Source organism: Filimonas effusa, assembly GCF_004118675.1.
GTDB classification, from domain to species: domain Bacteria; phylum Bacteroidota; class Bacteroidia; order Chitinophagales; family Chitinophagaceae; genus Filimonas; species Filimonas effusa.
In genome coordinates, this window is record NZ_SDHZ01000002.1 from 1384117 (window position 1) to 1614802 (window position 230686).

Consider the following 230686-nt stretch of genomic DNA (forward strand, 5'->3'; position numbering starts at 1 on the left):
CCCCTGAAAATGCCGCCCAGCCCCATGATGCCTGAAGACTGGGAAGCATCTTTCACCACAATATCATACGCCTTATCTATGTTCAGTGCAGCAGTATCTCCCGCTTTCACCTTTTGAATACCTGTAGTAAGTGTATCGTAAACAGGTACCGATTTAGATGCCAGCTGCACAATCTGCTCCCGCGCAGTTTTATCCTTCGATAGTATCCTGCAAATAGCAATAGCATCCACATTAAAGATGATGGCAATAGCAAGGCCTATAATAAAAAGCAACGTTTGCGCCTGCCTTTTATACCATTCGCTGACACTGCTCATGGTTTCGTTGAACCATTTCTCCAGGCTTGCCTTAAACTTCTCCAGGTCGTTTTGCGCATCATAAAAGAGTTGCTTAAGATATTCGAGCGTTTCAGGATCTATGGACGCAGAAGTTTTACTGCCGCCTGTACCTGCAAACACAGCAGGTGTTTCTTCAAGTGTTCGCTGAATAAGCGTCATCTGCGGCTCCTGGCCTTTATAATTTCCCCTGAGCAGCTGAATGACTACGGCAGAAAAAGTATCCGCAGCGATATAGGATGGTTTGTTCTTCCAGCTGCTCCGCGAAAGGTATTTAATGGCAGGATGCGTATAAAACACCTTACTTACGCTCGACTCAGGAAGGGGACAGAAAAAATGCCGCACATTGGCAACAACATGCTCCCAAAAGCGATACAATAAACCGGATCGGCCTTTTTTCCTGTCGTCGAGCAATACCCTTATCGCTTTTACAAGCATCCTGGCCCTCAGATCCAGAAAACGGGCAATCAGCTCCTGTACAATAGTAGCCAGCAAGCTATACAGCAGGAATATAAACAGCAGCCCTATGAATACTTCGAATGCAACGTTCTGAAACATAAAAACAGGTTTAGGATCGCGGCCCGACCGGTCCGTTTGGTTAATATCAAAGCTTCATGGGTAGGAGAGTGTGAAAGTATTCCAACGAACGCATATATAAAAGAAAATATTTAAAATAATTATTATTTGGCGGCCCGTATCGCCCTCACAGCTTAAATTTCAGGCTTCTCCAACCAATTAGCGGTGTCAGTTGTTGATGCCGTATATGTGGAGAATTCTCTTGTTACCGTTGGCCGGAACCATGCTGGGTGCGGGCGGATGCCGTTCGCAGGAGCCGGCCCCGTCGTTATACACAACGGAACAGCAACTGATAAAGCATATCACCGACTCTGCCCATCATTTTGAACGCTCCGGAAATAAGGCCAAAGCACTGCATTATCATAAGCGCGCCCTCGCAATTGCAGAAAAGAAACATTTACCCGAACAGGAGGCAAAATCACTTACACATATTGGCAGAATCATCAGTAATGAAGACGGCAAAGAGGGACTGGGCCATCTATACAAGGCATTGAACATTGCCAGGTCCATCAATCACCACGCCCTTCAGGCCGACATTTATGCCGGCATTTCGGCAGTCTACAAACAACAGCAGCAGTACGAGAAAGCATTACATGCCCTTGAATTGCATAACCTGTATGCCGACAGCCTCCTTGCCATTAACCAGGCAAGAGAACTGGCCCAGCTTAAAAAAAATGAGTATAGAAAAAGAGAACGCGACATCTCGCTCACCATCACCATTACCATCATTTTTATCCTGGCCATCATAACCTATTATTTCCAGCGCACGAGAAAGCTTAACAGCAGGCTTCATACCTCTATCCAGGTAAGAGATAAGCTGTTCTCCATTCTGGCCCACGACCTGCGCGGCCCCGTGAATAATGTGGTATCCGTACTGCAGCTGATGGAAGATGACCCACTGCCCGAACCCGAACAACGACGCATGAACCGCCTGCTCATCAAACAATCCGAGTCGCTCGCCACCACTATAGATTCCCTCCTGCAATGGTCTTCTAACCAGCTTAATGGAATTAAAACAACGGCATCCTGCTTCTCTCCTTCTGAACTGATAGATAAAGTACTGCTACTGGTTGAAGGACAAACAAGATCTAAAACATTAACGGTGAATAACAGGGTCTCCCGCCAATTCAGTGTGTTGGCCGATCCGGATCACTTCGATCTTATCATCCGTAACCTGCTGTCAAACGCTATCAAATTCTCACATGAGGGCGGCAGCATAGAAATAGGAGCAACTTCCGGCAATGGCAGCATCACGTTTTCTGTAACAGACCATGGCACAGGTATCAGTCCCGACGATCAGAAGAAGTTCGGGGAAAGTAATATGGAAACTAATTTCGGCACATCCGGAGAAAAAGGAAACGGGTTAGGATTGTTGTTAGTGAAAGACTTTGTACAGGCAAATCATGGCCGCATATGGTTGACCAGTAAAAAAGGCGAAGGCACTACCTTCTATTTCTCGCTGAAAGCCGCACCCACAAAGTAATGCCCGGCTCAGAATCATTTCCGGATAACTTTCACCGCTGTAAAAAGAATGGCACGATTCTTTTATTTCCACTGCACAAAACGGAAATCATGCAATCAAATCAATCAACAGCCACGGCAAACAATTTAACAGAAGAAACATGGACCATGCGCGACATGATCCAGAAATTTGGTCTTACACAGGCAGAGATCCTGGAAGCCGTAAAAGAAGTAGGCACCAACAAAGCCAGGCTGGAAGCCTATTTATCCGAAAGGCAATAGCCATAACCACACAAATATGGTCCGGAAGCTGGCAGAAGGCGCACATCTTAATTATGAATGGATAGACCTGTTAGATCCATCGGAAGAGGACCTGCAACAGGTAGCACAGCAATACGGCCTGCATGAAGCATCAGTAACAGACGCCATGCAGGCCGACCATATCCCCAAGTACGAACGGGTAAAAGACTACACATTTATTATTCTCAGGATCTATAGCCCCGACGAGCATAACGACGAAGCAGATACCGTTAAAGAGCTAACCAATAAGATTACCATCTTCATTTCCCAAACCTACATTATTACCATACACCGGAAAGAATGGCCGGTGCTGGAAAGGATAAGCTCCCAACTGGTTAAAAAAGGAGAATGTAAAAAATCGGCCCACGTATTAAATGAGATCGTGAAGGCCGGGCTTTTAACCTTTGACGTACCAGGAACAAAACTCACAAAACACATCGAGCATTTCGAAGAACATATCTTTCTCAAAGACAGGCGTTCAGCAATATTGAAGGGCCTGTATTTTATGAAACGGCGCGTAGACGTATTAAGGCGGGTCTTACTTTTAAGCTCCGATATTGTAGAGAATATAGATCCGCCAGGCAGCGGCAATGCCTATACGCGCGATGTAAGAGACCTGTATATTAAACAGCAAAGCTTGTTCGAATCCCTGTTCGAGAACACCAATCATCTTTTGAACATCTATTTCAACATTTCCGCCCACAAGACAAACGAGATCATCCGTGTATTGACCATCTTCTCCGTATTCTTTTTACCACTCACCTTTATCGCAGGCATCTATGGTATGAACTTCAACTTTATGCCCGAGCTGAAATGGAAACAGGGTTACCCTGGCGCCATGTTATTAATGGTAGCGGTAACCCTGTCTATTTATGCCTGGTTCAAAAGAAAAAAATGGCTGTAACGGCCTAACATTAACCGTTGATAATACTGCCGCCGTTCGGATGAAGCACCTGCCCATTCATAAAAGCGCCATCTTTCCCCGCAAGAAAAACATAACAGGGCGCTATCTCCACAGGCTGGGCAGGACGCTGGTAGTCCAGGTCTTTACCAAAAGAAGCAACCCGCTCACCATCAAAAGAAGAAGGGATCAACGGCGTCCACACAGGTCCCGGTGCCACCGCATTTACCCTGATACCTTTCTTGATAAGCGATTGAGCCAGGCTTCTCGTATACGATACAATAGCCCCTTTTGTAGAAGAATAATCTATAAGCGTCTCATTACCCTTATATGCCGTAACAGAAGTAGTATTGATGATACTGCTACCCTCTTTCAAATAGGGTAGCGCATGCTTCACCAGGTAAAACTGGGAGAAAATATTCGTTTCAAAAGTATTGCGTAACTGCTCTTCGGAGATGTCTTCTACACTCTGCTGCGGGTACTGCACTGCAGCGTTATTCACAACTATATCAAGATGGCCGAATGCATCGATCGTCTGTTGAATGGCTTGTTTGTTATTCTCTTCAGAACGAAGGTCGGCCGCGATCAACAGCACAGATTTGTCATACCGCTCCTTGATAATATCAGCGGTTTGCCTGGCGTCGTCATGTTCATCGAGATAAACAATAGCAACCTCCGCCCCTTCTTTGGCAAAAAGTATAGCAACGGCCTTTCCTATGCCGCTATCCCCTCCGGTTATAATAGCAACTTTACCACGAAGCCTGCCATAACCAGGATCGTCATTATCATAAATAGGCTGAGGATCCATCTGCATTTCGGAGCCGGGCTGATGTTGTTGCTCCTGTGGTGGTATATTCGTAGGCATTGCAGTTTTCAGTTCCATAAATGTTTAATTATTTTTATTTAGTAAATACATGTGATTAAATTTCGTCTTCTTCATCATCTTCCTCTTCCCATTCTACAAATTCGGTAGTATCATCATCTTCATCAAAATCATCCCCTTCCTGTAAATCGGGATCAGCAACAACAGCAGGAACAGATTCTTCTGCCGCATCACCATCTGAAATACCCGGCTCTTCAAGCAGGTCTTCCATATCGTCATTCGGGAAATGAGGCTCATCGGGCCATAGGTCTTCCCGCACTTTCGGATCGTAAAGGCCATCATCTTCCAGACGCGGCTTTCTTACAGGTGTAATACTCATAATGTCGCATTTAGATTATTTAAAAAAGAGAATTGCCGGCAGGCATATAGCTGAAACTGCAATAATATTATGCCACATTTTAACAGGGTAAATAATGCAAAGGCTGTAGAAGAAATCACGCATCAAAAAAACGGGCTGCCCCGTAAACAGGCGGTAATTTAAAGGAACGATTTTATTAACACTATCACAAAATGACCAATATGTCTATTGAAAAAGAACGGATTAAAATCGACTTTACCCGCAGCGACCTTCCTGCCTCCGTTAAAAACTTCAGGCCCGATATCTATCAGGATGAAAATGGCTTTTACTGTATTCTTGGAACAGATCCGGCAGAACGGATCATTGGCCGTGGAGATACTGTTGAAAAGGCGCTACAGGAATGGGACAAAAATTACGTGGCCCAAAAAGGCTCAGGCAACTGATTCCGACCGGCGGTTCAACATACTGTCTACAGCCTGCAATACCAGTTCCAGGTGCGGCTCCTTTGTCCAGTCTATCGTAGTATGAAGCGCTTTATTAATAGGCCCCCAACGTTCAGGTTCGCCATCCATGCTTATAATGACACTGGGCGTTTGTGTAGCTGCTGCAATATGCGACACACCAGTACAGTTGGCTACGAGCATAAAAGCATCACTGATCAACGCCCCCATTACACCCAGGCTGGTTGTTCCGGTAAGGTCTATCGCAGGATGCCGCATGCATTTCAATACTTCCGTAGTAATGTCACGCTCCGCTTCGGTACCGGTGATAACCGCAGTGTAGCCTCTTTCTATACAATAGTCGGCCATCAATGCAAAACATTGCGGTGGCCATTGTCGCCACGAGCCCCGGCTGCCGGGATGTATGATAACATAACTTTTTTCTGTCACAGGTATGCATAGATCCTTTGCCTCTTTCCAATCCGCTTCTGAAACAGGAAATTCCATCCTATTACCGTCCGAAGGTATTCCCAGGTGATCCATAAGCACCAGGTGTCTTTCTACCTCTGAAATGCCTTGCGGGTATTCTACGAACAGCGAAGAATCTACCCTGCTTTCTGCATTATGAAAACCAGCGACATACTTCGCATTAAGACCAGGCAGCAGCGGGTTAACAATGGTGCCGCTGCCCTGCATCTGCAACAGGAGGTCAAACTGCTCAAACTGCATCCTGGCTTCAAATTCAAGGAAAGCAACTTCATCAAAAGGCTGCTCAGGCAAGCCGGGAAACCCGGGGAAATGAATAAAGTCGTCAAAATAACCCGGGAACCGTTGCAGCAGTGAAACAGCCCATGGCAATCCAATCAGCGTGATCTGCGCCCGCGGATAGGCCTTCCGCAATGCCCTTACCGCAGGAATAGCACATAAAAGATCGCCGAGCTGTAACGCCCTGAAAATGGCTATTTTCTTAACCTGGTTTGGTTTTAATACTAAGCTCATAGGAATAATACTTTATAGCGTACAGCACCATATATCGTCCAATAAATGGATAGGAAAGGAATAAGCAGTGAAGTGCAGATCATTTCCATTACATGACTGAAATTGCGTGAAGTGGTTCGTAAACGTTTATAAATAAATCCCGCTGTCAGGAAAGCCCATCCGCCTAACGCCACAAGCGAAGCCGTATATAAATGGCCAAAAGCCAGCACTACCAACAGCAGCAAACAAAACAGGATCCCATAATAACGCCATTGAGGTCCGCGGCTTATTTTCTTGCGGTACAATGATGGATATTTTTTATACAACAGGGCGTTATAAAGGCTCTTACGTTGTTCTTTTAAACTTACTCCCCACGAAGCAGGGCGCACCGGGTGAATTACCCTGGCGTCTTCTACTTTATACACCGGTATCCCATTATCGATAAACTTAAACTCCAGGTCACTGTCTTCCCGCCAGGCGGTTTCAAACGCCTCATCAAAACCACCTGCCTGTACAAGAGCAGTCCTGGAACAGGCACAGTTTGCTGTAATAAAATCAGCAGAAGAAAGCTGTGCAACATTTTGTTCGTAATCTGTTGGTACCGGGCTCACCGGAACGGTAACCTTCCCTGTAAAAGCTATGCGCGCTACTCCGTATGCCTTGTAAGCATTGATATAGGCGCCTAGAAAACCAGGATCAGGAATACAATCATCATCGGTGAATACCACAAGTGGCGCTTCCGCCATTTGCCAGCCCAGGTTACGGGCAGCTGCAGGCCCCCTTTTAACAGGCAATGAATAGCAATACAACTGAGTATGGCCCCGGTCGCGGTATTGACGCACCAGCCGGCAGCTGGCTTCATCCAAACCATCGGTTACAATAATAACCTGGTACCGGCCGGCTGCCAGCCGCTGGCGTAAAAGCGCCTGCAAACATTTTTCAAGAAGCTGCGGCCTTTGCCAGGTTGCTACAACAACAGAAACTTCAGGTTTCATAACAACTAAACAGTTACATCAGATAAATAAGCTGCATTTTCACGTAAATGTTCCTGCATAGAAGAAACAGGCTGCTTTTCTAACAGGAAACTGTTAATGACAAGCGCATCGAACGGCGAAGTCCAGAAACATTCAACAGCATCTCTCGGACTGCACACCACAGGTTCTCCCCTCGTATTGAACGAGGTATTCACCAATACAGGAACACCGGTCATCTTTTGAAATTCATGCAGCAGGTCATAATAGAGAGAATGCTGATCTCTGTTGATCGTTTGTATACGCGCAGTGCCGTCTACATGGCGCACTGCAGGTATATCATCGGCCTTTTCATTGATCACGTTATAAACAAAAAGCATAAAGGGTGAAAAAGAAGCGTTGTCAAACCACAACGCCGCCGCCTCTTCCAATACAACAGGAGCAACAGGCCTGAAGTCTTCCCTGTCCTTTATTTCATTAAGTTTTGCCTGCATGGCAGCATTTATCGGAGAGGCCAGTATCGAACGGCTCCCCAGCGCCCTCGGACCAAATTCCATTCTGCCCTGGAACCAGCCTATCACCTTATCTTCAGCAAGAATAACCGCTGTTTCCCGGGCTATATTATCCATCTTGCGGTAAGGTACTTTAGTCCATTTCAGGAAAGCCTCAACTTCTTCATCGGAATATTCAGGCCCCCAATAGGCATGGTCCATAATAAAGTCCCGGCCGGCAGCCTGGCGCTGCCGTATGTCAACGATCATTGCTGCACCTAAGGCTGTACCGGCATCTCCGGCCGCAGGTTGCACCCATATATTCTTAAAGGGCCCCTTATCACGAATAACAGCATTCAACACACAGTTAAGCGCTACACCGCCGGCAAAACAAAGATTATCTTCGCCGGTAGCAGCATGAAGCCATTTAACCAGCTCAAGCACCGTTTCTTCAAGCACCTTTTGCAGCGAGTGCGCTATATTGAAATGCTTTTCCGTAAATGGCTCATTTCGCTTCCGCTCCGGACCAAATTCCTTTTCCAGGTCTATCGGCGCTATAGTATACTGCCCGTTTTCACCTGTATGTATAGCATTACGGAACACATGTACATATTCCGGCTTGCCGTACGATGCAAGCGCCATTACTTTATACTCGTCGGAAGAATGAAGAAAACCCAGGTGTGTAGTGATCTTTTCATATAGCAACCCCAACGAATGGGGCATCGATACATTTCCTATGTTTTCCAAATAGGTACCACTGCCCTTATAATAACTGGTAGTGGTCCACTCCCCCCTCCCGTCAACAGTAAGAACTGCCGCAGTGTCAAACGGCGATGGCAGAAACGCACTGGCAGCATGCGCCAGGTGATGCCCCACATAATGCCATTGAAAATCATCTTTCCGCGCTCCCGCAAACCTTGCCTGCAAATGATGAGGATACCCGTCGACAAGATGCGCAGGCGCTTCTTTAATGTAAGAAAGGAACAGGCCCTTAAGCGGCATCCCTAAATCTTCTTCGTTATGAAAAGTATCTTCAATCTGTTCAGGATCAAAAGCATAAGCAATATGATCCACTTCAGACAAATGTATGCCAGCCACTTTAAGGCAATAATCTATTGCATGATACGGAAGCTCATAAGCTGCAAAGGGAACAGGCCTCTTGCCATGTTTGATATGCGTAAATCGCTCTTCTTCCACGGCTGCCAGCAGCTGCCCGTCTTTTACTATACATGCCGAAGAATCATGAAAAGCCGCATTAATGCCTAACGTAAACATAGTTTCCGGAAATTTTAAAATGATAAGGATGTCCGTTTTTAAAGGCAGGAAATATAATCACTACAAATATTGATCCCGGGAAACTTTTAAGAAAAAATCCATTAATAGAGTAAAAAGAGAAGCGCTTCTCTTCAAACGCTTGTAGAAGCGCTTCTACAAACATTTGCAAAAATTTCTTTTAAAGCGATGGCATTGTTTTTAAGCACTGCATCAGGCAATGTCTAAATATGAACAGGATTCCTTCGGACAACAATCGCTTACGGATCTTCACATGGCATATACATGGTAGTTATCTGTTTTATTTATCACAAGGTGATTACGACATCTATATTCCTGTAACTCCTTCAGGAGGTGAAGGTTATTACGGACGGGGACAAACTTTTCCTTTTGGCCCCAACGTAATAGAAGTACCCGTACCCCTGGTTAAAGAAATGGATTTCGATTGCATTTTATTCCAGAGTGTCAGGAACTTCAGCCTCGATCAATACGAAATTCTCAGTGAAGCCCAGCGGCGCCTCCCCCGGATCTATGTAGAACACAACACTCCCGATGTTCATCCTACAAACACGCGTCACCCGATGAATGATCCGGATGTATGCCTGGTACATGTTACTCATTTCAACAAGTTGATGTATCATAACGAAGTTCCTATGGTAAGGGTGATCGATCATGGCATAACAGCAACTGATCATGATTATACCGGCGAGCTGGAAAGAGGCCTGGTGATTGTGAACCACTTACATGAACGTGGAAGAAAACTGGGTGGCGATCTTTATGACATTGTAAGCAAACAGCTCCCGGTCGATCTCGTAGGCATGGGCACGCAACCCTATGGCGGGCTCGGCGAAGTATTACATCCGCAGCTGCCTGCCTTCAGGGCGCGTTACAGGTTTATCTTCAACCCCATCCGCTATACCAGCCTCGGACTGGCAGTACTCGAAGCCATGCACCAGGGAATTCCTGTAGTAGCGCTGGCTACGACTGAATATGTTACCGTTATCAAAGACGGCATATCCGGCTTCATACACACCAACATAGACTATCTCATATCTAAAATGAAATTGTTGCTGCAAAATCCATCGCTGGCCCGTGAACTCGGACAAAACGGCAAAGTAACGGCAGAAGAGCGCTTTAATATACAGCGATTCGTAAACGACTGGCAGGAATGTTTCCTGCAAACGATACATATTCATAAAAGCAAGCACACCTATGAAACACAGAATAGCATTTATCAGTGATCACGCTTCACCACTGGCAACCTTGGGCAGCGTAGATAGCGGAGGACAGAATGTATATGTTGCCGAATTGGCGAGGCAACTCTCTGCCCAGGGATATTTAATAGACATTTATACAAGACGTGACCATGAACAGCAGAAGGAAGTGGTAGAATGGCTGCCCGGGGTGCGGGTGATTCATATCAGCGCAGGACCAGCCACCTATGTGCCTAAGGAGCAACTATTGCCTTACATGCCGGTCTTTGCCGAAGAAATGGAAACTTTTATACGCAGGAACCAGCTCGGTTACAAGTTAATGCACGCGCATTTTTTTATGTCGGGCTGCGTAGCGTCAGTGATACGCAGGCAGTTGAACATCCCGTATGTTATAACGTTTCATGCACTCGGACTGGTAAGGCGCATTCATCAAAAAGAAGCAGATCAGTTCCCCGTTGAACGTGTTTCAATCGAAACAATGCTGGTGCATGATGCAGACCACATTATAGCTGAATGCCCGCAGGACAAAGAAGACCTGGTAGAACATTATGAAGCATGCGAACAGAACATAAGTATTATTCCATGCGGGTTCTCACCACGCGAATTTTATCCCATAAACAAGACTACCGCACGCCGCCAGCTGCAGTTGCCGGTTAATGGGAAAATTGTGCTTCAGTTGGGCAGAATGGTGCCACGCAAAGGAGTAGATAATGTAATAAGAGGCCTGGGAAATATGAAAAAGCATGGCGACCCCGTATATCTTGTTATTGTAGGGGGCGAGGCCGATATGCCCGAAGTACTGAACACGCCAGAGCTAAAACGCCTGCAGCAGGTAGCAGCCGGGGCCGGCGTACTGGATCAGGTAATTTTTACCGGCCGCCAATCAAGGCAGGTACTCCGGTACTATTATAGCGCGGCAGATGTATTTGTTACAACACCCTGGTACGAGCCGTTTGGCATCACCCCGCTTGAAGCTATGGCTTGCGGAACGCCGGTCATAGGTGCAAACGTAGGCGGTATCAAATACAGTGTGGCCGACGGCCGCACAGGTTACCTGGTTCCCCCTCATTCACCGGAAATACTTGCAAAAAAGCTCGATCAGCTGTTAAGCAGCCCAACATTGCATACAACTATGACCCGCAACGCCCTGGCCCGTGTAAGACGCGAATTCACCTGGGAAAAAGTGGCCCGGTCAATGCATACCATCTATATGCAGGTTTATCGTAAACCCGCAGAAGAAAGAATAAACAACTGGCACGATTCGTTGTTATTAAAAGATATTGGCCAGTTTTTAAAAGAATCATTTTTTGTTCCCGGTGTAATACGGCCTGTACCGGGAGGTAGCTAAAACCTATAAACCAATGATTAAAGCAGTATTTCTAGACAAAGACGGCACACTTGTCAAAAACGTTCCCTACAACGTTACTCCGGAACTTATTGAGTTGGACGAGGAAGCAGTAGACGCATTACGTTTACTACAGCAACAAAATTTCCTGCTGGTGGTAGTATCTAACCAGGCAGGGATAGCAAAGGGGTATTTCGACGAAAAAGCCCTTCAGACAGCCAACACCCATATTGCGTCATTACTGGCAGCGCAAGGCATTCAGATAGACGCATTCTATTATTGCCCCCATCATCCCGATGGCATTATAGTCGAGTACGCAGTTAAATGCGATTGCCGGAAACCAGCACCCGGCTTACTGCTGCAGGCTGCCGAAAAGCTGGAGATCGATCTCGCCGGCTCCTGGATGATAGGCGATATCTTAGACGATGTAGATGCCGGTCACCGCGCCGGCTGCCGTAGCATCCTCTACGATAACGGCAATGAAACAAAATGGGAAAAAGATAATAAATACCGCGAACCCGACTATACCGTTAATTCGCTTTATAAAGCAGCACAAATTATTTGCGGAGCCAGTGAGTTAAAATTGGAGTCCCATGAAGCTCTCGCAGGTGAACTGTAAAAACGTATTATGCATACGTGCAGATAACATGGGCGATATCATAATGAGTGGTCCGGCAATGCGCGCTTTAAAGGAAACGCTGCAATGCCGGATCACTTTGCTTACCTCCCCGATGGGCGCCCCCATCACAACCCATATTCCGGAAGTAGATAAGGTCATCGCATGCGAAATACCATGGGTAAAAGCCGGAAACGATTTGAACGCAGAAGCAGCACGTGCATTAACGGAACGTATTAAAAACGAAAGCTTCGACGCCGCAATAATATTTACCGTATACAGCCAGAATCCACTGCCGGCAGCCTTGTTAACCTACCTGGCAGGCATTCCCGTACGACTGGCCTATTGCCGCGAAAACCCCTACGGATTGCTCACGCATTGGGTGCCCGATCAGGAACCTTATACTTTCATACAACACCAGGTGGCAAGAGACCTCAAACTGGTAGAAACCCTTGGTGCATTCACCAGCAATAATACGCTGCAGCTAAAGCAGCAGGCAGCCGACATCAGTACCACCGGCGAAAAGCTACGCCAAACCGGCATTACCGGCAATTACATCGTATTACATCCCGGGGTAAGTGAAGAAAAAAGAAAATACCCGGTTGATCGATGGGCAGCAACAGCACGCCTGCTCTCGGCTCAGCACAATCTTCCCGTTGTCATTAGCGGATCCGCCGCCGATGCAGCACTTGCCAATGCAATAGTCGACCAGGCAGAAGCAGCATGCCGCTCCATGGCAGGCAAACTTAATATGGCAGAATGGATTAGCCTGCTCGATAAAGCTAGTCTGCTCGTATCCGTCAATACCGGCGCTATTCATATCAGTGCTGCCGTTCAAACGCCAACGATCGTATTATATGCTTTAACCAATCCCCAGCATACGCCCTGGAGATCTCCGGCAATAGTACTGCCCTTCAGTGTTCCCGGATCATTGAAAAGCCGTAACGAAGTAATAAAATATGTCGATGAATTGCTCTTTACCCAACACATAGCCTATCCTGCTCCAAAAGAAGTTGCAGCAGCCGCTGCCAGCCTGCTGCTGCAACCCGGAAAATACATCTCAACCTCAATCATAGATCTTAATTCGAATCCTGTCGTTGACCACTGCCTATAACACCCGTTGATTCGTTACTCGCATCAGGAAGATTTTCTTTATTCAGCACCTCGTCTTTCCCGTCATCCGCTTTTTGTGGCGTTTCATGCTTCGCATTATCACCTTTCTTGTCATGCTGCTTTTTATCTTCCTCTAACTGTTGCCCGGCAACAGATGGCTTGTTTTCTGATATTGGCTTACTCATAAAATTACTTTACTGGTAATCTTAAAAAACTGTACCCGTAAACAGCCACTATAACAATGTCAGGAACTTATTCTTCTCCTTCCCAGTTTCAATATCGCCTTTAGCTGCGAATGCCAGTTGATGATGTCACCAATGATGAAATATTCCTTAAGGTTGGTTTTAATCCTGGTACGCATGATCCTCCGCACTACATCCTTTTCTACTTCACCCACCTCCCTTACACGCATCAGCAGCTCAAGCGCACACAGCGCAAGCAAAGCGCCTATCAGGAAAAGAAAGTTCCATTCATGAAGAGAAATTAATTTCCCTATTTTAGTCAGCTTCGGACCACTCCACTGGGCCGTGATCAATAAACTCCTGTTGGTAAAATAATCAGCAAGCAGCCCACCAACAACAGGCCCCATGGAAGAAAAAAAGGCTGTCACGATATTTTTGACAGACAGGTAAACAATAGCATCCTCTTTAGGCGCCAGCTTCAGCCCGATATTGGTGATCGATAAGTTAACGCCTGCAGTAGCAACGCCGCTGAATAGATGGATCACCACAAGCAAACCCAGGTTAACGTAAAGCCTCGAATACATCCCTACAAAACACCACGCAACAATGCAAAGTATATAAAGAGGGGCGCTTAAAGCAATAATGCTTTTATTGCTATACCTGTCTGCAAATACCCCCCACATGCGAATCGTAAGAATGCTTGCCAGCTGACTTATAATAGAAAGTATAATGATGTAAGAAATAGCCAGCCCCATGGCCTTCATCATAAATACAGTAAAGAACGGAGTCGCAATATTAAGCGCAAATACCCATGCAGCATTAAAAACCAGCAGCCGCCGGAAGTTCAGGTCTTTTAACGGCTGTTTAAACAAAGAAAAGATATTTGCATTGGAAAGAAACGACTGCGGCTCCGGCGCTTTCGATAATACATATCCGCCAACAATACCCACCGCTCCCGCTATCATAAAGAATATGGAATAAACATGCAGCTCATATTGGGGAAAACGGTTCTTGATAAGATCCAATACCAAAGCAAGTACAATACTTAAGATAACATCCAGCGTTTGATTATACCTGCTGCGCCGTGAAAAATATTCACCCAGCATGTTTTCAGGAACAAGATCTTTCATCCACGAATTCCAGGCCGGCCCTGCAATAGAACCAAAAAGATAATAAAAGAAAAGAAAGAAGATAAGCACCTGCACCGATCCCGAAAACCAAAGCGTACTAATACCAACAAGAATAAGCGGAAACCGCGCCAGGAAAGAACAGAACACCGCAATAGCCCTTCTGTTATTAAACTTCCGCACAAGCCATATAGATCCTAACTGGAAGATATTTGTAAAAGTAGGTAACGAAGCCAGCAGACCTATTTGTACATTATTGGCGCCAAGCAGCAATGCCATCGCTACAAGGAAAGCACTGCCGGTAAAAGTGGTCATCATCTCCGAAGCAAGACCATCCCATATGATCACCTGCATCCCCTTGTGCCTTTCCTCCGGTGTTAAAACAACTTTAGGTCTTAAGTTCATAAGTAAAACGGATAACAGATAGCAAAATTGCAAATATCATTCCCCGTACCAGCCATCACGATAGAACACGATAAAGCCACAAACGCCATAGAATATCAGCCCCGGCCGCCTATTTTAATAGGAAAGCCGGCTCTATTGTATTATCTTTATCATCCACCCTTTGTTATTTTTCTACCCCGGTTTTCTTCGGACGCACCATTTCTGAAACGGATAAAATTCGCTACCATGGAACAACTCATCTTATTGATAGACGATGATAAAGAAGAACTGGATATTCTTACCCTCGCACTCGATGCCGCGGGTATAAAACATATCATGTGCGCATGGGCAAAAACAGCAGAATATGCCTACCACCTCTTCGAACATATTGTTCCCGACTTCATTTTCCTCGACTATAATATGCCCAGGATCAATGGACTCGATTGCCTGCAGCATTTAAAACAGATCAACCGGATAAAAGAGGTCCCGGTGGTATTCTATTCTACATCTATCAGCAACGAAACACAGCAACGCGCCCTAAACACAGGTGCCGAATGCTGCATTCAGAAAACAGGCACGATCGATTGCCTGGCAGAAACACTCAAACGCCTTTTTCAAACAAGAGATTCCCGTTTTTTTCAGATGTATTAGCGGTTTAACTACAGACTGGCACGTTAATTTAGGATATAAGAATCAAAAGCTCAGAGCGTTATGGTTATCAATACTTCACTGGACGATCGTTTGCACTGGTACAAGGATGCAATCATTTACGAGTTACATATCAAGGCGTTTTGCGATGGCAATGGTGATGGTATCGGCGACTTCGCCGGCCTCCTGCAAAAACTCGATTACCTGCAGGAACTGGGCGTAACAGCCATATGGCTACTCCCCTTCTACCCTTCTCCCCTGCGCGACGATGGCTACGATATAGCCGACTACTACAAGATCAATCCCTCTTACGGCACCATAGAACAGTTCAAAGAATTCCTCGACGCCGCACATGTACGCGGATTAAAGGTGATTACAGAACTGGTGCTCAATCATACTTCCGACCAGCACCCCTGGTTCCAACGCGCTCGTATGGCCCCAAAAGGCTCCCCCGAACGCGATTACTATGTATGGAGCGATGACCCCGGTAAATATGAAGATGTCCGCATCATCTTCCAGGATTTTGAAACCTCGAACTGGACATGGGACCCCATTGCCCAACAATATTACTGGCACCGCTTTTTCCACCACCAGCCCGATCTCAACTACGATAGCCCCAACGTTCAACGCGAAGTGCTCGCCATCCTCGACTACTGGTGCAAAATGGGTGTCGACGGCTTCCGCCTCGACGCCGTCCCCTATCTTTTTGAACGCGAAGGCACCAATGGCGAAAACCTGCCCGAAACGCATGCTTTCCTCAAGAAAATGCGCGCTTATATCGACGAACATTTCCCCGGCACGGTATTCCTTGCCGAAGCCAATATGTGGCCCGAAGACTCTGCCTCCTATTTCGGAGATGGCGATGAATGCCACATGAACTACCACTTCCCCGTAATGCCAAGGATGTTCATGTCGTTGCAAATGGAAGACCGCTATCCCATCACCGATATTTTCGATCAAACACCACCCATCCCCGATAGCTGCCAGTGGGCCATCTTCCTCCGCAACCACGACGAACTAACACTCGAAATGGTCACCGATGAAGAACGCGACTATATGTATAAGGTCTATGCAAAAGACCCCAAAGCAAAGATCAACCTCGGCATCCGCCACCGCCTGGCACCACTACTCGATAACAACCTGCGGAAAATAGAATTGATGAACCTCCTGTTGTTCTCTCTCCCCGGTACACCCGTCATTTACTACGGCGACGAAATAGGAATGGGAGACAACTTCTATCTGGGCGACCGCGACGGCGTACGAACCCCCATGCAATGGAGCGGCGACCGTAATGCCGGCTTCTCAACCGCTAACCCCCAGAAACTTTACCTGCCGCTGATCCTCGATCCGGAATATAACTATGAGGCAGTGAATGTTGAAACACAACGCACTAATACTTCTTCGTTGTTCTGGTTCATGAAGCGCCTCATAAGTATGCGTAAACAGTTTAAAGCCTTTGGCAGGGGCGGCATGCGCTTCCTTGAGGTAGAGAACCCTAAAATAATGGCGTTCACCCGCAACTATGAAGATGAAACCCTCCTCATAGTTGTAAACTTCTCCAAGTTCTCACAACCCGCCGAAGTAGACCTCCGCGATCATAAAGGTTATGTGCCAGTAGAAGTAGTAAGCAAAACCCGCTTCCCCGCTATAAAAGAAGATGGCCACTACTTCTTTACCATGAGCCCCTATGGCTTCCAGTGTTTTATTCTTGAAAAAGCACATCCCGAAGTCGACAAAAACGCACCATTACCGGTAGTAAGATTATCAGAATGGAGCGACCTCATATCTCCCGCCGGCCGCATGGAACTGGAGAAACGGATCCTGCCCAACTACCTGCCCAAAACCAAATGGTTTGGTGGCCGCGGCCGGCAGATCTATCGCGTCAGCATCACACGCCATGCAACAGTTCCTTTGTCAAAATCAAACGCCTACCTGCTCCTGGTAGAAGTCACTTACCAAAGCGACCTTCCCGAAACCTACCAGCTGGCAATCAGCTTTGTAACAGGTGAAAACGCTTCAAAGCTCGCACACAACTGCCCCAATGCGGTAATGGCGCACGTAATAGCCGAAGACGATAAAGGCCTGCTTTGCGACGCTCTCTATACACATGAAGTACAACAACTGCTCTTCCATCATATCGCTGCCGATAAACAGGTACCGGTGGAAAAAGGAACCCTCGAATTCCTTTGTACGCCCACGATAGAACGCTACGTACACGATTCTCTCGAAATAAAATCAAAGATCCACGCCTCAACCGAAGCCAATACCTCGGTTAATTACGATAGCCGCTATCTGTTGAAGATCTATCGTAAAGTAGACCAGGGCGCACACCCCGATCTCGAACTCACACGCTACCTCACCGAACAGGCACAGTTTGAATACGTCCCGCCCTACATGGGAGCCATTTTATGGAACGATGAACGCGGAAGTATGCTCCTCGGACTGTTACAGGTAATGGTAGAAAACCACGGCGATGGCCATAGCTATTTCCAGGAACGCCTGCGCAACTACATCGAACGTATCCTCGCACGCGACCGCAGCACGCTGCACCCCCAATCACGCGCCGGCCGCCTGGCCCGGCCGGCCGCCTTCGAAGAGCTCCCCGATGCAGTACAGGTACTGCTGGGAGGGCCCGCAGCAGAACAAAGCCGCTTACTGGGTATCCGCACCGGCCAAATGCACCTCGCCCTCAGCCAAGCCACCCATCCCGCCGAAATGGTAGCCGAAGAATTCTCGCTGCACTACCAGCGCTCTCTCTATTCTTCCATGCAATCTCTCGTCCGCGCCGCCTTCCAGGAAGTACAGCGGCAGCTGTCAACACTCGAAGGCGATGTCCGCGAACTAAGCATCGCCGTACTTAAACGCCGCGAACAATTACTCGCTTTACTCCGGCGCATCTACGATAAAAAACTCGACGTAACCAAGATCCGCATTCACGGCAACTATCACCTTGGCCAGATCCTGCTTACCGGTAAAGACCTCGCAGTAAAAGACTTCAGCGGCGACCCCTGGCGTTCACTCAGCGAACGCAGAATAAAACGCTCCCCGTTACGCGACATAGCATCCATGGTAAGCAGCTTCTATTATACGGCTTACGAAGGCTTTAAAGACCAGCCCGAACTGGCCGCATTTGCCCCCTATTGGGCATATCACCAGGCCGGCTTCTTCGTACGCGCCTACCTCGAAACGGTAGAAGACGCCTCCTTCATCCCCAATAACCTCCGTGAACTGGAAATGATGATCCACACCTACCTCATACAACGGGCAATGCACGACCTGGCCTGGAATATCGTCCACCAGCCCCAACGCGCAATTGTCCCACTTATGATCACAAAAGCAGTCGTAGACGAATCATTGGAGAATAGCAAGATCTCTGAACAATAACCCCCCCGTCCACAAAATCAAAAACAGATCGTATATTGCACACACAGCCCCGGAAAGGTTATTTCCCGGGGCTGTTTACGTTCAACAACACAGCCATTCTCCTCTCTCACAAGTAATCTGCCACATCTACGAAAAAGTACGCTTTATATACGGGTATTAAACGAGTCTTCAACCTGCCATAGTCCTCCCCCAAACCACCACCCCTCCATTCCACAAAAAAACGAAGGCGCCCCATGCTGCCATGAGACGCCTTAAACGGATAATTGGATAAAACGGGGACTCTTTAATAATTCCGCTCTCTCGGAGAACGTTATTACAATCATTTTATTTTAATAATGCTACAACGGGCTGGTATTGCTCATCAACAGCATAATCTAAAGCTGTGCGACCAGCATTGTCTTTCAGCTTCTTGTTGGCGCCTTTGTCCAGCAATAGCTTCACAATTTCTTCTTTTCCAAAGGTGGCGGCAATGGTTAAAGCAGTAGCGCCCATATTGTTCTTGATATTCGTACGGGCACCGGCGTTTAAAAGCAGGTTTACCATAGATGTATTGCCTCTCAGAACCGCGTTCATGAGAGCAGTGTTTCCCATCTCGTCTTGTTTGTCAGGATTAGCACCTTGTTGTAACAGCAAACGGGCAGATGATACTTCAGCGTTTCCTGCTGCGGTCATCAAAAGTGTCGTTCCGCTGGTTGTTGCGTAATTTACACTCAGACCCGACTTAATGCAAAGGTTCAGTGTTGTTGTGTCATTCGTTCGTACGGCAGTGAATACTCCCGGTTCCTGGCTAATGCCTGCTACAGTGAACAAACTGCACAGGGCGACCATAGCAAAAGCTTTCATGGATAATCGGATTTAATTGATAACTAATGTATTAACTGCACGGACACTAATCTGTTCATTCTGTTCAGAAACATCCGTGCTGCATAGATACGAAATAAAAGACTACTAAGATGTTTTAGCAGGGATTAATAAATCATAAACAACCTTAAAACCGCATAAAACATGCAGTTTAATGCGGTTTTGTCCCGTTTTGGGATGGCTTTCTTTAAGAAATGGGAAAAAACTAAATGTATAAACATACACTTTTGAGCAGGCTATACATATCAGTGTGCAAACGACACTTTAACAGGCTTTTTTAAAAGTTTTTTTTCATTCACCCCGCTACAGGCGACGCAACCTCTACATCAAGAAAGAATTTGACCATTTCAATATACTCTTCGTACGAATTGGGCTTGGCAATGATAGAGCTGGCGCCAAGCTTTTCACACTCCTCCATAAATGGAGTGTCATTATATGTAGAATAAATAATAACGGTAATGCTCTTATAACGCTGGCTGCTCTTAAGATAATGAAGCGCCTGCTTGCCATTCATCTTGGGCATATTATGATCCAGAATGATAAGATTGGGAAGAGCGCTGTCCTCATGGATGCGGTTCAGAAAATCAATGACCTCCAGGCCATTCTCCACCACATCAAGCGCCGCATTCGTACGCCCAAGCTGATCAAATACCTGCGTAAAGATCAAACGGTCATCCCCGTCATCATCTGCTAATAAGATTTTTCTTCTCACCATAACTAAAGTCTTTTAGTTAGCTCATCCCTGGGTTTCTTCCGTTTGCTTTACAGGCAAAATAATGGTAAAGATAGCCCCGTCTCCATCAAAGCTGTCAGCTGTGATCAGTCCTTTATGCTTATCGATGATTTTCTTCGTGATAGCGAGCCCTATGCCGCTACCCTCGAATTTGTCTTTGGAGTGCAGGCGTTGAAACAGTGTAAAGATGGTATTTTTAAACTGTTCATCAAAGCCAATTCCGTTGTCTTTAACGGTTATTCTGCAAAAAGGCCCCTTTTCTATGGCAACACTGTTAAACGATCTGTCTCGTATATAACAAACATCAATATCTATAACAGGCTGTTTGCCGGGATGTACAAACTTTAAAGAGTTACTGATGAGATTTTGAAAAACCTGCCTTATCTGGCCCGGAATTACTTCTATCGTTGGCAACGGACGAATAATATTCACCGCCGCATTCTTTTCAAGGATCGTGATCTCCAGATCATCGAGAATAGCCTCTATAATAGTGTTCAGATTCGTAGCCTCAAAATGATAACTGCTGGCAGAAAGACGGGAGAAATTGAGTATATCAGTAATAAGCGACCGCATTCTGACCGAAGCATTCAACACCCTGTCAAGGTAATCCTTGGCACTGTCGTCAAGCTCACCGGCATACCTGTCCCTTATAAGCTTGCTGAACATATGGATCTTCCGCAACGGCTCCTGCAGGTCATGAGAAGCCACCGAAGCAAATTGCTGCAGGTCATTATTACTGTTTTCTAGCTCCACATTCGTTTTCTTCAACTCTGCCGTACGCTGGTTCACCTTCTGTTCCAATACCTCGTTCACCACTTTCTGCTCATGTATATCCGTGCAGGTGATCACCCAGTCCTCTATACGTTTGTGATTGTCTTTCCGCGACTTCGCGCTCAGCAGGTTCCAGTGATAACTGCCGTCAGCAAGACGTAAGCGTATCTCCAGACTGAAATCGCCACCCGTAATATTGCCGATATCCCACTCCCTGTTCAATGCCGAAAGATCTTCGTTATGAATACACTGCATCCACCTTCCCTGGAGCGCCGCTTCCGAAGGTATGCCCGTATAAACTTCAAACTGGCTGTTCACAAACTCCACTTCCTTATCGGCATTGGCCGTTAAAATAACAAGCGGCATCGACTCCGCCATGAACTTACGGCGCGCAATATTATTCGCAAGCTCCTCCTCGGCAATCTTCAGATCCGTAACATCAAGCATCGACCCCAGCATACGGTAAGGCGTATTAAACTCATCATGTAATACATACGCCCTGTCAAGAATATACGCATATTCCCCGTCAGCCTTCCTGAAACGGTATTCCGCCGACCACTGGTTTTCACTGCTGTTGATGGCCGCATAAACACTCTTGCTTACAGCCGCCTGCTCATCCGGATGTATATTGTTAAGCCAGAAAGCACGCGTATAATTCCCCTCCGGGTAACCAAACATCGCAAAGAAAGAATCACTCCACCAAACATTATTGTTCACAAAATCCCAGTCCCATATCGCATCATTGGTAGCCTGCGATACCAGCCGGAAACGCTCCTCACTTGCCGACAACTCGCGCGTACGCTCCACCACCTTGTTCTCAAGATCGGCATTCAGCTTCTTAAGATGCTCTTTAACCGTAATAAGCTCATTGAAGTTCTTCCGCAGCTTCTGCTCCGCCTGCTTCTTGCCGCTTACATCCGCATAGGTTGCTACCAGCCCGTCCATCATCTTCACCGCAGTAACCTCGTACCACACATTGGTATCCGCAACATATACATCCTCATGAAGCGATACATCCTGCTGCACCACCTTCACAAACTTCTCGTATAAACCACCCGCCGCAAGTATGCCCGCTTCTTTCTTGAACGACTTCCCTATAAAATCGCCCTGCTCCTGGTCAAGAAATTCCTGCGTGGCATGATTGGCTGTATGAAAAACAAAATCAACTATCTTATGATCAGCATCGCGCACCGTCTTGAACGCGATAATCGCATTGCGGCTTGAATTGAAAATGCCACGGATGATATTGTTCAGATCAGTTATGGCAGTAACATCTACAAAAGCAATAATAACACCTCCCCTGTTGCCATCCTGCTTCAGGTAAGGCATCATACGTATAAGCAGGTTCTTACCATTCAGCAGTTGTACCTCCTTTTCAACAGTGATCCCCTTGGCCATCACCATATGCGCATCCTTTACCAGGTCATCATACCTGATATTGGTCGATATATGACTGATCGGCCGCCCAATATCCGTCTCTATAAAATTGATCATACGCACCGAAGCAGGATTGAACTTCCTGATCAGCAACGCCTCATCCAAAAACACCTGCCCTATATCCGAACTCCTGAAATAATTATTAAGATCATCGTTCAGCTCAATCAGCTCCTTGATCTTGAGCTGATGCTCCGTATTAAGGGTATGCAATTCTTCATTCAAAGACTGCAGCTCTTCATTGCTCGACTGTAACTCTTCATTGGCCGACAATAGCTCTTCATTACTGGATTGTAACTCCTCATTGGCAGTTTCCAAACCCTCCACCGCCATCTGCAGGCTTAACTTCGTTTCCTGTAATTCCGCTTCCAGGTCGGCAACATATTCTCCATGCAGCACAGAACTGTCAGGCTGCGGCAACTGTACATCCTGCCCGCCATTATCATCATGCGATGCAATGCCAAGCACAACCAATGTATAAGGCTTGTCATTACCCGCAGGCTTTATCACCGCATTAAGCGACATCGGTTTGCCCTTCTGGCGAAACTTGATATGCTTAAGCACCACCTTCGACTCCTTACGCCAGGCATCCTTGATCGCTATATTAAGCGTCACCGACAACTCCTGCGGCAGCATCTTCAGCAGGTTCAGCTTTAAACTCTTCTTGGGAAGACTTAGCAGGCTCTCGAAATTACCCGCTGTCTCTTTTATCTCATACTGACTGTCAATGTAAAACGCAGCATAGTCAAGCTCCTCAGCCATGGCCGCCTGGAAATCATCTGCAAGCCCCGACCTGCTCTTTACCACGTCCCTGCTGCTGCGCTGCTGCTTAACATTATCCTGGAGCGGGCTCTGCTGCAGGCTTTGGTAAAGCATATTGCCATTATAGCGCGACGCCCCGGTCTTACGATAGATCTTCCATTTACCACTTATCTCCGTCACCGCATCCTTGATACCGGCAACACTTTCACTGGCGCCAAGCAGCAAATAACCATTTTGCTTAAGCGAAAAAACCAAAACAGACAGCACCTTCTGCTGTAATACCGCATCCATATAAATGAGCATATTACGGCAGCTCGCAAAATCATTCTTTATGAAAGGCGGGTCTTTAATAATATTATGCCGCGCAAATACGATCTGCTTGCGCAGGCGCGGGATAATAGTATAACCGGAATGATCTCTTATAAAATAGCGCGAAAGTGTCGCCGCCTGAATATCCTTTTCAATACTAAAAGGATACTTGCCACGGGCCGCTATTTCAATATGCGACTCGTCCATATCGGTGGCAAAGATCTTGACCTCTACATCCAGCTGCTTTTCCTGTAAATGTTTATCAAACAAAATGGCCACAGAATAAGCCTCTTCGCCCGTACTGCAGGCCGCAATCCATATCTTGATCGTATCCCCCGTTTTCTTGCCTTCCACAATAGCAGGAACGATCTTCTGCTCCAGTATCTCGTAAGCAGGCGTGTCCCTGAAAAACCGGGTAACTCCTATCAGGAAATCCTTGCCCAGTTGTTTTACCTCCTCAGGGTTCTCTTTCAGAAAACCGATATAATCTGCAAGTTTGGTAAAACTATGCTGCGCCATCCGGCGCGAAATACGGCGGATGATGGTAGGCGTTTTATAATAATGAAAATCCTGCCCCCTTTCATGATGAATAAGATTGAAAATCTCTTCCAGCTGCGCATCATCAACCTCTTCCTTATTCAGCAGGTCTAAAGGCTGCCCCTTTATATAACTGAACATGGCCTGCGGCATGGCAGGCGGCGTAAGCACCAGGTCCGCATTACCCGAAGAGATCGCACTATTGGGCATACCATCAAAACGCGCAGATCCAGGCTCCTGAACTATCACCATGCCCCCCTGCGCCTTAATGGCTTCAATACCACGGGTGCCGTCAGTTCCTGTACCGGAAAGAATAATAGCGATAGCCTTATCCCCCTTCTCCTCTGCCAACGTATATAAAAAGGTGTCTATAGCCGTATTTGGCGCTTTAATATGTGCCTTTTCAGCCAGTATAAGCTTGCTGCGCCTTATCGTCATCACCTTGTTGTTCGGGATAACGTAAATGCAGTTCTTCTGAACGACCATCTCATTCTCAGCTTCAAAGACTTTCATATGGGTATGTCTCGAAACCAGGTCAACCAGCAGACTTTTATAATCCGGCGAAAGATGCTGAATAATAACAAAGGAAATGTTCGTCGACTCGGGCATATGGTCAAAGAATTCATGGATGGCCTCTAACCCACCTGCCGACGCACCTATAGCAACAATAAAATGTTTATCGGTTAATTTACTCACTTCTTCCTGGTACTATATTCATAAATGAAGCTGCGGATATTTTCAGCTGCTTTAATTTCTTCCTCTCTCCACGGCAGCGACGTCTGCCGCACCGTTTGCTGCCATAATGAAAACGAAAACCGCGGATGATATGTTTTATTATCTCCTTCAAAACGGATAGCCTCATTAGGATTCCCGCCCCAGTTCACGGTATGTATCACCTCAGGACGGAATACCGCCAGGTACGCATCTTCGCTTTCTCCCAAAGGAATAACAAGCAAACCACTTCCAATGTTGGCATAAGAAGCAGCATGCTCATTAACAGCCGCTAGATTATTTTCATGAAAAACCTCCTGCTGCTTCTTGGCGCTAAGCCACATCGCCAGGTCGGCAAGCTCATCCCGGGCAGGCACCTCACCCACCGAAACAATCCGCTCGTCCTGTATAAACGCAGCCCCGCCCGCACGAAACAGGCTTAATATATTGCTCCCGTTTGCCACAAAGGCATCCGCCAGCTTAGAATTATTATAAATAGCTTCAATAAAATTCAACCGCTTACTGTTAATAGATGTATCAAACGCCAGCTGCTCCTTGTGCAGCAACGAAGCGATCTTTGTCGATAGCACGTTCGATAACAACTCAAACACCGCACACTCCTGGTAGCTCATAGGCTTCGCCGTACGGTGATGACAGGCTATTAACCCCCAGAGCGTATCGTTATGAATAATACGGGTCGACATAGAAGCAATCACTCCCATATTCTTCAGGTATTCAAGATGCACAGCCGCTACACCACGCACGTTACAATCCGATAGATCCACGAAAGAATGCGTGAGCGGATTAATGACCGGGTATAACTTTTCAGGCTTATAAAGCCTGTCGGGAATAAACCGGTAAGGGTTCTTAAGATACAACGCACGCGCCTGCTTCGGAATATCCGATGCGGGGAAAGTGAACCCCATATACGACTCCATCCCCTCTTCCATTTCCTCCGCAACAACATTCCCGTTCCACTGCGCATCAAACTGGTAAACCATCACCTTATCAAAACCAGAGATCTTTTTCAGCTCCTGCGCAGCAATCCTGCATATCTCACGCGTGGTCTCAGCCAGGTCTATCGCAGCCATCGCATATTTGATGTCCTGGTAAACATCCACAAAAGGCGTTTCCGAAGTCTGCCCCATCGTAGCCAGTTCCAGCTCAAGTAAAAGATAACGCTCCCGGGCATGAATAATGGAAAGCACCTTTACGCCATTAATAGTAAGCAGCACAGGTATCTTATCACGGATCTTCTTTTCAAATTTGCTTTTTAGCGTAGCAGCAGATCGCTCATCAAGATACTCCGCTAATGAATGCTGCACCAGCTCCTGCGCCGTGATCTCAAAGATCTGCGGAACGTTTTCACTCGCCTGCACTATATTCAAACTCTCCTGCTCCAATACCAGCAACACGCCATAAGGCTGGATTACATTTATATGATGGATCGGAAGGCTTCCACAAAAGGTTGAATCGTAATTATTCGTATTAATATTCATGTCGAAGGATCACTGGGCTTTTAAATTGCATATTGCGTAAAGCATAGATTGTGCCGGCTAAATACGGTAATTTCCTATAAGACGGATGGGGGAAATATTTTCCCACCCTGCCAAACATACGTATGGCCCTTACTTTCAGCATAACAACACATGCTTTTTGTTTAATAATTTGGTTTAACCGAAACAGGGCTGGCTTATAACAGGGGACTATAAACAATAAAATTAGCTGATAACCAGTGAATAGCAAAAATCAAAACTCAGTTATATTGCTATAACACGTACCTTTTACATTCAAGAAATGCGCAACATGAAAAGCCTTGTTCTCCTTTTTGCCACTACACTGCTATTATTATCCGGCTTAAAAAGCCAGGAATCTTCTAACATTTCATTAATTCCACAACCAGTGTCGGTTGCCCGGGGTACAGGCTTTTACCAGCTGAAAGATCCTCTTATTATCAGCGCCCCTCCGCAAAACGACTCGGTAAAATTCGTAGCCAACTTTTTAAGCAACCGGCTCGTCAATACAAAAGGAGGCTGGGTATCCACTGAATTTTCAGAATCCGCCGGCAAGGCACCTATCCGCCTCCAACTGCTTCCCAAAGAAGATAACGAAATCGGAAAAGAAGGTTACCACCTTTCCGTTTCAGAAGAAAACGGCGTGTTAATCACCGCCAATACCTCAACAGGTCTTTTCTATGGCGTACAAACGCTCCTGCAGTTATTACCCACAGCTGCCGCCGGCCATACGGTAGTCGAAGGCGTACAATGGCAGATCCCCGCCGTTACCATCAAAGACTACCCACGCTTCAAATGGAGAGGTATGCTCATGGACGTAGCACGTCACTTCTTCACCAAAGAACAGGTGAAACAGTTCATCGATAACATGGCCACCTTCAAATTCAACATGCTGCACCTGCACCTGAGCGATGACCAGGCATGGCGTGTCGAAATTAAACGCCTGCCACGCCTCACGGAAGTAGGCGCCTGGCGCGCAGAACGCACCGGCAGATGGGGCGAATTCACCAAACCATCACCCGACGAACCCAAAACCTACGGCGGCTTCTATACTCACGACGACATAAAAGAACTCGTAAAATATGCAGCAGAAAGAAACGTGACCATCCTCCCCGAAATAGATGTCCCCGGCCATAGCCTCGCCGCCATAGCCGCCTACCCCAACCTCACCTGTACACCCGGTACCTACCAGGTTAGCTCCGGTGAACGTATCATGGTTTGGGATAAAGGCACCTTCTACGCCCTACAGGATAATAACCTCTGCCCCATCAACGAAAGGGTTTACTCCTTTCTCGATACAGTATTCACCGAAATAGCAGAATTATTCCCGTTCCAGTATATCCACATGGGTGGCGACGAATGCTACAAAGGCTTCTGGGAAAAAAACAAACAAGTACAGGCATTCATGAAAAAGCAGGGATTGAAAGATGCCAATGAATTACAAAGCTATTTCGTAAAACGCGTGGAAAAGATCATCCAGTCAAAAGGAAAACGCCTCATGGGCTGGGACGAGATCCTGCACGGCGGCCTGCCCCCCGATGCTACAGTAATGAGCTGGCAGGGAATGAAAGGTGGCATCGAAGCAGCCAAACAAGGACACCAGGTTGTAATGTCCCCCAATAGCTACGCTTATCTCGACCTCTACCAGGGCGACCCCATTGCCGAACCCCCAACCTATTCCATGGTTCGCCTAAGCAAAGCATACGAATTCGATCCCATGCCACCCGGCGTAGACTCATCACTCATCTTGGGCGGTCAATGTAACCTATGGGCCGAACGCCTGCATACCATGCGCCACGCAGAATATATGCTCTGGCCCCGTGCACTGGCTATCTCGGAAAGCATATGGAGCCAGCCCGCAGCCAAAAACTGGAACAGCTTTATAAGCAAAGTGGAACATCAGTTCAACCGCTTCGACGCCGCATCCATCAACTACTCACGCAGTATGTACGACCCCATCTTCAAAGCCGGTAAGGATAGCAACGACTCTTTACAAATAACGCTCTCAACAGAAATAGAAGGACTCGACATTTTCTACAGCTTCGATGAAATGTTTCCCGACCAGTTCTATCCTAAATACACAACCCCGCTAAGCGTCCCCAAAGGAGCAGCCAACCTCAGGGTAGTCACCTACCGCAACGGCAAACCAGTGGGTAAACAAATAAAAATGCCTGTAATTGAATTGAAGAAACGCGCCGGTATCAAAGTGAAGGAAACGCCTTAAGCCTGGGTAAAAGGCCTAGGCTTTGCCCTCCCACTCAGCATAAAACTGCTCCAGAAAGCGCTCCATGAACAAATGCCTTTCACAAGCCATAGCCTTCCCGGTAGCAGTATTCATTTTGTCTTTAAGCAACAGCAGCTTCTCATAAAAATGATTGATGGTGGGCGCTGTGCTCTGTTTATACTGCTCTTTGGTCATATGAAGCGCCGGCGCAATAGCCGGGTCGTAAATAGCCCTGTTTTTAAACCCACCGTAATTGAAAGCCCTGGCAATACCAATGGCCCCGATAGCATCAAGACGGTCAGCATCCTGCACAATCCCCAGCTCAGGCGTATAAAAATCAGCCTGGCTTTCATTGCTAAGCTGGCCCTTACCCTGCCCTTTAAAATGGTTTCCCCCCTTGAAAGAAATATGCTGAACAATGTTCACCACCTGCCCTATGATAGCGGCAGGCAGGTCAAGTGTCTCCAGAAAAAAACGGGCTTTAATTGGGCCAATAGCCTCATCGCCATTATGAAATTTCGCGTCGGCAATATCATGCAAAAGAGCCCCCAGCTCAACAACCAGTAAGTTTACCCCGCTTCCATCCCCGGCCGGCTCGGGAAGCCTCGCACTTTCACCTTCCGCAATTGCACGCGCCGTTTGCCACACCCGGTAAATATGAAACCAGTCATGGCCGGATTCCGCACCCGCCAGTGCCTGTTGTACATAGGCTGCTGTAGTCTCTATTATCTTTTCCTCTTGGGATAATTCCATGGGTATCGTTTCTGCAAATGTAGGCATTCAATCATTTTGCTCATTTTTTTATCATTGCTATATTTTTTAGTATTTTTATCTCCCATGTGTGATAGAATATTAGAGAAGCTGGCCATTTTAGCCGATGCAGCCAAGTACGATGTCAGCTGTTCTTCCAGCGGCAGCGACCGTAAAAACAACAACCAGGGATTGGGCAATGGCCATAAATCCGGCATCTGCCATGCCTATACCGCAGATGGCCGCTGCGTATCGTTACTAAAGATCTTACTAACCAACCATTGCATTTATAATTGCGCCTATTGTGTCAGCCGTAGCAGTAACGATATCAAACGCGCTGCCTTCACAGTCCAGGAAGTGGTAGACCTCACCATCCAGTTTTACCGCCGCAACTATATCGAAGGCCTGTTCCTAAGTTCAGGCATCTTCAGAGACCCCGATTATACAATGGAACGGCTTGTCCGGATCGCAAAAAAACTGCGTACAGAACACCGCTTCAATGGATACATCCACCTGAAAGCCATCCCCGGAGCCAGCGAATCCCTGCTGCGCGAAGCCGGACTGTATGCCGATCGCTTAAGCATTAACGTAGAAATGCCCACAGAACAAAGCCTGCAGCTGCTGGCGCCCGAAAAAAAACGGACCGACATGCTGCACCCCATGAAATACCTATCCAACGAAATCACCCAGTACCAGCACGATAAAAAGATCTTCAAAAAAACACCGCTGTTCGCCCCGGCAGGCCAAAGCACACAAATGGTCATCGGCGCTACACCCGAAAACGATATGCAGATCCTGTTCATGTCACACTACTTCTATCAGAAAATGCAATTGAAACGGGTCTATTATTCAGGTTATATCCCCATCAGCTACGACAACCGCCTGCCCGCAATAGGCACACCCGTGCCCATGATCCGCGAACATCGTTTATACCAGGCCGACTGGCTCATGCGGTTTTATGGCTTTGGAGTTGAAGAGATTGTAAACCCCGATTACCCGCTGCTGGATATGGATATAGATCCGAAATTAAGCTGGGCTCTACGCAACCTCCATTTATTTCCCGTAGATATAAACAAAGCAGACCTCTCACTCTTATTACGGGTACCAGGCATAGGCGTTTCGTCAGCACAGAAAATAGTAGCGGCACGGCGCTTCCATACTTTACACTACGAACATTTAAAAAAGATAGGCATCAGTTTCAGCACAGCGCGGTATTTCATTACCACTAAAGCCGATGGCTTCAGGGAAAGAGACCTTACCCCTATGCAAATAAAACAACAGCTGTTAACCATACAGCGAAGCAAGTACCGCCCCAACTTTTCCCCACAGCTTCAACTCTTCTAAGTAATGCAGTTACTCGTTTACGATGGCAGCTTCGCCGGCATCCTTTGCGCCGTCTTCGACGTATTTGAATACAAATTCAAAGAGGTAAGACTTGTTCTTGCCAACACGCAAAGTGGCCTCTTGTTTGGCCGGGAACATACCGTTATCACCGATGAAACAAAAGCCGCACGTGTATTTACAGGTTTAAGCAAGCGCATATCGGCAAGAGCATTAACACAGCTGCGGTTAGCCTACCTGTCCGAACAGGCAGATATCGCCGGTATACTGGTACATTACATGCAGTACGCCTTCACCTCACCAACTTCGGTAGAAACAGATTTTAGCCACCCCGCCGTATTATCAGTCGCTCAGGTAGCACGAAAAGTAAACCGTGAAAAACACCGCATGGAAGCCTTCATCCGCTTTCAGCTTACAACAGACCAGATCTATTATGCAGTGATAGAGCCCGACTTTAATGTACTTCCCGTCATTGCAAATCATTTTAAAGAACGGTTTGCCGATCAGGATTGGCTGATCTATGATGCCCGGCGCAAATATGGCCTTCATTATAACAGGCAGGAGTTAACCGTTGCCACCATTACATTTGAAGGCCCGGTGCAGGCAAAAAACAGCAGCGCAGTATACGATGCATCAGAAACCCTGTACCAGGAATTATGGCGGCGTTATTTCAATAAAACCAATATAGAAGCCAGGAAGAATACACGCTTACATATCAGGCACATGCCCCTGCGATACTGGAAATACCTCGTAGAAAAGCAGCCCGTGCGTTCATAGGTTAGCAATAAATGCTATAGCACATAATGTACACAGGCGCCAGCAACCAGGCGGCAGCTTGTTATTCACATCACATATAGGGCTTCAGTTGCTTATGCCATATGTCGTAACCACTGCTTAGCATATGAAGATTATCTTTCTTGAACAACCCCGGCATAGGTTTGCCATCCTTCCCCAGCATGGGTTTAAATACATCCACAAAAGTCCATTTCGAATACTTTTGCGATGCTATGAACCGCGCAACCAGGTTATTGAACTTTATAGTTTCAGCACTGAACTTCTCACGGCTGGGACTTGGCTTGGCAGATATAAAATAGAACTGGGTTGCCGGCAAACTATCATTCATCAGCGCAAACACCCGCTTAAAAGTATGGAATACCGAATCGGCTTTAATACCCGAAGCAATATCATTTTCACCCGCATACAAGAATACTTTCGAAGGCTTATAGGGGAAGATGATCCTCGAAGCATATAACGGAATTTCGTAAAGATGACCGCCGCCAAAACCACGGCGAAAAGTAGCATAGTCCCTGAAACGCGTTTCAAAATCGTCCCAGAGCCTGATAGAAGAACTGCCGGTAAACAATAGCTGCCCTTTCTTGGGAAAGCTGATACTATCCTGTCGCTCAAATGCCCTGATCTCCTTTTCATGATGCCCTTGCTGGGCGTTGGCAGTAACCAGGAAACAACACGTGAACAGTAGCAGGAAATAATTTTTCATATGTCTTATTTTCCCATGAAGTTACTTTAGTTTTTTCCATTGCCAGGAGGCCCTCAGGCTGGAAACAAAATCATAGAACCGCCGCAACGCTTCTGCCCCCCTGGCCCCATAATCATTGGATCTTCTTCACCATTAAGCGCCTTAAGAAGCTTGGCTGCAGATATACGAGTACCGCAACCCTTAAAAGATAAGATTATTGAATACTCGATTTAATTATTAATAGGTCTGTGATCATCATACAAACAAAGCATCCAGCGATAGCAGCACAATCTCCGCTCCCTCAAACCCCGTTACCAATTACAGGCGTAGCCCTTGGCTATTTCAGCACCTATTCCCCACAAAGCAAACGGTACATTGTAAAATAATTCAATTGTCACAAAAGCCTGTTCCCAGGCCGCTATCGCCCTATGCCTGTGGCCTACAGCCCGTTCCGTATATAACTGGTAGAATTGTTACAAAATGTTTATTTCCTGTCGTCGTAATTCATGATCCCCTTTTCCGCAGCGTAACTTTTTAGCTGCTCCAGGCGAAAACGACTCCAGTTATCCCTTTCCTCGTTACTGATAGAGCTGCGGAAGCACGTCGTTGCACAGTTAGGCGTTTCATGCAATTTGATGGAATGGAGACGCAGATCCTGGTATTCAAGGAAAAGCGCGTCTATGGCCAGGAAAAGCTCTTTTGCCACATTTTCAACAGAAGGGTTGCAATATTCACCTTCGCCGTTGAGGCTCATGAGCCAGCGCCTGCTTTTGGTAGCGTCGGCCGCTTTAATGAGTTCCACATCCTTCGGATTGAGTATAACACCATGATCGAGCGTATCTTCTATCCACTGCACCCCTACCCTCTTAATTTCCTTGAAATCAATGGCATAACCTATTTGTTCCATAGCGCCGAATTCAAAGATCAGGTCATAGAGATAAGTGTGGCCATGGATGCTGAAACACTTCGTTTTTTCATTCATAATCCGGTGCCCGGCGTCGAAGGAGCCCTTTCTTTCAATCAATTGTATACCCATCACAAAGCGGTTAAAAGTAGATCCCGGTTCGAGATAACCGGAATTTAACCGCAAAGGTAATATTTTACACCGAAGCACGCCAGTGAGTAAAATCACCCCCAGAAACCGTTTCTACCAACGCTCATATACACACACTCCGCCTAAAGCTGCCTCCCGGTAGTTAAGCTGTCAAAAGAGGCACACCCAAAAACCGCAAAACCAGGCCAGCATTTAACATTATTTCTCACATTTAACAATGTTAATTATCTTTACCGGCGTTTAAAGCACAGATATGAAGCATAAAGAATTGCAGGGACAGCGGATGCGAGGCTATTTCCTGGAGGCAACAAAGGAGCTGCTGAAGTCCGAAGGACTACAAAGCATCAGCGTAAGAAGCATCGCAGATAAGGCAGGGTATTCCTACGCAACCATGTACAGCTATTTCAAAGACGTGAACGACCTCGTCTTCCTCTGTGTCCAGTCGTTTTATGAAGAATGCAAACAGGAGGTAAGACAATCCCTACGCAAAAAAGAAAAAGGCATAAAAAGTCTTAAGGCCGCAATCCGCGCCTATGCCGACTATTTCATCCAGTATCCCGGCATCTTTGAATTGTTCTTCCTCGAGCGCACAGGCGGTTCAAAAGAGCAGAAAGAGATCGCACAATTGATCAGCGCTTCACTCGACACCATCTGCGAAGAAGACTGGAACCACTGTCTCAGCAAAGGAGTAATAGAGGCAGCAACTATTGAACAGCTGAAAACCCAGGTCCGTTACACCGTGTACGGCTTATTGCTGTTATACCTGAACCGGAAAACGCCCGCATCTTATACCGAATTCATAAGCACCCTTACACGCCAGGTGGATACGATACTCGACGGTACAGCCAAAGCAATTCCGGCCCCACCTGCTGAAAGCGGCAGCACCGTTCAAAATGCACTTATTGCAATTAACGTAAAAAAGGTAAACAAACATGAGTAACAAAAAAGAGCTGAAAGAACAATACAAACAAATGAAGTTCAGGATGGGCATATTCCAGGTAAGGAACAAAACAACCGGCAAGATCTATGTGGCATCAAGCATAAACCTCGATGCTATATGGAACCGCCACAGAACACAGCTAAGATTCGGCGCCCACCCGGTCAAAGCACTTCAGCACGACTGGAACACCTATGGCGAAGAGCAGTTCTCCTATGAAATACTCTCCATACTCGAGCAAAAAGACGAAGACACCCACGATCCCAAACGCGAACTCAAAGAACTGGAACGCATGTACCTGGAAGAACTAAAACCTTATGGCAACCGGGGCTATAATAGGGAATAAGGCCGCTGGCCCTATCCCTGTTAGCAATCTTATATTACCACTTGCCCCCTAAGCCATACCGGCAGAAATCCATCTCCGCCACCTCTCCTCTCCGCCCCTAACGTTGCCGTCTGCTCCTTAACGCGCCTGCTAAATACATAAACAAATAAAATATTTGTTTTCCCGTAACAATCTGTCAAAAAAACTTTTATAATATTACCCTACATAATCAGGAATGTGTCGCAATCAGTTGTTTGACACAATAGTCATGTGTACTGCAACCAATTGTTTAACATAACCAGTTGTGTAGCGCTGTCAGCTTATCCCCCGTTTTTTGTAAGACAGATTTTTTAACCCATATAGGTTTACTATGCTTGTCAGGAAGCCTATATCATGCAAAACCCTTTATCTATGGATTTCAAAGACACAATCAAGCAACTTGCCGAACGCATTCTAAAACACAAAGAGTTAGTACATACCGAAGAGGCCACGAAGCATTCATTCGTTATGCCTTTTTTACAGGCATTAGGTTACGATGTTTTTAATCCAATGGAAGTAGTCCCCGAGTTCATTGCCGACCTGGGCATCAAAAAAGGAGAGAAAGTAGACTATGCGATCGTAAAAGATGGTCAACCCATTATACTCGTTGAGTGTAAACATTGGTCGGCAAGCCTTGATCCGCACAATTCCCAGTTGTTCCGCTATTTCCATACCACCAAAGCAAAATTCTCCATCCTTACCAACGGATTTGAATCCCGGTTCTACACAGATCTGGATGAGCAGAACAAAATGGACGAGAAACCCTTCTTCATATTCGATGTTAACGACATCCGCGATAACCAGCTGGAAGAGCTAAAGAAGTTTCACAAAACCTATTTCGATTCAGAGACAATCGTATCCACAGCCAGCGAGTTAAAATACGTAGGGCAGTTAAAGACATTACTACAGGGAGAACTTAACAATCCAACACAGGATTTTGTAAGGCATTTTGCAAAGCAGGTTTACACAGCCGGCATTCTCACACAACGGGTAATGGATCAGTTTACCCAGCTAACAAAGAAATCATTTCAATACTATATCAACGACCTGATTACAGAGCGCCTGAAATCAGCCTTACACAAAGAAGAAACAGAGCAGGTAGTCATTTCCGCCCCGGAAGCCGCAGCAGAGGAAAACAAGATCATCACAACACAGGAGGAGTTGGATTCATTTCAAATTGTAAGATCCATTCTGCGTCAGCACGTGCCGGTACAAAAGATCTCTCACCGCGATGCGCAATCATACTTCGCCATCTTATTTGAAGACAACAACCGCAAGCCCATTTGCCGGATGTACCTCAACGGCGGCAAAAAGTATATTGGATTATTTGACAACGAAAAGAATGAAACCAAAAAAGAAATTACCACCCTGGATGACATCTTCCTGCATGCAGACGCCTTGCTAGGAACATTAATGAACTACATGCCAAAAGTAGAGGCATAAAAAAAGCGACTTGCGCCGCTCAAAATGTTTACACAACGGAATAATCCTTATTGTGACTTACTTTCGGAATAAAGGTAAAGATTTATAATTAAAAAGGAGATTAATTCATTTAGAAATAATCTCCTGAAAGTAAACCACAACACTCATTGAACATAAAGCATTAAACATGCAACACTTAATGATCATAGAGTCTTTTAAGAAAAGATGGATGCAAGTGATCCTCCTTTGGAGGGAGAACCCGACAGATTGGCGCCTGAGCAAATTGGTAGCGACCCAAAATCTTGTTTCCAAGTCAAATATAGAACAATTATTGTTCAATGAGTAAAAATATACTTTTTATACTTAAAATTGCCAGATGAACAGAATTCTCGGATTAGACCTCGGCACCAACTCTATCGGCTGGGCGTTGATTGAGCAGGATTTCCAGAACAAATATGGTAAAATACTAGGCATGGGTACCCGCGTGATACCAATGTCACAGGATATATTAGGCGAATTTGGTAAGGGAAATTCCGTCTCTCAAACAAAAGACCGAACCCAGTTCAGAAGCACAAGAAGACTAAGAGAACGATATCTTTTAAGGAGAGAACGCTTGCATAGGGTATTAAATATATTGAACTTCCTGCCCCAACACTACGCATCAAGCATCGACTTTGAAAAGCGCCTGGGCAAATTCATAGCTGAAACAGAACCTAAGATTGCCTACAAAAACAGCTGGGATGAACAAAAAAACAAAAAGAACTATGAATTCATATTCAAAGATGCCTTCGGCGAAATGCTTGAAGATTTCAGACAACATCAGCCACTATTACTGGTAGATGAAAAAGGGCAACCTCGCCTGGTCCCCTATGACTGGACAATCTATTATCTGCGGAAAAAAGCATTGACCAGGAAAATAGAAAAAGAAGCATTAGCCTGGATACTACTCAACTTCAATCAGAAAAGAGGTTATTACCAGCTTCGCGGAGAAGAGGAAGAAGAGAATACCAGCAAGTCGGTTGAATTTCATTCACTGAAGGTCATAGAGGTAATTGCAGATGAAACGCAAAAAGGCAAGGCAGATACCTGGTACACCCTACTACTGGAGAACGGCTGGAAATACAGGCGCTCAAGCAAAACACCCTTATTTGACTGGAAAAACAAAGTCAGAGATTTTATTGTCACCACCGAATTAAATGACGATGGTTCTGTAAAAACCGATAAAGAAGGAAATGAGAAAAGAAGTTTCCGCGCTCCCGGTGAAGACGACTGGACGCTATTGAAAAAGAAAACAGAACAGGAAATCGCGAAATCGAAGCATACCGTTGGTGAATTTATTTATGACGCCTTACTTAAGAATCCTCAACAAAAGATCAAAGGAAAACTGGTACGTACAATAGAACGAAAGTTTTATAAAGACGAACTAAGACAAATCCTGCAAAAACAAAAGGAATTTCATCCGGAGTTACAGAATGAGGAACTGTATAGCGATTGCATCCGGGAACTCTATCGCAACAACGAAGGGCATCGGGAATTATTAAACAGCAAAGAGTTCGTCCACCTGTTCCTGGACGATATCATCTTCTATCAACGTCCATTGCGAAGCCAGAAATCATCTATTGGCAACTGTACGCTGGAGCCAGCCATCACCTACCTTGATAAAGGAGTAGAAAAAGAGAAACGTTTAAAAGCAACTCCAAAGTCCAATCCTTACTACCAGGAATTCCGCCTGTGGCAATGGATCTGCAATCTTTCTATTTACAAAAAAGAGAATGACAGCAACGTAACAACTGATTTTCTAAGCAGCCCGGAAGATGCAGAAAGACTGTTCGATTTTTTAAACAACAGAAAAAACATAGAGCAAAAAACACTGCTCAAATATTTCCTCGAACAGAAGGGATTCAAAGGCAAGCTACTTGCTGCGGAAACAGAAAAATTTCGCTGGAACTATGTAGAAGATAAAGATTACCCCTGTAATGAAACCGCAGCCCTGATAAATTCAAGGTTGGAAAAAATAGAAGGAGTCAATCCTGGATTTCTTACCAGGGAAATCATGCAGCAGCTATGGCATATCATTTATTCAGTTACTGATAAAATAGACTATGAAAAGGCACTTAAAACCTTTGCTCAAAAGCACCTGTTGCCTGAATCGGGATTTGTAGAATCATTCAGGAAGTTTCCCCCCTTTAAGAGCGAATATGCTTCCTTTTCAGAAAAAGCCATCAAAAAGCTGTTGCCATTAATGCGGCTTGGAAAACACTGGTCCTGGGATAGCATTGATAAAGCATCACAACTTAGAATAGAGAAACTACTAACAGGTGAATACGATCCGGGAATCAGCGATCGCGTAAGGGAAAAGCTCAGTTCGCTCACGAAAGAAACAGACTACCAGGCCCTGCCTTTATGGATGGCCCAATACGTAGTGTATAACCGTCACTCCGAAGCAGCATCTCTCGATAAGTGGTCTTCAGTAGCAGATCTTGAAGCCTATTTGCAAGCCTTCAGGCAACATAGCTTGCGCAATCCTATTGTAGAACAGGTTATAATGGAAACACTCCGGGTTGTAAAAGACATATGGATACAATATGGCCAGGGAGCCAAAGACTTCTTCAATGAAATTCATGTTGAGCTAGGCAGGGAAATGAAGAATACAAAAGACGACAGGGAAAAAATGAGCAGGCAGGTGATAGAAAATGAGAACACCAACCTTCGTATCAAAGCATTACTGGCCGAAATGATGAACGATGGTCAAATGCAAAACATTCGCCCTTATTCACCAATGCAGCAGGAGATCCTGAAAATATACGAGGAGGGCGTTTTATTGTCCGGCATAGAAATAGATGACGATATATTAAAAATAAGCAAAACAGCACAACCTTCCCCTGCAGATCTGCGACGCTATAAGTTATGGCTGGAGCAAAAATACCGGTCGCCTTACACCGGCAATATCATTCCGCTGAATAAGCTGTTTACACCCGAATACGAAATAGAACATATCATTCCTCAAAGTCGCTACTTCGATGATAGCTTTAGTAATAAGGTAATTTGCGAAGCAGCAGTAAACAAACTAAAAGGTAATCACATAGGCTTGGCCTTTATCAAAAAGTTCCATGGGCAGAAAGTAGAGTGCGGACTCGGAACAATACCCGCAACAATTTTTGAGGTAGCGGCATATGAAGAATTTGTAAAGCAGCACTACTCCAAAAATCGCAGCAAACGCAACAAATTATTACTGGAAGAGATCCCGGAAAAGATGATAGCCAGACAACTGAATGACACACGCTATATCAGCAAATTCATATCTTCCTTACTATCGAATATAGTACGGGCATCAGAGAACGACGATGGTGTCAATTCAAAAAACATCATTCCCGGCAACGGCAAAATCACCACCGAATTAAAGCAACACTGGGGCCTGAATGACGTTTGGAATGAACTGATCCTACCGCGCTTCGAGCGGATGAATGCATTAACGAACACATCACTATATACAGCCTGGAGCAACAATCATCAGAAGTTTTTGCCTGCGGTTCCACTGGAAGCCTCAAGGGGATTTTCAAAGAAACGGATAGATCACCGGCACCACGCAATGGATGCCCTGGTAATAGCTTGTGCAACGAGAGATCATATCAACTTACTAAATAACAAGCATGCCGATTCTCCCCAGCAGCGGTTCGATCTAAACAGAAAACTAAGAAAGTTTAAGAAGACATCGTACACACACCCACAGACCGGAGAATTGATAGAAAGAGACATTCCGGATGATTTTCTTAAACCATGGGAGAGCTTTACAACGGATGCCCGGAATAGCCTGGAAAAGATCATTGTCAGCTTTAAGCAAAACCTGCGGGTGATCAACAAAGCCACCAATCACTACGAAAAGTACATAGAAAAAGAAGAAGGGCTTGTTAAAAGCGTTCAGGTGCAGCAGGGAGTGAACTGGGCAATTAGAAAGCCCATGCACAAAGACACCGTCTTCGGCCTGGTACAATTGCGAAGAAAAAAAGAGGTTTCCTTAAGCTTAGCCCTGGATGTTATAAACGACATCACCAATAAAGCGCTTAGAAAAGAGCTTCAATCGATGGCAAAACAAGGAAAAGATAAAAAAGAGATCCTCAAGTATTTCAAAGCGGCCAACAACATATGGAAGGATATAGACATAACCCGGGTAGAAATTTTTTATCAGGAAAACGACAATGTAGCATCACGAGTATCTCTCGACGATAGCTTTGATGAAAAGCGAATTGAATCAATTACGGATACCGGCATTCAAAAGATCTTGAATAATCACCTGGCCAACTACAAGGGTCGTTTGGATGAAAAAGGAAAAGAGATAGCGCCCCCCCTACTGGCCTTCTCACCTGAAGGAGTTGAAGAGTTAAATAAAAATATCAAAGCACTTAATAAAGGAAAGGCGCATCAGCCTATTTTAAAAGTGCGTACCTATGAACCCAAAGGAAACAAATTTAATATAGGCGAAACCGGGAATAAAAAAGCCAAATATGTAGTAGCGGCCAAAGGAACCAATTTATTCTTTGCTGTCTATCAAGGCAAAGATGGCAAGCGAAATTACGAGACGGTACCTTTAAACATCACTATTGAACGCCAAAAACAAGAACTACCTCCTGTCCCCTTAGAAAATCAAAATGGCGACCCTCTTTTATTTGCTCTTTCGCCCAATGACCTTGTTTACGTCCCTTCAGCGGAGGAACGGACTGCAGAAAACAGTATCAATAATGGCAATTTTGATGCGCAACGTGTTGCCAATATCTACAAAGTAGTAAGCTTTACCAGCAATCAAATATTCTTTGTAAGGCAGGATGTGGCTACGTCTATCGTTAACAAAGCGGAGTTTTCTGCCCTGAATAAAATGGAAAGAACCATTAATGGCACAATGATAAAGGAAGTTTGCGTCAAGCTGAATATTGACAGATTGGGACATATAAAGCTTTAAAAATGATAAAACGTACTTTATATTTTGGTAGTCAAGCATACCTCAGAACAAATACTGAGCAAATGGTTATTGAATTATCAGAAAGTGGCGAGATCAAATCGGCTCCCATAGAAGATATTGGCGTACTTATATTGGATCATCAACAGATAACTATAACGCAATCCTTAATAGCGAAACTGTTAGCTAATAACGTTGCGCTTATCACCTGTGATAACACACATCATCCCGTTGGCCTTATGCTAAATCTTGATGGCCATACCCTACAAAGTCAGAAATTTCAATGCCAGGTAGAGGCCTCGGTTCCTCTAAAAAAACAATTATGGCAACAAACAGTCGAAGCCAAACTAGTTAACCAGGCAGCGGTATTAAAAGCCGAACGGATAAACAACAAATATATCCTAAACCTTGCCCAAAAAGTAAAAAGCGGCGACAGTGACAACTGCGAAGCACAGGCCGCTTCTTATTATTGGAAATATATTTTCCCCGACTTCCTCGAGTTCCGACGCGAACGCTACGGCCCACCTCCAAACAATCTCCTGAACTATGGATATGCACTTGTAAGAGCAATAGTAGCCCGGGGGCTGGTTGCAAGCGGACTACTACCAACACTAGGAATTTTTCATCGGAATCAATACAATGCCTATTGCCTCGCCGATGACATAATGGAGCCTTACCGTCCCTTCGTTGATAAAATAGTATGTCAAATCATCAGAGGCAACGGCCGGTTCCTGGAGATGACGCCTTCTATGAAAAAAATGCTTTTAGAAATTCCTGTTATGGATGTCCTTATCGATGGACAAAAAAGTCCGTTAATGAATGCAGTTCAGCGAACGACAGCAAGTTTGGCCAAATGTTTTGAGGGAAAAGGCCGAAAGATATTATACCCGGTACTGGAGTAAAATCAGCCACCGCATGTATGTTTAACCGTTTAAACGCCTATCGTATTATGTGGGTACTCGTATTCTTTGACTTGCCCACTGAAACCAAAAAAGATCGCAAGCAATATGCTCTTTTCAGGAAAAGAGTACTGGCAGACGGTTTCCAGATGTTCCAGTTCAGTATGTATATCCGCCATTGCAGCAGCCGTGAAAATGCTGACGTTCACCTGAAGAGAATCAAAAGCATTTTACCTCCCAAAGGGCATGTTGGCATCATGTGCGTTACCGATAAACAATTTGGCATGATGGAAATTTTCCGGGGCCACGATTTGGTTAACGGCCCAGAAACAATTCAACAACTTGAGCTTTTTTAAGAAAACAGGAATAAAAAAATGTATTCAACTGGCATTTTTTTATTCCTGTTTTTCCATCTAATTATTTCAATAGCAGGAACTTATAAACTTCCTGCTGTGAAAGAACTAATGTACATCATAAATTGAAAGTAAGTCACAACGAGGTCCTGAATACGACCGGCGAAGACGGGCTGTGAAAGAACTAATGTACATCATAAATTGAAAGTAAGTCACAACTAAGTCATTACACAATGAGTTAGAGCTTTTGCTGTGAAAGAACTAATGTACATCATAAATTGAAAGTAAGTCACAACCTATAACGTTTACAGAATGTGTAAAATGAAGCTGTGAAAGAACTAATGTACATCATAAATTGAAAGTAAGTCACAACTGTTCCATCGTTTACGTTTTGAAATTTCATGCTGTGAAAGAACTAATGTACATCATAAATTGAAAGTAAGTCACAACCCGCACTGGCATACCACCAGTTGATTTAGGCTGTGAAAGAACTAATGTACATCATAAATTGAAAGTAAGTCACAACGAGGAGGTAAAATTCCCTATGCGGTGTGTAGCTGTGAAAGAACTAATGTACATCATAAATTGAAAGTAAGTCACAACTTGGATGGCACACAGCATAAATGGTACTCAGCTGTGAAAGAACTAATGTACATCATAAATTGAAAGTAAGTCACAACTGAAGGACATGCCTAAACCATCGAACCCAGCTGTGAAAGAACTAATGTACATCATAAATTGAAAGTAAGTCACAACCTGCTATGGTATTGCTCATACAGCGCAGCCGCTGTGAAAGAACTAATGTACATCATAAATTGAAAGTAAGTCACAACCGAGCAAACCTTTTCTTAATTGACTTACGGCTGTGAAAGAACTAATGTACATCATAAATTGAAAGTAAGTCACAACGTGGGAACATAAGGCCTGTCTTCGGTTCTGGCTGTGAAAGAACTAATGTACATCATAAATTGAAAGTAAGTCACAACATTTTTACGGGCGTTTCTATTGTACTTGTGCTGTGAAAGAACTAATGTACATCATAAATTGAAAGTAAGTCACAACGACCAAGGTTCCAGTATCTTTGACTTTCTTGCTGTGAAAGAACTAATGTACATCATAAATTGAAAGTAAGTCACAACCCAAAGCGACATACCATTTATTATTAAAAGCTGTGAAAGAACTAATGTACATCATAAATTGAAAGTAAGTCACAACCCATATTTAACAAAAGGTGTGCAGGTATACGCTGTGAAAGAACTAATGTACATCATAAATTGAAAGTAAGTCACAACTGTCTAATGTGAACCATTTGAAGTATGCATGCTGTGAAAGAACTAATGTACATCATAAATTGAAAGTAAGTCACAACCAGCGTGACGAAGACATGGAGTTAAAAGCGGCTGTGAAAGAACTAATGTACATCATAAATTGAAAGTAAGTCACAACTAAAAGGAGCCCGCCTTATCCCTGTCCTGGGCTGTGAAAGAACTAATGTACATCATAAATTGAAAGTAAGTCACAACGCCACCCTTATCATCCAGCAGCTCTTCCTGCTGTGAAAGAACTAATGTACATCATAAATTGAAAGTAAGTCACAACAGATAGTTGTCGGGGAATATGTTCAATAACGCTGTGAAAGAACTAATGTACATCATAAATTGAAAGTAAGTCACAACCATAATGGCAAAAGCAAATTACAGCCTTTCGCTGTGAAAGAACTAATGTACATCATAAATTGAAAGTAAGTCACAACCCCATAACTCAGGCTTTGGAACTTGTAAGGGCTGTGAAAGAACTAATGTACATCATAAATTGAAAGTAAGTCACAACAAAAATTGAGATCCGAAAAAAGATACTTGGGCTGTGAAAGAACTAATGTACATCATAAATTGAAAGTAAGTCACAACGTAATGAAATGCTTGATGCAATTGACCCTGGCTGTGAAAGAACTAATGTACATCATAAATTGAAAGTAAGTCACAACATGCAGGTCGCAGGTGATGAACACGATGTGCTGTGAAAGAACTAATGTACATCATAAATTGAAAGTAAGTCACAACGGTTCCGTAAACTAATATTAACGAGTAAGTGCTGTGAAAGAACTAATGTACATCATAAATTGAAAGTAAGTCACAACAACTATAGCTTTTCCTGCCTGCAAAACACTGCTGTGAAAGAACTAATGTACATCATAAATTGAAAGTAAGTCACAACCGCTGCAATTCGCTGGCATTCATACCTAAGCTGTGAAAGAACTAATGTACATCATAAATTGAAAGTAAGTCACAACTAAATGAGAGGCAATACGTCAGGACGTGGCGCTGTGAAAGAACTAATGTACATCATAAATTGAAAGTAAGTCACAACAATAATGGGTATGTATACTGATTTTTGTAGCTGTGAAAGAACTAATGTACATCATAAATTGAAAGTAAGTCACAACCCACTTGGAATAATAGTTATTTTTCTGCAGCTGTGAAAGAACTAATGTACATCATAAATTGAAAGTAAGTCACAACTGAGCATCCTCGTTTAATTTTTCCAAGGCGCTGTGAAAGAACTAATGTACATCATAAATTGAAAGTAAGTCACAACGATGAACTTCTTTTGATCCGTCTGCGTTCGCTGTGAAAGAACTAATGTACATCATAAATTGAAAGTAAGTCACAACTAACCGTAACACCATCTCGCACCGTTACCAGCTGTGAAAGAACTAATGTACATCATAAATTGAAAGTAAGTCACAACTTATAATGGAATAAATACTTTTACAAAAAGCTGTGAAAGAACTAATGTACATCATAAATTGAAAGTAAGTCACAACTACATCTCAATGTTTCTCCCACTCATCTTGGCTGTGAAAGAACTAATGTACATCATAAATTGAAAGTAAGTCACAACGCGGCATCCTTAGGCATATGAATAGAGGGAGCTGTGAAAGAACTAATGTACATCATAAATTGAAAGTAAGTCACAACATAACAGTCGATGGGAAGCAAATGACCTTAGCTGTGAAAGAACTAATGTACATCATAAATTGAAAGTAAGTCACAACATAATAAGCAGCGTCGTGATGCTCTCGCCGCTGTGAAAGAACTAATGTACATCATAAATTGAAAGTAAGTCACAACGACAGCGAAGGTATTGGCCATTGTAAAGAAGCTGTGAAAGAACTAATGTACATCATAAATTGAAAGTAAGTCACAACAAGTGTGAACAGCTTAAAGAATGGGCTGCTGCTGTGAAAGAATTAATGTACATCATAAATTGAAAGCAAGTCACAACGTCAAAGGCTTTTTTCCTTCTCACCTACCGCCTGCGAAAAAACTAATGTACATTTTAAATTGGAAGTAAGTCGCAACTATAACCAAAGATTGCAGGATGAGTAGCAAAGCTGTGAAAGAACTAATATACATCATAAATTGAAAGTAAGTCACAACCAATCCAGGGATGTTCCCTGCGTAAACTGTCCTGCGAAGAACTAATGTACATCACAAATCGAAAGTAAGCCAGCTTTCTGTTATTTTGGAGTCCGTGAAGGAACTAATATATCGTATAAGTTAAGAAAGAACATAATACCTAAAGTCTCGAAAGAAATTAAAAACATAACATATTGCACCCAAAATAGCAAAACATACCGCATCTTTTTGCAAAAAAATCTAAACTTTAGAAGAAGTCTTATACTTACGCAAGCAATACAAATGGGGTTATACCCTTCCAAAAATCTACCACTCCGCCACAAACGAAGGCGAAAACTCCAGCGCATTTATATTATACTCCTCCATCACCGTCTTAAATGCTTCAGACACCACTATCCTGTTATCAAAAGAAGAGCGTACAATATGGTATTCAATTTCATACTCCTCCAATATGCCGTCAATGAGCGCTATCTTTTCAAAGTCGAAAGACTGGTCTACAGCACTTTTTTCATAAACAGATCTTTCAAGATCGTAGCAGGGAAGTTTAGTGTAAACATTCATAACGTAAAAACCTGTTGCAATATGTCCACGATATGCAATATCACACTCCAGGAGTTGTACCTGGTGCGGAAACTGAAGATCTATAAGATTCTTGAGCCTGGTGCTTACAATTATCCCCCCGGAAACAGAGCGCATAGCATCGTACTGCAGAATGGTGTCCCACGGAAGATCACTGTTGTTGGCATCTGCATAATGCAGTGGCTCAGTAAGAACTGAAGGATTAATAAATTTTCCAAGATCGATATCATTATCGATATCAGGATTGTTTTTACCGAATTTAACGGGATAGTCTGGCAAGCTCGTGATTTCAAGGAAGTAGTTCATAGTATCGTTTTCTAATTAGGGACTTGCCTTGTAACGAACAAAAATGAAACCAAACTACAAAGCAACATAACAGAATTTCACGCTGCCAGCTGAGCAATTAGCCATCGTAGCTCATCGACACGATCCTTTTTCCATCAAACGAAATATCCAGCAAATGATCCTGCGCTATCTCATCACCGCAGGTAATATCGGCCGTCAGCTGGTGCATACCTGCAACGGTTATTCTCACCCCAAAAATATCAAGATAATTGTACCACGCCTCATTTACATTATTCTCAAAGTTCCTGTTATAATAGTCTATCAACTCAGCTTTGCAGCTGCCCAGCCACTTGATATAAGTTAGTAACTGGGGAAATACATCTTCAAGAGCAATGTTCCTTTCAAGATTTATCAGCAGCGGCTTGTCATCGAACACTTTACCTAAAATGATATTCCTGCGCGATACCGCAAACACCACTTCATCCGGGGCGCTATTATCTTCCTTCACAAAATCATTTAGCGTAAGCTCGGGAAGATGTTGAATAGGAGCAGGTTTCCTCTTCAAAGCAAAATTATCCTGGTGCGACTTAGCCAGCTGCTCCATCTCAAAAAGTCGGCTTATATCCTTACGGTTGCTCTTGTCGGCAATGGCAACAAATATATCATAGGCCTTTTGGTGATAACCCAGTAAAGAATACACCTGCGACCTTACCAGCAGCGAAGTTTTATCCTGCGCGCCCCCTGTTTCATCCAGGAAGGCATACAACTGCGCTATGCTTTCTTTCGATTGCTTTGAACTCCTGAAATTGGCAGAAAGATCTGCATACCGTTTCATGATGTTTTCCATTAACTAAGCTTTTGATGAAGAAGATGCAGCATTAGCAGCAATTTTCGTGCAAAAGCGCCGTCCCCGGGCGCCTGCCAGTCCTCCCGCCAGATCAACCAATCCCGGATACTGATAAATATCAGCGCCAGAAACCAGTATAGGGCTTATTTTGTAACGCAATACAATTACTATGAAATATTTTCAACTCTCCCTTATCCTTTTAGTATTACTCGCTGCGCCTGTATTGGCACACGCACAAACACAGTACAATTCAGCTTCAGTAGTTGAGAAAGGCCTAAGCCTGGGCTCTGTTCTGGCGATCGTAACATCCTGGTCAAGAAATAAATCCATTGGATGGGCTATACTGCATGCTTTGCTTAGCTGGCTATATGTGTTCCATTTTGTAATAACCAGGGCAATGTATGGAGAATAAAACAAAATGGGTTACAGAAGGCAACACACCTTCTGCAACCCATTTTTAAAAAGTACAGAAACTACCTTATCACCGTGCCTTCCGTAATCTCATCAGTAGCATGTAAAACAATTTCATCATCTTTAGATACATCGCCAAAGATCTCCGTTTGTTCATTTGCCTTAAGGCCTTCTTTAATGTCTGCAAAATGCGCCTTGCCATCCACCACTTTTATGATATACTGCCGTTCTGTAGAGCGCACGATAGCATGACTGGGAACCAGCAGCGATTTCGCGCCCGACAAGAGCGGCACCTTTACTTCGGCATACATGCCAGGCTTCAATTCCTGGCTGCTGTTGTTAACATCTATCTCTATCGCTTCAGAACGCATACTGCTAAGGGCGTTGGCAGTACGGCTAATGTTGGCCCTGTTCTCTTTACCCGGCATGCTGTTAAAAGTAAAACTCACCTGGTGCTTTAAATCCACCTTATCTACATAAGCTTCGGGAATATAAACCTCGAGCCTTAGCTTCTGAAGATGCTGCAGCACCATCATAGGCAACTCATTCGATTTACCCCCTGGACCCACCAGCCCGCCTGCAGAAATATTCCGCTGAACAATAACCCCATCAAAAGGTGCCGTTATAGTAAGGTAGTTAATGATGTTCTTCATTGCCGCAACATTCGACTTTTCCGACATCACAATGGCCTCATCAGCTTTCATGCGCGAAGCCGCCATATCAAGATCAAGCGGCGCTACAGCGCCCTCTTCAAGAGCAGCCTCTTTCAAACGTTTATACTTCTCCTTACTCGCTACCGCATTCTCCTGCGCCTGCAGGTACTTGGATATTGCAGCCTGCATCTGTGATTCCATTTCCGGGGCCTCCAGCTGTATTAACACCTGCCCTTTGCGAACCACCGTACCACGATCGGCCAACACGTTTTTAACGAAACCATTTACTTTAGCATAAATGAACACTTCATCATAAGGCTTAAGCTGCCCCGGAAGCTTTACATAGCTCGATAAAGGCATTTCCATGACCTTACCTACTTCATAACGACTGCTGTCTTTTTTCGTTGTATGCCCGGTCATGTCCACCGGCTTTTGATTTTCATGACATGCAGCCATTGACAAAACGATGCATGCAAATGGAAGAATATATTTGAGTTTCATTTTATTATTTATTGAATCATGAATAATACCAGTTACCCCGGCCACCTATTGCCTTCAGGCATTACACGTCACCAGGTTTTACACTACCGTCAGGCGTTATACCTCCTTCGGGCACAACATTACCGTCGGGCATCAGCGAAGATGATTGATACGACGCCCGCTGCTGCGTCCACGCAAACACCAGCGGCAACACCAATAACGCAGCCAGGGTAGAAGCAGCAAGCCCTCCTATAACAGCACGCCCCAGCGGCGCAGATTGCTCACCGGCTTCTCCCATACCCGAGGCCATAGGAACCATACCCGCTATCATAGCAAAGCTCGTCATGAGAATAGGCCTTAAACGAATGCCGGCACTCGTTATGGCAGATTTAACGGAGTCGCGATAGCTCATCCGCAACTGTTCAGCATTCGTAACAATTAAAATAGCATTGGCTACAGATACACCCGTACTCATGATCATCCCCATGTACGACTGAAGGTTCAGCGTAGACCCAGTAAGTAATAACGCCGCCAGCGAACCGGTAATTACCGCAGGAACCGTACTCAACACAGCCAGCGACAATTTAAACGACTGGTAGTTGGCAGCCAGCAGCAGGAAGATGACCAGTACGGCAAACACCAACCCTGTTTGCAAACTGCCCATGGTTTCTATAAGCAGCTGCGACATCCCCTTTACCTCAGCCAGCATACCCCTCGGGGGATCCCCCACTTCTTTAAGCGCTTTGCTTACTTCCGCGGTGGCAGTCCCGAGATCCTTTTTATGAATGTTCGCGCCAACCGTAAGATAGCGGCGCGGCCCCTGCCTGTCGTACTCACCGGGAACATAATCCACTTTAAACGTGGCAATATCGCCAAGAGTGAGGCTGCTCTGGCCTTTCACCAATGGAATTTCCTTTAATTCATCCATGGTGTTCATCACAAATTCGGGAACCTGTACCTGCACCTGGTAAGTATAAGCTTTCTCTTCATCAAGCCACTGCACCTTTTCGGTAAAACGACTGGACGAAGTACTTACTGTTACCGAGCGGGAAATATCCTTTACATCAAGCCCAAGCTGTGCAGCCTTCAAGCGATCGATAGTGATGGATACAATCGGGAAACGTAATGGCTGCATGATCTGAACATCACGCAGGTATGGAATTTTCTTTAAACGATTCACAACCTTACCGGCATAGGCTTCTATCTCCTTCATATCCTTTCCCGCCACCTGCACTTCTATAGGCGTTGCAGCGCCCTGGCTCATGATCTTTTCAGTCATGTCTATAGGTTCAAAGTTCAGGCGCAATTCAGGATGGGCATAAAGTATATTACGCCTGAGCGCATCCTTCAGCTCATCGGTATTTACCTTATACTTTTCATCGAGGTTCACCTGCACCACCGCCTCATGAGTACCGGTGTTGAATACATAAAGATTACTGATACCATAACTGCTTGGTATAAGACCTATATAAGCAGAGCTGATAGCCACCTTATGCTGTACCGTTGTATCTATGATCCGTAACACCTGGCGCAGCTTTTCTTCTGTCCGCTCCAGCCTTGTGCCATCAGGCTCCTTAATACGCAGTTGAAACTGCCCGCTGTTCACTGCAGGCATCATGTCCTTTCCTATGATTGCAAAACCGCCGGCAGCCAGCGCAAATATCACCACAAGATAGGTAGCTACAATAAACTTACGACGCGGCATCCAGCGGGTAAGCAGGTTACGGTAGCGCATTTTAACACGCTCAAAGAAATCGTTCTTTGCAGGCTGTGCCTCTTCCTGTTTCTGATGTTCTTCCACTTGCTTTTGCTCCTCGCTGTTAAGCGCTTCGCCCGCATGCGCATGAATAGTACCATGATCATAATGTTGATAACGCTCTGCCTTTATAAGCCAGTTGGAAAGAATAGGCACTATAGTTTGAGCCGCAACAAAAGAGGCGATCATCGTAAAGCCAATGGAAAGCGACAACGGCAAGAACATGGCCCTTGGCACACCCGTCATGATAAACGAGGGCGCGAACACAGCCAGTATACACAGGAGTATAAGCAACAACGGAAAAGCTATCTCACGGCAGGCATCGAAGATGGCCTGCTTTTTTGCCTTACCCATCTCCAGGTGCTGGTGAATATTTTCTATCGTTACCGTCGACTGGTCAACCAATATACCAATAGCCAGCGCAAGACCACTCAACGTCATGATGTTGATCGTTTGCCCGAATAAACCAAGCATAAGCACACCAATAAGCAGCGATACAGGAATAGTGATCACCACAATCAAACTGCTGCGCAGATCGCGCAGGAACAGCAACACCATAAGCCCCGTTAACAACGCACCAAGCGCCCCTTCCGTAATAAGACTTTTTACCGCATTCACCACAAACACAGATTGGTCGAATTCGTAAGACACCTTCACATCTTCAGGAAGCAGGCTTTGTATCTCCGGTATCTTCCCCTTCAGCTGCTGCACAACAGTCCAGGTAGAAGCATCAGCCGTTTTTACCACCGGTATATATACCGATCGTTTGCCGTTGATGAGGGCATAATCAACAGTAACATCCGCAGCATCGGCAACACGGGCAACATCTTTAATGAGCACCGGAACACCATTCTTGATCACTACAGGAATATTGCCAAAGTCTTCTACCTTCTGAATAAGCGAGTTCATGGTAGTTACATACATGATGTTATTCAAACGCAGGTTGCCCGAAGGCGACATAACATTATACTTTGTAAGAGCGGCAACCACCTCATCGGGTGTGATATGATAGCTACGCAGCTTATCGGGGTTCACGTTAATAGTGATAGACCTTGAGTTGGCTCCAAAAGGCGGCGGAGCGCTAAGTCCTGCTACCGACGAAAACATAGGCCGCACCCTGGTAGCAGCCAGATCATAGATCTCCTTCAGGCTGCGAGTTTGGCTCGAAAGCACCATTTGCCCTACCGGCAGCGACGACGCATCAAAACGCACCACCTGCGGCGGAATGGCCCCGGGTGGAAAAAAGCGCATGGCCCTGTTCACCTGTAACGCCACCTGTGCCGAAGCTTCAGCCATATTGGTCTTTTCATAAAAGCTAAGCTTGAGCATCGTAATGCCCTGGATATTCTTGGAAGTAATTTCCTTGATACCATTCACATAAAGAAACTGGTCCTGCAACCGCGTGGAAAAGAAACCTTCCATCTGCTGGGCCGACATACCTCCATACGACTCTATCACATAGATAGTAGGCATATTAAGCTGTGGGAAAATATCAATAGGGATCTTAATAGCGGAAAGCACCGAGAAGATAAGCAAGCTGGCGGTGACCACTATCGTTGCTATAGGCTTCTTTAGTGCTGATGAAACTAACGACATATCAATTATTTTAACGGATCAATAAGTTGGTCCACCTGGTTTTCGGTGATGGCTTTCTGGAAGATGGCTTTACAGTAATTGTATTTGGCAACAGTATAATCCTGCTCGGCGCGATACAGGAGATTCAAAGCCATGTTCAGCTCAATGATATCGGTAAGACCATTTTTATAAAGCGACAGCTTTTGCCTGTAAGCAGCCGTGGCTGCCGTTAGCTGATTAGGAATTTCAGACAGCCGCTCCCTGGCTGTGACAAGCTCCCTGTTAGCCTGGTCAGTGCTCAACTGCAGCACAACCTGTTGTTCTTTTAGCTTTTTGAGGGCGTAAGTAGTACTTGCCTTCTGCGTACTCAGTTGCAACTGTTTCCGTTTAACATCAAACAAGTTGTAAGTAATGCCCAGGCCCACCAGGTAATTCGCCCTTTCCAAACCCCATCCTTTGGCAAGGGCGCGGAATTCATCGGAGGCGCTTACACTGGAACCACGCCCCCACGCAGCCGCATTGAACATGATCCTGGGATTATAGTTCTTTTTCACCAGCGCCTCCTTATAAAGACTATTGTTGTAAAGCGAATGATAATAATCCAGCAGGGGATGACGCAAAGAAATAGTATCGTTCAACTGTTCCGGCAGATAATTAATGAAATGCTGTTCAATACCCGTATCAGCCACGATCGATTCCGGCGTCATGCCGCTAAGAGCCGCAAGCTGCAGCTGTATCTGCCTTATCTGGTTATTGATATCAATCTGAACCAGTCTTGCCTTCGAAAGCTCTGCACTGGCGATACTGGTATCAACCCCAGCCTTGATGCCGCTTTTAGCAAGCGCCATTACCGAGCGTCGTATTTCACCATTACGGCTGATATTCTGCTCCTGTATAAACCTAAGATCCTGCAACCGCATGAGCTGCAAGTATTGGTCTATGGTAAATGCCTGAAGCTGGTAGCGGCTTTGCACCAGTTTCGCCTCTTCGGTAACAACATCCGATTCGGCAACCTTACGTTGCGCATCGTATGCACCAAAGTTGTACAACTCCCATTCAAAGGCGGCGGCGCCAATACTGGTAAGAATGGAACTGGAGTTACCCGCCTCACGCACCCTGGAATTGGTAGGCACCATACCATATCCAAAATATCCCCCCGGGAGGTTGTTGTTGGTACCAATATCAGTCTGGTAGCTCAGCCTGAGAGCCGGCAGCCAGTTGAAAGAAGTAGTATGAAGCTGTTGTTGCCTGATATTGATAGAAGCGGAATCCGCAGATAAAGAAGGAGCAAACTGCACCACCCTTTCCAGGAGATGCGGCAAACCAATAACAGGTTGTTGTTCCTGCGCTTGCACGAACATAGGTACAGGCAAAGAGATACAGACCAGCACAAGCCTGCATGCCTTAACAATATAATGCATAAACAATATGATATGTGTCGATAGAAAAATGCCGTTATAACAGGCAAGAGCCATTAAACGGGTTCAAAACATAACTACGGGGTAGCCAATGGTATCATATCGTAAGCCGGCACCCTAGCAAACACATGGTGCGACCTGAGAGAAAGCGAACAAGCTGAGAAGAAGTATCCAATACCGGCCTGTAAATCCATTGCCGGAAAAAAGAGGCAGGAGCGGGAACAGGGCTATGTGGTTTTTTCCGCACATAAGCTTCGGAGGAAGTGCCGTTGGCAGCCAGAAAAGCAACATGAAAATCTTCGACATCCTGTTTTCTTTTCTTGACATGTTTGTAAATAAAATACGAGTTATCGGCCCCTTCGGCATAGTCATGAATAAGCAGCGCGACGGAAGATTTTGCTACAGAAACAAAACCGGCCATCATAATAAACAACCCAACAAGGTATCGGAACTGCCGCTTCATGGCTTGCAATATAAAGGAGAAATGTTAACCGCCCGTTTTTACCCCATATATTAACAGGTTGTTTATCAACGCCCGCTTAACCTATATTTGTGAGGTAAGATGTCAGGAAAAATTCCAGAAACGGTGTTTGGATACAGAATTACGCATTATAAAAACATTCCATTTATTTTACGTAACGGCCTGTATTGCTCCTCCTCTCCGAGGATAGACGCGTCATATGTGAATATAGGAAAGACTGACATTATTAATAAAAGGGAGCGAAAACAAATAGATGTAAGCCCTTATGGCAGGATCCATGATTACGTTTCCTTCTATTTCGGCCCAAAATCTCCTATGTTATATTCCATATCTAAGGGCAACTCAAATACTACCTGCCAGCAAACTGACGTTATATATATCGTAATTTCGTTGCCAAAGATCATTGAAGCGGGATTAAAATTTGTCTTTACAACCGGGCAAGCCATTATGCAATTATCGACGCAGCATAATGATATCAAAGAACTGGATCAAATTGCATGGGATATTATACAGGATAAATACTGGTTCGACGATCCTCCCGAGTATCCCGACAGGGCAAGGCGAAGAATGGCAGAACTCTTGATTCATAAGCATATTCCGGTAAACCTTATTGCTGGTATTGGTGTTATGAACGAGTATATGGAAAAAGAAATCTCTAAAATGGTAAACGAGGTGGGTCTAACACTACAAGTTAAAACATTTCGTCATTGGTATTATTAATATGATCAGATATACAACAGGAAATTTATTACAGGCTGATGTTGAAGCATTAGTAAATACCGTAAACACAGTTGGTGTTATGGGTAAAGGGATTGCTCTGCAGTTTAAGGAAAGATTTCCTGAAAATTATAAGTTATACAAGCAAGCAGCAGCAGAAAAGAAACTCGATACCGGCAAGATGTTTATGGTACCCACCAGCAGAATGGACGGGGTAAAATGGATTATCAATTTTCCAACTAAGAAACATTGGCGGCACCCTTCGAAACTAACTTATGTAGAAGAAGGACTTGACGATCTTATTGAGCAAATTAAGAAAGCAGACATTAAATCTATAGCGATACCTCCCCTTGGGTGTGGCAATGGAGGCTTAGACTGGAATATAGTAAAACAGCTTATCGAAGAAAAGCTATCCTCACTTACTGGTGTAGACATAGTTGTTTATGAACCGTCGGAAGCTGCTTATGAAACAAAAGAAGAAAAAACGAAAGCCAAACCCAGGCTAACTCCTACCCGGGCCATTATATTGTATTTGATGAACTACTATTCGCAGCTACAATATTCCCTGACTGTTCTTGAGACCCAGAAGCTGGTTTATTTTCTTAACAGACTCGGAGACGAAGATGCTCAAAAGATAGAATTCCAAAAGCATATTTACGGTCCCTATGCACCCAAACTTAATCATGTACTTTACGATATAGACGGTTTTTATATCTCGGGAATGAAATATAAGGACGTAAAAACATTTGATGAATTAAAAGTTCTGGACACGCATTTTGGCGAAGTTGAAGAATTCATTTCAGTTCATTCAACCGACACTCAAAAGCAAAGAATAGAAACATTACTCGCTTTAATTGAAGGCTTTGAAACTCCTTTAAGCATGGAAGTGCTTGCAACAGTAGACTATGTGCTCAATAATGAGGTTGCTGACAGGAGGAATTTGACAGAAGTAGTTGAAAAGGTGCATCAATGGAATGAACGAAAGAAACACATTATGTCTCCGGAGTTTATTCAGGTAGCATTTAATAGGCTGAATTACTTTGAACTTCTTTACAATTAGCCCCCGAAGCCTTATTAGTTAAAACGCCTCGCCGGTAAAGAAGTAGAACGCAGGCCCTTCTTTAGTCATGCCCACATCAAAACGCAGGAAGATATCCTTTTTGCGGAACAACAGGTAACGCAACCCCGCTCCCGCCGACCATTGCGCCTGGTTCAACTGCAATGCCCCCACCTGTGGCGCAACGGCCGCCGTTCCGGCAAAAACAGTCGCTCCCCAACGTTTGCTAAACGAAAAAGGCAGCATCCGATATTCCACCTGTGCCGACAACAGGTTTTTATCGCGATAGCGCCCCTGGTAGAATCCGCGCATCATCATTTCACCGCCCATGAGGGCCAGCTGGTTGAAGGGCACATCGCCAGCCAGAAAGTTGCCATACACCTGCCACGCTATGACATTATTCTTTTTATAAGGATGAAAAGAACGAACATCAACATTAACAGAGGAGAAATGGTAATCGCTGCCAATGGAGGGCGCATATTTCAGGAAGGATAGTTCGCCGAAGAGTCCTTTCCGCACATTTAATACATTATGCCTGGTATCATACACCAGTGCGCCGCCGATGCCCAGGTTGTTAGTGCCATTGCTGCCGGTGGGCAGCGTATGAGGGTCGCCTTCATGAGGCTGGTTAAACTTAACACCAAAGAGATTCTGGTAATCTACTTCCGGGCCGAGGAACAGGTTGTTGCTAATTTTCCGCAAAACGCGCTGCCGGAGCAGGATATAATTAGCATCTATAACGGCTGGGTTATCCCCCGCAGTATTATGACCTATGCCGTAGTAAAGCAGGGGAAAGCGTTGTATCCGCGTTCGTCCCAGGAAGAACCATTTATCTTTATCGCCATAGATGGCATTATCTATCCAGAGACCGTATTGGGCATTAAAGGTAAAGAAGGCAAAAGCCTGTATTTCGCTAAGGCGGTTAAGCGTATCCCCCTTCGCGCGAAACAGCCAGAGGGCCGAAGCCCCAAGCTCAACACCAGTTTCCGGCGAATAGCCCAACGTAGGATACACCCGGAAACTCTTTTCTGCTGCCGAGGCCGTATCATTCAAAAGCGTATTGACGAGCCTTGCCGGAAGACTCTTTTTCCGCTGGCCAAAAGACGCGATTATGGAGAAGGCTAAAACTAATGTTATGAGTAGTTTTGGGAATTTCATATATGAGGGAGTAAGCAGAAAACGGGCCAAGGAGCGTAAGATGATTTAAGATAGGAACAATATGCCTAGTATTATTTTTTTGCATAAAGGCCGCTAATTGTACTAAATTGGTCTCCAAAACACAGCTACCTAGCAATCAACGAAACTCCTTTATCTTCTATTTTAAAAATGACAAACTGCCAATAATGAAAATACCCGAAAATATAGACAGGAATCATTTGATAGATGCAATAAAAAAAATTGATACTGATGGAGTTCCATCTGATGCGCAGTCAAAATTCTATGACGTTTTATATGAAGGAAAACGATATCCGCCTAAATTAATCGCATCCTATGCCAACTTATTTGCGAATGGTGAGATCTTAGATAGGAACGAGTTTCGAGGTGGTGCAGGAACCGCTTGCTTTAAGCTTTTAGAAGGTCATGGGTTTCAAATAGTAGCTAAAGATGATATTTATCCCATTATCAATGCCTTTCTAAACCAAGTATACAATGACCCTACGAACCTTAAAACATCTGAATTTAAGGGCATTTTTAAAGGACTTCAAGTTGAAGCAGGTTTTGGGAAAGGGAATATTGCGGCAATCCCTTGGATCGCCTTACTAGCCAAAGGGCAGAAGGTCTCAGAAGGGATCTATCCAGTTTATTTATACTATAAGGAAGAGAAAGAGCTTCTTTTAGCATATGGTATTAGTGAAACAAAAGTTCCCGGTAAAAATTGGCGAGAACAAACCCAAACTATTTCTGATTATTTTTTAGCACTCGGCAAAATAAAACCTAAACGCTACGGAGGCTCATTCTTTTTTAGAAGCTACAAAATTGATGATACTCAAAAAGATTTTGGATTAAAAAAAACAGATTTAAATCGAGATATCCAACTCATCATTGAAGAATATGCAAAAGCGCTAAAAGAAAACATCTCCAATAGCCACATGTACAACTCTAGCAATTCGAATGTTTCATTAAAGAACCGGAAAAAAGCTATGGCCTTTAACTACTCTACATTCTTGCTTCACTTAAAAGAGGCTGGATTACAATACCATAAAAAGACGGTCCTCCGTTTTGTTTCTGCATTGGCAGCTAAACCATTCGTGATTTTGACCGGATTATCCGGCTCAGGGAAAACAAAATTAGCTATTTCATTTGCCCAATGGATTACTGAAGAAGATAGACAAATTTGCGTGGTCCCTGTAGGTGCAGACTGGACAAATAGAGAGCCACTTCTAGGTTTTCCCAACATGCAGCAAGAAGGTAAATATATCCATCCTGAGAACGGAGTACTGTCACTCATATTAAGAGCCAATAAAGACCAGAGTAGACCTTACTTTTTAATCTTAGATGAAATGAATCTAAGCCACGTAGAAAGATATTTTGCAGACTTCCTAAGCTGCATGGAGTCCCAATCTCCAATTCATTTGCATCCAGGCGATGGAGAATGGCAAAAATGTTCTGTTCCACCTAAAACACAACTTCCCCCAAATCTTTTTATTATAGGAACAGTTAACATAGACGAAACAACCTATATGTTTAGCCCTAAGGTCCTAGACCGTGCATCAGTAATTGAGTTTAGAATTCTAAATGATGAAATGAGTACGTTTTTATCAAAAGAAAGCTCCAAAGCAAGTAAGGATCTAGCAGCCAGGGGAGCTAATATGGAGAAGAACTTTATGGAACTAGCAACATCAAAACAGCCAACCACCGATAGCAAAATATCAAAAGTACTGCTGCAGTTCTTTACAGAACTTAGGAAGGTGGGAGCAGAATTTGGATATCGATCCGCCCATGAAATTTTACTCTTCATAAACGTTGCTGGCAAAATCGAAGAATGGTCCCCAAATGATTTAGTTGACGCTATTATTATGCAAAAACTGCTTCCTAGATTACACGGTTCCAGACGAAAACTAGAAGATGTACTCAGAACACTAGCCAGTTTTTGCTTGGAAAATACAGCAGAAGTCGACAAGTACTTGGACGAAAGCAAAAATATTGATATTCAAAAGAATTTGACAGACATCAAATATCCTATTTCGTTAGAAAAAATACAACGTATGTATTTTAATCTTCTTCACCATAGTTTTACTAGTTATGCAGAGGCCTGATGAAATTACTGTTACCATTTATAAAGAAAAAGAAACAGTTACTTCAGTAAAAATTATACGTAGAAATTCACATGCAGGCATGTGGAAACTTACAAATGCTGAAGCAAAAGAATTTGGAGAAGCCATTTATCAAATTCAGGAAGGTTGCTCGTATGAGTACCATGTTGGCAAAGACTTTAAACTGAAACGTATCCATAATATAATTCAGCCTTCAAAATTCAACCCTTCAATAGGAATTATCCAGCCTGGCAACTATGTAGGCACCTTAACAATATGGCTGGAATGTATTTCAAATTCTTCATCGTATCCTTTTAAGTTAGAGGTTAGGTCAAAAAAAACAGACTACAGAACTGATTATCGATTAATGCTCGAAGAAATTACGACCTATTGTACAGATCTTATAATGACTTACAGAAGTCCAGTTATACAAAAATTCACCTATAATCCGCATTTAAGAAGTAAAAGCATCTATCAGCGCTTCGCGTTTATTAAATCCATTTTAGACACAGAAGAGTTTTGGCAAGCGCTACATCAAATCGAGAAGTCTCCCGGCTCTCAATGGTCATTTGAAGAAGGTTTAATAGACATTCGAAAGATCAAACGTTTATCTAGCAAACAAATACGACAACTTTCAACAAAACAAGCGAATCTTGAAATTAAACTTCCCGGTTTTTATAAGAGAGAAACATTAGATACGCCAGAGAATAGATTTATTAAACATGCGTTACAGCAGTTTCTCACTTTATGTCTGCAATTCCATACAGCTTTGCCTGAAGCATCAGACTATAAAGAAGAGGCTTCATTACTCGTTAGAAAATTAGAATATTATATAAGCGCTTCGGTATTCAAAGAGATTGGAAAGCTAAACAATTTCCCGCTAAATAGTCCTATTTTACAACGCAAGGCAGGCTACAGAGAAGTGCTTCATGTATGGCTAATTTTTGAGCTTGCGGCCCTACTTTGTTGGGAAGGAGGTGAAGATGTATACGAAGGCGGCAAACGAGATGTAGCCCAACTTTATGAATACTGGCTCTATTTCAAATTAATAGATGTAGTATGTTCAGTTTTTGAACTCAAAAAACCAGAAGCAAAAGATCTGATTGAACCAAACAAAGAGGGTTTGCTCCTTAGGCTAAAGAGTAGGAAACACCTAGCCATAGAAGGTATTTTTGAAGCACCAAGCAGACGCCTCAATGTACAATTGAGCTACAATAGAACCTTCTCTCATAATCCAATTCATCAAGATGAAGGAAGTTGGTCGACGAATATGAGACCTGATTACACACTTAGCATATGGCCTTATGGTATAGAAGCATCGCAGGCTGAAAGAGAAGAGTTAATAGTCCATCTCCATTTTGATGCAAAATATAGAGTGGACAACCTGCAGCATTCGTGGCTAAACAAAACAGTTGACGATGAACTTGATAATGATAAAGAAACCTTTCAATATAAAAATTCTGATTTAATAAAAATGCATGCCTATAGAGATGCCATTAGAAGAACTGCCGGGGCCTATGTACTCTATCCAGGTCAGTCTTCCAAAACACTAAAAGGTTATCATGAGATTCTACCGGGGTTAGGTGCATTCGCAATTAACCCTTCAAAAAAAAACAATGGAATACAATCCCTGAAGGCATTTTTAAAAGATGTTGTTGAATTATTTTTGAACAGAGCTTCTCAAAGAGAAAAAATGGCTTTTCAAACTTATTCAATTTACGGCCAAACACCTGCCATTAATCTCAAAGCTCTTATTCCAGAAACCTATGGACCAAATAGATCATTACTTCCTGAAAAAACAAGGATTCTAATTGGCTATTATAAGGGAAAGGCACACTTAGAATGGATTCAACAACATAAGTTATATAACACAAGAATCGCAAATGATAAGAGTTCTATTCACATTGACAATTCAATTACCTCGTCTAGCTACCTGTTGTTGTATACAAAAGGAGAGGAGAAAACGTTATTTTACAAGCTTAACTCCAAAGGACCTCAAATTCTAACAAAAAAGCAGATGCTTAATCGCCAATACCCTAGCAAACCAACTCAGGAATATTATTTAGTTTTTGAAATCTTGGAGGAAATAGAAAAAGAGTTTGAGCTCATAACCGTTCACAGTAAATTACTCACGCAGCTTAAGAATTTTAAACAAGACAAGACACCCTTTTCAACAACATTGACAGAACTTTTAAGATTAAAAAGATAGGCTTATATCATTTCTTAAGTATTTTCTTACGACATAACAAACTACCCAAAAAGCTATCGATAAACTCTTTTAGAACTTTAAGGGTGCTTATCCCTCACTCACCAAACCATCAATAGACACATCCAGCGTCTTAGCAATAGCCAACAAAGTAGTAAGCGAAGGATCAACCAGCCCACTCTCCAGCTTCCATACCTGGCTATGGGCGATATCTGCTATATCAGCAAATTCGCGTGTAGTAAGTCCCTTTTCTTTACGGGCCTTTTTCAAATTTTCGCCAAAAGTCTTTAATATGCTCCTATCCTTGTTTGACATGCCAGTGTAAGATCAGGATTACAGAAAAAAAATTTGTCTTCTTATAAGAAGACAAAACAAAAAAGTTTTTATCTTTATCTCCGAAAAAAGAGAGCTATGGCAGATTATGTAAATACTTCATAGACTTGGCTATCTTAATAATATTATTAAGCAATTTGCTTTATTCTCGTTCTGCGAAACTACGACCTTCTATTGAACCGGGACATAAGGTAGATCGTTCACGTCATGGCGTGGGCGTTCTTATTCCGGTTCAGGGTGTCGTAGCCCGCGCAGACGGTAAGAACTAACCCACGTCTATTTCTTTTTAGCCGCGCCCGTATTAGTTCTTACGCATTCATCCACTATTTGTTAACCGCCCGGCAACGACACCTCAATCCAGCCGGCATCAACTATATTGTATGCGTAGCGCCTTTGAACACCTGGACTTTGAACACAAAAACAATCTTTCTTTACTGATTCAAAAAATCACAACAGCCGTTGCCATTGAAAAAATCGTCTGCTATGGCTTCAGCATTAAAAGTAACCACCGCCACAATTGCAGTGGACTAGGAAACACCAATACCGGCAACGCACCCGCCATCTTTTACTTACTGGTTATACCAGACAAGGAAGAACCGCGATGCTCCCACGATATCATACAAACTATCGACAACTTTAATACACCCCTGCTTTCGGTATCATGCATCATCCTTCGTGAGCCATTTGTATCCACTGCTATCAGCGAAGGCCGCCTTTTCCTTACCACCCTGCGTAAAAAGGGATGCCTGCTTTATGGCTATGAATGGAAAACTACGCCGCTTTCTGCAAAAGAAGAGCCTTTACAGCACAGGCTGGCAGCGGCAGAACTAATCTGGAAACAGGTATTTACAAGAGCCCAGCAGTTTTTACAGGGAGCCGCCTTTTGCCTAAAAAGCCAGATGCCCGAAACCTGCTGCTTTTTACTTCACCAGGCTGTAGAACAAACTACAATGGCGCTCTCAGGCGCGCTTATCGGCTATCGGCCCGATTCTCATAATTTGTTGAGGCTGCTGCCCCTGCTGGCGTACGCAGGGCTTGAACTCGATACTGTCTTCCCCCAAAACACACAACAGGAGAAAGATCTATTCAACATACTTAAGAAAAGCTATTCAGAAACGCGCTATAACAACGACTTTTCTATTCCGCAAAACACCGCCCAAATTTTGTACAACCGCACAGCCAACCTCATGACACAGGCCGAAACTATCTTTCTTTTTGAAACCAATAAATGGCGCGGGCAACAGCCTATACACAACAAACCCGCTTTGAATGTTGCGTTTCTCAATACCCTTAACAACGCCTCCTAAACCCACCCGCTTACTTAACTCCATTATAACCGCAAATTGACCTGACATCCAATATTTATTTTTTTAACTAAAAAATTAATACGCAATGGATGCCAGCAAAATACCAGACGATGTGCTTAACCCGCTGGTAAGCACCGTCAATTCTTTCTTCCAAAACGATTCGTATAAAACCTGGAAGAAATTACTTTGGGAGTTCTACTCTTCAACCGTATACAATGGAGAGCAGATAATGAACGGGGAAGAAAACAGCGCTATGTTGTTTAAATACGAGTGCCTGAAACGGTTCCTCCGCGATTTAAACCGGCTGCATAAAAAAATCAAAATGCACGAAAAATGACCCGCCTTTCCAGCTCCCGGGAGGGGAGGCCCCACCCGCCTCCTCCTCCTTTTTGCTAAAAAAAAGCACCTTTTTCGCAAAGCTGCCTCAAAGCATCCTTAAAGCATCCTAAAAGCTTCTTTAAAGCTTCCTAAGAAATGGACGTTTTTTTAGCAAAATGCAGCTATCACCAAAAAACCGCCTAAATATTTTAGCTAACCCCACCGTAATACAATTACCTGCCGGAAAAGCCCCTCAAACAGGCCCATAATACATTGCGGCCTTCGCAGGCTGGCGCAGCAGGTTTCATAATACACAGGCGCATAAAATTCAAGGCATCGTATGAAGGCCTTGGTAATGAAAAATACCTCCAAAGTACCACCACCATCAATATCACAGGCGCCATTTCCCCTACAGCCCGGGCCTTCCGTTAAATCATCTTTGATAGTAAACAGCGAACAGGTTGCCAGCGAATCCCAGGTAGCATGGTGCTGCACGATAGAAGCCAGCGCCCGGATGAAAATAGGCGCCGCTATTACAAGCCAGAATCAAACAAGGCCATATCATACGATACGGCCTTGTTTAAAGCGCTTGCTTAATATTATTTTAAAGGAGCCTTCTATTGCTAACGTAAACGCGGCATCATGAATTCACCTTCGGTTATTTCTATTACCTCTTTGTTTTTAGCATCTATGAGCAGGTTGCCCGTAAAACTGCCGGTGACGTATTGATCGGTAACAGATTTGATAGTAAGTACATACTTAGGCTTAGGCTGGCCATCGATAGTTGCAGTGCTGGTGAACTCCTTTACAAAGGTGTTGCCCGCCCCCACAACGCCGTAACTCACCGGCAGCATATAATCATCGCTGCTATAAGTTCCGGGAGCCAGGGTACTTCCATTCACCTCTACACCAATGAAGAAAATCACGTTGGATGAATCGTTGTTTCCTGTAAGAGAAAAATTGGTCTTTTGCGTAACAGGGGCCTGCGGTACAACTTCAGTTGCCCCTTTTGTCCATCTTACCGTTGAACCATTTATTTTGAGTTGCAGGTAATCAGGTAAGGTCTCATCGTCTTGTGAACAGGACGAAAGGCACAACGCGCCAGTCAGCAATACGAGTAGAAAAAAAGGCATTTTTAGTTTCATAGCATTTTTGGCTTTTCGCAAGTAATAATTTTAATGACAGATAACCGGCTAGCTGCAGTTTGTTCTTTTACAAATAGCCCGGTCCCTCGCTTTTACATCGCAAAATTAGAGTTTTTCCTGGCCCCGGCACTGTCGAAAATCAGCGCCTAAAATTTGGAAAATCCGCAAAAACGAGTTTCTTACCCGTATGGCGGCTGTCACCCGCCATTGAAACAACCGTGCGCAGAAGGTGCTTTTCCCGGCATCATGAGCCAGATCATAACCTTAAGCGCTGCTAAAGTTTAGCTTTGATAACTATGGATAAGCTTCAAAATCAGAGAGCTGTTAAATGGGCACTTTTCAGTCTTGCCATTGTAGCATTGTACGGCACAGTTATGCGGTATAAGATAGCATTCAACTTTCCTTATTTTGAACAGAAACATCTGTTGCACGCGCATTCACATTTTGCGTTCTCGGGTTGGGTTAGCCATTTTATCTATGCCGGACTGGCTTCTGTGATCACACCGTTTTTATCCGGTAACAGGAAAAAGAAATACTGGTTTCTATTACTTGCTAACTTGTTTTGCGCAGCCGGTATGCTTATAGCCTTTACCGTACAAGGATATAAAGCAGTTTCCATCGGCTTTTCTACACTGAGTATTGTACAAAGCATCTGGTTTACCTGTGTGTTCATGAAAGACAGCAGGCTGCTGCCGGCTGGCCATCCCTCTCTAAGCTGGGCTAAGACAGGCTTGTTATTGAATGTGGTGTCTGCTGCCGGCCCCCTCTATCTCGGGTACATGATGGCAACGCACCATATTAACCAGCAGATCTATCTTGCCGCTGTTTACTACTACCTGCACTTCCAGTATAACGGGTGGTTCTTCTTTGGTTGCATGGCTATTATTGTATCACACCTCCCTGCCGGCATGCCTTCGCTTAAAAGATCTTTCCAGCTGTTTGCGGTGGCAGCTATCCCCACTTACCTGCTATCCATCCTTTGGGCGAAACTGCCCACGTGGTTGTACCTGTTTGGCCTGCTTGCAGGCTTATTACAGCTGGGCGCATGGCTGGTAATGCTTGTTAAGCTGGCGCCTGTATTAAAAATGAAAACGCGGGAACACTGGAAAAGCCGCAGTATTTATATGATACTGTTCTACGCATCGGCCTTCGCCTTAACCCTTAAGTTTATATTACAGGCAGTTTCAGCAATCCCTTCCTTAAGCCAGATGGTGTTCGGATTCAGGCCGGTGGTCATCGCTTACCTGCACCTTGTATTGTTAGGCGTTTACAGCCTGTTTTTTATCGGCTATTGGGTAAGATACAATTATATTTTACTTACCGGTTTTACGCGCGTAGCAATACTTGCCTTCCTGGCGGGTGTGGCGTTCAACGAATTGCTCCTGGCATTACAGGGCATTGGCGGCTTCGGCGCCTTCGCCGTTCCGCATATACAGGATTATCTCTTTTATACTGCCGTGTTATTGTTGGTGAGCAGCCTTTCTCTGGCGCTGGGCAATGCCATCACAACACGCCATTTACACAAAACAGCTTAAGCTACAATAATTGCTTCTTCATAAAACGCATCACCAGCGTTTGTTTCAGCTAAATGCCCCCATACCTTACAAACGATCCCAGGATGAGCATCGCTACACCAATGGTTGTAACGCCAATGATATGGAATGCCATTTCATAAAGCTTTTTAGGCCTGGTAGCTAAATGAGGGATCACCCTCGTTTGCGCGCTGATGGCAAAGAGCACGGTGGCAAGTAAAAGTATTATTTTAACCGACACCACTCTTTCCAGCGGATTTGAAAATGAAAACCATCGACCGGGGCCTATACCAAATTGCAGCGCCATCCACATGCCGGTTACAACCAGCACCACCAACGACGACATACCTATGGGTTCATATCTCTTCTCGAATTGCGTAATAAGGGTATAGTCTTTTTTCTTCAGCGCCCCGGGCAAGATACCAACTGCCAGGCAAAGATGCCCCCCTACCCATATGGCGGCGCTGATGAGATGCAGTATCAATAACAGGTGGTGATGCATATACAAAGTTTTTTAACGGTTGATGCTGTCTGTTTTTTGTTGTAACACCCAGGCTATTCCTTTTGCGCGCACTTTGGCTCTTTCGGCAGTTTCGCCCTCGAACAGTTCGTCGATGGTTTGTATAAAAAGCAGCAGCCAACGCTCGAAATGTACGCCGTTAATGGGATGCAGGCCGTTGACCTTAAAATGTACATCCATCGGGTTGCCTTTGTAGCTACCGGTGTGCAGGAGCACATTTTCCCAGAAATCGTACATCTTAGGCAAATGCATACTCCAGTCAACAGCTACCACGTTGGAAAAGAAAAAGCCGATAGTATCATCAGAACGAACCTTTTCATAAAACGTATTGACCAGCTTTTCAATATCGGACCGGCTTTCAATATCGTTCCTGTTTTGAGTATTGGTTTCCATTCGAGTTAAAATTAAGTACAGCTTTCAATTGCGCAGCGGTTTTCTTTTGAGCCACACTTACAAATCAGCTATCAGCGTTACAAAAAATACAGCCATCGCATAGAAAGAAGCCAGCCTTAACGCCAGCCTCTTTCACGTATCAAAGATCTCTCTTTTTAAAACGGGTCAATGAGATTAAAAACGGGACAATGATCCATATGAAAAGCAAGCCGAAAGAGAGAACAAGTCCCCATTGTGTACCAAAGTAATTTCTGAAGATGGCGCCGGTGTAACCCATCATAGCAGACTCATCAAGATGCAGGAGAATGAGAATGCGGCAAAGATCTATTGGGCTCAGTGCACTAAGCAACACTACCGCTTTCTCGATAGGATAATCTGAGAACTGGAAGAACAGGAACAACACCAGCCCATCAAACAACAGCGCGAAATAAAGCCAGAGTAATATCGAGATGCCAATGCCTTTTGCTTTATCACGGGTGAGGATGCTGCTTAAAAAAGCGAGGGCAACGAAAATGACAGTGAGAAACGAACCTGTCGCCAATAACATCAGCGCAGTCGCTGTATCGGCGAAGAGTAGAACGGGAATACCTACGCCAATCAGGTAAGCCAGCACAAGACTTGATGATAGCCCCGTAAACAACGCCTTCCATATCATCCCCCTTTTCACGGGATGACTTACCAGCAATTCTATAAATTCATTGCTGTTATAAACATAGATGGTCGCGAACAACACCGACACCAGCGGAACCGTGAGCAGTACAATATTCAGCACCGTAAGTACTCCTTTTGAAGCACTGTCTTCCAGGGCAAAGGTGCACCAGGAAAATAAAGCCAGGATAACAGCATAGGCTATTACTATTTTATTCCTAAGAATATCGAGGGCTACATATTTCAGGATACGTTTCATTGGGCGTCGGATTTTAAGAGATGGATGATAGAACGGGCGACAGTATCCTGTTTTGTTTCCGCCTTCAGCGCATCTACATCTTTATGTAGTAGCAGTTTACCCTCCTGCATAAAAACTACATCGCTGACCATGTCTTCCATTTCGCTCAGGATATGGGAAGTGATGAGCACCAGCGCTCCCCCGTTCTTTGCATCGATGATCTTGTTTTTAAGAATATCAGCAGCAACAGGATCGAGACCTGCAGTGGGTTCATCCAATATGAGTACCTGCGGACGAAATAAAAAGGCCAGTGTTGCACTTACCTTCTGGGTTGTTCCGCCGCTTAACGCACTCATTTTTTTACCGGAGAGCTTTTCTATTTCAAATAACTCGTAAAGTTCATTATCCAACGTCGCCTGTTCGCCACGGATATGTTTTATCATATCAATCACCTGGCCAATGCTCATGTTTTCCGGATAACGGCCTATCTGGGGCATATAGCCAATATGACGGCGATACTCGTTGTTATCGCGGATATTGATGTTATTAAAGGTGATAGTTCCCCGGTCGGGCAACACCATTCCCAGGATCGATTTTATAAGCGTGGTCTTACCACATCCGTTGGGGCCTATGAGCGCCACACACTCTCCCCTTTTCAATTCCAGATCCAGGTTATCTAAAGCCAGTAGCTTACCAAACCGTTTCAACACATTCTTTACTTCAATCATAGGGCAAGTGGTTTTGTCCGCGGTCTTTTATCAATAAAGTTCTCGGGCGTAAGACTGGGCAGCAGCTTTTCCGATTTATCCAGTAGGTTTATCATGAAGCTGCGGAACAGCAACATCGCAGGAGGATTACGTTCTACTATTACAGAAAACACGCTCAGCGGGCGATAAGGCACATCGCCTATACCGTCCTTATTAAGGTCGTAACCCTCGTATTTATCCCAATAGTTTTCATTGAAATGATTGAGGGTAAGAGTACCATTGGTTGCCACATCAAATGTGTTGCCGATAAAGTTATTATAGGCAATCTTGTTATCCATGCAGCTTGCCTGCAGCCGCAGGCCCCAGCCATTAGCCTGCAACAGGTTCTTCTCCATCACAATGCGGTTAGAACCATCGAAGAATACACCTGTCGTATTTTTTATGAATTTATTACCAGACAAATAACAGTCCGAGATCTCTTTGAAGAGCAGGCCATAGGCCGCATCGCCCCAGTTCTCCTCGAAGACATTATTCTTCATGATCACGTGTTTGGTGAACATTACCGCTACACCTGCTCCATTATTTTTAAAGTGATTGGAGAGGTAAGAGTCGTGGTGAGAAAACATGAAGTGCAGCCCGTAACGCATGTTTTTCTGCGATGTATTCTTCCAGATGATGGAGTTGGTTACAAACTCGAAGTAAATACCATCGCGGTGGCCTGTTATTTCGTTGGCTACTATCTGAAGGCTATCGCTTTTCCAGCAGTGAATGCCATTGCCCGATTCGTATTCTTCTTTCTGCGAAGCCTGTATGCGGTTATTCCTGATGAAACAGTGTTTGCCATATTGTATGTATATAGCAAAGAAATTATCGAGCAGTAAATTGTTTTCGATGGTTACATACGAGGCGTCATACACTTTTATACCGGCAGGATCATTAAGACTGCTTCTGCCGGAGTTGCGTACGCAAAAGCCCTTAAGTGTTACCTTATCGTGTTTGATAGAAAGGATCTCATATTTCAGTTCACCATCGAGCGTAGGAAGCCCTTCCCCTATAAGCGTTATAGCTTTTGCGATAACGATATTACCTTCCTTGTAAACCCCTTTCAACACAATGACAGAATCGCCGTTTGCCGAGGCTTTTAATGCGGCGGTAATGGTTTTGAATTCACTATTCTTTCCTACACGCAATACACGGGCAGTCGCTATAAATGGTAGTATAGCCAGCAGCAATGCAATGAAACCACCGGGAACAATACTTCCGGTGACGCTTCTAGTGATGATGAGATTCCGGATTGTCATGCGGGTGATTCATTTTATGAGCAAGCTGTTCCCAGGTTTCAACAGTAGCTTTCCATTGCGCAGCATGTGCTTCGGCTGCTTCTTTGGAAGCAAATGCCGCTACATTGCCATTCATAGGACTTTTTATTCCGGAAGTTGCAACATACCACGCCGGCGCCGCTTGTATAAGTTCATCGTTCTTCAAAAAATCACTTACATAACGGGCTTTAACCGAAGATTGCTCCTGCGCCTTCTCGAAGTTAAGTAAGCAGGCGATGTCATCGAATTTATGAACACGGCCTTTTTTTGTGATGATCTCACCGGCAAACCTGCCATCAGAGATCGTCATACGGCAATATTCACAGGCATCTTTATTGAGGTTAACACGCTCAGGCCCTTTAGTACCACAGGAAGACAGTGCTGTTACAACAATAAGGGTTAATATCGCTACAATATTTTTGGGAAGCTTTGGTTTGGAAGCCGGCCTGGCAACAACCATTGCTGCCAATAACAAGATACCTGCCGCTACAAAAAGCCATCCGCCGATATGTGGAATGGAGTATGCTCCAAAGTTGAGTAGTTGTTTAAAGCCTATAAGCGGCGGCTGATAAGCCATCCCCGGCACTTTTATTGCCGCATTTGGATCGAGGTTGTGACCGTAGTTGTATTCCCATATCCAGAAATCAACCATAGCCACTACACCAAATAAGATGAAAGCAGCACAGGCTATGTTGAGAAGCTTTTTTGTCCTGCGCCAGGCCACCACTAAAAAGAGCACAACGTAGGCGCTTATAATGTAAGGCAGAATGGTAAATTCAATAAAGTCTTTGGTATGCAGCGTCTTCATACCTATATAGTGATTAAGGCCATTAATGATATCAACATCACCGGCAATTTTGGAGGCCCATATCTGCAGAGCTAAACCCTCGGGGTATTGGGGTGCGTTCAATTCTATCTGCCATATTGGAACAAAAAGAGAAATTGCCAGGCAAACAGCGGCGAGTAATATGAATATTGTGGAGATCCTGGGTAATGCTTTTGTATTCATCATGGCGATAGATTTAAACAGGGAAACTGCTGTAGTTATTCAATAGCAGGTGAATTACACAGATCAATGAAAGTAAAGGGGGCAGCTACTTTGGGTAAGCTGCCCCTTTTTATCAGTTGCATACGGCAACTTATTAACGGGTAGCTTACTTATCACCCAATCCAAAAGTGATAGGCACGTTGCTACCTTTGGGAGAAACTCTTACATAACCCGACATTTCCTGGTGCAGGGCAGAGCAGAAGTCGGTACAGTAAATAGGGAACACCCCAATACGATCCGGCACCCATTTAAGCGTGGTTGTTTCGCCAGGCATGATGAGTAATTCCGAATTGTTAGCGCCTTTAATAGCAAAGCCATGTGGCACATCCCAATCCTGTTCAAGGTTGGTAACGTGGAAGTACACTTCGTCTCCCAACTGTACACCTTCAATGTTATCGGGAGTGAGGTGAGAGCGTATGGTGGTGAGATACACGTGTACGGTGGTTCCCTGGCGCACTACTTTAGCTTCAGCTTCACCGTTTGCTTTATAAGGATGTTTGTTGGCATTGATATCAAAGATCTTCAGTTGTTTGTCTTTGATCAGTTCTGCCGGAACAGCCTGTGCATAGTGCGGTTCGCCGATCGTAGGATAGTCGAGGATCAGCTGCATTTTGTCGCCGCTGATATCGTATAACTGGGCGCTTTGCGATAGCTCAGGACCTGTAGGCAGGTAACGGTCTTTCGTGATCTTGTTATAAGCGATCAGGTATTTGCCATAAGGCTTCTTGGTATTACCACCCGGTATCATAAGGTGACCTACAGAGTAGTAAGTAGGCTGTCTGTCCAATACTTTCAGATCTTTAATGTTCCATTTCACCACTTCGGATGATACGAAGAAAGAAGTGTAGGCATTGCCTTTACCGTCGAACTCGGTATGCAAGGGGCCTAAGCCTGGTTTTTGTACTTCGCCGTACAATGCCGCTTCGTATTTGATAACGGGCACGCCGGCATATTTTTCGGGTTCAAAGCTTTTGGCAGCAATAGCAGCCTGTATCTTATCGTAGCTGAACACCGGCAACAATGCAGCAAGCTTGCCGCTACCTACAATGTATTCACCAGTAGGATCAACATCGCAACCATGTGGTGATTTAGGACATGGAATAAAGTAAACCAGGTCAGGAAACGCAGCAACATCAAGTACGGTCACTTCTTTTTTCATTTCAGACTTGGCAGTTTGTGTTGCTTCATCGAAAGTGTTGTGTGCGTATGTAACGGCTTGTTTAACACCTTTTCCTGCCTTTACATATTCTTCAGCCTTCTTCCAGTTCACTGCCATGATAAAATCTTTATCCCTTTTCGAAGCATTTACTTCAAGCAGTGTATTGGCTTGCTCTGTATTATAACAACTGAAGAAGAACCAGTCATGCGATTTACCTTTACCGGCACGTGCAAGGTCGAAGTTCACACCCGGTGTCTTCAACTGGAACGCCAGATCCATGGCACCGGTATTTTTATCGATGCTTACAAAGCTGATATGGCCTTTAAAATTTTCTTTGTAAGTTTTAATGGGAACGTCGCTCTTGTCGCCATCGGGAGGTACGCTGAACCTTGTTCCCGCAACAATGTATTCAGAGTTTTCGGTACCGAAAGGAGAACTATGGTTACCGGCGCTGTTAGGCAATTCAATGATCTCGGCTGTACGGAATGTTTTAAGATCGATACGGGCAAGACGGGGAGTATTGTTGCCATTTACGAATACCCATTTACCATCGGCAACACCATCGGTCATAGACATTTCTACGTGGTGAAGATCATCCCATGGCACATACCCGTGAGAAGTGTTGAGCATGGGTTTTGTTTCTTCGCTATAACCCCAGCCTTTTTCAGGATCGGCGGAAAATACAGGGATAACGCGCAGGAGGCGTCCGCTGGGGATACCATAAACGCTCAGCTGACCGCTAAAGCCCCCGGAAACAAAATTATAGAGCTCATCGTATTTACCGGGAGCTACATATGTTTTGGCTGCAGCATCTGCACCTACCGCATTTCCCGATCCTTTGGGTTTGCAGGAGGTGAACCAGGTAACAGACAGGCACAGGGCTGCCGCCAGTATCTTATTTACAGACATAGAATTTTATTTTTAAAGATTATTTGGCACCATCGTTTTGACGCATGAACTCGAGGATGTTCCTCGCTTCGTCTTCCGTGAGGTTTTGATTAGGCATACGCACGAGACATATTTCAAGCTGGGCCTGCACTTCAGGGTCTTTGTCGATCATAGGATCGGGGTTGGTAACAAAGTTCATGATCCAGTGAGGTGTCTTTCTTGCTGTTACACCTTTCCATCCTGGCCCTACTAATTTTTCCGCTGAAGTTTTATGGCAGGAGAAACATTTGGTTTCGGCTGTAGTCTTCCCTTTGGCAGCCATTGCGGTATTAAGAGGCCCTACTTTTACATTCGATTCATCGAATTTCCCCTCTCCTCTTTTGGGATCGTAGGAAGGATTGGCAGCTGCCGGCTCTTCAGACGGCGTATTTGTTGTAGCAGATTTCTGTTCCTTATGGGAGGAACCGCCGCCGCAAGCAATCAACAAACACATCGCAACAGATAACGTAATGGCTGCGAGAGATGACTTCTTCATATAGAATACAATTTAAGTTACGAACGAAAGTACCGCGATACGATCCGGGTGGTTATGACCAGAATCATAAGCGCATGCAATTAAATTTCATAGCCCCGGCTCATCGGGGACTCCTTAAAATGTTCCATAGAATAAGTGACTACCTATGTAGCTGCGGCATCTCTAACGGAGCAGCACTAAAGTGCCATTTTTTATAACTGTGCCACAAAGTGTTTCCGCCTTTATAGTTACTACAAAGGTTCCCGGTGGTTGATCGGCATTATTGAACTTACCGTTCCAGCAGTCGCCGGGATTATTAGTTACAAACACCTGCTGCCCCCATCGGTTATAGATGGCGAGTTCCATGCTTTTAATATAACCCCAGTTTTTTATCCCAAAGCAGTCGTTCAACCCGTCTCCATTGGGAGTAAACGCATTAACGAGCGGATAAGTATTGAGGTTTGCATTTCTAATCACCCTGACAAGAATAGAGTCTTTAGCACGGCAGCCATAGCTGTCGGCAGACTGAACATAGAACCAGGTGGTGGTATCGGTTCGGACTATAGGATTGTAACTATAGGGATTACTCAAACTGGCTGCCGGGGCCCACTCATACCTCATGCCGCCTGACACTGAAAGATTGGCGGAGCCCAACACACAATCGATATCATTGGATTTTGTGACCAGGAGTTTCGTTTCGGGTCGGATTGTAACAATAGACTGCATGGTATCTGCCCTATTACAAAGTATATCGCGCATGACAAGCTTGTACGCACTTGTTGAAGATGGCGCTGTTCTAATGCTACGAATATCGCCAACGGCCTCTGTTGCCTTTTATTCTTTTTCCAGCTCCTTGTCAAGGATACCTGAAATCACCTCATTTCCGGAGAAGCCCGTTTTAAAATAAACCTGTTCCGCTTTCTGGTTGAGTATGAGATAGGACGGAATGCCTTTTATCCCAAACTTTTTCGACAGGTACTGCATTTGCGGCCCATTAAGACGATAATGTTCACCGGGAATACCGGCTATCATATTTTCCCAGGCTGTTATGGGTGAGCTTTCATCAGCAAGATATACGAATGCGATATTTTTGTCTTTATACTGTTGTTTTACCGGCTCAAAAGTTTGCATAGCCGACCTGCAGGGACTACACCAGGTATTCCAAAAATCTATAAAGATCACCTTACCCTGGAAAGGCTTTAAGATTTCAGCCAGCAAAGCATCGTTCTCTACTTTGGGTGTGTTATATACCCTGTAGCCGGTCTTTCTTTTATTGGCTTCTATCTTGGCCAATAGCTGTTTATTTCTTTCAGTTATAAATGCCAGGAAGACAGGGTTGTTCAGGCTCCTGATACGATCCATTTTCACGGAGGAAACCGGTTCCATTTCTTCGAGCGAAGAAGCCATCTTCTGAACATACATCAGATCAAACAACAATCCCTTGTCTGTATCCAGCATTTCAGCAACCAATCCGGTATAACTTTTATCCATTTCTTCTCTAAAAAGTACGTCTGTGTAGGGTTTATATTTCTCTTGAAAGTTGTTGACAAACTCAACTGAAAACTTTGGCGTATTCAGTGCCGTGTCGGTATTCTCAATCAGGATCATATAGTTTAATTTTTGCAGCAATGCCATGTGGCTGAAAGTAAACCTATCAAAAGCCGTATAAAGCTCCCTGAATGTTGTATTGGCGTCTGTGATTGAAGAACGAATTCGTTCAGCATCCCTTCTGGCGCCACCAGTTACTATGTCAATCTTCAGCAGAGAATCGATGTAGGTCGAAATTTGTTGCTTTGCTGCTGCAATGCTTTTAGGAGACCATCTCTCGTATTTTTGAGCAGCCAGGTAATTGGCATAAGTTAACTCCCTGGGAGTCATCCGGGTCATTTTAATAAGTGACTCCGCTATATCAGGCATTCTATTGAAGAAAACGGAATTCACTTCACTATTCAGAGTAAGATAGCTGCAGCCATTTATGACATTCTCAAAACCAAAGGTGTATAAATTAACAGGATTATTTAAATCCATTTCTTTAAGGAAACGGAAATAGCCGGAATCTAAAACAAACCTCTTGTAGTCAGGAATCGGCTCACGTGCGCCTATATTATGCTTTTTACGGTATGCCCATTCCATGTTGCTTGGTGCATGTATTAACTTACCGATCAATGCGTGGTTGAGTTCCAGTGTTACCAGTTGCTTTAACTGTGGGGAATATGACTGCTGCGCCAGCTCCTCTTTTTTTTGCTTCCATCTTTCAAGAATATTTTTCCGATAGGTTGCCAAATCAATTTCATCCGTATCTGTGAGCGCATCGGCGTTAAGATATAATTTCCAAAGCTGCGCCTGCTTATCAAAGTATTCATTGTTGATGCCGGCATAAGTACCTCCAAAATACACCCATTTGGCCGCAGGGCAACTGTCGACGCGAAGTTTAGACTGCTGCCGATCTCTCAGTGGCAGATCCACATACACTTCCATTTCTCCTCCCGGGGCTACCAAAACATTTTCATTAATAAGATCATTTACCCGAAGCAATAGCTGTGTGCTGTAAACCAAGGGCACTTCGGCTTTAAAGGAGCCATCATCTGCTATCGGAAACTCATACTCTTCCTGTTCCCTTGTAAGCGGATTATTCAAAAATGCTTCAAGTTTAAATTTCATTTCAGGAACATATCCCAGGAGTATACCTTTGATGCTGGTTTTGCCCAGTTTTAAGTTATTTACAGGCAGCATGCCACTTCCGCCAGTTTTTGGTGCGTTCTTAACGCTGGCAGGAATAGAGTCGCGTAGAAGAACGAATTTTGATTTCAGTTCTATTCCCCAGATCTTAAAGCAAGCCTCACAGTCGCTTTCAATGAAATCTATTCTTTCCGTATTTAAATCAATCGGTGGGAAGCTAAGCGTAAAATTCATTTGCCCGGATGGTCCGGTAAACGTTTCTTTATCAAGGCTCAGTCCTATGGCCGTGTCAGCCAGGTATTTCTTACCGTTAGCACGAATGTAAGAACCTGTTGCAACACGAAACCACCTGCCGGGTTGCTGATAAGCTGTAAACTCAATTTCTGTCCTTTTGTTATCAAGAACAATTTTCCTGATCTCAAGTATTTCCGAACTCCGGACACTAAACGGCGGGTTTTCTATTATCTTTTCCTGGGCAAAAGCAACGGTTGTAAGCAGCAGCAGGCAGATGAACAAGCTTTTCATTTTGGGTCATTTGAACTAAATATCTTTTATAAAATGATTCCCTGCTAACCACTCCTATTTATTTACATTTTTTTATACAAATTCTATTCCTGAAGGGGGGCAAATTGGTACCACATGAACGCTTTCATCATTAACCTACTGGCATAGAGCAATTAAAAAGCCCACAGATATTGTAGGCTCCCCCGAAGTTCGGCCGTCGTAGTTAGAGTATTAATCTAATTGATTATTAACTTTAACCCCATAAGATGAAAAAAGGACACTACAAACAAAATTTAAAGTGTCCTTTTCTGCTCCCGAAACAGGACAACTATTGAACGAATTGATGCATGATTTCTTTGATTTCTACGAGTTGCCGGATTGACATTCTGCTTATTAAAAACCATTATTTATCTTAACCTACCCCAGAATAGCTACCTACAAGTGAGTTAACTTTATCCATTATAATAGTTATGGAAAACGGAAATATCGCCATATATCAGTCGCCTGATGGGCAAACTATTGATGTCGTTCTAGAGAATGATACCATTTGGTTGACACAGGCACAAATCATAGAATTATTTGGTTCCAGTAAGGCAAACATAAGTGAACACATAAAAAATATATTCATTTTCAACGAGTTAGAAAAGAATCTAACTGTTCGGAAAATCCGAACAGTTCGCCAGGAAGGCAAAAGGAAAGTTGTGAGGGAAATTGAGCATTACAATCTGGATATGATCATTTCTATAGGATACCGGGTGAATTCGAAACGTGGAACACAGTTTCGAATATGGGCCAATAAGATCTTGAAAGATTATCTGATCGAAGGATATGCATTGAACGAAAAACGGTTAAAGGAAAAAACGCAGCAATTAGACGCATTAAAGCAAACCGTTCGGCTTTTGAGCAACATGCTGGAGTCAAACCCTTTAAGTTCAGACGAGGCCAGTGGTTTGATAAAGGTTCTGGCTGATTACACTTATGCATTGGATGTGCTGGACAAATATGACCATCGCACTTTAACTATAGAAGCTACACATAAGAAACCCTCTTTTGTCGCTACTTATGAAGAGGCAATGAAAGCTATACGAAGCCTTAAAGAAAAATTCGGTGGCAGCAGCCTGTTTGGCAATGAAAAAGACGAGTCCTTCAAGAGCTCCATTGCCACCATTTATCAATCATTTGGAGGGGTAGACCTTTACCCTAGCGTAGAGGAAAAAGCGGCCAATCTTTTGTATTTCGTAGTCAAGAATCATTCTTTTTCCGACGGCAATAAACGTATTGCCGCTTTCCTTTTCGTTTGGTTCCTTGAAAAGAATGGATTGTTATACCGTAACGATGGAACAAAGCGCCTTGCCGATAATGCTCTTGTTGCTCTTACGCTTATGATTGCAGAGAGTAAGCCAGATGAAAAAGACATCATGGCACAGGTGGTGATAAATCTTATTAATGGCTATAACTGATAAAACGAAAAAAGGCTTCAATTGCTTGAAACCTTTTCTTTTGGTGCTCCCGAAACAGGACTTGAACCTGTGACCCTCTGATTAACAGTCAGATGCTCTAACCAACTGAGCTATTCGGGAATCTTACCGCGTTTGCGGGAGTGCAAAAATAGGGGAATTTGTTTTTCTGCCAAGCGTTTTTCCTTTTTTTTCGAAGTTTTTTTTCGCCCGCCTCTGCCAAGCCTAAGATGCCAAACTAAAAGACTTTTTGAACTAAGCCGTGCCGGCCACAGTTACAGCATAAAACTATAGCGCGCCAGTTTAAGTATCTGTAAAGAGGGTAGTTATTATTTCAACTACCCTCTTTACAGCTTATTTATTTATGCCTGCCTAATACCCAGCGGGCACCTATTCTAACAGAACCTAATTTTGCAAGGTTATTAAGGTCACTTCCAAGACTGAAGGTGTTTCTTGTACTTTTTCCGTCAAAGAAAACACTTCCCGGATCGGGACTTTTCTGATGGCTATAATCGGCGTAAATCATATTATTCAAACTCAATTCAAGTTGAAACTTCCTGTTTACATCATATGCGACTCCAGGAGAAAGACCAACAGAAGCACTATAGGTTTTAAGTCCAAACCAAGTGCCTCCTGCAGCGCTGTAATGCCAGTCTTCAACGCTATACAAGAGATTTAATCCCTCGTTTGCAAACAAATAGAAGCCTTTACCCAGAGGTTTATATTGACGCAGAAAGACTCCTGCCCCGTAACCATTTAACTTCCGATCCTGGGAGGCGTCTTCTGAATTAAGATAGGTATAATTTAATGAGAGTCCCCATACCCTGTTTTCTTTGTAGGCAAAACCTATGGAAGCGCTGGCACCAATAGTGGTTGCCTTAGTATCATATTCAATTTGATCGGACTCTGATTTGGAATGGCTTAAGCCAATATCGCCCCCCAGATAGGAAGACCCCTTCGTAATTTGGGCAGAGGCGGCGACAGATAATAACGCGATGGCAATTATGAAAAGAAATATCTTTTTCATAGAAAGTTTTTATGTAAATAATAGCAGAAGATAGAAGAGCAGCTCAGCTCAATGCCTTGAATACAGCTTTCCTGGCTGTGTTATCTGCCTAAGACGAAACGGGCACCTATTGTAATGTTTCCCACTTCTGCCAGGTTACTCAAACTGGAACCTATGTTAAAGTTGGTTTGTTTGGTAACACTTTCGGGAGTAGAACCAACAGCAGGACGAGTTGTTTTACTATGCCCATAGTTTGCATACACGAGATTATTCAAACTCAATTCAAGCTGAAACTTTTTGCTCACATCGTAGGCTAAGCCCGGCGCAAAAGAAACAGCGCCTGAATATGTTTTTGCAAATTCTCCGGCTTTAGTATACCCAAGCAATAAGCTCTCCTGGGTAAACACATAAAAGCCATTACCAAAAGGCTTATACTGGCGTAAGAAACCTCCTATTCCATAGGTGTTCTGTTTGTAGCCATCTGCAGAGCTGTGCGCAAAATTGAGAAAGAGCCCCCACACACGATTTTCCTTGTAGGCAAAACCAATTGACGGGCTCACCGCCACAGAAGTTCTCTTCTGTTCGGAATCATCCGGCGAAACCGGGCGATCTACCGTTTTTTTATCGGTACTAAAACCTAACCCTCCTCCCAGGTAGGAAGATCCTTTACTAATTTGAGCGGAAGCAGAGAGCGTGATGAAGACGGCGGACGCGGTGAAGAGTAGAAACTTTTTCATAGAAATTTTTTTAATGAAACAATACCGTAAAAGTATAGTCCAACCCTTTCCATTCACCCCAGAAGAATTAGATTAACATGATATTACATCCGTTTTAAATATGTGTTAATGGATGTATTCTTAACGCCTTTATAGGAAAAGAATATATATATATACCGCGTGCAGGTTCTTATAAAACTAAGAGGCCGCCTCTGATCAGAGACGGCCTCTTGTGAATTATTCTTTCGAATTGTTTTATGATTCTTTTATCTGTCTTAGTGCGTTGGTTCTATTACCAGAACAAACCGTATAAAGCAACCAACAGACCTACGATGATGAGAGAGCCAGCTACGAAACCAGGATTGGTTTTGAACATAGTGGTATCCACTTCGAGCGCTGCAGGCTTTTTGCCTTTGCGGGTTTCGATAAGACTGATCACATACATACCGATCATACAGATCACGAATACGAGTCCCATACGATCGAGGAATGGAATTTCGTAAACATGTGTGCTGACATTTTCTACTGCGAACCCGATAGAATACAGCGGGCTAAGATCAACCCATCCTGGCAGGAGTTTAAATACTACGGAGAGCAGGAAGCCGCCGATAGTAGCAAACAGGGCTGCGTTGGAGGTCGTTTTTTTCCAGAAGAAGCCAAGGATGAACATGGCGAAGATACCTGGCGATACAAAGCCTGTATATTCCTGGATGTACTGGAAGCCACCTTGTTTATCCATACCCAGGTGCGGAGCGATCACTACGCCGAGGATCATGGAAACGATCACTGTAATCTTACCTATCAACACGAGGTTTTTCTCGCTGGCGTCTGTTTTGAAGACGTTCTTATAGATATCCAGTGTGAAGATTGTAGCGATACTGTTTACCTTACCTGCCAGAGAAGCTACCACCGCAGCTGTAAGGGCCGCAAATGACAGGCCTTTCAGACCTACAGGAAGCAGGTTAAGCAGCACGGGGTAAGAAGCATCGGGGTTAGAGATAGAAGCAAATTCACCTGTTTTTTCCTGGAACAGCACGAAAGCTGCGATACCCGGAACAACGATCAGTAAAGGCATGAGGAGCTTCAGGAAAGCAGCGAACAGGATACCTGTACGGGCTGTTTTAAGATCGGCACCAAGCGCCCTTTGAACGATGTATTGGTTACAACCCCAGTAGTTCAGGTTCACGATCCACATACCACCGAGCAGTACAGAAAGACCTGGTAAGTCGATGAAGTTAGGATCTGTTTTAGGAATGATCATTTTGAAGTGTTCCGGCGCCCTGGTAAGCATTTGTTTGAAACCAGCGATGATACCGGGTGTTCCGAAATGTTCAGCCACCTGATCGATAGCGATATAAGTAGTAGCGAGACCACCGAGGATAAGGAAGAACACCTGTACCACAGAGGTATAACCAATTACTTTCATACCGCCCAGCGTGATGATGATGGCAAAGAATGCCAGTCCCCACATAGCCCATGTTAAATCGATACCGGAAACGCCACTTACAGCGATGGCACCGAGATAAAGGATAGAGGTGAGGTTTACCACCACATAAAGGAGTAACCAGAACACAGCCATCACCAGTGCTACTGTTTTGTTGTAGCGTTGCTGCAGAAACTGCGGCATGGTGTAGATCTTGTTCTTAAGATAAACAGGGATGAAGAATACGGCAACGATAACGAGCGTGATAGCTGCCATCCATTCGTAAGTAGAGATAGCAAGACCAATTTTAAAGCCCGAGCCGCTCATACCTACGAACTGTTCTGCCGATATGTTGGAAGAAATCAGGGATGCGCCGATGGCCCACCACGTTAACGACCCTTCGGCCAGAAAGTAGTCTTTAGAGCTAGCCTCTACTGTTTTTTTACGACGGTAAATCCATATACCGTAAAATGCGACTGCCAGGAAGTAGAGCAGAAATACAAGGTAATCGTTAGTGGTGAGGGACTGCATGATCCGTTGATTTGTTTTAAGGTTTACATATTAAAAAGCTAAATATACTGATTGATCAGGTTTTCCAGGAATTCTTGTTTTCCGCTTTTTAATGCTGGTTCGCCATTTTCGATAGCGAACGACCTTAAATCTTCGAGGCCAAGTTTCCCTTCTTCAAACGCTTTTCCTTTTCCATTGTCGAAAGAGGCGTAACGCTCTTCTCTGATTTTCCGGTATGCCGACTGCTGCAAAATATTGTCTGCGACAATCAAAGCTCTTGCAAATGTATCCATACCGCCGATATGAGCATAAAATAAATCTTCAGGATCTGTAGAATTTCGGCGAATTTTTGCGTCGAAATTAATTCCACCCCCTTTGAATCCCCCTGCTTCGAGGATAATGAGCATACATTCTACGACTTCGTTGATGTTGTTGGGGAACTGATCGGTATCCCAACCGTTCTGCATATCGCCCCTGTTTGCATCCATAGAACCAAGGAGGCCGGCATCGGCAGCCACCTGCAGTTCGTGCTGGAAGGTATGGCCAGCCAGGGTAGCATGGTTTACTTCGAGGTTGAGCTTAAAGTCGTTCAGCAGGTCATGTTCCCTGAGGAAGCCAAGCACGGTAGCTGCATCATAATCGTACTGGTGCTTAGTAGGTTCACAAGGCTTGGGTTCGATAAAGAAGGTGCCTTTAAAGCCGTTTTTGCGGGCGTAATCCTTAGCAGTATGAAGGAATTTAGCCAGGTGTGCCTGTTCGCGTTTCATGTTGGTATTGAGCAGGCTCATATAACCTTCACGACCGCCCCAGAACACATAATTTTCGCCTTTAAGGGCAATAGTAGCATCAAGGGCTGCTTTTACCTGGGCACCTGCATGGGCCAGTACATGGAAATCGGGGTTGGTTGAGGCCCCGTTCATATAACGGCGGTGAGAGAACAGGTTGGCTGTGCCCCATAACAATTTAACACCGCTGGCTGCCTGTTTTTCTTTCGCGTAATCAACCAATGTCTGGAGACGTTTGTCGTTTTCAGCAACGTCGTTGGTATAGTCAACCACATCTACGTCGTGGAAGCAATAGTAAGGAAGATTGAGTTTGGTAAAGAATTCGAAAGCTGCATCCATTTTATCTTTTGCCTTTGCAACCGCGTCTGATTTCTGATCCCAGGGGAAGAGATGGGTTGCTTCACCAAATGGATCGGCGCCGGTGCCGCAGAAAGAATGCCAGTAGGCGCCTGCAAAACGCAGGTGATCTTTCATTGGTTTACCTGCTACCACTTTATCGGCATCGTACCAGCGGAATGCAAGGGGATTATCTGACTGAGGTCCTTCGTATTTGATCTGGCCTATTCCTTTGAAAAATTCTTTTTCTCCAATAGTCACTGACATAATGATTCGGTTTTAATGGTTACAAATTCGTTAGTTGTTGTATCAGCAGTTCTTTCCATTGCTGATACAGTTCGTTATATAAATCGGTTTTGGATGGTGTTACCAATTGTAAAGGCTTCAGTTGTGCAAAAGCCTCCTGCTGGCTGGCAAAGATGCCTGCGCCGATACCTGCGCCTAAAGCGGCGCCAACGCTACCGTCGTTATTGTATAACTCAACGGGCGTATTGGTGACATTGACAAAAGACTGCAGGAAGATATCGCTAAGGAACATATTGGCTTTGCCTGCACGTATAACGGAAGGCCGCATACCGTTTTCCCTCATGATATCAAGTCCGTACCTGAAGGCGAAGGCAATGCCTTCCTGCCCCGCGCGATACAGATGTGTCGCAGTGTGCTTGTTGAAGTCAATACCCTGAATATGGGCGTTGGTTGTAACATTGTTAAGCATACGTTCGGCGCCATTACCAAAAGGCAGCACGAACAATCCATCGCTGCCGGGAGCAATAGCAGCAGCTTCCTGATTTAGCCCGGCATAACTTTTAGCGGAGCCAGTGAGGCTTTTGATCCATTTATTCTGGATGCCGGTGCCATTGATACAAAGCAGCACCCCTACCCTTTTATCCTGCGGCGCATAGTTGACGTGGGCAAAGCTATTCACACGCGACAGCCTGTCGTGCAACAACGTATCGGTAACACCGTAGATAACGCCGGAGGTACCTGCTGTTGCAGCTACTTCGCCCGGGTTGAGCACGTTAAGGGAGAGTGCATTGTTGGGCTGGTCTCCTGCTTTATAGGCAACAGGAATTCCGGCTTTCAAAGACAGCTCAGCGGCAATAGCATCTGAAACGTGACCATGTGAAGAGAACACCGGTTTAATATCGGGGATGACGGCTTTACTAAAGCCAAAGTAGTTAAACACCTCTTCAGAAAGCTGGTCTTTTGCAAAGTCCCAGAACACGCCTTCTGACAGGGCGGAGATGCTGGTTGTAATTTCGCCTGTAAGCTGCATAGCGATAAAATCGCCGGGCAGCATGATCTTATCGATCTTTTCAAATACGGCCGGTTCATTCTCTTTTACCCAGGCCAGTTTGGAAGCGGTGAAGTTTCCCGGAGAGTTGAGGAGGCAAGAGAGACATTGCTTTTCCCCGATAGCAGCAAAGGCTTTGTTACCAATTTCAACAGCCCTGCTATCGCACCAGATGATGCTATTACGTAACACCTGTTGTTCTTTATCAACCACAACAAGTCCGTGCATCTGGTAAGCGATACCAATAGCGGCTATATCCTGCGGGTTATATTTCTGAGAGGCATGTACTTTAGCGATGGCCTGTTTGGTATACTGCCACCAGCTGGCTGGTGATTGTTCTGCCCAACCGCTTTGGGGCGCCAGTATATCTGCTTCTGATTCGGGGTATTGTGCGCTGGCGACACATTGCTGAGATGCGGCATCAACAACGGAAACTTTAATGGATGATGTGCCTACATCTATACCAAGTAATAACATATGACTATCCTCGTTTTTAGATCCTGTTAAAAAAAATCCGTCCGAAATTATTGAACAATTATTGTAAACAATGCCAATTGTTTTTGTTACATATTGGGTTGCACAAATGTTGCATTGTTGTTAATCGTTTATGAAACATGCAATTGGTGTTGCATTAATTTTCAACGGATGCATTTCAAAACTTAATACGCAGCAAACTCTATTATACCTCCGTTATACATCATGATACCTATGATGATCTTCGTCACTGTTCCATCTTTTAAAAGGCCTTCAACAGCCGTCCCAAAGAAGTTTACCTGTACGTTTACTTCATCCTGGTGTGAATCATGCTTCATGGTAATATGTTTAACGTATTGAGCCATGATTCCAGGCATGTATCATGGTGGGTTGTTTCCCATGTACGACTGAGCACGTATTTTCATTCCGCTGGTTGTTTATCGTTAATGGTTTTACATGCAATGACTAAGGGTGAATGGTTAGCTCCGCTTCTACTGTTGCAGGGCTGCCCAGTTCTTTGCTTCTGGCACCGGGCTGGGAGCCGCCTATGATAATTCTTGCTTTCCCGGGAGGCGCCACCGCCTCGCCTGCATCGTTTATGATGTAGTACATTTCGGAAGGCATGCTAAAAGATACTTTCTGAGAAGCTCCTGGTTCCAGAGTTATTCTTTTACAATCTTTCAACGAAAGCAGCGGAGCATTATCCGGTTTGCTTTCATGCGACACATAGAGCTGAACAATTTCATCGGACTTTTTAGTTCCCGTGTTGGTAACGGTAGCCGAGGCCGAAAGGAACGCTTTTTTGCCGTGGTAGGTCCATGACAGCTTTATGTCTTTGTATGAGAATGTAGTATAACTAAGTCCGAAGCCAAACGGATACATGGGCTCTGCTTTCATGAAGCGATAAGTTCTGCCCTGCATATCGTAATTTTCATAAGGCGGCAACTGGTCGAGCGATTTAGGGAAGGTAACGGGCAGTTTGCCTGAAGGGGATGTTTTCCCGAAAATAATATCGGCAACTGCATTACCACCTTCTTCACCAGGATACCATACCATGAGAACTGCATCGGCAATTGCGTGCACTTCGGCGAGGTTCATGGGGCTTCCACCTGTAATCACTGCTATTACGGGGTGCTGGTTATCTTTTTTCAGTTTCTTCAGGTAATCGATCTGGGTTGCAGGGATGTTATAATCGAGCCTGTCGCCGAATGTGGGAGATGCGATAGATTCGCCTTCTTCACCTTCGAGCAATCCTGAGATACCCATTACCATGATGGTTGCATCGGAGGCATGTGCTTCGTTGCTGGCCCAATCGGCCGTATTGGTGTTAGGCTGAACGAGCATACATCCGGGGCGGTATTGCAACTGGCTGCCGGGGGCCACCTGTGCTGCCAATCCTTCGAGAACAGTGACCATACTGGAACTGATACCGTAGTAGTTACCAAGCAGCACATCGATATTGGCGGCACCGGGGCCTGTTACAAAATATTTGGACAGGTTATTTTTCAGGGGCAGTGCTCCATTGTTTTTAAGCAGCACAATAGATTTTACTGCAGCTTCCCGTGCCAAGGCCCGGTGTGCGGCACTATTGATGATGTTTGTACCGAGTTTATTAAAATGATTGTCTGCAGCGTCGTCAAACATCCCCAGGCGGAACCTGGTTTTGAGGGCTACGATGAGGGCGGAGTCTATTTCCTGTTCTGTGATAAGTTTTTGCTTTACTGCTTCTATGAGAGCGGGGAACTCATCGCCGCAATTGATATTTACGCCACGTTTTACGGCAAGGGCTGAGGCTTCTGCGCTGTTCTTTACCACTTTGTGCCCGGAGTAAAAGTCGGCGATAGCCCAGCAGTCGCTCACCACATGTCCTTTAAAGTTCCATTCTTTTCTAAGAACATCCTGGAGCAGGAAGGTATTACCGCAGCAAGGTTCTCCATTGGTAGCGTTGTAGGCGCACATCACGGCTTCGACACCTGCATCGACGAGGGCTTTAAAGGCGGGGAGGTAAGTTTCGCGAAGATCTTTTGGAGAAGCCACGGCATTGAATTCATGGCGCAGGCGTTCGGGTCCGCTATGAACGGCATAATGTTTTGCACATGCCGCCACTTTAAGGTAGCGGGGATCGTTTCCCTGCAGGCCTTTAACGAATGCTACACCCATTTTGCTTGTGAGAATGGGGTCTTCGCCATAGGTTTCCTGTCCTCTTCCCCAACGGGGGTCGCGAAAGATATTAATGTTAGGCGTCCAGAAGGTAAGGCCTCCATACTTCATATAATGGTTCTGCGCCACAGCAGCGTTGTACATAGCGCGCGCTTCATCGGAGATGACGTCGGCTACCCGAAAAGCGAGAGCGCTGTCGAAAGACGCTGCCAGTCCGATCGCCTGGGGGAAAACAGTTGCGACGCCGGAGCGTGCAACACCGTGCAAGCCCTCATTCCACCAATTATAGGCGGTGATCTGCAGCCTGGGGATGGCCGGGCTGTTATACATCATCTGGCCCACCTTTTCTTCGAGCGTCATTCTTGCGACGAGATCTTCCACTCTTTGTTCCATTGGCAGGGAGGCGTTGCGGAAGGGCAGCTTTTGCTGTGCCTGGGCGAAGAGACCTAAGGAAGCAAAAGCCAGCGACATCAATCCTTTCATCATATGACAGGGATTTAGTAATTGATAAGATTGTTCGAGTGCGCCGGCTTGGGCCATAGCAATATTGGGAAGAACAAGTATAACATAGCAATCGCTTTTAGGACCGGTATCTATTTTACCGATGCAGAAGCAATATCGTAATTAATTCCGAAATTGTAACCGATTACATAATTATTTTATAAAAATTCTGATAACCCGGGTAATTTTAGATACGCAACCGATTGTTTTTTAGTAATCTTTGCACTGAAAGGATCGGGAGAAAAAATCTGACAAGCTATGCATCCACCGAAAGAAGTTACGATTTATGATCTGGCCAAGACATTAAATATTTCTGCGGCTACTGTAAGCAGGGGATTAAAGGATCATCCTGCGATAAGCAAAACTACGCGGAAACGGATACAGGAGGCGGCCAAAGCTATGGGTTACCGCTCAAACAATTTCGCCAGCAACTTAAGGACGCAGAAAACAAACACGATAGGTGTTATTATACACGAGCTGAACAGCCATTTTATTACATCCGTTCTGGCGGGTATAGAGAAAGTGACTACAGCTGCGGGTTATGACATCATTATAGGGCATTCGTCGGAAACTTATAAAAAAGAGGTTGCCAATGCACTGAACCTGTTTCATAAGCGTGTGGACGGCTTGATAGCGTCACTGGCTTATGATACGGAAAGCCTGGAACATTATACACCTTTTACCCAAAAGCATATTCCGGTATTGTTTTTCGACAGGGTAGAGCCTAATAGCCCGGGAACCAAGGTTGTCATCGATAACTTCAAAGCCGGTTACGATGCCGCGCAGCACCTGATAGAGCAAGGCTGCAAGCGGATAGTACATATAACCGGTAACCTGAAACGTAATGTGTACCAGGACCGTTTGATTGGCTACCGGCAGGCGCTGGTGGATCATAAGCTACCTGCGGATGCGGAGCTGGTAATAGAGAATGACCTGAGTGAAGCAGCCAGTATGGAAGCCGCCGACCAGATATTAGCCATGAAACAGCGGCCCGACGGGGTGTTTGTAAGTAATGATTTCTGCGCTGTTGTTTGTATGCAGGCATTGAAGGAGAGAGGCATCCGTATTCCTGAGGATATTGCATTTGTAGGTTTCAATAATGACGTTATTGCGCGACTAGCAGAGCCGCAGCTCACTACAGTCAACTATAACGGAACAGAGATGGGGGAAATAGTAGCTACCCATCTTATCAATCATTTAAAAGGCAAGACCAATATTGCACATACAAGCACTGTAGTCATTAAATCGGACCTGATCATACGAGCGTCTTCTTTGCGGAAAGAGAAGAAGAAAGGGAGGAAATAAGCCATTTCAGCGACAAATTTCAACCGATTGCAGCCCATTTTTTTCATTTTTCCGGAAAAAAGTACAGAAGTCGCTGCAATCAATGCAACAGTGCAGTTAGTAAAACCGAACAGCGGATACTGATGGCGGCTCTATTTCAATGGTCGCAGGGCTTTGGCTGACTTACACCGCCAGAGCGCAGGCGTGTTTTGTTGCATACTGCCGCTCTCAAGCCATAGCTTTACAGCTCCGCCTCTTCAAAGCAAGCAGGACGGCGCTCATCCACTCCGAGGCCTTATCTTTCCTATTGCCAGGCACTATTAACTCAATCCCGAAGGGCGGTAATAAAGCTTTTTATTCATTCGGTAAAAGGCTTACCACTTCAGGCGGTTAACTAAACAGGAAGGCCACATCATCCCTCGTCAGCTTTTTGACAAAGCCGGCGTCTTCTCCTACCAGTTCATCGGCCAGGGCCTGCTTTTTGGCCTGGAGCTGAAGGATCTTTTCTTCTACGCTATCCTTACAGATCATTTTATAGGCAAAGATCTTCTTTGTTTGCCCAATACGATGCGCCCTGTCGATGGCCTGCTGTTCGGCGGCAGGGTTCCACCAGGGATCTACCAGATATACGTAATCGGCTGCGGTAAGATTAAGTCCTACCCCTCCTGCTTTCAGGGAGATAAGGAATACTTTGACATCGCTGTCTTGGGCCTGGAAGCGTGCTACTTCCTGTTTACGTTGTTCCAGCGAGGTACTGCCATCGAGGTAACAGTAGCCAATACCTGCCAGTTCCAGTTCCTTGCGGACGAGGTGCAGCATTTCGGTAAACTGGGAAAAGACGAGCAGTTTATGATCACCTGTATTCTCTTCTATTTCGCGGAGCAGTTCATCTGTTTTTACGGAGGCGATGATGTGTTTGGTATTGTCTTTTAATAAAAGCGGGTGGTCGCAGATCTGGCGCAGTTTAAGGAGTCCTTCCATGACGTAGAAGCCTGCTTTTGATATACCTTCTTCATCGATCCTTTTCAACAGTGCATCGCGGTAATAGTTCTTATGTTCATCGTACATGGCGCGCTGGTCGGCGTTCATTGTACACCAGAGGATCATTTCCGTTTTATCGGGCAGATCGGTAGCCACCTGCTCTTTTGTACGGCGCAGGATGAACGGATAGATCAGTTTCCGTAAGCGGGCAGCTTTATCCTTGTCTCCGTTTTTATCGATGGGGTGTGCGAATTCCCTTTTGAAGAACTCTTTACCTCCAAGCAGGCCGGGGTTCACAAAGTGAAACTGGGCGAACAGGTCGAATGTATTATTCTGAACAGGGGTACCACTAAGGATAAGCCTGTTTTTAGCCTGCAGTTCATAGACAGCTTTGGTTACCTGGGCGTCGGGATTTTTAATAGTCTGGCTTTCGTCGAGGATAACATAGTTCCAGGCGAAAGCTCTCAGGTGTTCGAGATCGTTTCTAACGACGCCGTAGCTGGTAAGGACTACGTCGGCTGCCTGAAATTGTTCATCGGTGAAATCGCGTTGCTGGCCATAATGCAGCAGGTAAGTAAGCGAGGGGCAGAACTTCTGGATCTCCGCCTCCCAGTTGAAGATGAGGGAAGTGGGGCAAACCACCAGTTGCGTACTGCCGGAATATTTTTCTTTCAGGTGCTGGATGAAAGTAATAGTTTGAAGCGTTTTACCGAGGCCCATGTCATCTGCCAGGCAGCCACCCCACCCCAGTTCGTCGAGGCATTGCATCCAGCGAAATCCTTCCATCTGGTAGGGACGCAGGCTGGCGTTCATTTCGGCGGAGGGTTGTTTGGTAATGACTTCGTTATAATGCAGCAGGCGATGTTTCTTATCGGCTATTTCCTGTTGCAGTTTCTTATCAGTTATTTCGGCCTGGAGGTCGTCGAGTACAGAGTAGTGCAGTTTACTTACCTGTAACCTGCCTTTGTTTTCATTTCCTACTTTAAAGAGCATTCCGTACTGGGTAAACCATTCCTGCGGGATCATACCGAGGGTACCGTCTTTGAGCACAATAGCGTCCTGGTTGTGCAGGATGGCTTTACGGATGTCTTTGAGCGGCACTTCCTGGTCGCCCCAGAAGACTTTTACTTTAAGATCGAACCAATCGATATTGGCGCGGGCTTCAATTTCAACACGGGGTTTACCCGTATTATATTTAAAGCGCTGGAGTTGTTGCAGGCCATAAACGGCGAAGCCGGCATCCTGCAGTTGCTGGTTCATTTTGAGGAACCATTTATCTTTCATGACCTCATCGAAGGGCATGTAGTAGTATCGGTTGTTGCGCTGGTTTTTGAATTTAGGATGGAGGCTGCGTAGTTGTTCGTAGGCTTCCTTTTCAAGCGGTTTATTGCGCCTGATAACGGTGAGCAGGTTATTGGCATCGTGGAAATACTCCTTATCCTCATCGTAGTCGACCAGTACATCGTCGTACATAAACTGCGGCTGGACCATGAGGTACTGGCTGCTGAATTCGCTAAGCATGACCCTGGTTTGCGGTTCGGGGCTGGTAACTTCGAATTGGAGACCTTCGGAGCATTGCAGCGGATATTGCTGTTGCAGGGGAACCAGGAAGCTATTCACCACATCGTTCTTATCGCGTGCGGGAAAGCGCAGTTCCCCTTTTTTGAACATATCGAGAACGGAGACGTCATCGGGTTTAGCAGGGAGATGCAGCACATCGTCCATGAAGAAGAAAAGCGATTTGAACAGGTGTACCCTTGCCGGGGTTTGTTCTGCCATGGTGTGGGCATTCATCGTGATGGTGATGAAGTTGTCGTCTTTAATGGCGTTAAACTGCAGATGAACGGGGAGAGAGCTGATACGCAGCGGCCGCACGTTGTTGTCGGAGAAGTTGCCCTCGCGCAGTACATAGAGGGGATACTGTGCGTTGGTGATAAAAGGCCAGATCTGGTGAAGAAGAGACAGGTAGTGCGCGCGCAGGCGTGGGATGTCTTTTTCGTTCAGCATGAGCCAGGGCTGTGCGTGGTTTTTCAGGTAGCTGCTACCGGTACCGATCATGTATTCGAAGAGGCGGCCATCGGAAAAGCCTACCAGCAGGTCGAAGAGATTATCGGCCAGGGGTTTGAGCCAGGGCCAATGTTCCTGATCATCGATAAGCAGCTTGCTAAAGCGTTTCCTGTTTTTTTCCTGTTGAATCAGGATTGGTTCCAATGTAAACCCTATATGCTTGTTGGTAGTAAGGTTAAAAAGGAAACCAATTTCTTCAGTTCTATCCATTAAAGTCACCGTTAAACGGCGGCAAATTAAATTCTTACGGTGTAAGACTGAAAATTTTATTTCACACAATATCTTTTCCGAAAGGCATCATGGAGACTTCGAGGAGTTTAAAGTGTTGTTTTCCAAAAGGGATACCTATGATGGTAATATAGAGGAGCAGTCCAAAGAAAAGGTGTGTAAGAGCTGTATACCAACCTCCGCAAAGCAGCCAGATGATATTACATACGGAAGTGAGGCAGCCGTTTTGGGTTTCGCGGTTTACAACCCTTGTACCGAAGGGCATTAATACAGCGGCGGCCAGTTTAAAGCATTGCAGGCCGAAAGGGATGCCTATGATGGTAAAGCAAAGGAGGATCCCGCCTATGAGATAGCCGAGTGCGGCGAAGAATCCGCCGAAGATGAGCCAGATAAGATTGCCTATTAAATTCATACAAATGGTGTTAACAGGTAAAAGATACAGAGAATACGCTTTACTTTGCAGTTTATCATTATTAACCCGGGGTGCTTTAGCTGAAAGGCTATGGCTGAGAAAAACCCGTTGAACCTGAACAGGGTAATTCCTGCGGAGGAAGTGCTATGGATATTCAATACTGGTTATCGCTCTTTGCGGAGCAGGCGCAGCAAACGAGTGCTGTGGAATGGGTTGCTGTAATTTTTGGAGTAACGGAGGTATTACTTGCCCGGAGGAATCACATCCTGTTGTATCCTGCAGGGATTATAAGCACGGTGCTGATCGCTTATATCATGTTCGACTCAAAGTTGTATGCAGAGGCATTGCTCAACGCCTATTATTTAATCATGAGTGTTTATGGCTGGATACACTGGGCGAGGCGCCGCAATGAACCGGCACTACCTATTACGCATACCCAAGGAAAGGAGTGGGCGGTGGTTGTGTTGATTGCCGGCTTAGGATGGGCGGTGTTGTATGGCACATTAAGCCATTATACCGATGCGCATTATCCAACCTGGGATGCATGGGTAAGTTCTACTGCCTGGGCAGGCATGTGGTTACTGGCCAGACGTAAGGTGGAGAACTGGCTGCTACTGAACCTGTCGAATTTATTTGCGGTGCCTTTGTTGTTTTACAAGGCATTGCCCATGATGGCCTGTCTTACTATTTTCCTGTTTATAATTGCTGTATTGGGTTATTTTGACTGGCGAAAGAAGGCTGTTAAAACTGTACGCAATCGAGAATTTTCCTAAGGCTATCCATCAACAGTGGTTTAACGATATAATCCTGGACTTCCGAGTATTGTTTAGCGCGATCGATATCGACCTGGCTGATGGAAGAGCTGATCATGTAGATCGTTACTTTACGGGGAAGGGAAGGCATCAGTTTGATGAATTCGTCGAGGAATTCCCAGCCGTCCATTACGGGCATATTAATATCGACCATAATGATTTCAGGCAGGCCATGGGGGTCTTTCATTTTCTCGTGTAAGAATTGTAATGCCTCTTCGCCGTTTTTGAAAGTGATCACTTGCCGACAGAAGTCGTTACCCATAATCATTTTTTTTACGGCGAACACATATACCTGGTCATCATCAATAATACACGCTACTTCAGCTTTACTCATGTAATATATATTTTAAACGTAGCACCATTATTCACTTCGCTGGACACTTCAATTTTTCCTCCCATAGACTCCACCTGGTTTTTGACGATAAAGAGGCCGATGCCTTTTGCGTCTCTGTTTCCATGAAAGGTATTGTACATGCCAAAGAGTTTTTTACCGTAACGTTCGAGGTTAAGGCCTTTTCCGTTATCGGAAACACACAGGATCTTTTTACCGTCTATCTCTTCGAAGCTGATATTGACTATGAGCTGGCGATCGGGGTGACGGTACTTAATAGTATTAGACACAAGGTTAAGCAAAATGCTTTCGAGGTAAGCGGGGTTATAATCTATTTCAACGTTGTCCGGAACATTCACGTTGATGGTCACCTGGTGCAATGTGATTTCAGCAGCCAGGATGCCGGCGGTATTATTGATATATTCCAGCAGGTTTAATTTAATTTTCTGCTGCCCTATAGAAGACTGGATAGAAACAACCTCGTTCAGGTGAACAATTGTTTCGCTCAGCAGCGAAGATACTTTTTTAAGATGTTGCATGAGCTCATTCTTTTCATCTTCGCTTTCGGCCTGATCTATCATATAGAGCAGCATCTCGAAATTGCCGGAGTGTGCTCTGAGATTATGGGAAACGATATGGGCGAAATTAACGAGCCTGTTATTTTGCTCACGTGCCAGTTCATTGGTATACCGCAGTTGCAGTTCTGTTTCTTTGCGACTGGTAATGTCTTCGATATGTGACACGAAGTGAACGGGGCGGCCAAGCCTATCTCTTACAAGGGATACGCTCAAGAGCACCCAAATGATATTTCCATTTTTATGAAAGTATCTTTTTTCGATCTGGTAGTCGTTGATCTCTCCACGCAGGAGCTGGTGCGCGCAGTCCAGATCTTTAGCAAGATCATCGGGATGTGTTAATTCCTGGAAAGTTTTCTGGTGTAGTTCTACTTCTGTGTAGCCTGTCATTTCGCATAAGTTTCTGTTTACCTTCATCAGCTGGCCTTCGGTTGAAACCAGGGCCATGCCTATAGCCGAGTGTTCAAAGGCGCGTAGGAAACGCTCCTCGCTCGTTTTTAATTCGTCTATATAAATACTACTTTTCATCACTACGCCCATTTAATGATGTTAAGGTATTCAATATTGGAACCAAGGGTACTTATAAACACATTAAAAGGCCGACCTGGTTTTTTAAAAAACACTTAAGCGGCCTATAATACTGATGACAGGAGATAAAGAAGGGAGGAAAACTGCGTTTTTAAGCGGTATAACCGATTATTTCTGCTGTTTTACCGAGCGGTAATTTTAACAAAACCAGAAGACAAATCGGCGGCTTCTGCTGTAAGCGTTACAACACCGGCTCTATCATTTGATTGTATCACGGCAAGACAAAGCCCGTTTAGTGTATTACAATAAGGCGCTTTAAAAGAAGAATGACTTACCGGGCTGCCGTTGTCGACAGCTATAAGTTTGCCTTCGCCGGCGACCTTAAAGTTCACGTGTATATCGGCATCCGGAACAATATTGCCTTTATCATCAATTACCTGTACAGTAATAAAGGACAGATCCCTGCTATTTGCCCCGATGCTGGTTCTATCGGCAATGAGGCGAAGCGCATGAGGGGCTCCCGCGGTTCTTCTTTCCTGTTGCAGCACTGTTCTGCCATCTTTGCGGGCAACCGCTTTAAGCGTTCCGGGAGCGAAGGGCACGCGCCATTTTACATGCAGGCTGGTATCTTTTTTCCGGATTCCCAAAGAGGTGTTGTTGAGAAAGAGTTCCACTTCATCGGCATTATTATAATAGGCCACTACGTCGATGGTGTCGTTGTTATTCCAGTTCCAATGTGGCAAGAGGTGCAATACCGGTTTGTTGGTCCACATACTTTGGTAGAGGTAGTAAACATCTTTCGGGAAGCCTGCCAGGTCGAGGATACCAAAATAGGAGCTACGGGCGGGCCAGGTATAAGGGGTTGGTTCGCCGAGATAATCGAAGCCTGTCCATACATACATACCAGAGACATGCTGCATACGGAGGAACAGCTTCAATGTTTCTTCGTGGGTGCTTCCCCAGGGAGCGCTTACATTATCGTAGGCTGAGACGGTAAAGCCGGGATTGCCTTTGGTGAAGGGTTTGTCCCATGCTTCGGGCCAACGGCGAATGCTATCGGAGGGAATTTTATCGTAGTGCCCTCTTGTTGCCAGTGCACTTACACTTTCGGTGACAATCATTTTTTTACCGGGCCAGGCGTGGAAGAAGCTATCCCATTTCCAATGATTATAATTATAGCCTATGAGATCTGATGCATTTGACAGGATCAGGTTGTTGAAGGGTTGTATTTCATTGTTAGCTGTTACTATTTCCCTTGTAGTATCCAGGGATCTTACAATACCTGCCAGTGTTCTGGCGATGGTGCGCCCGGAAGTATCGGCACCTGTACCCCATTGTTCTCCGATTTCGTTACCGATGCTCCATATGAATACGGAGGGATGGTTTCTATCGCGTTTTACGAGGTCCTGTAAGTCTTTGCGGTGCCATTCTTTAAAATCGAGATGATAATCGAAAGGATTTTTTTGTTTTTCCCACATATCGAAAGCTTCGTCCATCACAATGAAGCCCATTTTATCGCAGAGGTCGAGCAGTTCCGGGGCAGGTGGATTGTGCGATGTTCTGATACCGTTACAGCCCATTGCCTTCAAAAGTTCGAGTTGGCGTTCCATGGCGCGGGTGTTTATTGCAGCGCCAAGGCAGCCGAGGTCGTGGTGATTACATACACCTTTAATTTTTAGTGGCCTGTTGTTGAGAAAGAAGCCTTTGGCGGCGTCGAAATAAAACGAGCGGATTCCGAATGGGGTGATATACACTTCTTCGCTTCTATTGTATTGCAGCTTTGTTAGCAGCTTATACATATACGGCGTTTCGTCACTCCAAAGCAGCGGGTGTTTCACCAAGAGGCTGTGCGAGACGATGAGGGAATCTGTTGTAACATAGAGCGTATCCTTCAGCTGTGTCAATTCTTTTCCATCGGGGTTGAGCACCTGGGTTATTAAGGTTACGTGTTGTGGTTTGCCGGATGTGTTACGGAGGGTGGTAGTGATATGAACACTGGCTTGTGTTCTAGAAACCTGTGGTGTAGTGACGAATGTACCCCACTGATCAACAGCAATTTTGCCGGTAGTGGTAAGCCAGACATTTCTATAGACTCCTGAGCCGGAATACCAGCGGCTGTTGGGTTGTTTTGCGTTATCGGCTTTTACTACCAGCAGGTTTTTCTGCGGGGCAGGTTTCAGGAAACGTGAGATAGCATAACGGAATGAGATATAGCCATTGGGGCGTATACCAAGTGAATGGCCGTTGATCCAGACTTCGCTATTTTGATAGATGCCATCGAACTCTATGTACAATTCTTTTCCAACGGCATTTGCGGGTGTTATAAATTCTTTCCGGTACCAGCCTGTGCCTCCGGGAAGCGCGCCTCCGCCCGGAGTAGCGGGATGTTTATCGCTGAAAGAGCCTTCTATGCTCCAGTCGTGCGGCAGCTGTACGTTTAACCAGGTTGCGGTGTTGTCCGGCATTTGTGTAAGCTTACCGGTACTGTCGAGGAAAAACTGCCAGCCTGTAGTCAGCAGCACACGCGCCTTATGTTGGGCGTGTGCTACAGACGTAAGGGCCGCTTGAGCAGATACAAGGAAAAAACAACACAACAAGCGTTTTCTCATGACTACAAATTAAGCTACTGTCTGACGTTCATTTAACCAGTCTTTCGTAACGGGCCGCACACCTATCACAATATGCAGCCCGCTTTTTATTCAAATTACACTATCATTTCAGCTTGAAGTTGAAACCAATATAACAGGGACTATCTCCAGGATTTGGTTTGTCTCTGATCACTGCAAGGATCATAGAGGTTTCTGTTAATTTGAGAATCTTCAGCTCGCTCCAGTTACTTGAGTTTTTATAGTAGTCGCCTCCGAATAATACTTCGCAGCCAATGAGATACACCATTTTTTTAACCGGATCGATTGAAAACTTGCCGGTGCATTTAGTAACCTGCCCGGTTTCGTTTTTCAGGCTGCGGGAATAGTTTTTAGAACCATTAAGATCGAAGGTCATTTCACCGTAATCGCGATTGGGCATTACCCATTCGTTTCCTGCATAAGAGGGGTGCCAATCCCAGTTATCGCCACTGGGTTTACCATAATCGAAGCCAAACCAGCCGATGGGGGCTGTCATATCGAGCACCCAGGTTTTCCCTTGCGGGGTACTTCCCGCTATTAGTCCCCATTCGGGGTCTGCGATAAGCGAGAGGTCTGTTTTTGATACAGTTATTTTAGTGGAATCCATTACGAGGCCGCCCGGGGAGTTAGCTCCGTATTTAATATAATAGTCGCCTGAGAAGGGCAGGCTTACTGTATCATTTACCCTGGTAGAGACGCCTTCGGCATAATCCCAGTAGGGGATCACGCCTTTGGTATTACTTTGCAGGTAAAGGATATTATCGTGTCCTGATTTCTGTGTAACAGAAAATGAAAGCTGTGATTTATTTATGATAGCAGGCAGGTCGGTTCTCTTTTCTTTGGGAGAACATGCGGCCATAAACAATGTTATGGCGGCAGCTGCCATCAGTTTATTTTTTTTCATAGCAAAAAGTTTAAATGGTTAGTTGGTCCATCCATTGTTTTGTTTCAAAGTGCCATTACTGAGGCCTATCTGAACATCGGGGATGGCAAAAAGACCATTGGTTTCGGTACGGAAGGAAATATTAAAGTCGCCGCCTGTATTGTTATCGATGATCTGTTTTGCTGCGGGCATGCCTTGCCGGAGTATATCCCAGTAGCGGATACCCTCGAGCGCCAATTCGAGGCGGCGTTCTTCCAGGATTGTTTTCAAGCCTGCGGCATCGGCGGTAAGCACTTTTCTATGAGTGATATCCTTTTTGAAAGCGCGGTCGCGCACCCTGTTGAAATAGTTCTGTGCTGTTGACAGGTTGGTTGCGAGATGCAGTTCGGCCCCCATGAGCAGCACATCGGCGAAGCGGATAACCACGTAGTTATCGTAGTTGTCGATCTGGAAATTGCCACTCATATCGGCTACTTTATTGAGCGTAATGGGTGTATATTTTTTCCAGAAATAGCCTGTATACTGAACCTGGTCGGAGGCAGGTATAAAGGCGGTAAGGCCATCTTCCTGGATACCAATAAAGGAGGCTTTCCTGCGAATACTATCTGCCGATTCGTAGGCATTATACAATGCGGGATTAACTGTACCAACGCCCCAGCCCTGTGTATAGAATGCCAGCTCGCTGATACCCCTGAGGCCAACCATTACCTGTACCCTGTTGCCATTCAACTGGTTCCAGTTACCTTTTCCTTTTTCGGAATACTGGATAACGAAGACGCCTTCTTTGTTATTCTGTCCTGCAAAGGTTTTGGCTGTAGCATAGGCTGATGCGCGCCAGAGGGTACCAAAGTCATCGAGGAGGTCGTAACCACTATTGGCGATAACATCGTCGATAGCAGCAGTTACCTGTTGTTTGGTATATACGCCTGCGAGGTCGGTTTTGTTATAGTAGCCGGTGTAATAGAGGAAAACTCTTGCCAGCAATGCTTCAGCCGCCCATTTGGTTATTCTGCCGTATTCTTCATCCGGGATACTGGCAAAAGGTTTGGCACTGGCTGTAAGGTTTTGAATTGCGGCTTTCAGGTCATTGGCAATAAGGGCATAAACGCTGTCGGGGCTAGCCTGTGGGATATAATAGTTTTCGCCTTCGATGGGTACAGTAAGCAGGGGAATATTTCCGTACATACGAACCTGGTCGAAGTAGAAATAGGCGCGCAGGAATTGCGCTTCGCCTGTGTACCTGTTTTTCAATGCCTGATCGGCACCAAAGTTGGCGCCGTCTATTTCCTGGAGGAATTTATTGGCCCTATAGATCCCTGTATAGTTTTTCTTCCAGCTTACTTTATTCATGTCTTCCCATTTCTCAAATTTGTCGGCATGTCTATGGCCATTATCGGCCAGGCCACCGCCGCCGAAGCAGTTATCGGATGCGAGTTCGGAGGACAGCCAGATGTTGCCGAAGCCTTCCCAGTTAAGGACGCTGTAAGCTGCTACCAATGCTTTGAAGGCATCTTCCGGAGATTTATAGAACGTTGCCTCTACCTGTTTGTCTTTGGGCGTTCTGTCGAGGAAGTCTTTATTACAGGCCAACAGACCTGAGAGTATGATTGACAGTACAGCGATAGCGGTGTACCTGTACAAAGAAGTAATACGAAGTTTGCGTTTCATACAATACCGTTTTAAGTATGCAGATTATAATTTAATGCTGAGTCCTACCATCACTGTTCTAGGCTGCGGATAGTAGCCGAGGTCGATACCTGAAGACCAGGTATTGCCTTCATTATCGGTGTTACCGTAGCCTACTTCGGGGTCCAATCCTTTGTAGCTGGTGAAGGTGAACGGATTGAGGACAGTGGCATAAATGCGGCATTGCTGGAAGGGTAATGCTGCGAGCACATGTTTTTTAAGATCGTATCCTATGCTGATTGTTTTAACGCGCATGAACGATCCGTTATGGATATGGAGGGTAGATACACGGCCCCAGTTGTTATTTGCCTCATCGCTGAGTGTCACCCTGGGGAGATAGCTGGAAGTACCTTCGCCGGTCCAGCGGCCTATGAATTCGGAGCTATAGTTATTATACCACCTATCGAACGCTCTTGTACCATCGAGGATATCGTTTCCGCCCACACCTGAAGCGAGGAGGGTAAAATCGAAGCCATTCCAGTTGGCGGAGATATTAAAGCCATAAGTATAATCGGGGTTGGGGTTACCGATCATTGTTTTATCGCCGGCGTCGATAGTGCCGTTACCGTTACGGTCGACGAAGCGAACGTCACCGGGTTTGGCGTTGGGTTGAATGAGTCCTTTTGTACCCATGTAGCTATTTACTTCCGCTACATTCTGGAAGATACCATTGGCCTGGTAGCCCCAGAAGTACCCGATGGGGAAGCCGTTTTCGATCCTGAAGAATTCGTCGGTATTGGAAGCAAGGACACCAGAGGCACCGTGAATAATACCTTCCCTGTTAGGCACTTCTTTCACGGTATTGCTATTGAATGCAATATTGCCTCCGATGCTCCAGGTTACTGCTCCTGTTTTTTTCTGGTAGTTGAGTGCGATTTCAACGCCTTTATTTACGATATGGCCGCCATTGATAATCGGGGGATCATTACCAACGAGGTCGGGTATCGGCGCTGTTACAAGCCAGTCGCGTGTTGTTTTATTGTACCAGTCGAAGTTGATGCTAAGTCCTTTAAAGAGCGTTGCGTCGAAGCCGATATTGGTTTGTTCTGCGGCTTCCCATTTGAGGTTGGGGTTAGGCACCTGGCTGGGTGAAGCACCTATGGTAGGGTTTACGCCGAAGCCTCCGAAGTAATAACTCCTGTATTGAGAGCTGATGGTAGCCATATACCGGAAGTCGCCTATGCGATCGTTACCGTTACGTCCCCATCCACCGCGGATCTTAAGGAAGTTAAGCCAGGCGGGTTTTCCAAAGTTTTCGTTGGTAACCACCCATCCTGCCGAGAAGGAAGGGAAATAGCCATAGCGGTTATTGGGGCCGAATACGCTGGAGCCATCACGCCTGATGATAGCAGACAGCATGTATTTGCCATCGTAGGTATAGTTGACCCTTCCGAAATAAGATTGTAAGGCTCTTTCCACGCGGGAACCGGCGGCAGCGTTATCGATGCCCGGCAATTGTGTACCATTGCTGATAACCGCGTATTCGAAGCCTGGAATGACCAGATCGGTACGGCTGCCGGAAACGTAAGTATAAACATCTTCCTTAGCGGTTGTACCTGCCAGTAATGCGATGTTGTGATTGCCCAGCTGGGTAGTATAGCTGATGGTATTATCCCAGTTCCACCTGATGTTTTTGTAAATGGCACTTGTAACAGAGGTGACGCTGCTTTTATTGGTGGAAGACAAATCGTATTTAGGGGTATAACCTGTATAGTTTTCGTAGGAGAGGTCCATCCCAAAGTCGGTCCTGATCTTCAGTCCTTTCAGGATGGTGACCTCCATATAAGTGTTGCCGAAGATCCTGTCGAAATTTCTCTTATTGTTATTGAGGTAGTCCATGGCAGCAACGGGATTTATTTCCTCTGCAAACGGGGACCTGGCGTAGGAGCCATCGGCATTATATGCAGGGAAAGTGGGGCTGGTGTTTAGAAGGCCCCTTATGGAGTTACCATAAATATTACCTGTACCGATGCCTGCCTGGTTGCTATGGATATAGGCGAGGTTTTCTCCTATTTTGACGATGTCTTTATAAAGTTTATGATCGGAGTTAACCCTGAGGTTAACGCGTTCGTAAAAAGATTTTCCTTTTAAGCCCATGAGACCTTCCTGGCGCTGGTACCCGATGGAGGTAGCATAAACAGACTGGTCGTTACCTCCGTTGAGGCCGAGGTTATAGCTTTGTGTAACGGCGTTTTTGAGGCGTACCTCTTCCTGCCAGTCGGTACCTTTTCCAAAGGAATCGATCTGTGCCTGGGAGTAAACGAAGTAAGCCGGTTTACCGGAGTTGATGGCAGCTTCGTTCATGATGATGGCGTACTCTTTGGCGTTGAGCAGCGACATTTTTTTAGTAGGGTTCTGCCAGCCGTAGTACATGTCGAGGGAGACCGCTTTGCGTCCTGCTTTGCCTTTGCGGGTGGTGATGAGGACGACGCCGTTAGCGGAGCGGGCGCCATAGATGGCTGCGGAGGCGGCATCTTTGAGAATGTCCATAGATTCGATATCAGCCGGGTTGAGGTAGCTGATATCTTCGGCGGGCATACCGTCGATCACGTAAAGCGGGTTGGAGTTTCCATTGGTTGCAACGCCCCTAACCACGATGCGGAGTGCATCGCCCGGCTGACCGGAGTTAGAAGTAACCTGAACGCCGGCAGCCTGTCCCTGAAGGCTTTGGCCTACAGATAAGTTCTTATTCTTTTCGAGGTCACTACCTGCCACGCGGACAGTGGCGCCGGTAACTTCGCGGCGGCGCTGGGTTCCGTAGCCTATCACAACTACTTCTTCGAGCTGACTTTCGCCCTGTTGCAGGCGTACGTCGAAGATGCTGCCGTCGCCTATGGTAATTTCGGCATTTGCATAGTTTACAAATGAGATGACCAGGACATCGCCTTTTTTAGCACTGATGGAGAACTGACCATTTTCATCGGAGGTTGTTCCTGTGGTGGTGCCTTTTATGGTAATGTTAGCCTGGGCTAGCGGCTGTCCGGCAGGGCCTGTTACTGTTCCAGAGACTGATTTTTTCTGCGCCATAGCTGTCAGGCATACCAGGAATGCCGGCAGCAGAAAAAGCAGCAGCTGCAACGGCCTGTAAAGGGGCCGCCTGGTGGCGTTTCTAATTAGGGATCTCATGTGGCAATCAATATTAAGTGGTTGATAAAAAGACTAGTGGTATTTTAGGAGACAAGGTTATTGTTAAAGACATGCTAAGCTACACTGAGGATGCACAGCAGAGGTGTAGCGTTTGTTTCGATGTAGGGGGGATTTTGTTAACCAGCTTTATATTTAGATGGGAGGACGCCATACTCCTCTTTGAAGTAGCGTGCAAAGTTTTTGGGGTCGTTAAACCCTACTTCGTAGGCAACTTCAGCCACGGTAAGCTGTGCTTTTGACAGGAGAAGGGCTGCTCTTTTCAGGCGCATTATCCTGATGAACTCTATGGGTGTTTTGCCGGTTAGGGAAAGCAGTTTTTTGTAAAGGGCGACCCTGCTGATATGCAGGGAACGGCTCAGTTCTTCTACCGAGAAGTTTGTGTTGCCGATATTTTGTTCCACTACGGCCAGGGCCTGTTTCATAAACTGTTCATCGACAGGGGTCACCGCGATTTCGGCGGGGTTTATTTCGAGTTTTTTTCGGAATTCGCGGCGGATCTGTTTTCTCTGAGCGAGGAGGTTGCGGAGGCGTGACAGTAGTATTTCGAAGTTAAAAGGCTTGGTAATGTAGTCGTTAGCGCCGGTCTCGAAGCCTGCCAGTTGTTGTTCTTCGGTTGCCATAGCGGTTAACAACACTACAGGGATATGGCTGGTACGCGGGTCGTTTCTGACTTTGCGGGCCAGTTCAAGGCCGTTCATGAGGGGCATCATAATATCGGTGACTACGAGGTCGGGGTGTTGTGACTGCACCTGTTGCCATCCTTCTTTGCCGTTGGCGGCTTCGATGATGGTAAAGTAAACGCCGAGGTTATCTTTCAAGTAAAAGCGAAAGTCTTCGTTGTCTTCGACCAGGAGGAGTTTGTTTTTCCTGGAGGTTTTTCCTATTAATGGTTCTTCCGGTTCAGGGTTTTCCGATTCGGGATAAAGCAATTCCGGCTGGCCTGTTTCCGGAGGGTTGGTTTCTGCCTGTTTTGTTCCGGGCGCGTATTCGCGGCTGGTTATGGCGGGCAGGAGCAAGCTGTTATTTTCCGGAGACTTCAGGGCGTTGTTTTCTATCATCGGCAATGGCAGGGCAATAGTGAAGCAACTGCCTTTGTTCACTTCGCTGGTTACTGTAATGGTACCGTTATGCAATTTTACAAATTCGCGGGTAATGGCGAGGCCTATGCCGCTGCCCTGGTTAATAACCGCGTCGGCGGTATCGACCTGGAAGAAGCGTTCAAAGATGCGGTCCTGTTCTTCGGGGGCGATGCCAATGCCGGAGTCGCGAACGGAGATGCGCAAAGTTGTAACAGAGGCAGGTTGAAGACCGGCTGCCACGGGCGCATTACCGGGGCCGGGCATCTCAACAGGCATGTTTCCCTGAATTACGCCGGAGGAAGAGGGCACCATGGAAGATGTGGCGGCAGCGGTGATGTCAACACTTACCTGGCCCTGCTGCGGTGTGAATTTGAAGGCGTTGGATAACAGGTTGAAGAGTACCTTTTCGAGTTTATCCTTATCGAAACGGGTAGGGAAGCCGGGTATTTCGGACGAAAAGCTTAGGGTGATGTCTTTTTTTTCCGCGATATCGGAAAAGGAGGTTACAACTTCTTTTGTGAAGCTGATGATATCGGCTTCAGCGGGGATGAATTTAAATTCCTGGGTTTCGAGTTTACGGAAATCAAGTAGCTGGTTTACCAGTCCGAGTAAACGTTTTGCGTTGCGGCGGATGAGTTCGAGCTGTTTTTTCTTTTCCCCTTCTGCGGCATTAATGACTTTGTCGAGGGGGGCGAGTATAAGGCTCAGGGGAGTTCTGAATTCGTGGCTGATATTGGTAAAGAAGCGAATTTTCATCATGTCTATTGCATGGAGGTGTTGTGCTTCTTTCTGTTGTTGTTCTATTCTGAACTTTAGGCGCGTTCTTGCCACAATTATACGGCGTGCTGCCATGAGGACCAGCAGGATGAACAATGCATACAGCAGGAAGGCAATCCATGTATTCCAGAATGCAGGGCTGATGATGATGGTGAGGGCGGTTTCTTTTTCGTTCCATCCGCCGTTGCCATCGGCTGCCTTTACTTTAAAGCGATAAGTGCCGGCGTCGAGGTTGGTATAGCTGGCCCTGCGCTGGCTGCCGTTTGTTACGACCCATTCTTTATTAAATCCTTCCAATTTATAGGCATATTCATCTTTGGCGGATTGCGCAAAGCCCAGTTCTGCAAATTCAATGGCGAAGTCTTTTTCTTTATACCTGAGCCTGATAGTATCGGTAGCGCTGATAGTTTTGGTAAGCAGGACCCTGCCATTGAGCGTATCGCCTGCCTGAACGCTTTTATTGAAGACCAGGAAATCGGTGAGAGCGATTGGGGCCTGTGACTTAGCAAGCCTCACCTGTGCGGGGTCAAAGATATTGAAGCCTGCGGGGCCTCCGAAAACGAGTTCGCCGGCAGCAGTTTTAAGGGCAGCGTTTTCATTGAATTCGTGTGCCTGCAGGTTATTAAGTTCATCGAAGTTCCTATGGCGGAACTGGTAGGCGCCGTTTTTATTTTTGTATACGGAGATATTACCGATACCTGAAGGAGTACTGATCCAGACCTGCTGCTGGTTATCTTCGAGGATGGTCAATACCACGTTATCGGGCAGGCCATCTTCTTTACGTAGTGTGGCAATAAATTTATTGACGGAGGGGTCGAAGATGCTGAGGCCTTCGCGGGTGGCGGCCCAGATGAGGCCACGGCTATCCTGGCGCAGGTCGAGTACGAGATTGTTGGCCAGAGAAATCGTGTGGCCGGGCTCGTGCTGGTAATGTGTAAAGTTGCCTGTGGTGGTGTTAAGTACGTCGATGCCTTTGGCTGTACCGAACCATAAGTTCTGTTGTTTATCCTGCAGGATGGCAGCGATGTAGGTATCGGCAAGGCCGTTCTTTTTGCCTGGCGGGAAGTGGATGAAATTGCGGCGGGATGAGTCGAGTTGATCGACGCCTGAGGAGAGCGTACCTATCCAGAGGTTCTTGTTTTTATCTTCGTACAGCTCCCAGATATTGTTATCGGCTATGCTGTTGGGGTTGGCGGGGTTATGGCGATAGTGTGTAAAGGTTTTACCATCGAAGCAGTCGAGGCCACCGAAGAAAGTGCCGATCCAGAGTTTCTGGTTGTGATCGATGCAAAGGCTTACCACTACATCGTTACAAAGGCTGTTATTATCGGTGGGGTTGTGTTTGTATTGTTTGAAGCTGCCTTGTTTCCTGTTATAATAAATGAGTCCGCCGCCGTTTGTTCCTATCCACCAGTTTCCTTTTGTATCTTCTGCGAAGCGGTTCACATCTTCATAGGGGAGGCTATGGGGGTCGGCGGGGCGGTTTTTGACGACGGGGAATTTGAAGAGACTTTCGTTATAAAAGCAGGCTCCTTTTTTATAAGTTCCGAGCCAGATGATACCTGCAGGATCTTTATAAACGGCGCTGATGCTGTTCTGGCTAAGCGTTTTATCGTCGTTTGGATCGTTAAGCAGCCATTGAACGGAGAAGTCTTTTTTGTTAACGAGCGTAACGCCGCCATGATCTGTAGAGATCCAAACGGCGCCGTTATTATCCTGGGTAAAGCCTACTACGATGTCTGCTGTAAGCTTATGTTGTTTTGCTTCTTTGTTAAAGTGCAGGAGGTTTCGTGAAGCGGGGCTGAAGCACCAGGCGCCGCGGGGGCCTGCGCCGGCGGCGAGCCAGAGGTCGTTTTGACTATCGGCGAAGAGCAGCCAGTTAGCGGCTGCCGAGGAGAGATGAGTGAGCGTATCGGACCGGAAGAGGAGTTTAAGGTTATTTCTATCTCTCGATTCGATACGTCCGTTCTGGTAAACGAGCCAGAGGTTTTGCTGCGTATCGAAGGTAAAGGCGGCGATGCCTGGGATACGCAGTTTACGATTACCGGGGTAACTATAGAGCCCGGATCGATAGAGAAACCAATAGGTTTCTTTCTGATCTTTTATAATATTCCTTACTGTGTCGACGGGCAGGTTCCATTGTTGCAGCAGGGTGTTGGTATTACGGGAGAACCGGTTGGATGCGGGGTTGAAGAGAGAGGCACCTGAGGCGGTATGAATCCAGAGCGTATTGCCTGGGGCGTTGAAGAGGTTAACGATAAAGTTATCGCTGAGCGAGGTATTGTCGTTTGGGTTCTGGTGAAAGGTTTTGAAGTTATAGCCGTCGAACCGGTTAAGTCCGGACATGGTACCTATCCAGATGAAGCCCTGTACATCTTTGATGATGGCATTGACCTGGTTATGCGAGAGACCTTGTTGGTTATTTATTCTTGCAAACTGGTATTTTTCCTGTTGCGCTTTGAGGTTATGCGACAGGATAAAGGATAGCGCAAGCCAAGATATTGTTTTTGATAGTAGCGACATGCCTGGCAAACAAACGGTGAGCAGCTAATATATTTAAAAAAAGCCACCAGTGTTATTTATATGGCAAAGTGCCGTAGTTAGATGATGCTACGGCACTTTGTAAAAAGTAACAACCTTAAGTAAGACAGGCATTTATGTGTTAGTTCCTGCTAGTATTTTTTTGTTTTTTTATTTCATTCAATCTCTTGTTGCGGGCGATCTGGATATCATCGACGAGGACAGAGATGTCTTCATCGGACAGTTCATCGACGTCGAAATGGGAGACGGCCCCTTTGTCGGACGCAACGGAGAGGATACGGGATCTTGTAGCCCACCAGAAAATAAGCTGGAAGACGCCTGCGATAATGAGGAGTTGGGACTGGCTTGCGGGATCGGCGACCCAGAGGGTAATGCCGAGCAGGAGGCAGATAACGCCTGAGAAAAGCAGCAGTCTATAACCGCGGCGTTCTACGTTTACGTTATTCACCTGTTCCAATGGCAGGTCGGTGCTACCGTGGTCCATATCATCAATATGTATTCTGCGGGTTGTAAGAACGAATTCTTCTTCGTTAACAGCGAGGAGTTGTTCTTCGCCTGGCATAATCGTAGTCATAGTGGGTATATTATATGATGAGACATTCTTGCCTAAATCGTATACTACCGGTGCCTGCTATGATAGTCGCCCAATAATTGCCAGGTAAAAACTGGCAAGCAATCTCAGACCGTTTTAGCGGTTTCTACATGTAGCCCATAAGCGGGTCAGACTATGTTGAAGCACCGTTTCTGACCCCTAATTTAAGGTGTTTTATTGTTTTGTGCAAATAACCGGAGGCATGATTTACATCAGCGATCATGATCAGTGGAGCGGGGAGCAGGGAGTGATCTTAAGCAGTTGAAAGACGGCTAAAAGGGGGTATTGCAGACAGAAAAGCGGGGCAGATGGGGAGTGGGCTTGTTGAGGCGTTAAAATGGGCTCCGGCGGCGTGTCCCGGTGGGATTGGGTAAGCGGGTAAGGCGAGGGATGTTAAAAAGATGATAATACCCTGTTTCAAGGGGCAATTGCGACAACCAGGGGTTACCGCATTACGTACATAAGTTAGAACCGCCAACAAGCTATCATTATAACATTTGGCATAGATCCATTATTGAAGAGATTAAAATTGGTGTTTTTCATAGGTTAGCAACAGGCCTATCCTTTCCAGGATCCGGGCCTTTTTTTTGACCAGATGTTGGGATTAGGAATGAGGTTATGCCGGGATATAAAGAGCGAAGCCGGAGATTTGTGATCTCCGGCTTTGTTTTATGACCTTAGCTGGTAAGTATGTAGCATTTTGTATGCTTTCTCTATTCCAGCCTAGTGTTTTTTGTTGTAATCATCGGCGGCGGCCTGGGCTTTTTCGAAGTCGAGGACTACGCCGTTGATGCAGTAGCGAAGACCTGTTGGTGGCGGGCCGTCGTTAAAGACGTGGCCGAGGTGAGCTTTACATCTGCCGCAGGTAACTTCGGTACGTTCCATGCCGTGGCTGTGATCGGGGGTATAGATCACAGATGCTTTGGAGATGGGTTCGTAGAAGCTGGGCCAACCGCAGCCGCTTTCGAATTTGGTGTCGCTTTTAAAAAGCGGGTTGCCGCAGGCTGCGCAGTAGTAGGTACCTATATCCTTAGAGGTTTCGAACTTACTGGTAAAGGGCCGTTCGGTGCCTTTATTGCGGGCTATTTCATACACTTCGGGGGAAAGGATCTTTCTCCACTCATCATTGCTCAGTACTACTTTTCCGGTATCGGTACGGGAGTAGACCTGCGATTTTTTATTTGCGCTGTCCATAGTTCCTTTTTGATTGTTGTTGCTTTGTGCGTGACAACTCTGCATCAAACAGTTTGCCAGCAGGAGGAGGCTTAATAGTTTCTTCATAATCTGACGGATTGGCAACTGAAAGCTGCCTATTTTCAAAGTTACCCAATAACAAATGCATATACGTCAGGGTTTTCGGCTACGATTGTGAAGAAATTGGGAAATTTTGGGCATCGGATAGTATATTTGCTACTCACACAAGCATTTTATGCCACATGTTTAATCTGATCTTATTTGGTCCTCCGGGAAGTGGGAAAGGTACCCAAAGTGAAAAACTGATTGCTAAATACGGCCTGAAGCATTTAAGTACAGGCGATCTTCTGAGAAGTGAAATAGCCCAGCAAACGAAGTTGGGTTTAGAAGCCAAAAGCTTTATCGACAAAGGAGAGTTAGTTCCTGATGCTGTAGTTATAGGCATGATAAAGAGTGCGCTTGAGGCGAACAGTTCCGCCAAAGGCTTTTTATTTGATGGTTTTCCGCGAACGCAGGCCCAGGCAGTAGCATTAGATGAGCTGCTGGCAGAATATCAGGCAGAGATAAACGTAGTGCTGGCGCTTGAGGTAACCGAGGAGGAGCTGGTAAAACGTTTGCTGAACCGTGGTTTAACAAGCGGCCGTACCGATGATGCTGATGAAACTGTGGTACGTGCGCGTATCGTAGAATATCATAAGAAGACCTCTGTTGTAGCCGATCATTACCGCAAATTTGACAAAGTGGTAACAATAGCGGGCGAAGGCAGTGTAGACACGATCTTTGGAGCGTTGAGCGCTGAGATCGACAAGAAATTAGGTTAGTTTCTTTATCATTATAGCCAGATACCAATTGTAGAGTCCTGCACCCAGTGCGGGATTTTACGTTTATAGCGTATTATTGGGGACTTATATCCTGATACTATGTTACGCATTTCATTCCTGGCGCTGGGCTGTCTGCTGTTTGTTAGCAGCGAGGCGCAGCAAACACCGTCTTCGCTTTTATCTTCCATGGCATTGTCGCGGCCGGCTTCAGCGCCTGCAGTTCCTGTACAGCCAACTGTGTTGGCAGATATGGGATTGCGTTCTACTCAAGTTGTTTATAGTAGCTATTCGACAGGAGGGGACTCCAAACAAGACCATTCCGCACCTGCGGGCTCTTTTGATACTGCCTTATATTCTGATCTGCTTCATCTGAATATGAAGTATATAGGGGATACTACGCAGCAGCAGTATAAATTTTCTACCGGTGTTTATACCAGGTTACTGCGCTCGCCTGAGGTGGGGTTGTATAACCTGTGTGAAGTGTACCAGCGGAACGATGGAACAGCCATTATCAGTCTGAGAGGAACGATTGGGAAGGCAGAAAGCTGGATGGAGAATTTCCTGGCGGCGATGCTGCCGGCTACCGGCAGTTTACAGCTAACAGACAATACACGATTTGTTACCAGCTGGCAGTAGATTCGCAGGCTTATGTGCATGCGGGCTGGCTGATAGGGCTAGCTTACCTCTCCCCTTTCATCGATAAAAAAGTTGACTCCTTACTGGCGGCGGGCACCCGTTCTTTTATCGTTACGGGTCATAGCCAGGGCGGCGCATTGGCCTTTCTGACCACATCTTACCTGCATTATAAGTTTGGCAAGCGTTATCCTGACCTTCAGCTAACGGCTTATTGCAGTGCGGCGCCCAAGCCGGGTAACCTGTATTATGCTTATGACTTTGACTATATCACACGTGGCGGGCATGGTTTCAGAATTGTAAATACAGCAGATTGGGTACCGGAGACGCCGGTATCGGTACAGACCATCGGGGATATGAAATATCCCAATCCGCTGGCTGATGCCAAGACGACCATACGCAAGCAGAAATTCCTGGTAAGGCTGGTGTTGAACAGTATGTATGGCAAAATGAACCGGCGGTCGCTCAAGACCATGAAGACTTACAGGAAGTACCTGGGGCATACTTTGTTCAAACGCGTGACTGCCGTGCAGCCACAGCTCCGGGAGCCTTCGTTTGTGTATAGCAGCCATTATATAACGGCCGGGGCGCCTATAATTTTACCTGCAGACAGCAAGTATTATGAGCAGTTTGTTTTTGACGGGAAGAATGTGTTTGTGCATCATAGTTTGCAGGCGTATTTGTATTTGCTGAACAGGTATTCGCGTTAAGGAGAAACAATATCCTTGTTACTATTATTTTGTTTTTTCCCAAATTTTCTGGGGAAATTAATCTTTCGGCGGCACTTTTTTTACCCAAAAGCTATCCGGGATACTATTTTCCATGGGGAAAATAAAAGTATACTTCTTTTTCAAACCGAGTTTGCTGACTTCATAAATAGAATAATCATAGGGCCGGCTATAGAATACTGAAGTATCGTTCCCGGTTTCGTAGAACGGCAGGTGATGTTCAGACATACAGTCTTCCGGTGTTATCATTTCGTTTTTCATATTATAGGGGAGAAACCCCGCAACCACACTATCATTGTGTGTGAGGAATATTTCATGGATCCGGCCATATATTTTTTCTATGTAATATTATTTTCATCTACTATTAACAATATCAGGTTAGAAGCATTATTTGTTTTTATATGGTATTCCCTCATAAGAGTCGTCAACTCTTGCTCGTTCATCATTCTAGGGTTGATAATAAAGAAAGCCTTGTTATGATTGAAATGAATGGGATTAGGAAGCAGCCCACCTTGGGCCACGGACTCAATTTTCGTGTAGTTCCTTACCTTTATTGAATCGGTGATATTCACGATAATGGAGCGACTGTTCTCAAGGCTACCGAATTCAGAAGAGCTAAGCGATATTTGGTTGCTACCAATACGCAGGTTGTAAATAAGCCCATCGTATTTTACCGCACCCGGCGAAATAGCCTGATCAAACTGTTTACGAGTGCTCAGTGTTACTATATGATCATAGGGAAGTCTATTTTTACCAAAATCGAGGAACCAATATGGAATGGCTTCTTTGTTTTTAAGCTTATAGACAATATTGTCATAACCATAATGGAAAAACAATTCGCCTTCATCGTTTACCTGAAAGTTGTCATTATTTGAAGTACGATCAAAAAAATTCCGGGATTCGCAGAATCCACTTTTAGCAGTTTTGAGATCTTCGGACAACAGTAACAAATTATATTTGTTACCTCTGAATTCAAAAACACCTTTCTTTTTATTTTCGGGGAAGCAGCCATAAACCCAGTATCCATCTTTTGAATGATAGAAGGCCAAAAAATAGAATTCGGACAGAACTTCATTCATCAATTCACCACTGGTATTAAACCGCAGCAACTTCCTTTCAGGAAGAGAAAAGATTTCGATTAAATTGGTTTCGGGGTAATATACCATATCCGTAATTTCCATAAACTGTCCTTTTCCGGAACCGGCCCGCCCTATTCTTCTTATAAACTTTCCTTCCCTATTGAATAGCATAACCGATTGCGCTGGCTTATCCAAAATGATCAAAAAGAATCCGTAGCATATAGCTTAGTTGCACAACCAACAAAAACATCATCCCTGGTTTAGTTAGTCATATTTTCTCCTATTTTGATATAAACCAGCTATATTTTAACATTGCACTATTCTTAACAAAACAGATAGATAAGCAGTTGGTCAGGCACTTCAAGATCAAAAAATGGTCTTCAGAATTGCCAATAGATGCTTATGTATCCTTAGCTTTGCTAACAAACGATAGCTTTTATGAAGAAACTGGAAAACTACCTTTCCGGCCGTTGGATCACGGGAGACGGTGAAGGGCAGGCATTAACTGATGCGGTTACGGGGGAACTGATTGGTTATGCCAGCAGCCGTGGTCTTGATTTTGGATCGGCATTGGCTTATGGCCGTGAAAACGGAGGGGCTGCTTTGCGGAAGATGAGTTTCCAGGAACGGGGTTTAATGCTGCGTGCATTAGCCATGCACCTCAGGCAGCATCTTGAGCAATTTTACACTTTAAGTTATAAAACAGGGGCTACGCGCGGTGATAGCTGGATTGATATTGAAGGCGGTATCGGCAATTTATTTGCCTATGCTTCGCTCCGGCGCAAGTTGCCGGATACTACTTATTGTATTGACGGCGAGGGCCATCAGCTGGGCAAGGAAGGCAGCTTCATGGGACAGCATCTGCTGATTCCGAAGGAAGGTATAGCCGTGCATATCAATGCGTTCAATTTCCCCATATGGGGGATGCTGGAGAAGATTGCGGTGAATTTGCTGGCGGGTGTGCCTGCCATAGTGAAACCTGCAACGCTGACCAGTTATTTAACCGAAGCAGTAGTTAAGGAAATTGCAGCTTCGGGCATTTTACCTGACGGCGCTTTACAACTGATATGCGGCAGTGCGGGGGATTTATTGGATCATGTCACTGCGCAGGATGTGGTGACCTTTACGGGTTCTGCCTCTACGGGGCAGTTATTACGCACGCATTCCAGGATATTATCGCAGAATGTTCCTTTTACGATGGAAGCGGATTCCTTAAATTGTATTGTGCTGGGTGAAGATGTTACACCGGGTATGCCGGAGTGGGATATTTTCATTAAAGAAATCCGCAAAGAGATGACTGTTAAGGCGGGACAGAAGTGTACGGCTATACGCCGCATTTTTGTTCCATCGGAGAAGATTGAAGATGTACAGCTGGCGTTGGGCAAGGCTTTATCGCAAATCGTGATTGGCAATCCGCTGCATGAGAAGGTGCGCATGGGCGCACTGGCAGGTATGGCGCAGCGGGAAGAGGTAAGGAGCCAGGTTCAGCGGCTGCTGGCAGGTTCGCAGATCATTTATGGCAGTATGGATAGTGTGGAGCTGGTAGATGCTGATGCTTCGAGAGGGGCTTTTATGAGTCCTTTGCTTTTACTTAATGAAAATCCTTTTGATAATACGGCAGTGCACGAGGTGGAGGCTTTTGGTCCTGTTGCCACGCTGATGCCTTATGACAGTACGGAAGATGCCATTGGTTTAGCCAGGATGGGCAAGGGTTCGCTGGTTAGTTCTATTGTAACGGCCTCACCTTCTATTGCACGCGAGTATGTTACCGGTGCCGGCGCCTGGCATGGAAGGATACTTATTCTGAATGAGGCCTGTGCGCGCGAAAGTACGGGGCATGGTTCTCCCCTGCCATTGCTGGTGCATGGCGGCCCCGGAAGAGCTGGCGGCGGTGAAGAGATGGGAGGACTGAGGGGGCTTAAACACTATATGCAACGGGTAGCGGTACAGGGATCGCCCAGTATGCTTACCGCCATTACGGAGACCTATCATGCGGGCGCCAGGCAGCTGGAAGATGTGGTTCATCCTTTCAGAAAATACTTTGAGGACCTGATTGTTGGTGAGACACTGATCACTGCCAAAAGGACGATCACGGAAGCTGATATCAGCAATTTTGCGAACCTGAGCTGGGATCATTTTTATGCACATACCGATCATACTTCGCTGGAGGGGACTTTGTTTGAAAAGCCTGTAGCGCATGGGTATTTTATCATGAGCGCTGCTGCGGGGTTATTTGTCGATGCTGCAAAGGGGCCGGTATTGCTGAACTACGGCATAGACGATCTACGTTTTTTAAAACCTGTATATGCAGGCACAACAATTGGGGTAAGATTAACAGTAAAGGAAAAGATTAACCAGGAAAAGCGCGAACCGGCAGATATTGGCAAAGGGATTGTAAAATGGTATGTAGACGTTTACGATCAAACAGGCGAACAGGTAGCGGTCGGCACCATTTTAACGATGGTGAAGAAACGCGATCAATCATAAATAACACTTAAAAACCAAGGCTATGATCATAGAAGTAAAAGATGTGCAGGAAGGTTATGTGAAGACGGAGACACACAATCATATTATGACCATTGAGTTTTATCATCCGAAGGGGAACTCTTTACCGGGGCAGATATTAGCGGACCTGGCTCATGAGATCACTTATGCGGGCAATGACAAAAACATATGGGTCATTGTATTACGTTCTGCCGGAAGTGGCAGTTTCTGCGGCGGCGCCAGCTTTGAGGAATTAAAAGCTATCAAAGATGAGATGCAGGGCAAGCAGTTTTTCAGCGGCTTCGCCAATGTTATTAATGCGATGCGCAAGTGCCCGAAGCTTATCATTGCCCGTGTACATGGCAAGTGTGTTGGCGGCGGCGTGGGGCTTGTAGCGGCTGCAGACTATGCTATTGCGATGGAAGGCGCTGAAGTTAAGCTCAGTGAATTATCGATAGGCATAGGGCCTTTTGTTGTTGGCCCGGCTATAGAGCGCAAGATAGGATTATCGTCGTTCAGCCAGCTGGCGATAGATGCTTCTTTATGGCGCAATGCTGACTGGGCAAGGCGCAAGGGGTTGTATGCGGAATTGCATCCTACTTTGGAGAGCATGGAGGAATCTATTGCGCGCCTGTCGGAGACATTATCGCGTTCGAATCCTGAGGCGATGCATGAGATGAAGAAGATGTTCTGGAAAGGGACTGAGCATTGGGATCAGCTGTTGCCGGAGAGAGCTGCGATCAGCGGGAGGCTGATACTTGGGGAGTATTCGAAGAAGAAGCTGGGGGAATAGGAATGGATGGTAGATCGCAGGAGAAAAGAATAGTAATGGGAGTTGGGTATTGATACATTATTAATAGTTATAGAGATCATTTTACTCATAAAAAAGAAAGGGCACTGTATGTAAAGATACAGTGCCCTTTTTATTATTAGACTGACGGCTGCTGAGGGTCTATTTCGACCATCTGTGCTTTACTCTTATTTAAAGTTATACTCGTATAACGGATCGAGGTAGGTGTTGGGGGCCATGTCGAAGACGGGGTTGATGAGGCCGTCTTTGAGGCCGTAAACCCAGCCATGGAGGTAGGGTCTTTGCTCTTCTTTCCAGGCGCGCTGGATGGTAGAGGTTTTGGCGAGGTGGAGGACCTGTTCTTTTACGTTCAATTCAACAAGACGATCGACGCGGCTGTCTTCGTCCGGGATGGCTTCGAGTTCATCGCGGTGGAGGCGGTAAACGTCTTTGATGTTGCGGAGCCACATGTTGAGGACCTGCCTGTAGTCGTCGTTGGTCATGGCAGCTTTGATACCACCACAGCCGTAGTGGCCGCATACGATAACGTGCTTTACTTTCAGGTGAACGACGGCATATTCCAGCACGCTCAGCAAGTTAACATCGGTATGAATAACCAGGTTGGCCACGTTGCGGTGAACGAAGATCTCTCCGGGTTGGGTATTTGTAATTTCGTTGGCAGGGACACGGCTGTCGCTACAGCCAATCCATAAGAATTCTGGTTTCTGAAGATCGGCGAGCCTGTTAAAGTAATCTTTATCGGCATCCACCCTTTCTTTAGCCCAGGCCTTGTTTTCCAATAATAATCTTTCGTAGGGACTCATCATAGTCGTTTCATTTTAAGTGGTTATACACTCATTGCGGGAGTTGTATGAATAAACTTATGTGTTGATTTGTTAGGACTTTTTCTTACTTCTACTTTAATTCCTTTCAGATGTGCGTGGTAAAGGAAGTCGTTTATGACCTCTATTACATCTTTATCGATGAAGTCGGCATTGGCTACATCGATAAGCACTTCTGAGTTTTCGGGGATTTGTTCCAGTTTGTTCCGCAGTAAGGCCTTGTTCAGGAAAGACACATCTTTTCTCAACCGAAACAAGTATTTATCCTTGTCGTTCACTACAAATACCGCCGATCTGAAATTACTTCGAAGTACAAAGAAAAGTCCTACTGCAATACCAACAATAATGCCTACGAGCAGGTCGGTAAATATTATTGCCAGTATTGTAACCACGAAAGGTACGAACTGATCCCAACCTTTAACGTAGAAATCTTTAAACAGGGCTGGCTTTGCGAGTTTATAACCTGTATAAATAAGTACGCCAGCCAATGCCGACAGCGGGATGAGGTTGAGGACTCCGGGGATAAAGGCAACACATAACAGCAGCAGCAACCCGTGGAGAATAGCGGACATTTTTGTTTTACCACCGGAGTTGATATTTACGGAGGTGCGCACCACTACGGAGGTGATGGGCAGTCCTCCCAGCATACCTGATACGAGGTTTCCTATACCCTGGGCTTTGAGTTCCCTGTTTGTAGGGGTGACACGGTGGAAGGGGTCGAGTTTATCGGCAGCTTCGATGCTTAGTAATGTTTCGAGGCTGGCGACGATGGCAATGGTTATGGCTGTTGTCCAGACGAGGGGCAGTTTCAGGTATTGGAAGTGGGGCATGGTGAAGAAGGATAAGAACTCACCGGCGCTGTTTGCGACGGGGATGGCCACCATCTGGCCAGGCTTGAGCACGTAACCATTACCTGCGGCGAGGCCCAGCTTTACCATAAAAACCCCTGTTATCACCACTACCAGTGGTGCTGGAATGAACTGAAAGATGTTACTTTTCTTTACAAGCACTTTATCCCATAGCAGCTGGATGAGGATGGCTGTGAGGCCAATGACGGCCGCCAGGGGGGTGATGCTTTTAAAGGCTCCGGAGATTTCGGAGAAAGTATTTTTTGTATCGTGCTGCCGGAAAGTTTCGTCTCCTATGTAGTCGGTATCGTAGCCTACGAGGTGTGGGATTTGTTTGAGGATGAGGATGACGCCTATGGCGGCGAGCATACCTTTGATGACACTTGTGGGCACATAATCGCCAAGCATCCCTGCTTTAAGGAATCCGAGGATCACCTGGAAGATGCCGGAGAGGACTACGGCTACGAGGAAAGCTTCGTAAACGGGCATTTTACCGATAGCGGAAGCGACTATAGCTGTGAGTCCGGCTGCGGGGCCGCTGACGCTGAGCTGGGAGCCGCTAAGTGCACCTATGATGATGCCACCTGTTACGCCGGCGATGATGCCGGAGAAGAGGGGGGCATTGGAGCCGAGGGCGATGCCTAAGCAAAGGGGCAGCGCCACCAGGAATACGACGACGGCGGAGGAGGCGTCGGCATTTATATATTTAAAAGCCTTTTTCATTTGTTGTAATTGAGCGGTTAAGTACGAGCTGAATTCCGACGTACTACCGGAACCAACGGGTAGGACCTTGAGGACACCAGCTATCATTGAACGACAGAACATTGGAAAACCATGTGATATTGGATCACAAACCGGATCGGGATTTAAGACATTAAAGTATAGGCGGTTGGCTCCGCTACCTACAGATCAACAGTTGTTGGGAGGGGGTGTATGAATTTCGCCAGCGTGAATCAACGGAAGCACGGAAGCCATATGTACAAACCAGGTGGTTTGCGCGGCTAACAAGGTGGCTTCCATACCTGCGGAAGCGAAATTATCTGAAATGGAAGGTTCGAATTTGATCACGGGGCTTTTTACCTCGCAAGGGGAATGAGGGAGTTCTTCGGTGAACTGGTTTTTACACAAAAGCGATCCTATCTGCCTGATGGGCAGTACCTGGATGCTCAAAACGAGCAGCAGGACAAGTGATATAAGGCCTTTGAGTGACATAGACGCAGTTAACAAATATAACAATCGAAAGTTATAAAGTGTTATGGATCGGGGAAATAGATATGGGATGATGCCTTTAGGGCTTAAGCCCTTAACCAATTTTGCAGTGTTATCAGCGCATCATTATTTTTAGCAAGCAAGGTATCAATCACATCCTCAAAGGCTTTTATCCTGTAATTGACAATCTCATGTAAGTCTTTAGGCTTATTAGGAAGCCCATAAGCCTGAATGTCTATTTTGCTCTTTTTACATGCATCGAGAATCCAGTCCTCCAGCTTCACCTACAATTCAAGAACTCTGTTATTATTCTGGGCGTCCAAGTAACATCGAATACCATACTTTTCTATGTTTAAACTAAGTTTTTTCTGATAAGGAGGTTGGGCTTGCCCAGGGTCTTCATCTACCAAAGCCAATTGGGAACCTTTTTTAGACAAATCGGCAAACACGCGTGATTTTCCAAAATGATGTTTTATTTGCTTTCTTGTAAAACCAAGTTTTTTTAGCAGTGTTTCATCCGGTAAGCATTCAACATGGATCATCTCAATCTATTATTGCATCAAGGTTAAAAAATACATCGCTATTCAAATCCAGAACTTGCTCAAGTTGGGTTTGGCTTAGTGTAATAATTTCTGTCGTGTAATCATCGTTCATAGTAGCTACACAGACATTAATATCCTCAAAGGAGGTTTTTTCGATAAGATTTATCAATAAATACGGATTATGCGTAGTGATGAAATATTGGTTAGCCTTATCTAAAGCCATACTTTCCCCTAAAAACTTTGTATAAAAAGGGAATGTATTCGTTTCAGGCTCATCAAGCAACAGAATGGCGTTTTTGTTAGACTTAATTGCCATCATGTAAAAAACAACACGCTGCAGTGTTTCAGAAACTGATTGGTAAGGATAGCTATAGATAGCATTATTTATAATTTTGCTTATATTAATCTCATTTTCGGCCGGCTTTAGCGTAAGATTAAACCCCTTGGATGCAAAAAAGTCCGATGCCCATGCTCTATAATCTTCGTTACTTAAAAGCAAAGCAGGAAGGTTTTCACCGAACGGAGTAGAAAGGGATGAAAGAAATTGCACCTGAAAGTTGTCCAGCCGCTTATATTGGTAATATTTAAATGCTGAATCAGGATAGGTGCCATCTCCCTTTAACTCTCCGTTGTGGCCTATTTTAAAAGGACTGTGGTTATGCGACGTTTTCCCATCTGTTATAGTAAGCTGAAATTCATTTTCGGGAACGCCGTTTTCCCGTACAGCATACTCTAACGCGGTATTTATGTTACCTCCTTGTATAAGAATAGGGCGATTAATGTTAAAATCATAAAAAATATCGCCCAATGTCTTATACCGGAGGATCTGCTTTGAAAGCATCCCATCAGTAAAAACCGGATTACCTAAAAGGCTAAGTGCTTCGAGAATATTACTTTTACCGCTATTAGGCTCCCCAATAAACACGTTGATCCGTTTGCAAGACAAAGCCGCCCTCCGAATAGATTTGTAATTGCTGATAAAAAAGCTATCGATCATGGCTTTGGTTTACGTTTATACAAACGTAAATATTCTGAATGGCAAATGACTGAAATACGTTTTTTCCGCAAAACCCTATTACTCTAAAATCATAAATATAAAAGCCCTCTTTGTAATATATGGTTTCTTGCGGTTAACCGGCGGTTATTCCCGGTTATGCAAAAAACATACATCACAAAGAGGGTAATACTTATTTTAGTTGCTATCTACTTCTTTATCGCTTATTCCTAGGTGTTCAGGCCACCGCAAGCGCTGATCACCTGGCCGGTAATGTAAGAGCTTAGTTCGGAGGCAAGGAAAAGCGTGGTATTGGCAATTTCTTCAGATTTACCAAAGCGGCCTAATGGAATCTTTTTCAGGTATTCTTCGGCGCCGGCACCGTCTTTCAGGTAGCTGGTCATGTCGGTTTCAACGAAACCGGGAGCGATGGCGTTGCAACGGATGTTGCGGCTGCCAAGTTCAAGCGCTACGGATTTGGTGAAGCCGATGATACCGGCTTTGGAAGCTGCATAGCTGGTTTGACCGGCGTTGCCTTTCATGCCTATGATGGAGCTCATGTTGATGATGCTGCCGGATTTGGCTTTCATCATGGGGCGGATGACCTGTTTGGTCATGTTGAAGACACTTTTGAGGTTGATATCCATTACATCATCCCACTGGTCGGGGGTGAGGCGGAGGAGCAGGTTGTCTTTGCTGATGCCGGCGTTGTTCACGCAGATATCTACGGTACCAAATTCTTTCACGACGTCGCCGACAAAAGATTCGCAGGCGGCGAAGTCGCCGGCGTTGCTTTTATAGGCTTTGGCTTTAACGCCTAAGGCTATCAATTTCTGTTCAAGGGCAGCAGCTTTTTCGGCGCTGCTATCGCTAACATATGTAAAAGCTATATGGGCGCCGTTTTCTGCCAATTTCAGGGCAATGGCTTCACCTATACCACGGGCTGCTCCCGTTACAATGGCTACTTTGTCCTTAACCATACTGTTTCTTGATTTAGTTTTTATATCTGCTTAAAAGTTGGATTTGTTCCTGCCCTCAGCCGATAGCTTTCTCCAGATTGAAACGGCGATGTTCCAGGTTGGAAAGGGATCGACACGGGGGTAATTTGCCGCCGAAGGTAATTAAATCCTGCCCATCATGGTCAGAATCTCTTCTACGTAGGTTCGGGTATTGCTTAAACGGGGGACCTTATGTTGTCCGCCCAGTTTACCTTTTGATTTCAGCCATTGGCCAAAGGTTCCCGGGGGTAACATATGTATGCGGGGTGGGCCGAGGGCGATGCTTTTATGCCTTTTGGCTTCGTAGTCGCTGTTTATTGATTTAAGCGCTTCATCGAGTTCGTGGGTGAACTTATCGAGATCACCGGGTTGTTTTTCGAATTCAATGAGCCATTCGTGGGCGCCGTTGCTGTTTTCGCTGAAGTACACCGGAGCGGCGGTATAGTCGGAGACGACAGATCCGGTGGCTTCGCATGCGGCGGCGAGGGCTTTATCGGCATTATCGACGATCACTTCTTCGCCAAAGGCATTCATAAAATGTTTGATGCGTCCGCTTACTTTAACGCGGAACGGGAACAGCGTAGTGAACTGGATGGTATCGCCGAGCAGGTAACGCCAGAGGCCTCCGTTGGTGGAGATGACGAGGGCGTAGTTTTTCCCTATTTCTACTTCTTTAAGTCCTATTGTTTGCGGGTTGTCTTTTCCGTATTCCTCTACGGGCATGAACTCGTAGAAGATGCCATGCTGGAGGAAGAGCAGCATACCCTCCTGGGTAGGGTCGTCCTGCGCGGCGAAGAAGCCTTCGCTGGCGTTATAGGTTTCGAGATAGTTGATATCGGCGCCTATGAGTTTTTTGAACTGTTCTTTATAGGGAGTGAAGGAAACACCGCCGTGCATATAGAGTTCGAGGTGTGGCCAAACTTCTTTTAATGTGGATTTTCCTGTTATTTCGAGGATCCTTTTGATAAGGATGAGCGTCCAGGTGGGGACTCCTGAAAGGGAGCTTACATTTTCGTGGATGGTGCTTTGCGCGAGTTTTTCGATCTTGGTTTCCCATTCATCGAGGAGGGCGATGCTTAGTTCCGGCGTACGCAGCCACTGGCCCCAGAAAGGGGTGTTCTGCAATAATACGGCGCTAAGGTCGCCGTAGCTGATGTCTTCGTTCAGCTGGTTTATCTGGTGGCTTCCTCCTACTACGAGGCCTTTGCCGGTGAGGAGGTCGCTATCGGGATAGAAATTATAGTAGATGGTCAAGACGTCTTTTGCTGCCTGGTAGTGGCAGTCTTCGAGACTTTCTTCGGTGATGGGGATGAACTTGCTTTTATCGCTGGTGGTGCCGCTGCTTTTGGCGAACCAGTAAACGGGTGTATTCCAGAGCAGGTTTTCTTCGCCATTCATGAGCCTTTCGATATAGGGCTTCAATGTATCGTATTCCTGGATGGGAACCGTTTGTTTGAAGGTTCGGATGTTAAACAGTTCATTAAAACCGTGTACCCTGCCGAATTCAGTGTACTGTCCGTGTGTTACAAGATCCTGCAACACTTCTCGCTGGGCTTCGACGGGGTTTTGTACCCATTGTTCTATATGCCAATAGCGTAGGCGAGCTAATCGTGATATAGCGGGGCTTAATAGTTTCATGCCAAGGTCAGCAAAATAGTGAATGAAAATGGAACAGGGCCAAGAAATTTCCTTTATTCTGTGGTTTCGGGGCGATTGACAAAGCCCGTTTTCGCCATATCGATGATCCAGTCTTTCCGGCGGAGTTCGAAATTAGTACCCAAGTAAAGCCGGCGTACCTGTTCATTATCTGCGAGTTCTTCTGCGGTACCGTGTCTGAAGATTTCGCCATCGATAAGTAAATAGGCGCGGTCGCAGATAGAGAGCGTTTCATTTACGTTGTGGTCGGTGATGAGGATGCCGATGTTCTTGTATTTCAGGCGGGCTACCACCATCTGGATATCTTCTACGGCGATGGGGTCGACGCCGGCAAAGGGTTCATCGAGCAGGATAAACTTTGGGTCAACAGCGAGGGCCCTGGCAATTTCGGTACGTCGTCTTTCGCCACCGCTGAGGCTATCGCCGTTGTTTTTGCGAACGTGGTGGAGGTTAAATTCATCCAGTAACGCTTCGAGTTTCAGCTGGCGTTCTTTTTTTGTGAGTTTGGTCATTTCCAACACAGCCATCACGTTGTTTTCGACGCTCAGCTTACGGAAAACGGAGGCTTCCTGGGGCAGGTAGCCGATTCCCATCTGGGCGCGTTTGTACATAGGGAGTTTTGTGATGTCGGTATCGTTTAGGAAAACAGTTCCTTCATCGGGTTTTATGAGTCCTACCACCATATAGAAAGTGGTTGTTTTACCGGCTCCATTGGGACCAAGTAAACCAACGATCTCGCCCTGCTTCACTTCTACTGACACTTTTTTCACCACGGTTCTGCTGCCGTAGGTTTTTACCAGCTGATTGGTATGTATGGTTAAGTTCACTCTTACGCGTTTGGGCAAAAGTACAGAATAGATGGTAGATGGCGGATGAGAGATGGTTGAAGGATTGTTAAGGGTGCGGGAGACGGGAGAGGATAGTATATGGGAGGGAGCGTATTAAGGGGAACGGGGGAGAATTGAGGGGGGTGATGTATATTGCACCAATTTTTCAAAGACAATGAAGATCACAGCGCATTTAGCCAAGGCTACGGATACCCTGCTTTCGTTTGAAGTATTACCACCTTTAAAAGGAAAGAGCATTAGTTCTATCTATGACCACCTGGACCCTTTGATGGAGTTTAAACCTTCGTGGGTGAATGTTACCTATCACAGGAGTGAGAGTATGTTCAAGAAGAAAACAGACGGCACTTTTGAAAAGGTGGAAGTAAGGAAGCGTCCGGGTACGGTGGGTATTTGTGCTGCTATCATGAACCATTATAAGGTAGATGCGGTTCCGCATATCATTTGCGGTGGTTTCAATATGCGCGAGACAGAGGATGCGCTGATTGATCTGAACTTCCTGGGTGTTCATAATGTTCTTGCATTGAGAGGTGACGCTCCTAAAAACGAAGCTTCTTTCGATGCTGAGCCGGGAGGTCACAATTATGCAATAGACCTGCTGAAACAGATCACCAACCTTAATGCCGGTATTTACCTTGATGAAGATATTCTGAATGGCGGCAAAACCGATTTTTGCATAGGCGTTGCCGGCTATCCCGAGAAACATTTTGAAGCTCCTAATCCTGAGATTGACTTACGCTACCTGAAGGAAAAGGTTGATGCGGGCGCTCATTATATTATGACGCAGATGTTCTTCGACAACCAGAAATTCTTTGCCTTTGTAGACGCCTGCCGTAAAGCGGGGATCAATGTACCTATTATTCCAGGGTTAAAACCACTGACCAGCAAGAAACAACTGTCTGTATTACCACGTGTTTTCCATGTAGATATACCCAGTACACTTTCGAATGATATCATGAAATGTAAGAGTGATGCGGAGTGTGAGCAGGTGGGTACGGAATGGCTTATAGAACAAAGCAAGGAGTTGCGGAAGTTTGGCGTACCTGTACTGCATTATTATACGCTTGGTAAGCCAAAGGTTATCAGGAATGTAGTGGAGCAGGTATTTTAGGTATGTTTGAGTGACCGCTTTTTGTAAAGCGGCTCCAAGACGGCTTTAAGGCGGCTTTAGTGCGGCTATAATAAAATTGGGGCTGACCAGCAGAATGGTCAGCCCCAATTTTGTATAGAGATAGCTATTTCTTAGTTCTTCTTTGTGGTGGCTTTTAATTTTGCCTGCATGACTTCATCGAATTGTTCGATGGTGAGTTTCTTACCGATGATACGTTTGTCTTTATCGAGCAGGTACATGGTAGGCGTCTGGAAGACGTCGTAGAGCTGGCGGAAGTTGGCGCGGTTGGCTTTGGCGTCGGCTTCACGATCGGCTTTGGGCTGGTAGGTATGTATCCATCCGGTGAGGTGATGGTCGCGGACATATTTTTTCCATTCGTCATTTACTTTTTCATCTACGTTAACGGCGTAGATCTTCACGCCTATTTTTTTCCATTTAGCCTGGTAAATAGAATCGATACGCGGCACCATTTCTTTACAATGGCCGCAGTTTGGGTCCCAGAATAACACGAAGGTAAAGGGAGCCTGCAGGGCATACATAGGGGCAGCCTTGCCGGTGGTATCGAGCAGGTCGAGTGCGGCGGCCGGCTCTCCTATCTGGTTGGCCATGAGGCTATATGCCCGGTTGAAGATGTATTCCTTTTGTTTGGCTGAAAGCCAGGTGGTATCGCCTTTGGAGTAATACTGGTTAAAGAGGAAGATAAATACCTTGTCGTGGCCCATTATTTCGGGGTTGATGTATTTATCGGTGAAACGGCCGAGCAGGTATTTGAACATATCCTGTCCGCCGCGTGCAGAGAGCAGCAGGTAATTCACTTCTTCGATAAGCGTATCGGCATCGGGGATCACGTAGTTTCTAAAATATTCTTCGAGTTTGCTATCGAAGAAGGGGGTGCGCAGCAGGCGATCGTCGTGAAGCGGCACATTGTCCCAGTAATGTTCTTTTACATACCTGGCGGGGAAAAGCGAATCTTTGTTTCCGTTCGCCATCGTTGGCATTGGCGGGGGCTCGGGAGATTTCAGAGATCTGAAAAACAGGGTAAGCATGCTTTCGGGGTATTTTTCCACCACGGTATCCCTGTAATCGTTGAGTTCTTTATTTGCCTGGATGAGTTGCGTGCGCAGGAGTGCGGCCTGTGCTGTATCGGTAGTTTGTTTCAGTTGTGCCTGCAAGGCGCTGAGATGGGGTCCTTTTTCTGACAGGAAGGCTGTATACCGCTGGTAGAGTGCATTTTCGGAAGAGCCGGAGATCTCGAGTTTATCGGGATGAAGTGTATCGGTTTTCAGGGAAAAATGCTGCGGGGCATCCATGAGGAATTCGGAGAGGAGGGTTTTGTTGGGCGATACCAGGAAATAGATACCACCGGGTAATTTCGATTTCCCTTTAAAAACGGCTTTGCTGTTTTCGTTGACCCAGGCGGAGTCGACCAGGTTTTTAAATTTACCATAATAGCATCCCATATACACCCAGCAGTTTTTAAGCGGGGTAATAGTTAAGGGAATGTTATAGCCTGCGTTGGAAGCGGGGTTGGTATTCTTTTGAGCCTGGACGTTTAAGGAGGAAATTGCTGTGCAAAAGGCCAGTATTACCGTGAGAACGCGCATGTTACTTTCAATTGAGGTGTAAATTTATTGGAAATCGGGTATCCCTCCTACCTTTGCGGCGTGAGAAGTAAAAAGAAAAACGTAATACTGGAGGATATCCTGATAGAGGATTATGCTGCGGAAGGCAGGTCACTTTCGCGTGTTGACGGGAAGGTAGTATTCATAGAGAATGCAGTTCCCGGCGATGTAGCAGACATACAGCTAACCAAGAACAAAAAGGACTGGGCTGAAGGCAAGGCGGTGAAGATAAAATCGTATTCGGCAGACAGGGTAGCGCCATTTTGTGAGCATTTTGGTGTTTGTGGCGGTTGCCAGTGGCAGATGCTGCCTTATGAGCGCCAGTTATTTTACAAGCAAAAACAGGTATCGGACAACCTGGAGCGGATAGCGAAAGTGCCTTTACCTCCGCTAATGCCTATTGCAGGTTGCAGTGTAACCAGGGGTTATCGCAATAAGATGGAGTACACGTTTGCCACCAAACGTTATGTTCCTGATGAGGAGTTTCGTGAATGGCGCCGCCAGCAGGCATTAGGCAATGATTATGATGTTAACAAGGGTGGTGCCGGCGGTTTTCATGTGAAGGGCATGTTTGACAAGGTAGTGGAAATCAATACCTGTCATTTGCAGGAAGAGCCTACGAATAAGATACGCAATACCATTACAGACTATGCCAGGGAAAAAGGCCTGCCTTTTTACGATATAAAGCAGCATACGGGCTGGATACGGACCATGCAGGTGCGTATGGCCACTACGGGCGAGCTGATGGTTAATCTTGTTCTTGGCTATGAGGATGCTGATGAAAGAAAGGCTTTACTGGATCACCTGCTGGCAAAGTTTCCTGAGATAACCACTTTGCTTTACACGATAAACACCAAGCGGAACGACAGTTTGTTTGATCTTTATCCCGAGGTTTACCATGGAAAGGGTTATATAGTGGAGCAGCTGGAGGATTTCAGGTTTAAGATAGGTCCGAAGTCGTTTTTCCAGACCAATAGCCGCCAGGCGGAGAAATTATACCAGGTAACGCGTGAATTTGCCGAGCTGGACGGATCGCAGGTGGTATATGATCTCTATTGCGGCACGGGGAGTATTGGTATCTTTGTAAGCAAGGCAGCGAAAAAAATTGTAGGTGTAGAGGTAGTGGCCGAGGCTATCGAAGATGCAAAGGAGAATGCTGAGATGAACGGATTATCGCATGCCTCTTTTTTTGCGGGTGATGTTATAGACATCTGCGATGACGCATTTTTTGCTGCACATGGCCGTCCGGATGTGGTGATCACCGATCCTCCGCGCGCAGGCATGCATGAAAAGCTGGTAAACAAGTTGCTTGAAATAGCGGCGCCAACAGTTGTTTATGTAAGTTGTAACCCGGCGACCCAGGCGAGAGATCTACAGTTGCTCGGCGAAAAGTACACAGTAGAGAAAATACAGCCTGTTGACATGTTTCCCCATACACTGCATATTGAGAATGTGGTGCAATTGAAATTAAAACCTTAAGAAAAAACCGACTATTAGCTATTATGACAGAGATAAGACCCGGCAGGTTTGAGATACTACCCACCGTTATAAAGAACCTGTTGATCATTAATGTATTGGTATTCATTGCCCAGCTATCGGCTGAGGCGAAAGGGCTTATTCCCAGTGATACTTTTGCTTTACATACCTGGCAGAGCCCTTATTTCAAGCCCTGGCAGTTTGTTACGCATATGTTCATGCATGGCAGCTGGGGGCATTTGTTTTCGAACATGTTTGTTTTGTGGATGTTTGGTTCTTTACTTGAAAACCTGTGGGGGCCCAAACGATTCCTTCTTTTTTATATGGCGTGCGGCTTAGGGGCTGCTTTTTGTCATATGGTAGCCTTGTATATAGAAACCAACCATTTACTTGCCGAGCTGTATGCGCTTGGGAATAACTATGATAATGATACTATTGCGTTTGTGCAGGAGTATGGCCGCGGGCGGGTACATTTACCCGATGAGATACTGGCGATGCAGTACAGACAGGCTACCCTGGGAGCGTCCGGCGCCGTGATGGGTTGTCTGGCAGCTTTCGGTTATTTGTTTCCCAATACAGAAATCTATCTTTATTTCTTTATTCCAATTAAGGCAAAATGGTTTGTTATCCTGTACGCTGCGGGTGATTTTATTGCTGCCGTAGCGCATACTGCGGGAGACAATGTTGCTCATATAGCGCATCTTGGTGGTGCGCTGGTAGGATTTATCTTGGTTTATTTCTGGAATAAAACGAACCGAAGAACTTTTTATTAGAGCAGACGGACTCTTAACCTTGATTAACACCGTTCACGCACGGTTTTTGCCATTCGATTTGTAATTTGTGCACTATGGGAGTATTGGAGCAAAACAAAAAAAGCCGCCTGTTACTGGGGCAGGATAACAATGTGCTGACGTGGCTGTTAATTGTTAATGCCGTAGCGTTTGTTATTGTAAGTTTTATAAAGGTTATTTACCAGACAGATGAAACTGTTCCGGCGGACAGGTTTTATGTGGAGATCCTGAACTGGTTAACCCTGCCTGCCGATGCGGGGACGTTATTATCACGGCCATGGACTATACTCACCCATATGTTTGTTCAGGCAGATCTGCTTAGTTTACTGGGCAGTTTGTTGTGGTTATGGGCTTTTGGTTATATTCTCCAGGATCTGGCCGGAAGTCAGAAACTGGTTCCGCTTTATTTATATGGCGGGTTGGCAGGTGTCCTGTTTTTTGAGTTAGCAGTTAATCTTATTCCCATTCTTCATAATGGTGCCAAGACTCCGTTAGCAGGTTCTGGTGCTGCGTTAATGGCAATTGCAGTGGGCGCCACGACTTTTGCGCCCAAATACCGTTTGTTTACGGCGTTAAACGGGGGTATTCCGTTGTGGGTATTGCTGATCGTATTTGCAGCGGTTGATTATGCAGGCATCTCGGTCAGCAATCCGGCGGTAGCCATTGCCCACCTGGGCGGGGCCTTAACCGGTTTCCTGTTTGTATACCAACTGAAACGCGGGCGTGATTATGGTATGTGGATGACGAAAAGCGTTCAGTGGATGGACAATGCTTTCAACCCCGATAAAAAGCGGGTGGCAACTCCTTCTTCACAGACACATTTTTATAAAGCAACACGTGTTCCTTTTCAAAAGACATCGCATATCACCCAGCAGCGGGTAGATGATCTGCTTGATAAGATCAACCAGTTTGGTTATGCCCGGTTGACAGAGGAGGAGAAGGCTTTTTTAAAGCGTGCCAGTGAAGAGCAGGATACGCCCCATTAGCAAGTTCCCTAAACCAACCGGATGAAACGTTTTGCACTATTCCTTTACAGGCTTATTTTATGGGTAAGCCTTCCTGGTTATTTACTATGTGCTTTAAGCACCTATCTGCCTTCGACAGTATGCTTTTTCTCGGATGCCCTGGCGCTGGCCTATCCTTTTGCATTGGGTGTATTATTGTTACTCCTGTTCTTTTCTTTGTTCCGCAAACGTAAAAGGGCCTTACTTATAGCCCTGGTGATCCTTGCCGGTTACCGGAACCTGGGTAATACTATTGCCTTTCATCCTTTTGCCGGCAGGCACACAGCCGATAGTTCAGCTATAAAAGTGCTTAGCTGGAACGTGTTTTTCTTTCTTAACGATCATAGTAAAGCACATGATACAGCTGGCAGTGGTCTCAGGAAAATGGTTGACCTGATACGTCGTTCTGATGCTGACGTGTTATGTTTCCAGGAGTACCATACCATCAACGGCAGCCCGCATATGATTTCAATGGATCATATACTTGATAGTATGGGTTACCGATACAAGCTCTTCAGCGGGGATGAGATCAATAAACATTGGGCGGGCGGCATTGCGCATCACGGCACCATGTTGTTATCACGGCTTCCGCTAACAGACAGCGGTCGGATCTTTATGGGTAATGAACACGCTGTATGGGTGGACCTTCAATTCAGGGGCAAACCACTGAGGATATATACAGCTCATTTATCATCGTTAGGATTATATGCCGACACGGCCGCACAGCATGCCAATGAAAATGTATATGAGATCACTTACGAACGAAAAGGCTCTGTAGCAAGAAAGATAAAACATATTGCCCTACGTCATGAGGAAGAAGCCGTTATACTTGACAGTGCTTTCCGCGCAAGTGATAAGCCGCTGATTTTCTGTGCTGATATGAATGCCGTTCCAACCACTTATACCTACCGGAAAGTACGCGGGAATTTGCAGGATGCTTTTTTATCTGCCGGGTTTGGTTTGGGGCAAACCTATTATGGTTTATCTCCCACGTTGCGTATAGATGTATGCTTTGCCGACAGGCGATTAAAAGTAAGCAGTTGCGCGGTAAAGGCGGAGCATTTATCGGATCACTTTCCGGTGCTCAGCAGCTTCCGCTGGAAGGAGTAGCGGCCAAAGGAGTATATTTACAGCATGGCCAGTATTTTCAGATCTGTTACCAAACGCGTGTTCGTAGTGCTTAACAGCATTGCGGCAACCTGTTTCCTGATAACAGCGCTTGCGCCGTATCTCAACCCTGCAAAGTGGTGGCCTATAGGTTTCCTGGGGCTGGCAGCGCCCTACCTGGTTATGCTTCTCATCTTTTTTTTCCTGTTCTGGTTAATTGTAAAACCGCTGTATTGCCTGCTTCCGCTCGTTGCACTTACGATAGGGTGGCAGCAGCTGGCGAGTTTATTTGCGCTGCATGCCAAGGATACCTTTACATCTGTAAAGGTTGAGCCAAGAATACGGCTGGTAGACTGGAATGTGGGCAGCCTGGTTGGTTTAAGCAAGGGTAAAGACAAGCAGAAGCTAATACGCACTCAGCTAGCCGGGGTGGTTAAGGAGGTGGAGCCTGATATTATTTGCTTACAGGAATTTAATCATTCGAATACGCAGGGGCCTCATGCTGATAATATTGGTTTGTTTAAAAAAGACTATCCCCATTATTATTTTTCGAAGGACTATACGAAAGGCAATGGGTACTTTATGTACGGGAGCATCATATTTTCTAAATACCCGATCATTCATTCCGGCAAGGTGCAGTATCCCGGTAAAAGGGCGGAAAGTCTTATTTATGCCGATATTGTCAAGGACGACGATACTGTGCGGATATTTACGACACACTTACAATCGTTCCGCTTTTCAGATACAGATTATCATGATATAGAAAAGATAAGACAGCAGGACAAGGAGTTATTTGATGCTTCTAAAAGTCTTATCAAGAAAATGCGCCTTGCCTTTGTGCGGCGCGGGATACAGGCGGATATTGTGCGCGCGGCATTAGACAAAAGCCCCTATCCTTCTGTTATTTGTGGTGATTTCAATGATGTTCCCAATTCGTACACTTATTTTCACATACGTGGAAAACGGCAGGATGTATTTCTGGAAAAAGGTTTTGGTATTGGTCGTACTTATATAGCCATGGCTCCTACCCTGCGCATCGATTACATATTACCGGACAATCATTTTTTCATTCACCAGTTCGATATGGTTGATGAAGATTTAAGCGATCACCTGATGCTGGTTGCTGATATAAGTTTAAAAAAATAGAATAACTTCGTTTTCCAGGTGCTTTCTGCGCCGCAACAACCTGGTGTTAAAGGGCCGGCGGGATTTATGGGTGTAAGGAATGCCAGGTGTGATACAACTAAGCTTTTATTTTATTGCTATAAAAAATATATGTCAGAATTAAAGATATACAACTCGCTAACCCGACAAAAAGAGGTATTTGAGCCTATTGTTCCCGGTTATGTAGGCATGTATGTTTGTGGTCCGACCGTAAGCGGTGAGAGCCACATGGGACATGCCCGTCCGTATGTGACTTTTGATATTGTGAACAGGTATCTTCAACACCTGGGTTACAAAGTGCGTTATGTGCGTAACATCACAGATGCCGGTCATTTTGAGGAAGAAGGCCGTGAGGCGGAAGATAAGATCAGCAAAAAGGCTGTTATTGAAAAGCTGGAGCCGATGGAGCTGGTACAGAAGTACACGAATCTTTTTCATTGGGCGATGCATGAGCTAGGCAACCTTGATCCCAGCATCGAGCCTACAGCAACAGGGCATATAGTAGAGCAAATAGGCATGATAGAGAAGATCATTGCTGATGGTTATGCTTATGAATCCAACGGTTCTGTATATTTCAACGTAGAGAAATATCATGCTGATTACAGCCAGAAAGGGCTTCCTTATGGCATATTAAGCGGCCGTATACTGGAAGATATGCTGGAGACCACGCGTGACCTGGACAACCAGGAGGAGAAGGCCAATAAAGCGGACTTTGCCTTATGGAAGAATGCGCCACCCGAGCATATCATGCGCTGGAAGAGTCCCTGGGGCGAAGGTTTTCCCGGATGGCATATCGAGTGTTCGGCTATGAGCACCAAATACCTTGGTGAGCAGTTTGATATACATGGTGGTGGAATGGACCTTCAATTCCCTCACCATGAGTGCGAGATAGCGCAAAGTGTAGTATGCAATCATGTGTCGCCGGCGAAGTACTGGATGCATAACAACATGATCACGATCAATGGCCGTAAAATGGGTAAGAGCTATAACAACGTTATCAAGTTAACGGAGTTATTCAGCGGCGACCATCCTTTGCTGGAGCAGGCTTATCATCCCATGACCATCCGTTTCTTCATTTTGCAATCGCATTACCGCAGTACGCTTGATTTCAGCAATGAAGCCCTGAAGGCTGCAGAGAAAGGCTTAAAGCGTTTATGGGAGGCTTATGAATACAGCCAGCAACTTGCTGTTAACGGCGAATGGGCTGCTACTGATGCAGCGCTGGACGAGAAGGTAAAACGCCTGGTAACAGAGTTTGAAGCCTTTATGAATGATGATCTGAATACAGCAAAAGTGATGGCCAATATGTTTGAACTGGTACCTGTTATCAATGGTATCAAGGATAAACATATAGCTGAAAAAGCAGTAAGCAGTGAAACCCTTTTATTACTACAGCGCCAGTTGAAATTATTCCTCACGGAAGTCTTTGGTTTAAAAGGCGAACGTGAAGAGAACAACGGGCATCTTGACGGTGTATTACAACTACTCATCAGCATCCGTAAAGATGCCAAGCTGAAAAAGGATTATGTTACCAGCGATAAGATCCGAAATGAACTTGCCGCACTGGGCGTTCAACTGAAGGATGATAAAGACGGTAATGTTAGTTATTCCTTCAGTTAAGCGCGGCAGTTAAATTAGAAATATTTCTGGGTGAAGACCAGGTGCCTTTGTATAAATAGTTTTTGCATAAGGGCCTGGTCTTCGTCGCTTATGACCAGTACTTCTCCCAGTTTATGGAGGAAGCTTTCTTCAGCGGCATCTATGAGCGAATCGCTGATACAAAGTTCAAGGCAGTGGGAATAGAGTGCTAACTCGTTGGCGGGTAAAACAAGAGATACGAGGTACTGAAGATAATTTTCCTCAGCATGGATCATAGGCAGGTAGCTGTTATAGTGTTTGAGCTCTTCTTTAAAATTAAGTTCGTGCTGGAGGCCTAATTCTACAAACTTAGCGGCTATTACATCGAGTTCCTGTTCTGTAAACTCTCCGCTTTTATAGCAGCAATGAATAAAAAGGTGGCAGATAGCTTGTTCCTGCGATTTCACGAGTTGACTATACATAGGCTTTTATATAGCCATAAAACAACATTGGTGCCGTTTTATCAGGCAACAAGCTTATCGTGGTTGCAATCATTTGCATGGCAATGATTGGCTTTACGGCAAAGGCGATAATTGTAGTAATGACCCGCTACAATAAGCGATACAGCGGGGACCAGGAAGAAGATATGCTGATCGTGCCATATTTCTTTCAGCAGGAGGCAGGCCATGCCTATAGAGAAGAGAATAAGCGGCATTTTCTGATGGTGGTGCTTTTTCCAGCCATGGTAAAGTGCCCAGGCACCTACACCGAAGGCCAGGAAAATCATAAAATATTCAAAAAAAGCGTTGTTTATAATTTCCACGCCCAGTACAGGGAGGCTTGTTAAAAACAGCGGCAGCAGCGCACAATGTATGGCGCAGGCCAGTGAGGCAGTAATTCCCAGAGCATCCCAGTTGATCTTCACACGCATCTGCTAATAGATATTGAGCTTGCAAAGATACTGCTTTGCAACAAAGTTGCAACGAAAAAATATTTCGCCCTTATTCTGTCGTAAATTTGTATCTCTGAAAGGGGAGGTTAGTTATTATGAAAAAGAAGCTGGTTATTTATATTTCATTTTTTGTGCTGTTGACGGCAGGCTTTCTGTATTTGGTATATGCGGGAACTGATAACTGGAAGCCCAAGCTGCCGGTATTAAGCAAGGTGAAACCTTTTGAATTCACGACACAGGACGGGGCTCATTTTACACAGCGCGATATGCAGGGTAAAGTATGTGTTGTAGAATACTTTTTTACTACCTGCAAAGGCATTTGCCCGGAACTGAATAATAATATGCGCACCATTTATAACGATTTTAAAGACAGGCAGGACTTTATGATCGTATCGCATACCTGTGATCCGGAGCGTGACTCAGCGAGTGTATTAAAACATTATGCCGACTCGCTGGGAGTAGATACGCGCAAGTGGGTGTTTTTGACAGGGCGCAAAGACAGTTTATATTCCAGCGCCCGTTACAGCTACCTGCTGGATGACCCCAAAAACAGTGTTGACAGGATAGAAGACCAATTCATTCACACACAATTTTTTGCGTTGGTTGATCGTAATGGACAGGTAAGAGGACAGATCTATGACGGGTTAAAAAAATCCGAATTAAAGCTGTTGAAAGAGCATATCGACAAAGTATTAAAGGAGACATCCGGGGTGAGTGGTTTTTCGAATAGTATCTTTACGAACAACCCGCAGTAAACCGAAGGAGGGCTTTATGACAGAAACAATAGCAGACATATTAAGACGCAGTCAGTTAAGCGTTACCGACAGCCGGAAGAAAATACTGGAATTATTCCAGAAAAGTGGCGGTGCACTGGCACACGGTGATATTGAAAAACAAACAGGGCCATTGTTCGACAGGGTAACCATTTACAGAACATTACAGACGTTTGTAGAAAAGGGCATTATACATACCATTCCTACTTCCGACAATTCGGTTAAGTATGCCTTATGTAAGGAGCAGTGTTCCGAGGGGCATCACCATGATAATCACGTGCATTTCATGTGTGATGATTGCGGGACAACTTATTGCCTGGATCATGTGACGATCCCAAAGGTTGATTTGCCCAGGGGATTCAAACAAAAACAAACAGATGTCGTAATCAGTGGCAGGTGCAACAAATGCCATTGACAGCATATAAAAAAGAGGCCGAATCAGACGATCCGGCCTCTTTTTTTATTACCATAAGTTGTTACGCCTTTTCCATTTCGGCGTTCACGAATTCCATCAGTGTTTTGATGTGATCGGGAGCGAAGTTGAATTTCAGTCCTGCTGCTTCGTATAATTCGGGCAGTGTTCTGGTACCACCCAGGTGAAGGGCATTCATATAGTTCTGCAATGCCTGTCCGGGGTTATTGCGATACTGCATCCACATACCTATAGCGCCGAGTTGGGCAATACCGTATTCGATATAATAGAAAGGCACTTCGAAGAGGTGCAGCTGGCGTTGCCAGTTATATTGCCTGTATGAATCGAGTCCGCTTACATCGATAGACTTCACAGAGAATTCCTGTAAAATTTCCATCCATTTGGCGGCTCTTTCTTCGGTAGTATGTGTTGGATTTTCGTAAACCCAGTGCTGGAATTTGTCGATAGTGGCGATCCAGGGGAAGATGGTGATCACACGTTCCAGCTGGTGCTCTTTGGCACGCTGCAGTTCTTCGGCATTGTTGAAGAATGCTTCCCAGTGATTCATGCTAAAGAGTTCCATACTCATGGAAGCTACTTCTGCAATTTCCATGGGATATTCCTTGAAAGCGCTCAGTGGCAGCGGGTGTGCCAGGAAAGAATGAATAGCATGACCGCCTTCGTGCACCATGGTAGTAACATCGCTCATCTGGCCTGCTGCATTCATGAAGATAAAGGGGGCACCGCTTTCGGCAAGAGGGCAGTTGTAACCGCCGGGGGCTTTCCCTTTCCTGCTTTCAAGGTCGAGGTGGCCCAGTTCATCCATTTTCCTGAGGCAACTGGCGAAGAACGGGTTCAACTGCTCAAAGCAGGCGATGGTTTTTTCGAGCAATTCTTTTCCTGTAGAAAAAGGGTGTAAGGGTGTAATACCTTCAGGCTGGGCTTCGGTATCCCAGGGTTTCAGGGTATCGAGCTGCAGTTTTTCTTTTTTACGCTGGTAGATCTTTTCTACCAGTGGCAGTACGTGCAGTTTAACCGCTTCATGGAACTGGAAACAATCCTCCTTCGTATAGTCGAATCGTCCCAGTTCAGCGAATTTATAGTCGCGGTAATTAGCGAAACCAGCGTTGAGGGCAACCTGGTGTCGCTTTTCTATTAGTTTGGAATAAAGGTCGTTCAGCGCTGTTTTATCCTGTAGTCTTCTTTCGTTGATTTTGCGGTAAACAGCTTCGCGCAGGATGCGGTCGGGTTTTTCTAGAAAACGGGAAGCCTGTTGAAGCGTATATTCCTGTCCGTCTACCTCCACCGTCATTTTACCGGCGATAACGCCGAACTGCTGTTGCATAACACTCAGCTCTGCCTGGATAGGAATGTTTTCCTCACGGAAGAGGGTGATGCTTTTTTTAACGCTTCTGAGATAAGTGAAATACTGTTGCTGATCGAGCTCTTTTGTAAAGGAGCAGTCGATCAGTTTGCGGTTCAGCTGGTCGGCATAAGGCTGCAGTTTCGGCTGAATTTCCATACAGAAGAAGGTAAATGCTTCTTCTAGCGCGGGGTTAGTGGTATCGCAGGTCATTTTGATCTGCCTCCAGCAGGCGTCTTCACTGATGGCAGCTTCTACTTCGCTAACATCGCGGAGCCACTGTTCTAATTGGGCCTTTGATTCTAAAGGTCTGTTTACCAGTTCTTTAAAATAGGGTTCCAATTCTTCCCAGGTAGTTACGCTAAAGTTGGCGGGCAGGAAATGCCTTTCCAGTTTATGGATATCCGCGGTGTATTGCATTATCAACAGATTAAGGAACGAACTATTCTTCTTCAGTTTTCTTTTTGCGGGGCGCTCTTTTTTTAGGCGCTTCAGCAGCTGCTTCGCCAGCTTCAGCTTCTGCAGCAGGAGCCGCTTTAGCAGCTTTTGCCTTGGTAGCTTTTGCTTTAGGAGCAGGTGCTTCTTCCACTGCTACGGGTTCTGCCACTTCTTCTTCAACCAGTTCTTCTTCCTCTTCGCGGAGTTTGAATTCAACGTCGTTCTTTTTCAGGATAGCAAACCATTTCACCATCTTTTTCATGTCGCTGCCGTAAACACGGTCAAAGTCCATATCTCCATAAACTTTCTGGAAATAGGCTTTAACAGCGGCGGGATCTTTTTCAGAAGGTAAAGCTTCGCCGGAAGCATTCATAGCCTGGAATAACTCAACGAGGTTCACATTATCTCTAACGGTATACACTTCAATACTTTCGAGGTGAGAGAAGCTATGAATACGTGAACTCACGAATTTTGTGCTTTTGTCTTCGAGCGAGCGAACGATAGCGCCATCCGCTTTGCTACCCACCAGTTCAAATAATCCGCTTAAGCCGGTTATTGAAATAATTCTACTGTATTCCATATTCAATATATTTTGAAGGACTGCAAATATAGTCTCCTGCTACAAATTAACCCGTTAAAGTTGCTGCATAAAACTACCTGTTCATGCACATGCATGCCCAAACGTTCCTAATTTTATGATAATTAATCAGTATTTTCCCACATATGAGCATACAATCCATGATAGTTGCTGCTGCTTTAGCGTTGCTTGTTTCCTGTGGAAACGGGACAAACAGTAAAAACCAGCACGATAGCATTGCTTCGCCATCAAATTTTGTAAGTCACCAGTTTGACGGTGTTTTTGCCGATACGCTTCCCTGCGCAGATTGTTCGGGTATTATTACGCATCTGAACCTGGAATCGGACAGCACTTTTGTATTGGAGCAGGAGTATGTAGGATTGAAAGAAGGCGACCGGGTATTTTATCAGTTAGGCCGCTGGTCGCTGGTAGACAGCCTGTTACGCTTAAATGAGATCACGGAAGGGCCCCGGCAGTTTAAAATTGTAAATACTGATGAGCTGAAAATGCTGGATAACGAGGGGGTGATTATTACCGGCACCAACCTGAATTACACCTTGCACCGCCAGCATACTGCTTTCGTAGCAAAAAAACCTTTCACTGTGCGTGGTGTAGCTACCGATGCCGGAGCGAATTCTTTCTTCAAAATATGCGCCTGGCATAAGGAAGTTCCTTTACGTTTAACGGCCACCACTATTTATCCCGATAGCCTGGCCGGCCTGAAGGATGCCCTGAAAAAAGGCGCTTTGGTTGAAGCGGAAGGCCGTTTTTCTACTGCAGACAGCGCCGGGAAGACTTTCCAGGTGTTTACAGCGGATAAGTTCCTGCGCTATTTGCCAGGAGAGAAATGTAAAGACTAACACGCAAAGGTGGCCGCTGACACTGTGCGTGCTAATTAATGATCGAACACTACAGTTCTATTCTGATATACAAATACTCTATCGTCAATTACCAGCTGAAGCGCTTTGGCAAGTACTGAGGTTTCTATTTCCTTACCCGCTTTTACCATGTCCGTTGCACTGAAAGTGTGGTTAACGGGAATGATCTGCTGTGTAATGATGGGGCCTTCGTCGAGATCGTTGGTCACGAAATGGGCGGTGGCGCCAATCAGTTTCACTCCCCGTTCGTAAGCCTGCCTGTAGGGACTGGCTCCTATAAAGGCGGGAAGGAAAGAATGGTGAATATTGATAATGCGCATGGGATGGCTGGCCACAAACTCCGGGGACAGAATTCGCATGAACTTGGCCAGTACCAGGTAATCGAAGGTGTGTTGCCCTATAACCGACTGTAATTCAGCTTCGAAGACTTCTTTTTCTTTCTTTTCGTGCGATACCAGGTGAAAAGGCACATCGAACCGTTTGCATATATCGCCCAGAATGGCATGGTTTCCAATTACGGCTTCTACTGTGGCGCCAAGGGTTTTAAAATGATTCCTCAGCAGGATATCGCCCAGGCAATGGTATTCTTTTGTTACCAGCACTACCAGCTTTTTCTCTGGTTGCGTGGTTACATGAATAAAAGCGCCTGCAGGTAATACCTTTTCCAGTTGGCTATGCAGCGTTTGGGCATAGGCCAGGATGGAGGCTGTGGCTGCGTCGTCGCCTGAGGCCTGTGTGCCGGATCCAGGATTGCCTGCTGTACTGTTTATTGCTGCTGCAATAGCTGCCGGCGGTTCCAGCTCAAGCCTTGTGAAGAAGCTGTTACAGGCAGTGTCGACATGTTCGCGCATAGAAATGATATTGATATTCTGCTGCGCCATTACACCGGAGATAGTAGCTACCAGTCCAATCTGGTCTTTACATTGAATTACAACAACCATAGGTTTAAGGGCTTTAGTGGGCTTCGAGCCAGTTTTGTCCTACGCCCAGTTCTGCTTCAACGGGAACTTCGTTTGGCAGCGGCAGGGCGGCTTTCATATTTTCGAGGATGAGTGGTTTAAGCACATCCAGTTCTTCGATAAGTGCATCAAACACCAATTCGTCATGTACCTGCAAGAGCATTTTGCTGCGGAGTTTTTCTTTTTGCATGGCGGCATGAATACGGATCATCGCCATTTTAATCATATCTGCGGCGGTACCCTGAATAGGTGAGTTAATGGCGTTACGCTCAGCAAAACCACGCACGGTGAAGTTGGAGGAATTAATATCCCTGAGCCAGCGTTTACGCCCCATCAGCGTTTGTACGTATCCATTCTCTTTTGCGAAGTTGATGGTGCTATCCATATAGCGGGTGATACCTGAGAACTCTTTCTTGTAGTTATCGATGATCTCTTTTGCTTCGGAGCGGCTGATGCCAAGGTTATCGGCCAGGCCAAATGCGCTTTGGCCGTAAATGATACCGAAGTTGACCCCCTTGGCCCGGTAACGCTGTTCTTTGGTTACTTCCTCATCTTTGATACCAAATACTTTGGCTGCTGTGGCGGTATGAATGTCTTTGCCCAGTTTAAAGGCTTCGCACATATTGGGATCGCCGCTTATGGCAGCAACTATGCGTAATTCTATCTGGGAATAGTCGGCGCTTACCAAGGTATGCTTTTCATCTCTTGGGATGAACGCTTTACGGATTTCACGGCCCCGGTCGGTGCGGATAGGAATATTCTGCAGGTTGGGATTGTTACTGCTTAAACGGCCTGTAACGGCAACAGCCTGGGCATAGGAAGTATGTACCCTGCCGGTTTTGCTGTTGAGAAGTTGCGGCAATGCTTCGACGTATGTTGAGCGCAGTTTTGTTAACTCGCGGTAGCCCAGGATATCGGAGACTATTGGATTATTTGCGGCCAGCTTTAGCAATACATCTTCACCGGTTGCGTATTGGCCGGTCTTTGTCTTTTTTGCTTTGGGGTCGATCTTCAATCTTTCGAAAAGAATTTCTCCAAGTTGTTTAGGGGAGGAAAGGTTAAAAGGCACTCCTGCTGCTGTAAATACATTTTGTTCAAACTGTTTGGCTTCGCGCTCCAATTCTTTGGAGTATTCTCTAAGGAAGTCAACGTCTACCGTGATGCCTTCAAACTCCATATCAGTGAGCACTTTTACGAGCGGGTTTTCCACTTCGTAAAATACTTTCTCTACATCTTTTTCTTTTAGCAGCGGGTGCAAGGCCTGTTTCAGCTGAAGTGTAATATCGGCGTCTTCTGCGGCGTAGTCTTTTACCCTTTCAATTTCCACATCGCGCATGTTGCCCTGGTTCTTTCCTTTTTTGCCAATGAGCTCTTCGATGTGAACGGGTTCATAGCCGAGGTACTGGGCGCTTAACAGGTCCATGCTCCTTCGTCCTTCCGGTTCCACTACATAGTGGGCCAGCATGGTATCGTACAAAGCACCTTTCAGTTCTACATTGTACCATTTGAGTACCAGGAGATCGTATTTCAGGTTTTGTCCAATCCACGTGATCTGCGGCTGGCTGAACAATTCGTTCAGCAGGGCGAGGATGGCTTTGGTTTGTTGCTGGTTGGCCGGGCATGGTATATAGTAGGCTTCGTGTGGTGAAAACGAGAAGCTAAGTCCTACCAGCTGTGCCTCATTGGCATCGATATTTGTGGTTTCGGTGTCGAAGCAGATCTCTGTTTGCTGCAAGGCTACAGTAATGAATTCCTTTATTTTTTCAGGCGTATCGAGCAGGCTGTATGAATGAAGCGTATTGTTAATGTTCTTATCGGCCTGGAAACCCGTTGCAGCGGCTTCTTCCACTTCTGCTTTGGGTGCAGGGGCGGCAGATTCCACGACATTGCCAAAGAGGTCTGTTTGAACGCCCGCGGGGGCAGACTGGAAGGCATTAAAAGTTTCACCGAGGATCCTTTTCCCGAGTGTCTTGAATTCCAGTTCGGTGAATACGTCAATCAATTCTTTGCTATTCCATTCTTTCAGCATGAAATTTTCTTCATGGAACTGAACGGGCACGTTGGTAATAATGGTCGCCAGTTTTTTACTGATGATAGCGCTTTCTTTGCCTTTGCGTACCTTTTCGCCCAGGGCGCCTTTGATATTATCGGCATTCTCCAAAACGTTTTCCAGTGTATCGTATTCTTTCAGCAGCTTGGCGGCGGTTTTTTCTCCTACTCCTGCGATACCGGGGATATTATCAACGGCATCGCCCATAAGTCCCAGGATATCCACTACCTGTTCTACCCGGGCGATGTCCCATTTTTCACAAACCTTTTTAGCATCGAGGATCTCCTCTTTGCTGCCCATGTATGGCGGGCGGTAAATATAGACATGCGGATGAATGAGTAACTGGCCATAGTCTTTATCGGGCGTCACCATATATACTTCGTACCCGGCGTCGGCGGCCTGCCAGGCGAGCGTACCAATAACGTCGTCGGCTTCATAACCGTCGAGTTCAACGCAGGGGATATTAAACCCGCGTATGATACGCTGAATATCGGGAATGGAAGCAAGGAGGTCTTCAGGGGCTTCCTGCCTGTTGGCTTTATAGTCGGAGAAATCGGTATGGCGCTCAGTTGGCGCATGTGTATCGAAACAAACAGCCAGGTGAGTAGGTTTTTCTTTATTGATGAGGTCGAATAAAGTATTGGTGAATCCGAACTGGGCGTTGGTGTTTCTTCCGGTGGTGGTAATACGGGGGCTACGGATAAGCGCATAATAGGCGCGATAGATGAGCGCCATAGCGTCGAGCAGAAACAATTTTTTTGTCATACAGCGAAGGTAATAAGATTCTGGTTCGGGCCCTCAGGCCGAGGGCCCGAACCAGGGACCTTGTTATTGCCATGCGTAGGCGCCATAAAAAGCGGCGCCATACAATGCTGTTTTATCGTTGAGGATAACACGTACGGGTACTTTTTCAACCAGGTCCTGCATACGACCGCAGTCGCGGAATGTTTCATAGAACAAAGGCTCCTGCAGCAGGGGCAGGATCTTTGGAGGAATACCTCCACCGATGAACAAACCACCTGTGGCTTTCATTTTTTGAACCAGGATGCTGGCTTCACGCGCCAGTTGCTGTACATATAACTGCATGACCTCTTCGCATATAGGGGCTTTCTTTTCCAGCCCGGCTTTACTGATGACAGCAGAGGGGTCACCTTTTTCTTTTATTTCCTTACGCAGCCATTCAGGTTCTTCCCTGTTAAGCACGTCGCGGAGGAAATAGTAAATACGGTAGATGCCGGGTCCTGCCACTACATGTTCCCAGCTTACGCGGCGGTGTTTTATTTTCAGGTAAGAAAACAACTGTGCGTCGATTTCTTCGCGCGGAGCAAATTCGCAGTGGCCACCTTCGGTAGCAAAAGGATGATAACCTTTACCATCCCAGAACAAACCTGCTTCGCCAAGCCCTGTACCAGGGGCAATAATAGCGCCGTTACCGGCATGCCATGTTTCGCCCGGATGAAGCGTGCATACGTCTTCTTCGGAGAGGCAGGTAAGCCCGTAAGCAGTAGCTTCAAGATCGTTGATAATAGCTACATGCTTAACGCCGGTTCTGAGCGCCAGTTCTTCGGCGCTTATCACCCAGCTAAGATTGGTAAGTTCCACCCTGTTGTCGATAACAGGACCTGCGACGCCGATACCGATGGTGTCGGGTTTTTCCACCCCTTCTTCAGCAAGGAAGGCCCCGATGATATCATTAAACGATTTATAGTCCTGTGAAGCATATTTCACTTCGTGCAATACTTCCACACTTTTGTCTTTCACATGGCAGAGCGCCATATTCACTTTAGTACCGCCAACATCGGCAGCAAGTACTTTGCGATGATCACGGGAATCCGAGCTACTGTTGTTAAATGCTATTCGTATCAAAACATTCTTTTTTAAGTGCGTTAACAGATACAAGTTGGAAAGATAGCAAAAACTGTGTCAGCACTGTTCCAATATCCCGTTAATAATGTGGCATATGCGCATCTACGAAACTTCTCTCGGTTTCATTCCACTGTTGGATGACCTGGTTACGGCCATTATTGAGCGCAGTATTTGTTTTATTGAACTTGTCTGCAGCGGCATTAAGTTCACCTACTGCTTTGTTATAGGCATCGACGTCTTCTTTGGTTCTGTCTTTTGCAGATTTTGCCTCAAACGACTTCTGCAATTTTTCAAACGCTTCCTCTTTCAGCAGGAAATCGGCCAGCTGTGTCGCCTCTTCCGCTGACTTTTTATAAAACTGGAGTGCGTTTTTACAGGCTCCCGCGAGAGCAGGATCGCCCTCAAGGTTTTTTAGAGTATCCAGCACCGCCAGCCCTTCATTTGCAAAAGCAGACAGCGCATTCCTTGATTGTTCAATTTCAGTTAATTTCTTTTTATTAAATGCGTTGGTAAGCTGGCCATCCTGCCAGTTACATTTAAAGAACAACAAGTATACTTTATTATGATACTTGTTTACCTCTCCGGCTTTGGCCATTTTAATAGACAATTCATCTTTTTGTCCTTCAACAAGTTGGACATGATATTTTGCAGCAAAGCTGTCTACAGCATCAGACATATTTTTACTGGCCTGCTGCAGCTTTTCTTCCGTTTTTTCCTGTAACAACAGATAGGCCTGCATTTCATCGAACGACTGTTCCGCAATTTCATCCATATTCACAATATGGGCGTAGTCGTCGTTAAACAGTTTATAACAAAGCTGGATATAATCGAGGCTGCTTTTCCGCAAAGCGTTATCACCTTTATAGAAGGGGATGTCGATGGTTTTATACCTGCATTTTTCTATTCCCTCAAGTGTTTGCATGCGCATTTTCTCAATTTTCTTTGCCCTTTTACTATGAGCCATAGCGCTTACATAGGCCATGTAAGTTTTGTTCATTTCCTGTTGCGGTGCATAAATAGCGGAGAGGTATTTTACCGGGTCCTCAGTTTGCGCTGTAGCGGGCATTGCAGCCACAAGCGAGAGCAACATAAGCAGAAAGAAGTAATGTTTCATGATCATCTTTTTCATATAACTGGTTTAGGTCATTTTTTAATAAGCAGCTGCAGCACTTCATAGGCAGCTTTCACGCCCGTATCCGAAGCCAACAAAGTTTTGAAGGCTTCGTTCAGCTGACTGCCATAAGCGTCGGATTGCAGCAGGGATTTTTCGGCTTCATGGTTGGTAATGGTAAAGGCAGCTGTTGTATTTATCATTCGTGCGTCTATCGCCGGAAGCACCGGGTAGGGCTTGTAATACTTGTTGGGGGCAATGGTTGTGGCTTTCAGCGCGAAGGGCTCATCGGCTTCTCTTTCAATATGCACAAGACTATCCTTCACAATAACAGAAGGTATTACGCCTGTCGCCTGCAGGGAGGAGCCGTTCACGCGAAAAAGCTTGCTCATGGTTATCTTGATGTAGCTGTTATTATCGGGGGAGGCCCCTGGCCTTGGTTCAGGCGATTCCAGCGAGATAGTTGTATCAACGGGTAACATTACCTGCCCGGTAGCTTTGCCATAGGTGGTTGTGCCTACTATCACAGCACGATTATAGTCCTGCAATGCGGCAGCTACGAGTTCCGAAGCAGAGGCGCTGTAACTGTTTACCAGTACAACAAGAGGGCCATCGAAAGCAGTGCCCCTGTTCACGTCGTAGAGGACGATGGGTTTAGGATCTTTCCTTTTTATTTGCGCAACAGGTCCTGCATCGATAAAGATGCCTGTAAGCTCCATTGCCTCCTGTACAGATCCGCCACCATTGAATCGCAGGTCGAGGATGAGGCCGGTTATATTTTCTTTTTTCAGTTTGACGATCTCCCTGGCCACATCGTTGGCACACCCCTTTAGGCCGATATTACCCTGGTCCCAGTCTTCATAGAACGTAGGGAGATAAATATACCCGATGGTTTGCTGCCCTTTCAGTACAAAGCTTTTCACTTTATTTTCCACTTCAGCATCGGTAGCCTGTTCTTTCAGCAGCGGCACCTGAATTACGGAGCCATTGGCTTTACGAACGCGCAGCAACAGTGTATCGTGGTTACTCATGCGCAACAGGTCGTTGAGTTCTTCGGTTGCCGTTGGCGACACAGCGTCGGTTTTATTTCCGCTCCACTGTGCCTGTATAATTTTATCACCTTTCTGTAACTGGCCGCTTTTATATGCGGGGCTTCCGGGTTGAAGGTCTTCGATGAAAATATCATCCTTTTCCTCTTTTATGCGGAATCCGAACCGGAAACGCTGCTTACCCAGTTGGCTTTCAAAGTTTTCCTTTGCAGAAAGCGGGAAGTAGCCTGTATGCGGATCAAAACACCGGGCGATAGCTTCACAATAAAGATCACCGATGGCAACAGCGCTTGTTGCGGCATTGCGAAGAATATAATTGATTTGCCGGCGCAGCCGCGAGCAGGAACCCTGTTCTTTTATATATACCTGCAACCTGTTCCTCAATGCGGTGATATCGGCTGAACCAGGCGTGGCTACAGGCTTTATCGTTTGCGGTTTCGGTTGTACCCGTTGTGTACCCGTTGTATTATTGCCTGAAGAACAAAGCACAGCCACAAGGGAATCGGCCTGCTTGAGGCGTTGTATGAATAAAGAAGTAAACAGGCTGATATAGGCTGATCTTCTATTCCTGATCTCATCATCCAGGGTTGATTCAAAAGCCCTGAGCCGGGTTATATCGTCATCGGAAAAGAAAAGTTCATCTTCGTCGGCCAGCTTAAGCATGGTAAACCAGAGGTCGTGCGAAAAGCTGTCGTTAAGCGTCCTTGGCTCAACGTGAAACTTATCGATCATTCTATAAACGAGAAAAGCTTCGCCGGCCACCTTGCTAAAAGATTGGGCACGGGAATGAAAGGGCGTTACCAGCGTCAGCCAAAGCAAAGCGAGGCAAAGGTTCTTCATAATTCAAGGGTAAAAAGGTGGCAGTAAGGTAGTAACATTTTTTTGAATGCACGCTACAGCCACCTTTTCCCAGCTGAATTTAAGCCAGAACCAAGGAAAACCCCAATGCCGGCAGCATTTTATTCGTCGGCTCCCGCCTGAGTGCGGTTTATAAGGCTTTCTATGAGATAGGTAACAAAAGATAAAAGTAAACTGAAGAGCAATGCCGCCCACCAGCTATTGACCACGAAACCGGGGACGATATAGGATGTCCATTTTACAATGAGGATGTTAATGACCAGCAGAAAAAGCCCCATTGTAAGTATGGTAATAGGTATGGTTAAAACAATAAGAATAGGTTTTACAAATCCATTCAGCAAAGCAAGCACCAGTGCTACAATGATAGCAGTAGTGCCGCTGTCGATATTCGTATCGGGTATTATGTACGATACGATAAGTGCTGCAAGCGCTGTTACCAGTATTTTGCCTATAAATTTTCCCATACCTTTTACTTTTAAATAACTACAGGTTAAACAACCACGAGCTCATAAAAAGTTTCGGGCACCAGGTATTTTTTTGCCAGTTCCTGCAACTCTTCGGCTGTTATGCTACGGATTGTTTCGAGGCTATTATAAAAATACGCATCTGTAAGATTATTTAAAACATAATTCTTCCAGCGGCCGATAATCTGGAAAGGCCCGTCGAGATCGCCAAGAATGCTACCCATCATGTAGTTCCGGACGAGGTCGAGTTCGTCTTTTTCAACAGGCTCGTTAGTCAGGCGCAGCATTTCTTTATAAACCTCTTCTATAGTAGCTGCACAAACATCGCGCCCGGCTTCTGTGCTTATCATCCAGGCACTTTGATGAATATGGTTCTGAAGATAACTATGAATACCATACGTGTATCCTTTATCCTCCCTGATATTGCTCATGAGCCTGGAGCCGAAGAAGCCGCCGAAGATGTTATTGAGCACCTGTACTTTAATGAAATCGGGGTGGTGTCTGTTAGGGAAAGGTATGGCCATGCGAATAGCGCCCTGCACCCCGTCGTTATCATTAATGATATTGTATTTCTTTTCTGTCGCCGGCGTGCCAGGGTAGGTAATTACGGGCAGCCCGCTTTGCCTGAAAGGCAGCTGGCCAAAAGCATTGTTCAACTGTTCCTGTAAGTTCGCAGGCAGTTTACCTGCAACAAACATGATGCATTTGCCCTCTGTATAAAACCGTTTATAAAAAGCTTTCAGCTGATCACGTTCCAGCGCATCATAATCCTTTGTAGAAGAATATTTACCATAAGGATGCTCCAGGCCAAACAGGTATTCATCGATAAGCCTGTTGGCGACAAAATCACATTTCTTGAGATTTACTTCCAGGCGCTGCTTTTGATTCTGCTTATAAATGGCAAGCTCTTCTTCCGGGATTTCGGCAGAAGTAAAAAGAGCCGCTACTTCAGGCAGCAATACAGGCAGGTGTTTGGTAAGGCAATGTAAAGTAACGGTAGCTGTTTCGTTATAACAATGACGGTTAAGATAAGCTCCGTAAAACTCAAAATGTTCGTTTATTTCAAATGCCGATTTGGTAGAGGTTCCGTTCTTCAGCAGAAAATTGGTGGTTGCAGCTACTATATTCTGATCTTCAAAACAATTGCCTGCATAAAATACCCATTCCAGTTGCATTACTTCCTGCGCTCCTGCGTCAACGGCGTAAACATGAACACCATTGTCGAGTGTAAAATGATCGCAGGCTTTCAATTTCAGGTCGAACTCTACAGCATCGTGTATAGCAGGACTTTTTTTTCTGTTTATCATATACTATTCGCGAACAGACTTAATTATTGTTACTGTGATAAAACAGCGTATTGCCATTCTTTTCGTCAAAAATGGTGCGGCTGTACTGTTGCAGTTCTTCGGCTGTGATGTCCTGGTACCTGCTTAATTCTTTATTCATAAGACTTGCGTCGCCCAGCAGTTCATAAAACGCGAGGCTGTTGGCACGGCTCATGACCGACATATCTTCGAAAGTGATAATACTTTCTGTTTTGTTCTTCACTTTCTGGAGTTCAGATTCAGCGACCAGCGATTCACAGATCTGTTGTAACTGTTCATCCACTGCTTTGGATGCATCTTCGAGTTTTACGCCTTTTACCAGTTTTCCTTCTATCGCCAGTAATCCCGGGTCAATGGTGCCAAAATGGTGGCATTCGAGATTGCTGAACAGTTTCTGTTCTTTTACGAGCGACTGGTAAAGCCTTGAAGAAGCGCCTCCCCCGAGTACTTCGGTGATGAGGTCGGCGACATAATAGCCTCTGTCGAGCCGTCCTTCCATATGCCAGGTGCGGTAGAGTGCATCGAGCGGAACGTTGGCATCAACCTCCAGCCTGCGGCCGGCGGTTTGAACCGGCTCCTGGGGGAGCTGGCGAACATATTTTTCGCCCATAGGGATATCGCCAAACCATTTCTCCGCGAGTTTTTTTACCTCTTCTGTTTTCACATTGCCTGCTACCGAAAGGATAGCGTTAACCGGGCGGTAATGTTTGAAGAAAAACTGCTTTACATCGTCGAGCGTAGCATTTTCTATGTGGCTTAATTCATCGCCTATGGTCATCCAGCGGTAGGGATGGGTAGTATAGGAAAGATGACGCAGTTTATGCCCTACGTCGCCATAGGGTTTATTAATATAGTGCTCTTTAAATTCTTCGCATACCACCTTACGCTGTACATCCAGGCTTTTTTTGCCAAAGGCCAGGCTAAGCATGCGGTCACTTTCGAGCCAGAAAGCGGTTTCCAGGTTCTGGGCCGGCAGCTGGCAATAGTAATTGGTAAGGTCGTTGGTAGTATAGGCGTTATTCTCCCCTCCTGCCCTTTGCAGCGGTTCGTCGTAGTCGGGAATATTCACACTCCCTCCAAACATGAGGTGTTCAAACAAGTGGGCGAAGCCTGTTTTAGCCGGGTTTTCGTCCCTGGCGCCTACGTCGTACATAATATTCACCACAGCCATTGGCGTAGAGGTGTCTTCATGTACCAGCACTCTTAAGCCATTATCGAGAACAAAGCGATTATAATTGATCATATTTTTACCAAAAAAGAAGTGCAAAATAGGAAATATAGCCCACGGGGAACGGGCGTTGTATCAAAGTTTAACAATGTACTGATACTGTGGCATGCTTCCTGTGTAGTATATTGCCGGGAATCAACCTGTTTCAATGAAAGCAAAACCTTTTTCCGCTATGAAGATCACCATTAACAACAAAGCCATCGTTTCTGCGTTAGTGGCCATCTTTTTCCTGGGCTTACAAACCCGGGCGCAACAGCAGGAAAAAGTGCTAACGGGCTTTATTAAAGACAGCATTACGCGTAATATTATTACGAATGCTACCGTTTCGAACCGTAATACACGTGTTATCGCAGAAGTAAATCCGGCCGGTTTCTTTAAGATCACCGTTCGCCCCGACGATCTGCTTTCGTTTTCGGCCCAGGGTTATAAAACGGATACACTCCGTTATTTTCTCAATATATCAGATACCATCAATGTTGAGTTGAGGCCTGAACTGTCCGATTCATTGAATGTAACGGTAAAAAGCACCAATTACACGAAATACCAGCAGGACAGCATGCTGCGCCGGGCAGAATTCATAGAAGATGCGGGGCCTAAAGGCAAGGCGTTCTCGAAAGCCAATTCCGGGGCGGGCATAGGGCTGAACCTGGATATCTTTACCAAGAAAAAAGACAAACAGGTAAGAACTAACTACAAAAGGTTTGAAGAAAGAGAGAAAGAACTTTATATTGACTCGCGGTTCAACCCCGAAACGGTGCAGTATTATACCCGCCTGAAGGGTGACACCCTGGCTCTTTTTATGCGTGAACACAGGCCTGAATATGAATGGTTGCGCAAACACACCAGCACCGAGGATATGATGCTTTACCTGAATGATCACCTGAAGTTATTCAACGCCAGCCGATCCAAAGAGTAGTGATCCAGGCCCTCCGCCGGCCGTTTACCTGGGGCGGAGAATATTGCCGATCTTTAGTTTCAGATCATATAACGAGCCTCCGCGTGATACCAGTACCCGGCATGTTGTATTCGCATGCTGCAGTAACGATTTGTATGTTTGAATATCTGCTGAAAAGTGATTGTTAATGCTAATGATCTTGTCGCCGGGTAAAAAACCGGCTTTACCGGCAGGAGATCCTTTAACGATATCTACAACGGTAATGATATCTTCAATCAGATAGATACTCATTCCGGTATAAGAGTAATCAAAAGCTTCCAGGTAGCTCTGGTTTGGTTTTATGTGAATGGTTTGCTCAGCATAGTTGAGCACTACGTTAAACCGGCGCATGATATCATTACCCAGCAAGCCGCCCAGCGAAGGATAAGAGGTGACATTAAAATCGTCATCGAAAATATAGACCGGCACCCGCCGGAACCGGTAAGGTCCTATTTTCAGTTCCTTAATAAAGGTAATCTCCATACTTTTTTTACCGCCCAATCCTTCAGCCTGGGTTGGTAATAGTTGCCGTTTGGGCGACAACAGCCCGCTGTCGCGTATAAAACTTCGGGAAAAAAGCATGCACAGTCCTGCGCCGGTATCCAGGTAGTATTTTGCCGTTATCTTTTTCGCATCTTTTGTTGTAACGGGTTGAAAAGGCAAAGCGGAGAAACCGGGTTTAAGAAAGTATCCCCCTCCCGGATAGGGGAAATCGCCATTGGAATATACTTCGAGCTGGTGAACATCGTAGTTCAGGTAAACGATATACCGCCTGAGAAAGGCATAACCCATGATGCCGTCTATCCGCAAGCCATAGGTGCTGGTAAGCAGGTCGTAGTTATTAATATGGAAATCCAGGCTGTCTACCGTCAGGCCCGGGAGGTGCAGACGGTGGTTGTATGCAAAATTCACTTTGCGCGATCCTGCAATACCCCTGATAGTACGTTCAGAGGCGACAGAAGTTATCTTCATTTCTTCGGCGGTAAGTGAGTCCAGGGAAATGCCGCCCGACCCGGTGTCGAAAACAAAATTCAGGGAATCGGGATGTCCGTCGATAGTGGCCCGGATGATAATGATGCCACCGGTGAGCATTTTAAACGGGAAATGGGTCAGCAGCTTTGCCCGGGGAGGTTCAAAAGCAACGGCTGCCCACGCTTTGTGGAAAGCGCCGAAGAAAACAGGAAATAAAGCAATTACCGCCAGCAACTTCATATAAGAAACTTTGCATAACATATGGCCAATCTGCCATAAGTTACGTTGGTTTAGGTGCCAAACCAAGCCATTGCTGTAATTATTTGTTGTTTTCCATGCAAGAGCATTGTAGTACCTTTGACGTCTACACAACGGAGCAAGATGAATTTAGATGGATTGTACCAGAAGGCGCTGGATTTTGAGTTTTTAAGCATTGAGGAAGGTATGTTCCTGTTTACACATGCCCCTCTTACAGAACTCATGTTCGTTGCCGATGAGCTGCGGAAAAAACAGGTTCCTCATGGCAGGGTTACCTGGCAGATCGACCGTAACGTAAATACGACGAACGTATGTACTGCCAACTGCAAGTTTTGTAATTTCTACCGTATTCCCGGTCATAGCGAGGCTTATATCACCGATATAGAAACCTATAAGAAAAAGATAAGTGAAACGCTGCGGTTTGGCGGCGACCAGCTGTTATTACAGGGCGGCCACCATCCCAAGCTGGGCTTAAGCTTTTATACCGATCTGTTCAGGGAGCTGAAGACCTTGTTCCCGGATATCAAGCTTCATACGCTTGGCCCACCCGAGGTAGCGCATATCTGCAAGCTTGAAAAAATGAGCCACCATGATGTGCTGAAAGCGCTGAAAGAAGCCGGTATGGATTCACTTCCCGGTGCGGGCGCTGAAATACTGATAGACCGGGTACGCCGCCTCATCAGCAAAGGCAAATGCGGATCGGACGAATGGCTGGCCATCATGCACGAAGCCCATAAGCTTGATATCACCACCAGCGCCACCATGATGTTTGGTCATGTGGAAACCCTGGAAGAGCGTTTTATTCACCTGGCCCGTATCAGGGAAGTGCAGGCAATGAAACCTGAGTCGGCCAAAGGATTCCTGGCATTTATACCCTGGACATTCCAGGATGTAGATACACTGCTTGCGCGGATCCGTGGGGTGCACAATCTTACTACTCCCGACGAGTATATCCGCATGATCGCCATGAGCCGCATCATGCTTCCCAACGTAAAGAATGTGCAGGCAAGCTGGTTAACGGTAGGCAAACAAACTGCGCAGATCTGCCTTCATGCCGGCGCCAACGACTGGGGCAGTATTATGATCGAGGAAAACGTGGTAAGTGCTGCCGGGGCTCCTCACAGGTTCACCTACAGAACCATGCAGGAAGCCATCAAAGAAGCCGGATTTCAGCCTCAACTGCGCAACCAGCAGTATGAGTGGCGCGAGATCCCGCAGGCCATTGTTGAGCAGGTAATCGATTATTAAATGCATTACAAATAGCCGATAGGCGCTTAAAACTGCCCTCCCTTTACCAGGAGAGGGCAGTTTTTTTTCGGAAAACCAAAGCTGTCAGCAGCGTATAGGATAAGCGAACAAAATCAGGTGATTCATGCGGGAGGGATGGGCTACAGGATTAGCGGCATTGCATACCTGTTTTCAGAGCGTGTTTATTACAAAGCGGTACCCCACTCCTTTTATTGTTATTATTTCGAGCGAGGGGTCGTTTTTGAGATAGGAGCGCAACCTGGTAATGTATACATCGAGGTTCCTGCTGTTAAAGAAAGAGTCGTTGCCCCAGAATTCGTTTAAGATGGTGCGGCGGTCGATAATAGTGCTGCGATGCTGCCACAGGAATTTCAACAGTTCGCTTTCGCGGTAGGATAATCTCCTTTCTCCCTCTTCACCCATCAGGACCTGGCGTTGCAGGAAAAAACGGTATTTTCCCAATGAAATAAGATCTGTACGGCCGGGAGGTTCCGGCGCCTGATTTCTTCCCTGCATAAGGTTTTCAATCCGTACAATAAGCTCTTCCATGCTAAAAGGCTTTCGGACATAGTCGTTACCGCCCAGCTTAAAGCCTTTTACCACGTCTTCGGTTTGCACTTTGGCCGTGAGGAAAATGATGGGGACATTGCGGTTTGAAGAGCGGATGACTTCTGCCAGTTCAAAGCCGTTTAAACCCGGCAACATTACATCGAGAACACAGATATCGGGCAGCTCGCGCTGGAAAGTACGCCACGCCATGTTGCCATCTGTTTCCATGGTAACCTGGAAGCCCCTGCTTTCCAATGTTTCCTTTACAATTTTTCCCAGGAACAATTCGTCTTCTACATATAATACTTTAATGCTACTCATGATCCAGGGGAAGTTTTACTGTAAATGTACTGCCTTTGCCCTCTTCACTCGTTACGGTAACAGAGCCCTTATGCAAGCTTATAATATGCGCTACATAACTTAACCCCAGGCCATATCCCCGTGTCTGGTGCCGGTCGTTATAAGGTATGCGAAAGAACTTTTCAAAGATCTTCTGCGTATACACCGGGGCAATCCCTATTCCATTATCTGCTACTTCGAGGTACACGGAATCCTGCTGTTTAAACAGGCTAATATTAATAACAGGATGTCCGGGGCTGTATTTAATGGCATTATCGAGCAGGTTATAGACCACACTTGTCAGGTGCATTTTATCGGCATAAACCGCAGGCAGATCGTCGCTGCATTTCACCTGAACCGAAGCATTTGCTTTTTCCAGTTGCAGTTTCATACCGGTTAGCACATCATGCACCAGTGTCGCCATATCAACGGGAGCGGGTTGTAATGCAACAGCCCTATTCTCAAACATCGAGAGTCGCAATACCTTGTCGATAAGCAGGTTCAGCCTTTGCAGTTCTACTGCCGAGATATCGAGATATTCCCGGGTGCGCTCCGTATCTTCCAGCACATTAAAATTACGCAGGGCCTCTATGGCTACATTCACTGTTGCCACTGGTGTTTTAAGTTCGTGTGTGATGTTGCTGATGAATTCATTTTTCATGTCGGCAAGGCGGCGTTGAACCAGCATATTCCTATATAAAAAAATAAACGAAACAGTAGTAATGCCCAATAACAGTAATGAAAAGAGAAAGGGTTGCAGCAGTTGTTTTGCGATATAAGGAAAGGGATTGTCAAACACGGCATAGTATGCCCAGGGTGCATTGAATCCCGACATAGCAAAACGGGTGACCAACCCGGCGCCTGTTATCTGTGGAACAGAGTCCATAGCTGCTCTTCTGTTATGTAATGTTGTTCGTTTAAGGATAAACCCAAGACCGATATGATCCTGCTGTAATAGATGCAGGTAACGTGGTTCCAGTTTCCGCAAGGGGATAGAATCGTCGACCTTTTTTAGTGCTTCCAGCAGTTTCTTTACATCCTGGGAGTCTCTTCCACCGTGTGATTTACTATTTTCAGAAAGACTATCTATCATATGGGCGATGGCCATGTTAATGACAGGCGGGGGTGGAAGGTCGTCGCGTTCATGAAAATGCATTCTGAAGTTTCCGCCGGCCGATGTTCTTTGTTTAAGCAGGCTGTCGAGCCCGGCTTCTTTGCCTGTGGATATTGCAAATGCTATTCTTCTTTTGCCGGGGGCAGCCGAATCGTTAAAAGACAGGTGTAGGCCCTTCATACGTTCGGCCTGCACCTGTTGCACGGCTTCCCTGAGCAACAGGTCTGTTTTACGTTGCAGGGTGTTGTATTCCGTTTTATATTGTTGCGTAAGCCAATAGCACAGGAAACCCGCAATCAGCAATAGCGTTGCCGACATCAATAACCTCGATAAATACAGCCTGTTGATCATACACGTGCCATAAGTATACAAATGTACATATTAGCCTGCGGGAGGGCGGGGCATTAACCTTAATTAACCTTATAGCAGGAATGCTTAACAATACCTCAGGTTAGATTTGGAGGGAATAAATAACGTATTATGAAACGAATCCTACTATCGGCATGTGGGCTGGCTCTGGCTGGTATTACGATGGCGCAGGTAAAAGAAGGCACCGTTGTATATGAGCGCAAGATGAATATTCACAGGCGGATCAAAGATGAGCAGATGAAAGCGATGATCCCTGAATTCCGGACCGACAAGCAACAACTGCTTTTCAATGACAGTACTTCGGTATATAAAGCTGTTCCCGATGATACGGCTCCTGATCCATTTGCAGGCGGTGGCCGTGGGGGTGGCGGGTTTGGTGGCCCGGGCGGCGGTGGTGGTGGCTTTGGAGGTCCTGGCGGCGGAGGTGGCCAGCGAATGGGCCCTCCACCGGGTATGGGATCGCAGAACAGGATACTGTTTATCAACTACAACAACCAGCTTATCACAGAACAAACCGAACTGGGTGAGAAAACTTACCTGATCAAAGATACACTGCACCAGCAGCCCTGGAAACTAACCGACGAGACCAAACAGATATTGAACTATACCTGCAAAAAGGCTACTATGACCAATGCCAATGGGCAAAACCTGGTAGCCTGGTATACGGAAGCCATCACCCTTCCTGCCGGACCCGAATCTTTTAACGGGTTACCCGGCCTGGTATTACAGCTTGACATCAACGACGGCGAACTATTATATACTGCACAGGAAATAAGTAAGGAAGCAGATAAGAAGGCATTAAAGGCGCCTTCGAAAGGTAAAGCTATTACCCGCGCTGAATACAAGGAAAAAATAGACGAAATGTTCAAGAACCGCGGACAAGGAGGAGGAGGACGTACTATTCTCATCGCTCCTTAAATTTTATCCCCCCAATTACATCGGCGGAGGTCCCATTAAAACGGGACCTCTTCCTGTTTTAAGACCCGACTTATGAAGGCTGTAGGTGAAGCCCAATGTGAAATACCGGTTCAACACATTATATCTCTGGTCAACAATATAGCTCTGGTTTGCCGACCTTGTAATTCCCACATTTTTATTTAAAAGGTCGAATGCCGACACCTTGACTTCTGCACGCTTATTCTTCAAGAAGCTTTTTGCAATGGAGGCATTCCATAACGGGACCTGGGTATTGAATCCATTTGTACGGCCCGAATTGAGAACATAATTAAACTGGTTATTGATAACCAGCGACCAGGGCAGGTAGTAGGTCAGATCTCCCCCGTAAGTCTGTTGCAGGTAATTGGTATTCGCCTGCGGTTGCAGCGAATAAGACGCTTTGCTTATAGCAAACCTGGAAGATAAGCGAAGGTCTATCACATCATCGACGCTAAAGTTCCAGGAAAAGTTAGGACCAACAGACAGGTTTGAGATCAGGTTTTCACTGCCGTTCAGGAAGGCTACGTTCCTGTTATAGGATACAGAAGATCCAATATCAAAACGTGACTTCCAGCTTTTAACCGTAAAGCCATAACCCAGGTTTGCCGTCATAGTATACACGCCGTTTGCGTTTACCGGTTTGCTGCTCCGGGAACCATTTTCTTTCACACTATCTGCATTTACAATAGCGTCGCGGCTGGTAGTAAAACTCAGTAGGGCTCTTATATGCGTTCCGGACTCCGGACTTACAGAAAAGTAATTCATATTAAGCCCGTGATTGTATTGTCTTTTAAGGTCGGCATTACCCGAAGTAACATTCAACGGATCGCTGATATCGGCAATAGGCTGTAGCTGTGTAATACTTGGCTGCATGGTAGACGCAGTATAATCGAACCGCAGGTTACGATACCTGCTGAACATATATTGGAAAGTAGCATTCGGCAACACATCGGTAAAAGACTGTCGGATATTGATACCGGCTGTATTGTTGGTGGCTTTAAGTGCAGCTGACTGTAACGAAGTGCCCACTGTAAAGTTAAACGACTGTTGGTTAGACCTGAAGTTGATGCCACCGCCAGCATAGGTATAGTTACTTTCGAAATCATTACTCAGCGCTTCGTTATACAAGTCGTATTTACCCGAGCCGGTATTCCTGTCGTATGTTTTCTTTTCGCTTTCGCCTTTGCTGATATTACCAAACGTGCTAAATTCCAGCAGGGAACGCCGGCCCACAGGTTCGGTATAGGTGATATTAGCGCCATAACTTTGCGTAACGGCATCGCGGCTGTTTACCTGGTTAATGAGCGAATCTGTAGCGACCTGATTGTTATCGTAGAAGATATTCGCAGTGTTCAGCGAACCTGTTGAACGGCTATGGTTATAAGTGGCGTTGATATTACCTGATATGGTACGGCCTTTTTTAGCGAGTTTCTTACGCAGCAGGATATTGTTGGTGATGTTAACAGCGTTGGCGTCTGTATTATTCACTGTATTACCCTCGTTCAGCTTTACGTTATTGCTGTTATAAGAAAGATAGCTGCTGTTGCTATAGCTGCCTGTATTCTGCCAGGTAATTACCGGCGTCATTTTAAAAGAAAAGGAGCTATCCAGTTTCTGATCCCAAGCAACATTGATACGATGCTGGCTGTTACTGCTGTTGGTAACAGCCGAATCGGATTTTGTATAGCTGTTGACAGGCGACAGGTTTTGCGTATTTGACTGCCTGGTAGCAGAAAGATCCATATCACTGCCTGTATAGCTGGTATTAAGATCTGTTTTCTGATTCCAGTTATTATTATAGTTGATACCTCCGGCCCATGTTTTTGCAATACCCTGCTGGTTCTGTCCCATGCCTGTAGTAGGCAAGCCGCTTTCACCTCCGCTATTGCTGGTAATCATTCCCCCTCCGTTACGCATACCGCGTGAAAGAGAGCCCGAGAAATTCATTGCGTCGGCCACCGAAAAGCCCTGCTTATTGGTGTTATTGGCCATCGCAAGTACAGAGATCTGTTCTTCGTTGTTGAAGCGGTTGATATTGGTTTGTGCATCGTAGCGGTCGCGGTTGCCTGCGGCTGCGTAAACCTTGCCGAAAATAGCGTTGTTCCGGTCTTTCTTCAGTTTGAGATTAATAGTTTTGGTGGTATTGCCGTCGTCGATGCCTGTAAAGTCGGACTGATCACTTTTTTTGTCGAACACCTGTACCTTATCTACCGCGTCAGCGGGTAAATTTTTGGTGGCCATTTTAGGATCGCCGGTAAAAAACTCTTTTCCGTTTACCAGTACTTTTTGAACAGCCTGGCCGTTAATCTTTATAGAGCCATCTGTTTCTATCGTCATACCGGGCATCTTCTTCAGCATTTCTTCTACAACTGCGTTGGGTTGCGTTTTAAAGTTTTCGGTATTGAATTCCAGTGTATCATTATTCATTACCACGGGCGGACGTTTGGCCACAACGGTCACATTCTTTGCTGTTACAAGATCGGTCATATTCAGGTTGTCCAGGGACTCCGTTTCGTGGGAGGCGGCCACTTTAACGGGTTTCCATACCGGCAGATAACCGACATAGGAAGCGGAAAGCAGGTAGGCTCCTTTAGGAACCGACCTCAGCACAAACTGTCCCAGGGAATCGGCGCGGGTAAAGCTTACCAATGTAGAATCTTTCGCCTGTACCAGCGACACGGTGGCATAGGCCAGTCCTTTTTGCATGGTACTGTCTACCACTTTACCTTTCAGCGAGGTCTTCTGGGCAGCAACGTCCTGCGCAAACGAAACAGAAAGTAAAATAACAATGCAATGAAGAAGGGTCAGGCTTTTACGCATGGTAAAAAATTTCCCAAACCTACCTGAGGCAACCAAGAAAAGCGGTTAACCAACTTAGCTCAAAAGTTAAACAACGTTAATAAAACTAGCGACGCGTTTTTTTGCCTTTCACAACGTTCAGTTTTTCTTCGTGTCTTTCTTCCGCTTCGTCGATAGAATGGGTTGCAAAAAGGTTCTTTTCGTTTTTAGCAAGCTGAGAAAGTTTAACGTAAAACTTTTTCAGCACTACGAGTTCTTCCTCGGTAAGGTCTTCTACATCTATGAGCCTGTTACTGGTGCAGTCACTCGCAGCTATAAGTTCGTTCAGCTTCAGGTGCAGGGCCAGCGTGTCTTTGTTTTGTGACTGCTGAATAACGAATACCATCAGGAAAGTAATAATGGTTGTGCCTGTATTGATGACCAGCTGCCAGGTATCTGAGAAATGAAAGATGGGCCCTGTAACAGCCCATACGATAATGATACCGAAGGCAGACAGGAAGGCTATGGAGCTGCCTGCCAGGTGTGTTACTTTTCCAGAAAAGCGATCGAAGAAAACTTTAAAGCGCCCGGGTTTCTTGTTTTGCATAAAGTAGTGTTTTAAGCGGATCTTTTTATAGTAATTTACAAACAATAGACCAGAGAATCAGCTTCTATTCGTCCCATATCCCGGCCGGTTCACACTGGCAACCGCTTTTTCATTTATCTTAACAAGTGAAAATTGCCTGCATTATATCATGAATAACAGAATGGCGATCCCAGTTTCCTGCAACGAGATCCAATATTAAATGCTGAAAAAATGAAACACAATTATATCCTGTTGCTATTGTTATTTTTTTCTTCTTCTATATATAGTCAAAATATACCGGTTCTTACACCGATTCAGCTGAAACAGGATATAGATTCCTTAGTGAAGTACCTTGACGAAACACATATCAATCCTTATTACAGATATCCAAAACAGTTATTTCAGCAGGATGTAATTGCGCTCAAAAAACGCATTACCAAAGACTTAAACATTCTTGATTTTTACGTACGCATACAACCGCTGCTAGGTAAGCTGGAAGATGGGCATACCGACCTTTATGCGCCGGAAGACAGTTACAATATCTTGGATCTTTTTAGACTGCCCTATCATTTCAAGCTAAACGTAACAGCTCCCTTTATTACCTGTGAGAAGCCTTTCCGTGGCTTTAACGCGGAAATACCTGCCGGAGCAGAGATCATTACCATTAATGCTATTCCTGCAAAGCAAATTGTTGATGACATTGTTGCTCTCAATACGGGAGAAAGCCGCTCTTTCAGAGCGGAATACGGAGCACAAAAGTTCAATTTTTACCTGGGTGTTCTTTATAAGATGAACGGCAATTACACCATACGATATAAACATAATAATCAACTGCAGACGATATTTATACAGGGAGCAAGGAGTAAACAGATCACCGACAAGTTCAACGAAAGTGCCGACACCACCTCTTCTGCGGACGCCACCCCTCTCCCATGCGATAGTTACTATCTTCAAATCATAGATAGCATTGCGATCATCGACTTTAAAAGTTTCAGTTGGAATTGCTTTAAAAGATTTTCGGATTCGGCATTTACTGTCATAAAAAAAGCAGGTATTAAAGATCTTGTCCTTAACCTGATTGACAATGGCGGCGGTGATTCTGATGTTGGTGATGCGTTTTTCCAATATATTCTGGACAAGCCCTTTACCCAATATGATAAAGTAGTTGAAAAGAACAGCAGGCTATTGAAGGCCAGGCTTAACAAGCATTTGCTTTCACGTAAAGCAGATGCATCCGACTCAGCCCTGCTGGCCAAACCAAACGGCAGTATCGATACGGTTCATTACAGTACGATTGCTATTGAAGATAATCCGCTAAGATTTAAAGGTTCTGTTTACCTTCTTATAAACGGGCAAACCTATTCTTCGGCCGCCGACTTTGCACAATGTTTTAAACACTATAAAAGGGGATTGATCATTGGCGAAGAAACCGGAGGGCTTATCAAGAGCTATGGCGACATTGTTTCCACCCAGCTACCAAACAGCAAACTAAGGCTTATCATCTCCAGTAAGCTGTACTACAATATTGGCGCAACTGATGAAGACTGGAAGGGAGTTGTACCAGATATTACTGCCACTAAAGACAAAGCGCTTTCAGTAGCACTGAAAACAATACGGGACAACCGGAAGGTTGCCAGATAGGCAGCCGGCGTCTTAATCCTGCAATAACTTTGTAAGTGTGGCACGGCATTCCTCGAAGCCGAATGAGGCCAGGATCTCGTGCATATTCGCTATAATCTTGTGGTTACAGAGGTTGCCGATGCTGCCTTCATGCGTATGATGAACTTCGGTGGTATAACCAAAATTACCCGCTTCTATATCGAGGCCTATTTGTTTATAGGCATCCCTGAACGGCGTGCCCTGCAATACCAGCTTATTTACTTCTTCTACGCTGAAGAGGTATTTGTACTTTTCGTCCTGCAGGATGTTATCCTTCACTTCCATATTTGAAAGCATCAGGCCGGCCATTTCGAGGCAGGAGCGCAGGGTTGTAAACGCGGGGAAGAGATGTTCCTTCAGCAGCTGCAGATCGCGGTGGTAACCGGAGGGCAGGTTGGTTGTCATCATCATGATCTCATTGGGCAGCGCTTTGATGCGATTGCAATGGGATCGGATGAGTTCGAACACATCGGGATTCTTTTTATGCGGCATGATGCTGGAGCCTGTTGTCAGTTCCTGCGGGAAGCTGATGAAACCAAAGTTCTGGTTGAGGAAGAGGCAGGCGTCCATAGAAAGCCTGGCCAGCGTGTCGGCAACATTGGCCAGGGATGCGGCCACAATACGTTCGGCTTTACCACGTCCCATTTGTGCATATACTACGTTGTAGTTGAGGTCGGCAAAACCCAGTAGTTGTGTAGTAAGCGTGCGGTTGATAGGGAAAGAAGAGCCGTATCCTGCTGCGGAGCCGAGCGGGTTTTTGTTAACGATGTCGTAGGCGCTTTTCAGCGTGATGGTGTCATCGGCAAGGCTTTCGGCGTAAGCTCCCAGCCAGAGGCCAAATGAAGAAGGCATCGCCAGTTGCAGGTGGGTATATCCCGGCAGCAGGTGTGACCTGAATTTTTCACTTTGTTCTATGAGCAGCTCAAAGAAAGTTTGCACGGCAAGAACAGTTTGTTCTATTTCGGCACGCAGGAAAAGTTTTACGTCTACCAGAACCTGATCGTTACGGCTGCGGGCGGAGTGTATTTTTTTACCGGTATCGCCGAGCGCCTGTGTAAGCAGGAACTCCACCTGTGAATGCACATCTTCCACATCGTCCTGGATGGTGAATTGCGTATCGGCAGCAGGCAGAGAGCTGGCAGGCAGTGATGGATGATGCGCAATAGCCGCATAGATCTTCTGCAATTCAGCCGTAAGCGTTGCAGCTTCATCGTTGGTAAGCAGTCCAACCGTTGCCAGCATTTTCGCATGGGCCATATTGCCGAGCACGTCGAAAGGAGCCAGCAACTGGTCGAATTCCCTGTCTTTACCGACGGTAAAACGTTCTACTTCTTTCAGCGAATCAATATTTTTCTGCCAGAGTTTCATTCGTTCAGTTTTTTTGTTGAGCAGTGAGCCGTATAGGTTTTCTACTGCTAATAGCATTGAAGTGATTTTCTTCCTGCTTTTGTTTAAGCTCCTCTTCTATTGTCAGGTGTTATCAACCAGTATATTGTTCCGGGTTACATAGCAGCCCTGGATCAGGCAATTACGCTGCCGAGCATGCTGATGTAGTTTTCAATACCCTGTTTAATTTCCGATACAAAGATATATTCATCGGCGGTATGGCTGCGGGCGCTATCGCCGGGACCGCATTTGAGTGCGGGGAAGGGCATCAGCGCCTTATCGGAAGAGGTAGGAGAGCCATAGGTGGTTTTACCGAGGGCCAGTCCTGCCTTTACAATAGGGTGACCGGCTTCGATACGGGTAGCGCGCATACGCATACTGCGGGGCGTGACCTCGCTACCGATATTAGCCCTGATGATAGCCAAGACCTGCTCGTGTGTATAAGCATCGGTAACCCGCACATCTACCACAAAATTGCAAACAGCAGGCACTACGTTATGGGCTTTGTTCTCTGTATTAATTACGGTTACACTCATTTTTACGGGTCCCAGCCACTCCGATGTTTCAGGGAAAGTGTAGGAGCTGATCCAGGCAATATCCTTTAATGCTTTATAGATGGCATTGTCACCTTCCTCCCTTGCTGCGTGTCCGGCACGGCCGTGCGCAACGCCATCGAGCACCATCAATCCTTTTTCCGCAATGGCCAGGTTCGTAAGGGTAGGCTCGCCTACTATTGCGAAAGCGGGCTGTTTCATTTGCAGGGCTTCGCGGAAAGTATTGTTCTGCAATAATGCTTCTATGCCATTCACGCCGGAGATCTCTTCTTCAGCGGAGGCGGCCAGCACTATGTTATACTTTAAATCCTGTTTATCGTGGAAGTAAAGAAAGGTGGCGATGAGTGATACCAGGCATCCGCCGGCATCATTGCTGCCGAGACCAAACAGTTTACCATCTTCAATAACCGGTGTAAAAGGATCTTTTACATATTGCGGGTTGGGCTTTACCGTATCGTGATGCGAATTGAGCATCACGGTAGGTTTTGCCGGATCGAAATAACGGTTGAGGGCCCATACATTATTCAGGTGACGCTGCGGCTTTACACCTTTCTGCAACAGGTATTGTTCCAGGATCGTTGCTGTTTTATCTTCTTCGCGGGAGAAAGAAGGTGTAGCAATCAGTTGTTGCAGCAGCAATAGCGCCTCATTATATAGCTGGTCTGTTTCCATCAGTTGGTAATGAGGGTTCCGGATGTATTTTCTGTTGTGTTCTGCATAAGATCATCGGCATGGCCTATCAGCACCTCTTTCACGCCGGCTTCGATGGCATCGAAGGCATTGTCAATTTTAGGCAGGATGCCGGCGAAGAGTTTTCCTTCGTTCAGCAGTTGCTTGTACTTTGCACGGGTAATTAAGGTGATGACAGAGTTATCGTCATCAACATTTTCCAATACACCTTTCTTTTCAAAGCAATAGATCAAACGCACATCATAAGCAGCGGATAGCGCTACTGCGATAGAAGAGGCGATGGTATCGGCATTGGTATTAAGAATATGGCCCTGCTGATCGTGTGTCAACGGCGCCAGCACGGGGATGATACCATTATCGAGGAAAAGCCTGCAATTTGCAGTGTTAAGGCCTGTTGCATTTACATCGCCCACCCAACCGAAGTCGACCTCCTTTACGGGCCGTTTTACGGCAGGAATGATATTGGCATCGGCCCCGGTAAGTCCTATTGCATTACAGCCTTTAGCCTGGAGCTGCGCTACCAGCTTTTTATTTACGAGGCCACCATAGACCATTGTAACAATATCGATGGTTGCATCGTCGGTGATCCTGCGGCCATTTACATATTTAGATTCCACGCCCAGCTGATCTCCTATTTTGGTAGCAATTTTACCGCCGCCATGGATCAGGATCTTCCTGCCGGGAATATTTGCGAAGCTGGTTAAGAATGCGGACAGGTTGTTGTCGTTGTCGATAACATTTCCGCCGATCTTAACAACAAACAGTTTTTCCATAATGCTATTGTTTGGCCTTCAGAATTTCCGACAATACAGCCTGTGCAGCCCATACCCTGTTGGAGGCCTGCCGGGTTACGACGCTGCTGGCACTGTCGAGCACTTCGTCGCTCAGTTCCACGTTTCTTCTTACGGGAAGGCAATGCATCACTTTGGCCTGGTTGGTCAATTTCAGTTTTTCTTCTGTAAGCATCCAGGCGGGATCATTCTCATAGATCTTACCGTAGTCGTTATAAGTGCTCCAGTTTTTTACGTAAACGAAGTCGGCATCTTTCAATGCTTCGTCCTGGTCATGTGTAATGGTGGCGCCTTTACTAAATTGTTCTGCCAGTTCATAATCTTCGGGGTGGGTAATTACGAAATCGGCTTCGCCCCAGGCGTTGATCCACTGTGCAAAGCTATTGGCCACACATTGGGGCAAGGGCTTCACATGCGGCGCCCATGTTAAAACGATCTTAGGTTTTGCTTTTTTCTGTTTGAGTTCTTCTTTCGCCATCACTTCCTGGATGGTAATGATGTCGGTAAGACTTTGCAGCGGATGCAGGGTAGCGCTTTCGAGGCTAATCACCGGCACGCCGCAATATTTTATGAACTGGGAAATGAAAAGTTCGCTGTAGTCATCTTCCCTGTTTTTCAAAGAGGGGAAGGTTCTGATACACAACACATTGAAGTAGCTGCCCAGGATGGGAGCGGCATCTTTGATATGTTCTACCGTATTACCGCTCATGATGGCGCCCTCTTCGAACTCGAGGGTCCAGCCTTCTTTATCGACGTTAAACACGATAGCTTCCATACCCAGGTTAGCCGCAGCCACCTGCGTACTCAAGCGGGTACGCAAACTTGGGTTCAGGAACAACAATCCCAGGCGTTTATTTGCACCCAGCAATTTGTCTTTTAACGGATCGGCCTTATAAGCAAGTGCTTTTTGCACCAGGGCGTTGATATCTGTTACATCGTGAACGGAGATAAAGTTATTCATGATCGATTGTAGAGTGGTAGATGTAGAATGGTAGGGTTTATACTTCTTCTGTTGAAGGGGTTACTGCTTTCAGCTGGTTGATCTCTTCCTGTAAAAGATCCAGGAATTCATCGACCTGCTTGCGGGCAATGGCCAGTGAAGGCAGTAAACGAATTACGTTTGGTTTTGCTTCGCCGGTAAATACCTGATGTTTGTATAACAGGTTTTTCTTCAGGTCTTTTAAGTCTTCGGGAACATCGAAGCCAATCATCAGCCCGCGGCCTCTTACGTTTTCGATTCCTTTTACGGCTTTCAGCCTGTTGAGCAAATACATACCACGCTGACGGGCCTGTTCGATAAGGTTATCTTTTTCCAGCACTTCCAGTACTGCAAGGGCTGCTGCGCAGGCTAACTGGTTGCCTCCGAAAGTTGTTCCCAGCATGCCGTATTTAGGCTTGATGTGTGGTGCAATAAGGATACCGCCAATAGGGAATCCATTGCCCATGCCTTTTGCCATGGTATAGATATCGGCATTTACGCCTGCATAGTCGTGTGAGAAGAATTTGCCGCTTCTGCCGTAACCACACTGTACGGAATCGGCGATATACAATGCACCGTATTCATCGCAAAGGCTACGGATCTTTTGCAGGAATGATTCAGCAGCTATGTTGATACCTCCTACGCCCTGGATACCTTCGATGATAACAGAAGATATTTCTCCGCCCTGTGCTTTGAAGCAGGCTTCGAGTGCTTTTTCATCGTTATAGGGTAGGAAGATAACATTATCGGTTTGGTTTACCGGCGCTACGATAGCGGGGTTATCGGTTGTTGCCACAGCCAGTGAGGTACGGCCGTGGAACGATTTGTTGAATGCGATGATCTTTTTTCTGCCATTTACAAAAGAAGCCAGTTTCAATGCATTCTCATTGGCTTCGGCTCCGGAGTTACAAAGGAAGAGCTGGTAATCTTCTTTGCCGCTCACTTTGCCGAGCTTTTCCGCCAGTTCTTTTTGGATGGGGAGGTGAACAGAGTTGGAATAGAAGGCAATTTTTTCCAACTGCTCTTCTATTCTTGCCACCCAAAGGGGGTGTGTATGTCCTATAGAGATCACTGCGTGACCACCATACATATCGAGATATTGAACGCCATCGGCATCCCAAACGTAGGATCCTTGTGCCTTTACAATAGTAATATCATTAACCGGGTAAACGTCGAATAGTTTCATACTTGCTGGTTCCCGAAAGGGAATTAATTGTTTAATAAAAGATCATTAGAAGTAACCTGCTTTCAGTTTCAGTGCTGCAGACTCCTCCAAGCCAAATAAGAGGTTCATGTTTTGAACCGCCTGGCCGCTTGCGCCTTTGAGCAGGTTATCGATAGCTGAGTGAACAACTATTTTATTCCCCTGCTTTTCTACATAGATCAATGCTTTATTGGTATTCACGACTTGTTTAAGGTCGATCATCGTATCGCTGACGTGAGTAAAGGCTGCAGTAGCGTAGAAGTCTGCAAAAATTCGTCGGACCTCTTCGACAGGTAAACCGCAGTCGAGGGTGGAGCTGATATAGATACCTCTTGTAAAGTCGCCGCGCCAGGGGACGAAGTGTACCCCTCTTTCTGAACCTGCGGCAGCAGGGAAATCGTCCTGCAGCTGGTGGAGGCTCTGGTGGATCTCTTTAATATGCTGGTGTTGCAAGGCTTTATACGCCTGGATATTATTTGCTCTCCAGCTAAAATGTGAAGTACCGCTCAGGCTTTGGCCTGCGCCTGTAGAACCTGTGATGCCTGTAGTATAGATATCACCGAGCATACCTGCTTTAGCGAGCGGCAGCAAACCGAGCTGCAGCGCTGTAGCAAAGCATCCGGGGTTGGCGATGTTATGAGCGCTTTGAATGGCGGCTTTGTTCAGTTCGGGTAATCCGTATACGAAGGACCTGTTGCCGATCGAGGCTGTAGCTTTGAGACGAAAGTCCTGTGACAGATCAATGATCTTAATATGTTCCGCGATGTTGTTTGCTTCCAGGAATTTGCGGGCATCGCCGTGGCCTACGCAAAGGAAAAGCACGTCGATATCATCGTGCAGTTCGCCGGAAAATTCAAGATCGGTATCGCCGAGCAGGTCGGCATGTACTTTACTTACAGGATTACCTGCATTGCTGGAACTATTAACGAAGGCAATATTTACTCCGGGGTGGTTGATGAGCAACCTGATGAGTTCTCCTCCGGTATACCCGGCACCACCTATTATGCCTGCTTTTATTGCCATACTTAATCAATTAAATAAATGAAACGATATTGGTCTTCTGCCGTTGCGGTAACGGGGAGCCATTATTTTTCAGCATCGGCTTTCACCAAGTGGAACATGGCGGTTTGGTTACCGAAGATCTTTGTGAATCCACGTACATCTTCGCCCGTCCAGCCGTTGTTCATTTCACCGTATTTACCAAACTTGCTGCTCATAAGATCGTAAGCCGATTCAATACCAATTACCTGGAAGAAACCAGGCTGCAACAACACATAGGCGTCGCCTGTTACGGTAGCCTGTGAGCTTTGCAGGAATGCTTCGATATCGCGCATTACCGGATCGAGGATCTGGCCTTCGTGCAGCCAGTTGCCGTAGAAGTTAGCGATATTGTCTTTCCAGCTGAGCTGCCATTTGGTGAGAACGTGTTTCTCCAGGGCATGGTGTGCTTTAATGATAACCATAGGAGCGGCGGCTTCGAAACCTACACGTCCTTTGATACCAATGATAGTGTCACCTACGTGAATATCCCTGCCTATTCCATAGGCGCCTGCAATAGCCTGGAGGAATTGGATGGCTTCGGATGGATGACCGAATTTTTTATCGTTTACGGCTGTCAACTCACCATTGATGAAGGAGAGTTTTACTTCTTCCTTACCTGTTTTGGTTATTTGTGTAGGCCAAGCTTCTTCGGGCAGCAGTCCTTTGGAAGAAAGCGTTTCTCTTCCGCCCACGCTGGTACCCCAGAGGCCTTTGTTGATAGAGTAAGCAGCTTTTTCGAAGTTCATTTCAACACCTTTTGATTTGAGGTATTCGATCTCTGCTTCGCGGCTGAGTTTCAGATCACGGATGGGGGTAAGGATCTCGACGCCGGGGATCATGATATTAAATACCATATCGAACCTCACCTGGTCGTTACCTGCGCCGGTGCTGCCGTGTGCTACTGCGTCGGCATTGAGTTTTTTCGCATGTTCGGCGATATGAAGGGCCTGCACCAGGCGTTCGGCGCTTACGCTTAAGGGATACGTGTTATTCTTGAGGATGTTACCAAATACCAGGTATTTGATAATGCGATCGTAATACCCTTTTACCGCGTTAATGGTAGTATGTGATTTCACGCCTAGTTTATAGGCATGCGCTTCAATTTTTGTAAGTTCTTCATCGCTGAAGCCGCCAGTATTTACGATAACGCTATGCACCTCATAACCTTTGTCTTCGCCGAGGTATTTCACGCAATAAGTAGTATCCAAGCCGCCGCTAAAGCCGAGTACGATTTTTTTCGCCACAGTTAATGGTTTGTAGAGTTAGAAATTAAGAAAAGCATGGAAAAGCGATTTTCTGCTGCCGGATTTTTTCCTGAACAGGAATTGTTTGAAGCGCAGTAACCGTTCGTATATTTTGCTTTTCTTTTCGAAGTATTCTTTGGTTTCCTTGGGTTCGTAATGATCCTGTGGATCGTAGAGCATGGCGGTGCACATACAGTTTTTCCTGTCTTTGGACATCAGGATATCGTAGTTCACGCAGCTTTTACATCCTGCCCAGAAAGATTCGTCGTCCGTTAATTCGGAGTAGGTAACGGGTTCGTAGCCCAGTTCGCTGTTGATTTTCATCACAGCGAGGCCTGTGGTGAGGCCGAATATTTTAGATTCGGGATATTTTTCCCTGGAGAGGTCGAATATTCTTCTTTTGATGCGTTTGGCAACGCCTGTTTTGCGGTATTTGGGAGAAACGATCAGCCCGGAGTTAGCGACGAATTTGCCGTGGCTCCATTCCTCGATATAGCAGAAGCCAACCCAGTCGTTATCGGTTGTGAGTGCTATTACGGCTTTGCCTTCGAGCATTTTATGGGCTACATAGTCCGGAGAACGTTTAGCGATACCTGTACCTCTGGCTTTTGCCGAAGATTCCATTTCATCGGTGATAATGCTGGCGAGGTGTACATCGCCACTATTGGCTACACGAACTATTATATCTTGATATTCCACTATTCATTAATTGAATCTAATACAGAAAATACAGTAAGAGAGAGGTACAAAAACAGTGCGAAATGATGTGCGCTGATTTTGTATTTGTGATAATCCCTGACCGGCGGAGAATGGGTGCCGGACTATTCAGAGGAGGGAATATCAAATTCTAGATCGTCGGAGCAGATACGGGGAGTTAAGGTTACCCAAAAGGTTAACACCGCCCTCGAAGAGGGGATGATAAGCTGTTAAGTTACGATATCCTATGTACTGTTTCAACGTCAATTCTGTATGAAAAGGTGATCCAAAAATTGTTTTTGAAGGCGTAAAAGTACAATAGTTTGGAAAACCTGTGGATATTTTTTTATGAAATAAAGATTAATATTTGAAATCGTTAGTTACGACCGCGTCCGCCGCCGAATCCGCCGCCATATCCACCTCCCATACCTCTTGGTCCGCCTTCGCCGCGACCACGGCCATCGCCCCAGAAATTGGGCATTTTTTGTCCGCCAAAGCGACGGAGGTTGTAAGTGAAGGTGAGCATGAAATAACGTGTAAGTACCTTATTCTGAACGTCCTGGATATAGTTTTCGGTGATGTTACGGGTGATGCTTACGTTTTGATTCAGCAGGTCGTACACAGAGAATTTGATTTCACCGGTCTTGTCTTTAAACAGCAGCCGGCCGAAGCTTGCATTCCATAGTGGTACGCTGGTATTAAGTCCGGCACCGCGGCCATAGTAGCGGTAATCGAAATCGGTTGAGGCTATCCATCCGTTGTTGGTATAGTAGGTTAATTCGGTTTCAACCGTCTGGGAAAAATAGTTACCATTCTGGCTTGACTGAATGGAGTAGGTAGCTACGTTATAGGTGGAGCGTGAGGTAAAGTTCATGTCGAAGTTATTCGCGAGGTTGGTTGTCCAGCGAATAGTACCTCCGAAAGCGTAGTTGCGGTTTTTGTTGAGCACGGCATTACCCAGCGCGGTATCGTTCTGCAGGTTTACGGAAGCGGAATGCGAAAGGTTACCGCCGAAACTGAGGTTAGACTTCGGTGTTTTCAGCGGGAAGCCGTAGTTGAACGACATTCCCATGTTATAGTTACCATTGAGGTTCACAGGTTTTGTGATTTGGGCGCCTACAGGCGTTTCGACATCGGAAGGTAATTGAATATCAGCAGGTAATGCAACACCACGGCGAACTGTAACCACATAATTGCCTACCCTGTTGTTTTCGATGGTGGCATTGAAATTCAGGAAGAAGTTACGGTTGGTAGTAACGTTGAATGTATTGTATTGCAGCCGGAACTGGTGGTTGAAAGCCTGTTTCAATGCCGGATTACCCAGTTTGATGTTCAAAGGATCGGAGTTATCGGTAACATCCTGCAGCTGCTGAACGCTGGGCTGGCTGGTACGGCCGTCGTAGTTAAAACGCAGTGACTTTTGCTTGCTGGGGTTGAAAGTGAGCGATGCCGTTGGGAACAGGTTCTTAAACGACTGGTTGATATCCGAGTTCTTGCTTCTGTTTATGCTGGAGAGGTCGGAATACTGGATGCCGGTACCTATGCTGGCTGTTATTTTCTCGTACTGAACGCGATAGTTCAATGCAATGCGGTTTGATGCGTTGGTATTCTCGAACCGGTTGCTGAGGTTGGAGTCGAGCACGTTATAATCGTGTGTAGCCGCGTTGTAGTTATAAGTACGGCGGTCGGAAGTATTAACGTTGTAGGAATAGTTATAGTTTATTTCGACCAGGTGGTGATTCATCAGCGGTTCGGTATAGGAGAAGTTAGCGCTGATATTTTTGCCATCGGTATTTGAGAAGTTGCGCTGGTTCACGGTATCGGTAACATAGTTGGTACCGGTTTCGTCGAAGGTGTTGGTAACGGTAAAGGCGTTGCCGTTGCCGTTATTTGAATTGTAGCCACCCTGAACGGCCAAAGAAGCCGTTCTACCCCTTTTTTTGAACTTATGGCGGAAAAGCATTTCGAGATTAGCCCTGTATCCGTCGTTTTCGTTATCGGACCTGTAGGTGCTGTTGTTGATATTGATGCCTTTGTTGTTCACGATGGAGGTAGTACGATCGCTGGTATTATCTGTTTGCTGGTAAGAGACATCGGGGCGCAGGATAATTGCGTTGTTGGAATCTATTTGCTGCTCGAGGTTGAAATTGAAGCGGTGGTTCTGGTTTTTGCTGCGTGCAATAGTATTCTGGTTTGAGATATTGGAGGTATCCTTTGTCACAAATGTTTCGGTGCGGGATTGCTGGTCTCTGTTAACGGACTGGTTGTTATAAGAGTAGCTGCCTGAGGCGCTGGCTTTGGCGCTCCACATATCGTTGTAGTTGATGCCGCCTGCGTAAGATGTTGTCAAGCCTGATGATCCGCCACCGAAGTTGCCTCCCATGATATTGCGGCCACGGCCGCCGCCTCCACCGCCTCTGCCACCGCCCCCTCCTCCTCTGCCGCCGCCTCCGAAAGAGCCACCGCCGCCAAAAGAACCAAGAAAGTCCTGGGTAGAGAAGCTTTGTTTATTCACATTATTTGCCTGGGCGACCAACGAAAGCTGCCTGGTACCGTTGAAACTATTGAGTGAAAGGCCGGTTTCGAAAAGTCCTTTTTCATCGGAGCCGGAGCCGCCGCCGGCTATCATTTTACCAAAGTAGCCATGGCGTTTATCCTTTTTTGTTACAATGTTGATGGTTTTAACCCTGTTACCGTCGTCGAAGCCGGTGAAGGCGCTTTGATCGCTCTGTGCATCGTAAAGCTGGATTTTGTCGATCACGTCGGGGGGCAGGTTTTTGGTGGCCATTTGGGGGTCATCGCCAAAGAAGCGTTTACCATCGACCAGTATCCGAGTCACCTGTTGTCCCTGGGCTGTGATGGTTCCGTCTTTATCCACTTCTACGCCCGGCAGTTTTTTCAGCAGGTCTTCGGCCACAGCATTTGGTTTGGTTTTGAAGCTGCCGGCATTGAATTCAACTGTATCTTTTTTTACGGCTATGGGTGGAGAGGAGCGGATGACGACACCTTCGAGGGTATTTGCTTCCTGTTGCAAATAGACGGTACCTATTTCGATATAAGGGCTTGCAGGAAGTACCGATACGTTCTTGTAAGCGGCTTCGTAACCCTGGAAATTAATATGCAGTATGTAGCGGCCGGTATCTACTTTTTCGAAGACAAAACTGCCATTATCCTGTGAAAGGACATAAGCGACGAGGGAAGAGTCGCTTCTTTTCAGCAGGCTTATGGTAGCTGCTTTCAGGTTTTCTTTTTGCGTAGAATCGGCAAGCCGCCCTTTTACGGTTCCATTGCCCTGTGCAAAAGCAGCAGTGCTCCAGCAAAAAATAGCCAAAGCAGTCAGAGACAACAAACGGGCAAGCGGTTTCTTCTTCATAAACGTTACCTGGTTGGTTTTATATAGCGTTATTACCGGGTATGTAAAAGTAATTACTGAATGTATTGCCGGGGCATATTATCGGTAACTTGATGGTGCCTTTAGGTAATTTACGAAAGTTGTAGTAGATAGCAGGTAAAATTCATTCTTAAGATAACTGTTTGCAAACCACCTAACTAAACAGGTATTCGATATCGTCCCTGGTAAGGCTCTTCACAAAACCGGTATCATCTGTAATGAGGTCGGCGGCGAGTGCGCGCTTTTTCTCCTGCAGTTGCAATATTTTGTCTTCGACTGTGTCTTTACAGATCATCCTGTAGGCGAAGATGTTTTTGGTTTGGCCGATACGGTGTGTACGGTCTATAGCCTGTTGTTCAACTGCGGGGTTCCACCAGGGGTCAACAATATAGACATAGTCGGCAGCGGTAAGGTTAAGACCCACGCCACCGGCTTTAAGTGAGATAAGGAATACGCGGCAGTTATCTTCGGACTGGAAGCGGCGTATGGCTTTTTCGCGGTCGGGAGCGGAGGTGCTACCGTCGAAGTATTCATAGTCAACGCCCAGTTCAGTCAGTTTTTGTTTAATCAGAGCTAACATGCCGAGGAACTGAGAGAATACCAGGGCTTTGTGGTTGCTGATATTTTCGGTGATCTCGCGGCCCAGTTCTTCGAGTTTTACCGAGGCATTGGGGAAACGTTCCTCGTCTTTCATGATGGCAGGGCTGTCGCAGATCTGCCTGAGCTTCATAAGCCCCTGAAGGATGGTAAGCTGAGATTTTTGAACGCCCTGACTGTCTACGACACCGAGGATCTTGTCGCGGTAATCATTTCTGAAGGCGTCGTAGATATCGCGTTGTTCTTTGCCCATTTCGCAGAACAGGATCATTTCAGATTTAGATGGCAGGTCTTTAGCCACCTGTTCTTTGGTACGGCGAAGGATAAAGGGGAAGAGCAGCCTGCGCAGGTGTTCTTTCTGTTCCTTCTCTCCGAATTTGTCGATAGGGATCGCAAATTCCTGTTTAAAGAACTCCATGGATCCGAGCATGCCGGGGTTCAGGAAGTTCATCTGGGCATAGATATCGAAAGTATTGTTCTGTAATGGCGTACCACTGAGGCAAAGCCTGTTTTTGGCTTTGAGGATGCTGGCGGCTTTGGTGACCTTGCTGGAAGGGTTTTTAATGGCCTGGCTTTCGTCGAGCACTACATAGTCGAAGGCTATTTCGGAGAAGTATTTGATATCGCTTCTCAGTGTGCCGTATGTAGTGATGATGACGTCCAGATCTTCGCCTACCAGGAGATCGGCGTTGCGGGTGCCGCCATGGTGTATATAGTGGGTGATGCCAGGGGTGAATTTCCTGATCTCATTTTCCCAGTTGTACATGAGGGTGGTTGGGCAAACCACAAGGGCCTTCATTATACCATTCGTTTGTTTGAGGTGATGGAGGAATGAAAGGGCCTGGATGGTTTTACCAAGACCCATGTCATCGGCAAGGATGCCGCCCCATTGTACTTCGCTGAGGTAGTTGAGCCATTGGAAGCCTGATACCTGGTAGGGGCGCAGGATGGGTTCGAGATGGGCCGGTGCATTGACCTGGGGAATTTGCTGGAATTCTTTGAGGCGTTCGTATTTGGCTTCGAGCTGGAATACCAGTTCTTCTTCATCGCGTTGTTCGTACAGCTCTTCGATAACACTGAAGTGGTATTTGCTGAGTTTCATATTACCCGACTTGCCGTCGCCTACGCGGAAGAGCAGGGAATATTTCTTTATCCATTCTTCGGGCAGGATCCCTAAAGAGCCGTCCTGCAGCTGTACAAACTGCTGCTTGTTGGCCAGGGCTTTTTTAACATCGGCGATGGTCACTTTCTGATCGCCAAAGTGGATGTCGACCTTGGCATCGAACCAATCGGTATGGCTGCTGATGTAGATCTTTGTGGAGGGTTTGGCTGTATTGAAGCGGAAGCTTTTCAGGGCTTCGAATCCGAATACAGGCAGGTTCATTTCCTTTACTGCGTCGACAAAAAGGAAGAACCAGTTATTTTTCAGGACCTCGGAGCCTTTGAGCGCGAGGGTGAGACCTTCTTCGGGTTTAATAAAGCCCGAGTGCAGGCTTTCGATCTTATCGATAAAGGCCTGTTCTGCTTCGGCATTACGATGAATGACGAGCAGTTTATTCATGACCGGCAGGATGATGCGATCTTTATCGCCCGGCTTGATATCGTAGCCTTTGTAGCTGAAAACGGGCTGGAACAGCAGGTAATCGCCGCGTTCTTTCAGCACCAGTTTTGCTTCGGGCCTGAGGTCACGGACCTCTTCCTTTTCGACATTTACAAACGTCACCTGATACTCTTTTGAAAGTGGCAGGATGAATTTTTCGAGCGTATGATTCCAGTTATCCTGTTCGATGATCATTGTGCCGGAGGGCATGAACTTTTCAACGGTCATCACATCTTCGGGGCGTTCCCAGAGGTACAGGTGATTGTGTTGCAGGAAGAGCAGCGGGCTACTCAATTCATTATCGGCTATGTTGAAAGTTCCGTTCTGCAATTTAACCGAGCAGGTAACCTCGTAGTGGCCGTTAGTGAAGTTAACGGAGAATTCGGGGACTATAGCCTTGCCGGAAAACGCCACCTGGTGCAGGTGTGCGGTGGTGAAGGATTTTTTTTCGGGCAGCAGGAAAACAAATGGCCTTTCAACGAGATCGGACGCCAGTTTTTTGTATTTGGGATGCAGGTATTCGATGATGAGGTGCCTTGTTTCTTCGGGCAGTGCATCGTCGTGCTGCTGGATAATATTTTCCCAGATACCGCTGAACGGGGAGTTACGGTTGAGATAGCGGCTTACTTCGCCGGGCAGCAGTTTACGTAATTGCTGGACCAGCATTTTGTCGTCTTCGCTGAAGACTTCGGTATTGATGAATTTGGCCAGGTCGAGTTTTTCGACTTTGCCAATGAATGCGTTGTTTGCGTCGTTCTGTTCTCCCTGGACGGCATCGGCCTGCAGGAAGGGGTACTGGTGGGCATTATAGCTGAAAACGATACCCAGTTTCATAGCGGCGGTATCGGTTTGCACCTGCGTTTCGGCAACAGGCGCCTTTTCAGCAACCACCGGTTCCTGGGGAACAGGTTGCCTGAAAGCGGGGGGCGGGGCAGAACTGGTATTGGTACCTACCCGTTTTATGCTGGTGTCGAGCACGCGCAGGAATGGTTTACCGTCTTTATAAGTGAATTCGAATTTTCCTTCTATGTTGTCCTGGAGGGAGTAGCCGTAGAGGGACAGGAGTTTATCTTTTTCCTTATCCCAGTTGCGGATGGAATCGAAATAAAAGGGGCCGTAATTATTGAGCAGTTGCAGCAGTACGATGGTTTTGTGCACACATAGCGGATGTGCGCCATCGTCGTTACAATTACAGCTGGTATCGAAGTTCCTTTCTTCGTTCTTTTGGATAAGTATTTTGTAATTGACGCTTTCGTATTCAAGTTCGGCGAGGACCCTTTCGTCTTTGGCGTCGATAATATTTGCGTGGGTATGCCGGAGGTAGTTTTCGGCGTTCGTAAGAGAGGCGGGGGCGGTGAGCAGTTTGATGAGCTTGAGGTCGAGCTGTTTCATTTTCACCACGGTATGCCTTTGATCGTAGCGGATCTCTTTTTCGCCGAGCATATTTCTGTCGACCAGTTCCTGCAGCTGAAACAGCGAGGCGGCTTCGTGTCTGCAGATCTCCCCGAGGTTATAGGGGCAACCACAGCGGAGGGACAGCGTTTTAGGATCTTTGAACTTGGTGATATGCACCTTGTAGTAGGTTGCATAGGCGTCGTCTTTCACACGAAAGGTAACGGATCCGATGAGGTCGTCGTATTCGACAAGTTCTACGTTGCCTACGGCATGTATTTTTTTGCCACGGCGAATGACTTCGTCGGTTCCGTTGTTGTAAACATACTTAATCAGGTGCGGTAGTGCCATGCGCTATCAACTATGCCGTTTAGCCTTCCAAACCGGGGCCAGCACCGGCATCCGTTCGGAAAAGGGCAATTTGCAAAAGTAAAGGAATTAGGCGCAGACTGCCTTGATTTTTATGAAAAAAGGCATCAACTGATTGTTAAATCGGGTTATTCCTGTACGATGAGCGAGCCGTTGGTATATACGGGCAATACATTAGCGACGTCGATGCTGATACAATATTCCATATCGTGTTCGAGGCCGTAAGCAGACAGGCGATGCCAGTGGGTAGCTTTACGCAGGAAGCCCACGAGATCTTGTTGATGCTGTGCATAGAGGTCTTTCGCCATGAGGCTGGAGTCGCAATGGATAGAGAAGTGATGGCCTATGCGTTCAATAACGGCGCCTGCAAAGAGCGTATCCTCGAGGTTAAAGCAGTCTTTCCAGGCTGAGCAGCCGAGGATGACGTTTTTTTCCTGGTTAACGAGGTAGTCGCAAACGGCAGACAGGTTAGGGAAAGAGCCTGTGATGATATTAGCTGCGCCACGGTCGAGGGCCATGTGGAGCAATTTTGTTCCGTTGGTAGTTGTGAGGACAAGAGTTTGTCCTTCGATAAAGCTTCTTGGATATTCAGTAGGAGAGTTTCCGTGCTGGAGGCCTTCCACCACTTTACCATCCCGTTCGCCGGCTGTGATACCGCCGGTAATTTTACCCAGTTCGATGCACCTGGGGACACTGTCTACCGGCAATACTTTTGCGGCTCCGTTGTAGAGAGCGGTTGCAATGGTAGAGGTAGCTCTGAAAACATCGATAATAACTACAATACTGTTTGAGATATCATAAAGATCCAGCAAACGCGGAGACAAAACAGTATGCAGGGACGGCTTGGTATTCATAAGGGCGCAAATATAAGCCCCCCGAACCTAATTTCGGAGGGCTTATATAATCATAACGTCCTTTTATATTTTATCTCGACAGGAGCCAGGCCTGTATATACCATACCAAGTGCTTCTGCAGTTTTCTTACTGATGCTGATGATAACGGTTCCGTTTTCGGCGGTGCGTTTCATGAGGATCTGTGCTCTTACTTTTTTACCGTTGAGCAGATTGGTAACTGCGACATAGTCGTTATCGGCGTCGGGAGATTGCCAGCCGTACAGATCGGGCTGAGCGGATTCGTTAGAGATCCGTTGCAGTTGTGCAGACGGGTAATAGATGGCTTTTCCTGCAGTTACATGTGAACTACCGCAGGATACTAAAGCCAGGACCCCGGCTGCACACAGCAGTGCCAAGGGCTTTGGGCGATACAGCTTCATAAATGGGTACGTTTTTTACACAAAATTGATTTTGGATAGGATGTCGGCACTACAAAATACAGCGTTGTTTTCACAGATGCAAGGTTTATAGACAAAGTGTTTTTTCCGCTATATGAGTACCGGAAAAAGGTTGATCAAAAAGGATACCAATGCAAAATAACATGTATGCATAATCATATGTTTTACAAAACAGAAATTTAATGTGTGCGTATTAAAAAGGCCGGGCAAAACCGCCCGGCCTTTTAATTGTATTTTTTTCTAAAGCATTAAACGAAGGGGCATTTCACCACTTTTGCTTTAACAGGGCTGTTTCTGATGTCGATAAAGATCTCGGCGTCGAGTGCAGCATGCGGGAGCGCTACATAAGCAAGGCCTATTGCTTTACCTAGTGAGGGTGCCTGTGTACCACTTGTTACTTTGCCTATGGTGTTGCCGGCAGCGTCTTTCACGAGGTAATCGTGACGTGGGATACCGCGTTCGATCATTTCAAAGCCTACGAGTTTACGTGTAATACCTGCTGTTTTCTGGTTCATCAGTATTTCACGGGCTGTGAAGGGCGTTTCTTTATTGAGTTTGGTGATCCATGCAAGTCCGCCTTCGAGCGGAGAGGTGGTATCATCGATATCGTTGCCGTACAAGCAATAGCCCATTTCGAGGCGCAGGGTATCGCGTGCGCCCAAGCCAATAGGTTTGAGGCCTTGCGGAGCGCCGGTTTCGAAGATGGCGTCCCATATTTTATCTGCGGCGCCGTTAGCGTCTTCGAAATAGATTTCAACGCCACCTGCGCCGGTATAACCTGTAGCGCTGATGATAACGTCTTCTACACCTGCAAAAGTTCCTTTTGCGAATGTGTAGTATTTAAGGTTCATGATATCGGTATCGGTAAGCGCCTGTAAGATCTTGCAGGCATTGGGGCCCTGGATGGCGAGTAAGCATGTTTTGTCGCTTATATTCTCCATTTCCACGCCCTGTGTATTGAACTTAGAGATCCAGTTCCAGTCTTTTTCGATGTTGGAGGCATTCACCACCAGCATATACACGCTGTTTTCTTCGATGCAGTAAACGATAAGGTCGTCTACTATGCCACCATTTTCATTGGTGAGGCAAGAGTACTGGGCTTTTCCGTTGGTTAGTTTGGAGGCGTCGTTTGTTGTAACACGCTGGATAAGGTCTAAGGCGTTTGGTCCTTTGAGCATAAATTCGCCCATATGGCTTACGTCGAAAATGCCTGCATTGTTTCTAACGGCTGCATGTTCATCGTTGATGCCGGAGTAACTGATGGGCATGTTATAGCCTGCAAAGGGGGCCATTTTGGCGCCGAGGGCTATATGTTTTTGGGTGAAAGCTGTACTCTTCATCTCCTATTAATGAGTTTGATGTTTATTTCGGGCGCAAAAATAGGAGAAACCGAACGGCCGGAAGCTTTTATTTTCCTAGAAGCCGAACCTCATCCACAATAATCCTGAAGGATTGGGGAGAAAAGTAACCATGTTGCGGCTTAGCTGTGCAGCAGCCTTGCGCTGCTGCACGTTAAAAGTTGCGCCGATCTTCCGGGTTCTTTTTTCCAGTTCACGGATGCTATCGCGGAGTGCGCGTTCCTTTTCTTTTTGATCGTCTATGAATTCTCTTTCCCTGCGTTTAAGTTCTTTCAGGCTCTCTTTTTCTTTTTCACGGTCGGAAGGGTGTGCTTCGTCCCAGGCTTCTTTTATCGTTCTAAGTCCTTTTTCGGTCATGATATATTCTATGCCGACACGAGGTTCGTAGTGTTCTTCCCAGTCGCCGTTCTTTCTAAGGCTAAACCAGTCGTAGTGATCGATAGAAGCATCGAGGAAGATACGTTTTCCCTGGGGAACAGCTATTTTAACAAGCACCTGCTGGTTACGGAACTGTTCTTTACTGGTGATGGTAATACCATCGGGCAGGGTAAGGACAGAATCCTGCTGGCCCAAGGGGCTGAAGCTGATCTTTTCTGCGACCTGTTTTGCATATTCCTGAGAGGAGCCGCGGCTAAACTTGACAGTTTCGAGATGGAACAGAGAGTCCTGGCTTTTGACTACCCAGATCCTTATATTATCGAGGAAAAAGCTGTCGCGGCTGATGAAAGGGAAACCACTGGACCTATCGCTATCGAACCAGTCGCTGCCGTAAACGTTGGTGTTATTTACTTTGGCGGTTACTATGAGTTTTCCTGTAGAAGGCTGGCTGATGGAGAGTTGTTCGGCGACTCCGTTACGGCTGCGGAAGTTGCGCAACATGAGCGTTCCGAGAATAAAGGCGCAGATCCAGCCCAGTGTCCATAAGCCTCCTGCGATGATGCCCAGGTAAGATTTCCTGGAAGAGCGAATGCCTACCATACGTCGTACAAACCAGATCAGTAAAAAGATCACGGGAACAGCAACAAACAATATAACCGTAGCTATGGCGAGTGATTTTTGCCAGATACCGTCGAGGAAGAAGTTTGCCAGCGGAGCGAAGCCAACGCCTCCGGCCAGCAGGCCTATTAGGCCCATGAGCAGGGAAAACGAAATGATGCCTGCAATGATGAGGAAGAACGCTTTAATGAGCACCCCGATGGCGTGGGCGATACGGCCGCCGGTATTTTTGCCTGCATAACTTACTTCCTGTGAAAACTGTTTGCCTTTTTGCTGAAATGTGGTGCCGAATTCATTGCTCCATTCTTCGGCGCGCGTTTTAAATTCTTCCCCCCATTTTTCTGCTTTCTGGCGAAAGGCGCCGAGGTCTTCCTGGATGGTGTTCTTAATGGAGTTGAGGTCTACCTTTTCTCCTTTCATTTCGAGTTTTTCGCTTGCGGAGCTTGCTTCGGGGATCATCATCCAGAGGATGGCATATACGAGGAAGAAAGTGCCTCCGAAAGAGCTGAATACGATAGAGGTGGGTACGAAGAAATGATCCCAGAAGAGGTTACGCCATATTGACGCCACGACTGTGATGAGCAGCGGGAAAGCGAAGATGAGACGGGGGACCCAAACAGCCACGTCGAAATAAGCGGCTACGCCACTGGCCACACCTGCTACTACCTTGTCTTCGGGGTTACGGAACAAGCGTTTGCGGATAATGGACTGGTCGAGTTTTTTTACGGGAATCACGGCCCATAATAAGATATACAGCAGTAATCCAGATCCTAATCCGCCGAGCGTTACCACTGCAAAGAGCAGGCGGATAATAGCGGGGTCGATCCTGAAATAGTTGGCAATACCTGCGCAGACGCCGCCGAGGATCTTATCGTCGCCATCGCGGTACAAGCGGCGTGTGCCTGATTGTGAGGCGTTGGTATCGTGTTGTTTATGACGGGCGCCTTCGTCTTTCAGTTGTTCTTTAACATGGTTTTCCTGGTCGTCGAAATCTTCGGGGCGTCCGATGCTGTTGATGACATCGTGGACCTTTTCGTCGGTGATGCAGGGGGCACCTTTTGACAGCGTTTCGCCAAACAGTTCGGCGATACGGCCTTCGATATCGTTGATGATCTCATCGCGTCCTTCTTCATTAGCGAAAAAGCGGCGCAGGCTTTCGATGTACTGTTTTAATATATCGTAGGCAGTTTCTTCGATGGGGATGACCCTGCCCTGGAAGTTAATGTTTATAATCTTTCTCATGATTATCGTTTATATGTTTTCGTTGGTTGGTTCTAATGGTTGCGTGAGTGCGTGAACGGCGTCGGCCAGTTCTTTCCAGGTACGTTCGAGTTCGGCGTAGAACTGAAGTCCTTTTTCTGTCATGCAGAAGTACTTACGTGGTGGACCGGAAGCGCTTTCGACCCAGCGGTAGGTAAGGAAATCTGCATTTTTCAATCGGGTAAGGAGCGGGTAAAGAGTTCCTTCCAATATATGTAAGTTGGCGAATTTCATTTTTTCTACGATATCGCTGGGGTAGGCTTCCCCCTGGCGAATGATGGAAAGAATGCAAAACTCCAATACCCCTTTTCTCATCTGGCTCTGTGTATTCTGTATGTCCATATCTGAGGTATTTGAATGTTAAAATTGATTGACAACACAAAGATGAGGTATTTCAAGGTACTATGCAAGACATAGTACCTAGTTTATTTTAGTTGCTGCTTTAGCAAGAGACTTCATTTTCTGCCTAAAACCCTTGTTGGGACTGGATTTGAGCGAAAAAACGGGATTTTGGTGCATAAGGCGTTTGAGTGACGAACGGCAAAAAAAGCGAGGTAAATGGCTATTTTGAGGAGAGGTGCCAGGAAACCCTAAAAGGATTGTGCAAACATCCATCCTGGATACCTTGTGTGCTGCGGTAAGCTGGGGCAGGGAGGGAGCAAATGCGATGCAAGTGCGATACAAGTGCGATGCAAGTGCGATACAAGAGCGGTTATCCTTCGTCTCAGGCGGCTTATGGGCTAGTCACTGGTATGGCCGGGGTGTATCTGTTAATTTGATTGATTTTGAGAGGAGGCAGGTCAGGAAATAGTGAAGTTTCAGGACAAAATAAATAGAGTGAAAATTTTGATCTTTTTGTAAGTTTAGGGCTTAGAAAACACTTAACAGTAAGTATTACATGAAAACATCGATCCGTACCAAAACTGCTGCTGCATTGTTATGCACTGTACTTTCCATTTCTGCCATTGCACAAAGTTCTCCTGTTGACGAAGGTCATATGCATGGTGCTACGGGAATGAGCTTCTGGTTTGGCGTTATGGAGTTACCGTTTCTATTCATCTGCGTTGTTTTTGCGTTTATGACGGCAAGCGCGCTCAAAGGGGGGAAATTCGGCAAAGGCATGAAGCTGATGGCCTGGGGGTTTGTGGTAATGGCTGTAGGTCATTTACATATGCAGGTTGATCATTTTTATCATTTCAATCTTTTCAATTTGTTATTCGGAGAAACAGGTGGTTCGCTGGCCTGGTTTCTGGCGCTGGTAGTAACGTGGTTATTGTCTGCTGCCGGGTTCTACTCCATGTATAAGGCTGGTAAAGGGCGATGAGGTCGATCACTCGTTTTGTATCGCGGCTCTTAGGTATTGAGCGGAAAGCGGCGGCGGCGACGGCTCATGGTCTTGCGCAGGTGTTTGATTTTCTTGCGAAGGAGATATCTGTGCCCCGGCAGAATGAGCAACTGATAGCGGTTGCGCGGCGGGCGGGCGAGAAGCATGCGGCAGCTCTTTTACCAGACTATTTTCTACTGGAGCGATACCTTACGAATCTTGATCCGGAGCAGAAGTATACCCAGCAAAGTTTGAGAGAAGTTTTACGGCAGCGTTTTGAATGGCTGACGAAGGATCCCTATTTCAGTGTGTTGTTTCTTCACGATCCGGGCAAGAAACAGCAGCAGGCGGTTTATTTCATTCGTCGTTGTCTTGCGAAGGCAACGGATAATTTCGGGTTTTCGGGCGGTGGGTTGTTTGAGCAAATGGGCAAAGAGCTGGAGCTTCTTGAGCTGGAGATTGCATCGGAGGCAGTGTTGAAGAAAATGGAGGTACTTTCTATCCAGATCTATCATTATATCGTAGCCAATTTTGGTGAAGCCATTGGTGACAGGATCTTTAACCAGTCGTATGAAGAAACCGCCCGGATTTATAAGGAGCTGGAGGTATTTCATTCGCTGATATCGATACTTCCGCAGAAGCTGGTGGGTTTTGCCCAGTTAAATCAATTGACGCATGTTCAGGTAAGGCAGGCGCTGATCGAGAAAGTTTCGGAGATAAAAGACCTTAACAACCAGCTTTCGCAAAAGATGCTGGAGACCGAGATGGCGCGGAGCCAGGCGGGGCAAACGGGTGCGATGCTGGAGAACGTAGTTGCCAGTTCGCTCGACGCCATTATATCGATGAACGAAATGGGGATCATCACGGCCTGGAATATGGCTGCCGAGACTATTTTCGGATATACGCAGCGGGAGGCTATCGGGCAAAGCATGGCGGGGCTGATCATACCTATTCGTTACAGGGAGCAGCATGAGCGTGGGTTACGGCATTTCCTGGAAACCCACCGGAGCCATATTCTCAACCAGCGTTTGGAAATGGAGGCGCAGCGCAGCAATGGCGTTATTTTCCCGGTGGAGTTAACTATTACTGCTATCGAGCATAAGGGGAGATATTCTTTCAATGGTTTTTTGCGTGACATATCGGACCGGAAGCAGCGTGAGCATGAGCTGCAACAAACCAAAGAGCAGGCGGAGAAAGCTGCACAGGCGAAAACGGAATTCCTAAGCGTGATGAGTCACGAGATAAGAACGCCGCTGAGTGCTATTATAGGTTTCACGCATCTGCTGCTGAGCAAGTCGCCGCGCCCTGATCAGAAACATTTTCTTGATCCTATTAAGAAAAGCGGGGAAGACCTGCTGGCTATTGTAAATAATATATTGGATATCAATAAGCTTGAGGCGGGCGCCCTGGAGTTGGAGAAGGAGAATTTCAACCTGAAGGAACTATTGCAGGATCTGTGTGAAACGTTTCTACCTGCTACAACTTCGGGGCATAAGCAGATAGCTCTTTTCCTGGAATACGATGTGCGTTTGCCGCTGGAAGTTAGCGGCGACCAGGCGCGGCTGTCGCAGCTGCTTCGTAACCTGGTGAGCAATGCGATCAAGTTTACCGAAAAGGGGTGGGTAAAACTTATTGTGACGCTGGTGCGGGAAACTGCGCAATATGCGGAAATAGCTTTTGCCGTAAAAGATACCGGGATTGGTATTGCCGAGGATAAGCGGGAGCTGGTCTTCAATGTATTTACCCAGGCGCAAAGCGATACGACGCGTAAATACGGCGGTACTGGTCTTGGCCTTTTCATTTCGCGGCGTATTGTGCAACTGATGGGTGGTGATATCAAACTTGAAACCATGCTCCACCAGGGTTCTACTTTTTCTTTTGTATTACAGATGCGTCATGCTACAGCATCGGGCTCGACGATGCCTGCTGATGAGCATTATGATAAGGGGCAGGATTTTACGGGCCGGCATATTCTTATGGCGGAGGATAATTCCTTCAATGTAATGGTGGCACAGGAGTTTATTGAAAGCTGGGGTGGGGAGATCACTATTGCTGCGAACGGGCAGGAGGCTATAGAACTGTGTATGCATCATGAATATGATCTGATTTTGATGGATCTGCAGATGCCTGTGATGGATGGATTTGCCAGTACACGTGAGATCAGGAAGTTTAATTTGCAGATACCGATCATAGCGCTTACGGCGTCTCCTATCGATGAAGTTGTTGGGCAGGTTTGGGGCAGCGGGATGAATGATTATGTTAGCAAGCCTTTTGTGCCGGAACAGCTTTACAATAAACTAAAGCAGTATCTTCCTGATCGTAGTCAGACTAAATAATTACAACTCACACAGGCGGTGGACTTTATGGCGACATATACTACAACCACGTTTAGCTGGTTCGTAAATTTTTTAAAGCTACCAAAACAGCTGTTCTCCATTTTGGCATTCAAATATTCTTTCTTCTTTTCCACCGCTATGATTTTTAAGATATAATAATGCTCCTTTCGGGACTTTGAAAGTCAGAGAATCTGTAGTAGCTTCTACTGCATCAACAGAGATCCACTCACCCTGCTTTGCATAAAAAAGTTCGTAATAATTACCGGGATAGATGAAGTTTACAAAATTGCGGGCAGTATAGACAATCCTGGTAATTTTTTTACTGTCTCCCAGATCAAGGCCTGCCCAGCCACCGTCCGGGAGGTGATAGTCGAAGGAAGTAGAAGGATCGCCATCATACACATTTGTGTAATTATGAGTTTTCATGTTAGCACCAGTGGTAGGGGTACCTATCATTTCCCCGGTTAATGCCGTTGTGCTATCGGCATCTCCATAAAAAGCCACTTCAGCAACATTACAATAACTGCCTTTAGGTCCTACATATCTGACATAGCGATAGGTTTTACCGGTATTTAGCCTGACTACATTCCAAAGCCTTACTGGTTTTTTTCTTATTACAAATAAGGTATCTCTCGTTGAGAAACCGGGATCATTACTTGCTTCAAAAACTCCTTTTACCATCCTATCGGGATAGATGTACGATAGTCTGTATTTATGCGTAACTGTAATTTCCTCTTCTTCATTAAGGCCTGTAAAATACCTCAGGCTTCCTGTTTCTTTATCCAGTAAAAAGGGGTCGGAGATCAACTGAAGATGTTCTCCTTCATACGTGGCCAATCGAAAAACGATGCCACCTTCCACATCGGGAAAACCGATCCTATTACCCGATGACAGGTTTAGTGCAACAGGAACCCAATTCAGCCAACTGGCGACACACAAATACAGCATCTTGTTGTTTTCCACTTTTTGATACAAGCTGTCGCAAGAGATACTGATATTGTGGTTCCATTTGCCTGTATAAACGCTGGTAACATCTTTAAACAAAGGTTCTTTAAAATATGGGAAAACAGATCCTTTGTATGCAAGCATTCTTTTCTGCATATCACGGTTAAGGCTAAATGTTTCCCTATACACCTTTCCTTTACGGTTCCAGTAGGTGGAAGCTGCTTCGAGCTGATTGGAGGCATAGGTAACAGAGCAAAATAAGTTTTCCCGATTTTTGTCAAGGACAAAATTCCAGTCATGGCCCAGGTTCATATCGCCACGCATGAACATCATGTCACGGCCACAAGGGATTCCCAGTGCCCGGCAAACGAATATAAACAGGTCGGAACTCTCGCGGCAATTACCGGAATGCCATTTTACAATATCTGGTCCAACGCTTGGCCCGTAAAAAGAAGTTGCGAATTGAAAAGGCCTTCTCTTCTTTAAAATATTCAGAACCACCCCGGCTACATACGCAGGGTCCCCGGCTTCGGGGCGATTTCTTATACTATCGAGCATAGGATTGAACGTTTCATACACACTCTTACGCCAAAAGCTTAACTGTTCATTTCCTACGCGGTACGGCAGCACGTATTCAATAAAGTTGTCATAAGCAACATTCTTTCCCCAAGGCTGCTCCCGCCATGCTTTAAAAGCATATTCAATGTTTTCAATCAATAACGCTGTATCGATATCAACATCCGATATTTTTTTCAGCTGGTCGTAATTAAAGGGACCGCATACCTCTTTAACAGAATCGATAACCTTATCCTGTGGCATTCCTGTACTACGCAACTCGTATAACATTTTGAAATGCCGAACGCCATCTCCCTGGTAGCCGAAATGATAAGGAAGGTTTTGAATTAAGAATTTTGCCGCATCCAGCTTTTGTGGGTCATTTTGATATTTTTTCAAGACAGCTTTCAAATGCTTGTTTTGGGACAAAATTTTATTATCCACACCAAACGACTGAGCATTCAGATAAAGCGATATTGTTGTGTAAAAAGCAACCAGTAAAGCCGGTTTTATAAATACCAGAGACTTCATAAAATATTCTATTTATAATATTTGTATTTTCCGTTTAACCTTTATCCTATTATCGATACGAAAAAGATGTACCTACATTACTAATGAACCTACCAGGTTTTTTTTATTTTAGAGAAGGAGGAAACAACCCGATATAAGCACCAGCTTTCATAGTGCTCATTTTATTTATTAAAAATAATTATCTCAACGGCACTATTATTACCGTAAATAATCGTCATACCGTTTTCTTTAACGAGAACTCTCTCCTGACTTTATACTATCTAACATAAGTCACTTTACTTCCAGAATACCCTTAGCAGTATTTTTTATATATTGAACCCGGGATGATGGAATTTTTACTGGCATTTCCAATATAGCATTTGCTATGCGACGTGCATTAACGCTATCATTCTTTGACTGGTATAGTTTTAAGAGCTCATACCTTAATCCAAATCTAGCAGGAAGAAAATTGCAAAGCCACTTTCTACAGGCAATGGCATCGTTGACTTGTCCATTTTCAAAACAGGCAACCGATAATGTTTCTATTGTTTGCAGGGATATAAAATATCTCCTGGCATCATCCAGAACTATAGCAGAGCCGGCAGTATGCCCTTCGTTAAGCAGTACATATCCGTAATCAGTTAAGAACTTGCCATCTTTACCTAAAGATTTTTCCAGGCTCCTATATGTATTCATTCTTATTTCAGCGCTTCCGGCGCTTCCTCTTACCTGCATCCAATGGCAATATGAATAAAACAAGCTAATACTTTTAACAGATACACAAGAGAGTAATAGTACACTAATGGTTAGTGAAAGTATTTTTAGTTTCAGATTAAAGACAGCTGCAATACGATTATTTATAAAAGAGAAAAAAGAGGATGTAGCTAATATTACCGCGGTGAAAAAACAAAAGGAGAATAGCCATAATAAGTAATTCACATGTAAGGGATAAGAAGCAAGGCTACAGGAAAGGATACCAATTACTGTTAGTTTCAGTGCCCTCATAAGCCTGAAGTGCTTAGCGGACTTAAGACTAAAAAAGCCAATCATTAGTATAACAAACAATGCAAAGCCTATCAATCCTATTTCTTTCAACAACTGAAGCAGCTCATTAAAGATGATATAGCTTTCACCGGCATTTAAGAAGAAAGATGTTGGCGGTTGCGAATGGGAGGCAAAATATTCTGCCTGCCATTGGGGGTAGTACCAACTAAAACGGCCTAATCCAGTTCCGGTAAGAAGGAAGTCGTCCATATGTTCCCATGTGATCGCTATTTTCATCATACGCCCCAGTGCTGACGCTTTTTTCATGGCAAAGAGAGAGCAGGCTGATAATGATACTACCATTACCATAATTGATATTACAGCAAAGCGTCCCCCTTTAGTCATTGCGGCCATTTTTCTTCTAAGCCAGTGTCCATGCCTTAACAGGATACATGCCAGACTTATTGTGGCCAGAGAAAGATATGAAGTGCGGCTTTGTGTTTTGTATACCAGAAAAACTGTAGCAACGAACAGGGTGATATATATTCCCCATCGAAGTGATTTAAGTCCTCTTACTTTATTCCCAATGAATTTTACCTGTCCGGAACCGGCTTCCAATATCAGGAAGTACATCAATGGCAACTGTACCACCAAGTACATTGCCATCACGCCCGAATTTTGAAAGCTTCCTTTTATATCCAAGCTACCATCATTTGAAGAGCCATCGATGTCATTATACTGCATGTATCCCAGAAAAAGCTCATACACAAATACCATCGAAAGCAGTATCAATACCACATAAATAGCCTTCATTTCCCGAACAAACAACAAAAGGCCGGTAGCAAGTAAAACAGTAACAACAACAAAAAAGTGTTCATTTCCCCAATGATAATATTTGCTGCATAAAATAAGTCCCGATATAATAGTCAGAAAAAGCGAAAACAAAATCTGCGGAATGCCATATGGGATGCCATGCTGCAAAAGAGAAAGCACTATAATAACAACTGCAACCGGCCAAACGAAAATGAGATAATATTGATCATTAATATCAATTTCATAGTTAAAAGAAAAAGGATAAATAAAGGCGAAGAAAGAAACGAGGCAAACATTCAGCAGGATAAAAAGCAGGAGGATGAAATATTTTATAGCTGCTGAATATTTAAGATTAGCTATTTCCATAGTAGACAAAGCCTTTAACCAAATAAATTTTTAATCAAAATTATATTGGTTCACGGCCCTAATACAGCCGGGAAGACAAACAAATACATTATAAGTAATTTGTGGTAACCGGCAGCAAAAACATTTTTCATTAGTTTTTTTTTGTATTTTAGAGCAATCTTGAAATCGATTTCAAGAATTAAAAACTTAGCTTTTGCCATATGCTTTTGTCCAGTTGTCTATTGTGGAGACATGGGAAGTTTTATGACAGTTAGTTAAGGAGACTTACCCATTACCTAAATACATTTTAAAGCAGAAACACTTACAACCCAAAAGACACCCTACTATGACTACCAGAAGCATCAACAGACTAGACAAAATCCATTATCTTATTTCTCAACGGAACACAGGCTCTCCACAACAGCTTTCAAAAAAGCTTAGAATTTCTGAGCGATGTGCCAGGCAGTATATCACACTTTTAAAGGAGTTGGGAGCTCCCATCGTTTATTCCAGAAAACGCAATACCTATTTTTACAAAGAAGACGGCTATTTTATATTCCAGTTTACTAAACTGTAGGGTTGGTATTTATCGTATGTTAGTTTACCGGAAGCTGTTTATTCTTTTTTTCCAAATTTACGCGGGTAATACGAGAGCGTAATCATGTAATACTGTTGCAAAACATTTGAAGTAGTGAGTGTCTGGCTATTTGCCGAAGCAGTATTTACAATACCTTTGTTTTGCCGAAGTATGTCTAATGCGGCCAATTTAATTTCCGCATTATTTCCTTTCAAAAAGCGATAAGAAAGGCTTGCATTCCAGATAGTAAAGTACAAAGCGTCTGAATTATTACTATTGCTTTTGTTGTAAGTAAGATTTGTATTCCAGGCGAAGTGCTTTGGGAACTGCAGTGCAGTTATCAGCCTTAGATAACTATTGGTACTTTTAAAGCTATTATTATCAAAACCTTCCTGTCGGCTATTGTATATTCTTAAACCGGCTTCGGTTTTTACGTTTAGCAGATCTTTATGTCCGAATCCGAGGTAAAATAAGAGATTCTGATAACTTCCTATACTAGTATTCAGTGTATTATTAACATATTGCGGTTCCTCGCTGATATTAATACTGTATCGTCCGTTTACCTCGAGGGTAGTATTTTTCCTGATTTCAATATACTTTCTGATACCACTTTCGATATTTACGAATTTGTTTCCATCGACATTTACAGTATAAACCGTTCTAACCCCTTCCTTGTTGTATAGAGTGCTATCAGCAAAGCTGTTATTTATTTTGCCCAGCTTAACCGTTGCATCAAAGCGCAACTGATTTTTTGATTTACGGGTAGTAAAGGCACCTCCCAAACTTAATTCTTTCTTATACTGTGGCTTGATCATAAGATTGCCTCTGTGTATATACCAAAGATTAGAACTATCGACCAGTGGCGCCAAACTATTGATACCGGGATATGTTACGGAAGTTGAAAAATCGAGATTGAATCTTAACTCATAGCTGCCATATTGATGGTTATAATATTCAATAGCCGCATCAGGGACGAAGTATGAGTACTTATAGGAAATATTCTGAAAATTGTGCCGGGACCGGTGATCGAAATTAAAGTACTGGTTTCTGAAATTAGCTGAAAAGGAAACCCATTTGTTATACCTGTTGGTTAGTGTTCTCTGGAAATTTTTGGAGATATAAAATACAGGCTGAAGGTTAAAAGTGGAAAGTTCCCTATTGTTGGTCAGGTAGTTATTTATGTTGTATTCTTTTGTTACTGCATCCCTGTCGGTGACTTTATCTGTATAATCTTCGTTTTTAAGTATAAGAGATCCCGACAGGCCCATTTGTATTCCGCTGAAGCTTCTTTTGTTAAAGAAAAGTCGTGTTAATCCCGGATACCTGGCGGTTATAGTATGTGTTCCGCTATGGGCATTACGTTGTTCGAAAATTCTGTCGAATTCCTTATTATCGCTTGAATGAATGTTTGAGATGAATTGTGATTGATTCCTGCTATAACCGTCTCCACTTTCGGCAGAGAAGCGGTAACCTACTGTAAAATCGCCGGCTATGCGTTTTTTCATGTTCCAATCGTTATCCCTGTTCGTATACTCCAGCCCGATGTCCAGCCGGTTCTTTTTCGTCTCTGATTCAATGCGGGAGACACTACTGCTGATAGCTCCCACCCCTGTTTTATCCTGCTCATCATGTGTTTCGGACAGGCTATTATCCTTTCCCCGATTTAGCGAGGCGGTCAACACCAGATCTGTACGTTCAGAATTCCAGGTATATTTACCATTCATTTTCTGATCCCAGGTTTTATTATCGGCAACCTGGACAGAGCGTTTTGACAGCACAGTATCTGCTTCCAAAAAGCTATTAAAAAGACTTGTATTATTTATGAGTGAATTATTTCCTTTTAAGAAATAGTCTGCATTAATGCGGCTTGTGCGGCGGTATTCAACTTCGGGAATAAAGTCGTATTGCATTTTTGCGCCTGCTGCTGCGGTTTTATTCAGTCCCCGCATACTAAAATCGCTTTGGTAATCCGCATTAGCGCCTTCCCCTTTATACGAGCCGTTTTTCACCAACACGTCGATATCCGGTGCCAGTTTGTTGATATTATTCAGTGCTCCTACCGTATTGATTTGCAATTTTCTATTAAACCCACTCAACATTCCGTCGGCCGCGTACCTACCATCGGTACCAAGGCTACCGCTCAGTTTTCCGAAATAGCCCATTTTTTTATCGTCTTTTAGCCTGATGTTAGCAAACATGGTACTATCCAATGGGTTTTTTTCATCGCGCTGTTGATATACCTGGATTTTATCCAATGCTTCTTTAGGGAGGTTGCGAGTGGCGATAGCAGGATCATTAGTACCCATAAAAGGTTTTCCTTCCACCATTACTGCATTTATTTTTTTTCCATTGTAAGTAATTTCGCCATCGCCCCAAACTGTAAACCCGGGCAATCTCCTCATCAGGTCCTCAGCAGTAGCATTGACATCCATGCGGAAAGCATCGGCGTTAAATTCAACGGTGTCTCCGTTCATTCTCATGGGGGGTACAGATTTAACTATCACTTCTTCAAGCGTATTACCATCTTTTTGCACAGCCTGGAACAGATACAGCAGACCAAGGTCCAGTTCTTTTTTGTCGTTACTCAAACTAAATTTCTTCAAGAATGTAGTGTATCCTACATGGCTTATTATTAGCCTGAGCCTCTTACCAAGCGGCAGTTTGCCGATAGTAAATTCGCCAAAGTTATCGGGGAGTGAAAATTGAATGAGACTACTGTCGCTATCCAAATAAACTGCAACTGTAGCACTGGTAAGCATAAAATTGTACACAGAATCCTTTGCTTTACCCTTTACAATTCCAATATTACCGGTACTATCCGTTTGTGCAAAAACAAGTAATGAATAACAGGCACAACAGGTTAACAAAATAGCTTTTCTCATTCAGCATGGAATTGATACCATAAGAGTATGACCAGCAGGCAAGTCTTGTCAGCGATATAATCCGGTTTTATCTTGAATAGGTTAATTTTCATTACAAGCTGGTATCGTAAAATAAATTTAGCCTTTTTCACGGCATTATTTCTTCCGTGTCAGGGTTGGAGGAGTTGCTAAAGCAGCTCCTTAGCCTTTAATTCTCATTCTTACAATCACGGGATTGCTTTTCCGGTTTTGTGTAGCGAAATATTTTTCAATTACCGCGGGAAATTTAATGTTGCCGGACTTCAGTTTATCGTATGCGCTGAATAGTTGAAAAGAAGACAAAGTGGAATAGATATATCCCTTATAATTCACCAGCCCTTTTACATGGCTGTTATTACCCAAAACAGGCAAATAAGCAGACAGAGAATCTATAGTAGCTCTTTCCAAAGAAAAAGCTTTGCCGGATGAGGTATCGTAAACGAAGTTATACAAATAAACGCCCTCGGACCCTTGAAAAGAAGTAAACTGCCTGGTGTTTATTTTAAAGAAAAGGAGATTTTTATGAAAAAAGACATTACTTACATCCAAGATTGTTTTTATTCCAGATGTTTTTTTAAATGCTTTGGCGACAGCATTTTTATCTTCGGAGTAGATAATATCGTCGGACACGGACCTATCAGCCGGGAAAATGAATTGTCCTAATTTGATTGCAGTGTCTTTAGAAATTTTATATAAAAAATGCTCCAAAGGAGTTGACACATAAACATTACCCCGATCATCAGCCGTATTTGGTACTGACAAGGCTCCCCCGATGGTACAAAATCCCAGATTTTTCTTTTGGTTATAGGGTAAGAACGACCTTATCAATTTATCTTTTTGGTAGATCTGTATTAAATTGTAGACAGTATCTACGCCTGGCTCTCCTACCGGGACACTAAAGTCCGGTACAAAGGCAGAAAAGTTATCTTCGAGAGATATTTTTCTACCCGCCGGATATGCCGATTTATTTTTCCCGGCCTGTCCCAATTTTACTCCAATGGGACTATAGATGTCAACGCTTTCATTATTTGTGTTGTAATTGTACGACCGAACGATTATATTCTGTTTTTCTCCATCCATTGTAATGTTGCTTACGGTTTGCTCTCCTATTCTAACCCTGGAGATCAATTTACCATCATTGCTAAAGAACAAAACAGATTTACTATCATCGTCATATATAACAAAGCTCTTTGAAGTAACTATAAACTGATGTGCTTCTCCAAAGAGGCTTTTCTTATTTGTTTCCAGGGGTATAAATTCTACCTGGTCAAAAAAATCCGAGATTTTACAGCCATATGTCTTATTAGGATCAACCCGGATCTTTAAAGATGTACTTTGAGACAATGCGTGATTATAGAAAACAAGCAAAAAAGAAAAAGCCAACGTAACACTTTTAAACATGCACGAAGAAGACTTCAAAAAGCCAACTACCATCATCTTTACAAAAAAAGTGCAGCCGCGAAATTTAAAATTCTTTGACAACATATGTTCTGTCTTTTTTAATAAAAGTAACTTTATTATAGCCCAGGTTTGCCTCTTTACCAAAAGAACCAGTAGAATCTATGGTTAAGCAGTACTTTACGTTATTGGCGTTCAAATTATACAATAGTAGTTGTGGCTTTTGAGTTTTAGCTACCAGTAAGATCCTATTTTCATATTCTGGATACTGCTCCTTCAGTAGCAGCACCTTCGCGTAACACACGGAGCAATCTCCATCAAAATAATAAACAAGAAAGTCTTTCTCATGCAAGCTTTGACACTTTCCGGTTAATAATTTATAGGAGTTATCAGCTAATTTATTTTCACTTCCGCTTTCGCAGCCTACTGAAAATAAAATCACCAGCAATAGTATTTTTATTACAGAATATTTCATTGCGGTAAATTAAATAAAGATATTTTACCAGGTTCCCTTTCAGAGAATCCATATATCTTTTTGTTAGTAAAGTCAATATCAAAACATATCAAAGGTATACCCAGGTTGTATATTCCTTTAAGGCCCAAAGTATCAGAAAAACGAAAAATGCGATTACTTTGAACAGTATCCACTTTAGTGCTTGATCCGCTATACAACGAGAATATATCTTTATTCTCTCTCATTGAACCTATATAAGCGACTCTAGAATGATTTGTAAAAGCAAGGCGAGAAATATTTTTTTCAACTTGCTTTCTTTTAAACTTTGGTTCAAAGGCACCTGGACCCTGCACTCTATGAAGCAGCATACCTGAAGTATCGTAGACATCTATTACGTCCGTAGATAAATAGCTACGCAGGATCCTTTTCCCATCCCGGGTTAAAGCCAAAAAACCAAGAAACACCTCAGAAAGTTCTTGTTCCGAGAATCCATCAACGGATAGCGGATATTCTCCTTTTGTAACCAAGAAGCTTCCATTTGAATCATAAAAATCAAAATTACTCTTGCTCCTGGTGTACGGTCCCCTTAGAGCTGCCACTCTTCCATCTCTCAGCAAAAGAGGCCTCCCTAACTGTTCGCTTTTTATTTTTAATGAACGTACAGGATAGCAGGTATTGCTTTTACTCCTGATAGAGTCGAGAGAATAGCTAAAAATTTCTTTCTTTATCAAATCTGCAACAATCAGGATATTTCCCGCTGTATCGACTTGAAAATTCTGAGCGTCAAATTGTTCGTTAAATTTATCACCGACCTTAGCAAATGCCCTAATAAACTTGAGAGAATCCAAACTATAAGCATTCAGCAGGTAATCATCTTTAAACACTGATATCAACAAAAGATTACTTGATGGAATTACGACCATATCAACAATCCTTTCTGCACCAGGCAAATTAAGAGCATTTCTTTCAAGTCTGCTCTCAAAATGATCATCCACCAATTTAAAAACTCTATGTTCCGGAGGTTGTTTGCAAGAAAATGCAATAAATAATAAGGCAACAATAACGTAACGGGGAAAAGCCATCGAAGTAAATTGAGTTTGAAGAAAAACCAGCTTTTTAAAACTAAAAAGAAGGTTTTTCTTCTTTTTTAAAAAATAAATTCATTTACAGAAGCTATTTCTTTCTCATTCTATAGCATGTTTCTACTGTCTGAGTTCCGTTGGACCATGTTATGGTTGCAACACAGTCGTAGCTAGAATCGTTCCGGCAGTAATCAGTACAGTTAAATCCACCGCCAGAATTTTCGCCATCACTAACAAAGGACGAAAATCCGACATAAGATGCAGATACTAACAGAATAACAAAAACCCTTTTGAAGATTTTCTTAATCATAAAAAATAATTTACTTAAATAAAAAATACATTCAAATGTATATCTGTTCACGGCACTAACTATTCCGAGAAACTTAAAGCACCCTTTTTATCAAAAAACCAGATATGAAGCTTTAGGCACATTTATTTCAAGATCCATCGATGATTAGAAACAGATAAAGCTGGTGTACAATTCGTAAAGACGTCCGGCTTCCTGCAAAATATATTTATAGACTTATAAAGCTTACCGGCAGCAACAAAAAGCCCACTAAAAAGCGGGCATCATTGTTTAGTTCAATTCCAGCGATACTGCTATTGCAGGTTATAACAGAACTGAAAAACGGCGGTATTAAAGACGTTCATTTCATTAATATGATAGACGCTGCATATCAAAGACGCCGTATTGAAGCAACACAAGAAGAAACTTTTATAAAGGCTGGTCCGGCCTTTATAGAATAAAAGAGGCTGCATCATCACTGACACAGCCTTCGGTTCTTACTTTCCCTCAGTCCAGTCTTTTTCTACATTAATCATTCATTCATCACTCTTCCATTTCCTGTGTATCATTCACTTCCACGTTATCCCGGGTTCTCCGCATTTTACTACTTACTACATTCTGCTACATGCTCCATTTTGCGTAGTTGCCCATTTCAATCTTCACAAGCATTTCCATTCCCGCTTACAAGATTTTGCGTTTTCACTCAGCCTGATTCACCTCATCTTTCTCCCGCTGATCCTGTTTGCTTCATCATCCCAACTTCCATCCTCAAAAGTTTACACAGAGACTACAGGACCTTTCCTGTTTTTTACCCATCTGAGTTACAGCATTGCTTCTATCACTTCTGCTTTTTCTTCATTTGCTGCGAACTGTTCATCACCCGGTCTATCACCTCTATTCTCTCGTTCCGGGACACACATTTCAAACGCACTTATCCGGTTTTTTTCATTCTATACATCTTAGTTCCAGGTCCTGTGCCGAGGTTAATTCCATTCTATCTATGCCTTCCTTTCTGTCACATGCTATTCCTTCTACACTTTGCTCTCCGATACAGCCTCTTTTATTTTATGATACTAACTGCGCTACTTCTTCGAGCTGATAGGCGGGATAATCGGTATATCCTTTTGCACCGGCTGAATAGAAAGTAGTGGTGTCGATGTTTTTTTCCAGTGGCCAGTTGTTGCGGTAGCGTTCGGTAAGATCGGGGTTACCGATGTAAGGTCTTCCGAAAGCTACGAGGTTGGCGAAACCGCTGTTCAATGCTTCTTCGGTGCGTTCAAGGTCGTAGCCGCCGGCGAGGATGAGCGTGTTGCGGAACTTCTGCCTGATGATACGCCTGATTGATTCGGGGGCATTGCCCTGATCGGCGAGGTGTAGATAGATGAGGTCGAGCTTTTGCAGTTCTTCGGCCAGGTAGGAATATGCTTCCTCAGTTTCGGCGTAGGGAGCGATGTCGTTGAACGTGCCGTATGGCGACAGTCGTACGGCAGTTTTGCGCGCACCTATTGCCTTGCTTACGGCGCGTGCTATTTCGAGGACAAAGCGTGCCCTGTTGGTGATGCTGCCACCGTAATCGTCGGTTCTCTGGTTACTGGAGGGTGCGAGGAACTGTTCGAGCAGGTAGCCGTTGGCGGCGTGTAATTCCACGCCGTCGAAGCCTGCTGCGATGGCATTACGGGCGGCCTGAACAAATTCAACCTGTGTGGCGGTGATGTCTCCGGGTGTCATTTCATGTGGAACCGGTAAGGGTTGGCTACCATCGGAATCGGTCCATACTTCGGTGTTGCATGCCACTGCGGAGGGCGCCAAAACCTGAGTGCCAGCGGGCATGTTAAGCGGGTGACTTACCCTGCCGGTGTGCATGAGCTGGACGAATATTTTACCTCCTCTCCTATGGACAGCGTCTGTTACCTGGCGCCATTCTGCGATCTGTTCGTTGGAATAGATGCCGGGCATGCGGGCATACCCGAGGCCATCGGGTGAGGGGGCGGTGCCTTCGGTAATGATCAGTCCTGCTGTTGAACGCTGGCTGTAATACTCCTGAATTAATGTATTAGGGAGGTTATTTATGGCGCGGCTGCGTGTCATTGGCGCCATGACGAACCTGTTTGTCAATGTAATATCCCCTAACTGGTAAGGCGTAAAAGGTAGTTTAGCACTCATCTGTCAACTGTTTAGAATGGATATGTGATTGTTTGTTTGCATCGACGAATCGATATATTTAAAATCTTCGATCTATTAGTTTTAAAAAAAAGGAGTTTTTATTCCCCTTTGAGTTTACCCAGGCAAGCGAGGTATCCATCGAGGACCTCGGCATTGAGGGTATATTTGTGGTTGCGTCCTTCTTTTTCCGGTTCAATCAAGCCTGCTTCGATGAGGATCTTAATATGATGGCTAACAGAGGGTTGTGCCAAATCGAGGACATCCTGCAATTCAGAACACTGACCACAACCGCCTTTACGGGCGATAAAAAACAGGATATTGAGCCGGTTTGCATCACCCAACGCCTTCGAAATCTTTTCCACCTGCTTAATATTGACTGTCATAAAACGTATTGATAAATGCAAATGTATCGATAATCCAGCATAACAAAAAGTTAAGGTTATCGTTATTATTGATACATAAGTTGTCAGGAATGAGTAGCTTTAATCGTTTAATTTCCTGTAGATTCGCGCTTTTCAAATCAGTAAACCGAGTTGCCTGAATGGCTATTTTTGACATCCAACTTCCAGCCAGTATTGCCAGGGCACTTCGCTTGCCGCAGAATAACCCACGCCGTCAGCAGCTTAGGGTATTAAAGAAGTTATTGCGGAAGGCGAGGTTCACCCAATTTGGGCAGAAGTATCGTTTTGATGAGATATTAATGGCCAAGGATCCGGGAAAGCGTTTCCAGGAGTTGGTTCCTACCTATAATTATAATAAGATCTATGAGGAGTGGTGGCATCAGACCCTTGAGGGGAAGCCTGGTGTGTGCTGGCCCAAGAAGATCAAGTATTATGCTTTGAGCAGTGGTACGAGTGAAGCTGCGAGTAAATATATACCTATCACCAACGACCTGTTAAGGGGGAATAAGATGGTGATGATCAAGCAATTATTTAGTTTACGTAACTATACAGACATCCCGGTTAAATCTATTGGCAAGGGGTGGCTTACGCTTGGCGGGAGCACGGAGCTGGAAAAGGGGCCTGGCTATTATGCGGGTGATCTTAGTGGAATCACTGCGCGTAAGGCGCCGTTCTGGTTTCAGCCTTTTTACAAACCGGGGAAGAAGATTGCGCGTCAGCGTGACTGGAATAAGAAGCTGGAGGAGATAGTTGCCAAGGCACCTGAGTGGGATATTGGATTTATTGTGGGTGTACCTGCGTGGATCCAGATGTGTATGGAGATGATCATCGAGAAGTACAATCTGAAGACCATTCATGATATATGGCCTAACCTTGCGTTTTTTGTTCATGGCGGTGTAAGTTTTGAGCCTTATAAGAAAGGTTTTGAGAAGTTACTTGGCAAGCCTATTATTTATATAGAGACCTACCTGGCGAGTGAAGGGTTTATTGCTTACCAGGACAGGCCGCATGCGAAAGGTATGCGTTTGGTTACGAGTGAGCATATTTTCCTGGAGTTTGTGCCTTTTGATCATATCAATTTTGATGCTGACGGCAATATGATCGACAGTCCGAATGCGCTGATGATACATGAGGTGGAGGAAGGGAAGGATTATGCCTTGCTGATAAGCACTACTGCAGGTGCATGGCGTTACCTGATAGGTGATACCATTCGTTTTACCGATAAGGAAAGGTGTGAGATAGTTATTACCGGCCGTACGAAACATTTTCTGAGTCTTGTTGGAGAGCATTTGAGTGTTGACAATATGAATAAGGCGGTTCAGATGGTAGGTGAAGAGCTCAATATTTCTATTCCAGAATATACTGTTGTGGGTGAACCTTATGACAGTTTCTTTTGTCATCACTGGTATGTAGCGTGTGATGATGCTGTTGATCCGAAACTCCTGTGTACAAAAATTGATGAAAAGCTGAAGCAGTTGAACGACGACTATGCGGTTGAGCGTAAGAGTGCTCTCAAAGAGGTGTTCCTGGATGTGTTGCCTGAAGACCGTTTTATGGGATTTATGCATGCCAAAGGCAAGGTTGGCGGTCAGCATAAGTTTCCGAGGGTGTTGAAGGGCAAGATGCTGGAAGACTGGAAGAAATTTTTAAAAGGTGAGCTAGTATAATATGGTTATTGCTGCGTTCATAAAGGGGATGGCGTTGGGATTGTTATTGTGTATTTCGGTAGGCCCGGTTATCTTTTCCATTATAAAGCAGAGTATTAATAACGGTCATAAGGGAGGTTTTTTCTTTATTGCCGGGGTATCGGCGAGTGATGTTACGATTGTACTGATCTGCAATTTGTTTTCGGCTCTTTTTCAATCGGCCATGAACCATGAGCGTTTGATAGGTATTGCGGGAAGTATCTTTCTTGTATGCCTGGGGACCTATAATTGTTTTTTCAGGAAGTCGGAGGTAGCTGCTACCGCTGATGTTACGACGAAGGTATTCCGCAAGCGGGACCTTGCGGGGATCTTTTTTTCGGGTTATTTGATGAATACACTGAATCCGGGAGTATTTATATTCTGGTTTGCGGCGGCGGCGTCTATTATTGCGGATGCGAAGCTTGAGGTTCATCCTATACAATACCGCATTATCGTATTTTCGACGTGTTTATTACTAGTGTTGTTCTCCGATGTTCTGAAGGTATTTGGGGCGAATAAAATACGTTCGAAGCTGACGCCTCATAACATACATATCATCAACCGGATCTCGGGTTTAATCATGATTGGCTTTGGGGTGGTGCTTGCATGGCGGATACTTACGAATGCGCCGCTTGCGCATTAGATCGCTGCCTAAAGCAGCCATTAATAGCGCCGGCTTATGAGCGGCTTCAAGACGGCTTTAATGCGGCTTTAGGGCGGCTTTAACATTCGTGAAGCGCAAGCAAGTTGTTTATCGGTTAGTTTTACTTATGGTAAAAAAAATGCTGCTACTTTTTTTGCTGTTCTTGTCTTTAGGTTCGCTGGTTGCGCAAACGGGCTTTCCTCACGGACCTACTACTTCCCGCGACTATATCATTTTCAAGAAGCGTTATAAGACCATCCGTAATTATTTTGCGGGATCGTATATCAATTTCCGGCTTAATACTGGTCAGTGGGTTGAGGGTTCTGTTGTTCAGATCGCACGCGACTCGATGTGGATGAAGGATCAACGTATTCAGCTTATAGGAACGGGTTTTGGCAGCAAGATAGATACGGTAACGTTTGGTTACAGGCGGCTTGCGCTTTCGGAGATAGATGCAATGCCAAAAGAGGGCGAGAGCTGGGGATTTATAAAGAACGGGCTGTTGTTTAAGATAGCCGGCGCGGCTTATATAGGATTAAATGTGGTGAATGGACTGGGAAAGAATGCTGACCCTTTATTTGGTTCGGAGAACCTTCCGAAGCTGCTTACTGCCGCGGGGGTATATGCTTTTGGGACTGTACTGGGATGGGCCTATAAGCCTGAGTTCCGCATCGGGAAAAAATACCGTATTCAATATGTAGCGATGTAGTTGTATAACTCGGTTTGTGGTTCTTATCTTTACCGCATGAGAACCTTTTGGCGCTGGTTTTTACGCATTACCTTCTGGATGTTCCTTACTTCCTTTGTTTACCTTATTCTTTTGAAGTGGGTATTTCCTCCCATTACCATGACACAGATTGGAGCTGTTTTTGGCGGCTACGGTTTAAAGCGTGATTATGTGAGCTGGGACGAGATATCTCCGAATGTTAAGCTGGCTGCTATTGCCAGTGAGGATCAGCTTTTTCCTGACCATGGCGGATTTGACTGGAAGTCGCTTGAAAAGAGTTTATCTACGGTTCCCAAAAACAAGAAGCGGGTACGTGGCGGCGCAGCAAGTACTATTAGTCAGCAGACTGCGAAGAATGTATTTCTATGGCAAGGCAATGGCTTTATGCGTTATGTGCGTAAGTTGCCTGAGTTTTATTTTACACAATTATCGGAATGGATATGGGGTAAGAAGCGGATACTTGAGGTATATCTTAATTGTATTGAAATGGGGCCGGGGATCTTTGGTATAGAGGCTGCGGCGCAGCAATATTTTGGCAAACCTGCCAAGAACCTTACACGTGCAGAGGCTGCCAAGATCATTGCCTGTTTGCCTAACCCTAAGAAATATACTGTTAAGCCTGCCAGCCGCTGGGTAGCCTGGAAGTCGCAATGGATATTGAAGCAGATGAATGCCATTGCGGATGATCCGGAGGTGAAAGCGATAACGGAATAGGTGATAGCAGCATTTATGGAGATAGAAATGGCTGTTTTCTTTTGAGGTGAAGTTCAGGGCTGAGGATTTATTTTTATTAAAACCGTAACTGTGACCAAACTAATTTCAAAGCTGCCGGATGTAGGCACTACTATATTTACTGTGATGAGCCAGCTTGCGGCGAGTTATAATGCGGTGAACCTGGGCCAGGGGTTTCCTGATTTCCCGATGGACAGTCAGCTTACGGACCTGGTTAACAAGGCGATGAAAAACGGTTTTAACCAGTATGCGCATACGAGTGGTTTTATGCCGTTGCGGGAGAAGGTCGCTGAGAAAGCTGCGAAGTTATACCAGGCCAATATTAACGCTGATACGCAGATCACCATTACCCCTGGTGGTACTTATGCTATTTATACTGCCATTACCACTGTATTACAACCGGGTGATGAGGTTATTGTTTTTGAGCCGGCTTATGACAGTTATGTTCCCAATATTGTTATTAATGGCGCTGTTCCGGTATTTATTCCATTGCGATATCCGAGTTATTCGATTCCCTGGGAGGAGGTGAAACAGAAGGTATCGCCCAAGACGCGGATGATCATTATCAACTCGCCGCATAATCCTACGGGCAGTGTGCTTTCTGCTGACGACATGCAGCAGTTGCAGGATGTGACGCGCGACACTGATATTTTCATTGTAAGTGATGAGGTGTATGAGCACCTGATCTTTGATAATATCAGGCATGAAAGTGTACTCCGGTATCCCGAGTTGCTGGAGCGTAGTTTTGTATGTTTTTCTTTTGGCAAGACCTATCATTGTACGGGGTGGAAGCTGGGTTACTGTATAAGCTCACCGGCGTTGATGGCGGAGTTCAGGAAGGTACACCAGTTCAACAGTTTTTCTTCGAATACACCTGTGCAGGTGGCGCTGGCGGAGTTTCTGCAGTATGAGGAGGCGTATTTATCGCTGGGGCAATTTCTTCAGCATAAGCGAGATTATTTCTTGCAGCTGATGGAGCCAACGGGTTTCAAGCCTTTGCCATCGCATGGCAGTTATTTCCAGTGTTTCAGTTATGGTCATATGACGGATATGCCTGACCGGGATTTTGCTATCAAGCTTACCAAGGAGGCGGGGGTGGCTACTATTCCGGTATCGGCTTTTTATCGCAGCAACGGAGACCACAAGGTATTGCGGTTTTGCTTTGCGAAGAAAGCTTCGACGCTGGAGACGGCGGCGAAGAGGCTGGCGAAGGCGGCGTTGGGGTGAGGAATAGTATGAACTAAAGACTCAGAATCTAATCAGGCAATTTCAAGCTCTTTTTTAGTGTTTATTGCACTGACACCTTTTAAGTGATTGTTTTCTGACACAACTAATTTATAAGGACGATTAAAGGCCTCCTGAGATACTTTAAAATAAACGGACAACTTCCTTATCACCTCTTTTGAAAGTCCCTTTTTGTAGTTCAGAATATCTGAAATGTAACCTTTACTTATACCTAAAATGTCTACCAGATCTTTCGCTTTCAAGTTGTGATCCCTGATAAAAGAATGAAGTAACTTAATTGGATCAACCTGATTAAAACTATTGTGTTCTGCATCCCATTTTTCAATAAGTACAGTCAGCAAAGCAATCTCATCTTTTACATTCTTATCTTTTAAGGATAAAAAGACAAGGGACTCTAATTGATCGCAGTATTGTTTATACTGACCTTTACTGGTAATGACTTTATATTTAAGTGTTTCCATGTCCTATAGTTAATATTGATTAACACTAAATTGTTCATCTTTGCGGCAGAGTTTTTCATATTCTGCATGTGTTCCAATCCAGCAAATAAATAAATGAACTTGTTTGTCGCCAAAGGCGTATTTCACAAGCATTCTATGCTTATTGCCACCAATGTCAAGAATAGCCCTATCTGAACCATTTCCTAACAAATCTGTAGCAGGGAAAGTATCTTTCATATCAGCCGGACTTTTCCAGTCTGCATATTTCAGTTTGGCAAGAAACTCATTAAATCCTATCCGGCTTTGAGCGTTTTTCTTAGAAAAAGCCTCGATCGTTTCCTTTCTTATCAGGTGAACTTTCATAACAAAGCTAGTTTTTTTCTTCCAAAAGTTCACATTTTGTGAACTTTCTTTTTCCGGGATTTCTTAAGTTAAGTCTTATTCCTAATGCGGCAATTGCAGATTTTCTAAAAATCTCCCTTACGTGAAAATATCAGCTACTTAGTCTCTAATCTCCGCATTAAATGCGGAGATTATACTGTTTATTCACCGCAAGGGGGTAGTAATCAGCTATTTTTCAGGCCTTTTCCTGTAAAAGCGTCTTTACGCTACTGCCAAGTACGCAGAAAGCTATTTATAGGCTAAGCTTTCGTTAAGTTGGGGGGAGTGGCGTTTTGAACTTATTATCTTTGTGGCATGCTCAAAGAAACATTATACAAGGCCACTGAGGCCGGAGCCGCAGTTCTCAAAGAATACTTCAACGGCACATTTACCATCAGCAACAAAGAAGGTCTGAACAACTTAGTTACAGAAGCCGATTTCAAAAGTGAACAAGCTATTATAGCTGTGATTCGCGGACAATTTCCGGATCACCAGATATTAAGTGAAGAAGAAGGTACCCTGGTACAGGAATCGGAGTATAAGTGGATCATCGACCCTATCGACGGGACTATCAATTTCGCGAACGGTATTCCTATTTGTTGTGTAAGTATTGCGGTAGAACAAAACGGAGAGATGTTAATGGGGGTTGTTTACAATCCTTTTATGCAGGAGTTTTTCTTTGCTGAAAAAGGAAAGGGCGCCACCTTAAACGACAAGCCTATAGGCGTGAGCCAAAAGGACAACCTGCTCACCAGCTGCCTGGTAACTGGTTTCCCTTACACTTACCTGGATGCTCCTAACGGGCCCCTGGATATTTTTCCCAAGCTGATACGCAAAGGCATTCCCGTACGCCGTTTAGGCAGTGCCGCCATTGATCTTTGCTGGGTAGCCGCCGGTCGTTTCGACGGGTTCTATGAACATAAGTTACAGGCCTGGGACAGCGCCGCGGGTTTCCTCATACTGGAAGAAGCTGGCGGAAAGGTGACCGATTTCAAAGGTAACCGTTACAGTCCCTACCAGCCACATATATGCGCCACCAACGGCAAAATTCATGACGCCTTGTTAGCGGTAGTGAACGGAGGAGAGTTGTAGTAACAAAGCGATCATTTCTTTAGCAAGAGCCTAGTGTAACAGCATCAGTAGATCACTGATGCTGTTATTGTTATGCCTGGCGGGAGCGTTCAGACGCAGTAAGCCTGCGCAGTGCGGGTATCAGGCGGCGGAATGTAACTGTACCGCGGGTTGGGACGGGGCGGTAATTTCGATACATTTACGTTGTTTTGCATTCCGGATTCCCTATTTGCAGCACTATTTCCTGCCCGGACCGGTATAGCAGGCATCATATAAAAAAGTTTATGGAAGAAAGAACAGAAGTTGCTTCCCTCGGGGAGTTTGGGTTGATAGAGCATCTGACCAAGAATTTCGAGACGCAGCAAGCGTCGACAGTGGTAAGTGTAGGCGATGATGCTGCCGTGATCGATCATTTTGGTAAACAAACGGTTATCACTACCGATCTTTTAATAGAAGGGGTTCATTTCGATCTTATGTATACTCCGCTGAAACATCTTGGCTACAAGAGTGTAGTGGTGAATTTAAGTGATGTTTATGCCATGAATGCGATGCCAACCCAGATCACTATGAGCATCGGCATCAGCAACCGCTTTAGCGTGGAAGCTCTTGACGAGTTTTACGAGGGGGTATTTGCGGCGTGCCAGAAGTATGGCGTTGACCTGATAGGAGGTGATACTTCGGCCTCTCAAAAGGGCTTTATTATTTCCGTTACGGCAATTGGCGAAGTTGCTCCCAACCGCTTTGTAAAGCGCAGCACGGCGAAGAAAGGCGATCTTATTTGTGTAACGGGCAATGTGGGTGGGGCCTTCCTGGGTCTTACCCTGCTTGAAAGGGAGAAAAGGATATACCTTGAAAATCCGCAGGTACAGCCGGATCTTGAAAGCGAGGATTATATTGTAGGCAGGTTGTTAAAGCCTGAAGCACGCAAAGATATCATCGAGTTTTTCGAGCAGCAGGATATTACACCTACGGCTATGATGGATGTAAGTGACGGGGTGAGCAGCGAGGTATTACATCTTTGCCGTCAGAGTCGTTTAGGATGCAGGATTTATGAAGAGAAGTTACCGATAGCGCCGCAGGCCCGGCAGGCGGCATTCAAGTTTGGTCTTGACCCGACTGTATGTGCGCTGAACGGCGGTGAAGATTACGAGCTTATTTTCACTATGAGCCAGGATGACTACGACAAAATCACGTTACAAGAGGAGATTGCAGTAATCGGCTATATGACCGATGAAGAAGAGGGTCGTAAGTTCATTACCAAGGGCGGTAATTTACACGATATCAATGCGCAGGGCTGGAATGCCTTTCAGAAGTAAACAGCAATAACCTATTTCAGGCATGAGGATGAGACGGCGGCCTGCCCTGCAGGTTTTCACTCTAATGATAGTAGTTTGTATGAGTTCCTGCGCTACGCGCAGGAACGCCACAAACATCCTGCAACAGAAATGGGCCCCGCAACAATTGCAGGCAGAGGTTACCTTACTGGAAAAGATACTGGAAGCCAACCATCCCAGTTTATACCTGTTCACTCCCAAGGATAGCATGGATCATTTGTTCCGGGATTTAAAAACAGGCATTACCGATTCATTGACCCTGGCGCAGTATAGAAATAGATTAGCTGCCGTTATCAGCGCTATCAAATGCGGACATACTGCCATCAGGTTTCCCGAAAAATATACTGACGCATCTCTGCGTCAGCGACATAGTCCCCGGTTTCCTTTAAGTATCAAGACCTGGGATGACAGCCTGGTAGTGATGCAGAACCTTATCAGAAAAGACAGTACTATCAAACGCGGGACTATCATCACTTCTATCAATGGGTTCAGTCCGCGTCAAATCATCGATTCTTTATCGCGATTCATAGGCAGTGACGGCTATGCCTATAATTTCAAGAGCCAGCTCATTTCATTCAATTTTGGCGCTCATTACCAGAATGCATTCGGGACAGACAGCAGCTACCTGGTGGGTTATATCGACGATAACGGTGTGCAACGCAGTACTTTGTTACCCAACTTCATATTGAAGCCTGACAGTCCCAGAACCATACGCCCTATCGTTCCACAGCAACCGCCGTTAACGCGCAGGGAAATCCGCAAAGCTGCATTGGCAGGCAAACGCAGTATTTATACGGATACGGCATTGAACACCGCCTTTATGCGGGTAGCTACGTTCAGCAGTGGGCAGTTACGCCGGTTCTTCCGCCAGTCGTTCAAGCAATTAGCTAAAGACAGTATTGGCAACCTGGTGATAGATCTACGTGAGAATGGCGGCGGCAATATAGGTGTGAGCAACCGTTTCATCCGTTACCTGACAGACCATCCTTTCAAGGTTGCCGACAGTGTATTTGCGCAAAGCCGCAGCCTGAAGTACGGGCGTTATATACATCCCAAATGGGTGTATTGGTTAACGATGCAGCTAACCAGTCATAAGCGTAAAGACGGCAATTATCATTTTGGATTTTATGAGCGGCATACGTTTCAACCCGGGCGGCGTCATCATTTCAACGGCCAGGTATATGTGTTACACGGAGGTTTTACTTTTTCTGCAGCCGCCATGGTGGTATCGCATTTAAAGGGACAGCAGAACGTAATAACAACGGGAGAAGAAACCGGCGGCGGCAGTTTTGGCAACAACTCGGTTCACCTGCCTATGATACAACTTCCCTATACCGGTATGCAGATAGTGTTGCCACTATATCGCGTTGTATTGAATTCCGCTGCTTATGAAAAGGGGGAAGGCATTCGTCCTGATCTTCCGATACCACCTTCTTCTGCTGCTATCAGGGAAGGGATAGACATCAAGATAGAAACTATAAAAACGCTGATAAGGACAAATCCTCATCCAATACGACAAATTCCGCCGCGTAACCAGCTTTAAGCAACATTTTATGATCGACCATATTCAGTAGTCTTGCGGGGTACAAGCTACACATGCGCAGGGCTTCGGACAGGGGGATATCGGCATGGTTCACGAGATTATAAACGGCTTTTACCATTGTAAGCGCCGAGCCACTGAGGACGCCGTTTGCAACGAATTTATCGCCTTCGCGCTCATGGCGGTAGGGCCCTGTGGAGGTATCGGTAACAGCATCCGTAATCACGAACAATCTTTCGCCCATGATCTTTTTGGCGATACGTACGGCGGCAAAGTCGACGTGGAAGCCATCGGGGATGATGCTGGCCCTGGCCACTTCGTGTTCAAAGCTTGCGCCTACGAGGCCGGGTTCACGGTGTAGCAGGCCACTCATGGCGTTGTAGAGGTGCGTTACCACTTCCACACCTGCGGCGAAACCTTCGTTGGCCTGCTGGTAAGTGGCATTGCTATGCCCTGCCGATACTACTATGTTATGAGAGCGGATGAGTGCGATGATCTCGCGGCTGCATAATTCGGGAGCCAGTGTGATCATACGAATGACATCGCCGCCATAGTTGAGTAATTCCTGCACCTGCTCTATAGAGGGGGTGAAGATAAGATTTTCGACATGCGCCCCTCTTTTCAGTTTATTGATCCAGGGGCCTTCGACATGAAGGCCAAGAATGCCTTTTTTCCCTTCGTTGCAATAAGACCTGACTGCATCTATACATCGGAAGATAACATCGTAGCTATGTGTTGCTACTGTAGGCAGGCTATAGGCGGTTCCGCCTTTGCGGCCTTCTTCGACAATAGCATCGAGTGTGGAGGAGTCGGGGAATTCGGATAAGAGCCGTCCTGCCGCGCCATAGAGTTGCAGGTCGACAAAAGGCGGTGCGATAACGGCTTCGCCAAAATCATGTATGCGGATACCTTTTGGTACTGAAACCATAGGGAGCACGCTTTCGATAAAACCATGGTTTACTACAACAGCGTGGTGTTGCAGCATATTGGTACCGGTGAAGACCGAGCGGGCGGTATAGGCTATTGTTTTATTCTCCATGTGACAGGATAAAGGTATCGCCATCTTTCCAGAATGGAAAACGAGCGCGTACCTGTTCCAGGTTTTCTTTTTGCAGTGTGAAGGTTGCTACTGCTTCGTCGTGCTGTTTATGGAAGATGCTATTGCCGAGGGGATCGATAAGCATAGAGTCGCCGCTGTGTGCAAATCCGTTTCCATCTGCTCCTACCCTATTTACGCCGGCAACAAAACACTGGTTTTCGATGGCGCGGGCCTGGAGGAGCGTTTTCCAGGGGAGGCTTCTTTTTTCGGGCCAGTTGGCTACATAAATGAGCAGATCGTATTCGGGAGCGGTATCGCGGGTACCTTCGGGTGATTGGCGCGCCCATACGGGGAAGCGCAGGTCGTAGCAGATCTGCAGGTTTATTTTCCAGCCTTTGACGCTGGCGATAAGCCTTTTGTTGCCGGGGGTATAGTGTTCGTGTTCGCCGGCGTAGGCGAAAAGGTGTCTTTTATCGTAACAGCCGTAGTCGCCGGTTGGTAACATCCAGATAAGGCGGTTGTAGTAGTTTCCATTTTCTTCGATGATAACGCTGCCGGTGAGGATGATACGTTGCTGCTGTGCCATACGCCGCATCCAGGTAATGGTGGGGCCGTCCATTTTCTCGGCCCATCGTTCGGGTTGCATGCTGAACCCTGTGCTGAACATTTCGGGGAGGATAACGATCTCCGTTCTTTCTTTAATGCCCGTAATCTTTTCTTCGAGCATAGCCAGGTTGGCCTGCTTGTTTTCCCAATGAAGGGCGGTTTGAATGAGCGTTAGCGTTAATGAGGACATAGCTACAAAGCTATTTAAAAAAACGCCAGCCAAGCGGCATCTCGAGAAGGATATTCAACTCTATAGTCAATGCTTATGGAAACAGAGTGGGTTATCGTTCCGGCATTCAGCGACCAAGATGCGCCGGCCTAACGCATGCCATGTTTTTATTATTGCTTCAGGTAGGCGGCAGCCTTTATCAGATCTTCGGGTGTATCTATTTCCACTCCCATATAATCGACCACTACCATTTTTAACGGGATACCATTTTCAAGATAACGGAGGCATTCGATCTTCTCAGCGGCTTCGAGCGGTGTCATTGGCCAGCTGGTAAAATCGAGCAGGGCTTGTTTACGGAATGCGTATACGCCGATATGTTCGTAATAGTGTGTTTCTATTTCTTTGTTCCTGGGGTAAGGAATCACTGAACGGCTGAAGAACAGAGAATTGCTGTTTTTGTCGATCGCTACTTTTACGTAGTTGGGGTCTTTTACCAGTTCAGGATCTTTGAGCACCTGCATAAGGCTTGCTACCTGAACCTTTTCGCCTTTTTGTCCTTCGAAGACCTGTAACAGTTTCTGGAGTGGTTCTTTTTTAACGAAGGGTTCGTCGCCCTGAACGTTGATGATGATATCCACATCCATCTCTGCAGCTGCTTCGGCGATGCGGTCGCTACCGCTTTCATGTTCCTTTTTGCTCATTACGGCCTTGCCACCATTGGCGTTGATCTGATCAAAGATGACGGAGCTGTCGGTTACGACGACTACTTCATTAAAAAGACCAGTAGCGACTGTATTGTCATATGTATGCTGGATAACAGGTTTATCGCCAAGGATCTGCATAAGTTTGGCGGGGAACCTGGATGCTGAATAACGCGCAGGGATGAAAGCGATCTTTTTCATTGGGCGAAATTAGTGTGTAGGTGGTAATAAAAAAATCCCCAGTCCTGAAAACAAGAGGGGATTATTCGTTTGGGGGTAAATATTAAGCTAACTCTTCAGAAATGATAAGAGAAGATCTTCCTGCGCGGCTTTTAACGCGGATCTGGATGCCATCGAAGCCATTACGTTTTACGGTATCGAAGTTCACCCATTCTCCGTTGGCCAGTTCGAGCTGTCCTTTTGCGTTCAATTGTTTTGAAAATTCTTCATCATAATCGATACCGTTATAGGTAGAGATGAATATTTCGAAGGCGTCGTTTCCATCGACGTCGGTATAGTATGTATCTGCTTTGCGGGCAAGTTGTTCGGGTGTATGCGTATAGCAGAACATAGCGTTGTAGCCGTGTTTGCATCCATCGAACAGTACAATTTCTTTGCCTGTGCCCATTTCTATTGCAATTACCAATGGCGCTGCGAAATCGGTGCTGGCGATAATTGATTTATACTCTTCGTGTAAGACACCGTAATACCTGATCTTGAAAAGGTGGTTACTGAGTTGCAGTTGCCTTCTCCATTCGTGGCTGAGTAATTTTACGGGGTTCTCTACCAATTTTACCTTACCGTCGAGAAAGGTAGGACCCGGAACGCCGTTGTCAGAATCTTCAATAGTCTCTCTCTTTTTAAAAAAACCGTCAAATAGACCCATAATGAGATGTAATGGTTAGGATTGTGATTATAACAATAGTCTCTGCGTTTCGTAAAGCAACAATGATATGACTAAAGTAAATAATATTTATACACCAGCAATACAGGCGAAAAAAATCGTATCCCTATTTTATGGGTTCCCGCAGTATTGTTTTAAAGTTCTCGGGAGCGGTAAGTCTGAAGTCGGAGAGATAGATTTCGTGATGCAGCCTGTTCTTCTGCAAGCCGTTTTCGCGCATGTAGCATTCTATTTGTTTCAGCGTTTCCGGTTCTGTATTAAACGGGCCTGTATGTAACATTTGTACAAATCTTCCACCTGCCATTTTATACCATTCCACTTCTGCTGCCAGTTTTATTCCTTTTTCGTGAACGGCATTGTCAACTGCTTCGCGGAGTGATCTTACAGAAACAAATGACGGCATCTGAATTAGCAGGCGGTATTCCCATTCGCTGCGGGGCACTGCATTGGGGGCTTCGGCGAGGTTAACCTGTCCATATTTTTCAATATCGAACCACCACAGGCCTTCCAGTTTAGGTACCACAAAATCCAGGTCCTGTTCCTTATAAATGAATTTAAGGCCGAAGGCTACGGTATAGAGCGCCTGGACCTTGTTTGAAAACGGTACCTCATTGGGGTCTCCTTTTCCTCTTATGGAAACATACTGAGCACTGCCAAGCGTTACCAGTTCTGGTTTTGATTTTGCTTTGTAATAATTTTTCAATGTTTTGGTGAGGACTGTCTTTTCCATTTGGTTCATCATTTCTTTAGTTGAAACACAAAATAAAAAAGCGGGACTGACAGCGTTATGTCAGTCCCGAAGACAGTATTATAAATAATAGAAGCGCACCGGAAGATCAACTGTTTAGCATAGCTGGCAGTTGTTCTGCAGCATACTCCATCGCTTCGACGGGCGATAAGAACTTTTTGGGTTCGTCGTGTTCGTCTTTGAATGGCTTTCCGGGTTCTTTGCCTGGTTCGTGTGTGCTGCTATAAGCTCCCGGATCTTCAAGATTATAATATGCTGTAAAGTATTCTGCGGGAATAGTATGTCCGTGTCCTGTTTCCTGTGGTTCTACTACTACCCATACATCTTTGCCGTGTATTTTCAAGGTTTCTACCATAGCTTGTAGATTTAGTGCATAGTAAGAACCTAAATAATCATGCCATGAAGCGTTATTTCTCCCATTTATCTGTTCTAAACGGAGACGCCGGCAATCCTTCTTTGTTGTAAAGGTTACAGCCTTCGGGATTATCGGCCCAGGCGTAGCGAACGGCAACCGGCTTTTTTACTTCCGGTGCATTGACAACCACCTGATCTCCTTTTATGACAGCGTTGGCCCAGACGAATTTTTTATCTTCTCCTGCAACAGCAAACTGTTTGAGGCTGCCATTCTTTGCCATTAAGCCACTGCCGGTATTGGTGAAGGCGAGCACGATCTCCTCTCCTTTCACCTGCATTGATTTGTATGTGGGGCCGGAGACAACTGTTGTCTGATCGCCATAGGCGATTTTTTGCGCCTGAAGGGCGAGGCGTTTGCCTACGGTTTTCTTGTTGAAGGGGTGCACATCGTATTGTTCCCCAATATCTATAGCAATGGCGAGGCCGCAATTTGGTTCTGTTGATGCAATAACAGACTGGGATTCACGCAACATTGCCCATCCGCTTGCAGAAGGTTGAGGTTTGGGATCCATGTAATTGGCAAGTTGTACTATGAGGAAGGGGAAGTTACCCTGTGCCCATTTAGCACGCCATTCCCTGATCATTGCCGGTAACAAACGGCGATATTCAAAGGCTTTGGCGCCTCCGGCATTTGCTTCGCCCTGATACCATGCTACGCCTTTGATTGTATAGGGAGTAATAGGTTCTATCATTCCGTAATACAAACATTCCGGTTTATAGAACACGCGGGTAAATGTTGCCACGGGCAGAGGTGTGGATGCGTAATCTACTTTATACTGCCATTGACCGGAAAGAGAAAGCGTATCTGTTCCTGTTATCAACCCGTAGTGTTTACCTGGGGCCAAACCTCCTTTTCCTTCATTGTCGATCACTCTTATTGTTATGGTGTTTAATCCCGGGGTTAATAGCCCTGCGGGTACGCGGTAGCGGCGGGGCAGGTATTTGTTATTACTATAACCCACAAACTTTCCATTGACAAAAGTGGAGTCAATATCGTCGATAAGTCCCAGTTCAAGAACAGCTTCTTTTTTTGCGCTGTTTACGGGGACATCAATTTGTTTTTTCAGCCATACCAGTCCATCTAATCCGGCTAGTCCCTGATCTTCCCAATAACCGGGAAAGCTGACGGGTTGCCAGCCCTGTTCTTCCTTAGCGCCTTTGTTGTGTTTATTGACATTGGCGTACCAGGCATTGGAAACATCTTTGTCTCTTTTCAGGAGGCTGTCGACATAAGCTGTGTTGTGGTAAGGGCGTGCCTGCTGGATGTAATGCGGGAAATCTTTGAGGCCTTCTTCACTGATCCATGATTCTGCGGGCGTTCCGGGCCAACTGGAATGAATAATACCTACCGGTACTTTGTATTTTTCATATAACTGAAATGCGAGGAAGAAACCTACTGCCGAGAAACCGTCAATCGTTTGCGGGCCTGCCTGCTGCCAAGCGCCCTGTACGTCGCTAACGGGAACGTAGCTATATTGTTGTTTTACTGAAAATTCACGGATAGGGCTGGTGGAAGCTTTTATGATATCGGCCTGATGAAGGTGTTTGATACGGCTCATAGGAAATTCCATATTAGACTGACCGGAGCAAACCCATACTTCTCCTATGAGGACGTTATGTATTGTGATCTCATCAGGGCCTTTAATGGTCATATGATAGGGGCCGCCTGCTTTCATGGCGGGTAACATCAGTTCCCATTTTTTATTGGCGCCTGTTACTGTTTTGTATTGTTTTTTTTGAAAGGAAACGGTTACCTGTTGACCTGGTATAGACCATCCCCAGATACGAACGGGAGTGTTCTGCTGCAGAATCATGTTATCGCTTACCAGGGCTGGCAATTTCAACTGAGCGCTGCTATCAAGTGAAAAAACAATGAAAGCGGTTAACAGGTACAAGCATTGAAGGCGTGAAAGCATATTACCATTCATTTAGGGGTTTAAGAGAAGATTTTTTTACGGCTATTGGTTTCGTTCCCGGCATCAGGAATACATTAAATTCCTTTTTAGTGTGTGCGGGTAAAGTTATTTCAAAGCCAACCAGTATGGTGCCTGGATTCTCTTCATCATAATTATTTGGCGGTGTAGTAGGCCATGTTTTTAAGACAGCATCACCGGGCAGGCCGTTTACATAAAAAGTAAGTTTTTTATTTCCGTCCTGTTGTTGGAGCAGCATCTGGTTTTTTGTGATATCGGCTACGGATGCAGGTGTAAGCATTGCCCAACGGATGGTGCATGCAGAGTCGCCTGTTTCAATTTCGTCGCGGATGGTGACATATTGTTTATTAACTATGGCGATACCTCTGCGGGCTGAAGCAAGCTGGCCGGTATAGATTTCATCGAGGTTCATTACGGCATGCATAAAGGTTGTGTCATTGGAATGCTTCATAATGGTAGCGCGGCCTTTCATATGCTGCAACGCATTATTCACTGTTAAGGTACTATGGGAAAAGTTATTGTAGCGGAATACTTTCCACCTATCGGAGTTTTGAACCATGTCCCAGATCTTCAATCCTTTTGATTCCATAGCTTCATATCCCTGCATACCAAGATCGGCCGACCAGCGTACGCCGAGTGCATCCATTACAAATGAACCTATGTCCATATGTGCATGGCTGGTACCGGCTGTACCTCCTTTAAAGCCCACATAAAGGTCCCATGTACTTTGCCAGGAAGCGTGCATGAGCGCTACGGGGTTTTCGCCATCACCTACCCAGGTTCTCTGAGTGGGGCGTGTTACTTTTTCAAAGTCGATATTCTTACCCCAGACCATGGCGGCTGGTAGGAGTCTATTAGATTTAACCAGGAAGCGATCTTTGGAGACATTCTGTTTTTCTATCCATAACAGAGAGGGATCGTTGTTTTTATCGGCGAACCAAAGCATAGCCGGCTGAAGGCCATCGGCACCGGTGCCGCAGTCGGAATAGTTAAAGGGTTTTCCTGAGGGACCTACCATATGCTCGTAGTAGACAGGCGTTTTAAGGAAGCCGGGCATACCTGTAAGGCCATAGTCGGAGCCAAATGCAGTTTCGAGCATACTGATCATAAAAACATTGTAGCTGGTGCCGTATGCCCAGTAGCTATAACCTTCGGGGTAGTTTCCATCGGGGGAATACACCTGCATGGGCAGGCGGATACTTTTTATGGAACGTTCTATTATTTCTTTGGAACGTTGTGGTTGTAATTCATATACTGCGGCTGCGGCAAACGCAACTCCTGTATTACATACCTGGTTCCAGTTGTTGGTACCTTTCAGCCACCAGGTGTCTTTGTTTTCGGTTAAAGAAGGACCTATTCCTTTGGAGATAAGCGCATCACTGATCTGTTTGCGTGAGGCTTCGGAGAGGTCGTTGTATAACCAGTCGTAGCCTATAGCCACTGCCAGCGACATTTCACCTACGTCGAGAAAGTGAGAGGGGTTCCAGTCTGAAAAGGAGGCAACGGCGAGGAGTTCTTCTTCACATTTCCTGAAATACTTTAGTTCGCGGGTCATTCTCCAGGCGTATGACAGGAAAAAGATACGTCGTAATGATTCGCGTGATTTTGCCAGCAGGCGCCTGCCTATCACCTTTCTTTCTACCGGTGGCAGCGCCAGGATCTCATTACATTCTGTAATGATGGCAAGATGTATTTTTTGCCAGTCGGGGCTTTTGCTGATATTGTTTCTGATCAGTTTTTCTTCGTCCTGCAACAAGAGCAGGCGCGGGTGTTCCTTTATTTTCGAGGCATCTATTGTTTGGCTAAAAGCCAATATGGAGCAGCACATTGCTATAAAAAGCATGCTATTGTTTTTTATATAGTGCCGGCAGGTTACTGAATGCATACCTGTTAGTTTAGAATTTTAAAGCTAGATGTTATTTGCGGACGGGAGCAGCAATCTACCAGTGAACCCCGGCGGCGCTATTTTGTCCTGCCGGGGTTTGTTATGTTAGTTACTTGCACCTGATAAGGCACGATACCTGTTAAGCGCTTCGAGGTAGTAATAATCGGCATAGATCAAAGGCACATCTATTTCGACATCGTGCGGGATGCTGCCTACGCTATGCTTGAGGATAAAGTCGGCGTTTTCGCCTGCAGCAGCTTTGTAAGCGGGGCTGCTGAGTGCATGGAGGATAGCGATGCCTCCATCCCTGTATTTCCTGCCATTTTCGCCGAGGAAGGAGCTGAGTTCAAGCAAAGCAGATGCTGTGACTGCCGCTGCGGAAGCGTCGCGGTATTTCACCGGGGTTTCTTTTGCGTGTGATTTACGCGAAGGTTCATAACCAACATCGTTGGCATTAAAATCCCAATAAGCGACCTTATCGGACGGGAGCGCTTTGTTATCGAGATAGAAGTCGGCCATTTTTTGGGCCGTTTCGAGGAAACGCTTGTCTTTTGTTTCGCGATAAGTCATGGTAAAGCCGTAGATACCCCAGGCTTGTCCGCGTGCCCATGTAGAGTTGTTGGCATAGCCCTGGGCTGTTTCCCTGCTCAGGACCTTACCTGTTGCCGTGTCGTAGCATACTACATGATAGCAGCTATAGTCTGGTCTTACCTGGTTTTTGAGTACGTTTTCAGCATGCTTTATAGCAATGTTCCTGTAGGTATCATCGCCGGTTGTTTTTGAGGCGAAGAACAGCAGTTCGAGGTTCATCATGTTATCGATGATAACGGGATAAACATACCGTCCCTGACCATCCCAGGAGCCGAAGAGATTCCAGGAGCGGATACTACCGGTTTTAGGGTTAAAGCGGGTGGCGAGGGATTTAGCAGACTGTACCAGGATGTTTTTATACTGTTCGTTTCCTGTTAGCCGATATGCGTTACCATAACTACAATACATCATAAAACCCAGGTCGTGATGTTTTGTAAAGTACTGGAGACCGGAGAGTTTTTCGGTCCATTTAACGGCTGCTGCTTTCAGTTCATTATCATTAGTTGCCTCGTAGGCATACCACAATGCGCCGGGGAAGAAACCAGAGGTCCACTCATACATATCGGTGGACAGGAGCTGTCCTTTTTTATCTACCGTTCTGGGGAAGGCAGTATCCTGTCTGTTGGCCACTGTCAGCAATTTTTTAAGTTGTCCTCTGGCGAACGCTACGTTGGAGTCGATGAAGGCTGTATCTTTCTGCGGCGGGGTGAAGCCCAAGGCCAGCAGGCCGGAGAAGAGCAGTGCCTTTGTTGTTTTTTTCATATGTTTATTTAACTGTTATTTGAAAAGACCTGTTGGTGTATTCGCTTTCCCTGGCGCTTATTTTACCACCCAGAAATATTGCGTTGTAAGATCCCGGTGTTGTGTAGCGATGTGTGAATTTCAGTTCTTCGGTTTTTTCTGTTGCTACTTTAACGGCTCTTCCGGCGTCGGGAGTTACTTTTCTGAGATTTAGGGGTCCTATTACGGCCCATGCTTCTGCGGGCGCAGCTACGCCTGCTGAGGTAGCGCCAGTGATCACCAGGGAAGTACCGGAGGAGACTACCCAATAGTAATCGTTCAATGATCTGAAAGCCGCAAAACCGGGGCTAAACCCTGATACGCCATAGTTGGTATATGCTACATTACTGGCATTCATATTGGCGATGATATAGCTTGAGCCATCGTTGAGTACATTCTTTACGGTGAATGAATCGATGGTCCATTTGCTTTGAGCAGAACCAGCGAAGCCTTTATACCTGAAGCCTATATAAACGGGTTTATTATTAGCGCTGAAATCGGAGAGATCGATGTTACCGGAAGCAACGGCTGTAGTGCTTCCTGAAGAGAGCGTTGCCCTGGAAGAGATATCGGTCCAGTTAGCGGCGGCTATCCTGTTCACTGTTGCAGGCGTATCGTTTACCAATACACCTTCGAAGTTATCGGAGATCATTACTGCCAGTGAGCCTTGCTGGCTGCCATTGGCCCTGATAGTGCGGAAACGTAAGAGTGGCGTACCATTGGCGGTATCACGATTCCTGTATTCATACCTGCTGCCTATTTCACCGGAGTAAAAAGTAATGACGTCGGGGTTACCGGAGAAGCTAAACCGGCTGGTATCGCCAAGTGCTATATCAGTGGCATTAATGTTTACATTAAAGTTAGGATCGGCGGTACTAAGCGACTTACTGCAAGCTATGAGCAGGCAGGCCGGGATTATTGTTGTGAGAAAAATCTTTTTAGTCATACTGCTTTGTTGTTGTTAGGAAATGTGTGCGTTTTTACCATCCGGGGTTTTGCGTCATGCCTTTGTTCACGTTCAGTTCCAGTGCCGGAACGGGCAGCAGCTGGTATCTGCCGGAAGATGCTGCGGTAGCGTAGCCGGTGATCCATCGTGACTTATTGGTGAATGAGGCATTAGAGGCATTGATCTCTGCAACCATTTCGTTCATTACATTGGTGAAGATGCCCCAGCGGAGGAGATCGCCTTTCCGTACGCCTTCGAAGCAAAGTTCCCTGGCGCGTTCCTCTCTTATAAACTGCCTGAACTGCGCGGGCGTTAATCCTGCGGGAACATCTGCTACAGTACTTGCTACATTTACCGGTAAACCATAGGCTCTTCTTCTTACTTTGTTAATGGCTGTATAGGCTGTTGCTGTTGGTCCGTTCACTTCATTTTCCGCTTCGGCCTGCATGAGCAATACATCTGCATAGCGCAGCAGCGGGAAGTTAGTTCCGTTGGTGAACTGCAGTTTCACGAAGTTTGAAGGTTCGTAGGATCTTCTCCATTTTCCTGCATCGCGGCCTATGATATTAGTGGAGGTATAATAAGTTCTTGTTAAAGGATTGGCCGTGGCGCTGTAAGAGAACGGAGCAATTGCCCAATCTCTGCGCAGGTCGCCATTTCCATACAAGCGATAGAGTTTGATGGTTGTTTTGATATTACTACTAGATCTGCCCGTGTCGATGTTGGTACAGCCAAGGTTCATGGTTCCTACTTTTCCCATTTCGGCGTAGGTAGGGTCGGCGTCTTTGGCATAGAAATCGACTTCCCAGATACATTCCTTGATATCATAGATATCGCGGCACTGATTAATAAAGATCTGGCTATAAGCAGAATTGGTTATCGTTGCATTGTAGGTGGTAAGCAATTCGTGTTCGTTACCTGCGTCTACCTGTTGCGCCCAATACAGGGCATCGGCATACTTAGACTGATCGTTCATGGGGGCGCCTGCCATATACAGGTAAACTCTTGCCAGGATACCGCGAACAGCTGTTTTTGATACGTGGCTGGAGTTGCCGATGGAAGTAATGGTATTTACTTTTCCTTCGGCTTCTTTCATATCTGTTACTATTTGTTCATAAACCTGTTTAGCAGGTGTACGGGGTATGCTGATGCTATTTACATTGTCGCTGGATTTCAGTTTTAAAGGAACATCGCCATAGTTGCTTACCAATATAAAATGATAGTAGGCTCTCAGGAATAAAGCTTCTCCGAGTATGGCTTGCCTTTTTGTTTCATCCATCGATGGTTTGTTTATGTTTTCTATGAGCATGTTGGCTCTTTCGATGCCTATATAACATTGCTGCCATATACCTCCTACATAAGGGTTGGTATAATCGTACTGATAGAACATGGGGGCCGAGTAAGCATTAGCGCTAAAAGCATAGAAAGCCTCATCAGTACATATGCCGAACTGGAACCATAGAGAGCTACCGTACATATATTCATTTCCCAGCGGGTCGTAGACGGCGGCGAGTGCCATGTTGAGCTCTTCTTCGCTATTATAGAAACCAGCGGGGTCAACGAAATCCGTTGGCTTTTTATCGAGGAGTTTATTACAGGATGTAATGGCCTGTAAGAGCATTAATAAAAGCAACAATCGTTTCATATAAATAGATTTAATCATCGGGGTGGTTGTTAGAAATTGACATTGAGACCAAAAGTTACCAGGCGTGGCCTTGGATAAGCAGAGTAGTCAAAGCCCGGCGTGAGCACGTTGTTAAACACACTGACTTCAGGATCGATACCGGAGTAATTTGTCCAGGTAATAAGATTCTGTGCAGAGACGTAAACCCTGCAAGACTTAATGTGTATTTTATCAAGTGTTTTTGTTGGGATGGTATATCCGAGCGACACTGTTTTCAGTCGCAGGAAAGAGCCATCTTCCACCACCCTCGAGTTGCCGCCGGTAGGCGTGGTGGGTCCACCACCGTTAACACGCGGAGTAGTAGCTACCGTGTTTTCGGGCGACCATCTATTGTTATAGCTGGCAAACTGGTTAAGGTTAGACCGTCCGAGCATGTTGCCTTCAAAGATGTAGCGGTTACCGTTGATGATGTCGTTGCCGTAGGACCACTGGAAGAAGATGTTGAGGTCGAAGGATCTGTAACGGAAATCGTTATTAAATCCGCCGGTATGTATGGGCAGGCCGCGACCGATAATTGCGTAGTCTTTTGAGTCGACCGTAAGGTCGCCATTGATATCGCGAAATTTGATATCACCGGGTTGGATGGCTGTTCTGAGGTTGCCATTGGTGGCAACGCCATCTTTAAGAATATAATTGCCGGTGGTGGTTTTATCAAAGTCGTTATATTGATAAACGCCATCCCAAATATAACCGTACATCATACCTAGCTGGTTACCTACCTGTGTGATGTAGGCCGGTATAGTGGCGAAGTTGCCGTCGAAGGGAGCGGGAGAAGTCATGGCGCTTTCGTTTTCGGACAACGCCAGAACTTTGCTTTTATTAAATGAGATATTGATGCTGCTTTCCCAGGAGAAGTCTTTATTCTGAACGGGTGAGCCGCCAAGCGTGAGTTCGAGGCCCTGATTTTGTACGCTACCAATGTTACGCAACGCCCTGGCATATCCGAGGGTATAGGGAAGGTTAGCGTATAACAGGAGGTCGTTTGTTTTTTTACGATAGACATCGGCAGTAAAGCTGAGCCTGTTTTTCAGGAATGCAAGGTCGAGGCCTATATCGAACTGAGCTGTGGTTTCCCATTTCAGATCTTTGTTTCCGAAGTTAGTGTTGAAGGCGCCGTGTGTGATGCCGTTACCGAAGGTATAGGCATCTGGATTGGGCGATACTGCGATAGCGGAAAGGTAGGGGAAGTCGGAGATCCTGTTGTTGCCGGTGAGGCCATAGCTGGTCCTGATCTTGGCATCGGACACTATGTTTTTTAGGCTGTTCATGAACTTTTCCTGGCTGAGGCGCCAGGCAAAAGCGCCAGAGGGGAAATAAGCCCACCTGTTTTCAGGAGAGAATTTTGAAGAGCCGTCGGTTCTGAAGGTGAAGGTAAACATGTACCTGGATTTGTATTTATAATCCAGTCTTCCGAGGAAGGACGCCAGTCCCCAGGAAGAGGAGGCGGCTTCGATGCGTTCGGGGATACCTTCGTTGAGTCCTGCGATACCCAGTGCAGGTCTGGGGAGTTTATTAGCGGCGTGTCCATCGGTGGATGATTTATTGGCTGTTTGGGAGAAGCCTGCGACCAATGTAATATGATGTACGTTGTTTATTTTTTTATAATAGGACAGCGTGTTTTCGTTCATCCAGGTAGCGCTTCTAACGTAGGTGACTGATCCATTCACGCCTCTGACAGCGCCAAGCCTGGTACGGCTGTTACCAGTCATGGTAAAGGTGTCGTTGAACTGGTTACGTTGTGTAAGATTATTGGTGACGCCTGCGGTTATTTTGAGTTTAAGATCTGGTGCGATGGTATATTCCAGGTATCCGTTGGCGATGGTATTTGTAAAGAAATTTTCTCTCAGAGAATGTTCCTGGTTGAGTACGGGGTTGATGCGTGAATCGAGGGGATCGACATCGGGGTCGAGCAGCACATCTTCGAGATTAGGGATGCCGCTGATGGCAAAATTGCGGTAGCCCCAAACGCTGAACAGCGTTGCGGCTGTAGAGCTGGTGCCGGAGGTTGCTATAGAAGGCGGCAGGCCGTTCTGCTTCATATAGCTATAGTTGATATAAACACCTGCTTTCAACTTCCTGCTTATATTCTGATCGAGAGACATGGTGCCCTGATATCTTTTATAACCGGAGTTAATCATGATACCCTGCTGGTCGAGTACATTTCCGGATACATAATATTTGGTGTAGTCGTTTCCGCCCCTCATGGAGAGGGAATAGTTTTGCATGGGCGCTGTTCTGAAAACCTTAGACTGCCAGTCGATTTCGGGTATACTTTTATAAGATTCGAGTGTTTTGCCGTTGGTGAGGTAGTCCCCGGCGGCATCAGAGGGGTTTCTTTCGAGTTCATATTTTACGAATTCATAGGGAGTCATCAAGTCCATTGTTTTCATGACTTTCTGAAGGCCATATGATGCACCGAAGTTGATGACCGGTGGTCCTGTTTTACCTTTTTTAGTAGTGATAATAATAACGCCGTTGGCTCCGCGGGCACCATAGATAGCTGTAGCGGAGGCATCTTTCAGCACTTCAAATGATTCTATGTCCTGGGTATTGATCATGTTAGTATTGGGCGATTCAAGGGGGAAGCCATCTACGACATAGAGGGGCGAATTTTCCTGTGTAACGGAGTTATTACCCCTGATGACGATATTGATGTCGGAGCCGGGCTGGCCGTCGACGGAGGAAACGGCTACGCCGGCTATTCTACCAGCGAGGGCTTCATCGAAGGCGCGGACGGGCGCTTTCTGCATATCCTGGATGGGGGCTTTGGCTACTGCCCCGGTAAGGTCGCCTTTGGTAGTGGTGCCGTAGCCTATTACTATCACTTCATCCAGGTTTTTGACCCTGGATACCAGAACGAGGTTATAATTATTCCTGTTATCGACCTTTATTTCCGTTATCTCATAATTAACGGAGGAGGCCATGAGGATATCGCCCGGATTGGCGGAGAGCTTAAAAGCACCTGTGGAGTCGGTGAGTGTGCTTTTATTTTTCCCTTTAAGGGAGACCGTAATACTTTCGAGCGGTTTGCCGTCACTGTCTTTAACGGTACCGGAGATCTGTTTCTGGGAAAATGCCAAGGCAGGAACCAGGAGCAGGATGGCCTGGAACATATACCGTAGTGAAACGGCAAAGCCGGGCATTTTGCAGCGCAAGGGATGGCGAAGTTGCAATCGCATAAACAATCGGTTAAATAATGATAGGATACTTCAAAATTGGGCAGTTAAGGCCGTGTGACAGGGTTAAAAAATCGAATGAATAGGGCATTTTTTTATAAAATGCCTTATTCTGCTACAATAACAGGGCCGTTAAGACCTGTGTAAGTTCCTTTTTCCTGCTTTACCAATATGTTGATGGTATGCGTTTTACCCACCGGGAAAGGGATCTTTATTTCTTTCGCTACGGGGCTAACCGTTTGTTCTGCTATTTTTTTATCGTTGATCCATATTTCCACGTCTCCATTTATTGGTTTGAGATAGATATTTCCTCCCATTTCCTGCTGGGCTGCATAGGGTGTAAAAGCTGCGCGGTAGATGACATAACCTGAGGAGGTTGCTTCCTGTAATTTGCCAGGCTGGGTTGCCATCCAACTGTTCATATCGTTATCGGAGAGAGCCATTGCGGGATTGGGGCGGGTGTTGAACACCGGCGACATCCTCCATTTATCGAGCGTAAGGATGCTGGCTGAAGCGGGAAGAGATGGCTGCGCCGCAACCTGTTGCAGCGGGATGGACAAGGTAGCAGGCTCGAGGCCGGGTGCAGTTGCTTCGAGTACAAGGTTTGTTGTTTCGCCTTTCAGCGGTTGTACGATTACCTGAGCAAAGCCATTAAACAGACTTTGGTGGTTCCCTTTTTCCGGTTCATGTGAGTTGGGGTTGCCATTTCCCAGGCCGATGATGCGGCCGGCATTACTTGTATTAAAGGATACCGGCAAGTTGGCATCGGGTACGTGCCGGCCGTTGGCATCCAGGGCTTCGACTGTAACGGGGGTTGCATCTGTTCCGGAGTTATCGAGTGCTGGGCGGAAGGGAGTGAGACGCAGGCGAACGGGGGCGCCGGTTGTCTGGACCTGGAAGCGGGAAACCTGTTTACCATTGCGGAAGCCGATGGCTTCGAGTTTGCCGGGTTTATAGGGCACCTGCCAGCTTACCATATTATATGGATCGTTCTGCTGTTCTCCTATTGTTTTGCCATTGAGCAGGAGCTTTACCTTTTCGGCGTTGCTTATCACCATTACTTTCACCGGTTTGCCAATACTGTCTTTGGGGAAGTTCCAGTGCGGAGCGATGTGGAGAATGGGTTTATCTTTTATCCATAGCGCCTGGCGCAGATAAAAGGCAGTTTTAGGGAATCCGCAAAGGTCGAGAATGCCGAAGTTTGAGCTGACGGTTGGCCAACGAAACGGTGTTGGTTCGCCGTGGTAGTCGAAGCCAGTCCATACGAAGGCTCCTGCCATCCATGGTCTTTCGTCTATCAGCTTCCAGGCTTTGCGGTGGGTAGCGCCCCAGGAGGGGGCTTGTGTATCGTAGGCGTCGAGGATATGCTTTACCGTGTTGGTATAATATTCACCGCGGACCATTACACCTGAAGCATCTTCGGAGCTGGTAACGGGTTTACGGGGGTTAAGCGCGTGAAACCTGTCGTAGTGTTTAATTTCATAATTGAATCCAACGACATCTACGGCCTGGGAGACATTTATTTCACTGAAGAAGCCGCCGTTCATGGCTGCTGTGACGGGTCTTGTGGTATCGCGTATTTTCACCTGTTTTGATAAACGGCGGACCATTTCGTATCCTGTTTCCGTTCCCTGGATGGGTTCTTCGTTGAAGACAGACCAGAGGATAACGGACGGATGATTTCTATCGCGTTTTACGAGCCAGGCGAGTTGGGCGAGGTATTCGGGAGACGTGTTGAAGTTCCTGTTTTCATCCATGACGAGGATGCCGAGGCTATCACAGAGGTCGAGGATACGCGAAGCGGGGGCGTTATGTGCGCAGCGATAAGCGTTGGCACCCATTTCTTTTATTTTCTGCATGCGAAAATCCCATAGGGCGTCGGGGACGGCGGTGCCTACGCCGGCATGATCGATATGGTTACATACCCCTTTGATCTTTACTCTTTTATTGTTGAGATAAAAACCGGAGTCGGCATCAAAGCGGATGGTCCGGAAGCCACAGCGGGTAATCACTTCGTCGTTATCATTGTTTGACTGCAGTTTTGTTACTACGGTGTATAATGCGGGGTCTTCGAGTGTCCAGCGAAGGGGGTTGGTTACAGAAAGGTTGAGTTTAACCGTAGTTTGTTCCAGGGCGTTTACAGTGGCGACAGTATCGGCGGTGGTCACCAGCTGGTGGTGCCGGTTGTAAAGGGATATGTTGATATGTGGAGAAGCCTTTTGTTTGCCGGTGTTGGCTATTGTTATTTCGGCCGGGATACACCAGTTATCGTGAGCCAGGTTTGTTGTTTCGGAGGCAGGAGTTTGATCACCTGCAGCACTAAGTAAAACGGGATGGGCAAATACGCCATCAGTAACAATATGTACGGGGCTGCGTTTTACGAGCCAGGTATGGCGGTAGATCCCTGCGCCTTCGTACCACCAGCCTTCCATGGCGTTGGCATCTACTTTTACGGCGATGGTATTGACGTCTTCGCCGTAACGTGCGATGGCGGTGATATCGATATAAAAAGCGTTATAGGCACTCCAGCTACGGTAAACGACCTGTCCGTTCACCCATATTGTGGCGTGGGTGGCGATACCTTCGAACTGAAGTTCGAGGTTTTTGCCTTTGTCGGCAGTATCGAGTTTAAATCTGCGGCGGTACCAGCCGAATCCGCGTTTATGGTAGCCCTGTGAAATATTTTCGGTGGAGTCGACGGGTTGTTCTATAGCCCAGTCGTGCGGGAGGTTAAGAGATAACCACTGGCTATCGTCGTAGTCGACTGCGGCGGCGCCGGGGGCAATACCGGCCTTGGAAGCCATATAACTGGCTCCATGTCCGAGCAAAGGAGCGAAAGGGATATCGCCGAGATGAAATAACCAACCTTCGTCGAGCGAGAAGCGGGAAGTGCCCTCCCCGGGTTTTACCTGTTGTGCGGAGACCTGTAAGCTGGTGAGTAACAGGATCATTAAACCTGCTGTCCAGAGCCAATTCATCATTACTGTTTGTTTACCTGTGAAACGAAGCGTTTTGCAGTTAAGTGCGTCCTGACCGGAACAGAGGGCAGTCAGACAACAGCCTAAGCTGCAAGCATCGTTGTAAAACCGTTGATTATATAGTCTCAAAATTCGTGTTGTACACACAGTGACAGGGGTGAAAAAATCGAATAAAGAGGGTTGTTTTTTAAAGCCGAGCGTCATCGCAGCTGGCCTTGCTGCTGCATCGATGTATTGCCAGCTTGTTAAAACACTATTTTTGCAGAGCGATATGCTTTTATTCCTTTAACCATTGCTAATGAGGCCATTTGTTTTTCTCCTGTTGGTTTTTTGCTATTGCAAAACCATAGCTCAGCATCCAGGCTTTCAGCACCTAAGTGTAGCAGACGGATTATCACAGAATTCAGTTCTAAGCATCACCCAGGATGCCAAAGGCTTTATGTGGTATGGCACGCGCTCGGGGTTAAACAAATATGATTCACGAAAGATCACCATATACAAAAACAGGCCGGGGGATAGCCTTAGTCTTTCCAGCGACTATATTCTTTCCTTACTAAGCGACAGGCAGCAGAATTTATGGGTTGGCACCAGGAAGGGGCTGAACAGGTATGATGCATTGACCGACCGGTTCAACCGGATTGCGCTTAACGTTACAAATGGGAAATCGCTTAAAAACAATGATATTCATATTACCAGCCTGCTTGAAGACAGCAAGGGGCGGTTGTGGGTGGGAACATCGCAATGTTTGTTGCTGCTCCGCAGCAAGGGGCAGGCATCTTCAGAAACGCAGCCGTCCTTTTTTTCGTTTGAAGGCTACCAGCAATTTCCTTCCAGAGGGGTCATGTGTTTATACGAGGATCGCAGCGGAGCCATATGGGTGGGCACTTATGACGGCGCGGTAAAAATAACGGGCAGCAACGATAACTTTCACACATTGGTATTAGGGCAGCAGGAAGGTACTACAAATGGTCTTCGAGACAACCAGATAACCAGTATTACGCAAGACAAGCAGGGCTGGATGTGGATGGGCACTCTTACAGGCGGGTTACATCGTTGCGACAGCACCGGCAGGGACTTCAGCTATTATACGCATTCAGATGTACAGCCGGGCAGCCTGGTCAATAATCATGTAAGGAAGCTGATTTTTGATAACGATGAGCAATTATGGATTGGCACGCAGGAAGGCATTTCTGTAATGGATACCCGTTCGGGTTTATTCCGGTCGTATGTTAATGATGCATGGGACCCACAGAGCCTGAGTCAAAACTCCGTTCATAGTTTCTATAAGGACAATGCAGGTACTATATGGGTGGGCACCTTTTTCGGTGGTGTTAACTATGCCACATCGTACCATACAAGTTTCCAGGTGTTCAATAACAGATCAAGGGTTGGGCGTTTGAGTAACAATGTGGTTAGTTCCATTATTGAAGATAACGACAGGCAGCTTTGGATAGGTACGGAAGGTGGTGGCTTAAACTGTATAGATGCCATTACCCGAAAGGTTACGTACTACCAGCATAAACCTTCTGACGCGGGGAGTGTAGGGTCTAATCTTATAAAGACCATTTACAAAGACAAGCAGGGTTTGCTTTGGATAGGCACACATGGCGGAGGGCTGAACCTTTTTGAAAGTAACAGCCGACGTTTTACGCGTTATTTATATAAAGAGAATGATCCGGAAACGCAGGGGGCGGAGATCACTGCTTTACTGGAAGACAGCCGTGGTCTTTTCTGGATAGGCACTGATGCTTCGGGTTTGAAGCTTTACAGGAAAAACGGGAAAGAACTTAATACCTATACCGGCGCCCTGCAGGTGATTAAGGGTATAGGGAACCGGTCTGTGCTTAGTTTTCTTGAAGTATCGGGCGGAGAGGTGTGGATAGGTACATCGAACGGGCTATTCAGAACAGACGGCAACCTTGCGGAACTGAGGTTACATTTACTGGAGAACAAGAGCAGCAGTTATCCCTATCATGTAAACAGTCTTACCCGGGACAGGCAGGGGAATATATGGGTAGGCACTTATTATAACGGGATCAATGTTTATGATAATACAGGCAAGAAGATCGCTTCTTATACACAGGAGGATGGATTACCGGATAATAATATCCTGGGAATACTGGAGGATGAGGCGACGCATTCTTTCTGGATAAGTACTGCGAACGGGCTTGCGAGGTTTTCGCCGGCGAATAAAAGGTTTACCGTGTATACAGAGGCAGATGGTATTGCGGGGAATGTGTTTAACAACAATGCCTATTATAAGAACGGTAACGGTATGTTCTTCTTTGGTGGATTTAACGGGCTTTCTGCTTTTTACCCGGGACAGATAAAAGAGAATACTTTAATGCCTCCTATTGTTATTACAGATCTCAAGCTCTTCAATAAACCTGTAGTTGCGGGGGATGGCAGCAAGGTACTTTCACAGGTTGTAGGTCATAGCCAGGCTATAAAGCTAAAGTATGACCAGAATGTATTCTCTATTGACTTTGCCATTCTCAATTATATTAAACCGGAAAAGAACAGATATGCCTGGCGGCTGGAGGGTTTTGACCAGGACTGGAATTACGGCACTGTCCCAACTGCTTCTTATACCAATATTCCCCCGGGAGACTATCATTTTCTTGTAAAAGGCGCCAATAATGACGGGACCTGGAGCAAAGTTACCCGTTTACAGGTTTCTGTGCTTCCGCCCTTCTGGAAGACCTGGTGGGCTTATAGTTTTTACATATTACTTGTTGTTACATTAGCATTCTTTATCACGCGTTTTTTCTTCCTGAGAGCCTTACTTCAAAGGAACCAGGAACTTACCCAACTGAAGCTTAATTTCTTTACCAATATTTCGCATGAAATAAGGACGCATCTTTCGCTGATCATTGGTCCTGCTGAAAGGATGTTACTCAACAACCATAATGATGAAAACAAACAGCAGCTGCGTACT

Annotated in this window: 180 protein-coding genes, 1 tRNA gene, 1 pseudogene, 1 CRISPR repeat array and 1 riboswitch (2 of these 184 running past the window's edge); of the genes and pseudogenes, 62 read left to right on the forward strand and 120 right to left on the reverse strand. The window is 45.5% G+C overall.

From position 1 onward, the window contains the following. Positions 1 to 890, reverse strand: partial view of a hypothetical protein gene (locus tag ESB13_RS16795; protein ID WP_129004784.1) — the 5' portion only. Its footprint begins 214 nt before the window's first position; the window shows 890 of its 1104 coding nt (coding positions 1-890); its start codon is at positions 888 to 890; the stop codon falls past the left edge of the window. A 205-nt stretch (positions 891 to 1095) separates the two neighbouring features. On the opposite strand from ESB13_RS16795, the gene ESB13_RS16800 reads away from it, so the two are divergent. The 3 genes from ESB13_RS16800 (at position 1096) to ESB13_RS16810 (ending at position 3573) form a co-directional block, all read left to right on the forward strand. Beyond that, positions 1096 to 2391 (forward strand): ATP-binding protein, encoded by a 1296-nt coding sequence (locus ESB13_RS16800; RefSeq protein ID WP_164974250.1) that lies wholly within the window; start codon positions 1096 to 1098, stop codon positions 2389 to 2391. An 89-nt stretch (positions 2392 to 2480) separates the two neighbouring features. Further along, positions 2481 to 2651, forward strand: coding sequence for a DUF3606 domain-containing protein (locus ESB13_RS16805; protein WP_164974251.1), 171 nt, complete (start codon positions 2481 to 2483; stop codon positions 2649 to 2651). 16 nt (positions 2652 to 2667) lie between these two features. After that, on the forward strand, positions 2668 to 3573 hold the full coding sequence (locus ESB13_RS16810) for a magnesium transporter CorA family protein (RefSeq protein ID WP_129004787.1): 906 nt from the start codon (positions 2668 to 2670) through the stop codon (positions 3571 to 3573). Positions 3574 to 3583: 10 nt separating this feature from the next. On the opposite strand, the gene ESB13_RS16815 is transcribed toward ESB13_RS16810, so the two are convergent. Continuing rightward, complete coding sequence (locus ESB13_RS16815; RefSeq protein ID WP_246022593.1) at positions 3584 to 4453, reverse strand: SDR family oxidoreductase; 870 nt, start codon at positions 4451 to 4453, stop codon at positions 3584 to 3586. A gap of 37 nt (positions 4454 to 4490) precedes the next feature. Further along, the gene (locus ESB13_RS16820; RefSeq protein WP_129004788.1) at positions 4491 to 4772 is read right to left on the reverse strand and encodes a hypothetical protein; all 282 of its coding nucleotides are present in this window, start codon (positions 4770 to 4772) and stop codon (positions 4491 to 4493) included. Between the two features lie 200 nt (positions 4773 to 4972). Here ESB13_RS16820 and ESB13_RS16825 point away from each other — a divergent pair, with 200 nt between their 5' ends. Beyond that, on the forward strand, positions 4973 to 5194 hold the full coding sequence (locus tag ESB13_RS16825) for a hypothetical protein (protein ID WP_129004789.1): 222 nt from the start codon (positions 4973 to 4975) through the stop codon (positions 5192 to 5194). On the opposite strand, the gene ESB13_RS16830 is transcribed toward ESB13_RS16825, so the two are convergent. The 3 genes from ESB13_RS16830 to ESB13_RS16840 are packed head-to-tail and all read right to left on the reverse strand — an operon-like array spanning position 5183 to position 8906. Further along, positions 5183 to 6190 (reverse strand): glycosyltransferase family 9 protein, encoded by a 1008-nt coding sequence (locus ESB13_RS16830; RefSeq protein WP_129004790.1) that lies wholly within the window; start codon positions 6188 to 6190, stop codon positions 5183 to 5185. The two genes, ESB13_RS16825 and ESB13_RS16830, sit on opposite strands and share 12 nt — an antisense overlap. Continuing rightward, entirely contained in the window at positions 6187 to 7164 is a 978-nt protein-coding gene (locus ESB13_RS16835; protein ID WP_129004791.1) for a glycosyltransferase family 2 protein, read from the reverse strand. Before ESB13_RS16835 ends, ESB13_RS16830 begins: the two co-directional genes overlap by 4 nt. A gap of 5 nt (positions 7165 to 7169) precedes the next feature. After that, a complete protein-coding gene (locus ESB13_RS16840; RefSeq protein WP_129004792.1) occupies positions 7170 to 8906 on the reverse strand; it encodes a carbamoyltransferase family protein in 1737 nt (578 codons plus the stop codon). Between the two features lie 227 nt (positions 8907 to 9133). On the opposite strand from ESB13_RS16840, the gene ESB13_RS16845 reads away from it, so the two are divergent. From ESB13_RS16845 to ESB13_RS16860, 4 genes are read left to right on the forward strand one after another with little or no spacing between them, the layout of a single operon-like run. Continuing rightward, positions 9134 to 10144 (forward strand): glycosyltransferase, encoded by a 1011-nt coding sequence (locus tag ESB13_RS16845; RefSeq protein WP_129004793.1) that lies wholly within the window; start codon positions 9134 to 9136, stop codon positions 10142 to 10144. Continuing rightward, positions 10116 to 11465, forward strand: coding sequence for a glycosyltransferase family 4 protein (locus ESB13_RS16850; protein WP_129004794.1), 1350 nt, complete (start codon positions 10116 to 10118; stop codon positions 11463 to 11465). The genes ESB13_RS16845 and ESB13_RS16850 overlap by 29 nt, the downstream gene beginning before the upstream one ends. 13 nt (positions 11466 to 11478) lie before the next feature. Further along, on the forward strand, positions 11479 to 12081 hold the full coding sequence (locus tag ESB13_RS16855) for a D-glycero-alpha-D-manno-heptose-1,7-bisphosphate 7-phosphatase (protein ID WP_129004795.1): 603 nt from the start codon (positions 11479 to 11481) through the stop codon (positions 12079 to 12081). Then, positions 12056 to 13192, forward strand: coding sequence for a glycosyltransferase family 9 protein (locus ESB13_RS16860; protein ID WP_129004796.1), 1137 nt, complete (start codon positions 12056 to 12058; stop codon positions 13190 to 13192). The genes ESB13_RS16855 and ESB13_RS16860 overlap by 26 nt, the downstream gene beginning before the upstream one ends. Here the strand turns inward: ESB13_RS16860 and ESB13_RS16865 are convergent. Both ESB13_RS16865 and ESB13_RS16870 read right to left on the reverse strand, forming a co-directional pair. Further along, on the reverse strand, positions 13158 to 13376 hold the full coding sequence (locus ESB13_RS16865; RefSeq protein ID WP_129004797.1) for a hypothetical protein: 219 nt from the start codon (positions 13374 to 13376) through the stop codon (positions 13158 to 13160). The genes ESB13_RS16860 and ESB13_RS16865 overlap by 35 nt on opposite strands. A gap of 59 nt (positions 13377 to 13435) precedes the next feature. Beyond that, entirely contained in the window at positions 13436 to 14905 is a 1470-nt protein-coding gene (locus ESB13_RS16870; protein WP_129004798.1) for an MFS transporter, read from the reverse strand. Between the two features lie 225 nt (positions 14906 to 15130). Between ESB13_RS16870 and ESB13_RS16875 the strand changes: the two genes are divergently transcribed. Both ESB13_RS16875 and treS read left to right on the forward strand, forming a co-directional pair. Beyond that, positions 15131 to 15535 carry a response regulator gene (locus ESB13_RS16875; RefSeq protein WP_129004799.1) on the forward strand — a complete coding sequence of 135 codons (405 nt, stop codon included), beginning with the start codon at positions 15131 to 15133 and terminating at the stop codon, positions 15533 to 15535. Positions 15536 to 15595: 60 nt separating this feature from the next. Then, complete coding sequence (gene treS / locus ESB13_RS16880) at positions 15596 to 18916, forward strand: maltose alpha-D-glucosyltransferase (protein WP_129004800.1); 3321 nt, start codon at positions 15596 to 15598, stop codon at positions 18914 to 18916. Between the two features lie 324 nt (positions 18917 to 19240). Here treS and ESB13_RS16885 read toward each other — a convergent pair whose 3' ends face one another. From ESB13_RS16885 to ESB13_RS16900, 4 genes are all read right to left on the reverse strand, one after another. Further along, positions 19241 to 19759: an ankyrin repeat domain-containing protein gene (locus ESB13_RS16885; RefSeq protein WP_129004801.1), complete on the reverse strand. Its 519-nt coding sequence runs from the start codon at positions 19757 to 19759 to the stop codon at positions 19241 to 19243. A 313-nt stretch (positions 19760 to 20072) separates the two neighbouring features. Continuing rightward, complete coding sequence (locus tag ESB13_RS16890; protein ID WP_129004802.1) at positions 20073 to 20492, reverse strand: response regulator; 420 nt, start codon at positions 20490 to 20492, stop codon at positions 20073 to 20075. 21 nt (positions 20493 to 20513) lie between these two features. Next, entirely contained in the window at positions 20514 to 25019 is a 4506-nt protein-coding gene (locus ESB13_RS16895) for a chemotaxis protein CheB (protein ID WP_129004803.1), read from the reverse strand. Further along, complete coding sequence (locus ESB13_RS16900; RefSeq protein ID WP_129004804.1) at positions 25016 to 26533, reverse strand: GAF domain-containing protein; 1518 nt, start codon at positions 26531 to 26533, stop codon at positions 25016 to 25018. The genes ESB13_RS16895 and ESB13_RS16900 overlap by 4 nt, the downstream gene beginning before the upstream one ends. Positions 26534 to 26840: 307 nt before the next feature. On the opposite strand from ESB13_RS16900, the gene ESB13_RS16905 reads away from it, so the two are divergent. Then, positions 26841 to 28772, forward strand: coding sequence for a beta-N-acetylhexosaminidase (locus ESB13_RS16905; RefSeq protein WP_129004805.1), 1932 nt, complete (start codon positions 26841 to 26843; stop codon positions 28770 to 28772). A 15-nt stretch (positions 28773 to 28787) separates the two neighbouring features. On the opposite strand, the gene ESB13_RS16910 is transcribed toward ESB13_RS16905, so the two are convergent. Next, positions 28788 to 29525 carry an HD domain-containing protein gene (locus ESB13_RS16910; protein WP_129004806.1) on the reverse strand — a complete coding sequence of 246 codons (738 nt, stop codon included), beginning with the start codon at positions 29523 to 29525 and terminating at the stop codon, positions 28788 to 28790. Between the two features lie 84 nt (positions 29526 to 29609). Here ESB13_RS16910 and ESB13_RS16915 point away from each other — a divergent pair, with 84 nt between their 5' ends. Together ESB13_RS16915 and ESB13_RS16920 are read left to right on the forward strand one after the other, a co-directional pair. After that, positions 29610 to 30866, forward strand: a complete 1257-nt coding sequence (locus tag ESB13_RS16915) for a putative DNA modification/repair radical SAM protein (RefSeq protein WP_129004807.1) — start codon at positions 29610 to 29612, stop codon at positions 30864 to 30866. A 3-nt stretch (positions 30867 to 30869) separates the two neighbouring features. Next, complete coding sequence (locus ESB13_RS16920; RefSeq protein WP_129004808.1) at positions 30870 to 31640, forward strand: TIGR03915 family putative DNA repair protein; 771 nt, start codon at positions 30870 to 30872, stop codon at positions 31638 to 31640. Positions 31641 to 31710: 70 nt separating this feature from the next. Here ESB13_RS16920 and ESB13_RS16925 read toward each other — a convergent pair whose 3' ends face one another. Continuing rightward, positions 31711 to 32361 carry an SGNH/GDSL hydrolase family protein gene (locus tag ESB13_RS16925; RefSeq protein WP_129004809.1) on the reverse strand — a complete coding sequence of 217 codons (651 nt, stop codon included), beginning with the start codon at positions 32359 to 32361 and terminating at the stop codon, positions 31711 to 31713. Positions 32362 to 32824: 463 nt separating this feature from the next. Continuing rightward, entirely contained in the window at positions 32825 to 33430 is a 606-nt protein-coding gene (locus ESB13_RS16930; RefSeq protein WP_220399694.1) for a 6-carboxytetrahydropterin synthase, read from the reverse strand. Positions 33431 to 33647: 217 nt separating this feature from the next. Between ESB13_RS16930 and ESB13_RS16935 the strand changes: the two genes are divergently transcribed. The 6 genes from ESB13_RS16935 to cas2 all read left to right on the forward strand — a co-directional run bounded on the left by ESB13_RS16935 (position 33648) and on the right by cas2 (position 42323). Next, complete coding sequence (locus ESB13_RS16935) at positions 33648 to 34334, forward strand: TetR/AcrR family transcriptional regulator (protein ID WP_129004810.1); 687 nt, start codon at positions 33648 to 33650, stop codon at positions 34332 to 34334. After that, positions 34327 to 34677 carry a GIY-YIG nuclease family protein gene (locus ESB13_RS16940; protein WP_129004811.1) on the forward strand — a complete coding sequence of 117 codons (351 nt, stop codon included), beginning with the start codon at positions 34327 to 34329 and terminating at the stop codon, positions 34675 to 34677. The genes ESB13_RS16935 and ESB13_RS16940 overlap by 8 nt, the downstream gene beginning before the upstream one ends. Before the next feature lie 390 nt (positions 34678 to 35067). Next, positions 35068 to 36138: a type I restriction endonuclease gene (locus ESB13_RS16945; RefSeq protein ID WP_129004812.1), complete on the forward strand. Its 1071-nt coding sequence runs from the start codon at positions 35068 to 35070 to the stop codon at positions 36136 to 36138. Positions 36139 to 36493: 355 nt separating this feature from the next. Then, positions 36494 to 41071 (forward strand): type II CRISPR RNA-guided endonuclease Cas9, encoded by a 4578-nt coding sequence (cas9, locus tag ESB13_RS16950; RefSeq protein ID WP_129004813.1) that lies wholly within the window; start codon positions 36494 to 36496, stop codon positions 41069 to 41071. Positions 41072 to 41073: 2 nt separating this feature from the next. Further along, the gene (gene cas1, locus ESB13_RS16955) at positions 41074 to 41970 is read left to right on the forward strand and encodes a type II CRISPR-associated endonuclease Cas1 (RefSeq protein ID WP_129004814.1); all 897 of its coding nucleotides are present in this window, start codon (positions 41074 to 41076) and stop codon (positions 41968 to 41970) included. A gap of 17 nt (positions 41971 to 41987) precedes the next feature. Beyond that, complete coding sequence (cas2, locus tag ESB13_RS16960) at positions 41988 to 42323, forward strand: CRISPR-associated endonuclease Cas2 (protein ID WP_246022594.1); 336 nt, start codon at positions 41988 to 41990, stop codon at positions 42321 to 42323. A 93-nt stretch (positions 42324 to 42416) separates the two neighbouring features. Then, positions 42417 to 45760: direct repeats of the CRISPR family, unit length 47 nt; unit sequence GCTGTGAAAGAACTAATGTACATCATAAATTGAAAGTAAGTCACAAC. Positions 45761 to 46045: 285 nt separating this feature from the next. On the opposite strand, the gene ESB13_RS16965 is transcribed toward cas2, so the two are convergent. Both ESB13_RS16965 and ESB13_RS16970 read right to left on the reverse strand, forming a co-directional pair. Beyond that, positions 46046 to 46624 carry an imm11 family protein gene (locus ESB13_RS16965; protein WP_129004815.1) on the reverse strand — a complete coding sequence of 193 codons (579 nt, stop codon included), beginning with the start codon at positions 46622 to 46624 and terminating at the stop codon, positions 46046 to 46048. A gap of 97 nt (positions 46625 to 46721) precedes the next feature. Beyond that, a complete protein-coding gene (locus ESB13_RS16970) occupies positions 46722 to 47438 on the reverse strand; it encodes a hypothetical protein (RefSeq protein WP_129004816.1) in 717 nt (238 codons plus the stop codon). Between the two features lie 181 nt (positions 47439 to 47619). Between ESB13_RS16970 and ESB13_RS16975 the strand changes: the two genes are divergently transcribed. Beyond that, positions 47620 to 47862 carry a hypothetical protein gene (locus tag ESB13_RS16975; protein WP_220399695.1) on the forward strand — a complete coding sequence of 81 codons (243 nt, stop codon included), beginning with the start codon at positions 47620 to 47622 and terminating at the stop codon, positions 47860 to 47862. A gap of 61 nt (positions 47863 to 47923) precedes the next feature. On the opposite strand, the gene ESB13_RS16980 is transcribed toward ESB13_RS16975, so the two are convergent. The 4 genes from ESB13_RS16980 to ESB13_RS16995 form a co-directional block, all read right to left on the reverse strand. Beyond that, on the reverse strand, positions 47924 to 48934 hold the full coding sequence (locus ESB13_RS16980; protein ID WP_246022595.1) for an efflux RND transporter periplasmic adaptor subunit: 1011 nt from the start codon (positions 48932 to 48934) through the stop codon (positions 47924 to 47926). A 142-nt stretch (positions 48935 to 49076) separates the two neighbouring features. Next, positions 49077 to 52346, reverse strand: a complete 3270-nt coding sequence (locus tag ESB13_RS16985; RefSeq protein ID WP_129004817.1) for an efflux RND transporter permease subunit — start codon at positions 52344 to 52346, stop codon at positions 49077 to 49079. A gap of 5 nt (positions 52347 to 52351) precedes the next feature. Then, complete coding sequence (locus ESB13_RS16990) at positions 52352 to 53686, reverse strand: TolC family protein (RefSeq protein WP_129004818.1); 1335 nt, start codon at positions 53684 to 53686, stop codon at positions 52352 to 52354. 154 nt (positions 53687 to 53840) lie between these two features. Then, entirely contained in the window at positions 53841 to 54206 is a 366-nt protein-coding gene (locus ESB13_RS16995; RefSeq protein ID WP_129004819.1) for a hypothetical protein, read from the reverse strand. Between the two features lie 99 nt (positions 54207 to 54305). On the opposite strand from ESB13_RS16995, the gene darT reads away from it, so the two are divergent. Both darT and darG read left to right on the forward strand, forming a co-directional pair. After that, positions 54306 to 54944, forward strand: coding sequence for a type II toxin-antitoxin system toxin DNA ADP-ribosyl transferase DarT (darT, locus tag ESB13_RS17000; RefSeq protein WP_129004820.1), 639 nt, complete (start codon positions 54306 to 54308; stop codon positions 54942 to 54944). A 1-nt stretch (position 54945) separates the two neighbouring features. After that, a complete protein-coding gene (gene darG / locus ESB13_RS17005) occupies positions 54946 to 56001 on the forward strand; it encodes a type II toxin-antitoxin system antitoxin DNA ADP-ribosyl glycohydrolase DarG (protein ID WP_129004821.1) in 1056 nt (351 codons plus the stop codon). Positions 56002 to 56019: 18 nt separating this feature from the next. Here the strand turns inward: darG and ESB13_RS17010 are convergent, their stop codons facing one another. After that, positions 56020 to 57156 carry a BamA/TamA family outer membrane protein gene (locus ESB13_RS17010; protein WP_129004822.1) on the reverse strand — a complete coding sequence of 379 codons (1137 nt, stop codon included), beginning with the start codon at positions 57154 to 57156 and terminating at the stop codon, positions 56020 to 56022. A gap of 185 nt (positions 57157 to 57341) precedes the next feature. Between ESB13_RS17010 and ESB13_RS17015 the strand changes: the two genes are divergently transcribed. Continuing rightward, complete coding sequence (locus ESB13_RS17015) at positions 57342 to 59255, forward strand: MrcB family domain-containing protein (RefSeq protein ID WP_129004823.1); 1914 nt, start codon at positions 57342 to 57344, stop codon at positions 59253 to 59255. Further along, complete coding sequence (locus ESB13_RS17020) at positions 59242 to 61461, forward strand: DUF2357 domain-containing protein (RefSeq protein ID WP_129004824.1); 2220 nt, start codon at positions 59242 to 59244, stop codon at positions 61459 to 61461. The genes ESB13_RS17015 and ESB13_RS17020 overlap by 14 nt, the downstream gene beginning before the upstream one ends. An 87-nt stretch (positions 61462 to 61548) precedes the next feature. Here ESB13_RS17020 and ESB13_RS17025 read toward each other — a convergent pair whose 3' ends face one another. Further along, complete coding sequence (locus ESB13_RS17025) at positions 61549 to 61773, reverse strand: helix-turn-helix domain-containing protein (RefSeq protein WP_129004825.1); 225 nt, start codon at positions 61771 to 61773, stop codon at positions 61549 to 61551. A 398-nt stretch (positions 61774 to 62171) separates the two neighbouring features. Here ESB13_RS17025 and ESB13_RS17030 point away from each other — a divergent pair, with 398 nt between their 5' ends. From ESB13_RS17030 to ESB13_RS17040, 3 genes are all read left to right on the forward strand, one after another. After that, the gene (locus tag ESB13_RS17030; RefSeq protein ID WP_129004826.1) at positions 62172 to 63098 is read left to right on the forward strand and encodes a HEPN domain-containing protein; all 927 of its coding nucleotides are present in this window, start codon (positions 62172 to 62174) and stop codon (positions 63096 to 63098) included. An 85-nt stretch (positions 63099 to 63183) separates the two neighbouring features. Beyond that, positions 63184 to 63435, forward strand: coding sequence for a hypothetical protein (locus ESB13_RS17035; RefSeq protein ID WP_129004827.1), 252 nt, complete (start codon positions 63184 to 63186; stop codon positions 63433 to 63435). Between the two features lie 321 nt (positions 63436 to 63756). Continuing rightward, entirely contained in the window at positions 63757 to 64062 is a 306-nt protein-coding gene (locus ESB13_RS17040; RefSeq protein WP_129004828.1) for a hypothetical protein, read from the forward strand. Here ESB13_RS17040 and ESB13_RS17045 read toward each other — a convergent pair. Beyond that, on the reverse strand, positions 64040 to 64561 hold the full coding sequence (locus tag ESB13_RS17045) for a hypothetical protein (protein WP_129004829.1): 522 nt from the start codon (positions 64559 to 64561) through the stop codon (positions 64040 to 64042). The two genes, ESB13_RS17040 and ESB13_RS17045, sit on opposite strands and share 23 nt — an antisense overlap. 296 nt (positions 64562 to 64857) lie before the next feature. On the opposite strand from ESB13_RS17045, the gene ESB13_RS17050 reads away from it, so the two are divergent. Beyond that, positions 64858 to 66096, forward strand: a complete 1239-nt coding sequence (locus ESB13_RS17050; RefSeq protein WP_129004830.1) for a hypothetical protein — start codon at positions 64858 to 64860, stop codon at positions 66094 to 66096. Between the two features lie 49 nt (positions 66097 to 66145). Here the strand turns inward: ESB13_RS17050 and ESB13_RS17055 are convergent, their stop codons facing one another. The 10 genes from ESB13_RS17055 to ESB13_RS17100 all read right to left on the reverse strand — a co-directional run bounded on the left by ESB13_RS17055 (position 66146) and on the right by ESB13_RS17100 (position 76731). After that, a complete protein-coding gene (locus ESB13_RS17055; RefSeq protein WP_220399696.1) occupies positions 66146 to 66595 on the reverse strand; it encodes a CopD family protein in 450 nt (149 codons plus the stop codon). Positions 66596 to 66607: 12 nt separating this feature from the next. Next, a complete protein-coding gene (locus tag ESB13_RS17060; protein ID WP_129004832.1) occupies positions 66608 to 67006 on the reverse strand; it encodes a group III truncated hemoglobin in 399 nt (132 codons plus the stop codon). Between the two features lie 139 nt (positions 67007 to 67145). Then, a complete protein-coding gene (locus ESB13_RS17065; protein ID WP_129004833.1) occupies positions 67146 to 67913 on the reverse strand; it encodes an ABC transporter permease subunit in 768 nt (255 codons plus the stop codon). Continuing rightward, positions 67910 to 68620, reverse strand: coding sequence for an ABC transporter ATP-binding protein (locus ESB13_RS17070; RefSeq protein WP_129004834.1), 711 nt, complete (start codon positions 68618 to 68620; stop codon positions 67910 to 67912). Before ESB13_RS17070 ends, ESB13_RS17065 begins: the two co-directional genes overlap by 4 nt. Continuing rightward, complete coding sequence (locus ESB13_RS17075; RefSeq protein ID WP_129004835.1) at positions 68617 to 69900, reverse strand: nitrous oxide reductase family maturation protein NosD; 1284 nt, start codon at positions 69898 to 69900, stop codon at positions 68617 to 68619. The genes ESB13_RS17070 and ESB13_RS17075 overlap by 4 nt, the downstream gene beginning before the upstream one ends. Beyond that, positions 69872 to 70930, reverse strand: coding sequence for a nitrous oxide reductase accessory protein NosL (locus ESB13_RS17080; protein WP_246022596.1), 1059 nt, complete (start codon positions 70928 to 70930; stop codon positions 69872 to 69874). The genes ESB13_RS17075 and ESB13_RS17080 overlap by 29 nt, the downstream gene beginning before the upstream one ends. 142 nt (positions 70931 to 71072) lie before the next feature. Further along, complete coding sequence (gene nosZ, locus ESB13_RS17085) at positions 71073 to 73034, reverse strand: Sec-dependent nitrous-oxide reductase (protein WP_129004836.1); 1962 nt, start codon at positions 73032 to 73034, stop codon at positions 71073 to 71075. 19 nt (positions 73035 to 73053) lie between these two features. Then, a complete protein-coding gene (locus tag ESB13_RS17090) occupies positions 73054 to 73548 on the reverse strand; it encodes a c-type cytochrome (protein ID WP_129004837.1) in 495 nt (164 codons plus the stop codon). 162 nt (positions 73549 to 73710) lie between these two features. After that, a complete protein-coding gene (locus ESB13_RS17095) occupies positions 73711 to 74286 on the reverse strand; it encodes a gliding motility-associated C-terminal domain-containing protein (protein WP_129004838.1) in 576 nt (191 codons plus the stop codon). A gap of 75 nt (positions 74287 to 74361) precedes the next feature. Next, positions 74362 to 76731 carry a TlpA family protein disulfide reductase gene (locus tag ESB13_RS17100; RefSeq protein WP_129004839.1) on the reverse strand — a complete coding sequence of 790 codons (2370 nt, stop codon included), beginning with the start codon at positions 76729 to 76731 and terminating at the stop codon, positions 74362 to 74364. 449 nt (positions 76732 to 77180) lie between these two features. On the opposite strand from ESB13_RS17100, the gene rhuM reads away from it, so the two are divergent. After that, complete coding sequence (gene rhuM, locus ESB13_RS17105; RefSeq protein WP_129004840.1) at positions 77181 to 78170, forward strand: RhuM family protein; 990 nt, start codon at positions 77181 to 77183, stop codon at positions 78168 to 78170. A gap of 46 nt (positions 78171 to 78216) precedes the next feature. Here rhuM and ESB13_RS17110 read toward each other — a convergent pair. The 8 genes from ESB13_RS17110 to ESB13_RS17140 all read right to left on the reverse strand — a co-directional run bounded on the left by ESB13_RS17110 (position 78217) and on the right by ESB13_RS17140 (position 87357). Beyond that, positions 78217 to 78290 (reverse strand) — tRNA-Asn (locus ESB13_RS17110). A 235-nt stretch (positions 78291 to 78525) separates the two neighbouring features. After that, positions 78526 to 79194: an outer membrane beta-barrel protein gene (locus ESB13_RS17115; RefSeq protein WP_129004841.1), complete on the reverse strand. Its 669-nt coding sequence runs from the start codon at positions 79192 to 79194 to the stop codon at positions 78526 to 78528. Positions 79195 to 79274: 80 nt separating this feature from the next. After that, entirely contained in the window at positions 79275 to 79910 is a 636-nt protein-coding gene (locus ESB13_RS17120) for a hypothetical protein (protein WP_129004842.1), read from the reverse strand. Positions 79911 to 80181: 271 nt separating this feature from the next. Further along, positions 80182 to 81843: a sodium/sugar symporter gene (locus ESB13_RS17125; RefSeq protein WP_129004843.1), complete on the reverse strand. Its 1662-nt coding sequence runs from the start codon at positions 81841 to 81843 to the stop codon at positions 80182 to 80184. 38 nt (positions 81844 to 81881) lie between these two features. Next, on the reverse strand, positions 81882 to 83210 hold the full coding sequence (gene xylA, locus ESB13_RS17130; protein ID WP_129004844.1) for a xylose isomerase: 1329 nt from the start codon (positions 83208 to 83210) through the stop codon (positions 81882 to 81884). 19 nt (positions 83211 to 83229) lie between these two features. Beyond that, on the reverse strand, positions 83230 to 84714 hold the full coding sequence (locus ESB13_RS17135; RefSeq protein ID WP_129004845.1) for a xylulokinase: 1485 nt from the start codon (positions 84712 to 84714) through the stop codon (positions 83230 to 83232). Positions 84715 to 84896: 182 nt separating this feature from the next. Continuing rightward, complete coding sequence (locus ESB13_RS23820) at positions 84897 to 85049, reverse strand: hypothetical protein (protein ID WP_164974252.1); 153 nt, start codon at positions 85047 to 85049, stop codon at positions 84897 to 84899. 127 nt (positions 85050 to 85176) lie between these two features. Next, positions 85177 to 87357, reverse strand: a complete 2181-nt coding sequence (locus tag ESB13_RS17140; RefSeq protein WP_220399697.1) for a glycoside hydrolase family 3 C-terminal domain-containing protein — start codon at positions 87355 to 87357, stop codon at positions 85177 to 85179. 273 nt (positions 87358 to 87630) lie between these two features. On the opposite strand from ESB13_RS17140, the gene ESB13_RS17145 reads away from it, so the two are divergent. Next, positions 87631 to 88677, forward strand: coding sequence for a LacI family DNA-binding transcriptional regulator (locus ESB13_RS17145; protein WP_129004846.1), 1047 nt, complete (start codon positions 87631 to 87633; stop codon positions 88675 to 88677). A 369-nt stretch (positions 88678 to 89046) separates the two neighbouring features. Here ESB13_RS17145 and ESB13_RS17150 read toward each other — a convergent pair whose 3' ends face one another. Continuing rightward, on the reverse strand, positions 89047 to 91914 hold the full coding sequence (locus tag ESB13_RS17150) for a DEAD/DEAH box helicase (protein ID WP_129004847.1): 2868 nt from the start codon (positions 91912 to 91914) through the stop codon (positions 89047 to 89049). Positions 91915 to 91975: 61 nt separating this feature from the next. Next, positions 91976 to 92344 carry a YccF domain-containing protein gene (locus tag ESB13_RS17155; protein ID WP_129004848.1) on the reverse strand — a complete coding sequence of 123 codons (369 nt, stop codon included), beginning with the start codon at positions 92342 to 92344 and terminating at the stop codon, positions 91976 to 91978. Between the two features lie 57 nt (positions 92345 to 92401). Further along, positions 92402 to 92503: riboswitch (TPP riboswitch) on the forward strand. On the opposite strand from ESB13_RS17155, the gene pnuC reads away from it, so the two are divergent. Further along, positions 92491 to 93117: a nicotinamide riboside transporter PnuC gene (gene pnuC / locus ESB13_RS17160; protein ID WP_129004849.1), complete on the forward strand. Its 627-nt coding sequence runs from the start codon at positions 92491 to 92493 to the stop codon at positions 93115 to 93117. It overlaps the preceding riboswitch by 13 nt. Here the strand turns inward: pnuC and ESB13_RS17165 are convergent. The 9 genes from ESB13_RS17165 to msrB form a co-directional block, all read right to left on the reverse strand. Continuing rightward, positions 93086 to 93490 carry a response regulator gene (locus ESB13_RS17165; protein ID WP_129004850.1) on the reverse strand — a complete coding sequence of 135 codons (405 nt, stop codon included), beginning with the start codon at positions 93488 to 93490 and terminating at the stop codon, positions 93086 to 93088. The genes pnuC and ESB13_RS17165 overlap by 32 nt on opposite strands. Then, positions 93487 to 94590 carry a sensor histidine kinase gene (locus tag ESB13_RS17170; RefSeq protein ID WP_164974253.1) on the reverse strand — a complete coding sequence of 368 codons (1104 nt, stop codon included), beginning with the start codon at positions 94588 to 94590 and terminating at the stop codon, positions 93487 to 93489. Before ESB13_RS17170 ends, ESB13_RS17165 begins: the two co-directional genes overlap by 4 nt. A gap of 182 nt (positions 94591 to 94772) precedes the next feature. Continuing rightward, a complete protein-coding gene (locus ESB13_RS17175; protein ID WP_129004852.1) occupies positions 94773 to 97199 on the reverse strand; it encodes a glycoside hydrolase family 2 TIM barrel-domain containing protein in 2427 nt (808 codons plus the stop codon). A gap of 103 nt (positions 97200 to 97302) precedes the next feature. Beyond that, on the reverse strand, positions 97303 to 98121 hold the full coding sequence (locus ESB13_RS17180; RefSeq protein ID WP_129004853.1) for a hypothetical protein: 819 nt from the start codon (positions 98119 to 98121) through the stop codon (positions 97303 to 97305). A gap of 18 nt (positions 98122 to 98139) precedes the next feature. Continuing rightward, a complete protein-coding gene (locus ESB13_RS17185; protein ID WP_129004854.1) occupies positions 98140 to 99768 on the reverse strand; it encodes a RagB/SusD family nutrient uptake outer membrane protein in 1629 nt (542 codons plus the stop codon). A gap of 24 nt (positions 99769 to 99792) precedes the next feature. Next, positions 99793 to 102912 carry a SusC/RagA family TonB-linked outer membrane protein gene (locus ESB13_RS17190; protein ID WP_129004855.1) on the reverse strand — a complete coding sequence of 1040 codons (3120 nt, stop codon included), beginning with the start codon at positions 102910 to 102912 and terminating at the stop codon, positions 99793 to 99795. A gap of 137 nt (positions 102913 to 103049) precedes the next feature. Next, positions 103050 to 107312, reverse strand: a complete 4263-nt coding sequence (locus ESB13_RS17195) for a hybrid sensor histidine kinase/response regulator transcription factor (RefSeq protein ID WP_129004856.1) — start codon at positions 107310 to 107312, stop codon at positions 103050 to 103052. Between the two features lie 139 nt (positions 107313 to 107451). Next, positions 107452 to 107904, reverse strand: a complete 453-nt coding sequence (locus ESB13_RS17200) for a hypothetical protein (protein WP_129004857.1) — start codon at positions 107902 to 107904, stop codon at positions 107452 to 107454. Positions 107905 to 108645: 741 nt separating this feature from the next. Beyond that, the gene (gene msrB / locus ESB13_RS17205) at positions 108646 to 109203 is read right to left on the reverse strand and encodes a peptide-methionine (R)-S-oxide reductase MsrB (protein WP_129004858.1); all 558 of its coding nucleotides are present in this window, start codon (positions 109201 to 109203) and stop codon (positions 108646 to 108648) included. Positions 109204 to 109358: 155 nt separating this feature from the next. Here msrB and ESB13_RS17210 point away from each other — a divergent pair, with 155 nt between their 5' ends. The 3 genes from ESB13_RS17210 (at position 109359) to ESB13_RS17220 (ending at position 111280) form a co-directional block, all read left to right on the forward strand. Next, positions 109359 to 109937: an adenylate kinase gene (locus tag ESB13_RS17210; RefSeq protein WP_129004859.1), complete on the forward strand. Its 579-nt coding sequence runs from the start codon at positions 109359 to 109361 to the stop codon at positions 109935 to 109937. 99 nt (positions 109938 to 110036) lie between these two features. Then, the gene (locus tag ESB13_RS17215; RefSeq protein WP_129004860.1) at positions 110037 to 110573 is read left to right on the forward strand and encodes a hypothetical protein; all 537 of its coding nucleotides are present in this window, start codon (positions 110037 to 110039) and stop codon (positions 110571 to 110573) included. 14 nt (positions 110574 to 110587) lie between these two features. Continuing rightward, positions 110588 to 111280 carry a lipase family protein gene (locus ESB13_RS17220; RefSeq protein ID WP_164974254.1) on the forward strand — a complete coding sequence of 231 codons (693 nt, stop codon included), beginning with the start codon at positions 110588 to 110590 and terminating at the stop codon, positions 111278 to 111280. Positions 111281 to 111337: 57 nt separating this feature from the next. Here ESB13_RS17220 and ESB13_RS17225 read toward each other — a convergent pair whose 3' ends face one another. After that, a complete protein-coding gene (locus tag ESB13_RS17225) occupies positions 111338 to 111559 on the reverse strand; it encodes a hypothetical protein (protein WP_164974255.1) in 222 nt (73 codons plus the stop codon). 77 nt (positions 111560 to 111636) lie between these two features. After that, a complete protein-coding gene (locus ESB13_RS17230; RefSeq protein ID WP_342772675.1) occupies positions 111637 to 112581 on the reverse strand; it encodes a 6-bladed beta-propeller in 945 nt (314 codons plus the stop codon). A gap of 234 nt (positions 112582 to 112815) precedes the next feature. On the opposite strand from ESB13_RS17230, the gene paaZ reads away from it, so the two are divergent. After that, entirely contained in the window at positions 112816 to 114864 is a 2049-nt protein-coding gene (paaZ, locus tag ESB13_RS17235; protein ID WP_129004864.1) for a phenylacetic acid degradation bifunctional protein PaaZ, read from the forward strand. 22 nt (positions 114865 to 114886) lie between these two features. Continuing rightward, entirely contained in the window at positions 114887 to 115654 is a 768-nt protein-coding gene (locus ESB13_RS17240; RefSeq protein WP_129004865.1) for an enoyl-CoA hydratase/isomerase family protein, read from the forward strand. Positions 115655 to 115839: 185 nt separating this feature from the next. On the opposite strand, the gene ESB13_RS17245 is transcribed toward ESB13_RS17240, so the two are convergent. The 8 genes from ESB13_RS17245 to lptB all read right to left on the reverse strand — a co-directional run bounded on the left by ESB13_RS17245 (position 115840) and on the right by lptB (position 123567). Continuing rightward, complete coding sequence (locus ESB13_RS17245; RefSeq protein WP_246022597.1) at positions 115840 to 116478, reverse strand: carbonic anhydrase; 639 nt, start codon at positions 116476 to 116478, stop codon at positions 115840 to 115842. 20 nt (positions 116479 to 116498) lie between these two features. Then, positions 116499 to 118064, reverse strand: a complete 1566-nt coding sequence (locus tag ESB13_RS17250; RefSeq protein ID WP_129004866.1) for a SulP family inorganic anion transporter — start codon at positions 118062 to 118064, stop codon at positions 116499 to 116501. Between the two features lie 186 nt (positions 118065 to 118250). Continuing rightward, complete coding sequence (locus ESB13_RS17255) at positions 118251 to 118553, reverse strand: hypothetical protein (RefSeq protein WP_129004867.1); 303 nt, start codon at positions 118551 to 118553, stop codon at positions 118251 to 118253. Positions 118554 to 118834: 281 nt separating this feature from the next. Then, complete coding sequence (locus ESB13_RS17260; RefSeq protein WP_129004868.1) at positions 118835 to 119092, reverse strand: hypothetical protein; 258 nt, start codon at positions 119090 to 119092, stop codon at positions 118835 to 118837. A 1-nt stretch (position 119093) separates the two neighbouring features. Further along, on the reverse strand, positions 119094 to 120089 hold the full coding sequence (locus tag ESB13_RS17265; RefSeq protein WP_129004869.1) for an AAA family ATPase: 996 nt from the start codon (positions 120087 to 120089) through the stop codon (positions 119094 to 119096). Between the two features lie 227 nt (positions 120090 to 120316). Beyond that, on the reverse strand, positions 120317 to 121066 hold the full coding sequence (fabG, locus tag ESB13_RS17270; protein WP_129004870.1) for a 3-oxoacyl-[acyl-carrier-protein] reductase: 750 nt from the start codon (positions 121064 to 121066) through the stop codon (positions 120317 to 120319). 141 nt (positions 121067 to 121207) lie between these two features. Continuing rightward, on the reverse strand, positions 121208 to 122722 hold the full coding sequence (locus tag ESB13_RS17275; protein WP_129004871.1) for a GH3 auxin-responsive promoter family protein: 1515 nt from the start codon (positions 122720 to 122722) through the stop codon (positions 121208 to 121210). A 53-nt stretch (positions 122723 to 122775) separates the two neighbouring features. Further along, positions 122776 to 123567 carry an LPS export ABC transporter ATP-binding protein gene (gene lptB / locus ESB13_RS17280; RefSeq protein WP_129004872.1) on the reverse strand — a complete coding sequence of 264 codons (792 nt, stop codon included), beginning with the start codon at positions 123565 to 123567 and terminating at the stop codon, positions 122776 to 122778. 175 nt (positions 123568 to 123742) lie between these two features. Between lptB and metF the strand changes: the two genes are divergently transcribed. Beyond that, positions 123743 to 124696 (forward strand): methylenetetrahydrofolate reductase [NAD(P)H], encoded by a 954-nt coding sequence (gene metF, locus ESB13_RS17285; protein ID WP_129004873.1) that lies wholly within the window; start codon positions 123743 to 123745, stop codon positions 124694 to 124696. A gap of 131 nt (positions 124697 to 124827) precedes the next feature. Here the strand turns inward: metF and ESB13_RS17290 are convergent, their stop codons facing one another. Continuing rightward, complete coding sequence (locus ESB13_RS17290) at positions 124828 to 126300, reverse strand: TlpA family protein disulfide reductase (RefSeq protein WP_129004874.1); 1473 nt, start codon at positions 126298 to 126300, stop codon at positions 124828 to 124830. Between the two features lie 60 nt (positions 126301 to 126360). Between ESB13_RS17290 and rlmD the strand changes: the two genes are divergently transcribed. The 6 genes from rlmD (at position 126361) to cysS (ending at position 133480) form a co-directional block, all read left to right on the forward strand. Next, positions 126361 to 127797, forward strand: coding sequence for a 23S rRNA (uracil(1939)-C(5))-methyltransferase RlmD (gene rlmD / locus ESB13_RS17295; RefSeq protein ID WP_129004875.1), 1437 nt, complete (start codon positions 126361 to 126363; stop codon positions 127795 to 127797). A 23-nt stretch (positions 127798 to 127820) separates the two neighbouring features. After that, positions 127821 to 128567 (forward strand): rhomboid family intramembrane serine protease, encoded by a 747-nt coding sequence (locus tag ESB13_RS17300; protein WP_129004876.1) that lies wholly within the window; start codon positions 127821 to 127823, stop codon positions 128565 to 128567. 74 nt (positions 128568 to 128641) lie between these two features. Continuing rightward, a complete protein-coding gene (locus ESB13_RS17305; protein WP_129004877.1) occupies positions 128642 to 129571 on the forward strand; it encodes a rhomboid family intramembrane serine protease in 930 nt (309 codons plus the stop codon). 21 nt (positions 129572 to 129592) lie between these two features. Continuing rightward, positions 129593 to 130699, forward strand: a complete 1107-nt coding sequence (locus ESB13_RS17310) for an endonuclease/exonuclease/phosphatase family protein (protein ID WP_129004878.1) — start codon at positions 129593 to 129595, stop codon at positions 130697 to 130699. 24 nt (positions 130700 to 130723) lie between these two features. Continuing rightward, positions 130724 to 131842: an endonuclease/exonuclease/phosphatase family protein gene (locus tag ESB13_RS17315; RefSeq protein WP_129004879.1), complete on the forward strand. Its 1119-nt coding sequence runs from the start codon at positions 130724 to 130726 to the stop codon at positions 131840 to 131842. Between the two features lie 129 nt (positions 131843 to 131971). After that, the gene (cysS, locus tag ESB13_RS17320; protein WP_129004880.1) at positions 131972 to 133480 is read left to right on the forward strand and encodes a cysteine--tRNA ligase; all 1509 of its coding nucleotides are present in this window, start codon (positions 131972 to 131974) and stop codon (positions 133478 to 133480) included. A gap of 14 nt (positions 133481 to 133494) precedes the next feature. Here the strand turns inward: cysS and ESB13_RS17325 are convergent, their stop codons facing one another. Further along, positions 133495 to 133920 (reverse strand): TerB family tellurite resistance protein, encoded by a 426-nt coding sequence (locus ESB13_RS17325; RefSeq protein ID WP_129004881.1) that lies wholly within the window; start codon positions 133918 to 133920, stop codon positions 133495 to 133497. Positions 133921 to 133961: 41 nt separating this feature from the next. Next, complete coding sequence (locus ESB13_RS17330; protein WP_129004882.1) at positions 133962 to 134369, reverse strand: MerC domain-containing protein; 408 nt, start codon at positions 134367 to 134369, stop codon at positions 133962 to 133964. A 116-nt stretch (positions 134370 to 134485) separates the two neighbouring features. Here ESB13_RS17330 and ESB13_RS17335 point away from each other — a divergent pair, with 116 nt between their 5' ends. Then, positions 134486 to 135145 carry an SCO family protein gene (locus tag ESB13_RS17335; protein WP_129004883.1) on the forward strand — a complete coding sequence of 220 codons (660 nt, stop codon included), beginning with the start codon at positions 134486 to 134488 and terminating at the stop codon, positions 135143 to 135145. A 16-nt stretch (positions 135146 to 135161) separates the two neighbouring features. Further along, positions 135162 to 135578, forward strand: a complete 417-nt coding sequence (locus ESB13_RS17340; RefSeq protein ID WP_129004884.1) for a Fur family transcriptional regulator — start codon at positions 135162 to 135164, stop codon at positions 135576 to 135578. Positions 135579 to 135639: 61 nt separating this feature from the next. On the opposite strand, the gene ESB13_RS17345 is transcribed toward ESB13_RS17340, so the two are convergent. Together ESB13_RS17345 and ESB13_RS17350 are read right to left on the reverse strand one after the other, a co-directional pair. Further along, positions 135640 to 137358: a M3 family oligoendopeptidase gene (locus ESB13_RS17345; protein WP_129004885.1), complete on the reverse strand. Its 1719-nt coding sequence runs from the start codon at positions 137356 to 137358 to the stop codon at positions 135640 to 135642. A 22-nt stretch (positions 137359 to 137380) separates the two neighbouring features. Continuing rightward, positions 137381 to 137956 carry a DUF5606 family protein gene (locus ESB13_RS17350; protein ID WP_129004886.1) on the reverse strand — a complete coding sequence of 192 codons (576 nt, stop codon included), beginning with the start codon at positions 137954 to 137956 and terminating at the stop codon, positions 137381 to 137383. Between the two features lie 143 nt (positions 137957 to 138099). Between ESB13_RS17350 and ESB13_RS17355 the strand changes: the two genes are divergently transcribed. Then, entirely contained in the window at positions 138100 to 138813 is a 714-nt protein-coding gene (locus tag ESB13_RS17355) for a copper resistance protein NlpE (RefSeq protein ID WP_129004887.1), read from the forward strand. A gap of 35 nt (positions 138814 to 138848) precedes the next feature. Here the strand turns inward: ESB13_RS17355 and purU are convergent, their stop codons facing one another. From purU to ESB13_RS17395, 8 genes are all read right to left on the reverse strand, one after another. Next, positions 138849 to 139772: a formyltetrahydrofolate deformylase gene (purU, locus tag ESB13_RS17360; protein WP_129004888.1), complete on the reverse strand. Its 924-nt coding sequence runs from the start codon at positions 139770 to 139772 to the stop codon at positions 138849 to 138851. Between the two features lie 13 nt (positions 139773 to 139785). After that, on the reverse strand, positions 139786 to 142605 hold the full coding sequence (gene polA / locus ESB13_RS17365; protein ID WP_129004889.1) for a DNA polymerase I: 2820 nt from the start codon (positions 142603 to 142605) through the stop codon (positions 139786 to 139788). 63 nt (positions 142606 to 142668) lie between these two features. After that, on the reverse strand, positions 142669 to 143706 hold the full coding sequence (gene glk, locus ESB13_RS17370; protein WP_246022598.1) for a glucokinase: 1038 nt from the start codon (positions 143704 to 143706) through the stop codon (positions 142669 to 142671). A gap of 79 nt (positions 143707 to 143785) precedes the next feature. Continuing rightward, positions 143786 to 144835 carry an LIC11966 family surface protein gene (locus ESB13_RS17375; protein ID WP_129004890.1) on the reverse strand — a complete coding sequence of 350 codons (1050 nt, stop codon included), beginning with the start codon at positions 144833 to 144835 and terminating at the stop codon, positions 143786 to 143788. A 14-nt stretch (positions 144836 to 144849) separates the two neighbouring features. Beyond that, positions 144850 to 146706, reverse strand: a complete 1857-nt coding sequence (locus ESB13_RS17380) for a S41 family peptidase (protein WP_129004891.1) — start codon at positions 146704 to 146706, stop codon at positions 144850 to 144852. Between the two features lie 119 nt (positions 146707 to 146825). Then, entirely contained in the window at positions 146826 to 147188 is a 363-nt protein-coding gene (locus tag ESB13_RS17385) for a phage holin family protein (RefSeq protein WP_129004892.1), read from the reverse strand. Between the two features lie 26 nt (positions 147189 to 147214). Continuing rightward, positions 147215 to 148495, reverse strand: a complete 1281-nt coding sequence (locus ESB13_RS17390) for a M16 family metallopeptidase (protein ID WP_129004893.1) — start codon at positions 148493 to 148495, stop codon at positions 147215 to 147217. 19 nt (positions 148496 to 148514) lie between these two features. Continuing rightward, on the reverse strand, positions 148515 to 149756 hold the full coding sequence (locus ESB13_RS17395) for a M16 family metallopeptidase (protein ID WP_129004894.1): 1242 nt from the start codon (positions 149754 to 149756) through the stop codon (positions 148515 to 148517). A 133-nt stretch (positions 149757 to 149889) separates the two neighbouring features. Here ESB13_RS17395 and ESB13_RS17400 point away from each other — a divergent pair, with 133 nt between their 5' ends. Then, the gene (locus ESB13_RS17400) at positions 149890 to 150657 is read left to right on the forward strand and encodes a hypothetical protein (protein WP_129004895.1); all 768 of its coding nucleotides are present in this window, start codon (positions 149890 to 149892) and stop codon (positions 150655 to 150657) included. Positions 150658 to 150681: 24 nt separating this feature from the next. Here the strand turns inward: ESB13_RS17400 and ESB13_RS17405 are convergent, their stop codons facing one another. Further along, positions 150682 to 151887: an aspartyl protease family protein gene (locus ESB13_RS17405; RefSeq protein WP_129004896.1), complete on the reverse strand. Its 1206-nt coding sequence runs from the start codon at positions 151885 to 151887 to the stop codon at positions 150682 to 150684. 141 nt (positions 151888 to 152028) lie between these two features. On the opposite strand from ESB13_RS17405, the gene mqnC reads away from it, so the two are divergent. Next, a complete protein-coding gene (gene mqnC / locus ESB13_RS17410) occupies positions 152029 to 153153 on the forward strand; it encodes a cyclic dehypoxanthinyl futalosine synthase (RefSeq protein WP_129004897.1) in 1125 nt (374 codons plus the stop codon). Positions 153154 to 153324: 171 nt separating this feature from the next. Here the strand turns inward: mqnC and ESB13_RS17415 are convergent, their stop codons facing one another. Together ESB13_RS17415 and ESB13_RS17420 are read right to left on the reverse strand one after the other, a co-directional pair. Beyond that, positions 153325 to 154023, reverse strand: coding sequence for a response regulator transcription factor (locus ESB13_RS17415; protein WP_129004898.1), 699 nt, complete (start codon positions 154021 to 154023; stop codon positions 153325 to 153327). Further along, positions 154016 to 155506 carry a sensor histidine kinase gene (locus ESB13_RS17420; RefSeq protein ID WP_129004899.1) on the reverse strand — a complete coding sequence of 497 codons (1491 nt, stop codon included), beginning with the start codon at positions 155504 to 155506 and terminating at the stop codon, positions 154016 to 154018. Before ESB13_RS17420 ends, ESB13_RS17415 begins: the two co-directional genes overlap by 8 nt. 129 nt (positions 155507 to 155635) lie before the next feature. Between ESB13_RS17420 and ESB13_RS23880 the strand changes: the two genes are divergently transcribed. After that, positions 155636 to 156442 (forward strand): GLPGLI family protein, encoded by an 807-nt coding sequence (locus tag ESB13_RS23880; RefSeq protein ID WP_181955308.1) that lies wholly within the window; start codon positions 155636 to 155638, stop codon positions 156440 to 156442. Between the two features lie 15 nt (positions 156443 to 156457). On the opposite strand, the gene ESB13_RS17435 is transcribed toward ESB13_RS23880, so the two are convergent. Both ESB13_RS17435 and ESB13_RS17440 read right to left on the reverse strand, forming a co-directional pair. Then, entirely contained in the window at positions 156458 to 159280 is a 2823-nt protein-coding gene (locus ESB13_RS17435) for a TonB-dependent receptor (RefSeq protein ID WP_129004901.1), read from the reverse strand. An 85-nt stretch (positions 159281 to 159365) separates the two neighbouring features. After that, entirely contained in the window at positions 159366 to 159845 is a 480-nt protein-coding gene (locus tag ESB13_RS17440) for a low affinity iron permease family protein (protein ID WP_129004902.1), read from the reverse strand. 210 nt (positions 159846 to 160055) lie between these two features. On the opposite strand from ESB13_RS17440, the gene ESB13_RS17445 reads away from it, so the two are divergent. After that, positions 160056 to 161465 (forward strand): S41 family peptidase, encoded by a 1410-nt coding sequence (locus tag ESB13_RS17445; protein ID WP_129004903.1) that lies wholly within the window; start codon positions 160056 to 160058, stop codon positions 161463 to 161465. Positions 161466 to 161477: 12 nt separating this feature from the next. Here ESB13_RS17445 and argH read toward each other — a convergent pair whose 3' ends face one another. From argH to ESB13_RS17520, 15 genes are all read right to left on the reverse strand, one after another. After that, positions 161478 to 162851 (reverse strand): argininosuccinate lyase, encoded by a 1374-nt coding sequence (gene argH, locus ESB13_RS17450; RefSeq protein ID WP_129004904.1) that lies wholly within the window; start codon positions 162849 to 162851, stop codon positions 161478 to 161480. Positions 162852 to 163003: 152 nt separating this feature from the next. Continuing rightward, positions 163004 to 164095: a M20 family metallo-hydrolase gene (locus tag ESB13_RS17455; RefSeq protein ID WP_129004905.1), complete on the reverse strand. Its 1092-nt coding sequence runs from the start codon at positions 164093 to 164095 to the stop codon at positions 163004 to 163006. Further along, entirely contained in the window at positions 164095 to 164886 is a 792-nt protein-coding gene (gene argB / locus ESB13_RS17460) for an acetylglutamate kinase (RefSeq protein ID WP_129004906.1), read from the reverse strand. Before argB ends, ESB13_RS17455 begins: the two co-directional genes overlap by 1 nt. 4 nt (positions 164887 to 164890) lie before the next feature. Further along, entirely contained in the window at positions 164891 to 165865 is a 975-nt protein-coding gene (locus ESB13_RS17465; RefSeq protein ID WP_129004907.1) for a Rossmann-fold NAD(P)-binding domain-containing protein, read from the reverse strand. A gap of 37 nt (positions 165866 to 165902) precedes the next feature. Beyond that, positions 165903 to 167069, reverse strand: a complete 1167-nt coding sequence (locus ESB13_RS17470; protein ID WP_129004908.1) for an aspartate aminotransferase family protein — start codon at positions 167067 to 167069, stop codon at positions 165903 to 165905. Positions 167070 to 167114: 45 nt separating this feature from the next. Next, on the reverse strand, positions 167115 to 168110 hold the full coding sequence (gene argC, locus ESB13_RS17475; RefSeq protein WP_129004909.1) for an N-acetyl-gamma-glutamyl-phosphate reductase: 996 nt from the start codon (positions 168108 to 168110) through the stop codon (positions 167115 to 167117). 62 nt (positions 168111 to 168172) lie between these two features. Further along, a complete protein-coding gene (locus tag ESB13_RS17480) occupies positions 168173 to 169372 on the reverse strand; it encodes an argininosuccinate synthase (protein WP_129004910.1) in 1200 nt (399 codons plus the stop codon). A gap of 18 nt (positions 169373 to 169390) precedes the next feature. Beyond that, positions 169391 to 170071 carry a GNAT family N-acetyltransferase gene (locus ESB13_RS17485; RefSeq protein WP_129004911.1) on the reverse strand — a complete coding sequence of 227 codons (681 nt, stop codon included), beginning with the start codon at positions 170069 to 170071 and terminating at the stop codon, positions 169391 to 169393. 373 nt (positions 170072 to 170444) lie between these two features. Beyond that, positions 170445 to 173441, reverse strand: a complete 2997-nt coding sequence (locus ESB13_RS17490; protein ID WP_129004912.1) for a TonB-dependent receptor — start codon at positions 173439 to 173441, stop codon at positions 170445 to 170447. A 172-nt stretch (positions 173442 to 173613) separates the two neighbouring features. Further along, positions 173614 to 177399: a DEAD/DEAH box helicase gene (locus ESB13_RS17495; protein WP_129004913.1), complete on the reverse strand. Its 3786-nt coding sequence runs from the start codon at positions 177397 to 177399 to the stop codon at positions 173614 to 173616. A 146-nt stretch (positions 177400 to 177545) separates the two neighbouring features. Further along, positions 177546 to 178271, reverse strand: coding sequence for a 2-phosphosulfolactate phosphatase (locus ESB13_RS17500; RefSeq protein WP_129004914.1), 726 nt, complete (start codon positions 178269 to 178271; stop codon positions 177546 to 177548). Positions 178272 to 178321: 50 nt separating this feature from the next. Continuing rightward, positions 178322 to 178690, reverse strand: a complete 369-nt coding sequence (locus tag ESB13_RS17505) for an RlpA-like double-psi beta-barrel domain-containing protein (protein ID WP_129004915.1) — start codon at positions 178688 to 178690, stop codon at positions 178322 to 178324. Between the two features lie 266 nt (positions 178691 to 178956). Then, a complete protein-coding gene (gene gcvT / locus ESB13_RS17510; RefSeq protein ID WP_129004916.1) occupies positions 178957 to 180048 on the reverse strand; it encodes a glycine cleavage system aminomethyltransferase GcvT in 1092 nt (363 codons plus the stop codon). Positions 180049 to 180123: 75 nt separating this feature from the next. Then, positions 180124 to 182304 carry a PspC domain-containing protein gene (locus ESB13_RS17515; protein ID WP_129004917.1) on the reverse strand — a complete coding sequence of 727 codons (2181 nt, stop codon included), beginning with the start codon at positions 182302 to 182304 and terminating at the stop codon, positions 180124 to 180126. A 9-nt stretch (positions 182305 to 182313) separates the two neighbouring features. Next, a complete protein-coding gene (locus ESB13_RS17520; protein ID WP_129004918.1) occupies positions 182314 to 182664 on the reverse strand; it encodes a PadR family transcriptional regulator in 351 nt (116 codons plus the stop codon). Positions 182665 to 183220: 556 nt separating this feature from the next. Between ESB13_RS17520 and ESB13_RS17525 the strand changes: the two genes are divergently transcribed. Then, complete coding sequence (locus ESB13_RS17525; RefSeq protein WP_129004919.1) at positions 183221 to 183646, forward strand: hypothetical protein; 426 nt, start codon at positions 183221 to 183223, stop codon at positions 183644 to 183646. After that, complete coding sequence (locus ESB13_RS17530; RefSeq protein WP_129004920.1) at positions 183643 to 185982, forward strand: PAS domain-containing hybrid sensor histidine kinase/response regulator; 2340 nt, start codon at positions 183643 to 183645, stop codon at positions 185980 to 185982. The genes ESB13_RS17525 and ESB13_RS17530 overlap by 4 nt, the downstream gene beginning before the upstream one ends. A 78-nt stretch (positions 185983 to 186060) precedes the next feature. On the opposite strand, the gene ESB13_RS17535 is transcribed toward ESB13_RS17530, so the two are convergent. Both ESB13_RS17535 and ESB13_RS17540 read right to left on the reverse strand, forming a co-directional pair. Beyond that, positions 186061 to 188013 (reverse strand): hypothetical protein, encoded by a 1953-nt coding sequence (locus tag ESB13_RS17535; protein ID WP_129004921.1) that lies wholly within the window; start codon positions 188011 to 188013, stop codon positions 186061 to 186063. A gap of 270 nt (positions 188014 to 188283) precedes the next feature. Then, positions 188284 to 189789: an O-antigen ligase family protein gene (locus ESB13_RS17540; RefSeq protein WP_164974257.1), complete on the reverse strand. Its 1506-nt coding sequence runs from the start codon at positions 189787 to 189789 to the stop codon at positions 188284 to 188286. 691 nt (positions 189790 to 190480) lie between these two features. Here ESB13_RS17540 and ESB13_RS24300 point away from each other — a divergent pair. Further along, positions 190481 to 190711: a helix-turn-helix domain-containing protein gene (locus tag ESB13_RS24300; protein WP_129004923.1), complete on the forward strand. Its 231-nt coding sequence runs from the start codon at positions 190481 to 190483 to the stop codon at positions 190709 to 190711. A gap of 38 nt (positions 190712 to 190749) precedes the next feature. On the opposite strand, the gene ESB13_RS17550 is transcribed toward ESB13_RS24300, so the two are convergent. The 7 genes and pseudogenes from ESB13_RS17550 to ESB13_RS17570 all read right to left on the reverse strand — a co-directional run bounded on the left by ESB13_RS17550 (position 190750) and on the right by ESB13_RS17570 (position 199377). Continuing rightward, a complete protein-coding gene (locus tag ESB13_RS17550) occupies positions 190750 to 193593 on the reverse strand; it encodes a peptidase associated domain and porin domain-containing protein (protein WP_129004924.1) in 2844 nt (947 codons plus the stop codon). 180 nt (positions 193594 to 193773) lie between these two features. Continuing rightward, entirely contained in the window at positions 193774 to 194691 is a 918-nt protein-coding gene (locus tag ESB13_RS17555; RefSeq protein ID WP_246022599.1) for a hypothetical protein, read from the reverse strand. 36 nt (positions 194692 to 194727) lie between these two features. Continuing rightward, positions 194728 to 195096 (reverse strand): annotated as a pseudogene (locus tag ESB13_RS24305) (6-bladed beta-propeller); the annotation flags it as partial. Continuing rightward, entirely contained in the window at positions 195077 to 195484 is a 408-nt protein-coding gene (locus ESB13_RS23825) for a hypothetical protein (RefSeq protein ID WP_164974258.1), read from the reverse strand. The pseudogene ESB13_RS24305 and the gene ESB13_RS23825, both read right to left, overlap by 20 nt. After that, a complete protein-coding gene (locus ESB13_RS17560) occupies positions 195481 to 196545 on the reverse strand; it encodes a BF3164 family lipoprotein (RefSeq protein WP_129004926.1) in 1065 nt (354 codons plus the stop codon). Before ESB13_RS17560 ends, ESB13_RS23825 begins: the two co-directional genes overlap by 4 nt. A 1351-nt stretch (positions 196546 to 197896) precedes the next feature. After that, entirely contained in the window at positions 197897 to 198994 is a 1098-nt protein-coding gene (locus ESB13_RS17565; RefSeq protein WP_129004927.1) for an alkene reductase, read from the reverse strand. Positions 198995 to 199092: 98 nt separating this feature from the next. Continuing rightward, positions 199093 to 199377 carry an ArsR/SmtB family transcription factor gene (locus tag ESB13_RS17570; RefSeq protein ID WP_129004928.1) on the reverse strand — a complete coding sequence of 95 codons (285 nt, stop codon included), beginning with the start codon at positions 199375 to 199377 and terminating at the stop codon, positions 199093 to 199095. Positions 199378 to 199535: 158 nt separating this feature from the next. On the opposite strand from ESB13_RS17570, the gene ESB13_RS17575 reads away from it, so the two are divergent. The 5 genes from ESB13_RS17575 to ESB13_RS17595 all read left to right on the forward strand — a co-directional run bounded on the left by ESB13_RS17575 (position 199536) and on the right by ESB13_RS17595 (position 204409). Then, positions 199536 to 201062, forward strand: a complete 1527-nt coding sequence (locus ESB13_RS17575) for a GH3 family domain-containing protein (protein ID WP_129004929.1) — start codon at positions 199536 to 199538, stop codon at positions 201060 to 201062. Between the two features lies 1 nt (position 201063). After that, the gene (locus ESB13_RS17580) at positions 201064 to 201723 is read left to right on the forward strand and encodes a LysE family translocator (protein WP_129004930.1); all 660 of its coding nucleotides are present in this window, start codon (positions 201064 to 201066) and stop codon (positions 201721 to 201723) included. A gap of 139 nt (positions 201724 to 201862) precedes the next feature. After that, positions 201863 to 202432: a hypothetical protein gene (locus ESB13_RS17585; RefSeq protein ID WP_129004931.1), complete on the forward strand. Its 570-nt coding sequence runs from the start codon at positions 201863 to 201865 to the stop codon at positions 202430 to 202432. A gap of 36 nt (positions 202433 to 202468) precedes the next feature. Next, complete coding sequence (gene mtgA, locus ESB13_RS17590; RefSeq protein ID WP_129004932.1) at positions 202469 to 203164, forward strand: monofunctional biosynthetic peptidoglycan transglycosylase; 696 nt, start codon at positions 202469 to 202471, stop codon at positions 203162 to 203164. Between the two features lie 90 nt (positions 203165 to 203254). Then, positions 203255 to 204409, forward strand: a complete 1155-nt coding sequence (locus tag ESB13_RS17595) for a methionine aminotransferase (RefSeq protein ID WP_129004933.1) — start codon at positions 203255 to 203257, stop codon at positions 204407 to 204409. Positions 204410 to 204441: 32 nt separating this feature from the next. Here ESB13_RS17595 and ESB13_RS17600 read toward each other — a convergent pair whose 3' ends face one another. Together ESB13_RS17600 and ESB13_RS17605 are read right to left on the reverse strand one after the other, a co-directional pair. Further along, positions 204442 to 204888 (reverse strand): helix-turn-helix domain-containing protein, encoded by a 447-nt coding sequence (locus tag ESB13_RS17600; protein WP_129004934.1) that lies wholly within the window; start codon positions 204886 to 204888, stop codon positions 204442 to 204444. 9 nt (positions 204889 to 204897) lie between these two features. Continuing rightward, complete coding sequence (locus tag ESB13_RS17605; RefSeq protein ID WP_129004935.1) at positions 204898 to 205230, reverse strand: type II toxin-antitoxin system HigB family toxin; 333 nt, start codon at positions 205228 to 205230, stop codon at positions 204898 to 204900. 333 nt (positions 205231 to 205563) lie between these two features. Here ESB13_RS17605 and ESB13_RS17610 point away from each other — a divergent pair, with 333 nt between their 5' ends. The 3 genes from ESB13_RS17610 (at position 205564) to ESB13_RS17620 (ending at position 209196) form a co-directional block, all read left to right on the forward strand. After that, complete coding sequence (locus ESB13_RS17610) at positions 205564 to 206340, forward strand: inositol monophosphatase family protein (protein ID WP_129004936.1); 777 nt, start codon at positions 205564 to 205566, stop codon at positions 206338 to 206340. A gap of 263 nt (positions 206341 to 206603) precedes the next feature. Beyond that, positions 206604 to 207635, forward strand: coding sequence for a thiamine-phosphate kinase (gene thiL, locus ESB13_RS17615; protein WP_129004937.1), 1032 nt, complete (start codon positions 206604 to 206606; stop codon positions 207633 to 207635). Positions 207636 to 207714: 79 nt separating this feature from the next. Further along, positions 207715 to 209196 (forward strand): S41 family peptidase, encoded by a 1482-nt coding sequence (locus ESB13_RS17620; RefSeq protein WP_164974259.1) that lies wholly within the window; start codon positions 207715 to 207717, stop codon positions 209194 to 209196. Here the strand turns inward: ESB13_RS17620 and nagA are convergent. The 13 genes from nagA to galA all read right to left on the reverse strand — a co-directional run bounded on the left by nagA (position 209129) and on the right by galA (position 227751). Next, on the reverse strand, positions 209129 to 210232 hold the full coding sequence (gene nagA / locus ESB13_RS17625; RefSeq protein WP_129004939.1) for an N-acetylglucosamine-6-phosphate deacetylase: 1104 nt from the start codon (positions 210230 to 210232) through the stop codon (positions 209129 to 209131). The two genes, ESB13_RS17620 and nagA, sit on opposite strands and share 68 nt — an antisense overlap. Further along, on the reverse strand, positions 210222 to 211028 hold the full coding sequence (locus tag ESB13_RS17630) for an amidohydrolase (RefSeq protein ID WP_129004940.1): 807 nt from the start codon (positions 211026 to 211028) through the stop codon (positions 210222 to 210224). Before ESB13_RS17630 ends, nagA begins: the two co-directional genes overlap by 11 nt. Before the next feature lie 149 nt (positions 211029 to 211177). Further along, on the reverse strand, positions 211178 to 211909 hold the full coding sequence (gene kdsB / locus ESB13_RS17635) for a 3-deoxy-manno-octulosonate cytidylyltransferase (RefSeq protein ID WP_129004941.1): 732 nt from the start codon (positions 211907 to 211909) through the stop codon (positions 211178 to 211180). Between the two features lie 82 nt (positions 211910 to 211991). Continuing rightward, positions 211992 to 212594 carry a hypothetical protein gene (locus ESB13_RS17640; protein WP_129004942.1) on the reverse strand — a complete coding sequence of 201 codons (603 nt, stop codon included), beginning with the start codon at positions 212592 to 212594 and terminating at the stop codon, positions 211992 to 211994. A gap of 124 nt (positions 212595 to 212718) precedes the next feature. Beyond that, positions 212719 to 213342 carry a GyrI-like domain-containing protein gene (locus ESB13_RS17645; protein ID WP_129004943.1) on the reverse strand — a complete coding sequence of 208 codons (624 nt, stop codon included), beginning with the start codon at positions 213340 to 213342 and terminating at the stop codon, positions 212719 to 212721. Between the two features lie 106 nt (positions 213343 to 213448). Further along, complete coding sequence (locus ESB13_RS17650; RefSeq protein WP_129004944.1) at positions 213449 to 213715, reverse strand: hypothetical protein; 267 nt, start codon at positions 213713 to 213715, stop codon at positions 213449 to 213451. Positions 213716 to 213767: 52 nt separating this feature from the next. Further along, positions 213768 to 215690, reverse strand: a complete 1923-nt coding sequence (locus ESB13_RS17655; RefSeq protein ID WP_129004945.1) for a sialate O-acetylesterase — start codon at positions 215688 to 215690, stop codon at positions 213768 to 213770. Position 215691: 1 nt separating this feature from the next. Next, a complete protein-coding gene (locus ESB13_RS17660) occupies positions 215692 to 217551 on the reverse strand; it encodes a heparinase II/III domain-containing protein (RefSeq protein ID WP_164974260.1) in 1860 nt (619 codons plus the stop codon). A 147-nt stretch (positions 217552 to 217698) separates the two neighbouring features. Next, positions 217699 to 218946 (reverse strand): glycoside hydrolase family 88 protein, encoded by a 1248-nt coding sequence (locus tag ESB13_RS17665; protein ID WP_129004947.1) that lies wholly within the window; start codon positions 218944 to 218946, stop codon positions 217699 to 217701. A 4-nt stretch (positions 218947 to 218950) separates the two neighbouring features. Further along, complete coding sequence (locus tag ESB13_RS17670; RefSeq protein WP_129004948.1) at positions 218951 to 219910, reverse strand: DUF5017 domain-containing protein; 960 nt, start codon at positions 219908 to 219910, stop codon at positions 218951 to 218953. A gap of 34 nt (positions 219911 to 219944) precedes the next feature. Next, the gene (locus ESB13_RS17675; protein WP_129004949.1) at positions 219945 to 221555 is read right to left on the reverse strand and encodes a RagB/SusD family nutrient uptake outer membrane protein; all 1611 of its coding nucleotides are present in this window, start codon (positions 221553 to 221555) and stop codon (positions 219945 to 219947) included. 29 nt (positions 221556 to 221584) lie between these two features. Further along, entirely contained in the window at positions 221585 to 224773 is a 3189-nt protein-coding gene (locus ESB13_RS17680) for a SusC/RagA family TonB-linked outer membrane protein (protein ID WP_129004950.1), read from the reverse strand. Positions 224774 to 224877: 104 nt separating this feature from the next. Further along, the gene (gene galA, locus ESB13_RS17685) at positions 224878 to 227751 is read right to left on the reverse strand and encodes a beta-galactosidase GalA (RefSeq protein WP_129004951.1); all 2874 of its coding nucleotides are present in this window, start codon (positions 227749 to 227751) and stop codon (positions 224878 to 224880) included. Between the two features lie 295 nt (positions 227752 to 228046). Between galA and ESB13_RS17690 the strand changes: the two genes are divergently transcribed. Continuing rightward, positions 228047 to 230686, forward strand: partial view of a hybrid sensor histidine kinase/response regulator transcription factor gene (locus ESB13_RS17690; protein WP_129004952.1) — the 5' portion only. Its footprint extends 1479 nt past the window's final position; 2640 of the gene's 4119 nt are visible here — the first part of the coding sequence; it begins with the start codon at positions 228047 to 228049; the stop codon falls past the right edge of the window.

Bases quoted from the DNA above. Each gene is read 5' to 3' on its own strand.
- gcvT (WP_129004916.1), bottom strand. From the start codon at position 180,048: ATGAAGAGTACAGCTTTCACCCAAAAACATATAGCCCTCGGCGCCAAA.
- kdsB (WP_129004941.1), bottom strand. From the start codon at position 211,909: ATGAAAAAGATCGCTTTCATCCCTGCGCGTTATTCAGCATCCAGGTTC.
- ESB13_RS16805 (WP_164974251.1), top strand. From the start codon at position 2,481: ATGCAATCAAATCAATCAACAGCCACGGCAAACAATTTAACAGAAGAA.
- ESB13_RS17050 (WP_129004830.1), top strand. From the start codon at position 64,858: ATGGATAAGCTTCAAAATCAGAGAGCTGTTAAATGGGCACTTTTCAGT.
- ESB13_RS16995 (WP_129004819.1), bottom strand. From the start codon at position 54,206: ATGAAGCGGCAGTTCCGATACCTTGTTGGGTTGTTTATTATGATGGCC.
- galA (WP_129004951.1), bottom strand. From the start codon at position 227,751: ATGATGAATTGGCTCTGGACAGCAGGTTTAATGATCCTGTTACTCACC.
- ESB13_RS17030 (WP_129004826.1), top strand. From the start codon at position 62,172: ATGCGTAGCGCCTTTGAACACCTGGACTTTGAACACAAAAACAATCTT.
- ESB13_RS17310 (WP_129004878.1), top strand. From the start codon at position 129,593: ATGAAACGTTTTGCACTATTCCTTTACAGGCTTATTTTATGGGTAAGC.
- ESB13_RS17440 (WP_129004902.1), bottom strand. From the start codon at position 159,845: ATGCAAAACAAGAAACCCGGGCGCTTTAAAGTTTTCTTCGATCGCTTT.
- ESB13_RS17260 (WP_129004868.1), bottom strand. From the start codon at position 119,092: ATGATCCATGTTGAATGCTTACCGGATGAAACACTGCTAAAAAAACTT.
- ESB13_RS23880 (WP_181955308.1), top strand. From the start codon at position 155,636: ATGAAACGAATCCTACTATCGGCATGTGGGCTGGCTCTGGCTGGTATT.
- ESB13_RS17035 (WP_129004827.1), top strand. From the start codon at position 63,184: ATGGATGCCAGCAAAATACCAGACGATGTGCTTAACCCGCTGGTAAGC.
- ESB13_RS16980 (WP_246022595.1), bottom strand. From the start codon at position 48,934: ATGACCGGGCATACAACGAAAAAAGACAGCAGTCGTTATGAAGTAGGT.
- ESB13_RS17080 (WP_246022596.1), bottom strand. From the start codon at position 70,930: ATGATGAATACAAAAGCATTACCCAGGATCTCCACAATATTCATATTA.
- ESB13_RS16945 (WP_129004812.1), top strand. From the start codon at position 35,068: ATGGATTTCAAAGACACAATCAAGCAACTTGCCGAACGCATTCTAAAA.
- ESB13_RS16840 (WP_129004792.1), bottom strand. From the start codon at position 8,906: ATGTTTACGTTAGGCATTAATGCGGCTTTTCATGATTCTTCGGCATGT.
- ESB13_RS17530 (WP_129004920.1), top strand. From the start codon at position 183,643: ATGAGGTCGATCACTCGTTTTGTATCGCGGCTCTTAGGTATTGAGCGG.
- ESB13_RS17055 (WP_220399696.1), bottom strand. From the start codon at position 66,595: ATGCATCACCACCTGTTATTGATACTGCATCTCATCAGCGCCGCCATA.
- ESB13_RS24300 (WP_129004923.1), top strand. From the start codon at position 190,481: ATGACTACCAGAAGCATCAACAGACTAGACAAAATCCATTATCTTATT.
- ESB13_RS17465 (WP_129004907.1), bottom strand. From the start codon at position 165,865: ATGAATAACTTTATCTCCGTTCACGATGTAACAGATATCAACGCCCTG.
- ESB13_RS17640 (WP_129004942.1), bottom strand. From the start codon at position 212,594: ATGGGTCTATTTGACGGTTTTTTTAAAAAGAGAGAGACTATTGAAGAT.
- pnuC (WP_129004849.1), top strand. From the start codon at position 92,491: ATGGATATTCAATACTGGTTATCGCTCTTTGCGGAGCAGGCGCAGCAA.
- ESB13_RS17095 (WP_129004838.1), bottom strand. From the start codon at position 74,286: ATGCGCGATATACTTTGTAATAGGGCAGATACCATGCAGTCTATTGTT.
- ESB13_RS16835 (WP_129004791.1), bottom strand. From the start codon at position 7,164: ATGAAACCTGAAGTTTCTGTTGTTGTAGCAACCTGGCAAAGGCCGCAG.
- ESB13_RS17335 (WP_129004883.1), top strand. From the start codon at position 134,486: ATGAAAAAGAAGCTGGTTATTTATATTTCATTTTTTGTGCTGTTGACG.
- darT (WP_129004820.1), top strand. From the start codon at position 54,306: ATGTCAGGAAAAATTCCAGAAACGGTGTTTGGATACAGAATTACGCAT.
- ESB13_RS17345 (WP_129004885.1), bottom strand. From the start codon at position 137,358: ATGCAATACACCGCGGATATCCATAAACTGGAAAGGCATTTCCTGCCC.
- ESB13_RS23820 (WP_164974252.1), bottom strand. From the start codon at position 85,049: ATGAAGCATGATTCACACCAGGATGAAGTAAACGTACAGGTAAACTTC.
- ESB13_RS16910 (WP_129004806.1), bottom strand. From the start codon at position 29,525: ATGGAATTATCCCAAGAGGAAAAGATAATAGAGACTACAGCAGCCTAT.
- cas9 (WP_129004813.1), top strand. From the start codon at position 36,494: ATGAACAGAATTCTCGGATTAGACCTCGGCACCAACTCTATCGGCTGG.
- ESB13_RS17325 (WP_129004881.1), bottom strand. From the start codon at position 133,920: ATGTATAGTCAACTCGTGAAATCGCAGGAACAAGCTATCTGCCACCTT.
- ESB13_RS17500 (WP_129004914.1), bottom strand. From the start codon at position 178,271: ATGAATACCAAGCCGTCCCTGCATACTGTTTTGTCTCCGCGTTTGCTG.
- ESB13_RS17675 (WP_129004949.1), bottom strand. From the start codon at position 221,555: ATGAAACGATTGTTGCTTTTATTAATGCTCTTACAGGCCATTACATCC.
- ESB13_RS17065 (WP_129004833.1), bottom strand. From the start codon at position 67,913: ATGAAACGTATCCTGAAATATGTAGCCCTCGATATTCTTAGGAATAAA.
- polA (WP_129004889.1), bottom strand. From the start codon at position 142,605: ATGACAAAAAAATTGTTTCTGCTCGACGCTATGGCGCTCATCTATCGC.
- ESB13_RS17380 (WP_129004891.1), bottom strand. From the start codon at position 146,706: ATGAAGAACCTTTGCCTCGCTTTGCTTTGGCTGACGCTGGTAACGCCC.
- ESB13_RS16985 (WP_129004817.1), bottom strand. From the start codon at position 52,346: ATGTCGTTAGTTTCATCAGCACTAAAGAAGCCTATAGCAACGATAGTG.
- ESB13_RS17670 (WP_129004948.1), bottom strand. From the start codon at position 219,910: ATGACTAAAAAGATTTTTCTCACAACAATAATCCCGGCCTGCCTGCTC.
- ESB13_RS17350 (WP_129004886.1), bottom strand. From the start codon at position 137,956: ATGGAATACAGTAGAATTATTTCAATAACCGGCTTAAGCGGATTATTT.
- ESB13_RS16885 (WP_129004801.1), bottom strand. From the start codon at position 19,759: ATGAAAGCTTTTGCTATGGTCGCCCTGTGCAGTTTGTTCACTGTAGCA.
- ESB13_RS17275 (WP_129004871.1), bottom strand. From the start codon at position 122,722: ATGAAACTATTAAGCCCCGCTATATCACGATTAGCTCGCCTACGCTAT.
- ESB13_RS16940 (WP_129004811.1), top strand. From the start codon at position 34,327: ATGAGTAACAAAAAAGAGCTGAAAGAACAATACAAACAAATGAAGTTC.
- ESB13_RS17535 (WP_129004921.1), bottom strand. From the start codon at position 188,013: ATGAAGTCTCTGGTATTTATAAAACCGGCTTTACTGGTTGCTTTTTAC.
- ESB13_RS16920 (WP_129004808.1), top strand. From the start codon at position 30,870: ATGCAGTTACTCGTTTACGATGGCAGCTTCGCCGGCATCCTTTGCGCC.
- ESB13_RS16905 (WP_129004805.1), top strand. From the start codon at position 26,841: ATGAAAAGCCTTGTTCTCCTTTTTGCCACTACACTGCTATTATTATCC.
- ESB13_RS17025 (WP_129004825.1), bottom strand. From the start codon at position 61,773: ATGTCAAACAAGGATAGGAGCATATTAAAGACTTTTGGCGAAAATTTG.
- ESB13_RS17395 (WP_129004894.1), bottom strand. From the start codon at position 149,756: ATGATCAATTATAATCGCTTTGTTCTCGATAATGGCTTAAGAGTGCTG.
- ESB13_RS17665 (WP_129004947.1), bottom strand. From the start codon at position 218,946: ATGAAAAAAACAACAAAGGCACTGCTCTTCTCCGGCCTGCTGGCCTTG.
- ESB13_RS17195 (WP_129004856.1), bottom strand. From the start codon at position 107,312: ATGTCGCTACTATCAAAAACAATATCTTGGCTTGCGCTATCCTTTATC.
- ESB13_RS17390 (WP_129004893.1), bottom strand. From the start codon at position 148,495: ATGATAAACAGAAAAAAAAGTCCTGCTATACACGATGCTGTAGAGTTC.
- ESB13_RS17090 (WP_129004837.1), bottom strand. From the start codon at position 73,548: ATGAAGAAGTCATCTCTCGCAGCCATTACGTTATCTGTTGCGATGTGT.
- ESB13_RS17605 (WP_129004935.1), bottom strand. From the start codon at position 205,230: ATGAAAGTTCACCTGATAAGAAAGGAAACGATCGAGGCTTTTTCTAAG.
- ESB13_RS17560 (WP_129004926.1), bottom strand. From the start codon at position 196,545: ATGGCTTTTCCCCGTTACGTTATTGTTGCCTTATTATTTATTGCATTT.
- ESB13_RS16855 (WP_129004795.1), top strand. From the start codon at position 11,479: ATGATTAAAGCAGTATTTCTAGACAAAGACGGCACACTTGTCAAAAAC.
- treS (WP_129004800.1), top strand. From the start codon at position 15,596: ATGGTTATCAATACTTCACTGGACGATCGTTTGCACTGGTACAAGGAT.
- ESB13_RS16825 (WP_129004789.1), top strand. From the start codon at position 4,973: ATGTCTATTGAAAAAGAACGGATTAAAATCGACTTTACCCGCAGCGAC.
- ESB13_RS17135 (WP_129004845.1), bottom strand. From the start codon at position 84,714: ATGTTATTACTTGGTATAGATGTAGGCACATCATCCATTAAAGTTTCC.
- ESB13_RS16815 (WP_246022593.1), bottom strand. From the start codon at position 4,453: ATGGAACTGAAAACTGCAATGCCTACGAATATACCACCACAGGAGCAA.
- ESB13_RS16860 (WP_129004796.1), top strand. From the start codon at position 12,056: ATGAAGCTCTCGCAGGTGAACTGTAAAAACGTATTATGCATACGTGCA.
- ESB13_RS17155 (WP_129004848.1), bottom strand. From the start codon at position 92,344: ATGAATTTAATAGGCAATCTTATCTGGCTCATCTTCGGCGGATTCTTC.
- msrB (WP_129004858.1), bottom strand. From the start codon at position 109,203: ATGAAGAAACTATTAAGCCTCCTCCTGCTGGCAAACTGTTTGATGCAG.
- ESB13_RS16850 (WP_129004794.1), top strand. From the start codon at position 10,116: ATGAAACACAGAATAGCATTTATCAGTGATCACGCTTCACCACTGGCA.
- ESB13_RS17600 (WP_129004934.1), bottom strand. From the start codon at position 204,888: ATGGAAACACTTAAATATAAAGTCATTACCAGTAAAGGTCAGTATAAA.
- ESB13_RS16800 (WP_164974250.1), top strand. From the start codon at position 1,096: ATGTGGAGAATTCTCTTGTTACCGTTGGCCGGAACCATGCTGGGTGCG.
- ESB13_RS16990 (WP_129004818.1), bottom strand. From the start codon at position 53,686: ATGTTCGTGCAAGCGCAGGAACAACAACCTGTTATTGGTTTGCCGCAT.
- thiL (WP_129004937.1), top strand. From the start codon at position 206,604: ATGGAAGAAAGAACAGAAGTTGCTTCCCTCGGGGAGTTTGGGTTGATA.
- cas1 (WP_129004814.1), top strand. From the start codon at position 41,074: ATGATAAAACGTACTTTATATTTTGGTAGTCAAGCATACCTCAGAACA.
- ESB13_RS17610 (WP_129004936.1), top strand. From the start codon at position 205,564: ATGCTCAAAGAAACATTATACAAGGCCACTGAGGCCGGAGCCGCAGTT.
- ESB13_RS16900 (WP_129004804.1), bottom strand. From the start codon at position 26,533: ATGAATATTAATACGAATAATTACGATTCAACCTTTTGTGGAAGCCTT.
- ESB13_RS17250 (WP_129004866.1), bottom strand. From the start codon at position 118,064: ATGAAAAAGGCTTTTAAATATATAAATGCCGACGCCTCCTCCGCCGTC.
- ESB13_RS16915 (WP_129004807.1), top strand. From the start codon at position 29,610: ATGTGTGATAGAATATTAGAGAAGCTGGCCATTTTAGCCGATGCAGCC.
- ESB13_RS17420 (WP_129004899.1), bottom strand. From the start codon at position 155,506: ATGATCAACAGGCTGTATTTATCGAGGTTATTGATGTCGGCAACGCTA.
- ESB13_RS17525 (WP_129004919.1), top strand. From the start codon at position 183,221: ATGAAAACATCGATCCGTACCAAAACTGCTGCTGCATTGTTATGCACT.
- darG (WP_129004821.1), top strand. From the start codon at position 54,946: ATGATCAGATATACAACAGGAAATTTATTACAGGCTGATGTTGAAGCA.
- ESB13_RS16970 (WP_129004816.1), bottom strand. From the start codon at position 47,438: ATGAAACGGTATGCAGATCTTTCTGCCAATTTCAGGAGTTCAAAGCAA.
- ESB13_RS17630 (WP_129004940.1), bottom strand. From the start codon at position 211,028: ATGTCCTCATTAACGCTAACGCTCATTCAAACCGCCCTTCATTGGGAA.
- ESB13_RS17495 (WP_129004913.1), bottom strand. From the start codon at position 177,399: ATGGCACTACCGCACCTGATTAAGTATGTTTACAACAACGGAACCGAC.
- ESB13_RS17210 (WP_129004859.1), top strand. From the start codon at position 109,359: ATGTTTAATCTGATCTTATTTGGTCCTCCGGGAAGTGGGAAAGGTACC.
- ESB13_RS17570 (WP_129004928.1), bottom strand. From the start codon at position 199,377: ATGACAGTCAATATTAAGCAGGTGGAAAAGATTTCGAAGGCGTTGGGT.
- ESB13_RS17515 (WP_129004917.1), bottom strand. From the start codon at position 182,304: ATGAGAAAGATTATAAACATTAACTTCCAGGGCAGGGTCATCCCCATC.
- ESB13_RS17415 (WP_129004898.1), bottom strand. From the start codon at position 154,023: ATGAGTAGCATTAAAGTATTATATGTAGAAGACGAATTGTTCCTGGGA.
- ESB13_RS23825 (WP_164974258.1), bottom strand. From the start codon at position 195,484: ATGAAATATTCTGTAATAAAAATACTATTGCTGGTGATTTTATTTTCA.
- mtgA (WP_129004932.1), top strand. From the start codon at position 202,469: ATGAGAACCTTTTGGCGCTGGTTTTTACGCATTACCTTCTGGATGTTC.
- ESB13_RS16935 (WP_129004810.1), top strand. From the start codon at position 33,648: ATGAAGCATAAAGAATTGCAGGGACAGCGGATGCGAGGCTATTTCCTG.
- ESB13_RS17330 (WP_129004882.1), bottom strand. From the start codon at position 134,369: ATGCGTGTGAAGATCAACTGGGATGCTCTGGGAATTACTGCCTCACTG.
- ESB13_RS17215 (WP_129004860.1), top strand. From the start codon at position 110,037: ATGTTACGCATTTCATTCCTGGCGCTGGGCTGTCTGCTGTTTGTTAGC.
- ESB13_RS17650 (WP_129004944.1), bottom strand. From the start codon at position 213,715: ATGGTAGAAACCTTGAAAATACACGGCAAAGATGTATGGGTAGTAGTA.
- rhuM (WP_129004840.1), top strand. From the start codon at position 77,181: ATGGAAAACGGAAATATCGCCATATATCAGTCGCCTGATGGGCAAACT.
- ESB13_RS17470 (WP_129004908.1), bottom strand. From the start codon at position 167,069: ATGAAACTATTCGACGTTTACCCGGTTAATGATATTACTATTGTAAAG.
- ESB13_RS16925 (WP_129004809.1), bottom strand. From the start codon at position 32,361: ATGAAAAATTATTTCCTGCTACTGTTCACGTGTTGTTTCCTGGTTACT.
- ESB13_RS17185 (WP_129004854.1), bottom strand. From the start codon at position 99,768: ATGAAACGCAAACTTCGTATTACTTCTTTGTACAGGTACACCGCTATC.
- ESB13_RS17405 (WP_129004896.1), bottom strand. From the start codon at position 151,887: ATGAAGTTGCTGGCGGTAATTGCTTTATTTCCTGTTTTCTTCGGCGCT.
- ESB13_RS17660 (WP_164974260.1), bottom strand. From the start codon at position 217,551: ATGCTTTTTATAGCAATGTGCTGCTCCATATTGGCTTTTAGCCAAACA.
- ESB13_RS17245 (WP_246022597.1), bottom strand. From the start codon at position 116,478: ATGATGAGTCCCTACGAAAGATTATTATTGGAAAACAAGGCCTGGGCT.
- ESB13_RS17145 (WP_129004846.1), top strand. From the start codon at position 87,631: ATGCATCCACCGAAAGAAGTTACGATTTATGATCTGGCCAAGACATTA.
- ESB13_RS16875 (WP_129004799.1), top strand. From the start codon at position 15,131: ATGGAACAACTCATCTTATTGATAGACGATGATAAAGAAGAACTGGAT.
- ESB13_RS17355 (WP_129004887.1), top strand. From the start codon at position 138,100: ATGAGCATACAATCCATGATAGTTGCTGCTGCTTTAGCGTTGCTTGTT.
- ESB13_RS16865 (WP_129004797.1), bottom strand. From the start codon at position 13,376: ATGAGTAAGCCAATATCAGAAAACAAGCCATCTGTTGCCGGGCAACAG.
- cas2 (WP_246022594.1), top strand. From the start codon at position 41,988: ATGTTTAACCGTTTAAACGCCTATCGTATTATGTGGGTACTCGTATTC.
- ESB13_RS17240 (WP_129004865.1), top strand. From the start codon at position 114,887: ATGATCATAGAAGTAAAAGATGTGCAGGAAGGTTATGTGAAGACGGAG.
- ESB13_RS17165 (WP_129004850.1), bottom strand. From the start codon at position 93,490: ATGAGTAAAGCTGAAGTAGCGTGTATTATTGATGATGACCAGGTATAT.
- purU (WP_129004888.1), bottom strand. From the start codon at position 139,772: ATGGTTGTTGTAATTCAATGTAAAGACCAGATTGGACTGGTAGCTACT.
- nosZ (WP_129004836.1), bottom strand. From the start codon at position 73,034: ATGTCTGTAAATAAGATACTGGCGGCAGCCCTGTGCCTGTCTGTTACC.
- ESB13_RS17645 (WP_129004943.1), bottom strand. From the start codon at position 213,342: ATGGAAAAGACAGTCCTCACCAAAACATTGAAAAATTATTACAAAGCA.
- ESB13_RS17555 (WP_246022599.1), bottom strand. From the start codon at position 194,691: ATGGATGGAGAAAAACAGAATATAATCGTTCGGTCGTACAATTACAAC.
- ESB13_RS17315 (WP_129004879.1), top strand. From the start codon at position 130,724: ATGGCCAGTATTTTCAGATCTGTTACCAAACGCGTGTTCGTAGTGCTT.
- ESB13_RS17520 (WP_129004918.1), bottom strand. From the start codon at position 182,664: ATGGACATACAGAATACACAGAGCCAGATGAGAAAAGGGGTATTGGAG.
- ESB13_RS17225 (WP_164974255.1), bottom strand. From the start codon at position 111,559: ATGAAAAACGAAATGATAACACCGGAAGACTGTATGTCTGAACATCAC.
- ESB13_RS17580 (WP_129004930.1), top strand. From the start codon at position 201,064: ATGGTTATTGCTGCGTTCATAAAGGGGATGGCGTTGGGATTGTTATTG.
- argC (WP_129004909.1), bottom strand. From the start codon at position 168,110: ATGGCAATAAAAGCAGGCATAATAGGTGGTGCCGGGTATACCGGAGGA.
- ESB13_RS17445 (WP_129004903.1), top strand. From the start codon at position 160,056: ATGAAACACAATTATATCCTGTTGCTATTGTTATTTTTTTCTTCTTCT.
- ESB13_RS16870 (WP_129004798.1), bottom strand. From the start codon at position 14,905: ATGAACTTAAGACCTAAAGTTGTTTTAACACCGGAGGAAAGGCACAAG.
- ESB13_RS17180 (WP_129004853.1), bottom strand. From the start codon at position 98,121: ATGAAAAAAAATAAACTGATGGCAGCTGCCGCCATAACATTGTTTATG.
- ESB13_RS16965 (WP_129004815.1), bottom strand. From the start codon at position 46,624: ATGAACTACTTCCTTGAAATCACGAGCTTGCCAGACTATCCCGTTAAA.
- nagA (WP_129004939.1), bottom strand. From the start codon at position 210,232: ATGGAGAATAAAACAATAGCCTATACCGCCCGCTCGGTCTTCACCGGT.
- mqnC (WP_129004897.1), top strand. From the start codon at position 152,029: ATGAATTTAGATGGATTGTACCAGAAGGCGCTGGATTTTGAGTTTTTA.
- ESB13_RS17565 (WP_129004927.1), bottom strand. From the start codon at position 198,994: ATGAGTGCTAAACTACCTTTTACGCCTTACCAGTTAGGGGATATTACA.
- ESB13_RS17300 (WP_129004876.1), top strand. From the start codon at position 127,821: ATGACAGAGATAAGACCCGGCAGGTTTGAGATACTACCCACCGTTATA.
- ESB13_RS17585 (WP_129004931.1), top strand. From the start codon at position 201,863: ATGCTGCTACTTTTTTTGCTGTTCTTGTCTTTAGGTTCGCTGGTTGCG.
- argB (WP_129004906.1), bottom strand. From the start codon at position 164,886: ATGGAAAAACTGTTTGTTGTTAAGATCGGCGGAAATGTTATCGACAAC.
- ESB13_RS16975 (WP_220399695.1), top strand. From the start codon at position 47,620: ATGAAATATTTTCAACTCTCCCTTATCCTTTTAGTATTACTCGCTGCG.
- ESB13_RS17100 (WP_129004839.1), bottom strand. From the start codon at position 76,731: ATGAAAAGCTTGTTCATCTGCCTGCTGCTGCTTACAACCGTTGCTTTT.
- ESB13_RS17385 (WP_129004892.1), bottom strand. From the start codon at position 147,188: ATGGGAAAATTTATAGGCAAAATACTGGTAACAGCGCTTGCAGCACTT.
- ESB13_RS17540 (WP_164974257.1), bottom strand. From the start codon at position 189,789: ATGAAGGCTATTTATGTGGTATTGATACTGCTTTCGATGGTATTTGTG.
- argH (WP_129004904.1), bottom strand. From the start codon at position 162,851: ATGAAACTCTGGCAGAAAAATATTGATTCGCTGAAAGAAGTAGAACGT.
- ESB13_RS17120 (WP_129004842.1), bottom strand. From the start codon at position 79,910: ATGAAAAAGTTTCTACTCTTCACCGCGTCCGCCGTCTTCATCACGCTC.
- ESB13_RS17115 (WP_129004841.1), bottom strand. From the start codon at position 79,194: ATGAAAAAGATATTTCTTTTCATAATTGCCATCGCGTTATTATCTGTC.
- ESB13_RS17150 (WP_129004847.1), bottom strand. From the start codon at position 91,914: ATGGATAGAACTGAAGAAATTGGTTTCCTTTTTAACCTTACTACCAAC.
- ESB13_RS17060 (WP_129004832.1), bottom strand. From the start codon at position 67,006: ATGGAAACCAATACTCAAAACAGGAACGATATTGAAAGCCGGTCCGAT.
- ESB13_RS16845 (WP_129004793.1), top strand. From the start codon at position 9,134: ATGAACAGGATTCCTTCGGACAACAATCGCTTACGGATCTTCACATGG.
- ESB13_RS17190 (WP_129004855.1), bottom strand. From the start codon at position 102,912: ATGAGATCCCTAATTAGAAACGCCACCAGGCGGCCCCTTTACAGGCCG.
- ESB13_RS17680 (WP_129004950.1), bottom strand. From the start codon at position 224,773: ATGCGATTGCAACTTCGCCATCCCTTGCGCTGCAAAATGCCCGGCTTT.
- ESB13_RS17455 (WP_129004905.1), bottom strand. From the start codon at position 164,095: ATGGAAACAGACCAGCTATATAATGAGGCGCTATTGCTGCTGCAACAA.
- ESB13_RS17175 (WP_129004852.1), bottom strand. From the start codon at position 97,199: ATGAGAAAACGCTTGTTGTGTTGTTTTTTCCTTGTATCTGCTCAAGCG.
- ESB13_RS17655 (WP_129004945.1), bottom strand. From the start codon at position 215,690: ATGCTTTCACGCCTTCAATGCTTGTACCTGTTAACCGCTTTCATTGTT.
- ESB13_RS17290 (WP_129004874.1), bottom strand. From the start codon at position 126,300: ATGCGCGTTCTCACGGTAATACTGGCCTTTTGCACAGCAATTTCCTCC.
- ESB13_RS16830 (WP_129004790.1), bottom strand. From the start codon at position 6,190: ATGAGCTTAGTATTAAAACCAAACCAGGTTAAGAAAATAGCCATTTTC.
- ESB13_RS17075 (WP_129004835.1), bottom strand. From the start codon at position 69,900: ATGACAATCCGGAATCTCATCATCACTAGAAGCGTCACCGGAAGTATT.
- ESB13_RS16890 (WP_129004802.1), bottom strand. From the start codon at position 20,492: ATGGTGAGAAGAAAAATCTTATTAGCAGATGATGACGGGGATGACCGT.
- paaZ (WP_129004864.1), top strand. From the start codon at position 112,816: ATGAAGAAACTGGAAAACTACCTTTCCGGCCGTTGGATCACGGGAGAC.
- xylA (WP_129004844.1), bottom strand. From the start codon at position 83,210: ATGTCAGTGACTATTGGAGAAAAAGAATTTTTCAAAGGAATAGGCCAG.
- ESB13_RS17015 (WP_129004823.1), top strand. From the start codon at position 57,342: ATGAAAATACCCGAAAATATAGACAGGAATCATTTGATAGATGCAATA.
- ESB13_RS17140 (WP_220399697.1), bottom strand. From the start codon at position 87,357: ATGATGAAAGGATTGATGTCGCTGGCTTTTGCTTCCTTAGGTCTCTTC.
- ESB13_RS17375 (WP_129004890.1), bottom strand. From the start codon at position 144,835: ATGAAAAAGATGATCATGAAACATTACTTCTTTCTGCTTATGTTGCTC.
- ESB13_RS17265 (WP_129004869.1), bottom strand. From the start codon at position 120,089: ATGATCGATAGCTTTTTTATCAGCAATTACAAATCTATTCGGAGGGCG.
- ESB13_RS17200 (WP_129004857.1), bottom strand. From the start codon at position 107,904: ATGACTACGATTATGCCAGGCGAAGAACAACTCCTCGCTGTTAACGAA.
- ESB13_RS17620 (WP_164974259.1), top strand. From the start codon at position 207,715: ATGAGTTCCTGCGCTACGCGCAGGAACGCCACAAACATCCTGCAACAG.
- ESB13_RS17505 (WP_129004915.1), bottom strand. From the start codon at position 178,690: ATGAAGCTGTATCGCCCAAAGCCCTTGGCACTGCTGTGTGCAGCCGGG.
- fabG (WP_129004870.1), bottom strand. From the start codon at position 121,066: ATGGTTAAGGACAAAGTAGCCATTGTAACGGGAGCAGCCCGTGGTATA.
- metF (WP_129004873.1), top strand. From the start codon at position 123,743: ATGAAGATCACAGCGCATTTAGCCAAGGCTACGGATACCCTGCTTTCG.
- ESB13_RS17070 (WP_129004834.1), bottom strand. From the start codon at position 68,620: ATGATTGAAGTAAAGAATGTGTTGAAACGGTTTGGTAAGCTACTGGCT.
- ESB13_RS17170 (WP_164974253.1), bottom strand. From the start codon at position 94,590: ATGAAAAGTAGTATTTATATAGACGAATTAAAAACGAGCGAGGAGCGT.
- ESB13_RS17020 (WP_129004824.1), top strand. From the start codon at position 59,242: ATGCAGAGGCCTGATGAAATTACTGTTACCATTTATAAAGAAAAAGAA.
- ESB13_RS17550 (WP_129004924.1), bottom strand. From the start codon at position 193,593: ATGAGAAAAGCTATTTTGTTAACCTGTTGTGCCTGTTATTCATTACTT.
- ESB13_RS17255 (WP_129004867.1), bottom strand. From the start codon at position 118,553: ATGTCACTCAAAGGCCTTATATCACTTGTCCTGCTGCTCGTTTTGAGC.
- ESB13_RS17400 (WP_129004895.1), top strand. From the start codon at position 149,890: ATGAAAGCAAAACCTTTTTCCGCTATGAAGATCACCATTAACAACAAA.
- ESB13_RS17575 (WP_129004929.1), top strand. From the start codon at position 199,536: ATGGCTATTTTTGACATCCAACTTCCAGCCAGTATTGCCAGGGCACTT.
- ESB13_RS17010 (WP_129004822.1), bottom strand. From the start codon at position 57,156: ATGAAATTCCCAAAACTACTCATAACATTAGTTTTAGCCTTCTCCATA.
- cysS (WP_129004880.1), top strand. From the start codon at position 131,972: ATGTCAGAATTAAAGATATACAACTCGCTAACCCGACAAAAAGAGGTA.
- ESB13_RS17490 (WP_129004912.1), bottom strand. From the start codon at position 173,441: ATGAAGAAGAAACCGCTTGCCCGTTTGTTGTCTCTGACTGCTTTGGCT.
- ESB13_RS17040 (WP_129004828.1), top strand. From the start codon at position 63,757: ATGAAGGCCTTGGTAATGAAAAATACCTCCAAAGTACCACCACCATCA.
- ESB13_RS17125 (WP_129004843.1), bottom strand. From the start codon at position 81,843: ATGCAGTCCCTCACCACTAACGATTACCTTGTATTTCTGCTCTACTTC.
- ESB13_RS16810 (WP_129004787.1), top strand. From the start codon at position 2,668: ATGGTCCGGAAGCTGGCAGAAGGCGCACATCTTAATTATGAATGGATA.
- ESB13_RS17435 (WP_129004901.1), bottom strand. From the start codon at position 159,280: ATGCGTAAAAGCCTGACCCTTCTTCATTGCATTGTTATTTTACTTTCT.
- ESB13_RS17340 (WP_129004884.1), top strand. From the start codon at position 135,162: ATGACAGAAACAATAGCAGACATATTAAGACGCAGTCAGTTAAGCGTT.
- ESB13_RS16820 (WP_129004788.1), bottom strand. From the start codon at position 4,772: ATGAGTATTACACCTGTAAGAAAGCCGCGTCTGGAAGATGATGGCCTT.
- ESB13_RS17045 (WP_129004829.1), bottom strand. From the start codon at position 64,561: ATGAAACTAAAAATGCCTTTTTTTCTACTCGTATTGCTGACTGGCGCG.
- ESB13_RS17305 (WP_129004877.1), top strand. From the start codon at position 128,642: ATGGGAGTATTGGAGCAAAACAAAAAAAGCCGCCTGTTACTGGGGCAG.